The following is a 230,686-nucleotide window of genomic DNA, read 5'->3' on the forward strand; positions in this document are numbered from 1 at the left end:
CAAAACTTTTTTAAGCACTTGGCTTAGCTAGGAGACCTTGCTAACTGGGCGCTTGGCTTGTTTGAAGCCATCCCGTGTCAGCGAGGGGGCATTATAGAGATCGGAACTTTATTGGCAAGCGTTTTTTTAACTTTTTTCAGAAATAATATCGCTTTGAGCAGATGTTGTGCGAACCGTGATATTTACCCACAGAATTTAGACATTATCCACCAGCTATCCACATTAGCATGTGGTTAACTAGTCATTAATCATCACTATCGAAGAAATACGAAATTCGCGAGCGGGGGTTAAGATACTCTTTGACCTTATCTGGGAGCTTATTGGGCAATATAGCGTTAACAATTTTGATCTCTTTATCTTCAAGCTCAATAATAGGGGCTTGCGTTCGAGGCACTGAAGGATCGTATATCAGTACATTTGGATAAAGAATCGCTTTGCTGTTTACAGAAATAACTAAACCAACCATCTGATTGGATAGTTGAACGACGGTTCCTGGCGGATAGACCCCCATAAACTTAATGAGCAAATTTAAATTGTCATTGTTGTAGTGCTTTTTGCAATTCTTGTAGAGATGAGAAAGTGCGACATAAGGAATTTTTTGCTCAGAAGGAATACTAGGATGGCACAAGTTATCGTAGGCATTCGCCAGAGCGACTATCTGGGACAACTCATCAATCTCAGAACCCTTTAACCCTTCAGGATAACCAGAGCCATCAATCAACTCATGATGCTGAGCGATAACTTTTTTAGCACTATCTGGAAATGTGTCCATATTATTCGCCAGTTCAACACCATATTTGGTATGAAGCTTCAAATAGTTTTTTTCTGGCTCTGTCAGTGGTGTTTGCTTACGAACAATCGTGGTTGGTACTTTTAGCTTGCCTATATCATGAAATAGCGCAGCAAATGACAACTCTTTCAATTGCTCTGATCCTAACCCTTTTGCTTTCCCGATCATCAACGCAATCACTGACACATTTAACGAATGAAAGTAGACATCTTCAAACTCACTTTTGCTATTTATTAGGTGTAGCGTGACATGGTCATCACTCATTAACTTGTCGACGATATCACTCACTAATGCAGTTGCTTCATCTATAGCTTGCTCTGGCCTACTACGAATTTTATTCATAACAGCTCGCATTTGGGATAAAGATCGCTCAAACTCTTTTTCACAATTGATAACTCTGCGGCGGTAGGCATTCAGTTTTTCGATTCGTTGTTGTTTTTCTTCCCAGAGTTTCTGTGCCTCCGCATCTATTTCTTGCTTGTCTTCTTTATTACTATCTAGTGAAGGCTCAGTATTTGGAGGTAATGGCTTTGTGTCACTTTGATTTAAGTTGATAAAAACATGCTCGATCCCCAAGTGGCGGATCATTTTGATCTGTTCTTCGTTTTTTATCTTAAAACTATTAAATAGGAAGGGGTGATCATTCCACTTTACAGGAAGTCGAATATGTAGACCTGGCTGGAGCCTATCAACGGTGATTTTAATACTCGCCACAAAAACAACCTCCTGTGTTTTAGCTTATATATCACCACTTGAACGATAAGTTAAAGATGGTTGTGCATGCATACACACATTTAGATGATAATGTTTTCAATCAGTGCGTTAAACGCCTTCTGTCGCACTTTCGCAATAATAAGTTCTATAAAATATACACTTAAAAGATAGTAAATTTGCTAAAACTCGCAACCACTTAACACTAAGATTTGTTGAAAATGTCCAAAAGCTCACTCGCTAAAGATGAAAAACTCTCTGAGAGTGAGCTATGGGAATCAGATAAAACAGGATCAGTTGATTCCTTCAACCCAATAGATGGAGTCTGCCTTCTTGTTACTTCTTGGGTGCCCTTCCGCTAGAACTTTATATTTCCCTTTGTAATTCAGATAATTACAATCTATCGGCCCCTTATCTGTATTGTAGCAATCTATCAATATTGAAGTAAATTGCGGGTCTTTACCTTCTAGAATCTTGACCGCTCGCTCTTTCTCAACCATATGAACAGGCCAATTTTCATATAAATAAAAGATAGAAGACATTGTCTCTGTGAAGCTTATCCCTGCGATTTTAGAACGTTGATCTACAGGAATATGGCTAACAAATTTATTCAAGTCTCTACTCATATCTTTCGTTACATCTATTCCCGGAAACAGGTGAGTTATCCCAGCAAAGAAAAATAGCGCCGTAATTACAGACATCTTTACCCAGCTTTTCCATTTCGTAAACTCAACCTTCCATATCAAGAATACACAGATGAAAGCTAATACTGTGGTCCAATGCCACTCACTTAACCAATGAATCGTTCGAGTCGGGATCTTGTTCAGAGGTAAGAATTGATACCACAGTGGCGTTGTTACAATCGCCACGAGGAATACACTCATTAGCGCCGCCCAAGCTTGCCTGTACCTGTTAACCCAATTTCCTTTTAGCTGAGAAATTGCTTCTGTACTAATCATCGCGAATAAAGGCATAAGTGGCGCTAAATACATCGACCTTTTGGTTTCCGAATAAGAGAAAACAAAGATCACAGTTGCAAACCACACAAGTAAAAAACCGTCGTACCAAGAAATGCTTTTCTCTTTAAAATAACGCTTTATGAGTAGCACAAACCAAGCAAAGAAAAATGCAGTCCAAGGCAGTGTATACTCTGAAATTCCATTTAAGTAATAGAAAGGACGCCCTTTGATAACATGGCCTAACGCAGCACTCGCCGTACCTGTAAATCGACCTACTTGATTTTGCCAAAACCATTCATACCAAAGCTGGGGAGAAGCAGTTAGATAAAATGGGTATACCCAAGAAGCAATGACCACAGCCATTATAGCAATACCTATAACATGCTGGACTACGATGTTTGATGCGGAAGGATAACTCGAAAGATCTTTTTTACGTAAATAACAATAGCGCAATAAAAGGTAAACCCAAGCCGGGAAGATTAACACAATAGCCACTGGCCCTTTACTTAAAAAAGCCAAACCAGTGAAAATCCCCGCTAGATAAAGCCAACGTAACTTATTGCGAAAATACGCCTCAGCAAATGCCCAAACAGCTGCCGTCACAGTGAATATCAAGGCTGCGTCTACTCTCAACCAATGAAAGTTAAGAATAAAGCCTTCTGATGTTGCTAATATTGCGAAACAAACCCAAGCTGAATGATTGTCTTTAAGCCTCTCCACTAACTTGAATGCAACCAGTAAAGTCCCTAAACATAGGAGAGCTAGAGCGAGCCTACCGGACATAACTGCATCCAATGGGGTCAAGTGCATAACAAATGTAGATAAAATAAAAAAGAATGGTGGTTTTTCTACGAATGGGATGCCTGCATAGGACGGGATAATAAAGTTACCTGTCATATACATGTTATGTATAATTGCGGCGACTCGTGGTTCATCTGGTGTCCATACTTGATGATCAAATAGTCCGCTAAAAGTAACTATTACGGAAGCAAGTACTAAACAAACCTTCCATAAATCAAAATTTTTAAATTTCATTTGATTAGAGTGTCTCGGCAATTTTAATGTTATTCGCACACATACGATAGCGAGTCACTCTAACTTTCACCTAACGAATGTCAATATAATTGGGAGAGTCTTTATATGACTTTACCTACTTATGACAATAATCCCTTTTTGTAGCAAGGCACACTATTAAATATATTCTGAGCGGCTTGCTTTACTGTATTTGATACTGCCCCCCAACCAATCACATTCGAACAGCTACGCAGAATCTCTTAGAATTATTTTTGGCGTCAATATTAAACTTTGTCGCGCTTTGTCGCTACTCTTCATCTGATGAATTATTCTTAGGCCAGCGTTACGACCTATTTCTCGAATGGGAGTTGAAATAAACGTTAATGGAGGTTGGGTTAGCGTAGCCTCTGGGACATCATCAAACCCTATCAACGCGATTTGCTGGCCAATATGGTTATCTTTTCCGACACTACGGTTAGTTCGATTAATACCATAAAGAGCGCCCAATGCAGTTACTGAGTAGTGGCAAAGAATTGCGGTGACGGTCGGGTATTCACTAATGAGTTTTCGTACTACCTCAGAAGACGCCACCATATTTTCTTCACATTCGACCACCCAATCAGGCTTAAACGGTAAACCAAATTGCATCAAACTGCTGCAATAACCCCCTAGCCGCTCTGCTCGGCTAAGTGAATCACTTTTCCCACCAACATAAGCAATCTGTCGATGTCCTTGTTGTATTAGGTGTTCCGTCGCCATTTTCGCTGCTTGAACATTATCTGGCCCAACAAAATCAATTTCTTGACTTACCTTTGCTCGAGCGACACAAACTAGCGGTATGTTAAGCTTTTCTAGCGTATTGTCATTTGGAAGGCCTATATCTCGAATAGGGCAAAACACAATACCACCCACTCCCTGAGCAAGCATGGTTGATACACATTGATCAAACCTTTCTTGGTTAGATCCGGATTGAGCAAGAAACAACATATATCCGTGATCTTCCAATACATCACTAAGTCCAGCGGCAACTTCCGAATAATATGAGTCACTAATATCTCGAACGATGAGCCCTATCAATTCTGAGCGCTGAGAGCGCAAATTAGATGCTGCTCGATTTTTAATATAACCGAGCTCGTCAACGGCTTTATTTACGTTAGCAATGGTCTCAGGAGAAATGCGTCCTTTGTCACTCAACACCATCGATACTGTCGTGACCGATACACCCGCTTTCTCTGCGACGTCCTTAATCTTTATTTTCTTCTCTACCATTGTTATCCAAACTGTTTCACCACTTGGTACAAACCCACCATTTAGTAAATCGTTAAACCTATAGAGATAAACATCAATTCCAAGTGACTATAACACCTTAACTTTACTTATAAAGTTATTCCGATCTCGGTCACGGCAATTATGATAAAACGTTTTATCATAATTTTATCAAATGACCAATTAGGTCCAATATTGGGACAAGAATAGAAATTGGTGAGCATGAAGCTTACTAAGCAAATTAGATTAATGACCGGAGACGTCATATGAGACCCAAAAACAGCAAAAGTACTTTGTGGGAGTTTTTCCAAAGCCTCGGTAAAACATTTATGGTGCCAGTCGCCCTACTTGCATTCTCAGGTATTTTGCTCGGTATCGGCAGCTCATTTTCAAGTACTGCACTAAAAGAAGCCCTACCATTTTTTGATACCCCAATACTTCAATACATCTTTATATGGATGACAAAAATTGGTTTAGTCGCTTTTATTTATCTACCTGTAATGTTTGCGATCGCAATTCCGATGGGACTTGCGAGAGAAGAAAAAGGCGTGGCAGCCTTTTCAGGACTCGCCGGATATGCAGCTCTCAATTTAGCCATTAATTTTTACCTAACCGTGAATGGTATTTTGGATAGCGAGACTCTACGTCAAAGCTATGGGGTAAAATCTATTTTAGGTACCGAGTCTATCGATACAGGTATCTTAGGAGCAGTCATTGTCGGTATTATCGTCGCTAAGCTGCACGCACGGTTTTATACATTTAAAATGCCTGACGCACTAGCATTCTTTGGCGGCGCGCGCTTTGTTCCAATTGTATCTACCCTGACACTGGGTATTGTTGGCTTAGTAGTACCATTTGTTTGGCCATTTTTTGCAGCAGGTATCAACGGTATTGGCCATGTAATTCATGGCGCTGGTGTCTTTGGGCCATTCTTATTTGGAACAGGAGAGAGACTTCTTTTACCTATTGGCCTTCATCATATTTTGGTCGCACTAATCCGATTCACTGAAGCGGGTGGAACAATGCATGTATGTGGTGAAACCGTTTCAGGTGCACTGAACATTTTCTACTCTGAGCTTTCTTGTAACCAAGTACATGAATTCACTCCTTCTGTTACTGCTTTTTTATCCCAAGGAAAAATGCCTACCTTCCTAGGCGGTCTGCCAGGCGCAGCGCTTGCAATGTATCACTGCGCGAAACCAGAAAATCGTGGCAAAATTAAAGCATTATTGCTGTCAGGTGTCGTAGCCTGCATCGTTGGCGGTATTACAGAACCTCTCGAGTTTCTCTTCCTATTCACTGCTCCAGCACTCTACTTCGTTCATGCAGTTCTAACTGGATTAGGCTTTATGGTCATGGGTATGCTCGGTGTCACTATTGGTAACACCGATGGCAACATCATCGACTTTATTGTATTCGGTGTATTGCAAGGCACAGCCACCAAGTGGTATCTAGTCCCAGTTGTAGCTGCTATTTGGTTTGCTGTTTATTACTCTGTCTTTAGATTCGCGATTTTAAGATTCAACATAAAAACTCCGGGTCGAGAGTCTGAAGAAACACCAACTTCAGAGGAACTTGAAGGCATCATTTCTACCGCTGGCAGCAAAGGAGGACTCATCTTAGCAGCTCTTGGCGGATCAGAAAATATCACATCATTGGATAACTGTATTACTCGCTTACGCCTTACTGTAGAGGACATGTCCCTTGTCAACGAAGCAAAATTGAAATCATGCGGTGCTTTGGGTGTAGTGAAGTTGGATAAGCACAGCTTGCAAGTCGTCATTGGTACGCAAGTACATATTGTAAAAAATGAAATGCAATCACTGATGACAGCCACAACATAAGCATTGCAATGAAGCAGAGTTGCCCACTCTGCTTCATTACTTACCTTTCCAAACCCTACTACTCACCAATACTCTAGAAGAAAGTAAAAATTGGAGTTTCAATGTTTGATTTTTCAACCCCTATCGATAGAACAGGCACATACTGCACGCAGTGGGACTATGTCGAAGACCGTTTTGGTAAAGCAGGACTACTGCCCTTCACCATTTCAGATATGGATTTCGCTGCACCGCAAACAATTTTAGATGCCGTAAACAAGAGAATGGCACATCCAGTATTTGGTTACAGCCGCTGGAATCACGATGACTTTAAGCAATCCATTACCGGTTGGTTTTCAAAACGCTTTAACGCTGAGTTATCCAAAGAACATGTTGTTTACGGGCCATCTGTTATCTACATCATTTCTCAGCTTATTCGCCAATGGAGCACACCCAAACAAGGCATCATCATTCATACCCCTGCGTACGATGCTTTTGACAAGATGATTCTTGGGCTTGACAGACAGCTCGTGACTAATCAGTTACTACGTGACACGTCTGGATATACCATTGATTGGGACAAGCTAGAGCTGCAACTTTCCGACCCAAATAACAAAATACTTTTACTCTGTAGCCCACATAATCCAACAGGAAAAGTCTGGAGTATTGAAGAGTTAGCCTATATGGATGAACTTTGCGCGAAACACAATGTGGCAGTGATTAGCGATGAAATTCACATGGATGTTTGTTTTAAAAAACACACGCCATGGCAAGGGTTTGGTATGTCGGATAACTGGGCGTTGGTTAGCTCAGCTTCGAAGTCATTTAACATCCCAGCACTTAATGGCGCTTACGCTTTTATTGCCAATGAACAGGCGAGAAATCAGTTTTTATTTAACCTCAAGCAAGTCGATGGGCTTTCCTCACCTTCTATTCTTGGAGTTATTGCGACCATGGCCGCCTACAACCATAGCGAAGAGTGGCTAGATAAACTCATTGAATATGTGCACGCTAACCACAGCTACGTACAACAACAGCTTGCTCGTGAAATTCCCTCTATCGACTATCAAGTTCCCGACGCAACCTATCTGGCCTGGATTGACTTATCACCCCTCGCAATCGATATGGACGAGTTAAACAGCCAGCTCATAGAAAAGTATAATGTTGCAATCATGCAGGGAAAAATATACGGAGAAGCCGGGCAACAATTTGTTAGGCTGAATTTAGGTTGTCCATGTTCTAAAGTAGCAACAGGACTCCGCGCTCTAATCAGTGCTATTAAAGATTTAACTAGTAAGCGACTAGACATTGAGTCATGACTTGTAACTTTAGTGAATGACCCTGTACTAGTAAGTTGAGATAGTTTTTGACCAATGTGTCCGAAAGCTGATGCCGCCAACTCCCCGAAAAGCCTGCATGATTCCACTGACTCCATTGCTAAACAGCATTATCAGCAAGTTACTCTCGTGTAGCACCACTACCGTGCTATCTGAACAAGATAAGTGTTTGAGTTAAGTGTTAATGAGTCGCCTTGCACAAGCTGAACCAACCAATAATTTTTATCTATAGCATAACACAAATTGCTGCGGCCAATTATCGAGCGCTCATATACAGAATAAGTAATCCTAAAAGTCTTGCGGAATGGGCAAAACGAGTGTTTAGCACTGAACGAACACTCACAAAACATTTTCAAGGGAGATAAAAATGAGCTTCAACAAATGGCGTAAGAGGGCAAAATTAGTAAAATCAAAGACCCTACTCAAACAGTCGATCTCCATCAATGAAATTGCCTTTCAACTACGTTACAATCGAGACTCATCATTCAGTAAGATGTTCAAGAAATTAACTAGCATCACATCAAAACAATATCGAAAGCAAACCTGGTAAAGTGAGTAATGTAAATACGTTAGATCGATTGGCCTTGACTTATCCTAAATTCACCTTAGCCCACTATTTTTTGAACAATACACCTGATAAAACATTTAAACTCTACCTAGAGTCTTTCTTAATAGAACCGATATCCATCGGTATCTCGGAGCACTTGAGATCAACAAAGTAATTTACTATCTGATAATCATAAAATCTAGGCAGTTTCCGCCCCCAAAAAGGTCTCGCCTCCAGCTAAACAAACTATATAATACTTGCTATATGTGTACTCGGAGAGCTTTTATTAGACTGGGGACAGCTCTCGCTAGCACTTGACAAATTTTCACTACAACAGTTAACAATCGGTTGGCTAGAAAATGATGCGATAGAGGTCATAAACCGGTATATTCTCCCCTTTTATTTGATAAGATTGCATCTTGTGATATTCCCACCACAAATTTCAACTATAGATTTGGGCCCAGCCTAAATGAATGGGTAACATAGGTTGAAGTAACATTAACATATAAAACACTCTCTATCTCAGTGCATGTCTTCTAAATTAATGATTTATAGCACTTTTATAGACCAAAAATTAAACAAGGTGCATACAATGCAGATCATTATTCCTATGTCTGGTTTTGGTGAACGATTTAGGAAAGCGGGTTATACAATTCCTAAACCTCTAATTGAAATTGATAACAAGCCTATTATTGCCCATGTAATCGATATGTTTCCTGGAGAATCTGACTTCTTATTTATATGCAACAATGAGCATCTAGAGAACCAGAACTATAGAATGAGGGAAATATTATCAGAATATTGTCCAACTGGCCGTATCGTAGGCATTCCCCCTCATAAACTTGGCCCGATTCATGCTGTGCAACAGGTAGAGCATCTTATTGACCCAGATAAGCCCACCATTGTGAATTATTGTGACTTCACCTGCTATTGGGATTGGGAGCACTTTTGCCGATATGTTAATCATAGTAACTGTGACGGGGCGATACCAGCCTACAAAGGCTTTCATCCTCACACGCTGGGCACAACAAACTATGCATATATGCTGGAAAAGAACTATTGGGTCGAAGATATCCAAGAAAAGCAACCTTATACCGACAACCGTATGGAAGAATATGCTTCTAGTGGTACGTACTATTTTGCAAATGCGGCATTGATGTTTGAGGCTTTCAGCTCTGTTAAGTTACATAACTTACATGTAGGGGGAGAGTTCTACGTTAGCTTGGCATATAAGCCTTTACTTTCTAGAAAAAAAAGTATTGCCGTTTACCCACTTCAGCACTTTATGCAATGGGGAACACCTGAAGATGTTACCGAATACCTCAATTGGTCTGATGCTTTCCGAAGTTATACGGTAGAACAACCAGCCCATCACTCTGTAGGTAATATTATCGTTCCTATGGCTGGCTTAGGCCAAAGGTTTAGCAAGGAAGGATACCCTCAAACTAAGCCTCTTATCCCAGTCTCAGGTCAACCGATGGTAATGCAGGCCGTTAACGACCTTCCAAATGCTCACAACTATACTTTTGTATTGAGGCGTGATACGCCTGAGTATGTAAAAATACTGAATATGCTTGAGGAGTCTTTTTCTTCTGTAGCCATTGAGTCTGTTTTAGAAGTTACAGAAGGGCAAGCCTGTTCCGCATTAATTGGTTTGGAAAAAGCGACTAGTTCTTTTAAAGACTTAACCGGCCCAATCACCTTTGGTGCTTGTGATAACGGTGCTCTATATGATTACGATAAGTTGAATGCATTACTTGAACAGCAAGATGTCGATATAATCGTTTGGGCGTCTCGAGGTCACGCAAATGCTGTGCGACAACCAAACATGTATGGTTGGATAGAAGAGTCTGACGGCATAATAAATTCAGTTTCTGTTAAAAAGCCTCTTAACTCTCCTCAGAGCGATCCTATTGTAATCGGCACCTTCACATTCAAGTCTGCTGAAATATTTAAGCGTTGTGTTGAGCAAATGATTATCAAGGATAGAAGAGTAAATGGTGAGTTTTACTTGGATAGTTGTATCAATGAAGCTCTTGAGCTTGGTTTAAAGTGCAGAATTTTTGAAGTTACACACTATATTTGTTGGGGTACACCGAACGAATTACGTACTTTTGAATACTGGCAATCTTGCTTTCACAAATGGGATGGGCACCCATATCGTCTCGAAAATGACACACGAATTTCAAGTCAAAAAGAAGTAGATATATTACAGCAATCTTATAGCAAATTGTTACCTGAGTTGCTGGAACCACTTTCATGATTAAAAAAGAGCTTCTTATATTTTTAATTGTCGGTTTTCTTACAGTAGGTGTCGATTTTTCCACTTACCATTTCTGGCTTTGGCTCGATATAGGACATAGTATTTCGAAGGCGTTAGGTTTTATATCTGGAACGATTTTTGCGTATATTGCCAATAAATTCTGGACGTTTAATCATATTAAACACCAGCCAAATACTATGCAGAAGTTCGCCTTACTTTATGTAATAGCTCTAGGGATCAATGTTTTAACTAATCAAGCCTCGTTAGATTTTATGTCTCAATTCAGTTGGGGAATAAACGCGGCATTTCTTATAGCGACAGGAACATCAGCCACTATTAATTTTATAGGAATGAAGGTTTTTGTTTTTTCAGGATCGCCAATTCGGAGATAAAATGAAGTATTCTCTTGTCATACCTTGCTTCAATGAGGCTGATAACTTACCACTGCTTCTTAAGCGTTGTGAAAAGGTCGTCGAAAACCCAGATATCGAAGTTATATTGGTCGACAACGGCTCAACGGACAACAGCCCCTCTGTTTTAGAAGAATTACTTCAACAATATCCAAGATGTAGAAGCATTCGCGTTGAAAATAACCAAGGTTATGGCTTTGGTATTTTAAGCGGTTTGCGAGCTGCTCGAGGAGATATTTTAGGCTGGAGTCACGCAGATATGCAAACAGATCCTTTAGATGCTTTGAAGGCATTTGAAATTTTTGAACAGCATGGTAAACAAATATTTGTGAAAGGTCGAAGATATGGTAGGCCTTGGGCAGATACCTTTTTTACTGTAGGAATGAGTATATTTGAGACGCTATTGATCGGTAAACCAATGTGGGACATCAATGCACAACCAACAGTGTTCTCTAAAGACTTTTTCAATTCTTGGGCAAACCCACCTTACGACTTCGCTCTTGATCTTTATGCTTACTATCAGGCTCGCCAGCAAGGCCTAGCCATACATAGATTCCCGGTTCGTTTTGGCGAAAGGGCTTACGGTAACTCCCACTGGAATGTTGACTGGAGCGGCAAAGTTAAGTTTATTCGCCGAACCGTAGAATTCAGCTTGCAACTAAGGAGAGCTTTAAAAAATGAAGTTGATTGCTCATAGAAGAAACACAATTACTGACCTCAAGTCAACGCCAGTTAAATATGGCATTGAAGTTGATATTCGTAGTGACGAGAATGAACTAATAATTCATCATGACCCCATGGTAAAAGGAGAATATTTTGAAGAGTGGCTTTCTCACTATGAACATGGAACTTTAATTTTGAATGTTAAAGAAGAAGGTCTCGAAGAACAGCTGATATCACTAATGGTAAAGTATAATATTAAAGACTATTTCTTTTTAGATCAATCTTTCCCTTTCTTGATAAAGTGGTCAGCTGCCGGAGAAAAGAAATGCGCTGTCCGGGTTTCTGAGTTTGAGTCTTTGGAAACAGCTTTGACACTACAAGGAAAAGTTGATTGGGTGTGGGTCGATTGTTTTACGCGGTTTCCTTTGACAAAGGAAGATGCAAGAACTCTGCAAGAGACTGGCTTTAAGCTTTGTTTAGTTTCCCCTGAACTGCAAGGGCGCAATGCCCACGTAGAAATTCCTCTTTTAGCTGATATTCTTACCAAGAATAATATTAACCCGGAAGCCATCTGTACAAAAACACCCGAAATCTGGGAACAACTTGGTTACCTATGAAAAAATTATATTTAAATCCACTTTTTGTCATTGGGCTAGCTATCCGATTGCTACTAATTTTCTCTATTATACCAACCGCGACAGCGAGCTGGTATGCCCCTTTTTTAGAACATAGTATCAACAATCTATCATGGGATCCTTGGGGAAGTTGGTTAATAGCCAAGGGAGCAACTGACGCATTTCCATATGGTTACGTTATGTGGCTTATATTTATGCCTATTTCAATGCTTTTCAAGATTTTTTCGATGCCCGTAGAAGTAGGATACGGTATTACTATTCTATTGGCTGATTTTGGTTTATTGCACTTGCTAAGACGCATGATACCAAACCGTGACCGTTTATTGTTGACTATATATTGGTTATCTCCAATTGTTATTATACCTAGCTACCTATTGGGTTTAAACGATATTATCCCAATCGCCATACTAGTTGCAGCATTATATGCTACAAAAATCTTAAGGCTTTTCGAGGCTGGCATACTTTGTGTTGCAGCAATATCAGCAAAGTTAAGTATGATTTTGGCTTTACCATTTTTTTTCATATACCTCATTAGAAATCAATCACTAAAGCAGCGTTTACTAGTCTTTACTAAAGGAGTGCTGATTGGCGCAATCATATTCGGTTTACCATTTTTATATTCTAGTGCAGGGGTATATATGCTAACTAGTAACCCTGAAATGGAAAGAGTCTATCAGCTATCTATAAATGTTAGTCCTGATATGATTATATATTTAGTACCACTCGCCTACCTTATGATGTTATATGCTGCATGGCGTGTTCGTCGTCTTAACTTTGATTTATTTCAATCCTTTCTCGGAATGGCATTCTTGCTTATCGTAATCTTAAACCCTGAAGCTGCAGGTTGGTATGTGTGGGCAATTCCAATGCTTGTAACGTACCAAGCGAGCAGTGGAAAAATATCAATCTACTTAAGTGCTATTTTTTCTGCGTTGTATGTTCTAGGTATAGTATTGTCTGACAAATCAGTTACCTCTGTTTTGCACCATTTCGCCTTATTTGATACGGGAAAATATACTCTATCTATACTTCATACTAGTATCGCAGCTTTGGGGGCGATATTAATGCTGCGTATTTGGCGTGACAGTATTTCTAGAAATGACTTTTTTAGACTGAGTCGGAGACCTTTCGTTATAGGGATCGCTGGGGACTCTGGAGCAGGCAAGGATACATATGCTGATGCCCTAACTCAGATTTTTGGAACACATTCTGTCGCGTCGATATCAGGTGATAGCTATCACTTATGGGATCGACATAAACCGATGTGGCAGGTGATGACTCACTTAAACCCAAGTGCAAATGATTTGGAGAGGTTAGCAACAGATCTCGTCTCGCTAGTAGACGGAAAATCCATAATGGCTCCACACTACGATCATTCAACTGGGAAAATGAGCCATCCTCATAAGGTCAAAAGCAATGATTTTATAATAGTCAGTGGGTTACATGCTTTGTATTTACCTATACTTAGGAGTTGTTGTCATTTAGGCGTTTATCTTGATATTGATGAAGATTTGAGGCGTTACTTTAAGGTGCAACGTGACGTAAAACAAAGAGGCCATAAGTTGGAACAAGTCATATCCTCTATAACGTCTAGAAAGCCAGATTCAGAGCGCTTTATAAAACCTCAAGCAGACAAAGCAGATTTAGTTTTTTCAGTGCAACCTATACACCCACGTATATTATCCGACACGGATACTAACCATCCTCTACGTCTAAAATTAGTTGCTAGATCCAAGCATGGATTAAATGAAGCTTCCCTTACTAGGATTCTGGTCGGTGTGTGCGGACTTCATGTTGATGTTGTTATACATAACGAGTTTGGAGAATCTGTTCTCACTATAGAAGGTGAAACATCAGCAGAAGACATTGAAATGGCGGCTAAACTGCTGTGTCCGCAAGTTCTCGACTTTCTTGATATTAGTCCAGAGTGGCAAGGTGGAGTCATTGGATTAATGCAGCTGGTCACACTATCACATATTACACAAGCACTTACAAAACGATTCGTATGATAAATATTTATAACGAAAGGCGATTAGATCGCTTACCTGACGCTATTCTTTTTGATACAGATAATACACTTTATCCTTATGACCCTGCACACCAAGCAGCAATGAAGGCTGTGAAAGACAAAGTAATAGGCACTTTTTCAATAGACGCAAAAACATTCGATAGCGCTTTTACTGAAGCCCGAAAGCAGGTAAAAATACGCTTACAGCATACAGCCTCTTCACATAGTAGATTGCTATATTTGCAAAGAATGCTAGAAATTATGGGCTTAGGTTCCCAAGTATTATTAGCCCTAGATTTTGAACAAACTTACTGGAGAACGTTTCTAACTAATGCCATCTTATTTAATGATGTAAAAGAGCTGCTTGATGACTTAAGGCTACTAGGCATACCGATTGCGATAGTAACTGATTTAACTGCTCAAATACAGTTCAGAAAGGTAGTGTACTTTGGATTAGATCATTATTTTGATTATATTGTCACTAGCGAAGAAGCTGGTTTTGATAAGCCTCATGAAGCTCCATTCAAAATTGCAGTTGAGAAAATGCGCCCAAAAGGCGGCTGTATTTGGATGATAGGAGATAACCCAGTTAACGATATACGCGGTGCTAAAGAACAAATCGATGCTGTCACGTTTCAAAAGATCCACAAAGGAATAAAACTTGGACAAGGGGAAAATACTCCAGATGCTTCATTTAAAGAGTTTTCAGAGTTGCGCCAATTTATAAAACGCTTTATTAACGAATAAGGTTTGATAAGCCATATATTTAAGAAGTTTGATAATAATCCAAAGGAATATTTATGAAAACCACGATCACTCAATACTGTGCTAGATTGGGTCAAGACCCTTTATTAGTTCAAGGAGCTGGAGGTAATATATCTTGGAAAGACAACAATATTTTGTGGGTAAAAGCTTCGGGAACTTGGCTAGCGGACGCTAGCAAGCGAGATATTTTTGTCCCTGTAAACTTAGAAGGCCTTCGTGAGAGTTTTCGGAAGAAAAATTTTTCAGTAACTCCGGAAGCTATAGGCGAAGTGAATATGAAACCTTCGATAGAAACGCTACTTCATGCTTTGATGCCACAAAAAGTAGTAGTACACCTCCATGCAATAGAAATATTAGCACATTTAGTCAAAAAAGATTGTGAAAATATTATAGCGTCCCTAATTGGGCAAGATATAAATTGGGCTATAGTTGATTACTATAAACCAGGTGCACTTCTAGCGCTAGCAGCAAGTAACGTTTTGACTAGAAATAAAAATATACAAGTCATATTTCTTAAGAATCATGGTGTAGTAATTGGTGGTGATAGTATTGAAGATATTGATGATACACTTAAGTTCTTAATCAGCAAAATGTCATCAGATATAGTACCTAGAACAAATATGACACTTCCAATCGGTAATATCAAAATTGACAATTATACAACCTATTTCCCCGTCGCAGAGCACGTCCATAGTTTAACCACCGACCCACTATTATTTAATCGATTAGAGAAAAACTGGGCGCTTTATCCAGATCATGTTGTGTTTCTAGGACCTTCACCTGCTAGCTTTTCTAACAAAACAGAAATGAAAAAAATCCTTACTAGTTTAGAGTTAGAGAATCGACCGGAAGTTATTTTTATAAAAGATCATGGGGTCTACTCAAGTAAAGTGCTTAACAAAGCTAAGTCCCAGCAAATTCTCTGCTTTTTTGATGTATTAAGCAGATTAGATTCAAGTGATACTTTAAATACTTTAACAAAGAATGAAATAGATGAGTTATTAGACTGGGATGCAGAACGATACCGAATTATGCTCGAAAAGTAAACATGTCAATTCTCCCTTTATTAATAGCTAATTTTTAATAACCTTTTTGGAAAGAAAGAATGAATATGGTAGAATTTTTGTATATTATACCAACTATATTTCTGACAGCTATTTTTGGAAGAACTATTACAAAGTATAATTTTTCTTCCTCACTACTAGCAGGGCTGCTAGTGATAGCATCAATTATCTCAGTAACGTCTAGATATATTCCAGGCTATAACTTGATAATAATAAAGTCTATTTTTTCTATTGGACTTTTATTATTCTTTATTGAATTTATAAAAAATAGAAAAAACCAGATGTTTCATTTAAAAAATTTCTTTCTTTCAACAAAGGAAAAAATATTATCAATTACTGTTATTTTTTTAATATTATCAATTTATCTGATTAATTTTCACTATCAGTTCTTCCATTTTAACGATCACTCAGTATTGTATTTTGGTCCTTCTTATGAAATGTTAAAAGCTCATTATTTGAGCAACCTTAGAGTTCCTACTTATTATCCTTCAGAATTTTCTGCAATGCACCTTTTACCATCGGCTTCAGTTGCAGTTATTGGTTTTTTAAACCCAAATCCTAATTTGGCTTTTTTTCAGGAAATAAGGTATATCCTTGCGATAATATTTCTAACAAATTTCATATACTCATTGTATACAACTATCAAACCTAATCCTTGGAAGTTACTGTTTATATGTATTACTGTATTTGGAATATATGGTGAAGAAATAAATTATAGTTTAACAATTTCTTCATTTATGTATGTTTTTGTTATACTAGAAATATTCGTTAGGTATCTAAATAATAGTTCTGAAGAAAATAGTCACTCCGTTCCAAAAGGAAACTTGGAACTACTATTTTTTGCTGTAATGCTGATTATTTGTAAAGCTCCAATATTTTATATAGCAGGTATTTTTGCTTTTTATATATGGTGGAAAAATAAAGAGTTAAGGTTTGCTCCTCTTACCATATTTTCTGGGATATTAGTTCTAGCTAATATGTATACTTGGCTTGATATGTCATTTATTGCAACTCCAGTAGTTAAAAAGGCTGCAGACTTTACACTACATAATGCTTTTCATTTTGGAGGAGTGATAGGTTGGAGTATGCGAGACTCAATTAAACTACTTATTGAGCATATAGGGAACAAAACCGCTATTTCCAGCCTAATATTAATTTACATATTAATAAAATATTATGCAGTATTTTTTGCCATCATTTTAAAAACACTAAAGTTCAAAAACCTAACAATAAATTTCAAAGAACTGCCGTTTTTCGATAGATCTTTAATAGTATATGGCATTACTTCCTTACTTGGCATTCTTATTGTTCGAAACAATGGAAATATAGATTCTCAAGCTCATGCTTACCTGTTAATGTCTACTCTTACTATGGCCGTATTAATTATTTTTTTAGTAAAAACAAAGCTAAATAAAAGCATAATACTCGTGTTGTTAGTTATATTCTTAGTATACTGCCTTCCAGACAAATATTATGGCCTAACTTTACCAAATAGAACAACTAATGCATCTAATAAATATCTACTCTACAAGGATGCCCGTTTACAAAATAGCTCTCAAAAATCATATATAGTGAGTAAAGATGAACCTTACTGGAAATCAGCTCTTAACGCACAGTTATCTGGACTAAGAATTAAGTCGTCAGATGTTGAATATTTGGATTCTGGTCAAATGAGACTTTGGATTGTAGGTGCGCAAGACAAAGTTATATATTGCTCCTTAATATTAAAGAAACAAAAAAACATAAAGAAATTAAATAGAGATGAAATGGAAAAGTATGATTACTGTTTAAGATTAAGAAACAATTAATTTAACTTTTTAGACTTCAACTAACGATTATACAGATTTTCATATAATATTAGTTGAAGTCAATTTCTGAAGAAATAAAATCACACTGTAAACTGAGCTAAGTTAGCAAAACCATCAACGATGGCAAACTATAACAAAAAGGAAAAATGTACTATCCATTCTACTTACTTAGAACAACTTTTAAGCTCGTTAAGTTGTTCTTCTTCAGCTAATTCAGGTCCTCACTGACTGATATTGTCATTTTTCTTTGCAACCTTGCAGCAGTCTGTAGATTTATATAGAGAGTTATATTGCTGACGCAGAATACCCTCTTACCTGTCTGCAACAGCGTTTCTACTTTACATTCAGGATAGATGGGTAAAGAGTTTTTGTTTTAAGTGCATCAACCGATTAACAATTCTACTCGTTTGACCTAGTGCCTTAAACTGAGGGTAACGATTTTTGCCAGTGTACTGTTAAAGAAAAACTTTCATTACGTCGAAAATTAAATTGCTGAATTTTTTGAAAAACGTACGGAAATAGGTAGTTTAAATGAGAGTAATTTTGTAAGTTTTTTCTTCTTTAGGAGTTTAATTTAATTACGCGAGCATCACCTTTACACGATACCTAGTGCCACGTTTTCATTTGGAGGATTGTATGGTTGCCATCTTTACCCTTTCCCATAATTACCCAAAAAATGAATAACCTTAGCTAGGATAAAAACTCTGTTGACCTGATATTTATCTCTAAACCCCTGACCAATAAGGAAAGAGAGAAGTGGTACCGGTGGGCGGACTTGAACCGCCACGCCCGAAGGCAACGGATTTTGAATCCGTCGTGTATACCAATTTCACCACACCGGCATCTTTGGGCTTGTGCCCGTTGATGGAAGGCATTATACGGAAGAAGTGGTATGGTGCAAGAGCAAAAGTCAGTATTTCCAGTTGTTTGCTGAATAATTAGCCACAAGCAGCAATTGTGAGAGTTAACTCGTTTCATTCTGAAGAGTGACAGGATATTATTTTGCCAATTTCATTACGGACGTGATACTGATATGAAGGATATATCTACTCTTCCAAAAGCAGGATTTTTGCGCAGGCTCGGCGCTCTCTTCTATGACTTGCTCATTATTATCGCTATTGAAATGATAGCCGGTGGCATCGTGGTAGCCGTGCTGCAAGCTCTACTAAAATTTCAACTGTTCGCTTTAGGCCCATACACTGATATCGCAGATCTGTTAGATAATCATCCGATATGGAGCCACGTTTACTTCTTATATCTCATCTCGGTATGGGTGAGTTTTTATCTTTATTTCTGGGGTAAAGCCGGACAAACGCTTGGCATGCGCGCTTGGCGTTTAAAATTAGTTAGTAAAAAGAGTAGCTATATCTCTAAAGGCCAAATCATTATTAGACTGTTCACCTCTTTGTTTGGACTGGCTAATTTGCTTGCACTGTTTGGCAAAAGAGGTCTTCAAGACATCATCGCTAAAACTGAAGTCGTCGTATTACCACAAGCGAATTAACTCCACTTTTCTTCGCACTATGGCAAAAATAAAGGAAGGCTCATTGCCTTCCTTTACCATTTAAACCAAATCTAAAGTTTTCGCCTCAGCAGTAACAACGCAATTATCAATGCCACAATACTTGGCGCTATTGCGCCTAAAAATGGTGGTAATCCATACACCAAAGTCATGGGACCGAAAAACTCGCTCGCAATATAAAATGTAAAGCCAGCAATCACTCCTGATAAAATCCTCGCTCCCATAGTCACACTTCGCAGCGGGCCAAAAATAAATGACAGTGCTAGTAACATCATCACTGCAATAGATATTGGTGAGGTTATTTTACCCCAGAGCGCTAACTCATAGCGAGAGGCATCCTGATCGGAGGATTTCATGTAACTGACATAATCAAACAGCCCACTTAACGACAACTCCGCAGGTTTTACCGTAACGACGGCCAACTTGTCAGGTTCTAACGACGTTGACCATACCTTTTTATCCACTTCTGTTTTGGTTAACTTATGCGAGTTTTCAAAGTTAGTGATTTGTACATTTTTCATCACCCAATGGTGCTCAGATACAAAATCGGCTTCTTTGGCATAAACAACACTTTTTAGCTGCTTATCTTTACCAAACCGCCACATATTGAGACCATATATTTTGTTGTTATCGACCTTACTAATGAACATGAAATCATTTGAGTCTCTTGCCCATACGCCAACTCGGGCAGAGAAAATCTTACCGTTTGACGTAGCATAGGCCCTAAGATCGCGAGCCATTTTTTGTGCTTGTGGAGCCCCCCACTGACCTAACAGCATCACCACGATCATTAAAGGTACGGCTGTCTTGAGCACCGATAAACCAATGTCCAATTTAGAGTAGCCAGATGCTTGCATTACCACGAGCTCAGAGCTTGAAGCCAAAGAGCCTAAACCAATCAATGCCCCGAGTAACGCCGCTAAAGGGAAAAACATTTCAATGTCGCGTGGTACACTAAGTATCACATAGTAAAAAGCTTGAATTAAGTCGTACGTTCCGTCTCCGACCGCTCGAAGTTGTTCCACGTATTTAATGATTGCCGAAAGTCCAACAAAAGTCGCCAACACGATTGACGTTGTCGCAATAATGGTTCGGCCAATATAGAAATCGAGTATTTTAAACACCGCTTAGGCCACCTTCTTCCGCTGGGTAAATTTTTCTTTTAATTTTCTCATCGGAACACTGTCAAGCGAGTTGACTAAAATGGCACCGATCAAAAGGGCCCCATTTGCGGGCCACAGTCCAATCCAAGTAGGGATTGAACCATCTTGAACACTCGATTTCATCGCACTTATTAATAGGAAATACGTCAAATAAATTAAAATCGCAGGCCCCATTTTTGCAAAGCGTCCTTGTCGTGGGTTAACCCTAGAAAGTGGCACAACTAACATAGTCAATAAAGGTATACAAACAACCAAAGATATTCGCCATTGCAGCTCTGCTTTCGCTTCTAAGCTATTGAGCTTAATTAAATCTAAAGTTGGTGTTGCCTGCCAATCTCTTCCCGGCTGTCCAACCGCCCGTTTACCAATCACACCAGTGTATTTATCAAAGTTGGTGACCATATAGTCCATTCGAGTTGGAACCCCCTCATAGCGAGTCCCATCGTATAAGGTAATGACCTGTCGCCCTGATTTAGATTCCGTAATATCACCAGTGTGAGAAAACATCACACTAGGTAAGAGAGATCCTTTGGGGGTAAGTTGAGCAACAAAAACGTTAGTGAGCTTCTTATCTTTAATATTATCGATGAACACAACCGATGAACCATCAGGAGTGGGTTGAAAAGTACCCTTTTTTAATAGTTCAACTGTATCTTGAGCAGCGACTTTAGCCATAATTTCATCCACTTTATGTTGCCCCCAAGGTGAAAGCCAAAATGAATTGAATGCAGCTACACCCATAGTAATTACTGCTAAATATAACGCTGCTTGAACTAAAAATTTATTGCCAATGCCTGTGGCATTCATCACCGTGATTTCGCTTTCCGCGTATAAGCGCCCAAACGTCAATAAGATACCAACGAAGATACTGAGCGGAAGCATAAGCTGCCCCATTCTGGGCATATTTAGGCCAACAATGGTTAAGATGAGATTAGCTGGAATATTGCCGTCAGATGCATCACCTAAAACGTGAATAAATTGCTGGCTGAGAAACACCAAAAAAAGCACGAAGAAGATCGCTAACTGACTCTTGATTGTCTCGCGGATCAAATATCTAACAATAATCACGTTGAAATTACCTACACAAAACTTGTATTTTTAATCGAATCACTATAATTTCCCGTTGAACCTTATTATTTTTTAATTTTTTTCTAACTGTTAGTTTGCTAATTTAAAAACGATCCGCGCACGGATTCAACAATTAAGATGCATTATCTAACATTTAGTTCTATTTGTCTTCAGGATGTAGGAGTACGCATGGAGTTCAGTGTAAAAAGTGGTAGTCCCGAAAAACAACGAAGCGCATGTATCGTTGTCGGAGTATTTGAACCACGTCGCCTTTCTCCAGTAGCAGAGCAATTGGATAAAATCAGCGATGGCTACATTAGCTCGTTGCTAAGACGAGGCGATTTAGAAGGTAAACCTGGGCAGATGCTACTGCTTCATCAAGTACCAGGTGTACTATCTGAACGTGTGCTTTTGGTTGGATGTGGTAAAGAGCGTGAGCTTGGTGAACGCCAATATAAAGAGATCATCCAAAAAACCATTAGCACTTTAAACGAAACAGGCTCAATGGAAGCAGTATGTTTCCTTACCGAGCTCCACGTTAAAGGCCGCGATACTTACTGGAAAGTAAGACAAGCTGTAGAAGCAACCAAAGATGGCTTGTACACGTTTGACCAATTCAAAAGTAGCAAGCCAGAAACTCGTAGGCCATTAAGAAAGCTTGTCTTCAACGTGCCAACACGTCGCGAGCTGAATATTGGTGAGAAAGCGATTGGCCACGGCCTCGCTATCGCGTCTGGTGTTAAAGCCTGTAAAGATCTCGGCAACATGCCACCAAATATCGCAAACCCTGCGTACCTTGCTTCTCAAGCACGTCGCCTTGCTGACGATTTCGATACCGTCAAAACGAAAATTGTTGGCGAAGAGGAGATGGAAAAGTTAGGCATGACTTCCTACCTCTCTGTCGGTCGTGGTTCAAAAAATGAATCCATGATGTCTGTGATTGAGTACAAAGGCAATCCAGATTCTGATGCCAAGCCTATTGTTTTAGTAGGTAAAGGGCTGACATTCGACTCAGGTGGTATTTCACTTAAGCCAGGCGAAGGCATGGATGAAATGAAGTACGACATGTGTGGTGCGGCTTCTGTATTCGGTACTATGAAAGCGCTGGCGAAACTTAACTTGCCAATCAACGTGGTCGGCATTCTTGCTGGCTGTGAGAACATGCCAGGCAGCCAAGCTTATCGTCCGGGTGATATTTTGACGACCATGTCAGGTCAGACTGTTGAAGTACTAAACACTGACGCAGAAGGCCGACTAGTACTTTGCGACGCATTAACTTATGTAGAAAAGTTCAGCCCAGAGTGTGTCATCGATATCGCGACGCTAACTGGCGCGTGCGTAATTGCCCTTGGTCATCATATCAGTGGGGTTATCTCTAACCACAATCCGCTATCGCATGAGATCATTAACGCATCTGAACAAGCCAGCGATCGCGCATGGCGCTTGCCAATGACTGACGAGTTCCAAGATCAGCTCAAGAGCCCATTTGCCGATATGGCAAACATTGGTGGCCGTCCTGGTGGTACAATTACCGCTGGATGCTTCCTGTCTAAGTTTGCTAAGAAGTATCACTGGGCACACCTTGATATTGCAGGTACAGCTTGGAAATCTGGCGCAGCGAAAGGCTCGACAGGTCGCCCGGTATCTCTGTTAGTTCAGTTCCTTCTTAACCGAAGCGAAGAAGCCGAAGAATAATGTTCAAAGGGCCGCAAGGCCCTTTTCAATTTTCCCCATATGGCCAACGCGACCTTCTATATAATTTCACCCGACACCCCTCAAGCCACCGATCCCGGTTTGATGGATTACGTACATTTTCTTTGTCATTTTTTTGTTCAGCAAAACGCTAAGTTATTCATTAACTGTGAAGATAAAGTACAAGCAGAACAACTTGCAGAGATATTCTGGAACGCTTCACCTGAAAAGTTCATACCGCATAATTTAGTGGGTGAAGGCCCTCACTATGGTGCAAATGTAGAGATAGGCTTCCAAGGGTCGGGGTCACTATGGAACAGACAAATCGTAATAAATTTGGCGAATGTACATACAACCTTTGCGAACAAGTTCACAGAGGTGGTAGACTTCGTCTCTTGCGATGAAAGTGCAAAACAATTAGCCCGAGAACGATTTAAACAATATCGTCAATCTGGCTTCCAAATGCAGACCATCGACATAAAACACCCATAAGGTCTTTAGGCCGAGTAAATCTTATAGCTAAGGTATTTTTTTGCTAAGATGCCTCACTTATAACGTTTGACTTAGTAATCACAATCACAGTATCCATTAAGAGCGCTATGGAAAAGACATATAACCCAACTTCAATTGAACAAGCTCTTTATCAAGCTTGGGAAGAAAAAGGCTACTTTAAGCCACACGGTGACACCACTAAAGAATCATACAGCATCATGATCCCACCACCGAACGTCACTGGTAGCCTACACATGGGCCACGCGTTCCAAGATACGATCATGGATACTTTGATTCGTTGTGAACGTATGAAAGGCAAAAACACCTTGTGGCAAGTTGGTACTGACCACGCGGGTATCGCAACACAAATGGTTGTTGAACGCAAAATCGCTGCTGAAGAAGGCAAAACTAAGCACGATTATGGCCGCGACGCTTTCATCGATAAAATTTGGGAATGGAAAGGCCAATCTGGTGGCACCATTACTCAACAGCTTCGCCGCTTAGGTGCATCTGTCGACTGGGATCGTGAACGCTTCACCATGGATGATGGCCTATCGAATGCTGTTCAAGAAGTCTTTGTTCGCCTTTACGAAGAAGATTTAATTTACCGTGGCAAGCGTCTCGTAAACTGGGATCCTAAGCTGCACACGGCAATCTCTGATCTTGAAGTTGAAAACAAAGACAAAAAAGGTCACATGTGGCACTTCCGCTACCCGCTAGCAGACGGCGTTAAAACAGCAGAAGGCAAAGACTATATTGTCGTCGCGACTACTCGTCCAGAAACCATGCTTGGAGACACGGGTGTTGCAGTAAACCCAGAAGATCCACGTTATAAAGACCTAATTGGTCAAGAAATTGTCCTACCTATCGTTGATCGCCGCATCCCAATCGTGGGTGACGAGCACGCCGATATGGAAAAAGGTACTGGCTGCGTAAAAATTACGCCAGCTCACGACTTCAATGACTATGAAGTCGGCAAACGCCACCAGCTACCGATGATCAATATTCTCACCTTCAATGGTGACATTCGCGATGCGGCTGAAGTGTTCAACACTAATGGCGAAGCAAGCGATGCTTACTCAACTGAATTACCTGCGAAATATCACGGTATGGAGCGCTTTGCTGCTCGTAAAGCCGTTGTAGCAGAGTTCGAAGAGCTTGGCCTTTTAGACGAAATTAAAGATCACGACCTGACGGTACCTTACGGCGACCGTGGTGGTGTAGTCATCGAACCAATGCTGACTGACCAATGGTACGTTCGCGCTGCACCTCTTGCTGAAACTGCGACTAAAGCGGTAGAAGATGGTGAGATTCAATTCGTTCCTAAGCAATACGAGAACATGTACTTCTCTTGGATGCGTGACATTCAAGACTGGTGTATCTCGCGCCAACTTTGGTGGGGTCACCGTATCCCGGCATGGTATGACAACGATGGAAACGTTTATGTAGGTCGCACTGAAGAAGAAGTGCGCGCAAACAACAACCTTGCACCTGTTGTTGTACTTCGCCAAGACGACGATGTACTCGATACTTGGTTCTCTTCAGCTCTTTGGACTTTTGGTACTCAAGGCTGGCCAGAGCAAACTGACGACCTTAAAACTTTCCATCCTTCAGATGTGCTGGTAACGGGTTTCGATATCATCTTCTTCTGGGTTGCTCGCATGATCATGATGACCATGCACTTCTGTAAAGATGACAATGGCAAGCCACAAGTACCATTTAAAACCGTATACGTGACAGGTCTTATCCGCGATGAAAATGGCGATAAGATGTCGAAGTCGAAAGGTAACGTGCTTGACCCAATCGACATGATTGATGGTATTGATCTTGAATCGCTTGTGACTAAGCGTACTGGCAATATGATGCAGCCACAGCTAGCGAAGAAGATCGAAAAGAATACCCGTAAGACATTCGAAAACGGTATCGAAGCTTACGGTACAGACGCACTGCGTTTCACTCTTGCAGCAATGGCGTCAACAGGCCGAGATATCAACTGGGATATGAAGCGTCTGGAAGGCTACCGTAACTTCTGCAACAAACTGTGGAATGCGAGCCGTTACGTTCTGATGAATACTGAAGAGCAAGATTGTGGCTTTAATGGCAACGATATTGAATACTCGCTAGCAGATAAGTGGATCGAGTCCCAGTTTGAGCTTGCAGCGAAAGAGTTCAACGGCCACATCGACAACTTCCGTCTAGATATGGCTGCGAATACGATCTATGAGTTCATCTGGAACCAATTCTGCGACTGGTACCTAGAGCTAACTAAACCCGTCCTTTGGAAAGGTAATGAAGCTCAGCAACGTGGCACTCGCCGCACACTTATCACTGTTCTAGAGAAGACTCTGCGCTTAGCACATCCTGTACTACCGTATATTACAGAAACGATCTGGCAAAGCGTGAAACCACTTGTTGACGGTGTTGAAGGCGACACTATCATGCTGCAAGCTCTGCCCCAGTATGATGAAGCTAACTTCAACCAAGCAGCACTTGACGACATTGAATGGGTGAAGTCATTCATCACAAGCATCCGTAACCTACGTGCTGAATACGACATCAACCCAGGCAAGCCTCTTGAAGTGATGCTGAAAGCAGCAAGCGAACAAGACTCAGCTCGCTTAGAGCAGAATAAGCAAGTGCTGGTTTCTCTAGCCAAACTTGAGTCTGTTCGAGTCCTCGATGCAAATGAAGAGACTCCAGCATGCGCAACAGCTCTTGTAGCCAAGTCTGAATTGATGATCCCAATGGCTGGCTTAATCGATAAAGATGCAGAACTTGCTCGCCTAGATGGCGAAGTTAAGAAAACTCAGGGTGAAATCAAGCGTCTTGAAGGAAAACTAAGTAACCAAGGTTTTGTTGCTAAAGCACCGGAAGCGGTTGTCGCCAAAGAAAAAGAAAAGCTGGAAGGCTATAAAGAAACGTTAGCTAAGCTTGAAGAGCAAAAGCTAACTATTTCAAACCTTTAATAGTTAAACCCGATCTATAAAGGCAGCACAACGTGCTGCCTTTATTTTTTCTATCTCTACTCCTTAAGTTGTATCTCTGGCGATTCATTAGCTAACCTTTATATTGACAGTTATGTAATTTAGGAGACGAGTTATGGATTTTCGCATTCTTCTATCTAGCACCCTCTCCATTACTCTTTTCGCTTCAATTGCTTTAGCTGATTTTGCTTTTGCTAACCAAGCTCCAAGCGTGGCTAGTGAAAGTAAAATCGTGAGAATAAGTGCGGGTGAATGGCCACCTTTTATCGGCCAAAATCTCGAAAATCACGGCTTCATTGCAGAGATTGTTACCAAGGCATTTGCCAGCCAAGGATATCAAGTGGAATTCTACTTTTTACCTTGGAAACGCGCATACAACGACACTAAACAAGGAAAGTACGATGCCAGCGCTATTTGGATGTATGACGAGAAGAGAACCGAACATTTTTTGTACAGCCACCCAGTCAGCCAAGAGCAGTTTGTTTTCTTCCATCATGTAGATACACCATTTGAATGGAAACAAATCGGCGATATAAAAGGGAAACACCTAGGTGGAGGCTTAGGCTATAGCTACGGTGAGGAACTCAATAAGCTCATTGAGCAGGGGCAAGTCACCATGACAAGAGTCAATGAGCCAAAGCAAAACTTACTAATCTTAGCCCATAAACGTATCGACCTCTTCCCGGAAGAAGTGCACATTGGCCAATACACTCTTAAGCAACAGCCGATTGAAATTCAACAGCAAATTACTTATCACCCAACTCCATTTCTGAGTAACAGCAACTTTCTCCTACTACCTAAAGCAAACGCTAACAGTGAAGAGCTAAGAAAAGTATTTAATCAAGGACTAAAGGAGTGGAAGTCCAAACAATTGACTAATAGCTCGTTACCGTAATGCGAGATCCATTTTATGGTCTGGGTAATTTTTTGTAGTCTGGCAAACTTTCTTCTGGATGAAAGTGTTGAAAAATTTGCTGGTATGCCGCTGGGTAAAACTCGCACTCGACAAAAGCACTAGACAACTTCTCAGTCGACGGATGATAAAAGCTCAGCTCAGCGGCATGCAATTGCAATCGTTCAGAAAACGCCAATGCCTCTCCTGAAGAGTAAAACTCATCACCGACTATAGGATGACCTAACGCTTGCATATGTACTCTCAGTTGATGAGAACGTCCTGTTATAGGAAGCAAGCGCACCACGCATGTTTGCTTTTCTCGCTCAACAACCTGATAAAGTGTTTTCGACGGTTTACCATGTTCGAAACACACTTTCTGCCTTGGGCGATTGGGCCAATCACAAATCAACGGTAAATCCACTTCACCTTCATCATGGTTAAGGCTTCCCCACACTCGTGCGTAATAGATTTTATGCGTTAACCGATACTGGAATTGCTTTTTCAGCGCTCTTTCCGCGTCTTTATTCTTAGCCAGTAGCATGATGCCGGATGTTGACATATCTAGGCGATGAACGACCTGTATTTCAGGAAACTCTGCAACCAACCGACTCCACAAGCTATCGTAATGCTCTTCTAACTTGCCCGGTACCGATAATAAACCAGGCGGTTTATTGGCTACCAAAATATCCTCATCTTGATAAACAATGTTGATCCAAGGCTCGGTTGGTGGTTTGTAATCAATCATCGCCATATCGCTGCACGAGACCTTTCTAAATTTAGTGAATCAAAGTTGAAGCGACAAATTATACCGAACCATCCTATTCCTTCTACTAAAAAGTAGTCCCCGTCACAATTGTAGCTATGGCTCCTTAACCTATTCAATGATTTAATAACTCAAATAACAATAATATCTATTTCTAGCTAGCAGGATGCACCAATGGACCAGACTCCAGAGCTCAACACAACCTCCCGACTACCACTATCAAAACTCGTAAAATCACTTGGACCGGGCATTATGATGGCGGCCGCAGCCGTCGGAGGATCGCATTTAGTTGCCTCAACCAAAGCAGGAGCCATATACGGATGGCAGTTAGCTGGGCTTATTCTGTTAGTAAATATCCTCAAATATCCGTTTTTCAGAGCAGGTGTTCAATACACCATGGGAACGGGCAAAAGTTTAGTAGAAGGTTACTCACAGCTGGGTAGAGTTTATCTGTACTTCTTCGCTCTTCTTTGCGTGATTTCTGCTGTTATCAACACCGCGGCTTTGACGATATTTAGCGCCAGTTTGCTGAGCTATTTTATTCCCTTTAACCTACCTATTACTCTGCTATGCGCAATCATTGTCGCGGTTTGCTTAGCAATATTAATTGCTGGCCACTATCGCGCCTTAGATATTCTATCTAAATTCATTATGGCAACGCTCTCTATCGCCACATTAGTAGCAGTTGCGATTGCGTTTGATCTTCCCTCTAAAGCTAGTACCAGTGCTATAGAGGTATCGCCTTGGAATTTAGCGGCAATAGGCTTTATCGTCGTCACAATGGGCTGGATGCCAGCGCCGATAGAAATTTCCAGCATCACTTCTATGTGGCTTAAAAACCAAAAAAGGCATCAATACGTCACCAAGCAATCTGCTTTATTTGACTTTAACGTTGGCTATATTGGCACCGCTGTACTTGCTCTAGTGTTTCTGGCCTTAGGTGCTCTAATCCTACATGGTTCAGGGGAAAAGCTTTCAAGCTCTGGCATTGGCTTTACCCATCAACTTGTCGGTATGTACGCGGCGACAATTGGCGAGTGGTCTCGTTACCTTATCGCTGTCATCGCTTTCTTTTGTATCTTTGGTAGCACCATAACAGTGATTGATGGCTACGCTCGAGTGATCTCCGAATCACAGCGGTTAATACAAAATAAGCCTGAATGCAGCAGCCGAACTACACAAATCTGGATGTGGATTATCTCTATTTGCGCTCTGGCTATATTGGCTTTTTTCACTTCTGCACTGATGCCCATGCTGAACTTTGCCATGATAATAGCCTTTATCACCACACCCTTTTTTGCGCTACTCAATCACCTACTGATCAATAGTTCTATGGTTCCTGACTCACTTCGTTCTGGGAAACTAATGAAAGGCCTATCGATGCTGGGACTACTTTATCTGTTTGGCTTTTTGGCGGTATTCATTTGGTGGAAGTGGCTCTTCTAGCCTACAAAAAGTCTTTGTTGCTACTCAATCGCCTCAATTCAGAGGCGATTTTGCGTTTTCGACTCCTCGTCAGCATTCCATGAACAATATGAACTTTATTTATCTTTTGTTTTTTATTCTTTTTAATTCCTCTATCTGTGCAATCTAGTTTGCTCGCTCTAAGTTAACAATTAACAACGAACAGAAACACAAATGACACATATAAAACTACAACAAATAAGTTTATTTAGACGAGGAACAACACATGGTAAAGGTACTGAAGCACACACTTGCCACTCTGGCGATTGCCGCTAGCTTTTCATTTGGTGCATTCGCAGCTGACATGGAAAAAATTCACTTTTTAATCCCTGGTGGCGCAGGAGGCGGTTGGGACATGACCGCACGCGGCACGGGTGACGCCCTAGTCAAATCGCACATTGTCGATAAAGTATCTTTCCAAAACCTCTCCGGTGGAGGTGGCGGCAAAGCCATTGCTCACCTTATCGAAACCGCAAAACGTCAAGATGACACCTTAATGGTGAACTCAACACCTATTGTCATTCGATCGCTAACCGGCATTTTCCCTCAATCTTTTCGCGATCTGACCCCTGTTGCTGCAACCATCGCTGACTATGGCGCTATCGTGGCTCCTGCTGATTCTAAGTACAACAGCTGGCAAGAAGTAGTCGCCGATTTCAAAGACAACCCTCGAAAAGTCAAAATCGCTGGCGGCTCTGCTCGTGGAAGCATGGATCATTTGGTTGTTGCAGCCGCATTTAAAGGAGAAGGCTTTGATCCTAAATCTGTCCGTTATATTGCCTACGATGCGGGTGGTAAGGCGATGGCTGCGCTTCTATCTGGCGAAACACAGCTGCTCTCAACTGGGCTTGGTGAAGTACTAGAAATGTCGAAAAATGGCCAAGTGAAAGTTCTAGCTATCACCGCGCCTAAACGCTTGGAAGCCGCACCAGATATTCCAACGCTAGCAGAATATGGCAACAACACAGTGTTTGCCAATTGGCGCGGATTTTTCGCAGCTCCGGGAACACCTCAAGAGAAAATTGATGAATTCAATTCAGCGCTAGCGAAAATGTATAAAACGACTGAATGGGCAACGGTTCGTAATCGAAACGGCTGGATAGACAACTACAAAGCCGATCAAGATTTCTACCACTTCCTAGAAGATCAAGAAAAACAAATGGGTTCGCTTATGCGTGAGCTTGGGTTCTTAAATTAGAACTCTGGCCGTTTATCGATGAGAGCAGAAATGACCACGAATTAATAATAATTTTCTGCTCTATTTCTACCTCCTGCGCACACTGGAACTCATTATGTCTGTTACTACCCGCAATCTATTTTGTCGTGACCGAGTCGGCGCGATGATTTTTCTTATCGTCTGTTTATGCTACGGCTATCAAACTTCATTAATCCCAATGTTTCCGGGCGATGAATATGAACCTTTTACCGCCAGAACTCTGCCATCAATATTAACAGTCATTGGCGTCCTGCTTTCCTTGATACTGCTTGTCACGGCTCAACCTGATGAAAAAAGTGGTGCAGTCATTGGATTCAATTGGAAGTTATTAGTTGGATTTTTGGCGTTAATGGCACTGTATGGTGTTGGTTTAACCTACATTGGCTTCGTTTTAGCGACAGGTTTGTTCCTAATGTGTGGCTTTTATCTATTGGGTGAAAGACGCAAATCCATCTTATTTGGCGCTTCATTTCCATTTGTCATCGCTTTTTATTTATTACTGACACAAGGCCTAGATATCTATCTAGAGCCTGGTGTTCTGTTCTCAATGTTTTAGGAGCCATTCATGTTAGACGGAATATTATCAGGCCTTTCTACCGCCGTAATGCCAATGAACATCATGATGGTCGTTGTAGGCTGCTTTGTTGGTACTTTTATCGGCATGTTGCCAGGATTAGGGCCGATCTCTGCTATTGCCCTAATGATCCCGATTAGTTATGGATTAGACCCAGCATCTGGGCTGATTTTAATGGCAGGTGTTTACTACGGCGCGGTTTTTGGAGGCTCTACGTCTTCGATTCTCATCAACGCACCCGGTTGCTCTTCAACAGTCGTAACGGCTTTTGATGGCTACCCTATGGCGCAAAAGGGAATGGCAGGTAAAGCGCTAGCTTTAGCGGCGTACTCATCTTTCACTGGTGGCACACTCTCAGCAATTATGTTGCTATTTGCCGCACCAGCACTGGCTAGCGTGTCACTCAGTTTCCAGTCTTCTGATTACTTCGCCTTGATGCTGTTAGGGCTATCTGCTGTTGCAGCGTTTGCCGGCAAAGGCCAAGTATTAAAAGCATGGATGATGACGATTCTTGGTTTGATGATGTCAACAGTTGGTATTGACAAAGGTGTCGGTGTTGAACGATTTACCTTTGGTTTAACTGACTTGATGGATGGTTTTAGTTTTCTCTTGCTCGCCATGGCGACATTTGCCCTTGGTGAAACATTGATGGGTATTCTTAAACCTCAGCAAGATACTCGAAAAGAAGAAAGCAGTAAGCTCGATAGCATCGGCAGTATGAAAGTCACCAAAGAAGAAATCAAAGAAGTTGCTCCTGTATCATTGCGCTCTTCGATTCTTGGTTTCTTCACCGGGGTTCTTCCGGGCGCTGGCGCAACCATCGCGGCGTTTTTAAGTTATGGTATGGAACGTAACTTAGCTCCAAAGAAAAAACGCGAAGAGTTTGGTAAAGGCAGTATTCGCGGGCTCGTCGCGCCAGAGTCGGCAAACAACGCGGCATCAAGTGGTTCATTCGTGCCTTTGCTGACCCTTGGTATTCCGGGTTCAGGCACAACCGCTATTATGCTCGGCGCATTAATTGCGTACGGCATTCAGCCAGGGCCTAGACTGTTTGTCGATCATCCAGACGTATTTTGGTCGGTTATCATTTCGATGTATTTTGGCAACATCGTTTTGATTATCCTTAACTTACCTCTTATCCCTTATATCTCGAAATTGCTGATGGTTCCTCGCACAGTTCTGCTGCCAATGATTCTATTTTTCTCCATTACGGGCGTGTATTTAGTGTCATTTAATACGGTAGATATATTTATCATGCTGCTTATCGCAATGGCTGCAATTGCACTGCGGCTGGCAAACTTCCCGCTTGCTCCACTGTTACTTGGTTTCATCTTAGGTGGATTGATGGAAGAGAACTTGCGTAGAGCGTTGATGATAAGCGATGGGGAATTGAGCTTTTTGTGGGAAAGGCCTATTACTGGCGTGTTTACCTGTTTAGCAGTGATTGTGCTGTTAAGCCCGTTAGTTGCTAAATTGGTGAGTCACATTAGAAACCGAGGCGTCGCCAACCCAACTCACTAGGGCGTGTTGCAATAAATCTTAAGTAGTCAGAAGCTGACAAAATCACCTGACTACTTTCTTGTAAGATCTTTCTGGCCTTCCTACCGAACCGTAATGAACATCAGCTTCAAGCTCTCCAGAGCTAATCAAATACTCGAGATAACGCCTCGCGGTGGTGCGACTCGCCCCAATTTTTAATCCCGCTTCATCAGCTGTAAATTGACTATCGCCTGTGAACAAATCACGAATTTTATCTAGGGTTACTCCGTCAATACCTTTAGGCAGACGATCACTCTCGGCTTCGGACTTAGAAGATGGTTGCAGCATTTTATCCACCAGCTTTTGATCAAGTCCAGATGCCGATTCTAGCTCACGCTTCTGGGCCAAATATTTTTGCAAAGCAGACTCAAGTCGAGAAAAAATGACGGGTTTTAGGAGGTAATCAACGACACCGCCCCGCATGGCTGCTTGCAGAGTGTCGACATCGCGAGCTGCGGTAATCAATATGACATCACAGTGCTGTTTTTGCTGCCTCACTTGACTCAATATTTCTAAACCATTGCCATCAGGCAGATAGATATCCAGTAACACTAATTCTGGCTGCAACAATTCCAATTGCATCTCGGCTTCACTTTGAGATGTCGCAATCCCAACCACTTCAAAGCCTTCCATTTGACTTAGATAGCGGTTGTGCACCTCCGCTATGCCCACATCGTCTTCAATGATCATCACTTTCGTATTTGTGGTCATTTTTTACTGCCTTTGGGAATATAAACCGTTGCTCGTGTCCCTTTCACAGAATCTGCTCCTAACTCTAACTGGCCTTCATACCGATTGACGAGTTTATTGACTAAATATAATCCAACGCCTCGATTGCTTTTCGCCTTGCTTGAGATGCCTTTCTCTACCAGCTTGGATACCACTATGTCTTCTGGCAAGCCACAACCGTTATCTTCTACTTCTAAAATAATCTCCGAGCCGTAGTCACTAATAGAAACCAGCACTTTATTGTTCTCTAAATTATTGCGTTCAGACGTCATCGCATCAAAGGCATTGTCTATCAGGTTTCCCAATATTGTCACCAAATCTTCGGTGACAATCCCTTCAGGTAGACGTTCTAAACGGGTTCCTGGGTCAATCTCCAATATTAAGCCTAACTCGAGGGCTCGCTCGGTTTTTCCTAATAGCAAACCCGCTATAAGTGGGTCTTTAACTGCATCACGTATAAAGCCTATCAAAGTTTGGTACCGTTCGGATTCCTGCCCAATCAATTTCTGCACCTGCTCAGTTTCACCCAGTTGTACTAACCCGCTGATCGTATTAAGCATATTCTGATGTTCATGTGTTTGGGAGCGAAGCAAATCTGCATACTCACGAGTTTTGGATAATTGTTGAGTCAGTTCCGTTATTTCATCTCTTCGACGGAAGCTCGATACCGCGCCCACAATCTTCCCTTGCACAATGATCGGATTGCGATTGGCGACGATACGCTGATCGTTTAGGTAAAGATCGACGTCATGTTGAGGCTGTTGAGTTTCCAATATGTCTTCTAGATCGCTATCAGGAAGTGCCGTTTTAATTGGCTTATTAATCACACTTTCTCGTTCAACTTTAAGTATTTCGCAAGCACTTTTATTGATAGAACGAACGCTTCCTTGGTTATCAATACTTATCACCCCTTCCTTTATCGTGCTCATGGTGACATCGAGTTCCACATACAGTCGACCAATTTCTTCGGGCTCAAAACCTAGTATTGCTTTTTGGAAGCGGCGTGATGCGTAATTGGATAAAATAGCATTCGCAATCACCACCAGAAATGCCATTGAAATCAAAAAGGCGAGATAGGGTTCTATCCTATCTTGCAAGCTCTCAAGCAGGTAGCCAACCGACACGACGCCAATAATATTACCTTGTTTATCAACAACAGGTGTTTTGCCTCGAATTGACTTACCTAAAGAGCCTTTTGCGTAGGACACGTAGGAACGCCCTTGTTCTAAAGCTTGCTCGTTGTCACCGCCTTTCATCGGTTTACCTAAACGCTCTTCAACCGGATGAACTAAACGGATCCCGTTCTCGTTGCCGATAACGATAAAAGTTGCCCCAATCAGCTCAGTGAGCTCTTTAAATTCCAGAGGCAGCTCTTCTGCTTCCTCCTTACTCACCATTTCCACCACGGTTGGCGATTTAGCAAGAAACTGAGCAATACCTAAAGCTTTTAGGCCCATTTCTTCTTGCTGAGAGTGCTTTATGTAGGCAAAACCGGCTGCGGTTAGCAGCAAAAGCTCTATCAAACCCGATAGCGTCATGATCACTAACAAGCGTCGACGAAAGCTAAGATTTTTCCAGCGTATCAAGATCAACTCCTTATGTATCTCAATGGAACGATAACAATAAAGAATCGAGCTTGCTGTTAGAGAACTCAATAAATTAGGGTTTGGTCTGTTCGGCGATAAAGCATAAAAAAGCCGCCAATGAGATGGCGGCATTTTAACAAGAAGAGCAGTGAGGTTAGTTGTGAGACACCGCAATTAAACGCAAAGAGTCTAGCTGAACTTGAGCTCGTCCAATATATTCAGTCAGTTCTTTAATTTGCAGCTCCAACGCAGTGATCTCTTCATCACGAATATTCGGGTTCACCGCTTTCAGTGCCAACAATCTTTCCAACTCACTATTCAAGCTATCTTTCATATCTTTTTCAGCTTGCTGTTTCACCGATTCCAGTTGAGACAATACTTGGGTATCACCGGCATCAATCAAGCTATGCACTTGGCCTTGAACCGATGCCACAATTTTGCTCGCCATATGACGGTTGATTGGCGACAACTGACGATTAAAGCTTTCGAATTCAACTTGTGAAGAAAGGTCATTACCTTTAGCATCCAAAATCAAACGAAGTGGTGTTTTAGGTAGGAACTTATCAATACCACTACTTCTCGGCGCTTGTGCATCCACCACATAAACGAGCTCAAGCAAAATTGTCCCCACAGGTAACGCTTTGTTTTTCAGGAGAGAAACAGCACTTGTACCTACACCTTCACTCATGATCAAATCAATACCACCTTGAATCATTGGGTGCTCCCAACTCATAAAGTGCATATCTTCTCGTGAAAGAGCGGTATCGCGGTCGAAAGTGATCGTTGCGCCTTCATAAGGTAAACCCGGATAACTAGGTACCATCATGCGTTCAGATGGGGTAACAACTAATGCATTCTCACCTTTGTCATCTTGGTTAAGTCCTATGGTATCGAAAAGACCGAGCGAAAAAGTGACTAGATTAATATCACCGTCTTTTGCCGCAATTTGTTCAACCAAGTTTTTAGACTCTTCACCACCGTGAGAATGGATTTCTAGCAAACGATCTCTACCGTGCTCCAATTGAGCCTTAAGAGACTGATTGAGCTTCGCAGATTCGCCAATCACTGTATCGAGTTCAGAAGTATCGCCAGACGCAAGCATCTCGATAAGCGACTCAGAGAACTTATCGTAAACAGAGCGGCCTGTTGGACAGGTATCTCTAAACGCATTCAGGCCTTCATCGAACCAACGAGCCAGAATCTCTTGAGCGGTATCTTTCAAATAAGGTACATGTATATCAATATCACGATTTTGACCAATGCGATCTAAGCGTCCAATTCGTTGCTCAAGCAGGTCGGGGTTGAAAGGTAAATCGAACATGACTAACTGGTTGGCAAATTGGAAATTGCGTCCTTCAGAGCCAATTTCACTACATAACAGTAGCTGTGCTCCACCCTCTTCTTGCGCAAAGTACGCTGCAGCTTTGTCACGCTCAATGATAGACATGCCTTCATGGAATACGGTCGCTCGAATTCCTTCACGCTCACGCAAGGCTTGTTCTAGTTGAAGTGCCGTCGTTGCCCGAGAGGCAATAACCAAAATCTTTTCACTGCGCTTTTGCTTAACTTTTTCGATTAACCAATTAACACGAGTATCAAATTGCCACCAGCTTGCTTCATCACCCTCAAATTCTTGGAATATTTCCTCTGGATATAGGTTTTTTAGCGCTCGTGCTTCTTGAGGCATTTTCCCACCAAGCATGCCGCTCACTCGCATTGAGGTTGCGTATTGGCTTGGTATATCCATTGGTAGTAAGTGAACATTTCGCTCTGGAAAGCCTTCGATAGCTGAGCGAGTATTTCTAAACAGGACTCGCCCTGTACCATGCCTATCCATCAAGTTTTCGGTCAGCTCATGCTTAGCTGAAGCTTTTTCTTCATCAGAAGCCCCGCTTTCGATGATTCTAAATAGCGGCTCAACGTCTTGCTCACTTAAGATTTCAGCAATTAGATTTTTGGCGTCATTGGAGAGTTTTTCACCTGACATCAGAACAGAAACAGCATCAGCAACTGGCTCATATTGCTGCTCTTCTTTAACAAAAGCATCATAATCATAAAAACGATCAGGGTCTAACAGCCTCAAACGAGCAAAGTGACTTTCTCGGCCAAGCTGTTCAGGAGTCGCAGTCAGCAATAACACACTCGGCGTTGATTCTGCTAACTCTTCAATCACTTGATATTCACGGCTGGCTTTCTCTTGGCTCCACTCTAAGTGATGCGCCTCATCAACAACCAGCAAATCCCATTCGGCTTCTACTGCCTGAGTCTGGCGCTTTTTACTCTTTTTCAAAAAGTCTAACGAGCAAAGCACCAATTGCTGAGTATCAAATGGGTTATCCGATTCAGCGTACGCTTCCACACAACGTTCTTCATCAAATATTGAGAAATGAAGATTAAATCGACGCATCATCTCTACCAACCACTGGTGCTGAAGAGTTTCAGGTACAACGATAAGAATACGTTCAGCTCTTCCTGCCAATACTTGTTGGTGGATAATCATACCCGCTTCAATTGTCTTACCAAGACCTACTTCATCGGCCAGGAGTACGCGCGGAGCATGTCGGCGTCCCACTTCGTGAGCAATATGCAATTGATGAGGAATCAGACCAGCGCGAATACCGCATAAGCCTCGCATTGAACTTTTATTCTGATCATATTGGTTCACAAGTGCACGATATCGAAGCACAAAGTTGTCCATGCGATCGATTTGGCCAGCAAACAATTTATCTTGTGGCTTGTTAAAACGGATTTGATGACTGAGCATGATTTCACGAAGTAAAACATCCGCTTCTTGAGTGTCTTCGCGAATCCCTTTGTAGGTTAGTACATGGTTGCTTTCCTGTACTTCTGTGACTTTTAGCGACCAGCCTTCTTGGCTTTGAACGGTATCACCAATGTTGAATGTCACCCTTGTTACCGGAGCATCATTAATTGCGTAAACACGATTCTCATCTGATGCTGTAAACATCAAAGTTACAGTGCGAATATCTACCGCAACAACGGTTCCTAATCCTAGATCGCTTTCCGTATCGCTTATCCAGCGCTGCCCCAAAGCAAAAGTCATCGATTGACTACCTCATCTAATTTGAACGAATCAATATAAAGTCGCTAACCACAAAGAAGGCTGCTGACATTATTAAGATTCTGTCAGCCGTGGCTATCAAAAGGTCGCTAATCTTACTCGAACCTGTGAAGCAGGTCACGTGCAGTACCCGTAAATTACCGTTTTTTTTTATCAAGCTTCTGCGTGACATCAAAGTGTCAAAAATCCGTGGCTAATCTAAACATCAGGATCATGTGAATGACATATACTTTAGGTGAGCAAGCATGATATATGATTGCCTCAATAGTTGGCATTAAGCATGCATGTTCAAGATACGGATCAACACGGGTTTGCAGGACGTCGTCAGGTAGCCGAGTTCACTTCCGAGGCCTTGACACCCAACGACCTCTCTTGCGAGCTTATTTTGCTAAGCACAGGCCGCATCGCGGCAAGGAGACGCTTATGGGCGATACCGATCGGAAACTATTTGTACTCGATACCAATATTCTTCTGCACGAACCTTTTGCCATATATTCCTTCCAAGAACACGATGTCGTTATCCCAATGACAGTCCTCGAAGAACTAGACAGAATCAAAGACAGCAAACGAGATGTCGCGCGCGATGCTCGAGTTGCTATCCGTGCACTAGAAGACATTTTCCGTGACGCCACCCCAGATGAGATATCAGAAGGTATTAATTTTTCAAATGAAATGGATGCCAGCGGCACTATCTCGATTCTGGCGGACTTTGAGTTACAAGAAACCGTTAAAGCATTTGCGGACAAAGCGGGCGATAACCGAATATTAAATGGCGTATTGTATTTACAAAACAAACGGGCTCCTCGTGAAGTTGTCTTAGTGACCAAAGACATCAACATGCGCCTTCGTGCAAAAGGTGCGGGAGTGAGATTTGTCGAAGACTATCGAACTGACCAACTAATTGACGATGTTCAATACCTAACCAAGGGGTTCCAACAATGTGAAGGAGAGTTCTGGAGCAACATCGATCAAGTCGAAAGCTATACCTGTGAAGGAACCGCTTTTCATACCCTAAGTCGCGAACCTTTTGAGCCAACTTTCATCAATCAATACGTGATTGATGAAGAGAGTGACTTTGCCGCTCGCGTCGAAAAAATGGAACCTGAGACCATCACCCTTCGTGACCTTAGCCGCGAGCGCATGATGAACCGCAAAGCTTGGGACATTACACCAAAGAATGTTTATCAAGGAATGGCAATGGACGCCCTACTTGACCCAGATATTGACTTGGTGATTCTCACTGGCGCTGCGGGTAGCGGTAAAACCTTGCTTGCTATGGCAACGGCATTAGAACAAACCATCGAACGTGGCATGTTTGATAAGATCATTGTGACCCGAAATACACCAGATATCGGAGAGTCTATCGGGTTCTTGCCTGGTACTGAGGAAGAAAAAATGCTGCCTTGGCTTGCTGCGGTAACCGATACGCTAGAGGCACTACACAAAAACGATCATTGCACTGAAGGTTCAATGAAATACATTTGTGAAAAAGCCAATATTCAATTTAAATCGATTAACTTTATGCGCGGTCGCTCAATACAGAACGCGTTTGTGCTGCTTGATGAGTGTCAAAATCTCACCGCATCACAGATCAAAACTATCATCACTCGCTGTGGTGAAGGTACTAAGATCGTTTGTTCAGGCAATCTCGCGCAAATAGATTCACACTACCTAACCCCGGTAACTTCAGGCCTAACCTATATGGTGGAAAGGTTTAAGAACTTCGAAGGCAGTGCCAACATTCACCTCAACGGTGTTGTGCGAAGCCGTCTTGCTGAATTCGCCGAAGAGAATTTATAGTCACAAAAAGCGAAAGTTAATGCATCTTTCGCTTTATTTTTAAAATAATTATTCACATTTGGTGTTTTTTTATGGTTTACTTGTTCACAGTAGACTTCAGCATAGAGACTGGGCGACATGGTGAACTTAAAACAGAAAAATTTTCTTAAACTCTTCGATTTTACTAGCGATGAAATTCACTACTTGATTCAGCTGGCTGCCAAGCTTAAAAAAGAAAAAAAGCAAGGCATCAGAAATCAACCATTATGTGGAAAAAACATCGCACTGATATTTGAAAAAGATTCAACTCGAACTCGATGTGCTTTTGAAGTTGCCGCTTTCGATCTTGGTGCTAACATCTCCTACCTTGGTCCCTCAGGCTCTCAGCTTGGCCACAAGGAAACCATGAAAGATACTGCGCGTGTTTTGGGCCGTATGTACGATGGCATTGAATATCGAGGCTTTAGCCAAGATCTGGTAGAAAGCTTGGGCAAACATGCAGGAGTGCCTGTGTGGAATGGCTTAACCGATGAATTCCACCCAACGCAAGTGCTCGCTGATTTCTTAACCATGTTGGAATACAGCCACAATAAACCTCTCAGCCAAATTAAGTTCGCTTACTTAGGCGATGCTCGCAACAATGTCGCCAACTCGTTACTAGTAGGCGCAGTAAAAATGGGCATGGATATTAGGTTGGTCGCGCCGAAAGAGTATTGGCCTGAATCGAATCTAGTGAGTAAGTGCGAAAAGATAGCCGCTGACTCTGGTGCCAACATTTCTCTGACAGAAGATGCAGAAGCTGGTGTTGTAGGCTGCGACTTTGTCTACACCGATGTCTGGGTTTCGATGGGTGAACCTATTGAATCTTGGGACGCTAGGGTTAAACAGATGCTACCTTATCAAATCAACTCTGAGTTACTGGCTGCAACGCAAAACCCAGACGTTAAGTTTATGCATTGCCTGCCTTCATTTCACAACAATGATACGACGATTGGTAAACAAATTGCAGAGAAATATGGCCTCAACGGCTTGGAAGTGACAGAAGAAGTGTTTGAATCTGAAGCGTCGATTGTTTTCGATGAAGCAGAAAACCGCATGCACACGATCAAAGCCGTTATGCTCGCTACACTGGGTGAATAACACAAGCTAAAACTTTGACGCAAACGCTTGCTCTCTAGAAAGTTCCGAGTATAATTCTCGGCAATTTGTCTGAGGGTAAGTCAATGCAAAGCCAATCATTACAATCGGTAATGGCCAATACTGATGTAACGCAGTATGGCGTAGTTATTCGATACTTACCTGATTTAGAAGAGAATTTTTAAAAGCCTCCCATATGGGAGGCTTTTTTATTGAGATTTAGCAATTTGCCCTTTTGCAACTAGAAAACAGGAAGGAGACTAAGGTGAGCTCGCTTTATCAAAAACACATCATCTCGATTCCAGAGCTTTCGCGCGCAGAGCTGGAACTGATCGTTGACACCGCTAGCCAATTGAAAGCTAAACCTAATCCAGAACTTATAAAAAATAAGGTTGTGGCTAGCTGTTTCTTTGAGCCTTCAACACGTACCCGTCTATCCTTTGAAACCGCTATTCAACGAATCGGAGGAGATGTTATTGGTTTTGACAGCGGCGGCAACACCTCTCTAGCAAAAAAAGGAGAAACATTAGCCGACTCAGTGCAGGTGATCTCGTCCTATGTTGACGCTTTTGTCATGCGCCATCCACAAGAGGGGGCTGCGCGTTTAGCGTCAGAGTTTTCCAACAGCGTCCCGGTTATCAATGCGGGTGATGGAGCTAATCAGCACCCTACTCAAACTTTGCTTGATTTATTCACGATCTCCGAAACGCAAGGGCGTCTAGACAATCTTAACGTCGCTTTCGTTGGCGATTTGAAATATGGCCGAACTGTTCACTCCCTCACTCAAGCTCTGGCTAAATTTAACAATGTTCGCTTCTTCTTTATCGCCCCTGAAGCGTTAGCCATGCCTGACTACATTTGTGAAGAGCTTGATGATGCCGACATTCCATATAGCTGCCACACTGACATGGAAAGCGTGATTCCCGAGCTCGACATTCTCTACATGACTCGGGTTCAAAAAGAGCGTTTTGATGAGTCTGAGTATGCTCATATTAAGTCTGCTTATATTTTGCGAGCAGAGCTACTCGCGAATGCTAGAGAGAACCTTAAGGTTCTCCACCCTCTGCCAAGAGTAGATGAAATAACGGTTGATGTGGATAAAACACCGCATGCTTACTATTTTCAACAAGCAGAAAATGGCGTGTTTGCTCGACAAGCGCTATTAGCACTCGTGCTGAATGAAACATTGTAATTAAGAGGATAAAAACATGACTAAAGAAACTCAATTACAAGTTGAAGCAATCAAAAACGGCACCGTCATCGACCACATCCCCGCTCAAGTGGGTATCAAAGTGCTAAAGCTATTCGATATGCATAACTCTAATCAACGTGTCACCGTTGGTTTAAACCTGCCTTCTTCTGCACTAGGTAGTAAAGATCTACTCAAGATAGAAAACGTATTTATCAACGAAGAACAAGCTAGCAAGTTGGCACTGTATGCCCCTCATGCGACAGTCAACCAAATTGAAAACTACCAAGTGGTCAAAAAACTGGCTCTTCAACTTCCTGAAAGCATTAATGATGTATTTGAGTGCCCAAACAGCAACTGCATTACTCACAATGAGCCAGTAGCTTCTAGCTTTTCCGTATTAGAGAAGAAAAAGGAAGTACGCTTAAGATGCAAATATTGCGAGAAAGTGTTCTCAAGAGAAATCGTCACTGAACGATAATCTCTGCTAAGCGGCTGTGCTCCTAACATGCATATTCGCCTTTACCTATTCATTGTTTAACGGCAAACTGCTCAAACCAAAACAATATAGCAAACATAACAAGCGGTACTAATATGACAAAAGTTCTTCATACAGACTCAGCGCCTGCGGCTATTGGCCCATACGTTCAGGGTGTCGACCTTGGCAACATGGTCATGACTTCTGGTCAAATTCCACTAGACCCTAAAACCGGTGAGTTTTCTCAAGACATTCAACAACAAGCTCGCCAGTCACTAGAAAATGTCAAAGCTGTTGTTGAGTCTTCAGGACTAACCGTAGCAGATATCGTAAAAATGACGGTGTTTGTAAAAGACCTGAATGACTTTGGCGCCGTGAATGAGGTGTATGAAAAGTTTTTCGACGAACACCAAGTGGCCAACTATCCAGCACGCTCTTGTGTGGAAGTTGCTCGCTTGCCAAAAGATGTTGGAATTGAAATCGAGGCAATTGCTGTACGCAAGTAAGTTCCCATTTGGTATGATGAAAAAGGCGAGCCACAAAGCTCGCCTTTCTTGCTTATCGAGTCTAAGTAAATTACTTAAAACCTTTTATCTTTTTAATCATATCGTAAGCATTTTGGATTTCTTGTGATTTCTCTTTTGCTACGTTCATCATTTCAGGCGGAAGGCCTTTTGCCATTAATTTATCAGGATGATGCTCATTCATCAGTTTCCGATAAGCGCGTTTGACTTCCTGACTATTGGCATCTTCACTCACGCCAAGTACATCATATGCAGCCGACAATTGGTCTTTTTCAGAAGCTTGTTGCCAACTGCCTCCACCGTGTCCAAACCCCCCTCGCTGACCACCAAAACCGCCACTTTGCTGAAAACGAAAAGCCGCTTCAAACATACGAATACGACGCTCCAACTGCCCTGAAGTAAAGCCAAGACCGCTTGCTACTCGGTGAAGAACTTCTCTCTCGCTTGGGTGAAGGCTGCCATCGGCAAATGCTGCGGAAATCTGCAATTCCAAGAAAAACTGCATTAAATCATGACGTCCACCAGTCGAGAGCCTAACTCTTTCCAAAACACTTTCTAATGGAAAATCAGCCTCTTTGCCTTCTCTAAAGGCTTCTTGAGCCGCTTTGCGCTGTTCACCATGCAGGTTCATACGATCCATCATTGCAGATGCAAGTTGGATTTCTGACTGGGTCACCTGCCCTTTCGACTTAGCCAAATGCCCCATCACAGCAAAGGCTGACTTAAAGAACTCCGCTTGTCTTTCCGCTTGACTTGGCCCTGAACCAAATGGATTATTTGCAAATCCCCCTTGATTAAATCGGCGAGCTTTATCAAACTGGTGACCAAGCAACATCCCTAGTATGGCGCCGAATACACCCCCAAATAAAAAACCAAAAAAGATACCAAGAATTTTGCCAAAAATACGCATTATGTGCTCTCAATCTATGAATTTTTCAATTGCGACGTTGTCTGATACTGGCGCAAGCTATAATTTCCTTTATCATAAGCACCGTTTTCCATTAATTTTGGTCGAGCATTCACCAAATTAATCTAGTTCAACAGGATAGTAAAACTCGATGCCACGTTTTTCCCGCACTCTGCTAGCCGCTTCTATTACTGCTGCTCTTTTTATTTCAGAAGCTCATGCCGAAGCCTCGCTAGACAAAGGTGTGCAAGACATGCCTGCTTTCGGACAATGCCAAGTATTAGACCCTATTGATCAATGCTTGGTCAATGTACCTGCACCTAAAAACGCTAAAGATTTACCTGTGAATGTCAATGCTGATAACTTACAGGCAACCAATAACGATAAAGCCACCTATTCAGGGAACGTAGTTGTCACTCAAGGCCATAAAAGAATCACCGCAGATCACGTGACGTATCACAAAAAAGAAAATGTAGTGGTGGCAAAAGGAAACGTCAATTTTAGTGATGGGCAAATCAAAGCGGTATCAGATAAAGCAACCGATGATTTAAATACCAACCAATTCACACTATCTAACACTAAGTATAATTTCTTGTGTGAGCCTGGGCGCGGCACTGCAGTTTACGTATCAAATTCGGGTAAAGCTTTATATCAGATTGATGACGGCTCTATTACTTCCTGCCCTGAAGGTAATGATGCGTGGAAACTACGAGCCTCGAGTATAGATATCAACAAGAACGATGAAGAAGCAACATTCTACAACCCTAGATTCGAGATCCAGAATGTACCTGTTTTTTATCTGCCATATTTAGTCGTGCCAATTGGTAAAACAAGAAAGACAGGTTTTTTATATCCATCAGTATCATACGGCTCAACCAACGGTTTTACTACTGAAGTTCCAATATATTGGAACTTGGCTCCGAACTATGATTTGACGACCAATATTAAAAATATGCAGGAGCGTGGCACCCAGCTAGACAGTAAGTTTAGATACTTATCTACCTACGGGTCAGGGGCAATTAATACCGAGTATTTGCCAAGTGATAAAAAGTACCCAGATAAAGGCTCTCGTTGGGGGATTCAATATACACACAGTGGGATCTACGAACAAAACTGGAAATTCAATATTGATTACTCCAAAGTAAGTGATATTGATTACTTTTCAGATTTAGACTCTAGTATCGGCACCCAGTCTGACGGCCAGCTTACCCAAGAAGCACAGGCAACCTATCGAACTAGCAACTGGGATGCATCGATACTTGCAAGAAGTTTTCAAATACTAAATTCGAGCAGTCAGCCATATAAGCTTCTTCCTCAGCTATCGTTTAACTATTATCAGCCTCAGCTTTTGAAGCACCTTGATTTCAATATGGTGAGCGAATTATCAAACTTTACGACTAAACAACAATACGACCCGTCAGCTACTCGACTACACATTGAACCCGGAATCACCATACCTTTTAGTAATACATGGGGAACGTGGAAAACTAATCTTCAGTTACCAATGACCTACTATTACCAAGATGTGAGTGGCCACAATACGGTAGACCCTACTATTATAGAAAATGGAGTAACTTATACCAATGGGTACTATGGATTAAAACAAAATGTTACTCGAGTACTGCCCGTGTTTAGCAGCGACGCTAAAATGGTACTAGAAAGTAACAATAAATTCTTGGATGAATACACGCAAACGCTCGAACCTGAAATTAAATATGTTTATATCCCAACGGTTAATCAAGATGATATCGGCCTATATGACTCGACACAATTAGAAACCGACTATTATGGTCTATTCCGCACACGTAAATACAGTGGCTACGACTACTACCAAGGCGCAAACCAGATAACCTATGGTGCTACCTCTCGATTCTTCGATGACAATTACAAAGAACGAGCAAACATCGCATTTGGACAAATATTATATTTAAATAAAGGCCTTAAACTTGATTCAAACTCAAGTACTGACTCTAGCTTCTCTGCTTGGGCACTCCAAGGCGACTTCAATTATGGTGATAATTGGCTATACCATGGCAACCTTCAATATGATTCAGCGATCAGCACACTGCAAACAGCCAGCACTTATTTAGAATATCGTTTTGATAGTGGCTATATTCAATCCAACTATCGCTATGTGAATAAAAATTATATCTCCAATAATGTAAGTTACACTACTAACTCAATAACTGTGGACGGTATATCTCAAGCAGGGTTACTTGGTAGCTATAAGTTATCAAGAAAGTGGTCCGCTACTGGGCAGTATTTCTACGATCTTACAACCGACAATAACATTGAGTGGGTAGCGGGCTTGAAGTATACGTCTGATTGTTGGTACATCGCCTTCACCTATAGTAATCAGTTGAAGAACTGGAACGACAACGGTAGTGAAACTACAGACATGACCAACTACTATGCCAACAATATGACACCAAACTATGAAAGCAACTTTGGCATTAACTTTGGTATTATTGGCTTCGGTACCAGTGTAGGTTCATCGTCGAGTGCTAGTGGACTTGTAGATAGTTCGAGTACCTCATTAAGTTACAACAACCCATTTTTCTTAAATAACTAATTTATTTTATATAACTGCTGAACATATTTGCTCAGCGGAATGTTCGATAGGAACCCCTATGAAGAAGTGGACAATTTTGCTCTCGTGCGTTTTTGCACTTTTTATGACGAGCATGGCCAATGCCAAACAAGTTGAACTCGACAAAGTGGTCGTGATTGTCAACAAGGGCGTGATTTTGCAAAGTGATGTTGATATTGCAATGAAAATGTTAAAACTGAACGCAAAAGAAAGCGATCAGAAGCTGCCCAGTGATTCAGTGCTTAGAAAGCAAGTCATTGATAAATTGATACTGGATAAAATTCAGCAGCAAGAAGCGAAACGCCTCGGCATTCATGTTGATGATAAGCAGCTTGATACAGCGCTCAATGATATTGCGAAAAGTCAAAAAATGACTCTTAAGCAGATGATGACATCAGTACAAAATGCAGGCATCAGCTATTCGACATTTAGAACTGAGATTCGTCATGAAATCGCTGAGCGTGAAGCGCGTAATGCTTTAGTACGTCAACGCATCAACATACTGCCTGAAGAAGTAAACAACTTAGCAAAAATTCTTGCCAATCAAACTAATGCAACGGTTGAGTACAAAATCGCTCACATCCAACTTAACTTTAATGAACAAGACAAACAGAAAGTTGAAAAACAAGCAGAAGAGCTGGTGAGTAAGCTTAAATCAGGAGCAAACTTCAGCACCATGGCCTATAGCTTTTCCAAAGGCCCGAAAGCTCTAAACGGTGGTCAATGGGGATGGATGCGTAAAGAGGAAATGCCAACAGTATTCGCTGATCAAATTAAGATGAACAAAAAAGGTAGCATCATCGGGCCGTTTTTGGCTGGTTCTAGCTACCACATCTTAAAAATTGAAGATGTAAAAGGACTTAAAACAGTCGCTGTTACGGAAGTGGATGCTCGCCACATACTCATCAAGCCAAGTATTATTCTCAGTGATGCTGGCGCCAAAAAAGAGCTCAACGGATTTATCAAAGAAATTAAAGATGGCAAAGCAACTTTTTCCGAGCTTGCCAAGCAATACAGCCAAGACCCAGGTTCAGCAGCGCAAGGCGGCGATCTTGGTTATCAGACGCCAGATACCTTTGTACCTGAGTTTAAGCATCAAGTAGAAACCTTACCAGTTGGTCAAATCAGCAAACCATTTAAAACGGTTAATGGTTGGCACATTGTGGAAGTCATGGGACGTAAAAAGGTTGATAGAACCGATGCAGCAATGAAGAATCGCGCGTATCGCATTCTATTTAACCGCAAATTCAACGAAGAAGCAGGGGCTTGGCTACAAGAAATTCGAGCGGGAGCATATGTGGACATACTAAAGGACAACGGTAGCAATGACAGTTAAGAAGATTATCGTCACTGCTGGCGAGCCCGCAGGTGTTGGGCCCGACTTAGCACTTGCACTTTCTCAGCAAAACTGGCCACATCAAGTGGTTGTTTGTGCCGACAAAAGTATGCTTGCTGAGCGCGCAAGAGTCTTAGGTATTAAGGTTGACCTCATTGATTACAACCCAGACTCTGGACCAACACCACAGCAAAGCGGTTCATTGGTGATTGAGCACATTGAGTTAGCCCAACCAGTTGAAATTGGCGCCCTCAATGAAGAGAACGGCTCATATGTTCTGCAAACGCTAGAGAGAGCAGCCATCGGATGTATGAACGGTGAATTTGATGCGATTGTCACAGGACCTGTGCACAAAGGAGTGATCAATCGTTCTGGAGTCGCCTTCAGTGGCCATACAGAGTTTTTTGCCGAAAAGTCAAACACTCCATTGGTTGTAATGATGCTGGCAACCGAAGGTCTGCGTGTTGCATTAGTCACAACACATATTCCCTTAGCCTATGTGTCTAAAGCGGTGACTAAAGAGCGCCTAACAAGTATCGTGCAAATATTACATAAAGATCTCAAAGATAAATTTGCTATTGAAAAACCGTGTATATATATTTGCGGACTAAATCCTCATGCGGGTGAAGATGGCTGTTTAGGCCATGAAGAAATCGATACGATTACGCCAACTATTGACGCTATGCGTGAAGAGTTTGGGTATGATCTCGTTGGCCCATTACCAGCGGATACCATATTCCATCAAAAATATTTAGATCAGGCTGATGTGGTTTTGGGGATGTATCATGACCAAGTTCTGCCAGTACTTAAATACAAAGGGTTCGGCCAATCTGTTAATATCACCCTAGGATTACCATTTATTCGAACATCTGTTGACCATGGAACTGCTTTAGATCTCGCCGGTAAAGGCATAGCGGATACAGGAAGTTTTATTACTGCACTAAAGCAAGCCATTGAGTTGGTTGACAATAAATCAAGTTAGAGAAAGATATGAAAAATGATGTCCATTTAGGACACAAAGCCCGCAAACGATTTGGGCAAAACTTCCTAAACGATCCATATATCATTGATGGAATTGTGTCAGCAATTAATCCGAAGCCAGGGCAAAACCTAGTAGAAATTGGCCCTGGATTAGGTGCCATTACCGAACCTGTTGGCAAAGAAGTTGATAAGTTTACCGTCATTGAATTGGATCGCGACTTAGCAGAACGACTAAGGAACCACCCTGATCTTTCTTCCAAACTTACGATTCATGAAGGCGATGCAATGCGCTTTGACTTCAATGAGTTAGTACGACCAAACAACAAATTACGCATCTTTGGCAATCTTCCATATAACATCTCGACACCTTTGATGTTCCACCTTTTTGAGTTTCACAAAGATATTCAAGATATGCACTTTATGCTGCAAAAAGAAGTGGTGAACCGTTTGGCGGCAGGCCCTGGAAGCAAGGCTTATGGTCGTTTAACCGTAATGGCGCAGTATTTTTGTAAAGTCGTACCCGTACTCGAAGTACCACCAACCGCTTTTGTTCCACCACCTAAAGTGGACTCTGCTGTTGTTCGTTTAATGCCATACGAAACCCTGCCATGTCCAGCTGCTGACTTAAATTGGTTGGATCGAGTTTGTAGAGAAGGCTTCAACCAGAGAAGAAAAACGGTTCGCAACTGCTATAAGAGCCTACTAAACAGCGAAACGCTAGAGCAGCTTGGTATCAATCCTGGGATGCGTCCAGAAAATCTTACTTTAGAACAGTTTGTTGCTATGGCAAACTGGTTACATGCGAATCACTGATATTCGCAATAAGCTGGTCGTAATTTCCTTCGACCAGCGCTATAAATAATAAAAAGAACTGAGTTAGGAGTTAACATGGAAGTTAGTCAACCCTGTATAAAAGTTCAAGTCCATACCAAATTTATTAAAGAACAATCTGACCCCGACAATAAGCGCTTCATTTTCGCGTACATCATTACTATCAAAAATCTTAGCCAACAAACCGTCCAGCTAATTAGCCGAAGGTGGCTAATTACCGATGCCAACGGTAAGCAAATGTCTGTCGAAGGTGACGGAGTTGTTGGCCAACAACCTTTCATTGAAGGTAATGATGAATATACCTACAGCAGCGGCACAGCAATCGAAACTCCTGTTGGCGTTATGCAAGGCCAATACCTTTTACTCAATGAAAAGGGCGAAGAGTTTGTGACAGAAATAGAGCCATTTCGATTAGCCGTGCCAAACGTCTTAAACTGATTGTTTGGGAGTATTAATGTCCACCTATATCGTTGGAGATATTCAAGGCTGTTTAGACGAACTATTGCTGTTGCTAGATAAAGCATCATTCGATGCGAAATCAGATCAATTATGGCTAGCAGGAGACTTAGTCGCACGCGGCCCTAAATCTTTAGAAACATTGCGTTTTATTAAAAGCTTAGGTAAGTCTGCGAAAATAGTTTTAGGTAATCATGACCTGCACCTGTTAGCGGTATCCCTTGGCCGCTTTAGCGCTAAACCGAAGGATAAAACAGGCGAGATACTTGTAGCAAAAGACAAAGATAATTTGCTCAATTGGCTAAGAAAACAACCTCTTCTGCTCGAGCACGAAGAATTTGTACTCAGCCATGCAGGTATCTCTCCCCTGTGGGACCTAAAAACTGCGCGCGCTGCTGCTGCGGAAATAGAAGCACTGTTACAGAGTGAAAACTGGCACTGGCTAATTGAGAATATGTACGGTGATGGACCAGAAAAGTGGTCGAAAAAGCTATCAGGGATTGAACGCTATCGCTATATCATCAACGCTTTTACTCGAATGAGGTTTGTCAATAAACAAGGCAAACTTGATATGGAGCAGAAAAAACCACCAAGCCTTGTAAAAGACAGGAGTTTAGTTCCTTGGTTCAAATACCCTGATAGGAAAGAAGTTGAGAAAACCATCATATTTGGTCATTGGGCAGCGCTTGAAGGTCACAAGAGCAAACGCTTTATTGGCTTAGATACTGGCTGTGTTTGGGGTGGCTCGCTAACTATGATTCGCTGGGAAGATAAAAAATACTTCACTCAACAATCGCTAGGATTAAGCGCTTAACCACTTAAACATGCTGGCTAAGCGCCTAAGGTTCTATACCTTTTCCAATACGTTAAACGTCATGCTGTGGGCATTCTTCTCATCAGCATGATAGGTTTCGCTGTGTGTTATTTCCCAGTCACGTCCCCAATCAGGGAAGTGCGTATCACCAGCAATATCTGCGTCAATAAAGGTTAAGTAAAGTTTGTCTGCTTGTGGCAGGCAAGCTTGGTAGATAGAGCCTCCACCAATGATCATCACTTCTGGCTCACTATGCACCTGCTCTATAGCCTTTTCGATAGAAGAAACAACGGTAACACCCTCAATCTCCAAGGTTTCATCACGACTAACAACAATATTTAGACGCCCTGGAAGCGCTTTACCAATCGAGTCAAACGTTTTTCGGCCCATGATGATAGGCTTGCCCATCGTGCAGCGCTTAAACCAAACGAAATCTGCTGGTAAATGCCATGGCATCTGATTGTCTTTACCAATGATACGATCTTTAGCCATTGCGGCTATCAAACTAATTACCATCTTACTCCTGTTTAACAGTTAAATTATTGGTTTTTGGCGATAAAATAACAACCTTGGCATCGCTAAACCAACAGCTAAGCCAACGATAATAAACATCGCTTTTAAAAAATTCTCCGCCAACCCAGCAAGCAAGTCTGGCTGAAAACCAAACTGATTGATCTGCACTAGAGCTATCATAGCCTTAAACGCATATACACCCGGGATCATTGGGATCAAAGCAGCTACTGTAAACACTTTTGGATGTGCCAACAACCTTTGTGACCATATCACACCAATCATGCCTATTAGCGTCGCTGCAAAAAATGTTGCCCATTCTATTGAAACACCGTAGTGCATCATCAAGAAACGAGAGCCATGACCAACAGCACCACCAATAGCGCAGTACTTCAAGGCATTTTTTGGCACGTTGAACACTAAAGCAAACCCAACAGCAGGAATGGCTGCAAAAAACATATCATTGACTAAAGCAAAAAGAAGTTCAAACAAACTCATTCAAATCACCCAGCCCCATACATCAACAGCAGTCATTGCAGCAACAATGCCCAAACTGGTAGCAAGCGTCAGTAACGTCGCCATCACAAATCGGGCAACGCCCATATTGGTATAGCCCTTAAGCATGTCTGCAACCGAGTTAATTAACGGAAATCCCGGGACGAGCATTAAAACTGAAGAAGCCATAGCAACCGTCGGCTGATTACCGATACTAAACACAACAGCCTGAGCTGAAATGACGGTTGTAACGAAAGCACAAACCGTAAAATTTAAAAATGGATTGAAATGATATTTAGCGAGTTGGAGCCGTACCATCATTCCAATAGAAGCAGCGATAAATGTCATGATAAAGACATATTCATTGCCACCCGAAAGCTTTGAAAAAGCGGCGCATGATAAGCCAATCATAAAAGTAACGAACCATCGATTGTATCGCTCTGACGTAATTTTACTAATCGCTTGCTGAGCTTTTTCACAATCATACAACTGTTTCTCAAGCAGGATACAGATCCTTTGTACTTGAGTCACCACTCGCATATTAATGCCTTTATCCGGGCTTCTCCTAGCAGTGGTTAAACATTCCTGTTGATAAATTGTGGTCACTACAAGCGAGCTTGCAGAAAGTGATACTTCTACTTCATCCATGCCGTTAGCGATCCCGATACGCCGCATGATATCGCCAACGACAGCACTCTCTGCTCCATGTGCAAGTAAAAGCTGTCCTGCACTTGCAATAAGGCGAGAAACCGCTCTTTGATCCGGCTGCATATTTCTTCCTTGAGTTAGATCTTGTGCTCTACATTAAACTTGAGACAATAAAAAACCGCAATCTCATCATTGCGGTTTTTTATCATTTAGCTGTTATTCTCGAACGTAAATAACATGTCCATCATCTTCATCATCGTCGTCCCAGTCATCGTCATCTTCAGTGATGACATCGTCACTGTTCATGACTTCATTGTGGTAATCATCCCACATGAAATCAACAGACTCCTCTTCCGACTCAGACGCTTCTTCTCTTGGTAAGTTTTCCATAAAGTCTGCAAGCTTGTAACACAGCTCTTTGGTGCCTTGCTTATTAATCGCAGAAATCGTGAAGTACTCATCTTCCCAGCCTAAGGCATCAAGGATCTGTTCAATTTTCTCTTGCGCTTCTTCTTCTGGTAGAAGATCGATCTTGTTGAATACCAGCCAACGAGGTTTTTCTGCTAACTTATCACTGTACTGCTCGAGCTCATCAATAATGGTTAACGCATTTTGTACTGGATCAGATTGATCAATCGGAAGCAGATCGATCATATGTAAAAGTACACGGCAGCGCTCTAGGTGTTTTAGGAATCGGATCCCAAGGCCCGCACCATCAGCTGCGCCTTCGATCAAACCCGGTATATCGGCAACAACAAAGCTTTTCTCTGCTACAACACTCACCACACCAAGACTTGGTATTAGAGTAGTGAATGGATAATCCGCTACTTTTGGTTTCGCTGCAGAGACAGAGCGGATGAAGGTCGATTTACCTGCATTTGGTAAACCCAGCATGCCCACATCGGCTAAAAGAAGCAGCTCCAAACGAAGCTCACGAACTTCACCTTTGGTTCCCATGGTTTTTTGTCTAGGGGCACGGTTAACTGAAGACTTAAAGCGTGTATTGCCTAAGCCATGCCAACCACCTTTAGCAACCATCAATTTTTTACCGTGAGTCGTTACTTCACCGACTACTTCGTTGGTATGAATATCAACGGCTCTGGTGCCCACTGGAACTCGCAGTACTTTGTCTTTACCACGCTTACCCGTACAGTTACCACCACGGCCATTCTCGCCTCTTTCACCAGCATAGAAGCGCTGAAAACGGTAATCGATAAGGGTATTTAGGTTTTCATCCGCTTCGATATAAACATCACCGCCATCACCGCCATCACCGCCGTCCGGTCCGCCTTTGGTAACGAATTTCTCGCGCCAAAAACTGACTATACCGTTGCCGCCATCGCCCGCTTCGACTTTGATTGTTGCTTCATCAACGAACTTCATTTCTCACCCCGCAAATTTCGCGTTGCCATATCACCGATCTAGGCAATATAAATTCTAGCAAATCGAACACCTTGTCGATTTTGTCTTTCTAGTAAATAAAAAACCCCGCCATTAAATGGCAGGGCTTTTGAAATCAGCTTAAAGTCTGTTATTACTCAGCTTCGATGCTAACGAATTTACGGTTTTTAGGACCTTTAACTTCGAATTTTACTTTACCATCAGATAGAGCAAATAGAGTATGGTCTTTACCGATACCAACGTTAGTGCCTGCATGGAATTTAGTACCGCGCTGACGAACAATGATGTTACCAGCTAGTACAGATTCACCACCGAAACGCTTTACACCAAGACGTTTACTTTCTGAATCGCGGCCGTTACGAGTAGAACCGCCAGCTTTTTTGTGTGCCATTGTTAAACTCTCCTAATTTATTAAGCGTTGATGCCAGTGATTTTCACTTCAGTGAACCACTGACGGTGGCCTTGCTGCTTACGAGAGTGCTTACGACGACGGAACTTAACGATTTTTACTTTATCGCCACGACCGTGTTGTACAACTTCAGCAGTCACTTTGCCGCCATCAACAAGGGGTGCACCAACAGTGATTTCTTCACCGTTAGCAACAAGTAGAACCTTGTCGAATTCAACTGTTGCGCCAGTTTCAACGTCTAATTTTTCTAAACGAAGAGTTTGACCTTCGCTTACACGGTGTTGTTTACCACCAGATTGGAAAACAGCGTACATATTTTACTCCGCTTTTTCCGCACAGCCTTTGCTTTCAATTGAGCTTTTGGGTGTGCGCTAAACTAATCATCAATAGGGCGCAGATTCTACAGAAACACTCTCGAGTTGACAAGCCATAAATGAAAAAAATTGGTCGATTGCTAATCACCAAGAATTTTTACCCGAATGACACGTATTTATCATATATTAAACAGTAAGAATTAGTGTATTATTCGCAACCGAACAACAAAAGCCACATCTATTCTCAGCCGGATTTATAATGGATTTTAACGCTATCCAAAAACTTACTGCCAATGACATGGCAAAAGTAAACCAAACAATTCAAAACCAACTTAATTCTGATGTTGCTCTAATCAATCAGCTCGGATTGTATATTGTCAGTGGTGGTGGCAAGCGTTTACGTCCATTGCTTGCTGTACTATCAGCTAAAGCGCTAGGTTATCAAGGCGAGCATCATACCACAGCCGCTGCTTTTATAGAGTTTATCCATACAGCAACCTTACTGCATGACGATGTTGTCGATGAATCAGACATGCGCAGAGGTAAAGCAACAGCGAACGCTGCATTTGGCAACGCTGCAAGTGTGCTGGTTGGTGACTTTATTTACACTCGCTCATTCCAAATGATGACCAAACTAGGATCGTTAAAGATCTTAGAGCTAATGAGCGACGCGGTAAACATTATCGCGGAAGGTGAAGTCCAGCAATTGATCAACTGCAATGACTCTTCTGTAACTGAAGAAGACTACATGCAAGTTATTTACTCAAAAACCGCACGTCTATTCGAAGCAGCAACCCAAATAGGCGCTATTTTGTCTGATGCATCAGAAGAAGTCGAAACTGCACTACAAAATTACGGTAAATATTTAGGCACAGCATTCCAATTGATTGACGATGTCATGGATTACACTTCTGATGGCAAAGAGATGGGGAAAAACGTCGGCGACGATCTTGCTGAAGGAAAGCCTACTCTCCCCCTTCTTTATGCTATGCAAAAAAGCTCGGGTGAAGATGCCGAGTTAATTAAAGAGGCAATAGAGAAAGCGAACGGCATGGAGCACTTAGATCGTATTCTATCTATTATGAATACGACTGGCTCACTACAATACACACAAGACAAAGCCGTACAAGAAGCAGATAAAGCAATAGCAGAGCTCGATATCATACCTGATAGCGAGTATAAGCAAGCGCTTGTCTCACTAGCGCATCTTGCCGTACATCGAAGCAAGTAAAACCTGTAACTCTTTTAGATAGAGAATAAATCGAAAGCGAAAAAATAGCTGATCCGAAGGTCAGCTATTTTTGTTTGTAAAGTTTGCAAAAATTCTACTTCACAAATTCCACACCAATTTTGATGTCACCGTTTAACGTTTCTAACATGCTATCTAAAGACGATTTCTCGTAAGCACTAAGTGCTCCATAGCTTAAGATTTCTTCAACACCATTTTTGCCAAGCTTGATTGGCTGAGCAAAGAATGGGGCATGCTCTCCGTCGCCCTCAACGTATGCACACTCTACAATGTTTGATTCACCTTGCATTGCTTTCACTAAAGAAAGACCAAAACGACAAGCCGCTTGCCCCATAGAAAGTGTCGCACTACCACCACCCGCTTTTGCTTCCACAACTTCTGTGCCCGCATTTTGGATACGCTTGGTTAATGCTTCGATTTCATCTTGGGAGAAGTCGACACCGTCAATTTGAGAAAGCAGCGGCAAAATAGTCACACCAGAGTGACCACCGATGACAGGCACATCCAGGTCGAATGGATTCTTACCTTTAAGTTCAGCAACAAAAGTTTCAGAACGGATAACATCAAGAGTCGTCACACCAAAAAGCTTACGCTTGTCATAAACTCCTGCCTTTTTAAGTACCTCAGCAGCAATTGGCACTGTTGTGTTTACAGGGTTTGTGATGATGCCAATACAAGCACTTGGACAGACAACCGCAATTTTTTCAGCAAGAGATTTAACTATGCCAGCATTCACATTGAAGAGATCCGCACGATCCATTCCCGGCTTTCGCGCAACGCCCGCTGAGATTAAGACAATATCGGCACCTTCAAGAGCTGGAGTTGGATCTTCACCAGCGTAGCCTTTAATAGAAACTGGCGTTGGGATGTGGCTGAGATCCGCGGCAACACCTGGAGTAACTGGTGCAATATCATACAGAGCAAGATCAGAGCCTGCTGGTAGATGATTTTTAAGTAGAAGGGCTAAAGCTTGACCGATGCCACCAGCGGCACCAACAACGGCTACTTTCATTGTGTTCTCCTTGGGATGAGATCTTATTTATAATCGTTGGATATGAGGTTCAGGTTTGTTGACCAGACGAATTATAGCAAGAATTCTTTGATTACAATCAAATAAACATCAGCTTTGCGATGTCACGCATTGAGGTTTTTTTACTTGAATTACTAAAAATCCAGACAACATTGCAAATTGTTTAAAATCATACAGTTAACAATTTCATCAACTATAATAATAATTATACTTTCGTGAGAAGGGTTTAATTTTGATCAATATGGCTATATTCAAGTAGGTATGCGAAAATATTCACTGTAACGATACGTAAATAACGAAAGAAACAAAATCATGCGCAATTCAGAAAAACAAGAAAACTTAGTTCGCGCTTTCAAAGCCCTACTAAAAGAGGAAAGATTCGGCTCGCAAAGCGATATTGTTGAGGCTCTGAAACAACAAGGCTTCGACAACATTAACCAGTCGAAGGTTTCCCGAATGCTAACCAAGTTTGGCGCGGTAAGAACACGTAATGCCAAAATGGAGATGGTATATTGTTTGCCTGCTGAGTTAGGTGTCCCAACAGCATCGAGTTCTCTAAAGGAGCTAGTACTGGGAATTGATAGGAACAGTGCGTTAATTGTTATTCACACGGGGCCTGGCGCTGCACAATTAATCGCTCGCCTACTAGATTCTCTAGGAAAATCAGAAGGGATTTTAGGCGTCGTTGCTGGTGACGATACAATCTTCATTACGCCAACAATGGATGTGACTACAGAGCAAGTGTTCCAGTCAGTATGTGAACTATTTGAATACACTGGCTGATTTACCTTCAAGTAACAGCATTCACACTAAGATGGGGCATCGAAGGTGCGCCATTTTTTATACGAAAAATACGTAACAAAATACGAAATTCTCACCTTTTACTTGTGGTTTTTGTATACACTTTAGAATAGTGATTCGGGCTATATCAGGGAGATATGCTCATGAGGATGCGAGTGTTATTAGTGGCTACTTTTATTGCTGCTATGATAAGTTTTCAGACGAGCTACGCTCAGCAGTTCATCACTATCGGTACCGGCTCTGTCACTGGCGTTTACTATCCAGCAGGTGGGGCAATTTGTAAGCTGGTGAACCAAGGAAGAAAAGAGCACAATACTCGCTGTTCTGTCGAATCAACAGGCGGCTCAATATACAACGTCAACTCTATCCGCGACAAAGAACTCGATTTTGGTATTGTCCAGTCTGATTGGCAATATCACGCCTACAACGGTACAGGTAAATTCTCAGAGCAAGGTCCATATAAAAAATTACGTGCATTGTTTTCCCTTCATACTGAAGTTTTTAATCTCATTACCCAATCCAATTCCTCTATACAAACACTATTGGATATAAAGGGATCTCGTGTTGATATAGGCAACCCTGGGTCGGGAGACCGCGCCACAATGGGTGTCGTTATGAATGTCATGGGCTGGACAAGTGAGAGCTTTAAGCAACCAAGCGAATTAACTGGAGCTGAACGCTCGCAAGCGCTTTGCAACAACAATATTGATGCCTTTGTTTATGTAGTAGGTCACCCAAATGGGCCAATAAAAGAAGCATTCACCTCTTGCAATGCAAAGCTAGTTCCCGTCACTGGCCCCCAAATAGATAAGATTGTCGCAGATAATCCGTATTACGCTTACAGCACTATTCCTGCAGGTATGTATTCACCCTCGCAACCAGATACTCAAAGCTTTGGTGTTGTGGCAACACTTGTGACGAGTACCAACACACCCAACGAAGTAGCCTACATTGTCACTAAAGCAGTGTTTGAAAATTTTGACACCTTTATTCGTATGCACCCAGCACTGAGCAATCTAAAAAAAGAAGATATGATCGCTGCGGGCCTAACTATTCCACTGCACCCCGGTGCAAAAAAATATTACAGAGAAGTCGGATTGATAAAGTAGCGGGCGCTCGCATTCTTAATATTTGCTTTCAATACGTAACTTTTATGTTGTCGATCAATGACCAAAGCGTTGAAAATGACTACCGTTATCGCAATTTTTGTTAACTAGATTCAACTAGAGCAAACAACGACTGCTTTTCTCTAGAATTGAAGCTAGTGCCTACGCTAATAAAGAGCTCAAATGAAAGAATTTAAAAAGCCGATACTGATTTTATTGGCCGCAGTCCTAATAAGTGGTCTACTGATCTATTCTGCTATTCCGAATGAATCAAAACTTGCTATCTTTTGCGTATTAGCATTCTCTCTTGGGGTGCGCCACGGTTTGGACGCTGATCATATTGCTGCTATTGATAACGTTACGCGCAAAATGGTTGCTAGAAAACAAGATAGCTACACTGTCGGAATATACTTTGCCCTAGGACACTCTAGTGTCGTATTTCTTATGACTCTGATGATCGTTTTAGGGGTACTAACATTCCAAGGCAACGCAACTTTAAATAATATTGGTGCTGCAATTGGCACTGCCATGTCAATTGGCTTCTTGATTGTTACCGGGCTGCTCAATGGTCGAATTTTCGTCAATGCTTATAAAAATGAATCAAGTGATGAATCTCCAAGCGGAATATTTTTCAAGATTTTCCACCGACTCTTCGACAAAGTCACTCACCCGAAGTATATGTACATCGTCGGTTTTCTATTTGGCCTCGGTTTTGATACTGCCACTGAAATTGCACTGCTGGGCATGGCCGCAACTCAAACCATGAACGGTGTTGCCATATATTTTATACTGCTGCTACCTCTGTCATTTGCATTAGGAATGGTATTAACAGATGCTTTAGATAGTTGGATGCAACTTCATTTATGCAAGTGGTCAACATTAAATGCAAGTAACCGTCGTCGCTACAATTTGTGGATAACCGCCTTCTCTGTGGTTGTAGCGCTTGGTATTGCAGGTATGGAAATTCTTTCACTATTGAATGAGCAGACAGCTGTCGCTCAATATTTCTCAACCCATTCTGAGCTTATCGGAATCTTTATTATTGCCATCTTTGCAGGCAGTTGGCTCATTGTGAGTCCTAGAAGCAAAAACAAACTCTCTATCAAGTCTTCATAACTCTAATCAAAACGAGTTAAATTGAAACTCTCATTGAGTGGCGCACAAAGCGTCACTCAACGCCACAGTTGTGCTGTATGTTTGCCCATCAAGTTCAACCGACAATTCATAGCAATCATTAGGGTTTGGATTGTCAATATCGCTGTAGATTGGCGCTTCAACTTGAAATATCGCTTTTACGTGATCATCTCGTACATCTAGCGGCAGCTGATATGTCATGCCATCAAATTTCACTGCTGCAGAAACTAACCCAGGACGCAGTGTGGAATAGAATACATCAACAATGAGCTCACATCCCCCACCATGATGCCATACTTGTTCTGTATGGACCTCTTCTAGCCTTATATTTGATATAGTCTGTAAATATGGCGCTTGAGAGATCTCAAGCTGGGCGTTTTTTACTTCAACGTTAAAGTTTGAGCTAACCTCAGCTAGCCAATCTTCATCAGGCTCAATAAGTAATACTTCAATAAGGTTTTTACCCACATAGAGCAAAGGGCGAACATCTCGCTGATAAACAGTTTGTGAACCATCACAATCGAAGACTGCAACGCCATTAATTCTAACTTCGGCGTATCGCTCAACTCCACCAATCACTAAGTCGATAGCAGGATAATTTAGCGACTCTTCATCAAGGTAAAATTTATGGGACAGGTACCATTCCTGCTGAGACACTTGTTCTTGAGTTAAAGTACTCGGCAGTGCAGAAGCGATTAGGTTAGGTAGGGACAAATGACATAGCGGTAAAGATGAGTCGGTTAGAGAAGAGAGCTGCCAATTATCACTTAAGGTTATTTGCATACTGGTCCTAACAATAACTGAAAACTTTGAAATAAAAGGCAGCTGGTTTATCCAATCAGCTACCTAGTTGAACTTTACTACTTATTCGTCAATTTCTTCGTCATCTTCGTAAACGGCATCTTCACCTTCATAAAAAGTCCCCCAACCGTCATAAATAATGTCGTGTTTTTCAGCAAGCTCGACTAATTTTTGCACCTGCTCGCCGATGATATTTTCATCTAAAGGAGATTGCATAGTCGCATCGACACAGAATAATTTGTTGCCATCTTCATCTTCTGTTTCTTCAGCTTCTAGCACCTCAAAACCCATTTTGAAAGCGTCGATGACTGCTTTTTCTAACGTATCGAAATCCTCAGAAAATAGGTGATGCTCAATGTCGTAAACCGCATCTGGATCGCTGCCATCTTCCAAGAGAGCTTGAATAATATCTCGGGTGTCTTCTTTTTGAATTTCAATCAGCTCTTCTACTGATAGATAGTCTTCTTGAGACATGGCATTTCTCCAATGTTGTTTCTCATAACGCTAGAAATTATTGTTCACAAAAGTGTAAAAAAGGTCAAAAAACCTCAAGCCACGCAATATCGCATGGTTAGCAGTGAAATACCATTACTATCTGACAACTTCAGCGAATTTCTGCCACTAACCATTTATGTTCTAAATTAGCCCACTTTCATCAGCTTCGATTCAGAATTTTATAAATTGAAACTTTTAATCAGGAAAATAAGAAAACTAGAATAATTATCTGCTGTTCGCTGATAAAAGCGCCACTAATGAAAACGCATAAAACTACACACTCAACTAACTTCTGCAACACATAATGCATATTATTGCACTTTATAAGCAATCTAAGTCACCTAGAAAATGCTTACCAGTTCGAATAACAACGCATCGTTTTGGCTGCTATCATTTAGTTATATATATTACAAAGAACATAAATTTTAACCTTATGGCAACATATATATCTAATAATCAGGAATATACAGAATTTGTCATGATTATATTGACTTGCATATCTTTCACAATCTTGTCATATATAAGTGTATGTAGAAAAGTAAGGAAGCAATATGAGTAAGTTGTATGTCGGCTCTGAGGTAGGACAATTAAGGCGAGTACTTTTAAATCGCCCCGAACGAGCACTCACCCACCTAACACCATCCAATTGCCACGAGCTATTGTTTGATGATGTATTGGCGGTCGAAGCAGCTGGAAAAGAGCACGATGTGTTTGCAAACACCTTAAAGCAACAAGGCGTAGAAGTTCTTCTTTTACATGATCTATTTGTCGAAACACTCGAAGTACCTGAAGCTAGAGAATGGCTGTTAAAAACACAAATATCAGACTTTCGTTATGGGCCAACCTTTGCTAACGATCTACGTCGTTATCTTGCAGAGATGGATAATGAACACCTTGCCACTGTTTTGTTAGGCGGCCTTGCATACTCTGAGTTGCCCATTCAGTCTTCTTCCATGTTGCCAAAAATGCATCGTCCGTTAGACTTTGTCATTGAGCCACTGCCAAATCACCTATTTACCCGTGATACTTCTTGCTGGGTATACGGTGGTGTTTCACTAAATCCAATGATGAAACCTGCACGACAAAGAGAAACGAATCATCTGAGAGCAATTTACCGCTGGCACCCGGTTTTCGCCAATGAAGACTTTATTAAGTACTTTGGTAATGAAGATCTTCACTACGATAATGCGAATATTGAAGGTGGTGACGTATTGGTGATTGGTAAAGAAGCCGTGCTTATCGGCATTTCTGAACGGACCAAACCGCAAGGCGTAGAGAACCTTGCAGCTAGCCTGTTTAAACATGGTCAAGCTAAACAAGTAATTGCCATTGATCTTCCGAAGCATCGTTCATGTATGCACCTTGATACTGTGATGACCCATATGGATGTTGATACCTTCTCTGTTTATCCAGAGATTGTGCGTGAAGATCTCGATACTTGGCGTCTTACCCCAAAACAAGATGGCGGTATGCACGTTGAAAAAGTACCAAGCTATATTCATGCTATTGAGCAAGCATTAGGAGTAGATCAGCTCAAAATCATCACAACTGGCGGTGATAACTATGAAGCCGAGCGTGAACAATGGAATGATGCAAACAATGTACTAACGGTGAAACCTGGTGTCGTGATTGGCTATGAGCGAAATGTTTATACGAACGAAAAATACGACAAAGCAGGCATTACGGTACTTACCATTCCTGGTAACGAATTAGGCCGAGGTCGTGGCGGTGCACGCTGCATGAGCTGCCCTATTGAGAGAGATGGAATATAACCTCATTTACTAGCACCAATAAAAAAATGGTGACGTTACGTCACCATTTTTTATTTTAAAGCGGTTGAGCGATAAGTTAATCAGTACCACCCACCGTTATCGAATCTAACTTCAGGGTCGGTTGGCCGACACCGACAGGCACACTCTGACCCGCTTTACCACAAACTCCAACGCCTCGGTCAATACTAAGGTCATTACCAACCATTGAGACTTGTTGCATCGCTTCAATACCTGAGCCAATTAGAGTAGCGCCTTTAACAGGTTGAGTGACTTTACCGTTCTCAATCAAATACGCTTCTGAGGTAGAAAATACGAACTTGCCAGAAGTGATATCGACTTGCCCACCGCCAAAGTTAGGTGCGTACAGACCTTTCTCTACTGTTGAAATGATTTCTTCTGAAGTATGCTCACCTGGCAACATGTAGGTATTCGTCATTCTAGGCATAGGTAGGTGGGCATAAGACTCTCTGCGACCATTACCTGTTGGGTTAACACCCATCAAGCGCGCATTTAATTTATCTTGCATATAGCCTTTTAGAACGCCTTTCTCGACCAGTACATTATACTGACCTTCAACACCTTCATCATCAATGTTCACTGAACCACGTAAATCCTTAAGCGTGCCGTCATCAACAATTGTACAGAGATCTGAAGTCACGCTTTGACCGATTTTACCAGTAAATACCGAAGACTCTTTACGGTTGAAGTCGCTTTCTAAACCATGGCCAACCGCTTCATGTAAAAGAACCCCAGGCCAACCGGAGCCAAGAATCACTGGCATTGTTCCCGCTGGCGCTGCCACCGCCTCTAGGTTAACGAGTGCTTGTCGTATCGCTTCGTCAGCAAATTCATAGGCAACTTTGCTGCCTTGGCTATCGGTTAAAAAGTAGTCATAACCAAAACGACCACCACCACCAGCACTACCTCGCTCTCTCCTTTCACCTTTTTGCAAAAGAACGCTTATAGAGAGACGAACCAATGGGCGAATATCTCCAGCATAGGTACCATCTGTGGCAGCAACGAGCATTTGTTCATGGACGGCAGTCAAGCTTACAGAGACCTCTTGAACTAGTGGCTCTTTCGTTCTGATATAAGCATCCAACTGTTTGAGCAATTCTGTTTTTTGCTCTTTCTCCCAACTAGATAGCGGATTGACGGATTGGTAATACTCTGGATTCACATTGCGTCTAAAGGCTTGCACAGAACCGCTTTGCCCCTTCTTCGCAATGCCTCTTGCAGCAATAGCACTTTGTTTAAGCCCATCAAGTTGAATCTGATCTGAATAAGCAAAGCCAGTTTTTTCTCCAGCGACCGCTCGAACCCCAACACCGCGATCTATGTTAAAAGAGCCATCTTTAATAATACTATCTTCGAGTACTAAAGACTCATGCCAGCTAGATTGAAAATAAATATCGGCATAGTCAATCTGCCGAGTCGCGATACTTTCCAACGTGCTCGCAATATCCTGTTCAGTCAAACCCGCAGGCTTGAGCAACGCTTCTTCAACGCTATTTATAGTCATATTCTGCTCTTATTTTTCATTAAATTGCTGTCCAAAGCGGCTATGGTTACGAATTGGCATTTTACTTCTAACTTGCTCAATCATACTCAAGTCAATATCCGCAACCATGCTCTCTGATTTCTGGTCTAGCTGGGCCACGATCTCTCCCCACGGATTAATCACCATAGAATGGCCCCAAGTGCTTCGTCCACCAGTATGGGTACCTGTCTGGTTTACTGCCACAATCCAGCACTGAGTCTCAATCGCTCTAGCGCGAAGAAGTATTTCCCAATGCGCTCTGCCAGTTACTTCGGTAAACGCCGCCGGTACCAGTATTACCTGAGCCTCTTTATTAACTAACTCGGAATATAGGTGTGGGAAACGCAAATCATAACAGATTGTTAATCCTAAATAACCTACAGAAGACTCAACAGTAACAATCTCTGCACCTGGTGTAAAAATATCTGACTCGCGGTAACGTTGATGCTGATCTGCAACATCAACGTCAAACATATGCAGCTTGTTGTACGACGCCGTTAATTCACCACTATCATTAAACACCAACATCGTGGTGAACACACCATTTTCATGTTGAATAGGGAAACTACCAATCACCAACCAAACATTGTTTACCTTAGCGATGTGCGAAAGCTGTTTCTGGGTTTCACCCTGTCCTAGTCTTTCAGAAGCATTGTGATAATCTTGCTTGCTACCAAAAACCAAGGTGTTTTCTGGAGTCAAAATTAACTGCGCCCCCTGCTCAGACAATTTTTCGACTTGGCCGGCAATATAAGCCAAGTTATCGGCTAAACATGGACCTGAAGTCATCTGTATAACGCCAACACGCTTCATATCACCCCTCATTATTTCAGCTCTTCACGCAGTTTTTCTGGCAACTTAAATTCACCTTTACTACGCGAGATTTCAGTGACTTTTGGATTATCTAATGACCCTTTTACTGAATAATTTACTTGAGTAAAGACTTCTACAACTGGAGAGATAACCGTGGTAACCGCTAACACGTACAATGCGGTCACAGGCGTCACGGCAAATGCACTCAAAACTGGGATCCCTGATGTAATATCAGGGGTAAAGTTTACCTCTGCATCGACCATCTGGGTATTGAGGTTCGCTAATCCTTTAATCGTCATGACACCGGCAACGGCATCCATTTTTATGTCGTTGGTAACAAATACGCCATCTTTAATTTTTCCAGTTCCAGTAATCAAATTAAATGCCATCCCTTTATCGAACACACCAGTGAAATCTAGCTGCATTTTGCGAATGATGGAATCGAGACTAAATAAGCCCAATAAATTAGCCGCACCGCTAACGTTAGGAATGACACCTTTCCCAAGCTTAGTGTTTACTGTGCCATTTAAGGTATCAACTTGCATTGACCAAGGAGCGCCATCCCATTCCAGAGTCGAAGTGATATCAAATGGTGCCTTCTGGATGCCTGAAGTAATACCAAAACGCTGCATTAAGTCGCTGTTATTTTTTCCTTTAACGGTAATATTGAACTTAGTTCGATTGGTATCACCATTCAGCAGCCAATAGCCCGTCGCATCAACGTGATTGCTGCCACTGGATACAGACAACTTGGTCCACTCCAACTTATCATTCTTGCGTACTAAGTTTAGGTGCAGCTGCCCAACCCGATAACCTTGGAACCAAAAATCTTTAATGGCTAAGGTAATATTTGGTGCCGCTTTGTGGAACTCTCGATCAAAGCTAGAGATAGCCGCAGGCGTTTTGCTGTTTGCAGCTTCAAACAAGCTTTTATTCTTTTTCTTATCGTTCTCATCAAGCCCCGGGATATAGATTTGCAATCGGTCCAGCGAGACACTTAGATCATACGGGTCGATATAGTTAGCGTCCCCCTTAGCTTCTAAGCTATCTAAGCTCATATACCATCCCAGCGCTTTTCTTTTTGCACTAAACTTAACATCGTGCCAATCCAACGTTACATAGGTTAAGTTTTTTACATCCAGAGTGACTTTCTGCGGCGTCGGTATTTCAATTGAGCCCATCGTACTTGAGCTACCTGCTGCACTCTTTCCATTCTGAGTACTGTTTGAGGCTGAAGGAAACAGAATCTCTTGCCATTTATCTAGATTGAATTTATCCGTGCGAACGACAACACTGTTTCCAACCACAGGGCTCACTTTAAAGTTGCCATTTCCTACCAGAACATAGTTTGCCTTCAGCACCGGCACATCTTTACGGATGTCTATCTCTGTCTGATATTTGAGGTTTGGGATAGAAAACCTTGCGCTAATTGACTCTTGGTTCCCCGATACTTGCAACCTTGCTTTTTCTTCAACGCCACTTGCTTTGGTAAGCGGGTAAGGATACTGACTTGCGACTGTTTTCAGGTCCGCTTCACTATTGACTTGATAGGTGAATCCTGTGTCTTTCAGCTGAATATCAACTTGAGTACTCCAAGGTGCACTACCAGACAAACGATTGATCCATCGTTTACCCACATATGGCGCCAAAGGCTTGACCTGCCAATTGCCATCGAGATGAATTTTTACATCGTAAGCTTTACTACCATTCTCACCATTAAAGTTTAACTTTATGGGCTGATCGAGTAGGTTTGCTGTAAGCATCTTTGAATCGACCACATCATCGTCAAAGTTAATTCTGCCAGTTACCGAGGTCAAATCCATCGCAGGTGTTTTCACATGCACATGATTATCTTTCAAATCAGCGTATCCCCAAACATGAGGTTGATTACCGTTAAGAGGAATATCTAGCTGAAAGTCAGACTTAACTGGTCCATTAATTTGAATAGTTGTTAGGGCTGCACCAACGGAATCCACGAGAGGTGTCGCTGTCATATAACTCCTAACGGCATTCCCTTGTCCTTCGACCTTAGCTTGTAACTTCAAATGTCCATCTGCTGTTAGGTGTGCAATTTCTCCTTTAATGGATAGCGCTTTTACCCCTTTTAAGTCGGCATGAGTGGAATCCAAGTACATTGCGTCATTTTGAAACAGCAAGTTAAGTTGCAGGTCAGTGATAGCAGGCCATTTCGTGTCGAAGCTAAATTTGGCATCTTTGAGTTTTACCGATGCTTGAAAAATGCCATCGTGGGTCGTGTAAGGAAAGTCAGATAACCTACCATACCATAGCAACTGGGCGTTATTGACTTTACCTGCTTGGATAGCTTTAGAAAGATAATCCGTTAACCCATTCCCCAATGCCAAAGCTGGCAAATAACGCCACGTTTCTCCCGCGTTGTTTAAGCTTGCTTCGGTATAGAACGATAGAAATGGACTTTGATCGTTAGGCACATCGAGCTTGAATTCACCAATGACACTCATGTCAGGAGTTGTTACATCAACATTATTCGACCACAGTGACCAACCATTCTCTTCTTTTTGCCAAACAATTTTAACCTGGCCATCTTTAATGTTTAACGGCGCTTGAAATACGTCCCCATACGGAAGTTCGTCATTTTCGAGGCTAGCATCTACAACAGCTTGTTGCGCATTGCCTGAAATATTCGCTTCAAGGTGGTGTGTTTCAGGCAGAAGGTACCATTGAGACATACTGCCATTCGTTAATGATGCGGAATATTTTAGTGACTGGATAGTTTGCCCCATCGAGACTCGGATATCTTTCAAATTACCGCCAGGCTTAAGTTGATCCAATAACTTTGTCGTTGATTTAAAGCTAGGTACTAACTTAAACAATGGTGTCACAGTCGAGAGCGCAATCTGAGAGACATTGAGTCGCCACTGTTTAGGCTGCCAGTCAAATGCAGCTTCTAGGTGAGGCCACTTCTGATTGTCGGTTTTGATATCCAGTGATTGAGCAACGACTTGCCAGCCTTCCCCTTCAGGTGAAAGATTTAAAACACCCGAACTAATAGTCACCTGATGCTTCTTATCGCCCTTCCAAATGAGTTCTGAGGGCTCCAGCTTAACTAAAGCTTCGACAGGTTGACTTTTTTTCAAAGTGAGCCAGCTTTTGAAGCTCACGTCCCCCTTTTCAATGCCAGTCTCAAGCTTTAGATGCGTAGTCAGCCAAGGGGTAACCAAAACATTATGAGCGGATACGTAAAACTCACCGGATACATTACTAAGGGAGCCGTGATCTATAAAATTAGCATTGACGTGTAGTGAATTGAGCTTAACATCTGCAATACTTACAATACCTTGAAAGCGATGGTGACTACCTTGGTTTTTCCACCTAAGCGTATCGATATCCAATTTTCTCGCTCCACCATCAAGAGATTGATAGTAGACCGTAGAGTTTCTTAGAGAAAACCCGTCTAACTGGCGCAACAGTAATTGATCGACCGTGTGTAAAAAGCTTTGATCTTCACTAACATGGCCTGGCTTGTTGGAGGATGCACTATCTAAATTTATAGTGCGAATATCCAAATTTAACCCATTTACTCGAAGATCAGCGACAATAGGCTGCATTTTTACCAGAGAACGCCAAAAATCGAGCTCCACATCAATTTCATCAGCAGATAGCTTTACTTTACTGCCATCGGGTAACTTGGCAGAAAAACCCTGCAAGGAAATATATGGGTGTAAATTGTCCCAATATCCACTGATGTTTGAAGCATGAAATTCTAGCCCAGTGGTATCATTTAACCACTGAGCAATATCATTTTGAAAATAATCGAGATGCGGTAGTAAGACGCGGAAGCTAGTGATTAAAATAGCGAACAGAGTCAGCACACTAGCAAGAGACCAAAGAAAATAGCGCCATAAGCGCCGAAAAGTGCCTTTCACTGACTACCCTCTACATCATAACGACGTCGAATTGCTCTTGAATATATAAAGGTTCCGCTTGTACCTTTACTTCCTTACCAATAAATACTTCCAATTCAGCTAATGCGTGAGATTCATCGCCTTCTAAAGTTTCAGCAACAGCTGGGGAAGCATAAACAACAAATTTATCCGCATCATAAGCGCGGTTAACTCGAGTGATCTCACGTAGAATTTCGAAACAAACTGTCTCGACAGTTTTCACGCTGCCACGCCCTTCACAAGTTGGACAACTAGAACATAGAACATGTTCAATACTTTCGCGTGTCCTCTTACGGGTCATCTCAACCAAACCAAGCTGGGTAAAGCCATTAATATTGGTTTTAACTCGATCTTTTTCTAGCGCAGCTTCTAAAGAACTCAATACACGTCTTCGGTGTTCATCTGCAGACATGTCGATAAAGTCGATAATAATGATGCCACCCAAGTTGCGTAACCTGAGTTGGCGAGCGATTGCTTGAGTCGCCTCAATATTGGTGTTGAAAATCGTTTCTTCAAGATTTCTCCTACCAACAAACGCACCAGTATTGATATCAATTGTCGTCATCGCTTCGGTCTGATCGATAATTAGGTAGCCACCTGATTTGAGTGTTACCTTACGATCAAGAGAACGTTGAATTTCATTCTCAGTTTCGTACATATCGAAAATAGGTTTATCACCTTCAAATAGCTCTAGCTTGTCCGTTAACTCAGGAACATACTCTGAAGTGAACTCTTGCAGGTTTTCATATTCCAAACGGGAGTCGATTAGGATTTTATTGAGCTCTGTACCTACAAAATCACGTAAGATCCTTTGCGCGAGTCCAAGCTCGCCATATAAAGTCGTTCGAGTTTTGTATTTGGATTTGCGCTCTAAAATCTTTGACCAAAGCCTTTTTAAGAACGAGGCATCTTGAGAAAGCTCTTGCTCATCAGCCCCTTCTGCCGCAGTGCGAATGATAAAACCACCTAATTCGTCACAATAGTTCGCAACGACTGACTTTAAGCGCTCACGCTCTTGCTCACTTTCAATGCGCTGAGAAACGCCAACATGGCTAGCGCCGGGCATGAAGACTAAATAACGAGAAGGAAGGGTAATATCTGTCGTGAGACGTGCACCTTTTGTTCCAAGTGGATCTTTAACCACTTGCACAACGATATCCTGACCCTGACGAACCAGTTCAGAAATATCTCGCACTTGAAACTGCTGCTTTTCATTTTCTGACACACATTCAGTATGAGGAACAATATCCGAAGCATGCAAAAAGGCCGCTTTATCTAAGCCAATATCTACAAATGCCGCCTGCATTCCAGGCAGAACCCGGCTCACTTTTCCTTTGTAGATGTTTCCAACAATACCTCGGCGAGCTTCACGTTCGATATGAATTTCTTGAAGGCTTCCAGCTTCAATCATCGCGACACGAGTTTCACTCGGAGTGACGTTTAACAGCAACTCTGCACTCATAAGAGTACCTCTTTATAATTTATAAAAATTCGTGCAAGAGCTGGTCAGTTTCGTATAAGGGTAATCCAACAACAGCATGATAGCTGCCTTCTATGCGAGTGACGAATCGGCCGCCTTCTCCTTGAATTCCGTAACTGCCAGCTTTGTCGCATGGTTCCCCTGTATGCCAGTATTGTTCTATTTCTTGTTCTGACAGAGTTTTAAACCATACGTCGGTAATAACTACAGTAGAGCTGGTTCCTTGCTCTGATGCGACAGTGACTGCCGTCATCACTTGGTGACTTCGACCAGATAGCTGGGAAAGCATTTGCTTTGCGTCCTGCAAATCTTTCGGTTTTTCTAGAATATCTTTATCAACCACAACAATGGTATCTGAGCCGATGACTACCGACTCTGGCTCAATTGATAGGCCAGCCAGTGCTTTATCCTGTGACAGTCTATGCACATATTGACGGGCAGATTCGGCAGTTTGTCGGCGCTCTTCTACATCTGTCTTCAAGACAGTAAATGAGTAACCGAGCTGACTCAGCAGCTCCTTTCTTCTTGGAGAAGCAGAGGCTAATACTATCTTTTTATTCGTCATTTACTTCACATGCCAATGGCGCCGAACTCTTCTCATCAGTAAAAATAGCCATGGCCAAAGTATACAGTTGATCAAAGCGCTCCATAGTAATAATGGATTAAAAGTGACATCTCGGATCAAATATTCACCACAAAATATCAATATATCCAAAAGCATGGACAACAATGCGATCACAACCGCCTGCTGCCACAACGCCATATTTCGAAGCACCAAAAAGTTAAGCGCAACGAGATAAATGACTATTGACATCATCATACCGCGGATACCAAGAGTTGAACCTAGCAACAAATCCCAAAGTAACCCGACAATTAACGCCGTCCCGACGTTAACACGGTGCGGCAGAGCCAATACCCAATAGCATGTCACCAGTAGTAACCACGATGGACGAAGGATTTCTAATATTCCCGGCCAAGGGATAGTCTGCAATATCAGTGCGATTAAAAACGAACACCAGATAACGAGCTTACTTCTCAATACGTTATTGGCCATTACTAGCTGCCTCTGGTTTTTGCGCTGGATGCGCATTCAAGACTCTTTCCTGCCTGTCTTTATTTGGCCAGACAAGTAACAAGTACCTCAAACGTTCAAAGTCCACGACTGGTTTAGCGGTGATATCCGCGAATTCTCGCTTAGTATCTCGATTCACTGACGTCACTTTCGCAACCGGGTATCCCTCTGGATAAACACCACCTAATCCGCTGGTAACCAGAAGATCCCCAACGCGTATATCTGTACTGGTTGGGATGTGTTCAAGGTTGATTTGATCAACTTGACCTGTTCCTGATGCAATCACACGTATATCGTTACGAATCACCTGAACTGGAATGGCACTATTACTATCTGTAAGCAGTAGAACGCGACTATTCTGCGCAGAAACGTACGTTACCTGACCGACAATACCTTTATCGTTGATAACTGGCTGGCCAACGTAAACGCCATCTTCACTGCCTTTATCGATCACGATTTGGTGGCGATATGGCGTAGTGTCGACAGCCATTACCTCAGCAATCATTTTTCTCTCGTCACGTACATATGGAGAGCCCAATAACTTTCTGAGTCGCTTATTTTCTTCTTTATACTGATCCAGTAGAAGCATGTCACTTTTAAGCAGCAATACTTCATTTTTCAACTTGGTATTAGTATCGATTAACTTTTGTCTTGAGTTGAATCTCTCATAGAAGCCATCAAACATCGTCCTTGGTAAGTCAGCAGCGTATTGAATCGGAGCAACTAAGCTATTGAGGAAATATCGTACACTTGAGAATGCACCTAAACGACTATCAGCCAGCATAAGGCTGGCTGATATGACTATCGCTAAAAATAAGCGCAGCTGTAGTGAAGGGCCTCTGCCAAAAATCGGCTTCATTAAATTGAGATCCTAAATATCGGTAAAAATGGTCTGGTTGAATCGCAAATTGGGATTGCTCGCAAAAGATTACTCTTCGCTAAACAGATCGCCACCATGCATATCAATCATTTCTAGGGCCTTACCACCACCCAAAGCAACGCAAGTCAGCGGGTCTTCCGCTACAACGACAGGTATGCCTGTTTCTTCTGTTAATAAACGATCAAGATCTTTAAGAAGTGCACCACCACCAGTTAGAACCATACCGTTCTCTGAAATATCAGAGGCAAGTTCAGGGGGACACTGTTCTAGAGCAACCATTACCGCAGACACAATGCCTGTTAGCGGCTCTTGCAGTGCTTCTAGAATTTCATTTGAATTTAAGCTAAAGCTTCGTGGTACACCTTCGGCTAGGTTACGACCGCGAACTTCGATCTCTTGTACTTCATCACCAGGATAAGCTGAGCCGATTTCATGCTTAATTTTCTCAGCTGTCGCTTCACCAATTAAGCTGCCGTAATTACGACGAACATAGTTAATGATCGCCTCATCGAATCGGTCACCACCGATACGAACAGATGAAGAGTATACGACACCGTTTAATGAGATAACCGCTACTTCAGTCGTACCACCACCGATATCGACAACCATTGAGCCCGTTGGCTCAGAAACTCTCAGGCCAGCACCAATTGCAGCAGCCATTGGTTCGTCGATAAGGTAGACGTCACGGGCACCAGCACCTAATGCAGACTCACGAATTGCACGACGTTCTACTTGAGTTGAACCACAAGGTACACAAACTAGCACACGAGGGCTTGGCTTAAGAACACTATTGTCGTGGACTTGTTTAATAAAGTGTTGCAGCATTTTTTCAGTAACATAGAAATCAGCAATCACACCATCTTTCATTGGGCGTATTGCAGAGATATTGCCTGGCGTACGCCCCAGCATTTGCTTTGCTGCATGACCAACTGCCGCTACACTTTTCCCAGGCCTAGAGCGGTCTTGACGGATAGCGACCACAGAAGGCTCATCTAAAACGATTCCCTGTCCTCTTACGTATATCAGTGTATTGGCTGTACCTAAATCGATGGATAGGTCATTTGAAAACATGCCACGAAGTTTTTTAAACATATTCTTCGTTCGTCCTGCTAGAAAATTAGAAGATAAAAATTTGCACTAAATGTACCAATGCCTTGCCATCTCAGCAAGGCAAAGTCGCACAAAGATGGAGGGAAACACGTAATTTCTAACAAATTCCTTACTTAGGGCAAATATTTGACACAATTTACGCGCAAGTTACAGACCTGGTTCGCCCCGATATAAAACTTTGTCATTGCCACGATGGATACCAAATGTAACGATTGCATATGGATCCTCTTCATCATCATCAGCTCCATCCCAGTTGTACTGCAACCAAGGGAGGTCACTATAGGAGCCCTCACAATTAGAAGACATTCCACTACTGGTTAATGTAAGCCAGAACTTGATTTGTTCTCTTGCCGAGTCATTTTGAGAGGCTTTGACCAATCTAGAAGTACCTGATGCAACTGTACCAGAGCCTGACAGGTCACCATTATTTGTTTCATCAGACCAAACGACTTCTTGGCAAAAATTACTTGCATCGAAGCTAGTACTATCATCATCAGTATTCGTTACAAAGTTGCTACCATTCCAATACTCTACCGCGAGTGGTACAGTCAATGTGTCGCCTTGAACACCACCAACATCACTCAAGTTAATTCGTCCAAAACGAATGTCAGGTTGTACCGTTAATTCATCGCCATTCGTAGTGTAGGCAACGGGGTCAGTGTTACCACTTTGGCTGTCTAGGCTTATTGTGGAAACGCCTACGCTGCCACTTGTGTTAAACGGTCCATCCGCTATGTAATTGTCTGTGTTTTTATTCCAGCAAATACTATTGGTACAATCCGATACGACTGTATTGGTAAAGGTTCCTATAGAACTGCCACTATCCAGCTCCCACTTATACGTTGACGAAGCAGTCGGTGATGTAGAATAAGGCTGAAACACTGGCGAAACAAACCTGCCATTGTAGCTCATATTATTCTCATACAAATCGAAGCCCGCTTTGAATGAATCCGAAAAGCTCGCATAATTCTGCACAGCTTGTTCACTTCCATTGAGTGCTTCAACTTTAAATTCTACACCATCAAAAGGCTGCCCCATATAAATAAAAGTTTGTGAATTTGGATAAGTCCAAGTGGTACTATTCACTTTAAAATATGCCGGATAAAAGCGTCCAACGGCCCGATATCCTTGGTTAACATCCATCCCGAGATAAGTTGCTGAAGTGTCGGCTTGCAACTGTATACTTCCTACTTCATCCCAACTTAAACCGGAGAAGTCAAAATAGTCTCCGCTGCTGGATTTATTGGTATTAGACATGGATGTAGTACCAGATAGGTTTCCAGCATTGCCGCCACTTGGAGTATCAATATCGTTGGTTAAAGTGACCGTGGCTGAAGGCGCATCGGAATCAAAGAAGTTTTGTGTCACCGTTGTACTGCAGTAGCCACTGGTTTCTACCGCTCCAGATTCGGCACCAGGTGAAACCCATATAATGGGCTTAACCATGACGTCGAAGCTGTCCCCAGATGCTTTGTAACCACTTCCTGAGCTGGCAGTACCGCTAATGGTATCATTACTACAAATAGCAAACGTCCATGGTCTTGCATAGATGGTGTGAGTTCCAGTATACGTTTCGCAATCACCATCATCGTTACACTCTTCATTGCTCAAAGTATAAGAGACGGAGCCCGCCTCCGAATAGAGTACATCCATCTGAGCTTCTACTTCAGAGCTGCCATTCAAAGCAAAGTTTAATGTGACATCATTTGATGCTTCTGTATAGTTCGAATCTGAGTCATCCTTGATATAAATCGATGCACTATTCGTCGGGCTAGAAGGCTGACTGTAGCTAGTTGCTGTCGTTGATAGAGTGATGTTTCCAACATAATCAGTGGACACCACCGCAACTTCTGAACCACCTACTGTCTGACACTCCATCGGTTGAACCGTCACTTGTACTGACTTCCCTGCAATCACTTCCGTGGGGTTGGTAGAAATTTGTAGTTTATTCGGTACAAATTTGTAATCACCTGTCACTGCAGTGTTAGCTTGGTCATTCTCTAGATACGCCGTTACGGTAATATCTCCAACGCCTCCACCATCTAAAGCCAATACGAGTGTTCCATTTGAATCAGGTTGATAGCTGTTACCCGACACGTAGCTACCAGTCGTCACCGATAGAGAACCAGCATCGGCACTCACATGGATATTTCCGGTGTAGTCACCACTATTCGCCCCACCATCATCAACCACTTGTAACGTGATGGTTTGCGCGACACATGACAAGCTGGTGTCGGTACTAGGAGAAATGGTTAAATCAAACGATCCTGTCGCAGGGTTTAAACAAGAACCTTCCCCGACGATATTCGTGTTCGATACCGAAGTTGTCAGAGTATTCGCTGTTACGGCACCTACAATGTTGATTTGATTGCTAAGAGTAAGTGTGTCTGCAAGAATCTGAGCACCAAAATCTCCAGTGTTAGTGCTGAAGCTAAAGGTTGCATCCGGACCATACATAATAAGGTCGTTAGTACTATCAACATCATTGAGTGTGACTGCGTTCGATTGAGTAAAAGAGGTCACGACAAAAATTTGTACACCTTGCTCTAGACTCATTGTACCGCCGTTAAATGTCATGGTTCCAAATGTATAGTTCCCATTTGCAGCAAAATTACTGTCTACATCACCTCCAGAAGAATACGTTTGTATCTCTGTCCCATAGCCATTTGCTTCACCTAAATCAGTAAAATTTACAACGAAGTCTTCTGAGCCATAAGCATTCACCGTTAAGCTTTGAAGAGATTGCAATATGTTGATGGTAATAACATTGCCACTCACGCTATAGGAACAGTTAGGACTTACACAGTTAGAGGTATAGTTCCACTGGTCAATACTTAAACTCGTTGTACTTGAAAAAGAAGGAGAAAGAGAAGGAGGCGTAGTAGCCAATGTTCCTCCAGATACGCACTTATATGTATCACCGCATGCTCCTGCTAACCCAGCATGATACGACACGCTATCGAAGGCGACCGTTAAGTCATCGCCTGATAAGTTTGAGTCTAGGTAATCTTGAGACCAGCCGGTAATTGTGCTGTTTGAGTTTTGAATGTTAAGCGAACTACCAGATTTCCATGCTTGTGCGGGCTCAGTAATATAGTTACACAAATTTAAAGAGCTAAAATCAACGGGATTACATGTTTCAGGAACTTCCGCAACTAACGTTCCGTTATTTGATATTGTTAGATTCTTTGTAGTCACCGTACCTGTCACAGTAGCATTCTGCGATACTTCTAGATCTGTTTCTGCGAAAAGATGAGCAGCAATATCTATTTTTGAGCCTCTAATTTGTATACTTGAGCCATTCGTCCCCTCCCCAGAAACAATAATAAAATCATCAGGATTGGTAGAGGTTGTATTTATGTCTGCGCTACCCGATGTAGTTAGCTGTTCCAAATAAATTGTTACACTTCCATTGACGTTTAACTCACCATTTCCTTCCAAGCTTATTGTTTCAACATAGAGTGTCACATTACCTACTAAGTTAAACTCTGAATTGCCCTTTATAGTTAAGCTATCATTGATACGGTAGGTCCCATTTGACAAGGTCATGGAGTTATTGCCGGACAAAGTCGTTGCCGAATACGTAGTATCGTATGTAAGAGAAGGAACAGTAAAATCGGGAGAAGAGTCAAGCCTTAAATCGGGGTCTAGGATACAAGTTCCAGTTCCGCATGAATTAGCTACATTGCTCGACTCAGAGGATGTATCAAAACCAATTTTCAGATCAGTGAGACCCAAAATAGCGTCGTCAGTATCAAGTGTTACACTCGCACCACTACCCACCCATGTTTGTGCGGCGGTCGACACGCACACCGCATTACCTAATGGGTATACTGCCTCGGCTCGAACTGGCAAAGCGAGAAACAGAATTACAACTGCACAAATAATACGAAATAAAGTCATCATTCCCTAACCCACACTTCCTGTGAACGCTCCACTTCGTTGATTCCTGAACCACAAATGGCACTAGTTTCAACTCTAAAATATCCCGTACCATCAAGGGTGCCAATTGAGTTACAAGTCAAAGCCACGCTAGAGCAATTGGAAAAGTTGGGTAGTACATCATTACTCGCCCCCGTCGAAATACCTGCCGCAATGGGATCACAATTGCTTGCTACTGCAGATGACGCATTGAGTGGATAAAACTGAGTCAGTGCATATTCATTAACGGACTGAGCTAATAACCAAGCTTGCGTGCCCAATATATCCCGTACTAGTGCATCTCGATTTGACTGCTCAATACGAATTAAATTTGCACCTAAGAATCCCATCACCACCAAGGCGAAAACTGCAACGATATACAAATTACCGCGTTGCTTGTTTCGTGAATGATATCGTCTTCGGCTAAGGGACATTGAGCACCTGTACATCTTGCTGATAGTTGCTCGATTCACCATCTTGCTCAAACAACAAATTAATATGCACCAACCCGCCCCGTTGAAAATTTGCAGCAAGATAAGTAAATTGACCGGAATTTATATTCTCCGCAACTTGAACACCATTTCTATCGATTCTTCCGGTAAAGTTTCCGCTTGCGTTGTAAGCACAATAAAATACTTCAGAGCTATAGATGTATAAGCGTTCAGCGATGGAGTTACTGCTAAGGGAAGAAGCTCCTCCCGAAATAGTATATTCAGAGCCAGAAACCGTGACTGTTGGGCTGACAAGACTAATTGCATTTGCCGTATCTGCATAACTAGTTGGATTTATAATCAAGGACATGCCAGCATCGATAATATCAGTCGACACAGCACCACTCGTCCCGACGAGGAAATTGATATTGTCACCATCAATACTGTAGAAGCCAGAATATTCTATTGGGTAAAAAGACACACAAGAGTTGGCACTAGAAACAGCTGTATTACTGACAATATTTGGTACGCTATGACGAATCTCACGCGACATTTTCTCCAGTACAAACTTGGCTTGTGTCTGTAGTCTTTGTCGCTCAATTGTATCGCTGTAACCTTTCATACCAATCTCGACGAAACCTGCGATCCCCAACACGATGATCCCTCCTACAATTATAGTTAAGACCATTTCGATCAGTGTGAAGCCTTTCGCGTTCATCAATAATTCCCCCGAAAGGCTGTGAATGTCACAGGCGTTTGGTTACTCGCTGTAATGGTGAGAGTGATAAGCTTCATGCTCCAGTTGTTGAAGCTAGAGTTATCGTAAGCAACACTGATTACTACATTGAAGTTGGTATAGGTTGTCGAAGTATCCTCCAACAATAAGTTTAGGTCACCACAACCATTTGTTCCGTCTGGCTCCCAGCAACCAATGTAATCATCGACATCATTAAAATAAGGCGCAACCTCTCCTGTATCTGGGCCTAAAGCGACTGATGAGCCACTGCTACCTGTACAATCCGGAGCTCCAGTATCGCTGGAAGAACAGCGAATATAATCACCATCAAAGTCGCTTTCTTGATCAAACCCACGACCTAAAATTTGCGACATCAAACTTTGCCCAAGCGCCGCTGCGCGAACTTGATAATTGGCATCACCGGAACGAGCAATTTGAGGAAAGAGCACTGTAGTCAGGCTGACAACAGCAAAACCAATAATGACCATCGCCACTATCGCTTCGATTAAAGTAAACCCTCTTTCCCTAGTCACGAGCAATTCCCTTTTGAGACAAACCCTTGAGAGTTAATACAAATATCCGCAGAGCTGTTGTCGTCACTAAAAGTGATATCAACACCAGCACTTGCGCCATCTTCTGGATTACCTAAAAGATCAAACGTTACTTGACTAACGGCTGGACTGGTGGAGATTGAGACTGAAGAAAAGCTGAGAACATCACTGCGACTTGAAGGATCAGACGCGCTGCAACCAGCACCAGAGCCTATACAGTTGTTCTGAATGGAAAGAACAAAGTTATTGTTGCTACTACTAGAGCCAACATTCGACTGCATTCGATTAACTTGAACTTGGCGAATAATAGAGATGGCCTGCTCTTGAGCAGCGTAAGCAGAGAAATGAGAAGTGCCGAAATAGCGACTAGTGGCATAAACAGATACAATAGAAACCAAAAGTATAACGACAATGAGCTCAACTAGGGTGAACCCCGCTATCTTGTAGCTTCTAAAGTATCCATTCACATCCAAAGCACTCCATTAGCTTTAGTCACTTAGCTGTAATATTGTCCACCAAAACTAAAAACAGCGCAGTGGGCAAAACCACACACCTAACAGTCATCAGGAGTTACACTAGAGCTATATGCTGCGCTTGCACTAGTAGCTTGAGTATAAGTCACGTAACAGTTAGTCGCTGCAATCAATGCTGCTGTTGTCAAAGAGGAGTTTTCAAACGTAATCAATAGGCTTGATGAACCTGATACTGCAGATGTCCAATCAGAAGAAAGTCCCACAACAGCCTCATCAAGACCGCCCGTAGCAGCCGCTGGATAGCCATATACCACATCTATTCCATCGTCGGTTGTGTCAGAAGCCTCCGTCTCAATTCCTTCAATCGCCGCCTTACCATAAACAATCCCTGCAGCTCCATCAATTGCGCCTTTTAAACCTTGTAGAGACGCTTCGCGAGCATCGCCTTGAAGGTTCAAAAACTTGGGCGCAGCCGTCACAGCCAAAATGCCAAGAATAACAATCACCACAACTAATTCGATTAGTGTGAAACCACCTTGTTTATTCATAAATAAACCTCCATGTTCAACCCAATAAAATTGATTCTAATTCAATATCACTGTAGCGAAACCAGTATCTTTCCGGTACTGACTTCGTAGATAAAATTATAGCCTGTATCACCTTCGCGCTGAGTATATGTACACGTATCATTGGTGTCATCTGCCTCAGCAGTATATTTGACACCTTCACCAGCTCCACTATTGCTCGTTACCCTCGGCGCGTTGTGAAGCAAGTTGTCCATTAAATCAACGCATAATTGATCCGTAATACTGTCAGGATAGCTGATATCGTCAGTATTTACAGCTAACGGATAACCATCTTGCAGACCAGTACTGCTTCCATTAGCCATTTTTGAACGTGTTAGCCAAAAGTTGGTCCCATCGTAGTTAACCGTATTGTATTTTTCACCATTAAGGGTAATCGATGGCCTTGCTTCCGCTTCCCATTGAGCCCGAGCTGATAACACAGCGGTGGCAAAACCACCTGCTACGCCTTCGACTGCTGACTTTTTTGCTTCACTTACAGTGTTAATTAACCTTGGCAATGCTGTTGCAGCAAGTACGCCGATAATGACGATAACAATGATAAGCTCAATAAGGGAAAATCCATTTTGTCTAACGAACATACGAGCATCACTTTTTTGCAACAATATTATACGCATATTCAACATAACTACTTTTGCGCGACTGACCGTAAAAGTCAAACCCATTAAATGAATTGAGCTAATGTACCTCAAACTTTTTGTCCTTTAGTTGCACGCCCAGTTCACCTTCTCCGAATAACCACTGATACCCACATTTATAACCGTGAATAAATTCGCTATGCAGAACTTCAAAAGCCTTGCTATTGTTTCCGCTAGCTTCTGGATAAAGGATGCTTATCCATACCTCACAGTTTGGCTTCAAATCGTCTGACATTGGAAGCAACCAACCAGCATCACTAAAATGCAGAGTTTCCCCTTCGACAATAATTGTCTTTGGCTCTCCTAGCATCATCCATTCATGACGATAGTAGCTAGCTCGGTCGAAAATAAGCCTCTTGGCTACCGCTAGAGAAGTTTTATTCACTTTATCATCAATACTTCCCCAATAACTCAAAAGGCTACCAATCACTGCAGCAACAATTAACAACCACAAAGCAAACTTGTAGTATCTAAGTGTGCTTAGATCATTACCCTTTGATGGCATCGAACATGCCCCACATTGGCAAAAATATTCCCAAAGCTAAAACCAACACCATTCCCGCAACGATTAACAGCAAAATCGGCTCGATACGAGCGGTTAGCGTTTTCAAGTCATAATCGACTTCTCTATCGTAGAAATCTGCGACTTCGAGCAGCAACTCATCTATACGACCCGTTTCCTCACCAACCGAAATCATTTGGATAACCAAAGAGGTAAATACTTGGCTGTTAATAGCAGCAGAGGAGATCGTTGTACCAGCTTCAATGGCAGCTTTCATTTCTAGTAGGCGAGCTTCGAGAAATTTATTACCCAATGCCTCTGCAGACAAAGCCAAAGAATGATTTAAAGGCACTCCAGCTCGTAGCATCAGTGCGAATGTGCGAGAAAATCGAGACAGCTGCGCACGGTTAATAATTCCCCCAACAATAGGAATTCTTAACCGAAAATAATCCCATTTTTCTCGCCCACGAACTGTATTCACCCACATTTTGAAGGCGACGACAAAGGCAATGAATGATGCAATCAGCACTGGCCATTGGTGAACGAAAAAATTCGAAGTCGCGATTAACACTTGAGTAAGGAAAGGAAGTTCGACCCCAAAACGGGTAAACATCGTTGAAAACTGAGGAATAACGAAAATGTTTAAAACGAACATTGCAACGATGATGAATGCAATCACTAAAACAGGATAACGCATTGCAGTTTTAATGCGTTTACGTGTCTCCAGCTCCTGTTCATAATATCCAGACAACTGCTCCAAAGCTTCATCAAGGCGCCCTGTATTTTCACCTACGTTTATCATGGATGTAAAAAGGGAGCTAAACACTCTAGGGTGCATCTGCATAGCCCCAGAAAGGCTTCGACCACCAGATAACTCATTGCTGACGTCTTCCAAAGCATCTTTAAGGTGCTTGTTAGTACAATTCTGAGTTAACCCTTTCATTGACCTTAAGATGGGGATGCCTGCTTTAGTTAAACTAAATAACTGTCTGCAAAAGATCACCAGTATCTCTAGGGGGATAGAGCGGAAGAATATAGTGCTAAGATCAAAGGAGGCTTCTGAGACTTGTTTACCTTCTGCGATTTCTATCGGTATGACACCTTTATTCATCAAACTTTCAGCGGCAAGCTCTTGCGTCGCAGCTTCAACGCTACCTGACGTCTTGCTTCCATCCTGTTTTCTTCCTTGATATCGATAAATAGGCATCTACATTCCACTTAAATTACATCATAATGGCCTGCACTGAGCCTGAAGAGTCACCTTCTCCTAGATGCATAACTTCATCCAAACTGATAACACCTTTTAGGGCAAGTTCCATCGCTGTCGCTAACAAAGGTTTGTACTGCTCAGATTTTCGAGCAGATTCCGCAAATACGACAGCGTTATTGTCTCGGAGTGCATCCATCATTGCATGGTCTAGTTCAAGCATTTCAAATACCCCAATACGACCTCGATATCCGGTCAAATTGCAATTTTGGCATCCTCTACCTTTCATAAACTGACTGGACTTTTGATTGGGGAATCTTATATCCAACCAATGGGAACGAGCTTCATCAATGGCATCCTCAGTTTTACAATCAGGGCATATTTTGCGCACTAACCTTTGTGCGATAACAGCTCGGACCGCACTTGCCACTAGATACCCTGGTGCTCCCATATCAATAAGGCGTAGTGCACTATCTACCGCATCATTGGTGTGCAAAGTGCTCAACACTAAATGGCCCGTTAATGCTGCACGAAGACCAATTTCTACTGTTTCTTGGTCACGCATCTCCCCAACCAGAATGATATCTGGATCTTGACGTAAAAAAGTTCGTAAAACGGTTGAGAAAGTCAGATTGATCTTAGGATTGACTTGAACCTGATTCACTCGGGGCAGGCGATATTCTACTGGGTCTTCTACGGTAATGATTTTCTTGGCGGCTTCATTAAGTTCCATCAAGGCGCCATATAATGTGGTTGTTTTACCGGAGCCCGTTGGCCCCGTCACGAGAATCATGCCATGTGGCCTTTTTAATTGGCCTCTAAGACGAATGAGTAAATCATTGGGTATACCTGACTCTTCCAGTTTCCGTACACCCGTTGACTGGTTTAGCAATCGCATCACTACTGATTCACCGTGTTGCACTGGCATGGTTGACATACGAATATCAACCGATTGGCCTTTGGAGCGAATATTAAAGCGCCCATCTTGCGGCAATCGTTTCTCAGAAATATCCAAATTCGCCATCAGTTTGAGTCGGAGTACTAACGCTGAAGCAATATTAACTTCATTAAGTAGGGTTTCATGTAATACACCATCAATTCGTTGACGAAGCCTGAGAACATTAGCATCCGGTTCAATATGTATGTCTGAGGCTCCAACCTGAACTGCATCTTCAAAAAGCGAGTTAATTAATTTAACAACCGTAACTTCTTCGCTATCATTTTCCTCAGTATCAAGCTCAAATACTTCATTGGTCTCGTGTTCTGCCTGTAACTGTTCTGCGAAAGATGCTATCTCTTTTGTTCGGCGATAATATCTATCAAATCCTTCGACTAGCTGCTTTTCAGGTGCAATCACAAACTCTATTGAATACTTTGAAAGCTGGCTGAGCAAAGATTCCTGTGCAAATAGATCGGCAGGATCACTCATCGCTACCCGCAGAGTATCGCCATTTTGACCAAACACCAAAGCACGCAGCCTGCGAGCATGGACCTCCGGTAAAAGCTGCACGGCATCTATATCGACTTGGGCTCTGTTGAGATCGATTAGCGGTAACGTCAACTGCTGAGACAGAAAACTTAGCATTTGATGCTCTGTTAGGAAGCCAAGGTCTATTAACGTGTCACCTAGCTTTCTACCTGTCTGCTTTTGGCTGACCAAGGCTTCTTCAACTTGCTGTTCGGTAATAATGCCTTCTTCAACCAATAAGTCACCAAGACGTTTACGAAGCTTAATTTGCACTTGAGCCTCCTTGTAACGAGCTCAGAAGTTTAAGCCTATCTCGAATAAACTGCTGAGAGCTTTTAGAAACGCCTATGCGAGTTAACGCATTCCGATAAGATTGCTCCGCACCTTTAACATCGAGATCTCGCTCCTGCTGTATGGCAAGCCCTAACCACCAGCGACCATTACTCCCATCTTGTCTTACCAACAATTGATAACTTTCTAAAGCAACAGGATCTTGATTATTTTTTTGCGCAAGGGCAGCTCGCAATGACAGATAAGGAGTGGAAGGGTCTTCAGGTAAGTAAACTAAAGGCACAAGTGCTGCTTCTGAGCGATCTTCTTTTATTAACAGCTTCGCTAATGCAAGTCGCAAAGCTTCGCCACTTTTGTTGAGTTGAATTCCTTGTTGTAGCAACTCAAATGCTTTTCTTGCATCTCCTCGTCCGTAATATAGCGCAGCTAGCTTTTGACGAACGACTTCATCTGAAGGTACGTACCGAAGAGCCGTTGAGTACTCTTTTAAAGCTCCTTTGATATTATTCTCGTCGATGGCTTTTTGCGCTTCTTCAATGGCCTTGTCCGCTAACTGCCGATGTGTGAGTTCAACCTGCTCTATTACAAACCCATCTGCTTCAGTTGAGATGGTAGTTTTCTTGGGAACGACAGGGGGAGCAGGAGCTGGTGCAGCAATTTGAGTAGTGACCTTAGCAGCTTGAATATCTTGCTTCTCTTGAATTGGCTCCTTTGCAGGCGGAGAGTGTACTTTAGGGGAAGCTGTCGCCGCCTTAGCAGTTTTTACAACTTTATTGGCTGGTTTTGGCTGATGCGGAGACACTTCTTGAGCAGTATACACTCGAGAAACATCAGGTGTAGACTTCACTGTCGGCGCTTGCTGAGGCTCACTGATGATCTCTGTGACGACAACTTGAGCCGTTGTTGGTTCGGAACCAAGGTTACTTACATCTTTTTGTGGCTGCGAAGAAGCGACACTTTTGGGAACTGCTGCACTAGCACTTGCTGCTAAGTCCGTTGGCTCATCTTGGTTAGCAACAAATGCCCATACACCCAAAGTTAAACACAAAACGAATAAGCCTAATGCCCACGGCCAAAACTTGAACTGCTTGACTGGCTTAAGCTCAATTCTTTCGATTTGGTTCTCTGCACCCTTACCTTTTTCAGTTAGCTTAGAGAGAGCGTCATTAATCGTACTCATCCACTACTCCATCCCCACAGCAGCGGCGATTTAAACTTCGGTTTTCGGCTGTCAAAGGTGTCGTGAATCGCAGAATAAAGGTGGAGGTTGGTTACGCGCTTTTGTCCGCTACCGAAAGCAAGCACTAATGACTTGTGACATATCTGGTTTATCAGTCTAGGAATACCATGACTGGCACGCCAAACGGCTTTTTTCTGGTTTAAGCTGAATAACTTATCTGAAACTGAAGACTTGGTTAAACGACTTTCAATAAAGGCAACCGTCTCTTCAAGTGATAAAGGTCGTAAGTTTGCTGAAAAAGTAATCCTTTGGCGAAATTGGCGCAAATGATGTTGTTCTAATCGCCTATCGAGCTCTGGTTGTCCAAGTAATACAATACTAAGCAACTTATCATGTTCTGTTTCTAGGTTACCGAATAGTCGTAAGACTTCTAGTGCTTCATCTTCAAGAGCCTGGGCTTCATCAACGATGACGACAACTTTCTTCCCTTTACTGGTTACTTCGACCAACTTCTTTTGAATGTCATCAACAATCGAAGCTGGATTGGTCACCTCAATAGACAGTTCAGAAGCAACCGCCTGCCTCAATTCTGCTCCTGTCAAAGCCGAGTTCGGCAAATAGACAAGCTGAACATTTTTTTCTAAGTGACGAACAAGCATTCGACACACCATAGTTTTACCTGTGCCAACTTCGCCAGTCACTTTAATTACCCCTTCACCCATATCAAGAGCTGCGTTAACTGTTTGGATAGCTTCATAGTGGGGCGCTAAACCAACAAATAACTCTGTGTTAGGTGTGAGGTGAAATGGATACTGAGTGAATCCAAAATGGCTGAGATACATAATCGTTACTTCGCCTCAGGGAACCAGTCATTCAACAGCCCCTGTGAGCGCTCCAATTCCTTTTGCCAAGTATTGACACCAACCACTGTCGGCTTCAATAAAATAACCAACTCTGTTTTTTCTTTGTATTCAGTGATGTTCCTAAATAAATGCCCAAGGCCGGGTAAATCACCTAAGAAAGGTACTTTGGATACTTGGTTTGAGACATTCGTCTTCATTAGCCCACCAATGACTACCACGTCTCCATCTTGTGCTCTAATGACAGAATCTGATTCCCGTACAGAGCTGATAGCAAGCGGCAGCGTAATTGTATCAGCGCCGTAAGTAATGCTTTTAGTCTGATCTTCAACATCAATGACTGCAGGATGAACATGCAAAATCACATTGCCTTGCTCATCAATCTGCGGGGTAACGTCCAAGGAAATGCCAGAGAAAAATGGTGTAAGCTCAATATCAAACGTTGTTTCTGTTGTTGTTCCACTTAATACAACACTAGACACATCAGTTACAAAATATTCATCCGTACCCACTTTTATGACTGCTTTCTGGTTATTCGCAGCAGTAACTCGAGGACTAGACAATACGTTTACATCACCCTGAGTTTGCATAAAGCTCAAAACACCAGAGAAAGTACCATCTGACACAGTAATATTGGTTTGACCATTTAGAAGTGTACCGATGTCATCAAGGCCCGGAAGTGTTGAAGCTCCCAGTCTTTCGATAACCACTTTGCCATCTCCAAGAGATAAGTTCGACCAATTAATACCTTGCTGATAACCGTCACTTAATGTGACCTCTATAATTTTCGCCTCAAGGATAACTTGACGATGCATACGTTGTTGGGAAACACCTAAAAAGTTTCTAACTTGGCGTATTTCATCAGGGAAGGCTCTAACCGTCACTAGGCTCGCTTGTGGCACAATAACGACACTTTGACCTTTTCCAGAACCAATAAGCTCTTGAATGGCGGTCTTTAATTGTGGCCAAAAATCACTTTCACTGACCGTTTCTATTTCTGTCCCACCATTGGAAGATGTTGTCGAGGAACTGGAAGATGAATCACTTGAACTCGAAGAAGATGAAGACGAAGAGCTACTGCTATCGTTGGTTGTCATCGTGCTTGTAGTAATTGAAGTGAGTGAGCGACCGCTACGTTTAAATTGAATGTAATCAACAGGAATACTGACGGTTCTTAATCCTGCAGGGAAAACTTGAATAACATTACCGCTTTTTTCGATATCAAAACCATACAAATCTCGAACTACTGAAAAGACTTCATCCAAGGTCACATCCGACAAATTGACGGTTAAGTTTCCTGAAACATCTGGATGAATCGCAATACTGTACTGAGTCCCTTTTACTAGGCTAGTAAAGAACGCTTTTGCGTCAACACCGTTAGCTTTGATGTTGTAGCGTCTAATGGTTTCTGACTCTGACGTCGCACTTTGACTTAAATCGGGCATCAAATCAGCTTCCACCGAAGGGGGTAGAGTGTCGAGCTTTAAACTACTATTGTCAGCAAGTGCTTGCTTTAACGCATGCTTCGCCTCTACAGGGTCTCGATGACCTAATCCCGTAGTGCATCCAATCAATAATATAGAGCTAACAAAAATTATTAGGTTTCTATACATTTATAGTGACTGCCTTAATCCTTTATATTTAGAGGAAACAACTTCAGCTTCCACTGATTTCCTTGGCTTGACAGCATGACATAGTCCTGCCTAATCGATTTAACCAAATATCGACCAACCCTATCATTCGTTTTGACTACTCGATTATCAAGCGTTGCGTAACACTTCCCTTGTTCAGCACACATAATGCTTTGTAACTTAGGTAATACGTTCGTTTTTTCCTTATCTTTTTTTTCCGTTTCTTTTGGTTTTGTCCATCCTAAAGGCGCTGTTGGATCTTTGGCTGCCGCCCATGCTGCAGGCATAAACATCAACACTAGAAATAACGAGACCCATTTAGCCACCAATAAACTCCTGCCTTGTTCCTAGTGTATATACCTGAATTACTAAACGAGCGGTTGGGTAACTTTCTACAGAATATTGAAAACTGCGCCAATAATACTTAACAGGTAACGCTTCGAGTGCTTGTAAATAATTCAATATCGAGAAGTAATTCCCTGTAACCTCAAGTCGTATGGGATGCAAGTAATAGCCAGTATACTGACTGGACTCCTTATCTTTAGTGATCGGTTCAGCTTTTAGCGATTCCATCGAAACTAAATTCACTCCCTTGGTATCTCGCAGTACCTTTTCCAGCAGCTGCGCCATCTGGGTTGGAGAAATTAAATTTTCGATAATCTTAGATAACTTAAGCGAGAGTTGCTGACTCTCTTTAAGAAGCCTTTTCAACTCTGAATTGATCTCCAAGTTAGGATCACCTTTCAACTTCGCTTTCGCTAAACGAATATCTTTATCTAATTTCTCTATTTTATTCTCTACTGCCGTCACTTTTTTGTCTGAAGCTTGTTTTAATTCTATGGCAGGTTCCAAAAATATTGAGAATAACAGTAGGGAAACGCCAACTAGCCCACAAAAACCCACCAATAACTTCTCTCTATTCGTCATTTGAGAGAACTTATCCGTTAGGGATTGCCAATACTGACCCATCAATTCGCCCTCTCTTTAGATTTAAGTTCAAAAGAGATGAGCTGTTGTTCATTGCGGCTGATCTTCAATTTTTCAAATGTTCTACCAACTAAATTGAGCTGTGACTTAAATTGATTGATCCAACTAGGAATTGAGTCAGCGCTACGAGCCAGCCCTGTAATATCCAATTTGTTTGAATCCATGACAATTGAGTTAAGAGAAATATCGTCTCGACCTATATCAGCCAAAGACTTCATCACCCCCGAATAGCCTAACTGTTGTGATTCATCATATTCCCCAACCGCTTTGAGTGAATCTTTTTTAGACTGAATTTCCATCTTCAAGCGGGACACTGCAGCAACTTTATCGGCAGCGGGCCTATGTTTTTGTAGCTTAGCCTGCAAACGAATCAGCTGGTTAGATAAATTGGCTTCTTCAGATTGATAGCTTGCTAGGGAGTCTTCTAATCGTGAGTTTTGATACTGGAAGAATATTGTTACTGCGCCGATAGCAACAGCAACTATGCACCAACTGACCACTACGTTTGCTAACGTTAAGTATTCCTTTTTTGGTTTTAAATGCAGTGGGTACAAGTTAATAAAGTTGCTTTGCAGCATAGCAGAGGTGGACACTAGAAGATTACCGCTATCGGTATTTTCTTCGGTGAGAGGAGTAACTTTAACACTGACTCTGTCGCCTAAAGCAGCAGAAAGGGATGCATTATCCTCTTCATCGCAGAACACCAACAAGTGATGTAACGAAGTGCCTTTTAGTTGAGATGAAAGATAATCGATAGAACGCTGTAGCTCCAAAGCGGCGCCATCTAATGCAAGCCCGCTGCTTTCTGGCCCAGATAAAGGATAAGATACTCCCCTAAGTTTTCGATGGAACACGCACCGTTTATTGACGTAAGCACGCAACTGATAATTGCCGTGCAAGCTTCTTTGCAGCAATAAAAAACTGCTAAGATCACCTGCGAGCAACCCCCAATGATCTTCTTCAATTAGTACCCTTTTTAGAGTATGCCCTAAGCTGCTTGCTATTTGACTCAGAGTAAGAATAAGGGATTTGGATACTGTATATACTTCTAGCTTATTAGCGCTCGGTAATTCAAATGCATCAGCAATTAAATCCGCCACTCTATCAGTAGTGAGATCCTTTAACAGAAACGGCAGAGCAGTGCCCCACTCCTCTTTTGGCAGATTTGGCTTATCAATTTGATAGTCTTGATACAGCCCTGGATGTAAAACAACATCCAGATCTATTTTTTGTGGAATTTTCTCAAGAACACTTTGTAAAATAGGGAGCCAGTCTCCTCCTTGACCAATCGACACTTTTTCTGGCAACTCAGCAATTGATGCGCTAGCAGAAAAATAGACTGCATGAAGCTGGACAACCGCATGAACATGCAATTGTCCCGACTTCTGAGGCTTTAGTTTTTCGATGAGTGACGTCAATTCCATTGATACTCGCAGTTACTTTCTTCGCCAACGATTCCTTCGTCCTATCTTAACCATAGACTGAACTGGTTTAGACTTAATTCTTTTTTCTAGTGGGGATATCTGCTTTTCGGCTTGCAAATATCGCCCTTGCAGCCCGTTAACACCTAACTCCTTTAAGGTGTTTCTCTCTTGCAAAGAGTCGACCCCTACTGCTATCACTTTAGTATCTATACTCGCACAGGCACCAACTAAACTCCGCACAAACAGTTGGTTTTCGTGCCTTTGATCAATTTGTTTGACTAAACTTCGATGCAATTTTAAATAATCTATATTGAGATCTTTAAGATAGTGCGTACTAACTACTGAACGACCAGCTTGATCAACACAAACCTTAAAACCAAAACCCAGTAGCATTTTTACCACAGGCCTCATGTAGTCTAAATGCTCAACTAACCTAGCTTCTGCAAACTCAAAAGTAAGCCGTTTTCTGTATAACGATGGCAATTGCAACAACTCATCTCTGAACCACTTGAAGTGATTTTTATCAGCAAACGGAGTGACGTGCATATTGATTGAGTACAGTTTTAAAGCAGCAGATGTGGTTGCCATATATTTGAAAATACAATGCAACGCAGCTCTATCAAATCGACTTTCATACCCAACAGCCTCTAATGCAGCATTATATTTTGAAGCCTGCAGCAACCCTCGCTCTGGATCATCGATTCGCACAAATAGCTCATTATGAATCAGCATCATATCCTGTTGACTGTTGTACGCAAAACACGCTTGCTCAACAATGACCAGTTGATTGGGTGCGATAGTCTGATCAAACAAACTTCTCCAACGAACGGTGCCGCGCTCATCGTCGAAACCCTCCGTTTTTTGGTATTTACTCCACGTATTGACCTGTTGAAGTTGGGCGCTTTTGACTGCAGATTCTACCTCTTCCATGATCGCAACCTGATGCTCACCTTCTTGATAAAGAGTAATACCAATATGACACCAATCATCCTTATCCAAAGGCGCTGGAGGGGTGAGCTTTTGCAACTGCTTCAAACAACTTTGGGCAATGTAAGTCAGATCTTTTGAGCTTAGCTGAGGAGCGAAGATAGCAAAATCCGAGGAATAGTAACGAGATAGAATGATATCAGGATAACGCTGGACGATATTTGACACTCTCTCGCCAATTTCGACAATAAAATCATCCGCAACTCTCTTGCTATTTTCCTCGCGAACCAACTCGATATCTTCAACTCTAAGAAGCATTACTCCACCACGCACCCCACTTTCAGACAATGCGGACTCAAGTTTGCTGTCGAACATAACCCGATTTGCCGTTCCTGTCAGTTGATCTAGAAAAGTCTGACTACGAATAAAAGTATCAAAACGGCTGCGCTCTTGCCGTGCATCTTGTAGCTCTTCTATTAAAGTGTCTAACGCTTCACTTGCGGTAAAAGGCCACTCTCTAAAATCTCCTTTCGCATACTCTTCCACCCTACCAGCAAGAATCATTCTGCCTCGCTCTTCCAATAGTTCACAACCATAAAGTTGCTCTTTTAACCACCTTAGACCACGAATAAGACAGAATATAACTAAAGCTACAGCTAACGTAATCGATGATAGAGCGCCCATTGAATATCCATACCCTAGATAGGGAGGTACAGCTTTAATGGCCATTTGATACGTTGGATTTAGCTTGAGGCGATAGGTCTTGCTATACAAAAAAGCTGGATTGGTATGAGATGTTGGATCGACGAACTGATAAACCACACCTTGATTATTTGACAATGTCATATCGACGACATCAGCAGCATGTAATATTTTCGGCATCCAAATTCGGAACGACTTAATGGAATTTGGCTGCTGAAGCTCTTTATCTACGACTTGAACTACACCTGAGAGATAATGGTTTTGATACTCTTGGCCAATACGCTTAAAAGATAAAGTGCCGCCAATAAATATAATAAACATCGCACTGACAACGATAATCGTTACAAATGCGACCAGCCGTGCACTAAGCTTTAAGGTAGGAGTACTCCTCATAACCTATCGAATTCCATTTCCTGAAATGTAATTGGGGTAACTGAATTTGACCAGTCACGGTCACTCAGTCGCTAATGTGTCGATATTGTCATCATTAACAGACGTTTGTCTAGACACTTTCGTAGTTAAAATCGTATTGCCGCTGACGCTCATTAAAAAGCCGCAATAAATTGCGGCTTTAGTAAATAACTCTGCTTAAAACGGGATATCATCATCGAAATCCATCGGCGGCTCATTGTACTGTGGCTGAGCTGGCTTCGGTGCTTGTTGAGTTGGAGCCGAAGGCTGAGATTGCATTGCTGGAGCTGGCTGTTGAGGCTGCCCCCAACCTCCTTGAGGTTGTCCGCCCATACCTTGGTTTGCTGGCGCGCCACCCTGTGCTCGGCCACCTAGCATTTGCATAACACCATTAAACCCTTGCACAACAACTTCTGTCGTGTAGCGATCTTGACCATTTTGATCCTGCCATTTGCGTGTTTGCAATTGACCCTCGATATAAACCTGTGAGCCCTTACGAAGATACTCCCCCGCAACTTCAGCAAGCTTGCCAAACAACGCCACACGGTGCCATTCTGTTTTTTCACGCTGTTCGCCTGTTGCCTTATCACGCCATGTTTCAGACGTCGCGATAGTGATGTTCGCCACAGCACCACCATTTGGCATATAACGAATTTCTGGGTCGTTACCCAGATTACCCACTAAGATTACTTTATTCACTCCACGGCTTGCCATGTTTTGCTCCGTCTAAATTCAAATAGGCTTTCAAATAACATAGTAGGATACCATGCTTTGCTACAACGACAAATCTTGATTATTTAGCGGCTAGTCATAAACGATTTACAAAAAACTGTCAGTGAAGGTTTTGGCATTTATTTTTTCGAAGCAGATCTAACGGCATCGTTATTGATTAAAGCCAGTGTTACTTTTCATTAAGAATTTCGACGCAATTTCTCATACTCGATCTCGCTGTAACAACGCAATTCTTGGAAGATAATCGTTCTCATATCAACATTTAAAACTCTTATGAAAAAAATAGATTATTCAAGAACCATCTATGCCTTATGTGTAGACAAAGAAGCAGATTGCCAACACTTAACTCATATTGAACAAGCTTACAGAAAATCAATCCCTAAAATCGAAGTGGAAGATCTACTCACCGCCTCACCTAAGCATCCACACAAGATTTTACTTGTCGATTACCGCTATTATCAGGAATTAATGTCAAAACTTATGACCTTACCTATTGCTTCCAACCGATATGAAGTCATCGTATTTAACGTAGAAAAGCGGCTTGAAACCGAAGAGCTTATCGCGATGGGAAATTTAAAAGGTTTATATTATCGAGAAGACGAAAAAAGCGTTGTTGCAAGCGGTTGTAAGGATATCGTAAATGGAAGAAACTGCTTACCACACAACATCATGTGTCAATTACTGCACTACTATCGTCATATTGTTAGCCATCACCCGACTAGCATTAGCGTCGATTTAACCAGTCGAGAAGTTCAGATTTTACGTAGCCTGCAAACTGGGGCATCTAACTCAAAAATAGCTGAAGCGCATTTCATTAGTGAATTCACCGTCAAATCTCATCTATATCAAATTTTTAAAAAGCTGGCGGTTAAAAATAGAGTGCAGGCTATCGCATGGGCAAACCGAAATTTAGTCAGTCAATAATTTACTATTCTATCGTTAAAGAGTAGGTGCAATTCATATATGACGAAAGCAAATGAAACATGTTATTGTACGGCGAAAATTTAACTTAAATAGTGAAACCAGAGACTCATAATGATTAAAAAGTGCCTTTTCCCTGCGGCTGGCTATGGAACTCGATTCTTGCCAGCGACTAAGTCGATGCCAAAAGAAATGATGCCAGTTGTGAATAAACCTCTAATTGAATACGGTGTTGAAGAGGCGATTCAAGCAGGTATCGATGGAATGTGTATCGTCACTGGGCGAGGAAAACATTCCATCATGGATCACTTTGATATGAATTATGAGCTAGAGCATCAAATAAAAGGCACCAACAAGGAAGAATTGCTGGTCGATATTCGTAAGATTATCGATACGGCGAACTTCACTTATATTCGTCAACGCGAAATGAAGGGACTAGGCCACGCCATTCTTACTGGTCGTGAGCTTGTTGGTGACGAACCTTTCGCCGTCGTTCTAGCCGATGACTTATGTGTAAATAGAGACCAAGGTGTATTAGCTCAAATGGTCGCACTGTATAAGCAATTCCGCTGTTCAATTGTCGCTGTTCAAGAAGTACCAGAAGACGAAACTCATAAATACGGTATCGTTAAAGGTGAAATGATAAAAGACGGCCTATATCGTGTTGACGATATGGTTGAAAAGCCAGAGCAAGGCACAGCACCAAGCAACTTAGCTATCATTGGTCGATACATCCTGACTCCAGACATCTTTGATCTTATCGAGCAAACAGAACCTGGTAAAGGCGGCGAAATCCAGATTACCGACGCCTTATTGAAACAAGCTAAAGCTGGCTGTGTACTTGCCTACAAATTCAAAGGTAAGCGATTCGATTGTGGTAGTGTCGAAGGCTATATTGAGGCAACAAACTTCTGTTATGAGAATTTATATTTGCAAGATAAAATCACGACAGAGCTTGGCAAACAAGCCACTCAAAAAGAAAGCTAAAATCCCACACATTAATACTGTTTATTTATACAGTTAAAATAATTGGCACTCTCGTCACTCTATGTAATACTTGTCCAACTTGTTATTACATAGAGTGGAACAATGGACAAAATTGAAGTTAGAGGGGCTCGAACTCACAACCTCAAAAATATCAATCTAACCATTCCTAGAGATAAACTGATTGTTATTACTGGCCTTTCTGGCTCAGGTAAATCATCACTTGCTTTTGATACTCTTTACGCTGAAGGCCAAAGACGCTACGTCGAATCTTTGTCGGCTTATGCTCGCCAGTTTCTGTCTCTGATGGAAAAGCCTGATGTTGACCACATTGAAGGGCTCTCTCCTGCAATTTCGATTGAACAAAAGTCCACCTCTCACAACCCGAGATCGACCGTCGGCACGATAACTGAAATCTACGACTACCTACGTTTACTTTATGCTCGTGTTGGCGAGCCTCGTTGCCCAGATCATCACACTCCTCTCGCCGCTCAAACGATCAGCCAAATGGTAGATAGCGTTTTATCTTGCCCTGAAGGCTCTAAAATGATGCTACTTGCTCCAATCGTTAAAGAGCGTAAAGGCGAGCACGTAAAAACCTTAGAAAATTTATCCGCTCAAGGCTTTATACGAGCCAGGATCGACGGAGAAATTTGCGATCTATCGGATCCTCCCACTCTAGAATTACATAAAAAACATACTATCGAAGTGGTGGTCGATCGCTTTAAAGTTCGCCAAGATCTACAACAACGTTTAGCGGAATCATTTGAAACAGCGCTTGAGCTTTCTGGCGGGGTTGCTGTTGCTGCTCCTATGGATAGTGAAGGTGATGAAATAGTATTTTCCGCCAACTTTGCTTGCTCCCATTGTGGCTATAGCATGCAAGAGTTAGAACCGAGGTTGTTCTCTTTTAACAACCCAGCTGGTGCTTGTTCAACATGTGATGGTCTAGGTGTACAACAATATTTCGACCCTGACCGAGTCATTCAAGATGAAAATTTAAGTTTGTCAGCGGGAGCAATTCGAGGTTGGGACAAAAAGAACTACTATTATTTTCAAATGCTCACCTCATTGGCTGAACATTATGGATTTGATCTAGACGCTCCATTTAAGTCGCTACCTAAAAAAATTAAGCAAGTAATTTTGACTGGATCAGGTAGAACAGAAGTTGAATTCAAGTATGTTAATGATCGCGGTGACGTTAGGCTCAAACGGCATCCGTTTGAAGGCATTTTAAATACTTTAGAAAGGCGCTATCGCGATACTGAATCCAACGCTGTACGTGAAGATCTGATTAAATATATCTCGACTAAAACTTGTGCCAGCTGCAACGGCTCACGTTTACGACTTGAAGCTAGAAATGTATTTATTCAGGACACGCCTCTTCCCGATATCGTTGAACTTAGCATTGCCGAAGCACTGGAGTTTTTTCAGACTCTCCAACTTCAGGGGCAAAGAGCTCAAATTGCCGAAAAGGTAATGAAAGAAATCAACGATAGACTGCATTTTTTAGTCAACGTTGGACTCAATTATCTCAACTTATCTCGTAGCGCAGAAACCTTATCAGGCGGTGAGGCACAACGAATTCGCCTTGCGAGCCAAATCGGTGCGGGGCTAGTAGGCGTTATGTATGTACTTGATGAACCTTCCATCGGGTTACATCAACGTGACAACGAGAGGCTACTAAAAACACTCATTCACCTGAGAGACCTCGGTAATACGGTACTTGTCGTTGAGCATGATGAAGACGCTATCCGTTCAGCTGACTATGTAATCGATATTGGTCCCGGTGCTGGCGTGCATGGCGGAGAAGTCATTGCTCAAGGAAAAGTAGACGATATCATCGCCACACCAAATTCTTTAACTGGACAATACCTCGGTGGCAAAAAAGAAATCGCAATTCCAAAGCAAAGAACACCAATCGATAAGAAGAAAATGGTTTCTCTTGTTGGCGCATCAGGTAACAACCTAAAACATGTCACTTTATCTTTACCTGTCGGTCTGTTTACCTGTGTGACCGGTGTTTCTGGCTCCGGAAAATCAACGCTAATTAATGACACCTTCTACAAGATTGCCCATACCCAACTCAATGGAGCAACAACAGAAACGCCATCAGCCTATAAAGAAATCAAAGGCCTTGAACACTTCGACAAAGTCATCGACATAGACCAAAGCCCAATCGGCCGAACTCCGCGTTCTAACCCTGCTACCTACACAGGCATCTTCACTCCAATACGGGAGCTATTTGCGGGCACCCAAGAGTCTCGCTCACGCGGATACAAACCTGGCAGATTTAGCTTTAACGTCCGTGGTGGACGCTGCGAAGCATGCCAAGGTGATGGCGTTATCAAAGTAGAAATGCACTTTTTACCCGATGTCTATGTCGCCTGTGATGCGTGTAAAGGTAAACGATACAACCGTGAAACCTTAGAGGTGAAATACAAAGGTAAATCCATTGATGAAGTGCTACAAATGACGGTTGAAGATGCTCGAGAATTCTTTGACCCGGTACCAGTGATTGCGCGTAAACTGCAAACCTTAATGGACGTTGGCTTATCCTATATTCGCCTTGGACAAGCGGCAACAACATTATCGGGCGGTGAAGCACAAAGGGTAAAACTCGCAAAAGAATTATCTAAAAGAGATACAGGAAAAACTCTGTATATTCTTGACGAGCCAACGACTGGGCTGCATTTTCACGATATACAACAGCTGCTATCTGTATTGCATCGTCTTCGTGATCACGGTAATACCGTTGTGGTTATTGAACACAATTTAGACGTGATAAAAACCGCTGACTGGATTATCGATCTCGGACCGGAAGGTGGCCAAGGTGGAGGCGAGATCATTGCCCAAGGTACACCAGAAAATGTCATGAACGTTAAAGGCTCTCACACCGCAAGGTTTTTAAAACCAATGTTGACCTAGCCTTATCGCCAAGTAACGGTGTTCTAATGGGCTAAATTGAGTATACTTTATGAAAACCAGCTGCTTAGTGCTGGTTTTCTACGCTATCTATTAGGCTCACGGACGACAACTCTATGGCGATATTGCACACTGCTGGAACGAAACTAGAAATTGAAACCCCAGCGGTTCCGCTAAATCGACACTTTATATACTCGCTAGGGTTTGTATTTATCATAGCCATGCATTTCTTTACCCCGAACCCTGGCGGTTCCGGGTTAGCGCTCTCATTTAACCCAGCAACATGGATTGGCTTAAGTATCACATTGGCTATCGGGCTGTATCAACTTGCCACCAACCACACTTTTCGTTACTCACGCCTAACCATAGGGTTATTGGTAAGTTGTCTATTACTTACCATTCCAGAGTTTTATCCAAGCGCTAATATTGAAGAATCTATAACTCACTTAACTGGACTCTGGATAGGATTACTGTTCTTTTTCTTACTGCAACAGTTTCACTTTAGCAACAAACAAAAGCAGAGAATTTTATGGTTCATCGTGCTTGCTGTCACCATTGAGTCGTTGTTTGGATACTTTCAATATTTTTGTCTTCAACCAGACAATATCTTTGGCTACAACACGGTAATCAATAGACCTTATGGTATCTTCCAGCAACCTAACGTTATGGCCAGCTTCCTAGCGACTGGATTGGCGCTTTCCGGCTACCTGTTAGCTCGGCAACCGATAAAGTATCAAAGCCAAGTTAGCGCTGTAGTACTGCTTTATATGATTCCTGCTCTCACGTTACCTTTACTCATCGTATTGGCCTCTCGTACTGGATGGTTTGGAGCGGCGATATCTATATTTATGTTGCTACCTTACCTTTACTATCATTCGACAATTAAAAGATTCGCTGGCTGGGGCACATCTATTATCGTTGGGGTGTTACTAGGATTCATTATCGCGTTTACCTTCGATGGTGGCGCCTCAGAAAAAACAATTGCAGAAAAAGCCAAGCTTGATAACCCAAGATCTTACATCTATGGTCAAACGATCGATATGTTTATTGAAAAGCCATTTACTGGCTATGGCTATGGAAAGTTTGAGCCCTCTTATCTGCTCTATACCGCTCGACAACATCAATTAAATCCGGCATACAAACCTGGCATGCCAGCATTAAATCACCCACATAATGAGATGCTTTATTGGGCTGTTGAAGGAGGATTGGTACCAGTATTGGGCATTCTTCTAGCCGCTGGTTTAGTGCTGCTTCGAATTCATCGTGGGAAGAAAGGTACTCGATTAGCGACCTTCGCTTTGTTTGTGCCAATCGTCCTGCATTCACAACTCGAGTACCCGTTTTATCACTCTGCCGTTCACTGGATTATCTTTATTATTTTACTTTATTGGGTAGACCAGCGTTCGGCGCTATACAAAACTCGACCTTTTAGTGAGATAACCAAAGCTCTACTACGAATTGCCAGCTTAATGCTACCGATTATTGTCGGCGTTTATATGATCAGTGCATTACAGACCAACTATGTACTCACCAAGTTTGAGAAATCCAATCCACCTAACCCTGATATATTAAACCGGGCTAGCAATCCCATAGTGTGGAAAGACAGATTAGACTGGGATATCTACAGCACTTATTTGAAGATTGGTTTGGTCAAGAAAGAAGCCAAATATATTCAGCCATACATCGAATGGTCGCAAAGAGTCATACAAAGAAAACCTCGTCCTGCGTTTTATACTAATTTGATTATCGCTTACCAAGGAATAGGAGAAGATAGAAAGGCTGAAGAGATACGAACCGAAGCGAAGTACTTATTCCCTAACGATGACTTTACTGATGTGAAATATCTTCCGCCTTCAGCTGGAGTAAAAAGCGACAGAAAGTTTGATGAGCCCGAAAAATAGGGCTCATCGATATGAAGAGTTAGTTGGTTAACGTTTCTTCCAGTGCTCGTAAACAAAGAGAAACGTTTTCTTGACGAGCACCATAGCCCATCAAACCAATACGCCATGCTTTGCCAGCCAAATTACCCAACCCCGCACCTACTTCAAGGTTGTAGGTATTGAGTAAATGTGAGCGAACTTTCGCATCGTCTATTCCTTCAGGGAAATAGACGGCATTAAGTTGTGGCAGGCGGCTATTTTCTTCAACCACAAACGTAAAGCCAAGTTTTTCTAGCCCTAGCTTAAGTTTTTCATGCATGTTTTTATGACGTTGCCATGCATTTTCAATGCCTTCGTTTTGCAGCATGACCAAAGATTCATGCAGAGCATACAAGCTGTTTACTGGCGCTGTGTGATGATAGCTACGTTTGCCTTCACCACTCCAATAACCGAGTACTAGGCTTTGATCTAAGAACCAACTCTGAATTGGTGATTGACGAGATTGTATTTTCTCAATCGCTTTTGGCGAGAAAGTCACTGGTGATAACCCCGGAACACAGGATAAACATTTTTGGCTTCCGGAATACACCGCATCAAGTTGCCAATCATCGACTCTTAGCTCAACGCCACCAAGAGAGGTGACGGTATCAACAATAGTGAGCACGCCATATCGCTTAGCGAGCTCACCTAATGCTTTGACATCAGATAGCGCTCCGGTGGAGGTTTCAGCATGAACAAACGCTAAGATTTTGCAGTCTGGATTATCTTTCAATGCTTGCTCTACTTTATCAACAGAAACTGGCGCTCCCCACTCATCCTCGACGATCACTGCTTCACCGCCAGTACGAACTACGTTTTCACGCATTCTCTCACCAAAAACACCATTGCGACAGACAATAACCTTATCTCCAGGTTCAACCAAGTTAACAAAGCACGCTTCCATGCCTGCACTCCCCGGAGCTGAGACTGCGATGGTAAATTCATTTTTAGTTTGGAATGCATATTTTAGAAGCTGTTTGAGCTCATCCATCATAGAAATAAAAAGTGGATCGAGGTGGCCTACCGTAGGTCGGCTTAACGCCTGCAAAACTTGAGGTGATATATCTGACGGACCTGGCCCCATTAGAATGCGTCGCGGTGGAATAAAACTTTGAATCGTCATGTTATCTTCCTATATTCAATGATGCGAATAATTACATTAGAGTACTTTTTACACACAAACAACTACAAAGGACTCGTTTTTAAGGGAGTGTTAACCTGCGCCGCGATTAAAAAACTTAGAATTCGAACAAAATGCAACCTCAAAAGGTCAACACTCCATAGAAATTATTGATTGACAATTTTAAGATAAACACGTTCAATACTTAGGCTTAATGCAGGAGAGGAGCACTGCCCAGGCAGGTATTCTGTGGAGCCATAACTCCAAAACAGAATACTGATGGGGAGCAGTGCCGAGATGGTTTCAACGTATGGGTTGAGATTGTCGGTTAACGGGGCTGAATCCCCTTAACTGTCACTGGTCTCACCAGTGAAGAGCTTCTGAAGGTATCTATTATAATATACAAGCCTTTCTCTATAGCTCAGTTGGTCTCTTCAACATTAAACATCACCTAGATTTTTGTCATCTATAGTTTAATTGATATTTTTTTGGAGAAATACAGTGGGCAATTTCAACGTCGCTAAATTTGGTGGAACCAGCGTCGCAAACTTTGAAGCCATGAGCCGTTGCGCTTCAATCATAGAAAACAATCCTCAAACTAAACTTGTTGTCAGCAGTGCTTGCTCTGGCGTCACCAATATTTTGGTTGAGTTAGCCAATGGCGTTCAAGATGCAGAGAAACGAGAAAGCTTACTAAAGCAATTGGCTAACATTCATCATATCGTTCTAGATCAGCTAGCCGATCCTGTTGAAACTGAGAAAAGTATTCAAGTCATATTAGAATCCGTGACTAGCGCAGCAGAAGCGGCATCTTATCAATCAAGTAAAAAGCTCACCGATCATCTGGTCTCCACGGGCGAATTGATGTCGACATTGCTGCTCACTCAAATATTTAAAGAAAGAGGCAATGATGCTGTTCGATTCGATATTCGAGAAGTCATGAGAACGGATGACAACTTTGGCAAAGCCGAAGCACACTTAGAAGAAATTTTTTCTCTTGCACAAGAGAAATTATTGCCGCTGTGCCACAATCACATAGTCATTACTCAAGGTTTTATTGGTAGTGATTCAGAAGGTAATACCACGACATTTGGCCGTGGTGGCAGTGATTACAGTGCAGCCCTAATTGCAGAAGCAGTTCAAGCTGCAGGACTGGAGATCTGGACCGATGTACCCGGCATTTACACCACCGATCCACGTATCGCTCCAAAGGCTACGCCAATCCCAGAAATTAGCTTTAGTGAAGCGTCAGAGATGGCTAACTTCGGTGCTAAGATCTTGCACCCATCGACATTAGTACCAGCACTTCGCCACGATATACCAGTCTTTGTTGGTTCATCCAAACAGCCAGAAAAAGGCGGTACTTGGATTCGTCACCAAGTGCAGAGCAAACCTTTATTTCGTGCCCTTGCTTTAAGACGCAACCAAACCATGGTCACTCTGCGCAGTGCCAACATGTTCCACGCCTATGGATTTTTAGCCAAGGTGTTTGAAATCTTGGCGAAGCATAAAATCTCTGTCGATCTCATCACCACTTCAGAAATTAGTGTGTCATTGACTTTGGATCAAACCGATACGTCAGGAGGTGCACCAGAGCTGCCAGCAGAAGCTCGAAGTGAACTAGAAGAGCTATGTAAAGTAGAAGTGGAACACGGATTGTGTGTCGTCGCGCTTATTGGCAACAATATTAGCACGCAGAAAGGCTACGCCTCACAGGTGTTTAATGCTGTAGATAACTTCAATTTGAAGATGATTTGTTACGGAGCAAGTCCTCATAACCTGTGCTTCCTCGTACACGAATCAGAATCTACCGATGCAATTGAAAAGCTTCATTTAGAGTTGTTTGAGTAGTAGCTGAAAACTCGACAACCCAGTCACTTTAAGAGCCACAAACTGTGGCTCTTATATTAATCATCTCCTGATACATTCCTTAGATGAATGGGAAGTATTGAATAAAGTGCTGGCATTAAAATTTATTTTTCTTTTTAATTCAAAATACTAAAATTCATTTATTAATTTTAGTAATTCCTACTGCTTGACAGTCAAAAAGCACACTGTTAGTTTGAAATAAGTTACTTTTTACAGTCAATAATTTCACAGGCTTGCACATTTACCATGATGAACATCTCGATTAACACAATTAAGAAAATTATTATCGAGATTATTATTATCAGGCGGTGCGGGCTTGAGTGAGTTGTATACCTCAAACTAAGCCTCGCACCTTCGGGTCCGAGGCTTTTTTTATACCTAAATTTGGACGTTAAATAATGAACGTAAAAGCCTTATCAAAAGACCAGTGCCAACAAAGCTCGAATAACTATCGAGTTGCTTGGCTAGCTATCGCGCTTTGCTCGTGCTTCCTATTTTACAAGTATGTACTTCAGGTTTCCCCTTCAGTCATGACCGGAGACCTAATGAAAGCATTTAATGTAAATGGAGCGGGACTTGGTAATTTAGCTGCAACTTTCTTTTATAGCTATCTGGTGATTCAGATCATCTCCGGTCCTTCCTTAGACCGCTTTGGTGCCCGCTTTATCGGCGCCATCGCTTTGTTTGTTAGCGCGGCTGGCGCTTGGATTTTCGCTCATGCTACTCAGCTTGCTTGGGCTGAAACAGGTAGAGCAATGATGGGAGCAGGTGTCGCTTTTGCCACTGTGACTTACTTGAAAGTAGCGTCAACTTGGTTCAGTGCTAAACGATTTGCGTTTCTAAGTGGATTAGTCCCAACTGCGGTGATGGTGGGTGCGGTATTTGGTCAAGTACCTCTAGCACATGTGGTTTCAGATGAAGGCTGGCGACGCTCCCTTGAGCTGGTTGCCGTGCTTGGTGTGATTCTATCCGTCGCTTTTCTTTTGTTCGTACGCGATAAGAAAACTGAACAGGGTGACGTCCCCATGTCTGAGAAAGTGCACTGGAAAGACAGCTTACAAGTACTTAAAAAACCTGCCAACTGGATGCTGACTCTATACAGTGGCTTAGCATTCGCACCTTTGGCAGTTTTTGCTGGTCTATGGGGAAATCCATTTTTAACCACCACTTATCACATCACGACTTCGCAAGCGGCATCACTCACCTCTCTTGTTTTCATTGGCTTAGGCGTTGGCGGGCCTGTATTTGGATTGCTTTCTGATTACACTGGCAAGCGTACTTCTTGGATGTTTATTGGCGGTATCATCACCCTAGTAAGCGTAATGGCGATACTTTACTCTAACCAGTTGAATCACATAGAGCTGAGCGTTTTGATGTTCTTGTTTGGCTTTGGAACAGGCGCGTTTATGATTGGCTTTGCCATGGCGAAAGATCTCAACTCTTTGCTACTTGCGGGAACTATTGTCGCGATGGTAAATACTGGTGATGCCATTCTTGGCGCTATCACTGAGCCACTAGTCGGCTATGCGTTAGATTTAGGTTGGCATGGAAAAAAAGTAGCGGGAACACCAGTATTCTCTACTCACGATTATGTCCACTCGTTTAGCTTGCTGCCAATCTACTTGGTACTTTCTCTTATCTTTCTTGCTCTAGCAGCAAAAATGATGAAAAAGAGCTAGCCGATAAGAATAAGGCCAGCGTTTGCTGGCCTTATCAGTAAAACATTTAGTCCAAGTTCGGTGCCAACCATTTCTCAGCAGTCTCAATATCCCAGCCTTTTCTGTCAGCGTAGCTTTCAAGCTGATCTCGCTGAATCTGTGCAACAGCAAAGTAACGCGATTCAGGATGAGAGAAATACCAACCCGACACCGAAGCACCGGGCCACATTGCGTAACTTGAAGTTAGCGACATACCGATGGTTTGTTCTACGTCGAGAAGCTGCCATAGCGCTTCTTTTTCAGTATGCTCAGGACAAGCTGGATAACCCGGAGCTGGGCGAATACCTTGATAACGTTCTCGGATCAACTCTTCATTTGAGAGGTTTTCTTCTGTTGCGTAACCCCAAATTTCTTTACGCACTCGCTCGTGAAGATATTCCGCAAAAGCCTCAGCCAAACGGTCAGCGACCGCTTGAATCATAATCGCATTATAGTCATCACCTTGGGCTTTATATTCGTCGGCAAGCTCTCGTTCACCAATACCGCCCGTGACAGCAAAAGCACCAATCCAGTCGTGTTTACCAGATTCTTTCGGCGCCACATAATCCGATAGGCAGTAGTTGTAACCTTTCGGCTTTTCAGTTTGCTGACGCAAATTATGCAGCACCTTTAATACTTCCGTACGTGACTCATCCGTGTACACTTCGATATCATCACCAATACTTGCGGCTGGGAATAGTGCGCACATGCCACTCGCCTTAAGAAGCTTCTCTTTTTCCACTTTATCGAGCAGATCATTGGCATCCTTAAACAAACGCTGCGCTTCTTCACCAACTTCTTCGTGATCTAAAATCGCTGGGTACTTACCCATTAACGACCAAGTCATGAAAAATGGTGTCCAATCGATGTATTTTCTCAGCTCTGAAACCTCAAAGTCTTCGAAAACATGCACACCTGATTTAGCTGGTTTTGGCGGAGTGTAATCACTCCAATCTATAGCAACACTATTTTCTCGTGCTTTTTCTAGAGTAACAGGCTTGGTTCTTGGCGTTTTTCGATTGTGCTGATCTCTTACTCTTTCGTAATCAAGATTGAGCTTGTCGATAAATGCAGGACGCAGCTCATCAGACAATAATGAAGTACAAACACCGACCGCACGTGAAGCATTGTTTACGTAGACGACTGGCTGATTATAATTCTGTTCAATTTTGACCGCTGTGTGCGCTTTTGAAGTCGTTGCACCACCGATAAGCAGCGGCAGATCAAACCCTTGCCGCTCCATTTCTTTAGCGACATGCACCATTTCATCTAGTGATGGTGTAATCAAACCAGACAAGCCGATAATATCGACATTTTCTTCTTTGGCGACTTTCAAGATCTTTTCACAAGGCACCATCACGCCGAGGTCAATAATTTCGTAGTTATTACATTGCAGCACCACGCCAACAATGTTTTTGCCGATATCATGCACATCGCCTTTTACCGTTGCTAACAATATCTTACCGTTTGATTGGCCTGCTTGTTTTTCAGCGTTAATAAAAGGCTCTAAATGCGCCACCGCTTGCTTCATAACTCGAGCCGATTTGACCACCTGAGGCAAAAACATTTTGCCCTCACCAAACAAGTCACCAACGACATTCATGCCATCCATTAATGGCCCTTCGATCACTTCTAAAGGCTTATTAGCATTGATTCTCGCTTCCTCGGTATCTTCAACGATAAACTCGGTAATACCTTTCACCAGCGCATGCTCTAAGCGCTTTTCGACAGGCCAAGTTCGCCATTCGAGGGCAGACGCATCGTCTTCTTTGTTTGCCCCTTTGCCAGCGTATTCTCCAGCAATATCTAGCAATCTTTCCGTCGCATCATCACGACGGTTAAGCACTACATCTTCAACGGCTTCACGCAACTTTTCTGGCACATTGTCATAAATTTCAAGCTGACCTGCGTTAACAATGCCCATATCCATGCCGTTTTTAAAACAGTGATAAAGGAATACCGCGTGAATCGCTTCACGCACATAGTTGTTGCCACGGAATGAGAACGACACATTGGATACGCCACCGGAAATCATCGCATGTGGTAAGTCTCGTTTGATATCCGCCACAGCATGAATGAAGTCTACAGCGTAGTTGTTGTGCTCTTCGATACCTGTTGCCACAGCAAAAATATTCGGATCGAAAATAATATCTTCTGGAGGGAAGCCGACTTCATCCACCAAGATACGATAGGCATTTGTACAAATCTCAAGCTTGCGCTCTCGAGTTTCAGCTTGGCCGATTTCATCAAAGGCCATGACAATCACTGCTGCACCATAACGACGTATCAACTTGGCATGCTCGACAAATATCTCTTTACCTTCTTTCATCGATATCGAGTTAACGATGCCCTTGCCTTGAATGCATTTTAGGCCAGCTTCGATCACTTCCCATTTAGACGAGTCGACCATGATTGGCACTTTGGAGATTTCAGGCTCAGAGGCACAGAGTTTGAGGAATTTTTCCATGCACGCTTCGGCATCGAGCATCCCTTCATCCATGTTGATATCGATGATTTGCGCGCCATTTTCGACTTGCTGTCTCGCCACTTCAAGCGCTTCATCATAAAGCTCTTCTTTGATCAGCCTTTTAAATCGAGCAGAGCCTGTTACGTTGGTTCGTTCACCAACGTTTACAAATAATGTCTCTTTTTCGATAGTCAGAGGTTCAAGGCCCGAAAGTCGGCAAGCAACAGGAATATCTGGCAGGCTACGCGGCGTAATAGCTTCTACCGCTTCAGCCATTTTTCGGATGTGCTCTGGCGTAGTACCGCAACAACCGCCAATCATGTTTAAAAAGCCGCTTTCTGCCCACTCTTTAACATGCGTTGCCATGTCTTCTGGCGAAAGGTCATATTCACCAAATGCATTTGGTAAACCCGCATTGGGGTGCGCGGAAACATACGTTTCTGAAATTCGTGACAGCTCTTCGACATAAGGGCGAAGTTCATCGGGACCTAAAGCGCAGTTCAAACCAAAGGAAATAGGGTTAACATGACGAAGCGCGTTATAAAACGCTTCCGTTGTTTGTCCAGAAAGAGTACGCCCTGATGCATCGGTAATAGTGCCTGAAATCATCACTGGCAATGTAATACCTAGTTCTTCAAATACGGTGTCAACCGCAAAAGCACAGGCTTTAGCATTCAGCGTATCAAATATGGTTTCAATTAATATCAGATCAGCGCCGCCTCTAATCAGTGCACGGGTCGATTCTGAATAAGCTTCGACAAGATCATCAAAGCTCACGTTACGGAAACCCGGATCATTCACGTCTGGAGAGATGGAACATGTGCGGTTGGTTGGCCCTAAAACACCCGCGACATAACGAGGTTTGTTTGGCGTTTTCTTTGTCCACTCATCGGCAACCTCTCTGGCAAGTTTCGCTGCGGCAAAGTTGATCTCTTCACTTAGGCTTTCCATGTCATAGTCGGCCATCGCAATTGTGGTTGCGTTGAAGGTGTTGGTTTCGAGAATATCAGCGCCTGCTTCTAGATACTCGGAATGAATGTCTTTAATAATTTGAGGCTGAGTTAGAACCAGTAGATCGTTGTTGCCTTTTAGATCGCAATGCCAATCAGCAAATCTTTCGCCACGATAGCCTTCCTCATCCAGCTTATAGCCTTGAATCATGGTGCCCATACCACCATCGATCAGTAAAATCTTCTGTTTGAGTTGAGCTTCTATCTGCTGTCTTACTTCACTTTGTTGCTTAGCGCTGGTTCCCACAATACCGCCTCACTTGTCAAATCTTTGCTCCATCCTACCACACAATCAATAGGAGTCTAGACGTCTAAAAAGTAATATTGCCAATCCATAAGCTATAACACTGCTTGATAGACGAAAAAGATGATATTTGAATCAATTCAAATACTGAGCAGGTGGTCAGTAAAAGTATTTGCTATTTTATTAACATACCTTGAGAATCCGATTCACATTTCGTCTTACAGAGTTTAGGGATATGTCTGTATATTATACGCTTTGTTTTTTATCTGCCGCAGCCATGTTAATTGCCTTTATAAACAGTAAAATAGGCAAGATGCAAACCACAATTGCCATCACAGCTGGCTCGATGACTTTGTCACTTTTAATTCTGATTGCTGGGCAAAATGACTGGTTTCATTTAACCACTATTGCAACAGATGTTGTCTCTCGTATTAACTTTGAAGACTTTTTGTTAAAAGGCATTCTAGGCTTTTTACTGTTTGCTGGTGGATTGGGAATCAAATTACCCCATCTAAAAGATCAAAAGTGGGAGATTACCGTATTAGCACTTGGCGCAACGTTGTTCTCCACCTTCTTTGTTGGCTTCGTTCTATATGGTCTATGCCAAGTTCTGGGCATTCAATTCGACTTAATCTACTGCTTGCTGTTTGGCGCGCTGATTTCGCCAACTGACCCGATTGCCGTGCTCGCAATCGTTAAAAAACTCAAAGCGCCAGAAAGGATCTCTACTCAAATTGAAGGCGAATCTTTATTTAATGACGGCTTCGGCTTAGTCATATTCGTTACTCTGTTTACTGTTGCATTTGGTACCGAATCGCCAACAGTGGGCAGCGTCACCAGCTTATTCTTGCAAGAAGCAATTGGTGGTATTGCGTATGGGTTTGTATTAGGCTTGATTTTCCATTACCTAATTTCTTCAACCGATGATCACTCGATGGAACTACTTTTCACCATTGGTGTTCCAACCGCAGGCTATGCCTTTGCAGAAGTACTACACGTGTCTGGTCCACTGGCGATGGTTGTTTCTGGAATTATGATCGGTAACTGGACACGATACATTGGCTTTTCCAAAGAAAGTGATGAGCATCTTGATCATTTCTGGGAACTGGTAGACGAGTTTCTTAACGGCGTGCTGTTCTTACTTATTGGTATGTCGATGTTGCTGTTTGAATTCCACAAAGAAGACTGGATTTTGATGGCGATTTCAGTGCCATTAGTTCTTTCAGCTCGCTACCTCAGCGTCTTTTTCTCCTACATCGGTTTCAAACGCTTTCGAACATATAACTCATGGTCAATCAACATTCTAACTTGGGGTGGTTTACGTGGAGGGTTGGCCCTAGCCATGGCACTTTCTATTCCATCGGGCATTTGGGTCATTGAAGAAAAGGCCATCGACGTAAAAGAAATAATACTGGTCATGACCTATTCCGTGGTGGTTTTTTCAATCTTAATCCAAGGCTCAACCATCACACCTATGATCAATAAAGCCAATAAAGAAGAAAAAGAAAGCTCTAAAGATTAATACCAGTCTAGAAAAGTCATCGTTTTGATAAGTGAAATGAGCTGGAACAAACATACATGGGCATGGATGCCCATGTTTAAGCGCATAGGATGTCTTGAGCGGTTTGTGGAGCCTTATTCACTTAGATACTAAAACGGTATAATTAGACGCTATTAAAAAGGCCAATCAACTCAATACTGATCGGCCTTTCTTGTTCTGTTGAGTGATCTTATTCGCCAGCGACTTTCATCGACTCCAGCAAAATAGACCCTGTTTGAATTTGTGAACGTGTCTCAACGTCTGTGCCAACTGCGATTATCTGCTGGAACATATCCTTTAGATTACTCGCAATCGTGATGCCCGATACTGGATATTGGATTTCACCATTTTCTACCCAAAAACCGGCTGCGCCGCGTGAATAGTCACCTGTCACGATATTCACACCCTGCCCCATCACTTCAGTGACCAACAAGCCGGTACCTAACTCTTTAACTAACTGGTTAAAGTTTTGTCCGGTCGATTTAACAAACCAGTTGTGGATGCCACCAGCATGACCAGTTGGGGTCATATTGAGCTTACGAGCCGCATAGCTGGTTAAGAGATAAGTCGATAAAACGCCATCGGTAATGATGTCGAGATCTTTGGTAATCACACCTTCATTATCAAATGGTGTTGAAGCTAAACCTCTTGGCAAGTGTGGCCTTTCATCAATATAGAACCAATCAGGCAGTACTTTTTTACCAAGGCTATCAAGCAGGAATGAGGATTTGCGATATAGATTACCGCCACTGATTGCCATCATTAAGTGGCCGATTAGTCCTGTAGCGACATCTGCTGCAAACATTATTGGGTATTGACCTGTAGCGAGTTTTCTCGCATCTAGGCGTTTAACTGTTTTCTCAGCAGCTTTTAGACCAACCGTTTCAGGAGACCACAAATCATCACGATGTCTTGCTACCGTATAGCTGTAATCGCGTTCCATTTCTCCGTTTTCGCCTTGGCCAATCACACAGCAACTGGTACTGTGACGACTCGAAGCATAACTCGCAAGTAACCCATGACTGTTGCCATAAACCTTGACGCCATAATGGCTGTCGTAGGTTGCCCCATCACTTTGTTTAATTTTATCGCTGTATGACAGTGCTTTTTCTTCCGCAGCAATAGCAACTTGTGCAGCAGAATCTGGATCTGGTGTATCTGGGTGGAATAGATCAAGATCCAAAACTTCTTTGACCATCAACTCTTTCGGCGCAGGGCCTGAGCAAGGATCTTCACAGGTGTATTGAGCAATATCGATTGCCGCTGCCACAGTTTGCTTAATGGCTTCTTCACTAAGATCGGAAGTCGAGGCACTGCCCTTTTTTTGGTCGCGATAAACAGTGATACCTAGCGCACCATCACTATTAAATTCAACGTTTTCAACTTCACACATTCGGGTTGAAACACTTAACCCTGTCGATTTAGTGATGGCAACTTCAGCACCATCACAACTAGCTGAGGCCATATCTAACGCTTTGGCGACGGCGGCTTCTAACTCAACTCGTTGCTGAGCGACTTGCTGTTTTACATCCATTTCGAATCTGACTATTTGTTTTAAGTAGAAGTTAGAATAACAAGAATTTCGCTTTCTCCCCACGATTCTTGTTAAAATAGTCATAATAATAGTTTGAGATAGTGATATAGGCAGAAAAGATGGCTCGTAAAAATCAAAAAGCGCCTTGGGAACCTGAAGAAGAAATCATTTGGGTAAGTAAAACAGAAATGAAAAACGACATGGAAGATTTGCAGAAACTTGGCGAACAATTGGTTGAGCTGAAACCTGCTGTTTTAGAAAAGTTCCCACTGAGTGAAGAGCTAGCTGATGCAATTAAAGATGCGCAGCGTTTTAAAAATGAAGCCAAGCGACGTCAATTGCAATACATCGGTAAATTGATGCGTACCGAAGATCCTGAGCCAATCCAAGCGGCACTGGATAAAGTTCGCAACAAACATTCGCAAGCAACAGCTGAGCTGCACAAGTTAGAGCAGCTACGCGATCGTATTATTGAAGAAGGTGACAAGGCGATTGCTGATGCGTTGGAACTATATCCAACTGCTGACCGACAGCGCTTAAGGCAGCTCGCCCGCCAAGCAAACAAAGAAAAGCAAGCGAATAAACCACCAAAAGCATCAAGAGAAATTTTTCAGACTTTGAAATCTTTGAATGATGACCAATAGGTACATACCCAAGTAACCTCAAGGTACTTGGGTATAGAGCCAACATTTTAGTTGGCTCTTTTTCTTACTAGCTTTGCTCTCCAGCCATAACAAACTTGCTTAAGCTTGCTTTCTCGTGACTCGCGGACAATTGTGAAATCTCTGCGGCTACCTCGACCTTTCCATTGGCAACAAAAGCAAAGTTTGTCGCTATGGCTCTGGCATCACTTAAATGGTGTGTCACCATTATCACGGTAATGTCACGTTTAACGGCCAGCTGTTTAACCAAAGAAAGCATTTCTTCACGCAAGATAGGATCTAGAGCGGAGAATGGTTCATCCAACAACCAAATGGAGTGTGGCTGCACGAAGCAACGTGCCAACGCCACTCGCTGCTTCTGCCCACCAGACAATTGCTCTGGTAGTCGATCCAGCATACTTGTGACCCCGACTTGCTCGGCGGCTTGTTCTACTTGCAACATTTGCTGTTGAGTCAGTTTCAAACCCGGGTGTAAACCTAAGCCAATATTCTCCCGCACAGTTAAATGCGCGAACAGGTTATGCTCTTGAAACAACATAGCGAATGGCCTTTGATAGGGCTCTTTGCCTACAACGCACACTCCATCCGCAACAATGGTGCCTTGGGTTGGCTCAATAAAGCCTGCCACCAATGCCAGAAGCGTGGATTTTCCAGCACCACTCGGCCCCATTAGAGCAACGATTTCACCTTTACTGATCTCTAAATCAAACAAAAATAAGTCATTGTGATAATAGTAATGGACGTTGTTAAGAGTCAGCATACTTCGTTCTCGAATTGGCCTTAAATAAAAACTCAACTAGGCTAAAGCAACCTAGACTGAGCAGCAATAATGTCAGTGATACCACGGCAGCCGCATTCATTTGATAACTACCTAACAATTGGAATAAATACAAAGGAAGCGTTTTAAAATCTTGGCTACCAAATAAGGCAATCGCACTAAGATCGCCAATAGAAAACATAAAACTAATCGCAAAAGCGTGAGCCAAAGGTTTTCTCAATGCCCGCCACTCGACTAGCTTAAACCTCTGCCAACCTTTCATACCTAGGCTTGGGCAAAGCAACTGATATTGCTGAGCGATATGCAGCATAGGTTGAGAAAGTGTTTTGATCACATATGGCAATGCCATCAATGCATTAACTAAAATCACTACCAGTAAAGCGTAGCTAAATGCATCAGCGAAAGAGCGAATCAACAAGAACAACCCTGTGCTTGTTACCAACCCCGGGGTCACCAAAATAATCGTACCAATCAGCTCTATCTGATCAGCCTTAATATGTTTGTTTCGCAACCTCCACGCTCGACTGGTCATCAAAATAGCCAGTCCAGAAGCCAACGCTATTAGCGCAGCTAAGATGGCCACTTTTAATGAAGCAAAAAGCGATAACCAAAACGCAGAATCGGACAACACTTTGCCAATATCAGAGTTAAGGCCACTCAAGACAACCATAAACAAGGGTGGTAGGACAAACAAACAAACTAATACTATCCAACTCCAATCCCAAATCCGCGCAATGTTGTTGTCTTTCACCATACGCACATCAACATGAGAAGAACCCGCCATCACTGAAACAGGTTTAGCAAAACGTTGAATAGAAAATGATAATGTCCCGCACAACAGGATCTGCCATATGGCAAGCAAAGCTCCCGATTGTAAATCAAAGTCAAACTTAATTGCCTGATAAATAGCGAGCTCAATTGTTGTTGATTTTGGCCCTCCACCTAACGCCATTACCGTTGCAAAACTGGTAAAGCAAAGCATGAAAACCAAACCAATAACATGAGGTAGCTGCTGGCGAATTCGCGGCCACTCTACCCACTTAAACTTGTTCCAGTGACTCATTCCTAGATGAGCACAAAGCTTGTGTTGCTCGGCAGGTACCGTTTCTAGAGCCATTAAAAGCAAGCGACTCGCATAAGGCAAATTGAAAAACACATGAGCTATCAGTATCCCTGTCAATCCATAGACAGAAAATGGCATTTTCTCATTCACCTCTGTTAGTAAAGAGGAAATCAAACCGCTATTGCCATAAATAGACAACACGCCAAACACACCAACCAGAACCGGTAAAACTAACGTCGTGGCAAACAATTTTAACAACAGCTTGCGGCCTTTAAACCGTCTGCGAGAAAGTGCGTGGGAAACAGGAATGGCCAAACCAACACTAATCAACGTTGATAAAGTGGCTTGATAGAAACTGAAATAGGTAACGTGGCGATAGTAAGGGTCACCCCAGACAGACTCAATACTCAATGAAGGAGCATGAAGAATCAGTGCAGCCAACGCAGAAATAACAAAGGCCGCGATTACCATCGCGACCCAAATGCCAATTTTTGGTATTGAATTCAACGCAAGCCCCTAATCAGCTAGTGCATTCTGCCATTCACGAATCCAAGCTTTACGGTTCTTGGCAACTTCTTGCGGAGCAAACCTAAACGCATGCGTTGGCTCAACTAAGCTGTCAAATCCTTTCGGTAACTTAACGTTAGTCACTGGGTACATCCAGTTTCCTGTAGGAATAACGCTTTGAAAATCTTTACTCAACATAAACTGCATAAATTCTTCAGCGAGTTTAGGATGCTTGGTCGTTTTTACTTTCGCTGCGACTTCTACTTGCAAATACTCACCCTCAGAGAAGTTTGCTGCTGCGTATTTATCCGTATTCTCTTCGATAATGTGGTACGCAGGTGAAGTCGTGTAAGACAGCACCATATCCGCTTCACCTTTTAAGAACATTGAGTAAGCTTCAGACCAACCTTTCGTCACAGTCACGGTCTTCTTCGCTAGTTCTTTCCATGCTTCGCCCGCTTTATCACCATAAACAGACTTCATCCAAAGTAATAAACCCAGTCCTGGAGTCGAGGTGCGTGGATCTTCATAGATGATCTTCAGGTGATTATTATTCTCCACCAAGTCTTGCAAGCTTTTCGGCGGATTCTTTAGCTTTTCTTTGTTGTAGACAAAAGCAAAATAACCGTAATCGAAAGGAATAAAGGTGTGATTTGTCCAACCGCCCGGCACCTGCAACTTACCCAGGTCAACGTTACTTGGTGCGAATAAACCGGTATTTTGCGCTTCAGTTATTAGATTGTTGTCTAAGCCTAAAACCACGTCGGCTTTTGTGCTTTTACCCTCAAGTCTTAAGCGATTTAACACCGATACGCCGTCATCTAAAGTCACGAAGTTGAGCTTGCAGTGGTATTTTTCCTCGAATGCTTTTTTGATTTTTGGCCCAGGCCCCCAATCGGACGCAAACGAGCTATAGGTATAAACGGTTAGAGTTTTACCATCAGGATTATTTGCATCGGCAAACGTAGAAAAAGAAATCACAGCCAAGACAGCTGTTATGGCAAAAGAGATAGATTTGATAAGTTTGGTCACTGCTTACGCTCCATATATGTGGCGTAAATGAGATAGGACTTTTCGCTGCACTTAGAGGAATCCTAACTCAACCCCTACGCCAGCATTATCCGGTTCAGGTTCCTGATCGATTGATCACTTGCGGGTCCCGAGCAACGCTCGATCTCAGCCAGTTTATTGCTAGCTCCCCGATGAGTTGTTACGAATTGTAGTGTTTATATCAAAATTTAGCTATATGCATTCAATTTTACCCACTCATTACTCCATCTAGTAGAGTAAAAAATGTGTTGAAGCTAACTCTTCACAGTCACTTTTAACGTACTAGGTCAATTTTTTATAGCCATGATTCATATTTATTAAAACTTCGTTACGTTTTTAATAGAGTCAATCATCTAAAAGCCAACGATCGCAACATACAAACTATACATGAGCATGATAAATATAATTCTCAATCAATTGGTTATGTTTGTACTTTGATTAAACAAGGAAGGTTGTTATGAGGCTAAATCCAACAGCATCGAAAGTGTACAATGCGGTCAGGGATATCTGCTGTAAACAAAACACTGCTCATCTACATGATGTAAAAGAACTGTCTGGAGTCGCAGAAAATAATATTCATCGCGTAATTTACTGTCTCGTAGAGTTAGGCTATCTCAATAAAATTCACAGAAAAGATAACAACAATTATCGTTCGAGCTATACCTTCGAGTTAGTTCCAGTAATTCAGGCACATTAACTGAACCCCAAAACATAACACCGCCATGGTGTTATGTTTCCCCCTTACCCTCTCTGATCATATCCCCATCTAGGCACCAGCTGTTGCTCTATATCTAAATGATCCAAAATACGAGCAACCATAAAATCAATAAGATCATCAATCGATTTAGGATTGTGATAAAAGCCTGGAGATGCAGGCATTATGGTAACGCCCATTTGCGAAAGTTTATGCATGTTTTCTAAGTGAAGAGTAGAAAAAGGCGTTTCACGAACGACGAGCATCAGCTGACCGCGCTCTTTAAGAACAACATCGGCAGCTCGTTCAATTAGATTGTCAGACATTCCGTGAGCGATTGAAGCAACACTGCCTACCGAGCAAGGGCAAATAACCATTTTCTTGGGCGCGGCAGAACCTGACGCAACAGGAGAAAACCAATCATCTTTCCCGCATACAACTAGGCTATCAGGGTTGCAGCTAAGAAGTTTTACTAAGGCTTTCTTTGCTGCATCTGGGCCACTAGGCAGTTTTAAATCGTGCTCTGTCGCGAGAACCACTCGAGCGGCGGGGGAAATCAACAAGTAGACTTTGTAACTTGCCGCCAATAGAGACTCTAGTAACTTCAATCCATAAGGGGCCCCTGAGGCCCCTGTGAATGCTAAGGTAATTTCGTTTTGCTTTTTATTCGTCATTCAATTTTTCTAAGCGACGATTTTAGCTTTTCATGGATTCCACCAAAACCGCCGTTACTCATTACTAATATATGATCGCCCGGCTGGGCTTCTTCGCTAATTTTAGCGACTAATGTATCAATATGCTCGTTAATAAACGCACTTTGAGCACATTTATCCGCAATTTCTTGTACCGACCAACCAATATTGTCCGGTTGATAAAGATAGACTGAATCAGCTTTGTTCAGTGCGTCGGCCAAAATATCGTTGTGTACTCCACGTTTCATCGTCGCTGAACGCGGCTCCAATACAGCAATAATTTTATTGTCACCGACTTTATTTCTTAGCCCATCGAGAGTAAGAGAAACCGCTGTTGGGTGATGAGCAAAGTCATCATAAAGTGACACCCCATTAAACTCTCCGAGCAGTTCTAAACGACGTTTAGTGTTGATAAATTGCCCTAACGCCTCACACGCTAACTCGGGAGTAACACCTACATGACGAGCAGCGCCTATCGCCATTAGCGCATTGGCGACGTTGTGCTCTCCGACTAAATTCCACTTTACTTCTCCCACTAACTCTCCGTGATAAAACACCTTAAATTGAGAACCATCTATGTTGATATTCTCTGTGCTCCAACCCTCGGTATCGCCAGAGGTTTCAGTTTCGGTCCAACAACCTCGCTCTAACACATCCTCAATAGCTGAATCATTGGCTGGCGAAAGAATCAAACCATTGCTAGGCACCGTTCGAACTAAATGATGGAATTGGCGCTTGATCGCTTCCAGATCATCAAAGATATCCGCATGATCGAATTCCAAATTGTTAATAACTAGTGTTCGTGGATGGTAGTGAACAAACTTAGAACGCTTATCAAAAAAAGCACTGTCGTATTCATCTGCTTCAACCACAAAAAACACACTTTCACCCAAGCGGGCAGAGACTCCAAAGTTTCCAAGCACCCCTCCCACCAAAAAGCCCGGCTTATAATCGCAATATTCTAGAATCCAAGCCAGCATACTGGACGTCGTCGTTTTACCATGAGTACCAGAAACTGCTAATACCCAGCGGTCTTTCAACAAAAATTCTTGCAACCACTGAGGACCAGATGTATATCGCATTGTTGAGTTGAGAACATACTCAACACACGGGTTACCTCGGCTTAATGCGTTACCGATAACAACGAGATCAGGTTCTGGATTCAGCTGCTCAGGGTCAAATCCTTTTATTATTTCAATACCTTGAGATTCTAGAAGCGTACTCATTGGTGGGTAAACATTGGTATCACTCCCTGTCACCTTGTGTCCTAACTGACGCGCTAAAACCGCTGCGCCTCCCATAAATGTGCCACAAATTCCCAAGATATGAATATGCATTAACTACCGCCTTTCCTAGCAAACGTCTGTTGTTTAAAACATTATCTCGATTTCAGATATAAATGCGAGAAGGGATATTCTTGCATAGTTAAAGACATACAAAATGAGATCTGTGTCTGTTAGTTCATTACCATTAATAAGATTCACTACGTAGACTTAACAGCTGAATGATAAAACCAATATTCAATTAGTTTATTTAGTTTTGAGAAAGTTAAGGAACCAACATGTCAGAGTTGCGCACCCTTGGTGAGTTCATTGTAGAAAAGCAAGCAGATTTCCCCCATGCAAGCGGCGACCTTTCTTCCCTTTTGTCTTCCATTAGACTCGCTGCAAAAATCGTCAACCGTGAAATAAACAAAGCTGGCCTTGTTGATATAACAGGCGCAGTAGGCACAGACAATGTGCAAGGCGAAGAGCAGCAAAAGCTCGATGTTTACGCCAATGAAAAGTTCAAAGCAGCACTTGAAGCACGCGATCAAGTTTGTGGCGTAGCCAGTGAAGAAGAAGACGAAGCTGTTGCATTTAACAAAGAGTTAAGTAAAAACGCGAAGTATGTTGTATTGATGGATCCACTAGACGGCTCATCCAATATCGATGTGAACGTTTCGGTTGGTACTATTTTCTCTATTTACCACCGCGTTTCGCCACCGGGAACACCTGCGACAGAGGAAGACTTCTTGCAGCCTGGGCACAGACAAGTAGCTGCCGGCTATGTCATTTATGGTTCATCAACTATGTTGGTTTATACCACAGGTAAAGGTGTCAACGGCTTCACGTACGATCCTTCGATTGGCACGTTCTGCCTTTCTCACGAAAACATGATGGTTCCAGATGACGGTAATATTTATTCTATCAACGAAGGAAACTACATCAAATTCCCAGCTGGCGTTAAGAAATACATCAAGTACTGCCAAGAAAATGTACCTGAAGAGAAGCGCCCATACACTAGCCGTTACATCGGCTCACTGGTATCAGATTTCCACCGTAACCTGCTAAAAGGTGGCATCTATCTCTATCCAAGTACACAAAGCTACCCGAATGGAAAACTAAGGCTCCTTTATGAATGCAATCCAATGGCGTTCTTGATTGAACAAGCAGGTGGTATCGCATCTGACGGTGTTAACCGGATCCTCGACCTTAACCCAACAGAGCTTCACCAACGAGTGCCATTCTTTGTTGGTTCAAAGAACATGGTACGTAAAGTTGAAGAGTTCTTAGAAACATATCATGACGAAGAGTAATTTTTAGTAACTATATAAATTAATTTAACGGCATATTTTCAAGGGCCCTTTTTCTATATGAAGCAAGGGCCCACTTTTAATACGTAAACTAAGTAAAGATTAGTGTTATTTACTAAAAACTTTTAAAAGCAAAATATAAATTCGAAAACTAGAACTTTTCTAGGTCAAATCTCTATACATTTCCTATCTAATACTATCCAAATAAGCTCAATACATGCCAGCCTTTAGCTTGAGCAATAACATCATTGATATTTATATCTAAGCCAGAAGGCATACAAGTTATGGGATATTTTGAGCAATAGAAAATCCCATAACGCAATGCTTTTATAGTGAGAGTATTGCGGATAGCCAACTAATCTTTTTGTCCGCCTCTTCGTTCAGGACAAAGCGTTCACCCCGCGCCCAAAAGCACGGGGATTTTTTTGAATACAACGTGCAAAGAAAATAGGATGACCAAACGAAATTGCCAATCTTCCCAATATTTTTAATATGGATCAGACCTTTATATACTTTCACCTCTAAGAACGAACGGAAAATAGTCTTGCCACCCTCTACTAAATCCAAAAAAAATAATTTCTTTCGAGGAGCTTATAGAAAGTTTCTTTTTGATGTTCTCTTGATGAAAGTCGAAGGCCTTAACAGAGATATTTAAGATTTCCGCAGCTCTTCGCCGGGTAAGCCCACGCATCAGTACATAAAAAAGTTTCGACTCCATCATAGTTAAACATGCACCTTCATCAGGAAATCTGTTAACTTTCAAAATATTAGACTTCCCCGCTAAGTGAGCATGCATAACAAATTCGTCTTTGACAACTGAAGCCTTTGCAAAGGTACCAACTCGCTTTCCATTGTGACTGAAGATAGGCACTTTAGTCGTATGTAAAATGATATTCTTAACCCCTTCTAAGGGTTCAATAACCGAATAATTTTCACCAGCAAGAATAGCACGTTCGTGATTAATGTAGATGTCAGCATTTTTGCTCCAAAGCATATCATGATCAGATAAACCAATCAGAGCCTTAGGGTTAATGCCTGAAATAGAAGAAAAAATTTCATTGAATGCAACTATATTGTGTTGATCATCTTTGACTAACAAAATTTCCTTAGCACTTGGAAGGTGAGGATTTTTTTTATAGTAAGACATTTGCTCCACGGCCACTTTAACACTCTCCTCTATACGTTTTGTGTATCTTTCTTATCTATATGCCAAAGACAGCTACGTGTTGAGGTATAAGATAAGAGTATATGCAGCAAAAATTATCAGAAGTTCACATATAGTGTCTGTTGATTTGAATCACATTAAGGTTAGAATCCTTATCATCATTACGATTCTCAAGCTAGAAATTCTGCAAACCGGCTTTCTGCATTTGCTCTGTGCAAAACTTGCTATGAATCTGCTTGGGTATACATTCCCGTCAAAAACGATTATTTTATGCGAAGTTTTGACGTTAAGAATTTATAAAGCCTACGTGGCCTAAACACTTCAAAAAGGAAACTTGTATGAGCCTAAATCAAGTACCAGCAGGTAAATCTTTACCTGATGACATCTACGTTGTAATCGAAATTCCAGCCAACGCTGACCCTATCAAATATGAAGTAGACAAAGACTCTGGTGCCGTATTTGTCGACCGCTTTATGTCCGCTCCAATGTTTTACCCATGCAACTATGGATATGTGAACAACACACTTTCTCTAGATGGCGACCCAGTTGATGTGCTAGTTCCAACACCTTACCCGCTAATGCCAGGCTCTGTTATTCGTTGCCGCCCAGTTGGCGTTCTAAAAATGACTGACGAGTCTGGTGAAGATGCAAAAGTATTTGCTGTCCCGCACTCTAAGCTTTCAAAAGAGTACGACCACATTCAAGATGTTGGCGATATCCCTGAGCTTTTAAAAGCACAAATTACTCAATTCTTTGAGCGTTACAAAGAGCTTGAAGCAGGCAAATGGGTAAAAGTGGATGGTTGGGCAGATGTTGCAGCCGCTCGTGAAGAGATCCTAACTTCTTACGAAAGAGCGCAGAAGTAGTAAGCCTCACAATCACTATGGAGCCGTAATTAACGTGAGTGCGGCTCTTTTTTATTTCTGAAACACCAATCCCCAGACAAAATTGTTTCAGCCTCTATGTCAACATCTTGATAAAGATACAACCAAGCATCTCCGTAAGAGGTTGCAATTTTTTCTCGCCGATACTCCAAAGGCACGTCTTCCAGCCTATCGAGCAATTGCAGCTGTTGTTCGGTGACCAGATATACCTCTCCGACGATAGCTAACTCGCCATCATCAATTAGTGCAGGGTACTCACCTAAGTCATACAGTGAATATTGGGGAGCAGTTGTAAAAACACCGATAAACTGCGCTTGAGAAATATAGTGGTGATTATACTCTCCTCGGCGTAAGGTACCGTAAACAAACACTAAGTGCTTCATAGTACCTCCTAGTTAAACTCAAACTGGTAGAGGATATCGACTGCACTATCTAGTCCAGAGACGGCTTCCAAGTACAAGTTGGAAAGTAATTGGTAGCGCACTGTAAATTCACCGACAGGGTTAAATATTCCCACTCCGTACTTGACTTGTAGGTTCGGTAAGACATAGCCACTTACAACAACTTGAGAGGTATCTCCTGCACCAGAAGTATCTAAATGCAGATCTTGAACACCGAATGCCTGACCAATTTGCCCGACGACTTTACCACTTTGAGCCAAACTGAGGCCGATTAATGTGGTTGTCATCGTACCGTTGCCAGACTGGGTATCAATATTTTGCCCTCGTAACAAATATGACAGAGCATTGGCTTGAGGCATACTAGGATCTGAAAACACAGACACAGTAGGATCATCAGCAGGTCCTGTGACCTTAATTCCCGCGGTGACTTCATCTTGTGTGTTGTCGGGGTTACGGATCGCGGTGATTGCGATATAGGGTTGATCAATCGGGCCGTTCATAATCACTTTACCCGATTGAATAATCAGGTCTTGACCAAACGACTGGTAAGTACCATCCAAAATATTTACTTCACCAACAACAAAAGGCCCTTTCTCGTTTTGGGTAACACGAAGTTCACCTTGCAGTTTACCTTTTAAGCCGAATGCAGAGACTGATACATCGTTACCAATAGTAATTTTTACATCCGACTGGACTTTAAACGGGACTACAGGTTGCTCCGTCTTGGGTTGTAACTTGGAATTTAGTAACACCTGATCCTTTGATACCTTAATTGCATTCGGCGGTAGCTTTTCAACGACAATCTCTCCCCAAGGCAAGGCAATATTTCCCGTGATATCCGCTAACTTTGGCGTGATTTTGATAGTTAAATCTGGCACCACTTTTAGCTTCGCCATCGAGGTGGCGTTCACAAGTAATCCTGTTGCAGAAACATGAGCATTTGCTTGCCAATCTTTTAAGTTGTCCCACTTGGCGTCACCAGTAAGATTGACTTTTCCTTCCGGAGTTTTAATAACCCCCATCAACGTGGATTTTGTACCATCAAACTTAACACTTACGTTTCCTGAATCCACATCAACAGGGGATATATCACCTTTTACGACAATGTTGTCGATGTTGGTGTCCCCATAAATTTTTGGATGATCAATTGCGCCTTTTATAGCTAGATTAGAGTTGATGTCTGCACCTAATTTACTGTAAGAACCAACTAATGGTGCTAAGAAGTTAAGGTTTAGCTTCGATACTTTTAGTGCTCCATCAATCAATTTATTCTTTTTTCGCACATCTGGGATATCCATATGTCCTGAAACATCGCCGTTGTTTTTCAGGCTAACTAACCACTTTGAGTTCAGCTGGTTGTTCTTGAGGTTTGCATCAAGAGTGATCGAGTTCCAAGCAATCGTAATAGGCTTTGGTGATTGCCTACTGACTTCTCCTTGTGGCATAGACAATGTTACTGCCAACTGGGGAGGCTGATTTGGTGCCCACTTCATTGTGGCGTTCGCGTTCGCTACACCTTTAAAATCGATACCTTGGGGTAAAAAGCCCGCAACTTGGTGCAAGCTCAATTCATTAATTGAAATAGCGGCTTCACCAGATTTTCCAATCGTAGCTTTAGAGTCTAAACATACCGAGGAGCTTCCATTCACCCAACAATGAGGAGAAATTTTCGCCTGTTGCGCACTGAATAAATAGGAAAGATCTGTTGGTTTATTCAGCTGCCAGGTGCCAATCCGAGAGCTGATAGACATCTTCTCCAATACTCCTGTCCAAGATTGAGAAGGCTTGAAGTCACCACCTAAAGTAAGCTGTGTGGATATTCTTTTATTCTCGATATTTAACGTAAGCAAGTGTTTATTAAGAGTGCCGCTCAGCTCAGCTTTAAGTGACTGGATCTCTTGCTTGTCATAGTCGATTTGCTGACTGACTAAAGTCAGATCAGACTGATAGTTCGAAAAAGGAGCAACTGTGCCAGATAAACCAAGCTGTTTGATGGTTAAGTTGTTTTGCCAATCAAGATCATCTGCTGCTAGCTTCAATGCAATTTTAGGTGTTGCTAGAGAATCGGTGACTCGCACTGTTCCTGTTATTTTCCCACCGAATTCAGGCAACGTTTCCGACAAGTTAGGGAAATTCACCGCCAACCTCATATTCCATTTTTCGCCTAACTCTCCTTTGGCGGTAATTGAATTAGGGCCATGGGCCAAAACTAGGTTAGGTGTCGTAACGATATACTTACCCTTCCCTTCGCTATCAGATACCGAAGCAGAGCCGTCTAATTGGAATGGTTGTTTTTGAACTGAGCCAGTCACGTCAACCTTTGACAAGTTAAGCTGCCACCCCCCTTGTTTGTTTGTCGAACCATTGGTTTCTAGACCACCACTCAAATCTCCCTCAATTTGTGGCCACTGCTTATTGGGCTGAATGTTAGTTAATTTGAGGTTTGCTTGCCAAGTAAACAGCGATTTCCAATCCAGCTGAACCTCTCCAGCAAGTATGCCTCCCAATGTATCCACATTGAGTTGTTGGAAGTTTATTCCATAAATTGATCCGATTCCTGTCGTTTTCAGCGCCGCTTTTGGCACCTGATTTCCTTTAACATCACCATCTAGATTGAAGCTATATTTTTCTAAATCTCCTTTCATTGTCAGTGTCGCAACTGCAAACTGATAATCACTTTTCCCGCTAAGTGGCCATTGAGAGTTGGCTTTAGATAACGTGAGATTAAAAGGCACATTAGAGATCAACGGACGAATTGTACCGGACAATCTACCTTTTATCGGCCCCGAAAGCTGACTAAAAAGCTCTAGGTTACCTACACTACCCGCTAGAGACAGCGAAACTTTCTGACCATCAAACTCGGTTTTTTTAATGTGGGCGTTAATCTCGCTAGATAGAGGATAGTCTCCTTGTAAGCTAACTTTACCTCTCAGCTCACCATCAAAGTCTGGGCTTTTTATCGCCAGATAGTTGATATTGATATCGTGGCCACGGCCACCACCTTCTACAATGAATTTATTGACGATAAATGGCTGCGCTTGTTGTAACGTAAAATCATCGACTTCTATTTTCTTCAGTTTGATGTCAAAAGGCAGTGTTATCTTTGGCAAGGTAATATCACTCGGTTTAGAGCCAGTTGAGGAGCTTGCCTTTGTTTTGGGTTGGCTATCCGAAGACCTTTTTGGCTTCGGTGCGATAACTAACTTAGCGATGTTGCTTGGCTCGATCGTGAGCTGACTACCCTGAAAACTACCATGGGTATTGAGGCTAGATAACGATACTTTGTCACCATACAAGTCGAGCTTTATATCAGATAAATCTACTCGGTCAAAAAACACTGGTATCGGCAGTGTGATCGGTCCAGTACGCTCTTTTTTGGATTCAGGTTGATGCTTTGGTGCGCCTTTAGCCTCAGACAATTTTATATTTGCCCCGTCAACTGCTAAATCTTGAACACATAAAGAGGGTGTTAAAAAGCAGGCGGGATTCAACCCCAAAGAAACTCGCTTAACCTTGGAATCGACACCTAACGTTTGATCTTTGTAACTCACGTTATACAAAGAAAAATGAGGAAATACTGCGCCACTGGCAGAACCAATGTTAAGCTCCGGAACTGCTTTCTCTGCCCCCCAAACTAAAAGCTTCAAACCCACCGGAGTATAAAACAGGCCAATCATGCTTATCAAAGCAATAGCAACCAAAGTCGCCAATATGTATGAGAGCCACTTGGTCGAATGGATAATCAACCTCATAGCTCAGGCCCTAACGAGAAGTGAATTCGGAACTTCTGCCCCGGTGTCGCATCTAGTCCCCAAGCGAAGTCTAATCTAATTGGGCCGACTGGCGATGCCCAGCGGATACCAAATCCGGTTCCTCGTTTAAAGTCAGGTTTGGAGTTAAACGCATCACCGTAATCGTAAAACAGTGCTCCCCACCAATTACCATAGATGCGGTGCTGATATTCAATCGATGAAGTAGCCAGATATTTCGCCCCGGTTAGAGCACCTGTTGAATCTGTTGGTGAAATGGTGTCATAACCATAGCCGCGAATGCTGTTATCACCACCAGCAAAAAATCGAAGTGATGGCGAGAGCTTATCAAAGTCTTGGGTGAAGTTACCTCCCAGATCTATACGGAATAAGCCACGCTGATTCCGCCCAAAGCTTCGAATCCATGAAGAACTTCCTTGAACTCGCAGCACTCTTGTTTCTGAAAAGAATTCAGGATCACCATATTCAAAGGTAAAGTTTTCTCCATCTCCCCAAGTGGGCATCGCGCCGCCTCTAATGCGAGTTCGCGTAAAAGACATACCAGGTAGCACAAAATGGCCCACCGCATCTTGCTCACCTTGTTCGTAGTTTTCCACCAAATAACGAATCCGAGCTGTACGATGCCAACCATCATCTAGCAACCAATGCCGCTCAAACGATAAGTTCGATTCGATACTCTTTGTATTCAAGTTGTCGACTCTTTTTAAGCCATACTGCACGAGGTAATATTCACGAAGTACATCTTCCAACGGGATCTTGTAGCCGAGGGTGATAAGCTGTTCAGGATTAGAAAGAGAGAAACTACTATTAAAGCTATTGCCGTCTGAACTAAGCCAAGGTTTCTTCCACTTTAACGTTCCCCGCACCCCGACATCTGTAGAATAGCCAATCCCTGTTTCCAACTTATTCCGTGTTTCTGGAGCCAACTCAACTTTCATTGGTAGTTGTCTTTCTGTACCAATATTGGATAAATCTGGTGTAACTAATACGGAAGAAAACCAATCAGTGCTGGATAGGTTTTGGTTGAATTGGGTGATATCTGAAGCAGAATACGGTTCGCCTTCTTTGTAAGGTTGCAGCGTTTTCACTCTATTGAGGTGGATCTGACTGCCCGTGATCGTGGTTTTCCCAAACTGGTATCGTATACCACTATCGTAGTGAAGAATAATAAACGCCTCATTGAGAGACGGTGCCACTTCCAGCTTGCTTTCAGTAAATTGACCTTTAAAGTACCCTTTCCTTAACGCTAAGTTTCGAATTGAACTTTTTAACGCTTCGTATTGACCATGGTTAAGTACTTCCCCGACTTTCAAACCACTTAAACCCAGTAATTTTTGAAAATCTGGATCGGATTTCGCTTCACCGAGGAGCTCAAAATCGACCTTTTTCACTATGACAGGCTTGCCTGGTTTAATGTCGACCACCAGCTTTGTACCATTATCTTCAACAGTAAATTGAAACTTAGCGTGATAGTATCCGACCGCATGGAGGGCTTCATTCAAGCTTTTTTCTAATCGTGATTGAAAGCGCAACGTCACCCGGTAATCTGACTTGGGAATAGCCGCTAGATAAGCATCAACGTTACTTTCCAAGTCTCCACTTAAGCCATTTATCGACAGCTCAACATCATTCGCCAGAGCCTTGCTAGGTAGAGCTAAAGCAATAATTAATACTGGTAATGACTTTCTCTTCATGACTTAATAAGCAAAATTCGGCTAGATAGTGTTGACTCTTATAATCATAACGCGATTATTAACTCCTATCTGTATGAAATACGTTAATAATCCGGTCTGTATAGACCATATGTAAAGTGTCAGTGGCGTTTTAATACTGAATCGCTTTCAGCTTTACACCAGAGTGACCACTTAGAAACAGTCTAGTTCATTGATATTACATAAGTTAGCAACACAGGTTACCTATGTTAGATAAGCAAAAAATTATATCTCCAGCAGACTCACTGCCTGGACGCACTGAAGCTATGAAAATTCATAACGTTCATTTTGTCAATAGCAGCAGCTTGACGGCAGCCCCATCAGAAATACATCAAGAGATTGTCCTTGGCATGGGCTGTTTTTGGGGAGCAGAGCGTTTGTTCTGGAAAACTGAAGGCGTTGTCTCTACTTCGGTTGGCTATGCTGGGGGTTATACGCCCAACCCAACTTATGAAGAAGTATGCACTGGGCAAACGGGACATACTGAAGTGGTACGGATAATATTTGACCCGAAAATTATACCTTTAACCGAGCTACTTAAGCTATTTTGGGAAAATCACGATCCAACCCAAGGAATGCGTCAAGGCAACGACTTAGGCACTCAATATCGCTCGGTTATTTATACCAAATCTGATGAACAGCTTGCTATCGCAAAAGCATCGAAGGCTGAATATCAATCTTTGCTGACTAGTCAGTTAGCCATCACAACGGAGGTTGCACCTCTAACAGATTACTACTTTGCAGAAGACTGTCATCAACAATATTTAGCTAAGAATCCTGAAGGGTACTGCGGCCTTGGCGGGACAGGTGTCTGCTTTCCACCAGAGAAGTAAGTGAAGGAGATAACCTGCGTGTTTCGCGTTAATGGCACGCAGGTTGTTAAAATCTATACAGGCAGAGCAGCAATTTCCTTATTGATCTCTCTAAACACACACAGTTTGGTTGCATTGGCAAGCTCTGGGACTAGAACCTTACCATTATCAAACTGAAACTCACCAATTCCCGAAATGAAGAAAGTGCCTTTGAACAGCCTTTTTACATATCTAGCGACTTGCTGGGGGCGATAAACTGAAAACTCTTGATACATACAATCCCTATCTCCTTTAGGTACTTCAAATCCACCAAGCACAACTTATTTACAACATTATTACCAAATTGTAATAATATGATTATACCCTTTCCTCGAAAAGCCGCAATCTAATGAAAATTCACGTTACACTTTTATAACATTTAAACCTCATGTCATATTTTTAACGTTACGTTATCCGTATACTTACTTTCCGAATCTATACTGCGCTAATTAGAATTTAGGAGCCTATTTATGAAGCCTAATATGTTGAAGTCATTCGTTACCTTAATCGCTTGCACTCCTTTACTCGCATTCGCAAGCGGTTTAACCGTTGGTCAACCCCTTCCTGCAGCAAGTGTCAAAGATTACGGCCAAATAATCCTAAAAAATGGAGATGAGTCTTATCAGAGTTGGAATACTAACGAGCTAGTCGGAAAAGTAAGGGTCATTCAAGCAATGGCCGGCAGAAGCAGTGCCAAGCAGATGAATCAGCCCTTAATGGATGCAATTGGTGCTGCGAAGTTCCCAAAAGATAAATATCAAACAACAACCATAGTCAACCAAGATGACGCCATGTGGGGAACAGGATCTATGGTGAAATCGTCAGCAGAAGATAGCAAGAAAGAATATCCTTGGTCCTCTATTGTCGTTGATGAGCATGGTGCTGTCGCGAAAGCTTGGCATCTAAAAGAAAAATCCTCAGCTATCATCGTACTCAATAAAGATGGTCAAATTCTATTTGAACATCAGGGTGCACTGGATAAACAACAAATTGACCAAGTCATTGGCTTAATTAAATCCAACCTGTAACATTTCCACTTCAATCAACTATCTTAGCCGTCTGCGAATCTGACGGCTCTTTAGCACTATGCAGTACAGCTGATTACCATGTCAGATAACCGTCAGTTCACTACCCAACGCACATTCCTATATGCAAACAAGCGGGTAAACTTGTTATATAAGCATTTTCATCTATTCTTCACTGATATCAAAAACTTATAAATCTGGAAGTAAAAGATTTATATAGTTAGCTAATTTAACTTGGTGAGCTATGTTATGGAAGACAAAAGTAAACCCGTTACCATAGAGAATGAAGCGTCCAGCTCAAGACAACAAAAATCTGGCTACATTAAAGATAGCGCGAGCCGAGTTTTAAATATAGCGGGAAGCCATGGATTAGATGCGCTACTACGCCATGAAAAACCAGAGTCTACCGCACTAGAAAGAGCAGCTGATAGAGCTGAAAGAAGGCAAGAGCGCAGACAAAGGAATCTTGAGCAAATCTTGAAGTTTGCACATGGTTTCTGCAAGGATGAAACTGCTGGAGAGCCCGACCAAGACTGGTTACTACGCTTTTTCGATATGGCTCAAGAGATACATAATTCATCAATGCAGCGACTGTGGGCTCAAGTACTCAAGCGGGAAGTGACTAACCCGGGTTCTACGTCCATGAAAGCCCTCAAAGTACTACAAGATATGTCCTCCAAAGAAGCGCAGATTCTACAACGTGCCGCTTCATTGGCATGTAGCTTTGGTGGCGATACTAGTCAGAAACTGGTTATTGGCTTTAAGGCTCAGGGCAGCATTTTTAGCTTTGGCAAAAGAAACACCACCATGAATATCAACATCGGCAGTTTTAAGCTGCCGTATTCAAGTTTATTGGTTCTCATTGAACTTGGGCTTTTGCATGGCTCTGAGCTGGAGTCAGGAGAAATTGAAGTCGACCCTCCGCTTCCATTAAACTATCAAGGCAAAAACATTTCGCTTCAGCCGCTAAGTAAAGGAGTTCGTTTACTCTATTACCGATTTAGCCCAACGGGTAACGAGTTATGCAAGCTACTTGGCAATAAGCCTAGCATGAAATACTACGATCAGTTGGTGGCAATATTAAGCCAAAAATTTGTATTGATCACCGACAGTGCTAGCAGCGTCGATGAAACAGTCTAGTTAACCAAACAGGTAGTTTTTATTTTCCACTTGCCGCCCTGCTTCGCTATCACCAAACCAGCGCAGTTTTTCGGACAACGCGACCACTTCTCCGATAACAATAAGTGAAGGGGATTGAGCACGTTTTGCTAGAATAGCCAGCTCTGATAATGTTCCTTTAAATATCTTCTGACTACTCTGTGTGCCGCGCTCGATAATTGCTATGGGTGTAGAGTCGCTACGACCATTCTCTAGCATCCTTTCCTGAATGTATTGAGACTTGAGTAACCCCATATAAATGACAAGTGTTTGATTTTTCCGAGCTAAAGTTGCCCAGTCCATATTATCAACTTCGGACTTTAAATGACCGGTAATAAACATCGCCGATTGAGCATAGTCTCGATGAGTGAGTGGAATACCGGCATAAGCTGTTGCACCCGACGCAGCGGTAATACCGGGCACTATTTGAAAGGAAATACCCTCCTCAGCCAGCACTTCTACTTCTTCTCCACCTCGGCCAAACACAAATGGATCACCGCCTTTTATACGGACAACGCGATTTCCTTTTCGAGCGAAGTCTATTAGTAGTTGGTTGGTTTTATCTTGAGGAACACTATGGTGACCTGCTTTTTTACCAACACAAACTAATATACATTGGCTATTCACCATCGCCATAATTTCATCAGAAACCAAATAGTCATAAAGAACGACGTCGGCTTGTTGGAGCAAATTATAGGCTTTAATAGTCAAGAGATCGGGATCGCCAGGCCCAGCACCAACTAATGCTACTTCACCCGGTTGGATCTGTGAGTTAGCCTTCACCGAGGTTGAAGTGAGACTGCGACGAGGAGAAGGGAAAACAGCGACAGTATTTTTTCCAGCCATCATAAATACCAATTAGCTAATGATGAACTGATTATGTCTTGCTCTGCTTATTACTGGAAATTCTAATATGTCATTTTTAATATACAAAAAGAATAACACCAAAAGACTAGATGTTTTCTGCACTCACAACTCACCCAGAAGATAGGTTACTTTTGTGCAAAACCACCCGAAGATAAGCGGAAAAAAATCACTGAGCCGGAAGACTTTTCTAGTTGCAGCATATCTAGCTGACCTTTGGCATCGACCTTGTAACGGATAAGCTGCCCTTTTTGAATATGGCTTAGTGGCTTACCAGAGCCTTCAATACTAATCAGATCATTGAGATCCGACATCGATAAACCATTAGTTCGAAATATCTTTGCTAATGTATCACCTGCTTTCACAACATAATCTTTCCAGTCGGCCTTCGTATCAGAAAGAGAGTTCGGATTTGTGATAGTTGATGTGCCTGTACTTGAGTAGTTATTTGTCGAAGGTGACGTAGCCGCTTGCTCACTTAATCCTACAGGATTGATCTTTATTGATACACGTTGGTTTAGATTTGGGGCCATCTCAGAATCTTCAGGCTTAGGTGTAGGCATTATGATTAATAAAAAAACGACAGGCACCAGTACACTAAGTAAACGTCGATGTAATTTGGGAAGCTCAAACCAAATAGCTTTAGCTTGTGTCTTAAGTGATTTCCACTCAATTTCAGCCCACTTGGTCTTTACCAAATCCAAATAATCAACTTGTTTTGGTTTCTTCTTCCTACGATTCATTAACAGCCATCTCCTAAATCTAGCTAACACAGTATAAAAACAGACATCGCGCGAGTATAGATAATTTAAAATTTATAAGTTAGGAGTTCGCAAAATCTAACACTTTTACCTAAGTTATATGAATGGCATCACACCAAACCACATTTGTGCCAGTAACATTGGGTATCCATTTCATCTAAGCTCTGGAACTGGTATCCTCTCACCTTCATTTAGATAAAGTAAGAGAAACTTTAAATGTCAGACGTAAAATTTGAAACTGTAGAGCAAAAAGCAAGCTACGGTATCGGTCTTCAAATGGGCCAACAACTTGCAGGTAGCGGTCTAGAAGGACTCAATGTTGACGCTATCGCTGCTGGTATCGCGACTGCACTAACTGGTGATGCGCCAGCAATCGAAGTTGACGAGATCAACAAGGCCCTTCAAGAAATCCAAACTCGTGCTGAAGCAGTTCGTCAAGAAGCAGCGAAAGCAGCAGCGGCTGACGGTGAAGCTTTCCTTAAAGACAACGCTCTACGCGATGAAGTGACTGTTCTTGAATCTGGCCTTCAATACGAAGTTCTTACTGAAGGTACTGGTGAAATCCCAACTTCAGACAAGCAAGTACGTGTTCACTACCACGGTGAGCTAACTGACGGAACTGTATTCGACAGCTCTGTATCGCGCGGTCAACCAGCGGAATTCCCTGTAACTGGCGTAATCAAAGGTTGGGTTGAAGCACTACAACTAATGCCTGTTGGTTCTAAGTGGAAATTATACATCCCACACGATCTAGCATACGGTGAGCGTGGCGCAGGTGCTTCTATTCCTCCGTTTGCAGCACTAGTATTTGAAGTTGAGCTTCTAGATATTCTATAAGCCTTGATTTGAAAATATTGAATTGATAAAACGTCGCTTTATGCGGCGTTTTTTGTTGGCTTAAGGTTACGTTTTGATATGAATTAGCTAGAAAATTGCTGTTTTACTAATAGCTAAAACGCAAAAAGCCGAGCATGACGCTCGGCTTTAAGTTCATACGAACTACTGATTACTCAGCTGCAGCTTCTTCTGCTACTTCTGGGCGATCTACAAGCTCAATGTAAGCCATTGGAGCTTTGTCACCAGCACGGAAGCCAGCTTTTAGGATACGAGTGTAACCGCCTTGACGGCTAGCGAAACGTGGACCTAGTTCATTAAATAGTTTTGCAACAACTTCGTTATCACGAGTACGTGCAAATGCTAGACGACGGTTAGCAACGCTGTCAGTCTTAGCTAGTGTAATCAAAGGCTCAACTACGCGACGTAGCTCTTTCGCTTTTGGCAAAGTAGTCTTGATAACTTCATGACGTACTAGCGAGCTAGCCATATTGCTGAACATCGCTTTGCGATGACTGCTGTTGCGGTTGAGTTGACGACCACTCTTACGATGGCGCATGACCTAATCCTTCTAACTAGTATCGATTAATCTTCAGCGATAGACGCTGGTGGCCAGTTTTCTAGGCGCATACCTAGAGACAAGCCACGTGATGCAAGTACGTCTTTAATCTCCGTTAGAGATTTCTTACCAAGGTTTGGAGTTTTCAATAGCTCAACCTCAGTACGCTGTACAAGATCACCGATGTAGTGAATCGCTTCTGCTTTCAGACAGTTAGCAGAGCGAACTGTTAGTTCAAGATCGTCTACAGGACGCAATAGGATTGGATCGAATTCAGGCTTCTCTTCTTTCTCCTCAGGAACTCGTACATCACGTAGATCTACGAATGCATCCAATTGCTCAGCTAGAATTGTAGCTGCACGACGGATAGCTTCCTCAGGTTCCAAAGTACCATTCGTTTCCATATCGATAACAAGCTTGTCCAAGTCAGTACGTTGCTCAACACGTGCCGCTTCAACCGAGTAAGCAATTTTGTCTACTGGGCTGTAAGTTGCATCGACTAGCAAACGACCAATTGGGCGCTCATCTTCTTCAGTATGGATACGAGCTGAAGCTGGAACATAACCACGACCACGCTCTACTTTAATACGCATTGCGATTTCAGCATTGTCATCTGTTAGGTGACAAATAACGTGTTCAGGGTTAGCGATCTCCACATCACCATCATGGGTGATGTCACCTGCAACAACAGGGCCCGAGCCTGATTTGTTCAACGTAATAAACACTTCATCTTTGCCTTCGGCAACGCGAACAGCCAAACCTTTAAGGTTTAGAAGAATTTCAAGAATATCTTCCTGAACGCCTTCTTTTGTACTGTATTCGTGTAATACGCCATCAATCTCTACTTCTGTTACCGCACAACCCGGCATAGAAGATAGAAGAATGCGGCGAAGTGCATTACCAAGAGTATGGCCGAAACCACGCTCTAATGGCTCAAGAGTTACTTTTGCGTGTGTCGTGTTGATTTGTTCGATATCAACCAGACGTGGCTTAAGAAATTCTGTTACAGAACCCTGCATTGTGTCCTCTCTTTAGTTTAAACCTTACTTAGAGTAAAGCTCGACGATCAATTGTTCGTTGATGTCGGCTGATAGGTCTGAACGCTCAGGCATACGCTTGAATGTACCTTCCATTTGACCGGCATCTACTTCAATCCAAGTTGGTTTTTCGCGTTGTTCAGCAACTTCTAGAGCCGCTTTGATGCGAGATTGCTTCTTAGCTTTCTCACGAATAGATACAACGTCGTTAGCCGTAACTTTGAAAGAAGGAACGTTTACAACTTTACCGTTTACTAGTATAGCCTTATGACTAACTAATTGGCGTGCTTCAGCGCGCGTTGCGCCAAAACCCATGCGGTAAACTACGTTATCTAGACGACCTTCAAGAAGTTGCAGCAAGTTTTCACCTGTGTTGCCTTTAAGACGTGCAGCTTCTTTGTAGTAGTTACGGAATTGTTTCTCTAGAACGCCGTAGATACGACGAACTTTTTGCTTCTCACGAAGCTGAACGCCATACTCAGATAGACGACCGCGACGAGCGCCGTGTACACCTGGTGCGTTATCAATTTTACACTTGGTATCGATCGCACGAACACCAGACTTAAGGAATAAGTCAGTGCCTTCGCGACGACTAAGCTTCAGCTTAGGACCCAAATATCTTGCCATGATCTTTCTCCAATATTCCTAGAAACGTTATACGCGACGTTTCTTAGGTGGACGACAACCGTTATGAGGGATTGGAGTCGCATCAACAATGTTTGTGATACGGAAACCAGCAGCGTTCAGTGCACGAACAGTAGATTCGCGACCTGGACCTGGACCCTTAACCATAACCTCTAGGTTCTTTAGGCCATATTCTTTAGCCATTTCTGCACAACGCTCTGCAGCAACCTGTGCAGCGAACGGAGTAGACTTACGAGAACCACGGAAACCAGAACCACCAGCAGTAGCCCACGCAAGAGCATTACCTTGACGGTCTGTGATAGTTACGATTGTGTTATTGAAAGATGCATGAATGTGCGCAACGCCATCAGCAACTTGCTTGCGTACGCGCTTGCGAGCGCGTGTTGGTTGTTTAGCCATTGTACTCTACCTTCCCGATTATTTCTTGATCGGCTTACGCGGACCCTTACGGGTGCGAGCGTTGGTTTTAGTACGCTGTCCACGTAGTGGTAGACTGCGACGATGACGAAGACCACGATAGCATCCAAGGTCCATAAGACGCTTGATGTTCATTGATACTTCACGACGTAGATCACCTTCTACAGTGTACTTAGCTACACCATCACGCAGTTGATCAATCTGCTCTTCAGTTAGTTCACTGATCTTAGCACTTTCAGCAATTCCCACCTCAGCTAGGATAGCTTGAGAGCGAGTCTTACCGATACCGTAGATTGCAGTCAATGCAATTACAGCATGCTTTTGATCAGGAATGTTAATGCCTGCTATACGGGCCACTATTCACTCCTAGTACTTAGATAAGAAATTATCCGCAGCAAAGCCCGTAGAGGATACGCTGCGGCATACTACTTCTTTTGCACGCAAAAGGTAGGCCGAGGAATATACGCGACACTACCTTATATTTCAAGTAAAAATTTCTGCTTATTAGCCTTGGCGCTGTTTGTGCTTTGGCTCACTGCAAATCACGCGCACAACACCGTTGCGCTTGATGATTTTACAGTTACGGCAGATTTTTTTAACGGAAGCACGAACTTTCATTGCTAAACTCCGTAAATGAAATCTGAATTAACGGCCGTAGCCCTTCAGATTTGCTTTCTTCAACACAGAATCATACTGTTGTGACATCAGATGAGTCTGTACCTGTGCCATAAAGTCCATGATTACAACCACTACGATAAGTAGCGATGTACCGCCAAAATAGAAACGTACGTTCCATGCGATCATCATGAACTGTGGAATCAGACAGATAAAGGTAATATATAGAGCACCCGCGAGAGTTAGTCTAGTCATTACTTTATCAATATATTTCGCTGTCTGCTCACCTGGGCGGATGCCGGGTACGAATGCACCAGACTTCTTCAAGTTATCTGCTGTTTCACGCGGGTTGAAAACCAACGCCGTGTAGAAGAAACAGAAGAAAATAATCGCCGCCGCATAAAGCATTACATATAAAGGTTGACCTGGGCTTAGTGCCAAAGACACATCCGTTAACCAACCAAACATAGGGCTTTGGCCGTTTTGACCGAACCACTGTGCAATTGTTCCTGGGAACAAAATAATGCTTGATGCGAAAATTGCTGGAATTACACCTGCCATATTAATTTTAAGTGGCAGGTGAGTACTTTGCGCAGCAAATACTTTGCGACCTTGTTGACGCTTCGCGTAGTTCACAACGATACGACGTTGACCACGCTCCATGAAAACAACAAAGTAAATAACTGCAAAAGCTAATACAGCAATTAACAGCAGAAGAAGTACGTTCAATTCACCTTGACGCGCTTGCTCAATTGTTTGGCCGATTGCATTAGGCAATCCAGCAACAATACCTGCAAAAATCAGCAACGAAATACCATTACCAATTCCTCGCTCTGTAATCTGTTCACCTAACCACATTAAGAACATGGTACCGGTTACTAAACTTACGGTTGCAATTAGCGTGAACATGGTTTGGTTGATAACAACCAGATTGTGGACCATGTGCGGTAGGCCAGTTGCGATACCTATAGCTTGGAATATTGCAAGTACAAGCGTGCCATAACGCGTATATTGGGTAATCTTACGACGCCCTGCTTCACCCTCTTTTTTGAGCTCCGCTAACGCTGGATGAACTACAGTTAGCAATTGGACAACAATCGAAGCCGAAATATACGGCATGATGCCCAATGCTAATATAGATGCACGCTCTAATGCACCACCGGAGAACATGTTAAACATTTCAACGATGGTACCTTTTTGCTGTTCGAACAAATTGGCAAGTACAGCTGCGTCAATACCAGGGATCGGCACAAAAGAGCCTGCTCGGAACACGATAAGCGCACCAATTACAAATAATAAGCGCGACTTCAGTTCACTTAAGCCGCTCTGAGCACTACGAAAATCTTTTCCTGGTTTCTTAGCCATCTGTACCTCGTTCCTCGAGATTATTCCTCGATTTTACCGCCTGCAGTTTCGATTGCAGCTTTAGCGCCTTTAGTTACGCGCAGACCTTTTACAGTCACAGCTTTATTGATTTCACCAGAAAGAACGATCTTAACGAATTCGATATTCTTAGTGATAACGTTAGCTGCTTTTAAGCTGTTCAAGTCCACTACATCACCAGTTACTTTCGCTAGTTCACCTAGACGAACTTCAGCAGACACTAGGCTCTTACGAGAAGTGAAGCCGAATTTTGGTAGACGTTGTTTTAGAGGCATTTGACCGCCTTCAAAACCTGGACGAACGCTTCCGCCTGAACGTGACTTTTGACCTTTGTGACCGCGGCCACCTGTTTTACCAAGGCCAGAACCGATACCACGACCTACACGCTTCTTAGAAGGTTTAGAGCCCGCAGCCGGTGATAGAGTATTCAAACGCATTCTGATTACTCCTCAACTTTAACCATGTAGTTAACCTTGTTGATCATACCGCGAATACACGGTGTATCTTCAAGTTCAACTGTATGGTTGATTTTACGAAGGCCTAAACCTTTCAAGCACGCTTTGTGCTTAGGTAGGCGGCCAATTGAGCTTTTAGTTTGAGTAACTTTAATAGTTGCCATGGTTCTTACTCCGAAATAGATTCAACAGTTAGACCACGTTTAGCAGCAACCATTTCTGGCGACTTCATGCTACCTAGTGCATCGATCGTTGCACGAACGATGTTGATAGGGTTCGTAGAACCGTATGCTTTAGATAGTACGTTATGTACACCAGCTACTTCTAGTACTGCACGCATCGCACCACCTGCGATTACACCAGTACCTTCTGCAGCAGGCTGCATGTAAACTTTAGAGCCCGAGTGACGACCTTTCACCGGGTGGTGAAGAGTGCCTTCGTTTAGAGCGATCGTAGTCATGTTACGACGCGCTTTTTCCATTGCTTTTTGGATCGCAGCAGGTACTTCACGGGCTTTACCGTAACCGAAACCTACACGACCGTTACCGTCACCAACTACTGTTAGTGCAGTGAAGCTCATGATTCGACCACCTTTAACCGTCTTAGAAACACGGTTAACAGCGATTAGCTTTTCTTGCAAATCACTCGCTTGTTGTTGTTCTTTAGCCATCGATCAACCCTACCTTAGAATTTCAGACCAGCTTCGCGAGCAGTATCTGCTAGCGCCGCTACTCGACCGTGGTATTGGAAACCAGAACGATCAAATGCAACAGTAGAAACGCCTTTTTCAAGAGCGCGCTCAGCAATAGCTTTACCTACTGCTTTAGCTGCATCGATGTTACCAGTGTTCTTCACTTGCTCACGGATCGCTTTTTCTACAGTAGAAGCTGATGCGATAACCTCAGAGCCATTTGATGCAATAACCTGTGCGTACACGTGACGAGGAGTACGGTGTACGACTAGGCGAGTTGCACCAAGTTCTGCAATCTTACGACGTGCGCGTGTAGCACGACGGATGCGAGATGCTTTCTTATCCATAGTGTTACCTTACTTCTTCTTAGCTTCTTTAGTACGCACGATTTCATCGGCGTAACGGATACCTTTACCTTTATACGGCTCAGGCTCACGGTAAGAACGAATGTCAGCCGCAACTTGACCAACTAATTGCTTGTCACAACCAGTTAATACGATTTCAGTTTGGCTTGGGCATTCAGCTTTGATTCCCTCTGGTAGAGCGTGCTCTACTGGGTGAGAGAAACCTAGTGTTAGACCTACAGCTTTGCCTTTCATAGCAGCGCGGTAACCAACACCTTTAAGCACTAATTTCTTAGTGAAGCCTTCAGTAACACCAACAACCATGTTGTTCACTAGTGCACGAGCAGTACCTGCTTGAGCCCAAGCGTTAGCAACACCTTCTTTAGGACCGAAAGTAAGGTTGTTTTCTTCCTGTGCAATCACAACCGCGTTGTTTAGTACGCGAGTTAATTCGCCTTTAGCGCCTTTAACTGTGACTTCTTGGCCGTTTAGTTTCACCTCTACGCCAGCTGGAATAGCGACAGGTGCTTTAGCAACACGAGACATATTCTACTCCTATTACGCTACGTAGCAGATGATTTCACCACCAAGACCTGCTTTACGCGCAGCACGGTCTGACATAAGACCCTTGGAAGTGGATACTACAGCAATACCAAGTCCGCCCATCACGTTTGGTAGCGAGTCTTTGTTCTTATAAACTCGTAGACCAGGACGTGAAACACGTTTGATTTGCTCAATTACTGGTTTAGCTTGGAAGTACTTAAGAGTAACTTCTAGCTCAGGTTTTGCTTCGCCTTCAACAGCGAAGTCAACGATGTAACCTTCAGCTTTTAGTAGTGCAGCAATTGCAACTTTAAGCTTTGAAGAAGGCATTTTAACAGCAACTTTGTTTGCTGCCTGACCGTTACGAATACGGGTCAGCATATCCGAAATCGGATCTTGCATGCTCATATGATTTACTCCAAATGATTAAGTGGCAATTACCAGCTAGCCTTACGAAGTCCAGGAATCTCGCCTTTCATGCAAGCTTCACGAACTTTGATACGGCTTAGACCGAACTTACGTAGGTAACCGTGTGGACGACCAGTTTGGTTACAACGGTTGCGCTGACGTGATGCACTTGAATCACGTGGAAGAGATTGCAGTTTAAGAACCGCATTCCAACGATCTTCTTCAGATGCGTTTACATCGCTGATGATAGCTTTTAGTGCTGCACGCTTCTCAGCGTATTTAGCAACTAGCTTTGCACGTTTTACGTCACGTGCTTTCATTGATTGTTTAGCCATAACAGTAACCCTTCACCTTACTTACGGAATGGGAAGTTAAAGGCAGCCAGCAGAGCACGGCCTTCCTCATCGGACGCAGCAGTTGTCGTGATAGTAATATCAAGACCGCGTACACGATCAACTTTATCGTAGTCGATCTCCGGGAAGATGATTTGCTCGCGAACGCCCATGCTGTAGTTACCGCGTCCATCAAAAGACTTAGCGCTAACACCACGGAAATCACGTACACGTGGAAGAGCAATAGAGATTAAACGCTCTAGGAACTCCCACATACGTTCGCCACGTAAGGTTACTTTACAACCAATTGGGTAGCCTTCACGAATTTTGAAACCTGCAACAGATTTACGCGCTTTAGTGATAAGTGGCTTCTGACCAGAGATCATTGCCATATCAGATGCTGCGTTTTCTAGCAGTTTCTTATCGTTGATTGCTTCACCAACGCCCATGTTTAGGGTGATTTTCTCAATCCTAGGGACTTGCATGACGCTTGTGTAGCTGAACTCTTTGGTAAGCTCAGCGACTACAGACGACTTGTAGTAATCATGCAGTTTCGCCATAGTAGAACTCCAAATTACGTCTATTAGTTAGAAACGGTTTCGCCGTTAGACTTGAAGAAACGAACTTTCTTGCCATCTTCAATACGGAAACCGATGCGGTCTGCTTTACCAGTAGCTGCGTTGTAGATTGCAACGTTAGAAACATCAATAGCTGCTTCTTGTTCAACGATGCCACCTTGTTGGTTCAGAGCCGGTTGAGGCTTCTGATGTTTCTTAACAAGGTTGATACCTTCAACGATAACTTTACCAGTTGCTAGAACCTTAGTTACTTTACCTTTCTTGCCTTTGTCTTTACCGGCAAGAACGATTACTTCGTCATTACGACGGATCTTAGCTGCCATTTCTCGTGCCTCTTACAGAACTTCTGGAGCCAGTGAAACAATCTTCATGAATTTCGCGTTACGAAGTTCACGAGTCACTGGACCAAAGATACGTGTACCGACTGGTTGCTCAGTATTGTCATTCAACAATACGCAAGCATTACGGTCGAAGCGAATGACAGAACCGTCTGGACGACGTACGCCTTTACGGGTGCGAACTACAACCGCCTTCAGAACATCACCTTTCTTAACTTTACCGCGAGGAATTGCTTCCTTAACAGTAACTTTAATGATGTCTCCGATATGTGCATAACGGCGGTGAGAGCCACCCAGAACCTTAATACACATTACTCTACGAGCGCCGGAGTTATCCGCAGCGTCGAGTGTACTTTGCATTTGGATCATTGTTAGTGCTCCGCTAAATATTAAAAACTAGACCCTCTCGGGTCGGGCTGCCTCTTTAAAGGGACGCGAATTGTACCACCCTTTCTTTCAATTGGGTAGCCAAAAAATAAACGGCCCCAAAAAAAATTTGGAGCCGCTTTATTGTCATAGAAAAAAACGTGTTAAATCTTCGCTTTTTCTAGAACTTTTACCAGTGTCCAGCACTTAGTCTTAGACATTGGACGACACTCTGCGATTTCAACTGCGTCGCCTAGGCCACACTCGTTGTTTTCGTCATGTGCGTGTACTTTAGTCGTGCGCTTTACGAATTTACCGTAAATTGGGTGTTTAACCATGCGCTCGATAGCAACAGTGATAGACTTTTCGCCTTTGTTGCTAACAACACGACCTTGTTGAGTACGTTTTACTTCGCTCATTATGCGCCTGCCTTCTCAGTCAAAACAGTTTTCACACGTGCGATATTACGGCGTACAGCTTTTAGAGTATGAGTTTGCTGTAGTTGACCAGTTGCAGCTTGCATACGCAAGTTGAACTGTTCACGTAGCAACTCAATTAGCTCTGCATTAAGCTCTTCAACGCTTTTTTCGCGTAGATCTTGTGCTTTCATCACATCACCTGCTTAGTTACAAATGTAGTTTTGAAAGGCAGTTTACGTGCCGCTAGGCGGAACGCTTCACGTGCCAATTCTTCAGGTACACCGTCCATTTCATACATAACCTTACCAGGTTGGATTTGGGCTACCCAGTACTCAACGTTACCTTTACCCTTACCTTGACGAACTTCAAGTGGCTTTTCTGTGATAGGTTTGTCTGGGAACACACGGATCCAGATTTTACCTTGACGCTTAACGTGACGAGTCATCGCACGACGAGCCGCTTCGATCTGACGAGCAGTTAGACGGCCACGACCGACTGCTTTAAGACCAAATGTGCCGAAGCTTACGTCAGTACCTTTAGCAAGACCACGGTTACGACCTGTTTGAACCTTACGGAACTTAGTACGTTTAGGTTGTAGCATCTGTCGACTCCTTACTTACGGCCTTTACGCTGCTTCTTAGGCTTGTCGCCTTTTGGCTCTACTGCGTTAGCAGCTGGCATACCGCCTAGGATCTCACCTTTGAAGATCCAAACTTTAATGCCGATCACACCGTATTGAGTGTGAGCCGAAGAAGTTGCGTAATCAATGTCTGCACGTAGTGTATGTAGAGGCACACGACCTTCACGATACCACTCAGAACGTGCGATTTCAGCGCCGCCTAGACGACCACTTACTTCTACTTTGATACCTTTAGCGCCTAGACGCATTGCGTTTTGTACTGCGCGCTTCATAGCACGACGGAACATAACACGACGCTCTAGTTGAGACGCGATGCTGTCGCCAACAAGTTGTGCGTCCAGCTCAGGCTTACGTACTTCAGCGATGTTAATTTGCGCTGGTACACCTGCAATTTTAGCTACTGCAGTGCGTAGCTTTTCTACGTCTTCACCTTTCTTACCGATAACAACACCTGGGCGAGCAGTGTGAATAGTCACACGGATGCTCTTAGCAGGACGCTCGATAACGATGCGTGATAGAGACGCTTTCGAAAGTTCCTTAGTTAGGAACTGACGTACCTTGAAGTCGCCGTCTAGGTTGTCAGCGAATTCTTTGGTATTAGCAAACCATGTAGCATTCCAAGGCTTAACGATGCCAAGACGAATACCATTTGGATGTACTTTCTGACCCATTGCTTACTCTCCTAGTCTCTTAACGATCTGCTACAACAACAGTGATGTGGCATGAACGCTTCAAGATACGATCTGCACGGCCTTTAGCACGAGGCATAATACGCTTCATGATAGGGCCCTCATCTACGAAGATTTTAGCGACATTAAGATCGTCGATATCTGCACCTTCGTTGTGTTCCGCGTTAGCGATTGCTGACTCAAGAACTTTCTTAACTAGCTCAGCAGCTTTTTTGTTGCTGAAAGTTAGAGTTTCTAGAGCTTGGTCAACAGATTTACCGCGAATTTGGTCTGCAACTAAGCGAGCTTTCTGAGGCGAAATGCGAGCAAAGTTATGTTTAGCTAAAGCTTCCATTATCTACTCCTTAACGCTTCTTCGCTTTCTTATCTGCAGCGTGACCGCGATAAGTACGAGTTGGTGCAAATTCACCCAGCTTGTGACCGATCATTTCATCAGTTACGAATACTGGTACGTGCTGACGACCATTATGGACAGCGATGGTCAAACCAATCATTGATGGAATGATCATTGAGCGACGGGACCAAGTCTTAATAGGCTTTTTGTCTCCGCTTTCCACCGCTTTCTCTACCTTCTTCAGCAAGTGTAGGTCAATAAATGGACCTTTCTTGAGAGAACGTGGCATGGCGATTCCTCTTTATAGATTATTTGTTACGACGACGTACAATGTACTTGTCAGTGCGTTTGTTCTTACGGGTCTTGAAGCCTTTAGTTGGCATACCCCAAGGAGAAACTGGGTGACGACCACCAGAAGTACGGCCTTCACCACCACCGTGTGGGTGGTCTACTGGGTTCATCACAACACCACGAACGGTTGGACGAACACCGCGCCAGCGGTTAGCACCAGCTTTACCTAGTTCACGTAGCATGTGCTCTGCGTTACCTACTTCACCGATTGTTGCACGGCCTTCAGATAGGACTTTACGCATTTCGCCAGAACGTAGACGGATAGTTACGTATGAACCTTCACGAGCTACGATTTGAACGTATGCACCAGCAGAACGAGCTAGCTGAGCACCTTTACCAGGCTTAAGCTCAACACAGTGTACAGTTGAACCAACTGGGATGTTGCGCATCGGCAGAGTGTTACCTGCTTTGATTGGCGCATCTACACCAGATTGGATCTGATCACCAGCTTGAACACCTTTAGGTGCAATGATGTAACGACGCTCACCGTCTGCGTACAGAACTAGAGCGATATTTGCGCTACGGTTTGGATCGTATTCTAGACGCTCAACTTTCGCTGGAATACCGTCTTTAGTACGTTTGAAGTCAATTACACGGTAGTGGTGTTTGTGACCACCGCCGATGTGACGTACTGTGATACGACCGTTGTTGTTACGACCACCATTCTTAGAGTTTTTCTCTAGAAGAGGTGCGTATGGCTTGCCCTTGTGTAGGTCAGCGTTAACAACTTTAACAACGTGACGACGACCAGGGGAAGTCGGCTTACATTTAACAATAGCCATTTCTAACTACTCCTGTTACTCAGCACCGCCAACGAAGTCAAGATCTTGACCTTCTTTCAAAGTTACGTAGGCTTTCTTAACGTCTGAACGACGGCCTTGACGCATACCTTGACGCTTGGTCTTACCCTTAGTGATAAGAGTATTTACAGACTTAACTTCAACTTCAAATAGCTTTTCTACAGCTGCTTTGATCTCTTTTTTAGTAGCATCGATTGCTACTTTAAAAACAACAGTGTTTGCTTTTTCAGCAGTCATTGTCGCTTTTTCAGAGATTAGTGGAGCACGTAGAACTTTTAGTAGACGCTCTTCATTGATCATGCCAGCATCTCCTCAACTTGCTTAACTGCTTCAGCAGTTATTAGAACCTTGTCAAACGCGATAAGGCTAACTGGGTCGATACCAGCAGCGTCACGAGCGTCAACTTTGTATAGGTTACGAGCAGCTAAGAATAGATTCTCGTCTACTTCACCAGTAACGATAAGTACATCGTTAAGCTCAAGTTCTTTAAGCTTAGCTACTAGCTCTTTAGTTTTTGGTGCTTCTACTGAGAAGTTATCAACAACAACTAGACGCTCTTGACGAACTAGCTCAGAAAGAATGCTCTTCATAGCACCGCGGTACATTTTTTTGTTTACTTTTTGGCTGTGATCTTGTGGTTTCGCAGCAAAAGTAACACCACCTGTACGCCAGATTGGGCTACGAATTGTACCAGCACGTGCACGGCCAGTACCTTTTTGACGCCATGGCTTAGCGCCACCGCCAGAAACTTCTGAACGTGTTTTTTGAGCACGTGTACCTTGACGAGCACCTGCTGCGTACGCAACAACTACTTGGTGTACAAGAGCTTCGTTAAACTCACGTCCGAAAGTAGTTTCGGAAACAGTTAGTGCATCAGCACCTTTAACCATTAGTTCCATTACTTACTCCTGAGACGTTATGCTTTAACAGCTGGTTTAACGATCACGTTGCCACCTGTTGAGCCAGGGACTGCACCTTTAATAAGAAGCAGGTTGCGCTCAGCGTCAACACGTACGATCTCTAGGTTTTGAGTCGTTACACGCTCAGCACCCATGTGACCTGCCATTTTCTTGCCTTTAAATACGCGACCTGGAGTCTGACATTGACCGATAGAACCAGGAGCACGGTGAGACAATGAGTTACCGTGAGTCATATCTTGAGTACGGAAGTTCCAACGCTTAACAGCGCCTTGGAAGCCTTTACCCTTAGATGTACCAGTAACGTCTACTTTTTTAGTTTCGTTGAAAAGCTCAACAGTTAGCTCAGCGCCAACTTCAAACTCTTCGCCGTTTTCTAAACGGAATTCCCAAAGACCGCGACCAGCTTCTACACCTGCTTTCGCAAAGTGACCAGCTTCTGGCTTAGTTACACGGCTAGCTTTCTTAGCACCAGCAGTTACCTGGATTGCTGCATAACCATCGCTCTCAAGAGATTTAACTTGAGTAACACGGTTCGCTTCAACCTCAACAACAGTTACTGGGATAGAAACGCCTTCTTCGGTAAATACGCGGGTCATACCCACTTTACGTCCGACTAGACCAATCATTCTTCTAATCTCCCTTAACCTAGGCTAATTTGCACATCAACGCCCGCAGCAAGATCTAAACGCATTAGAGCATCAACAGTTTTGTCTGTTGGCTCAACGATGTCGATTAGACGCTTGTGAGTACGGATTTCGTACTGGTCACGTGCTTTTTTGTTTACGTGTGGAGAGATAAGAACTGTGAAACGCTCTTTACGTGTAGGTAGTGGGATTGGACCACGAACCTGTGCGCCTGTGCGCTTAGCTGTTTCGACGATCTCCGCAGTAGAAGCATCGATTAGTTTGTAATCAAAAGCTTTTAGGCGGATACGAATACGTTGGTTCTGCATGAGACAGAGCTCCAAATTAATTAAATTACACAAACAATATCGCCACTCAGACTCGCAAAGGCGAGAGAATGCCGATTGATTTATGTGAAACCGTAGCACCCTAATTGGGCACATTGTCAGCTAATTTTCGATTAACTCTATATCAGAGCTAATTGTATTAACTGCGAACATAAGCTGAGTCTACATTACCTGAAAAATCAAAAAGATAATCCAGCTCCTCGCTGCTCATTGGTTCACAACTGGCTGAGCCAGTGCGCGGTATTATACATGTCAGTGCTTTACATGCAAGGGTTGATTGAAAAATAAACGGAAAGAATACAGGTAAGATATGAACGCAGATTACTAAGAGCCAAGAGCATCGGAGCAAATTGGCTCTATAGTATCGAGGTTATTTAGTTGCAGCTGCGCTGACGCACCGCTTCAAACAAGCAAATCCCGGATGCTACAGAAACATTTAAGCTAGACACACTGCCTGCCATTGGGATCTTGATTAGGTCATCGCAGGTTTCGCGAGTTAAACGGCGCATGCCGTCGCCTTCAGCGCCCATTACAATCGCTAGTGGACCAGTTAGTTTAGAATGATAGATATCATGCTTAGCTTCACCAGCCGTACCGACAAACCAAACACCTTGCTCTTGTAGTGCGCGCATAGTGCGAGCTAAGTTCGTCACGCGAACCAACGGCACAGTTTCAGCTGCGCCGCATGCCACTTTACTTACCGTCGCATTCAGTGGTGCTGATTTATCTTTCGGCACGATAATCGCTGCAACGCCAGCTGCATCAGCATTTCTTAAACAAGCGCCGAGGTTATGTGGATCAGTCACACCATCCAAAACCAAAAGTAGTGGAGATTCATGCGTATCTATAATGGCGTCTAGGTCATTTTCGTTTAGTGGTTTAGCAGGTTTGACCTTGGCGATCACACCTTGGTGGTTAGCACCTTTAGCTTTGTCATCCAAAGCTTTACGTCCCATTTGTTGTACAGTAACACCAATGCTTTGTAGCTCGTTTAAAATTGGCATCAAGCGATCATCTTGACGACCTTTTAAAACGAAGGTTTCAATAAAACGCTCAGGCTCTCGCTCTAGAAGAGATTTTACGGCGTGAATGCCGTAAATAAATTCGTTGCTCATTTACTACTTACCTATTTTCTTTTGCCACGGTTTTTATTGGCTTTTACCCGTGACTTTTTCTTGCGCGCTTTCTCAGCCTTAGTCTTTTGGCGAGTTGACTTTTTATCTGACGTTTCGTCAGTGTCCACTTTCTTAGTAGGTTCAATTAGCGGTTTAGCTTTACCACGTGAACGTTGCCTACCCGACTCTGCACGCATTTTGGCATTCTTTCTGGCTTCTGACGCACGTTTTTTCGCCGTCTTACCTTTGCCGCGCAGTTTACGACTTGTTTCGACTAATTCAAAGTCAATTTGTCTATCTTCTAGGTTTACCGAAAGCACTTTCACTTTCACGGCATCACCTAAGCGATAAATATGACCGAAGCTCTCCCCGATAAGACGCTGTCCAACCGGGTCAAATTGGTAGTAGTCATTGGCCAGTGAAGAGATGTGCACTAGACCATCGATGTGTAACTCTGTTAACCGAACAAAGAAACCAAAACCAGTGACATTGGCAATCACACCCTCCAGCTCTTCGCCAACGTGATCTTGCATGTACTCACATTTGAGCCAATCAGACACTTCGCGTGTTGCGTCATCTGCTCTACGCTCTGTGGTAGAACACTGCTCACCAAACACATCCATATCATCAAACGAGTAATGGTATCCGCCTGTTGGTGTCCACCTATCTAAGTTACGTCCTTCTTGTTTAGCAATGAGGTATTTAATCGCCCGATGAAGCAGCAAATCTGGATAACGTCTAATAGGCGAAGTGAAGTGGGCATAACGTTTCAATGCCAAACCAAAGTGGCCTGCATTGTCCGCGTTATAGACTGCTTGCTTTAATGAGCGCAAAAGCATGGTTTGAATCAGCTCTTTGTCTGGTCGCTCACCGATTTGTGTCATTAAGTACGAATAATCTGTTGGCGAAGGTTGTAGGCCGCCTGAAAGGTTTAGCCCTAGCTCACCTAGAAAATCTCGAAAGCCTTGTAATCGCAGTTCGCCCGGAGATTCGTGAACACGATACAGTGCTGGTTCTTTGGCTTTTTCCACCAAAGAAGCCGACGCAATATTGGCCAAAATCATGCATTCTTCAATGATCTTATGGGCATCGTTTCGCACAACAGGTTCAATGCGGTCAATTTTCCTCTCCGCATTAAAAATGAATTTCGTTTCTACGGTTTCAAATTCAATAGCGCCGCGTTTATCTCGGCCTGTTTTAAGCACTTTGTAGAGTTTGTGCAACTCTTCAAGATCTGGAACCAGTTTTTCGTAGCGTTGGCGTAGCTCTTCGTCACCGTCCAAAATTGCACCAACCTTGTTGTAGGTCAGTCGAGCATGCGAGTTCATCACCGCTTCGTAGTGTTTGTACCCTGATAGTTTGCCGGCCGCCGAGATAGTCATCTCACACACCATACAAAGGCGATCAACGTTCGGGTTGAGTGAACATAAGCCATTCGATAATACTTCTGGAAGCATTGGCACGACTTGGGATGGGAAATAAACCGAGTTACCGCGATTAATCGCTTCTTTATCTAACGCTGTGTTGGGGCGAACGTAATAGCTCACATCGGCAATTGCGACCCACAAACGCCAACCACCGCTTTTCTTCGGCTCGCAATAGACGGCATCATCGAAGTCTCGCGCATCTTCGCCATCAATAGTTACTAGCGGTAATTCGCGTAGGTCGACTCTGCCAATTTTTGCTTTCTCTGGTACATGCTCAGCCAAGTTTTCTATTTGTTCTTCGACTTCTTTTGGCCAAGTATTGGGTATTTGATGTGAGCGAATGGCGATTTCGGTTTCCATGCCCGGCGCCATATTTTCACCCAAAACTTCGACGATTTTGCCCATTAAATTGCGAGTACGACTCGCACGCTGGGTTATCTCGACCACCACCACATTGCCCATTCTTGCCGAACTTTTATCTTCGTTGGCAATTAAGATATCTTGGCTAATACGCGAATCATCGGGTACTACATAGGCGTAGCCACCTTCTAAAAAGAAACGGCCGACAATTTGCGTGTTATGCTCTTCCAAAACTCGGATCAATCGACCTTCTTTGCGTCCTCTTTTGTCCGTTCCAGCTGGTTGAACCATGACTAAATCGCCATGAAGCACACTGCGCATTTGATGGTGAGGTAGCAAAATATCATCTTCTTTACTGTTTTTCCCTTCCGGTCTCACCCAGCCATAACCGTCTTTATGACCAATTACGTGGCCTTTGATCATCTCTAGTTTATCTGGCACCGCATAACACTGCCTGCGCGTAAACACCAGCTGACCATCTCGCTCCATTGCACGCAACCGACGGCGAAGGCCTTCGTATTGCTCTTCACCTGAAAGTTCAAGCGCTTCAAAGAGGTCATTTCGATTGAGTGGTGCATCAGCTTTGGTCAGGAAGTCTAGAATGAACTCTCGACTAGGAATGGGGTTTTGATAGTTTTCCGACTCACGATCGGCAAAGGGATCCGTATGGGAACTGTTTGACATTGCATACCTAGCAAAATTTTTGAATACCTGCTTAGTATATCTGAGTCTTCAACATAGCTACAGAAACGTGTTCAAATTAGCGCAATTTATCAAATTTGTCTTAAGTATATCGCTGCATAAATGGTTACCAGAAAGTATCTCTACTCTTCGCTCGAGCGACAATATTTTGTGGCATTCGTGTTTCTAACCCTTGGCGAAGAAGGGCTATTCTCTTGTGAATCAGTTTATCCGACGTAACAGAGTTGTATAACCATCGATAGGCATCTTCGAAATCCAACGGGCTTCCATAGTCACGCAGCAATAGTTCTGCCAAGTGAATGCGGGCAGGAATATTCCCTAATGCCGCCGCTTCACGAAGGTAAGGGATTGCGCGTTCTTTATCTTGTTGAACTAATGTGCCGCTAGAGTAATAGCGACCAAGTTGCTCAAGTGCCGCGGGCAGCCCTTGCTGAGCAGCACTTTCAATATAATAAAGCCCGAGCTCAACATCTTGATCGACACACACGCCCCAAGAAAGCATATCACCATACAAAAATTCATAAGAAGGCAAATTGATGCGAGTTGCACGCGCAACAATATCTTCAACCAGCTGACACTTGTCTGCTTTGACTCTTTCTAGATGTTTATTCTCGTTAATTAGCTTTATTAGCTCAGCTTCACTATAGATAGGAACCGGCTCACCCGGTCCCACCTCTGCCGCGTACGAAAAAGAACAAAATACGGCCATGATTGAAGCGGCTACGTGTCGTAGCTTCATATTTGTACTCTTCAATGGATTCAATAGCCCCCATACTCACTCAATAAGTATAGTCTCTTCACCTGAAAAACTTGGGCTTGATTGATCTATCGGCACACAGGAAAAAGTCTTTAGGATAGTTTTGTATTGATTTATAGAAACGAAAAAGCCGACCTAAAGAGGTCGGCTCTAAATAGCTTGGTTTGCCCGATTATGCGTTAAATGGGTGAACCTTGATGATCGTTTCGTTACGATCTGGGCCAGTTGAGATGATGTCAACTGGAACACCTGTTAGCTCTTCGATACGTTTGATGTAGTTTAGAGCAGCTTGTGGAAGATCATCGATAGACTTCGCACCGAACGTCGTTTCAGTCCAACCTGGCATGGTTTCGTAGATAGGCGTCACTTCTTCGAACGCTTCTGCTGCCATTGGAGAAACTTCTAGCACTGAACCGTCTTTCATTTGGTAACCAGTACAGATTTTTAGCTCTTCCAAACCGTCTAGAACATCAAGCTTAGTTAGGCAGAAACCCGTTACAGAGTTAATCTGGATTGCGCGACGCATAGCAACAGCATCAAACCAACCTGTACGACGTAAACGACCAGTGGTTGCACCAAACTCGTGGCCAACATCACCTAAGTGTTTGCCAACAGGATCTTGTTTGTCTTGACCGTCGTAAAGCTCAGTTGGGAAAGGACCAGCTCCCACGCGAGTACAGTATGCTTTTGCGATACCTAGGATATAACCAAGGTAACGAGGGCCAAAACCAGAACCCGCAGCCACACCACCAGCAGTCGTGTTTGAAGACGTTACGTATGGGTAAGTGCCATGGTCGATATCAAGCAATGTACCTTGCGCACCTTCAAACATGATCTTATCACCACGTTTGCGCGCCGCATCTAGCTCATCAGTGACATCGATAACCATAGAAGTCAGTAGATCAGCATAACTCATCGCTTGCTCTAGCACTTCTTGATAGTCAACAGCGTCAGCTTTGTAGAAGTTCACTAGTTGGAAGTTATGGTACTCCATCACTTCTTTTAGCTTGGCTGCAAAGGCTTCTTTATTGAATAGGTCACCAACACGCAGGCCACGACGAGAAACTTTATCTTCGTAAGCTGGACCAATGCCACGACCAGTTGTACCAATTGCTTTTTTACCACGAGCAAGCTCACGAGCCTGATCCAAAGCAACATGGTATGGCAAAATTAGAGGACAAGCTTCAGAAATGAATAGACGTTCGCGAACTGGAATACCACGCTCTTCTAAAGGTTTCATCTCTTTCAGTAATGCTTCAGGTGAAAGAACAACACCATTACCGATAACGCATTTGACGTTATCACGAAGAATACCGGATGGAATTAAGTGAAGAACGGTTTTTTCACCGTCAATGACTAGAGTATGACCTGCATTGTGACCGCCTTGATAACGAACCACGTACTTTGCATCTTCAGTTAAAAGGTCTACGATTTTACCTTTTCCTTCGTCACCCCATTGGGTGCCCAGAACGACTACGTTATTACCCATCTTTCCAAGTCTGATTGCTAGTTAAAAATGGATTCTAGCACCGAATCCATTTTGATGCAGTCGTTTTTTAGCCATTGCAATTAAATGCTAAGATAACCCATTGAGCTACAGAATAATTAACTTAAATTGTAGACACTTTTATAAAGAGAATATTACTCATCAGCATAAATTTTCACGGTTTCGACACCGTTAATATCGACTGAAGCGCGATACATACCCGAGCTGTTCATCGAGAAATGAATACTTCCTTGGGCATCGACAGCGATGAGTCCGCCCTCACCTCCAATCTCTTTTAGCTCACCTTGCACGACAGTTTCGCAAGCGGTTTCGATATCTTCTTGTAAATAACGCATCCGCGCAGCGACATCTCCAGCAACAGTTTTCCTAATAAACAACTCACCCATTCCTGTTGTTGAAATAGCCACATTACCATTTTCCGCCATCGTTCCAGCACCGATAATGGCTGAATCTCCCACTCGACCATATTGCTTGTTAGTAATTCCACCTGTGCTGGTCGCTGCAGCTAAATTTCCTTTACTGTCCAGCGCAACTGCGCCAACAGTGCCAAACTTTTTGTCGTCAGGGTACTTCGATTCAGAAAGTGCGTATTCACCTTTACTTTTCATTTCCTGAAGCTGTTCGTATCGCCTTTCTGTGTAGAAATAATCTTGCTCTGTATATTCGTGACCATGTTGAAAAGCAAACTCTTCTGCACCTTCTCCAATCAAAAAAACATGGTTACTATTGTTCATAACATCTCTTGCTAGAGTGATTGGATTTTTTATATGACGAACACCCGCAATTGCACCTGCATCCATTTTTGCACCATGCATGACCGAAGCATCCATCTCGACAATTTCTTTGTGGGTCATTACAGATCCTTTACCCGCATTGAAATTGGGTGAATTTTCTAACACCACAACAGCCGCCACAACAGCATCTAACGCATCGCCGCCTTGTTTAAGCACCTTATGCCCTGCACGCACAGAATCACTTAAATCCATAATAATCGACTGCTTAAGTTCTTCAGACATTTGCTCCTTTAAAATGGTGCCAGCACCACCGTGAATAGCAATTGAAAATGGATTGCTCATGTCCACTCCTTGAAAGTTCGCTTCTTAATTAATGATTAGATAAACAAAAAACGCTACCTGAATCAACAGATAGCGTTTTGAGTACTAATTAGTGCTGTGGAAAATTAGTGTGACTTACAGTCACCACCACCGCAGCAACCTTCAGCTTTTTCTCCACCTTCTTTGTCGCAGCAACCTTCTTTTTCTTCGCCACCACAGCAACCACCGGAACCTGCTTGGTGAATATGGCCATGGTCAATCTCTTCTTGAGATGCTGGGCGCACAGCAATGACTTCTACTTCAAATTGTAGCGTTTGACCTGCAAGCATATGGTTACCATCAACGACGACTTCATCGCCATCAACTTCTGTAATTTCTACAGGAATTTGCCCTTGGTCAGTATCTGCCAAAAAGCGCATACCTACTTCAATTTCATCGACACCTTGGAAAACATTCGCTGGAACACGCTGAACCAATGCTTCGTTGTGTTCGCCGTAGGCATCTTCAGGAGCAACTGTTGCAGTGAATTTATCACCGGCAGTCTTGCCTTCTAACTGTTTTTCTAGACCAACGATCAGATTGTTGTGACCATGCAGATAATCTAGCGGCGCTTCTGCTGTAGACTGGTCAACAACTACACCGTCTTCTAGTGTTAGTTGATAAGCAAGGCTAACAACAACATTTTTTTCAATTTTCATAATTGCTCCAAAGCAGCGTTATGAGTGAGGCAAACCTCAAACGTAATATAATTACCGAATAATATGGGGATCAAATCCAAAAACTCAAATTATTCAGGTTTAAAAATTCCAATCATATCGCGTTTCGCATGTGTATTACCCTCTATTGACTGAGGTTTTCTCTGCTCAGAAAATCCACACTCTACACATTCAACATGCTCAATATTGTTTTCTACCCACCATCTTAAAGTATCAGTGCTATGACACTGTTGACAGCTTGCTCCTGCGATAAATCTCTTTTTGTTACTCAACAGACCTTGGCCTTACGTTTCATCTTTTTCCCAATAATGCGTCGACTGTTTGTCATTGTCCATTTCTCTATCAAAAATTTCTTCAAGCTCTTTGCGCGCTTCCATTGCTCTATGAACGAGTTGTTTATCATCCGTATGTTGAGGCAATAACTCTTGCAACATAGCATTATCGAGCTTCGCAAAGTGCGCTTCAGCTCTTTTGGCTTGATAAGGGTGCATTCCTAATTCGATGAGAGTCTGGCGACCTAAATCAAGTGCACCCAAGAACGTCTCTCTCGAGAAAGTCTCTATGCCGTTGCTTAACAATTGGTAGGCTTCAACCCGGCTCCTCGCTCTCGCTAAAATTTTCAGATTGGGGAAATAAGTCTGGCAGATACCGACTATCCTGATAATTTCATCGGGCGAGTCAGTACAAACTACGATCGCTTCCGCTTGTTCAGCTCCGGCTGAGCGCAACAAATCAACTTGAGTCGCGTCCCCATAAAACACTTTGTAGCCAAATTTTCTCAGCAAACGTATTTGACTCGCATCACTTTCTAGAACCGTCACTTTTATTTTATTGGCGTACATTAAGCGGCCAACAATTTGGCCGAATCGTCCAAAACCAGCGATGATAACTTTCGGCTCTTGATTAAAGACTTTATTTTCATCAAGGCTCTCATCGAGTGCATTTAGTTTCTTGGCAAACCACTTGTTTTGTGCCATCAGAAGCAATGGTGTCGTTACCATCGATAAACTGACCACTAGCAACAAGAAAGATGATTGCTCCGCATTGAGTAACCCTTCAGCCCCTGCTGCGGTAAAAATAACAAATGCGAACTCCCCACCTTGGCTTAAAATGGCAGCAACCCGGCTACGAGCTTTAGAACGGATGCCAGATACACGCCCTAACAGATAAATAATGACAGCTTTGACGAGTACTAGACCAATAACAGCAGCAAGAACCTTAAAAGGTAACAGCAAGAATAAACCTAAATTTACAGCCATCCCAATAGAGATGAAAAATAAACCCAGTAATAAGCCTTTGAAGGGTTCAATTGCGATTTCTAACTCATGACGATATTCGCTATCTGCTAAAAGAACCCCTGCCAGAAAAGTCCCCAATGCCATTGATATGCCTAGATGCTTCATGATGACAGCAATCCCTACCACGAGAAGTAGCGCGGTCATGGTGAAAAGCTCTCGAACCCCGGTCATCACAACATAACGGAATAAAGGCCTCAGCAAGAAGTGGCCACAAATAAACAAAACTGTTACGCCACCTAGCATCCAAGCCGCGTCATACCAATCACCCGCCGTGTTTCCTGCCAAAATCGGCAATAATGCCAGCATAGGAATAACTGCGATATCTTGAAATAATAAAACCGCGAACCCTGAGTGCCCTGTTGGTGTCCCGGCTAATTCTTGCTCTTCCATGACTTTAAGCGCAATTGCTGTCGACGAAAGGGCCAAACCCATACCAATGACCAAACTGGTCTGCCAGCTAAGACCCGCTAAGTTTGCAACACTTGATAGCAAGGCTGTAGTAATCACCACCTGAGCCCCGCCAAGACCTAAAATAGGCCCTCTTAACTGCCATAGCTTTCGTGGATTTAGCTCAAGGCCAATCAAAAATAAAAGCAACACCACACCAAACTCAGCAAAGTGCAATATGGCATCTACATCATCAATTAAACCAAATCCCCATGGACCAATTGCAACACCTGCCAATAGATAACCAAGGACTGAACCGAGTCCTAATCGCTGGGCAATTGGCACCATTACTACAGCAGCAGCAAGGAAAACGGCACAACTTTCTAGTATGTCGTTGTCTATGGTCATGTCAGCTTCCTTGTGTCACTTCTAGGCCAATAAGCCAAAGACGGTAATTTTCTGCGTGTTGATAACGTTCAGCATCACTTACGTTGCGAGACCAGTACAATACTAATGGTTCAATCCACTCCATCTTGCATAGTGCTGCCATCAACTCGAATGGTTGTAAAATTTCTTCTAATGGATATCTATTATAACCTTTAGAACCAAAAGCATCCTTATTACCACCTGTGGTAATCACACTTCGCCACACTTTTCCTTCTAAGGCTGTACTCTCCCCAAATGCAAAGCCCTTATTTAACACTCGGTCAAACCACTCTTTCAATAACGCTGGACAGGAATACATATAAAGAGGATGCTGAAAAACGATAACATCGTGATCCATCAAAAGGCGATGTTCTGTATTAACATCTATAAAAAAATCAGGATATTGAGCATACAAATCATGAACAGTTACATTCGCCAACCCTTGTATTTTCTTAATCATTGTATGGTTAGCGGTAGAACTTTCTGATTCTGGGTGAGCGTAGATCACCAAAACCTTAGGAGAAGTTGAAGGTACTACTGTAGATTTCGTCATTCGCCGTTTCGCTTTCCTTATCAGTTGAATGGCAATTGCCTTTTACGGGCTGAATCTGCATGTTTAACCCAAGCTTAAAATAATTTAGGTTATTTCGGCATATCTCCTTTAGAATCATACCTCATATTGCATAATGATCGACATTTATCATTAATCCCATAGGATCTGCTAGCCTTTTGTGATGATTTTTTCAGATGTTGGTCGCTTCTTTTATTCTAGAAAGCGATTGCCGAAGCATTCAATTCGAAGTTTTACTCCTTGTTGCAGGCGAATCACATAGAGTGCTAAGCTTCTTACTCTGCAGCGTAATTTAAAGCTTGGGATTCGAACAGATATTTCATCTCAAGAGATCTGCAGACTCTAATCTTCCCTCGAGACAACAGCAACAAGATCCCAGTTATTCTTATGATTACCTTTTCTGATATTCAACTTCTGCGCGGTGGCAAAGCTTTGCTCGATAACGCTTCAGCCACAATTCAACCTGGCAATAAAGTAGGGCTAGTAGGAAAAAATGGCTGTGGTAAGTCCACATTATTCGCTCTACTAAAAGACGAACTCACCATTGATGCTGGTTCGTTTAGCCAGCCTGCTCATTGGGAGCTTGCTTGGGTCGCTCAGGAAACGCCCGCTCTAGAGCGTAGTGCGATTGAATACGTCATCGACGGTGATCGAGAATATCGCGACCTAGAAAAAGAATTGGCCCAAGCAGAGCATGCAAATAACGGCACCTTAGCTGCTGAGCTTCATGGCAAGATTGAAACCATCGGTGGCTACACGATCAATGCCCGAGCTTCAGAGCTATTAAATGGTCTCGGTTTTAGCCAAGAGCAAATGAGCTGGAATCTCACCGACTTCTCGGGTGGCTGGAGAATGAGGTTGAACCTAGCTCAAGCCCTACTTTGTCGCTCAGACTTGTTACTGCTTGACGAACCCACCAACCACCTAGATTTAGATGCAGTTATGTGGCTTGAAAAGTGGCTACAAAATTACCCCGGAACCCTTATCCTAATTTCCCACGACCGGGACTTTCTCGATCCAATTGTGAATAGGATTATTCACATCGAAAACCAGCAACTGAACGAGTACACCGGCAACTACTCATCTTTTGAAGATCAAAGAGCGCAAAAGTTAGTGCTGCAGCAGGCCATGTACCAAAAGCAGCAAAAACAAATGGCGCACATGCAAAGCTATATCGATCGATTCCGCTACAAAGCGTCCAAAGCTCGTCAAGCACAAAGCCGAATCAAAGCTCTAGAGAAAATGGAAAAAGTGCTACCTGCACAATATGACAACCCATTCAGCTTTAACTTCAGAGAACCTTCTGCTCTGCCGAATCCAATTCTTCGCATGGAAGAGGTATCGGCTGGTTACGGTGATAAGCTCATCCTGAGCAAAATCCAGTTAAATTTAGTTCCGGGAAGTCGTATTGGTTTGCTTGGCCGAAATGGTGCAGGTAAATCAACCTTAATCAAATTGCTTTCTGGTGAGCTAAAAGCTCAAGGCGGTGAGTTCCATTATTCTCAAGGGGTTAAAATTGGTTACTTTGCTCAGCACCAACTAGAAACACTCCACCCTGAAGAGTCACCTTTGCAGCACATGATGCAAATCGCGCCAAGCCATACAGAACAACAACTTCGAGACTACTTAGGCAGCTTTGGCTTTATCGGCGACAAAGCGTTAGAAAAAGTCGCGCCTTTTTCGGGCGGAGAGAAAGCGCGTTTGGTATTGGCACTAATTGTTTGGCAAAAACCCAACTTGCTGCTTCTCGATGAACCGACCAACCATTTAGACCTCGACATGCGCCAAGCTCTAACTATGGCTTTACAAACGTTCGAAGGAGCGATGGTCATCGTCAGCCATGACCGCTTCTTATTACGTGCAACTACAGATGATCTGTACCTCGTTCACGACCAGCAAGTCGTCCCATTCAATGAGGATTTGACGGGGTACTATAAGTGGCTGACAGAGCAACAGAAACAAATAAAAAAAGACAGTCGCCCAGAAACGAATGACAACCAAGCAGCCAATAGTGCCGCTTCAAGAAAAGAGCAAAAACGTAAAGAGGCAGAATTCCGTAAACAGACTGCGCCAATTCGCAAAACGCTGACAAAACTAGAAAGTGAAATGGATAGATTGAACGATGCACTAAGCAATGCAGAACAACAATTATCGGACACTTCCCTGTATGAAGCAGAAAATAAAGCTAAACTTACACAAGTACTTGAGCTTCAAGCGAGCAGCAAGTCTCAACTGGAAGAGGTAGAAATTGAGTGGATGTCACTGCAAGAAAGCCTCGAGCAGATGGAACAGGAATTCAATCAGTAATGACTCGAAAACCAGCGCGCACCTCTTTAACATTAGAGCGTTTATGGCAATTCAGTTTGCAATACTATGGTGTGCGCCAGGTAAAAGAAGCCTGTCTTGAACTACAAAACCAATTTCGAGGCAATGTTAATTTATTGCTTTTGCTCAAATGGTTAGATGAACAACAAGTCACTTTTAAAGAAGAGGATTGGCACAAGGTTGAGGAGTGCTTAGGCCGCTCAGAAACTCTGTTAAATAGTTATCGAGAGTTGCGTCGTAAATACAAGCAGCATTTACCAGACACCTTGTATAGAGAGTCACTGCAATTCGAATTACAACTAGAAAAGCAGCAACAATCCGATCTAGTCGAATGCATCAACACAATCCCTCTCGTAACCAATCAGGGCGCTCCGCTTACTTTGCGTTACTGCCGCCAGTTAGGGGGAGAACGTTTATATTCAGCGTTTTCTGCTCCAGCATCCAGATATACCTAAGCATAAAATATAACAGGGGAAGATGTGATTATACCGTGGCAAAAAATTGAGCCTGAAACACTGCGCAACCTCATCAGAGAGTTTGTATTGCGTGAAGGGACTGACTATGGTGAAAAAGAGATATCATTAGAAGATAAAATTGACCAAGTTAAGTCTCAACTCGAATCAAATGAAGCTTGTGTTGTCTTCTCAGAGCTGCATGAGACTGTAGATATACAGCTACGCAACACTTTTCAACATGATATTTCATAGCCCATTCACTTCCTGTTATAGTCAAGTGCAAACAGGTGAGTACGATTTAAGACAAGGTCCGTCATGTCAGCAAAACATCCGATAATAGCCGTCACTGGTTCCTCCGGTGCGGGAACAACTACGACTTCAGAAGCTTTCAGAAAAATGTTTAACATGATGAAAGTAAAGCCGGCTTGGGTTGAAGGGGACAGCTTTCATAAGTTTACTCGCCCAGAAATGGACGTCGAAATTAGGAAAGCCAGAGAACAAGGTCGTCACATCAGCTATTTTGGCCCTCAAGCCAATGATTTCCCCGCGTTAGAAGAATTCTTCAAGAAATTTGGTAATGAAGGTGTCGGAAAGGTTCGTCGATATCTGCACACCTTTGATGAAGCGGTTCCATACAATCAAATGCCAGGTACGTTTACGCCTTGGCAAGAGTTACCTGAAAACTCAGACGTACTTTTCTACGAAGGCTTACACGGTGGCGTCGTTGATGACGATGTCAATGTTGCCCAACACGTTGACCTACTTATTGGCATGGTCCCCATTGTAAACTTAGAATGGATTCAGAAATTTGTTCGTGATACTCGAGATAGAGGCCACTCCAGAGAAGCGGTCATGGACTCGATTGTTCGCTCAATGGATGACTATCTCAACTTCATTACACCACAATTTTCTCGAACTCATATCAATTTTCAGCGTGTCCCGACCGTCGATACTTCCAACCCACTCAACGCAAAGGGTATTCCTAGCCTAGACGAAAGCTTTGTGGTGATTCGCTTGCGTGGTATCAAGAACGTCGACTTTCCATACCTCCTAGCTATGATTGATGGTTCATTCATGTCTCGTCATAATACCCTTGTGGTACCTGGAGGTAAGATGAGTTTTGCCATGGAACTGATCGTCAGACCAATACTTCAACAACTGATCGAGACGGGCAAGATTGGTTAAAAATTAGACACCAGTCGTGTTTAGTTTTCATACCGTGATCCTATGCACACTTTTGCGCTTAAAATGGGGCCATCTACCCCATTAAAGTCAAGAAATCGAGCTCGAAAAAGGATACTATTTGAATGCGAGACACAAGATAGCTTGCAGCATAAGGAAAGAGTTCTTATCCTAATAAACCCATTGGGCTTAGCTAAAATACGGAAAGCAGCAAGCGTCCCCTGCAGAGGAAGTGAGATATTATGGTTCTAGGTAAACCTCAAACTGATCCAACGTTAGAATGGTTTCTTTCACATTGTCATATTCACAAGTACCCTTCAAAAAGCACGTTAATTCATGCGGGCGAGAAGGCGGAAACTTTATATTACATTGTTAAAGGTTCTGTAGCGGTTCTGATCAAAGACGAAGAAGGTAAGGAAATGATCCTTTCTTACCTAAATCAAGGCGATTTCATCGGTGAGCTCGGTCTATTTGAAGAGGATCAAGAGCGCACAGCATGGGTTAGAGCTAAGTCTCCTTGTGAGGTAGCAGAAATTTCGTTTAAGAAATTCCGCCAGCTAATCCAAGTTAACCCAGACATCCTGATGAGACTGTCTTCACAGATTGCAAGCCGTCTAAAAGTAACCAGTCAGAAAGTGGGCGATTTAGCCTTCCTAGACGTTACTGGACGTATTGCTCAAACGTTATTGAATCTTGCGAAACAACCAGACGCAATGACTCACCCTGACGGTATGCAAATCAAGATCACTCGCCAAGAGATCGGCCAAATAGTAGGTTGTTCTCGTGAAACGGTAGGTCGTATCTTGAAGATGCTCGAAGAGCAGAATCTAATTTCTGCACACGGTAAAACTATTGTGGTTTACGGTACTCGATAAGCATCGAACAACACCCTACGAAAAAACAGGCCACCTAAATCGGTGGCCGTTTTATTTCTGTCACTTTTTAGTGTGGTATTACTTTGAGTCCGTACTTTCAAAAATCTTATCTGCTGAAGCGGCAACAAAGCCTGGGTATAACTCACCACTTGCCATTGAGTAGCGTTTAGCAAATTCATAAAAGCCGCCCGGAATAGACTGAGCACCATCACTGAAGACTACATCGACTTTATCTGCCATTGTTGATGACTGCTCTAGCAACACTTCAGGGGAACCTTTCACTTCACCACCAGAGGTATTGATCCTAAAGCCAGCATCTCGCAAATAGTCATTGACGCCTTGCACCTCAGAAAATCGATTCAGTTGATTAACACTAACGGTAAAATGATTCGCACCATATCCATGCGCTGCGAGCCAAGCCGCATACTCACTTTCCTTAGCTAAAATCAGATAGTCTTGGTAACTGACTTGCCAAGGCCTTCCTGAATAAATGAAGTCATCAGCACCCACCACTTGTGAGGTCACTTGAGAAATCAGCGTTTTGACGATGCTTTGCACCTGAGGGGAAAATTTTTCAACTTCCAACTCACTAATGAACACTTTAGGCTGGGTCGAATCTGGATGCTCATAATGCTTAGCGACTAAGTGCTTACTTTCAAACACATAATCACCACACTCTTTGTAGCCAAGATCGATAAAGTGTTTTGCTAGCGCATCAAGACCAACCGGCGCTAAGTTAAATGTTCGCAAAGCAATGTGATCATTGATCAACGCTTCATCTTCTTGCAAAAGATCATGAACTTGATGGGCTGAAGGACACAACCTTTGGATGTAATCATTCCAGATTAACTGGAAAAATAATGCAGGCGTCATGACGTCTCCTTTTTACAATTTGATTCCTGGGCTTAGCGTATCTGGAAGCACTGTTGACTGCCCTTCCATTGAAGCCATAGGGTAAGCACAATAATCCGCTGCGTAGTACGCACTTGGCCTTAAATTACCCGACGCACCAGGTCCACCAAACGGAGCGTCACCACTTGCACCTGTCAGCTGCCTATTGCGATTCACGATACCCGCACGGATATGATCAACAAAATACTCCCACTCAGAATCTTTAGTAGACACTAAACCTGCGGACAAGCCATAGCGTGTGTCATTGGCTAGCTCTACCGCCTCTTGGAGCGTGCTGTATCTAACGACTTGGAGCAGCGGCCCAAAATACTCTTCATCAGGAAGTTCTTGAATAGCGCTTACATCAATAATTCCCGGTGTCACAAATGCAGCCTCACCCGCTTTCGCTTCGAGCAAACTTTGCCCTCCAAGAGATTGAAGGTTCTTTTGTGCATTCAAAATAAACTCAGCCGCTTGCATTGAGATCTGTGGCCCCATAAATGGTGCTGGCTCTGCAAACGGTTCACCCACTTGTATATTTTTTGTTGCTTCAACTAAACGAGACAGCAGCTGGTCACCTTTATCTCCTTTCGGAACGTAAAGACGCCTAGCGCAAGTACAACGTTGACCAGCACTAATAAATGCAGATTGGATAATGGTGTAAACCGTTGCATCAAGCTCACCAAACAGCTCGGATATCACCATTGGGTTATTGCCACCCATTTCCAATGCCAGCATTTTACCTGGTTGGCCTGCGAATTGGCGATGGAGGATGTGTCCCGTATTTGCGCTGCCCGTAAACAGCACACCGTCAATACCCCTTGCTTCGGCTAGAGCAATCCCTGTCTCTTTTGCACCCTGAACTAAGTTAATCACGCCATCGGGCAAACCAGCTTGTTGCCACAACTTCATAGCAAACTCACCAATCCAAGGTGTCAACTCAGATGGTTTGAATACGACTGTGTTACCTGCAAGAAGCGCAGGAACAATGTGCCCATTCGGTAGGTGACCCGGGAAGTTATAAGGACCAAATACTGCCATGACACCTAGTGGACGATGGCGCAATACAATCTGATTGCCAGCCGCTTCTCGTGTCACTTCACCAGTACGGTCATGATAAGCACGGATAGAAATCGCTATCTTTCCTGCCATTGCGGCAGCTTCTGTGCGTGTTTCCCACAGCGGCTTTCCCGTCTCTTGGGCGATAATCTTTGCGATTTCTTCGCTATTTTGTTTCACCAACTCTGCAAATGCTAAAACAACCTTTTCACGGTCAGCAAAACTGGTTTTCTTCCAAGACAAATAAGCACTACGAGCAGCGGCAACAGCTTCTACAACCTGACTTGTGGTCGCACTTTTCCCCTGCCAAATTTCTTCATTATTGTAAGGGCTGATTGAGCTTATTGACTCGCCCTCACCTTGTTGCCACTTTCCGGCAATCCATTGAGTCATAATCATGTACCTTATCTATAACGCCAATATTCTCACTTTGTTCCCATCTTCCACTAACAACGCTTTTGCGACTTCTTCAGCCATCAATACACTCTCTGTTTCGTGGTCATACGCTAACTTGGCAGTAGTCGCACGAAAGTTTTCGAACGAAGTGTTACTGACTAAGTAGTCTTGCGAGCTTGAGTGTTCACAAATCTGCACGGTCGCTTTCGCAGAATGACGCACCGATTCAATGTTTTTTCGATCGCACTCAACCGTTGGACCCCCATCAAAAATATCCACATAATTTCGGCAACTGAAACCTTCTCGCTCAAGCAGTTTTAGAGCTGGCTTAGTATTGTCATGAACCTTGCCTATCACAGCCTGCGCTTCTGCACTGAGTAAGTTGATATAAATGGGCAGTTTTGGCATCAGATCGGCGATAAAACCTTTTTTACCAATGCCTGTCAGGTAATCTGCTAAGGTGAAGTCAATAGAAAAAAAGTGCTCTTGAAGCCATTGCCAAAATGGAGAATTACCATCAGCATCAGATACACCCCGCATTTCAGCGAAAATAGTCTCGGAAAATCTCTCAGGGTGCTCAGCCATCATCAAGAAACGACATTTAGACATCAGTCGGCCATTCAACCCTTTACGAAAGCTTGGCCGCAAAAATAGTGTACAGATCTCGCTGCAACCGGTGTAGTTATTGCCAAACGTTAGCAATTTCACCACATTATTTACCCCTAGTTTCGGGGATGAGTGAACCACTTTACTAATGTGATAGGAATAAAACGGAACATCCCACCCGATAGAAGCTTCTATCCCTGTAGTTCCAGCAATTTCACCTGTCTCGCTATCGAAGCCAACCATGAGATAACCTTCGTCTCCAGGCTCTAAAACTTCGGATTTGCTAAAACTATATTCTGAGTGTTGAATTCGATTAGTGAGAAGTTCTTCATTTACGGGTAAAGAAGTGAAGCCATGACCAGATTCTACAGCGCACTTGTGCAGTGCATCGTAATCGTCCATGGTAATAGGTCGAACCACCAGCATCGATACTTCCTCCTGACGCTAAATTAGGCCTAAGGGAAGCCCCTTAGACCATACCTATACCAAATTAACCTGAGGATAAGAATTTTCTATAAATAGATAAGCTTTCAATGCATCTTCAAGTCATTTCGGCATACAAACTAAATAATTGAAGCAATCGCTTTATCGAGTTTCGCTAGTCCCTCTTCGATATCTTGCTTTGAAATAACAAGTGATGGAGTAAATCGAACGACGTTAGCACCAGCCACTAATAACATTAGTCCGTGCTTGCCCGCTGCAACTAATACATCACGAGCACGACCTTGCCATTCCTCGTTGAGAGCCGCACCAATCAGAAGGCCTTTACCGCGAATCTCGCTAAATAAGTTGTACTTAGCATTGATTGCTTCTAGTCCAGATCTAAATAACTGCTCGCGTTCTTTAACGCCTTCCAGCGTTTCTGATTTGCTTACAATATCTACCACAGCTTCAGCGACCGCACATGCCAATGGATTACCGCCATAGGTTGAGCCATGAGTACCAATTTTTAAATGTTTGGCTAACTCAGTCGTGGTCAGCATCGCACCTATTGGGAAACCTCCGCCTAGTGATTTCGCCGTACTTAAGATATCGGGTGTCACCCCTAAACCTTGATAGGCATAAAAATCGCCAGTGCGACCATTACCGGTTTGTACTTCATCAAAAATCAATAATGCGTTGTGTTTATCGCAAAGCTCTCTAACCGTCTTAGCAAATTCATCACTTGGAGAGACAATGCCACCTTCACCTTGCAGTGGCTCCATCATGACTGCGCACGTTTTGTCAGACATATGCGCTTTGAGAGCTTCCACATCGTTATATTCTAGATGGGTGACATCGCCAGGTTTTGGTCCAAAACCATCGGAATAAGCGGCTTGCCCACCGACAGTCACAGTAAAGAAAGTACGACCGTGGAAACCCTGTTTGAAAGCAATAATTTCAGATTTTTCTGGACCATGAATATCTGCTGCCCATCGGCGAGCTAACTTTAATGCCGCTTCATTCGCTTCAGCACCAGAGTTAGCAAAAAACACTTTTTCTGCAAAACTAACTTCAGTTAACTTTTTAGCGAGTCTAAGCGCTGGCTCATTGGTCATGACATTACTAAGATGCCAAATCTTTTGTGATTGCTCGTTAATTGCAGCAACCATAGCCGGGTGACAATGCCCCAAACAACTCACCGCAATGCCACCAGCAAAGTCAATGTACTCGTTACCTTGTTGATCCCAAACTCTAGAGCCTTCACCCTTAACTGGAATCATCTCCATTGGGTTGTAACAAGGCACCATGACTTCATCAAATAACCCACGCTCTACTTTATTTCCTAATGTCATTGCTCACTCCTATCAATGCCACACGCTAGCTCGAACGCCTATCTATCGCAGCAAGAATATAATGTTTTGAATTTAGCAGAATGTGGCATTTTATTTACATTTAATTAACCATTTCAATAGTGAATTATTCTTACCACTGGCGCTCATAGCCAATATTAGGCATAAGAAATGACTAAATATGCAGCAAAAATACTGGCAACTAACACCTTCTTTTATAATGGGTTAAATGACAAGTAATAAAGAGGTTGATTTTAAGTTTGACGTTTTTTACCGAACGGCAGAACGAATATTCTTGCAAACGAGAAGAATTGGGCAGTTTAGTTAACCGATACCAAAAAGAAGATGTTGATCACAAAAATTACACATTTAAGAAGTTGTCTAGCAGCTCATAACCCTGTTGAGTTTTAATGGACTCTGGGTGAAATTGAACTGCATAGATAGGTAATGTCTTGTGCTGATAACCCATAATCTCATCTCGGCTTCCATCCGCAAATGCAGTCCAAGACGTAACCTCAAAACAGTCTGGCAAAGTCTCTTTGCAAACAATAAGTGAATGATAGCGAGTCACAGTTAAAGGGTTATTTAAGTTTGCAAACAAACCTTTAGACGCATGTCTAATGGGGGAGGTTTTACCGTGCATCACCGACCTCGCCTTTATCACCTCCCCACCAAAGACTTGCGCGATAGCTTGATGGCCAAGGCAAACGCCCAAAATCGGCAACTTTCCTGCAAAATGTTCTATCGCTTGCAACGAGATCCCAGCTTCATCTGGCGTACAAGGTCCAGGTGAAATGACCAAATATGAAGGTGCCATTGCTTCTATATCTGCTAACGACACTTCATCATTACGTACAACTTCGACTTCAACATTTAGTTCACGGAAGTACTGATATAAGTTGTAGGTAAAAGAGTCATAGTTGTCGATGATAACCAGCATAATATTGGGTCTGCGTTGCGATAAAAGGTGTTCACTTCTCAGTGGCAGCTATTGTGCAGTTCAGAAATAGAAAGGCAAGAAAAAATTCGTCATCAAGGCAGAACAACTGCAGTTTGGTATATCGACGCTCTCCCAATAACCCCTTAGCTACCAACAATAATATTGGTAGTGAATAAGCCTCTTTTTCGCTTATACTGTGCCACCAATTGTGACTTCTGCTGCTATCAATTGGTTAAATTTCCAGCTAATTACTCGGCGAAATTTTCGAGAACGTATGACTTAATAGGTGATCAGCTTGATACATATCCACCACTTAATCGATTCAATGAAGCCATTACTGGAGCATTATGGATATCTTGCACTGATCGTTTCTATTTTTTTTGAAGGCACCGGTATCCCTTTACCAGGCCAATCAGTACTTATAACTGCTTCAATTCTAGCTTCTCAAGGAGTAATGAATTTCCCGCTAGTTATCACTGTAGGCTGGATAAGTTGTTTTATGGGAAACACCTGCGGCTATTTTATCGGGTACTACTTCGAGAGTTGGCTGGCTAAAAAAGGCTACATCTCTGAGAGCAAATTGCAAAAAATGCATCAGAAAATTCAAAAATACGGCCCTACTGTCTTGGTCATTAGCCGTTTTGTTGAAGGCTTAAAACAATTTATGCCCTTGGCTTGTGGAATGGCTAAGATGTCTAAAAAAGCATTTTTTATTGGCAATGCAATTGCCTCGACGCTGTGGGTGATTGTATTTAGTGTTTTGGTCAACTACATATTTGCACATTTAGACAACGTACTGCACTTTTATCATCACCACAAAATTCTACTTTGGGGCTTAACTGGAGTTGTTATCGCAGCGATTGCTTACTTTATTCTGAGTAAAAGACGTCAATAATTTTGGTTGCTTTTGCTTTTGCTTTTGCTTTTGCTTTAAACAACAGCTGTAGAAAATCATATCTTTCACAAGAGCGAACAGCCAACTGTGATATATTGCGCGCTCAACTCAAGTGGCTAAAGAATAAAACAACAGATTTATGAACAAATTTAAACTCGCGATGTTGACAGTAGGTGCAGCGCTCGCACTGTCAGGGTGCCAAACTATCAACCCACAGAACATCCAAACTACCGCTTCAAAACAAACCATTGAGACCGCAAAAAAAGATGTCGCTCAGTTCCATCACGTAAATACATTCGATATCAAAGTATACGATAATGGCGTGATATATCTGAAGATGAGAAAGCCACCAGGTACTGTTTGGATAACCACAGAAACCAATGAAGTGGGTTATCGAGTTTCTTGTGAGACTTTTAAATATTTCGTCGAAAAGGGAATGGTAGTGAGAGTGAACTTCCAAGGTGGCACAACCGAAGACTACGACCTTGCTCGCTGCGAAACTGAAACACCGACAAATTTTTTCGCTAACAAGAAAAGCTAATTCACTTTTCTACAAATAATAAGCCCCTTGAACTCATCTGAGTCCAAGGGGCTTTTGCTAAATAATGAATCTACGGTCTTGCGACAAAACCAACCGCTTCATAGGCTTTTGCCAACGTAACCGAGGCGCGAGCAGAGGCTTTTTCTGCACCTTCTTTCATGACGGAATCTAAGTAAGCACGATCCTCACGAATTCGCTTGTATTCAGCTTGAACAGGCTCAAGCATCGCCACAATCGCCTCACCCACATCTTTCTTAAACGGACCGTACATTTCCACGCCTTGGTATTGCGCTTCAATCTCTACAAAGCTTTTTCCTGTAGCGGCTGCATACAGTCCCATCAAATTAGAAATCCCAGCTTTGTTTTCGATATCGTAAGCAATACGCGGCGGAGTTTCAGTATCTGTTTGCGCTTTGTTAATCTTCTTAAGGATAGATTTTGGGTCTTCAAGCAGTGTGATCACGTTCTTGCGATTGTCATCCGACTTAGACATTTTCTTCGTCGCATCTTGAAGGCTCATAACACGTGCGTTCACTTTCGGAATATATGGCTCAGGTACAGTAAAAATTGGGTTATCTGCACCATAGATATTGTTAAAGCGCGTCGCGATATCACGTGCTAATTCTAAGTGTTGTTTTTGGTCATTACCCACTGGCACTTGATGCGCACCATAAAGCAGGATATCGGCTGCCATCAATACCGGATAACCAAACAAACCCGCATTGACATCATTCGCATAACGACTAGATTTGTCTTTAAACTGCGTCATACGACTCAACTCACCCATTTGGGTATAGCAGTTAAGAAGCCAACCTAATTGAGCGTGTTCTGGTACGTGTGACTGAACAAATAACGGGCTCTTTTTAGGGTCAACACCAACGGCAAGACAGATTGATAACGCATCTAATGTGGCTTCATGCAGAGCTTGCGGATCTTGACGAACCGTAATCGCGTGAAGATCAACAACACAATACTGGCAATCGTAGTCATCTTGCATTTGTTGCCATTGACGAAGAGCACCCAAGTAGTTACCAATACTTAGTTCACCAGAAGGTTGAACACCACTCAATACGATGGGTTTGCTCATAGGTTTTATTCCTTAGACTTCTTAATAAAATTCGATTTAAGCTGTGCCAGTTAATAAGTACACAGCGGGTTCAGTGTACTCATTAACCAGTATTTTTCTAGTGAAAAATCGGGGAAGATGAAAATTAGGCTGTTACAGAGACTAGCTCTATCAGTTCTAGCAAAGAGTCAGCAACATAATCGGGCTTGGAATCTGCGATTGGCTCGCCGTGATTGTAACCATAGGTAAGTGCGAAAGAGTGACAGCCGGCATTTTGAGCAGCGCGAATATCATTTTTGGAATCGCCTACCATCAGCATTTCTTCTGACTTAAGCTTGTATTTGCTTAACAGCCAATTAAGAGCTTCAGGATCTGGCTTTCGGTTAGAAAAGGTATCGCCACCAATAACATCTGAAAAAAAGACGTCTAGGCCATGCTGAGCCAACACTTCAGGCACAAACTTAGAAGGTTTGTTGGTCACTAACGCAAGCTTGAAGCCTGCCTCATGTAATTGAGCTAAAGCAGCTTTAGCATGAGGATAGAGGTGACTAAGACGATGGCCACCTTGTTCATAGTAGTCATCAAACAGCTGTCTAGCTTTAGCCAGTGTCTCTGAGCTCAATTGTTCCGATACTTGTATATTCTGGCTTAGAGAACGACCAATCAGTAAATCGGCACCGTTACCAACATAGTTTTTAACTTGCTCTAGACTAACTGAGGGAAAGCCTAAAGCCTTAACCGCCTTATCAGCGGCCTCTGCAAGATCTGGTACACTATCTAACAAGGTCCCATCAAGATCGAAAGCGATCAACTTTATTGTATTAAACGACATCTTTTATCCACAAGTAACTAAATTTGAGGTAGTTATTTAACCTTCGCTAGCTCAGCTCTCATCTGATCAATAACCTGCTTGTAATCCGGCTGACCAAAAATAGCAGAGCCCGCAACAAACATATCTGCACCAGCCGCAGCAATTTCAGCGATATTGTCTGCTTTCACCCCACCATCGATTTCTAAGCGAATATCTCGACCCGATTCAATGATACGTTGTTTTACCGCTCTAAGCTTATCCAGTGTGTGCGGGATAAATGACTGGCCACCGAAGCCTGGATTTACAGACATCAACAAAATCATATCAACTTTGTCCATGATGTAGTCTAGGCAAGTGAGAGGAGTCGCCGGATTTAGAACAACGCCAGCTTTGCAGCCGTGATCTTTTATTAACTGTAAGCTTCTATCGACATGCTCAGAGGCTTCTGCATGAAAGGTAATCATCGACGCGCCTGCATTAGCGAAATCTGGGATGATGCGATCTACTGGCTTCACCATCAAATGCACATCAATAGGTGCTGTAATACCATAATCACGCAAAGCCTTGCAGATAGGAGCACCGAAAGTCAGATTTGGCACATAGTGATTATCCATGACGTCAAAATGCACAACGTCTGCTCCAGCTGCTAATACGTTTTCAACCTCTTCGCCTAAACGAGCAAAGTCGGCAGATAAAATCGATGGAGCAATAAGAAAATCTTTCATGTCAGGCCTCTTGATTAGCGCGATATTTGAACTCTACGCGCTGATTCTACCTAAGCCTTCATTCAGATCATAGGTTGAATTGATACTTTAAAGCTTATTCGTTAAGAGGCGTGGAGCAACAAAGCTCTATTCTGGTTCTTTTGGCATGTATAGAGCCAATAGCTCATCGACTTTATTTCGACCATTACCATTGCGACTAATGGTGCGTTTCACCTTGACTACATTGAGCGTAGCGCCATGATATAAACGCCTAGTTAACGTCGTATCGTGATTGGAAATAAGAACAGGAATACCGCGCTTTAATGCTGCCGTTTCTGATACGTCGGCGAGAGCAGCTTGATCATCGAGAGTAAAGCCATTTCCTGAGTAGGATGTAAAGTTCGCTGTTGTAGACAAAGGGGCGTATGGAGGATCGCAATATACCACACCACCCTTGCGCGTTTTTTTGAATGTGTCTGAATAACTCTGACATACAAAGGTTGCTTTCTTTGATTTCTCGGCAAAAAACTCTAATTCTGCTTCTGGGAAATAGGGCTTCTTGTACGAACCAAAAGGCACGTTAAATCCACCTTTTTTGTTGTAGCGGCACAATCCGTTGAAGCCAAAGCGGTTCATATAGAGAAAAGCCAACGACCGATACATGACGTCGTCAGTTTGATTAAACTGAGCTCTAACATCCAAATAGGCTGCTTTGCGATTGTTTTCAGGAGTAAACCAACGTTTCGCCTCAGAAATGTATTTTGTTGGCTCTTTTTTAAGCAGATTGTACAAGTTGATCAAGTCGGGATTGATATCTGCTAGGAGGTACTGTTCATAGTCGGTATTTAAAAATATCGACCCTGCTCCAACAAAAGGCTCAACCAACTTTCGAGCAGGAGGCAGATGGCGCTGAATGTCTTCTACAAGGCTGTATTTTCCACCTGCCCATTTCAGAAAGGCTCGTCTTTTCATTTCCTGCTCAATTTACCCGGAGTTTGTTGTTCTTTTGAGATTAAATTTTGTTCGCAAAAGGCCAACGCGACCCTAGGCAACAATAAGGCTGCGGAATGTAACATATTTTCACGCGAAGCTCAGCGTTAATTCGCACGATTTATTTCTCTTTGCACCTGACTTAAAGATTTCGCCCAAGGCCCGACACTTTGCAGATTCCGTGGAAGCGTATCTACCGCATCGCGTGCTAACTGAATTGTTGGGTAATTATCGTACGTGACAATATACCAATCCTTGCCACTTCGCACTGTTGGATAGACAAACACCTTGTTATTTAGCTGATACTTATCAATGAATTGCTTAACTTCAGGCAGAGTATTTACTGCTGCTAGTTGCAAGGTATAACTTCTTGGAGAAAATGCTTCGAGTTGTTTAGTAGAAAATACAACTTGAGTCGGTTTAATCTGAACTTCTGTGCTAGGTGGTGGGTTGATAGTCGATGTCGAAGTTGCTGCGGTGGCCGCCGCATTGTTATCGCTGACTTGAGAGGTGTTTTGAGTTTGCGCTGTTGCTGGAGTCTTCGGAGATTCATCCTGCATTAATTTATCTACGATAGCCGATGACACAACGACACGATTTTTGTCGCTATCCACCTGGCCAACGCTGGCCGTTTTCGCTACCACTTGAGGTGGTAAAGAAGTCGAGTCGTCAACCGCATTAGAGTCTATTGCTTTTTGAATAGCAACGGCTTGAGGGTTAGATGTTTGGGCAGCTGTATTTTGTTGCCCTGCCGTTCGTTCATTTTGCTCAGCAGAGGGTAACGTCGGAATGGCGGTTTGCTCTTTTGGGGTTTGGGAGGCAATGTTGCTCACTTGGCTATCTGGGCTCGGCTGCCCCAATAACCACCAATAACCACCGCCTACGATAACCGCTAACAAAACCACTAACATCGCTATTTTTGTTGGAGATCCTACCATCGAACGTATGATGATCCGCTTTGTCACTTTCTGTTCTCCTAATCTCATTATTTCACCAGGCAGCAACTTAACCTTTCGGTAGGCATTTCGAACTCGTCGCTCCATATCATCTTCGACAAAACGTATCACTAATTGTTCAAAGAATCGATCTGCTTCTTCTTGATTTAACGCGTCAATTTCAATATCGATAGGTTTTTGTTCTTGACCGTGACTCAGTCGAGATAACGTGGATTCCGTTTGCTTCGATTGCGAGAATAGCAACACATTCAGCGTCCAATGAGGACAAGCTTGCGTCTCTTGGACTAGGGTCCATAACTCCCCTAAAAAGCCGTCCGTCAAATGATGGGCATCATCGACAACAATCACAATGTCGCACGCTTCATCTTCTAGAAGCGCAGAGAAAGTCTCAACGAGTGAATCTTGGGGATTAAACAGCGGATCAGAAAATAATTGAGTAATCAGTATAGAGCGGTGTTGCTCATCATCTTGGCTGGGATGGCACATGATTAACGCTTGATTTTTATCTTCTGACCAAGCCTCCAAGTAGCGATGAGCAATCCAAGACTTTCCAGCGCCTTTATCACCGCTAATGGTTACCAGATTTGAGCCGAAGTTAGTAAGTAGCTGTATACGCTCTAGTAATTCTACTTGAGATTCTAACTCCAACACACGTAATTCATGCGCTAAGCTCATTCAGCCATCCCGTGGGCTTTCCCTTTAAGTTAAGAAGAAATTAGATTGTACGACAATAATTTATCGCGTCTTCAATTACCGATTCAGGTACGTTCTTCACAACTTTCGCTGTACCAATACTGGTTGGTAAAATTAACCTAAGTTCACCTGCTAATACCTTTTTGTCACGCATCATGTGACGCATAAAATCATTGAAAGACATGCTTTCTGGTGTACGAACCGGTAACTTAGCTTTTTTCAGTATAGTTACAATCCTGTCAACTTGCTGTGCGGTAATTAAACCTTGATATTCAGCGGTTTTCGCCGCCATTGCAGTACCCGCAGACACCGCTTCACCATGTAACCACTGACCATACCCAAGCTCTGCTTCAATCGCATGACCAAAAGTATGCCCAAGATTCAGCAAAGCGCGAATACCAGACTCTTTTTCATCTTGTGCTACCACTTCCGCTTTAATTTGGCAGCATCTGGCAATAGCGTACGTTAATGCTTTCTCGTCGAGAGCATACAATTTTTCAAGGTTTTGCTCTAACCAAGAGAAAAATTCACCGTCATAGATGATGCCGTACTTGATCACCTCAGCAATGCCAGCTGCAAATTCCTTTTCCGGTAGTGTCGAAAGGCACTCTATATCTATCACCACAGATTGTGGCTGATAAAATGCGCCTATCATATTTTTACCAAGCGGATGATTGACAGCAGTTTTACCACCAACTGACGAATCCACTTGTGATAGTAGCGTTGTTGGCATCTGAATAAAGTCGACTCCGCGCTGATAGCACGCAGCAGCAAAACCGACCAGGTCACCAATCACTCCCCCGCCTAAAGCAATAAGTGCTACATCTCGGCTATAGTTACCTTCCAATAAAAAAGTCATTACCGTATTGAAGGTATCTAATGATTTGAACTGTTCACCATCAGGTAGTTCAAGTAACGAGGTAGCACAACCTAATTGCGCTAATTGATTAAGGACTTTCTCAGCATACAAAGGTGCGACAGTCTCATTGCTGATGATGACGACTTTTTGTTTGCTAGATAAGTGTGGGGAAAGATATGCCGAATCACTGAATAATCCGGCACCGATAGAAATTGGGTAGCTCCGCTCACCTAAATTGACCGTAATCCGATCCATGGCTTGCACTCCAAATAAAAATTATGATTAGCGTTCTTCTAACATTTTTACTATTTGGTTGGCTACCACTTTCGCACTTTGATCATCAGTACGAACAGTATAATCTGCCACTTCTTCATACAAACCATTGCGTTCGCTAGCTAGATCCTCGAGAACTTCTCTTGGATTGTCTGTTTGCAGCAATGGACGTTTTTTATCTCGGTTAGTACGCGCCAGCTGTTTGTCGATTGTCGTTTCTAAGTAAACAACGACACCTCTTGCAGACAAACGGTTGCGGTTGTCTCGGCTTTTAATAGAGCCGCCACCTGTCGCTAGAACAATACCTTGTTGTTCTGTTAGGTCATTAATAACGGCTTCCTCACGTTTACGGAAACCATCTTCACCTTCGACATCAAATACCCAAGCGATATCTGCGCCAGTACGCTCTTCGATCACTGTATCAGAGTCGACGAACTCCATATGCAGTTGTTGAGCAAGGTGTCTACCAATTGTGCTTTTGCCGGCCCCCATTGGGCCAACTAAGAAAATATTGCGTTTATCAGCCATGTTAAGCAGTAATTTACAACGTTAATTCAATGACATCGCCACAAGAAAGTCAGTCTAAACTAACATTTAAGACGCTTGTGGCACCGATTCCTCACAGATAATTCGTGATAAGACCCGAAATTATCTAGATATGATGGCATTAATGCAACTTTATTTTTTTGCTACACTCATCTTTCAGCACTCATTACATTCGGCGTAACAAAGATAACTAACTCACTTCTCGTTTTCTGTTCATAATTACGACGAAATAGAGCACCTAGCAAAGGTAAGTCTCCCAGCACGGGAACTTTCTCTGCTACTTCAATGATACTATTTTGATGAATCCCCCCAAGTACTAACGTTGCACCATCATTTACTAGTACTTGGGTTCCAATTTTTTGCGTATCAACTGCCACCGCCTCACCTGTACCTGTTTGAACTACATCGCCAGGGTGATCTTGCGTTACATCGATATCTAATAAGATTCGATGGTCCGGCATTATCTTCGGTGTCACAGTTAAACTCAATACAGCTTTCTTAAATGATACAGAAGTTGCACCACTTGACGAAGACTCCGAATAAGGTATCTCCGTTCCTTGCTCTATGTAAGCAGGGTTTAGATCGGTGGTAATTAACCGGGGACTGGAAATAATTTCTGCTTTTGATTCTCTTTGCAAAGCGGAAAGTTCCAGATCCAGCAATGCGCCACTACCAAACTTAGCTACTTGAAATGCCAACGTTGCCGCACCTGTGCTGGTTGCAGGCAAATTCACATTAAACAAGTGATCAATACCGGATGAGTCTATATCCAGCGAGGCCGGATTGACAACTTGACTTGCAGAAGTATAGCTCCACTTAACTCCCAATTCATCCAAATTTCCTTCTTTAATTGATACAATTCTTGCTTCTATTTGAACTTGTTTCTTTTCTATATCAATCAGTGAAAGGAATTCATTGACTACATCAATTCTCTCGGGTTGGTCTGTGACGATAATAGCATTTGCATTAGGTAGCCTAGTTAACGAGCCATACTCAGACAATAAAGAGCTTCCCCCTTCCCCGTTAATGAGATCCATCGCTTTAGCTGTATCAATATACTTAACATGAAATATTTTGCTATTTAAGGAAGGTTGTCTGTCCATTGTTATTTGAGAGCTAACCTCTTCAGCAGTAGATACAAGTATAATGTTTCCTTCAACCTGCCGAACTAAACTCTTCATTTTTAATATAGTATCTAATGCTGTTCGCCAACTGACGTCTTGCAGCCGGATAGAAAGGCTGCCAGATACGGCATCTGAGATAACGATATTAAAATCACTATACCCCGCCAACAGTTGTAGAACATTGCGAATGGGAATATCCTGAAAATCTAGGTTAAGCAATGCTTCAGATTTTGCCTCCAATACATCTCGTTGCATTTGAGGACTCTCTGTGGGTTCTTTTGCTTCAACTGAACAACAAAAACTTAAGAAAAGTATTAGCAGAGAATTTATAGGTAAGGGTCTATTTGTACATACGCCCACTAGTATTACCTCAATAAAGTTATCGTTTTAGGTAAATTGCAATTCTCCAAGCTTCCGCTGTTATTATTTATTATCAATTCATTAGCAGTAATACCCGCGACTTGACCATAGTTAAAGCCAATAGACTCTCCAATAGCTAAGGTTCTCAATTCACCTAGCGGAGTAGCCACAATGGCCTTTTTTCCGTGAGAAAATTCCACATAGCCAAAATACTTCATCGCTTCGACAGGTACTTTTATCTCAGCGGAAAATGTTGAACTCGGTAAATTTTCGCCGCACACCGAAAGATTGTGCTCAGACTCGTTCTTCAAATATGGGTGGATGAATATAGGCGGTGATTGCTGCTGTTTATATTTAGGAATCTCAGACAAGGACCAATCAGAAAAAAGCTGCACCTGAGAGTTTGAATATTGACTCTCTGCGACCGTTGTAAGGTTGTCTAATCGAACGACAAATTGATCAAGAGAATCAGTATTCGCCTTACAAGCTGTTAGTATCAGAAAAGAAAAAAGAAAAAAACATTTACAATGCATTACTAACTACATATTCCGTCAATACAATTTAGCCGCATCAAAATAGCTCGCATATAAAGTGATACTTCTTCGCTTTCACGTCCAACACGCTTCCATTCGATTGTTTTAGTGGTGATTAAATAAGGAAGGTAAGAGACGTTCTGCAGAAAATAACCAATATCGTTCCAATTACTCGTCACTTGTATTAACAATGGGTATCCCACAAATAGCCCTTCTGTCTGTAATTCGCCCCATTGAAGTCGCACGATAGATACTTCGGTCTTTTTCGCAATGCTATGCATATCGGCCATTAGCTGAGCTCTATTCGACAACATTTCAGTATTCAAAGGTGAGCCTGCAAGCTGTCTTTTAAGTACAGAGAGCCTATTTGCTAGCTGAGCATGATTTTGAACTTCTTGGACTTGCTTTAGCAGAGCTACCTTAAGACCATGCTCTTTATCAGTTGCAACTTCTAAAGCCACTAATTTTTCTGATAAAAAAATCCGCCACCCCACAATAAGGATAAATAGAAACAAACCTATCATTAAGATAAACTTGGCGAGTTTAGACGTTATAAACCATTGTTCGATATCTAGGTTACTAAATAGACTCTTACTTGTTGCTATCTTCATTGGACTCTAGAAAAAAAGACAGTGAGAAAGCATGCATTTCACTGCTATTACTCGTAGGTTTGTTCGCAATTGAATGTACTTTTACATTGCTTATTAAAGAGTGCTCCAACATAGTTTGTGCAACATTTGTGATACTTTCAGCTCGGCGGCTGACTCCTTCAATGTCCACTTTCATATTTTCTGCGGTCACTCTTTCAATATAAATATCGTAGGTTAACATTTCGCCTAGAAGGTTCATCAGCCAAACGGCCTTCCCGCGTTCAGACATAATATTATTTAGTATTCTCACGCGTTTTTGCAGCTCCGCGTACTTTTTCTTGACCTCGTAAAAATCACTCTTTTGCTGCCCAATTCTTAATGTTTGTTCGGTTAAAAACTGATTGCGTGATACTTGCAACTCGTACTGATTGGCTAAATAATCGCCTATAGACTTTAAAGCAAATAAAGCTAACAGACCGCTCACTAGCGACATCACCAATAAATTGCGTTTATTGACTTTTTGTTGCCACTTCCTCCAAGGCAAAAGGTTGATGTTACGCAATAGCTTCTCCGACACTCCAACATAGTCCGTTCAATGCAGCGCCTAGTGCTATCGAATATGCACCTGCTTTTTCGAGACAGATAAGTTCGCCGTCACTAAGCTTGTTAACTAGGCATGAAAATGGAGAAACTACTTCGCAAGGTAATTGAAGACTGGTTGCCACTACTGATATTTCTTTGTGTGTTAGATAACTTCCCCCAGTAAACCACACACCATCAATAGCGATGTCCTGCTTGTCGGCTATAAATCTGGCTATTTTATCGGCTACGCTCCTCTCTCTAGAAAACTCGTCTTTCGCGTCGTAAGCGGTCGTAATAGGGTTATGCTGATTGTCTAGGTTCGCTGTATAAAACAGTGGTAATAAATCTTTTGCTAGCATGCACATACGTAAGATACTGTGGCTAATGTCAACCAGAAGCCAACTCAATTTACTTTTTTGAAGACTAAGCCTCTGCCAAAGCCTAGTGAGACTTCTAACTTTAGTATCCATAAGTATTGGTTTTAGACCCGACTTTTTTAGAACACTAATATTGTTATCAACAAAAGATTTTTTGGTTGCATACACTGAATATTGCATCTCAGTGCAATTTTCTGATTTGTCTTTATCTATGCTTACTGGCATGTAGTCGATACTCAACTCTTCTGGAAGACACAAAACCAACTGTGCCATAGCTTGAGTCAAGGCATAGGTTCTCTCGCTCCCCTCTAATACACTATCTATATGTATTTCTTTGCTAATTACGAGGGAGTCATCGATAGCAATAGACACTTTGCGAGCATTTAATGGTAAGCTCTTTCTTAGTTCTTTGAGTTTCTTTACAATTTCCTGATAATCTTGCGTCAAGTTATCAGAGAATACGTAAAATTCTATCGGTATTTCTTTGTAACAGATAAGCCTTAAAGCTTGATTGACCTGCTTTAAGACGACGGCTTTTACACTTTTTGGACCAAAATCCAAACCAGTGATCAATGAGTTACCCATAAAACTGAGCTCCAATGTTTGCTTAGCTCAGTAATAATCAAGATGAATGATGAGTTCAATGTCATTCAAATTTGAGCTAAATTTATTAGCTCAGAATACAAAGGTATGCCGTATGGCAGCCCTAACTAATCAGGGATTCTCCGGTGAAGTTCATAAAGCGATTGTTTATTTTTTTCTTAGTTTGCACGGTTCTTGGAGTCGGTACTATCTTCGGTCTCTACATGTATGTAAAACCGTCTCTGCCTGACGTCGCAACGCTGAAAGATGTGAGATTGCAAACACCAATGCAGGTGTTTAGCCAAGATGGGAAGCTCATAGCTGAATATGGTGAGAAAAGGCGTATACCTGTAACATTCAGTGAGATTCCACAAAACCTTATCAATGCCTTAATTGCGACCGAAGATAGTCGCTTCTATGAGCATCCTGGATTTGATCCTATTGGTATTATTCGTGCTGCTTTCGTCGTTGCCATTTCAGGGCATGCGAAACAAGGTGCGAGTACGATAACCCAACAATTAGCAAGAAATTTCTTCCTCACTGACAAGAAAAGTATTATGAGGAAAATTAAAGAAATTTTTATTGCTGTACACATAGAACATTTGCTGACTAAAAATGAGATACTCCAGCTTTATATCAACAAAATATTCTTAGGTTATCGTTCATATGGTTTTGGCGCTGCAGCGCAAGTATATTTCGGCAAACCATTGCAGGACTTAGATCTAAGCCAAATAGCCGTACTCGCTGGCCTACCGAAAGCGCCTTCTACATTAAACCCGATTTATTCTGTAACCAGAGCCAGAGATCGACGCGATACCGTCTTGCAGCGCATGCTTGAGGAAAATTACATTACACCTCAGCAATTCAAGCAAGCTAAAGCAGAGCCTGTTGTTGCTAGCTATCATCCAGCGGAAATCCAACTGCATGCTCCGTATGTAGCAGAGATGGCAAGAGCGTGGGCTGTGGCACATTACGGTGACGAAGCCTATACCTCCGGCCTTAATATCTATACAACCGTAACGTCCAAGCTACAAAAAGCAGCGAACAATGCTGCCATCGATAACTTACTAAACTACGATGAAAGGCACGGTTATCGCGGACCTCAGCGAGTGTTGTGGCAACCAAACCAAACGCCATTCACTCAAGAGCAAATTCAAGCTGAACTAAAAAATACACCAACCTATGGCGAGTTAAGCCCTGCTGTTGTTACCGCTGTAAATAATCAAACTGCAACGGTTTGGGTGAAGAATCACGGCCAACAAACCATCATTTGGGATGGTATGAATTGGGCGAGAAAATTCATTACCGATGATCGTCAAGGCCCTGCTCCGAAAAGTGCCAATGACATTCTCGCCGTTGGTCAAGAAGTTTGGGTTCGTCAAGTCGAGACTCCGAAAAAGGACCAAGATAACTTTCCAGACAAAATGTGGGCACTTAGCCAAGTACCAAATGCCAATACAGCATTTGTGGCAATGAACCCTGAGAATGGAGCTATATTGGCGTTAGTGGGAGGATTTAACTACGTACACAGTAAGTTTAACCGCGCAACGCAATCCATTCGCCAAGTGGGCTCAAGTATCAAACCATTTATTTATTCGGACGCTCTAAATAGTGGCATGACGCTCGCGACATTAATTAACGATGCTCCAATTAATAAATGGGATAAGAGTCAAGGTACGGCATGGCGTCCACAAAACTCGCCACCAATTTATCTTGGCCCTACTCGTCTACGTATCGGATTGGCACAATCAATTAACGTCATGGCAATTCGCGTACTCAGAGCAGTCGGTTTAGAAAACGTTCGCCATTATCTAACTCGATTCGGCTTTAAACTCGATCACTTACCAGACTCAGAAACCATCGCTCTGGGTGCAGGCAGTTTAACTCCTGTTAGGCTAGCTCAAGGTTATTCGGTGTTTGCGAACGGTGGTTACTTTGTTAAGCCGTTCTTCATCAGCAAAATTGTTGGCCCTTATGGGGATGTGCTTTATCAAGCCAATCCAAGTGTGGTTTGCCAATCAAAAGACTGTGAAGCTGACGTGCCTGATGCAACCAAACCAAATACGGCTGCAACCGATCAAACAGACGATACCACTCAGTCACCTGACGCAACGAATAATGATACAGACAATCAATTAAATACGGTTGCCGCATCAACATCTGGTACCACGAATATTGACAAAATTATTCCGCCAACTGCACTCGTCAATAAAGATGAAATAGCGCAAACGGCTCCAGTTCCACCGAAGCCACACTATGCAAAACGTGTTATCTCACAGCAGAATGCTTTCCTAGTGAGACAAATGCTGTATAGCAATATTTGGGGTGGCGGTAACTGGGCAAAAGGTACAGGTTGGAATGGTACTGGTTGGCGTGCACAAGTTCTTCATCGCCGAGATATTGGAGGTAAAACAGGTACAACCAATGACTCGAAAGACACTTGGTATAACGGTTTTGGACCAGATATCGTCGCCACGGCATGGGTTGGCTTTGACAACCATAGCCGAGATTTAGGTCGCACAACACGTAACCCTAATCTTGGGAAGGATCAGATCTCTGGCGCAGAGTCTGGCGCAAAAACAGCAGAACCAGCTTGGATAGACTTTATGCGTGTCGCTCTGAAAGATCATCCAGAAAAAGAGCTTGTACTTCCACCGCATATCATCCGTGTACGGATTGACAGAGCGACGGGCTTATTGACAAATAAAACTGACTATACCTCTATGTTTGAGTACTTTATCCAAGGCACTCAACCTACGGAATACGTCAGTGATAGCTCCTCAGAAAATACCTCTGCAACGGAGCAGATTTTCTAAGCGGCAGCTAACGAGTCAATCTTGAAACTAAATTGGAGAGCAAATTTGCTCTCCAATTTTTATTTCGATCTAATTTATACAAGTAATGTTCGAATAAACTCCGCTAACTGCTCAAAGCGGCTTCTTAAAGGAGATCCTGGTCGATACGCCAAAACAATACTTCGAGTTGGAATTGGGTTGACTGCCTTAATGTAACAAACACCATCTTTTTGCTTTTCTTTTGGCAATGATAATTCAGGTAGTAGAGTAATACCTGCCCCCGCAGCCACCATATTTCTTAAGGTTTCCAAGCTAGTTGCTTTAAAGCGTTCATCATCTTTTGCACCCGCTGCAAAACAAAATCCTAACGCTTGGTCTCGCAAGCAGTGGCCATCACCAAGCGCTAACACCGTCTTACCATTGAGCTCAAGCATATCTAGCTCTGACAAATTTGACCATTCGTGCTCACAAGGAACCGCGATACTCATTGGCTCCTCATAAATCGGAATTTCTTTAAACGGCGCAGTCTCTTCCACTGAAGCCAACACTAAACAGTCAAGTTTCCCGTCTTCTAACTGCTGAACTAATTGATGAGTCTGCGCTTCATGAAGAAAAAGCTCCAACTCATTAAACTGTTCTTTTATTGCTGGAACAATCTTCGGCAAGATATAAGGGCCAACCGTTGGAATAAAACCAATATTCATTGGTCCACTCATTTCACCCGTTTGTTCTTTTGCCATCTCTTTGAAAACTTTTACTTCTCGCAAAATTCTTTTTGCTTGCTCGATAAGCTGTAGACCTGAATCAGTGAACAAAACGCGACGACTACTTCGTTCTAATAAAGGAGAACCGAGCTCATCTTCTAACTTTCTTATTTGGCCGCTAAGCGTTGGCTGACTGACAAAACAAGCTTCTGCCGCTTTACGAAAATGCTTATGTTCAGCGAGTGCGACCAAATACTCAAAATCCCGAATATTCATTAAACCTCCGATAGGAATTGGCTATCAATTTAATAAAACCAAACGATTGGAGCTATCAACATAACGTAATCATAATATATACAATAAATACAAAACAGCAGCGAATAGTCGTTAGCAAAATATCTTACAAACGATTAACCAGAAAAGAAATTAGGAAGAAATTATGCCAGTAAACAAAGAAGGCCAATCCGTACCACAAGTGACATTTCCAACTCGCCAAGGCGATTCATGGGTCAATGTAACAACCGACGAAATCTTCAAGAATAAAACGGTTATCGTATTTAGCTTACCTGGTGCGTTTACACCAACTTGTTCATCTAGTCATTTACCTCGTTATAACGAGCTGTTTTCCGTGTTCCAACAACATGGTGTCGATGAGATTGTATGTGTATCCGTCAATGACACCTTCGTAATGAATGCTTGGAAAAGCGATCAAGAAGCTGAAAATATTACCTTTATCCCAGACGGAAATGGCGAGTTTACCGCTGGCATGGACATGCTAGTAGACAAAAATGATCTCGGTTTTGGTCAACGTTCATGGCGCTATAGCATGCTGGTTAAAAACGGCACCATTGAGAAGATGTTTATAGAACCAAGCGAGCCAGGCGACCCATTCAAGGTGTCAGATGCAGACACTATGCTTGGCTACATTGCACCAGAGCACAAAATACAAGAGTCCATCACTGTGTTTACTAAACCAGGCTGCCCGTTCTGTGCCAAAGCAAAACAAGCACTGATTGACCAAGGTCTACAATATGAAGAGGTCGTGCTAGGCAAAGATGCGACGACAGTAAGCCTAAGGGCGGTGACTGGTCGTACGACCGTGCCTCAGGTTTTCATCGGTGGAAAACATATTGGTGGCAGCGAAGAGCTAGATTTGTACCTGGCAAAATAGCAACAAAGTCGCCTAAGTCTTTTCGGTCTTAGGTGCTTTTAATCAACCTGTATTAGCACGGTGAAAATAGTATGAAGCAGTTAAATGTAGATGTAGCAGTGATTGGTGGCGGTACGGCTGGATTAGGAGCCTACCGAGCAGCGAAAGCACATACCGAAAGTGTTGTGATGGTCGAAGGCAGCGTATACGGAACCACCTGCGCGCGAGTTGGGTGTATGCCTTCAAAGTTATTGATAGCCGCTGCAGAAAGCGTCCATCAAATAGAAAAAGCACCTGGCTTTGGCATCTACCCTCAAGGCAAAACAAAAATTAATGGCCGAGAAGTAATGGATCGTGTCAAGCGAGAAAGAGACCGATTCGTTGGCTTCGTACTAGAAAGCGTTGATGAAATTCCCGCGAAAGACAAAATTGGTGGATACGCGAAGTTTGTCGATGACAATACATTGATGGTCGGTGATCACACGCAAATAAACGCCAAACGAATTGTCATTGCGACTGGTTCTAGGCCAGCATATCCCGCCGTTTGGAATGAGCTAGGCGATAAACTCATTGTCAACGATGACGTATTTGAATGGGACGATCTTCCTCAATCAGTCGCGGTATTTGGTCCGGGAGTAATTGGACTGGAACTTGGACAAGCTCTGCACCGTTTAGGCGTTAAGGTTAAGATCTTTGGTGTTGGGGGTCAGATTGGGCCGCTCACCGATCCTGAAGTCATGAGCTACGCTGACAAATCATTTCAAGAAGAGCTATATCTCGACGCAAACGTTAATGTAGAGAGTATGAAGCGAGTCAGTACTTCTGAAGGAGATAAAGTTGAGATTCAGTTTATCAACCATGAAGGAAAATTAGAGACCAATATCGTTGATTACGTACTGGCGGCTACAGGTAGAAGACCAAATACCGACAAACTCGATATTGAAAACACTAGCATTGAATTGGATGAAAAAGGCGTACCGACTGCCGAACCTTACACAATGCAAACATCGGTAGAACATATATTTATCTCTGGTGATGCAAGCAATCAAATCCCTTTACTTCACGAAGCGGCCGATCAAGGAAAAATTGCAGGCGATAACGCTGGTCGGTTCCCTGATATTCGCACTGGGCTTAGACGCTCGACCATATCCGCGGTGTTTACCGATCCCCAAATTGCCATGGTCGGCGAAAGCTATCGCCAGTTGACAGATCGTTTAGGTCAATGTGGCTGCTTCGCAACAGGTGAAGTGTCATTTGAGAACCAAGGCCGCTCAAGAGTGATGCTAAGAAACAAAGGCACTTTACATGTCTATGCAGAACAAGGAACCGGACGATTCCTTGGTGCAGAAATGATAGGACCTGACGCAGAGCACTTAGCGCACCTGTTAGCTTGGGCACATCAAAGCAAAATGACAGTATCGGAAATGTTAGATATGCCATTTTATCATCCTGTGATTGAAGAAGGTGTGAGAACTGCCCTTCGAGATGTAAATGCAAAACTGCATTTAGGACCAGAGATGATCAAACATTGCTTGGATTGCGGACCTGGATGTTAAACTAAGCATAAATATCTTGGCTTAGAATTAGCCGCAGAAAAGAAAAAAGCCCCAAAACCAATACTGGTTTGGGGCTCTCTTAGATTTTTCTAAGAAAAAGCAGTGGTACAGTAATAGACCGAGCTCTTTCCTAAATGTTCCCTAAAATTGTAATTATTTTTAAGAAAATTTTAAAGTAACTACTTTTCAACATGTTATGCAACATTGCATTTAGCAATAATTTGCTCAACTAGGTTTACTTCCAGTGCAACTTCATCGCAAGCATGCTGACGAGGGCATTGTTCACAGTCTTTAAGGACTTTCTCAGGCAATAAGGCTTTTGAGGTCGGAATAAAGTGCTGCTTCATAAAGAACTCAGGTGTACGAGTTAGTACAAACACTTTTTTAATCGCCATCTTACGCGCTTTGTTCACTAAGTGCTGCACAATAGCGCTACCTTGTCCCTGCCCTTGCCAACCCGCTTCAATTCCCAACGAGCGTATTTCGGCAAGTCCAGAGTCATAAACATACAAAGACGCGCATCCTGTCACTTCCCCATGATGCTCTGCAACGGCGAAGGAACCGATATCACGCACCAGCTCACTGCGGGAACGAGGCAGATTCTCACCCATATTCGCCCAGTAGGTCACCATGCCTTCTAAGGATTCGATATCAGTTAATCTAGCCGAGCGCACTTTCACATCTAAGTTGTCTCTTTGCGCTAAACGTTTCGACGCTTGACCAATTGCAAAGGAGACTTGCTTGTGGGAAACGCCGCCGAGCGCACTTCGTTTCTCTAGACACGACTCAATAGTGAGAATTTCATATACATCTTCCTCGATGACACTAGAGAAAGCTTTGAGATCTTCGAGTGGCAGTTCTTCAAGGGCGCAGTGCTTGGAAATCGCATCCACCACCGCAACACCAACAATATGGTGCGCTTCTCTAAATGGAATGCCTTTCGCGACCAAGTAATCGGCAAGTTCTGTTGCGTTAGCATAACCTTGCTGAGCTGCTTCCAGAGTACGCTCTGAATTCACTTTAATGCCGTCAAAACATAGAGCCGCCATTTCTAAGCAGTCGTTCCACGTATCCAGTGCATCAAATAGACCTTCTTTGTCTTCTTGCATGTCTTTGTTGTACGCAAGTGGCAAAGCTTTCACTGTCATCATCATGCTAGCTAGAGAGCCATAAACCCTACCAGTCTTACCACGAATCAACTCCAGTGCATCTGGATTTTTCTTTTGCGGCATCAATGATGAACCTGAGGTCACCGTATCTGCCAATTCAATAAAGTTAGACTCACCTGAGTTGTAGAAAATCATATCCTCAGCAAGGCGAGAAAGGTGCAGCATCGACATTGAAGCAACAGACATCAGCTCAACCACGTGGTCGCGGTCAGACACAGAATCAAGAGAGTTTCTGGTTGCTCTTCTAAAACCTAAATTGTGAGCAAGTTTCTCTCTATCAATTGGGTAAGCAGTGCCAGCCAAAGCACCAGAGCCTAACGGACAAGTATCAAGCCTTTTGATTGCATCAGACAAACGAGAATAATCACGTTCGAACATCTCAACATAAGCTAAACACCAATGAGCAAAAGTCACTGGCTGAGCTCTTTGCAGATGAGTGTAGCCCGGTAAAACTGTATCTTGGTGATTGCTTGCGACTTCAACCAACTGAGACTGAAGCTTATCGAGTGCGATAAGAAGCTGGTTTCCTTGCTGGCGACACCATAGCTTGAGATCGGTAGCCACTTGATCATTTCTAGAACGGCCTGTGTGTAGCTTTTTGCCTAAATCACCGACCTTGCTAATCAGCTGCTGCTCTACCCAAGAGTGAATGTCCTCTGCAGATGAATGCAATATCTGACTAGGGTCTTCCATTACTTCGAGCTTGAGTTCGTTTAACGCAAGCTCTAGTTTTTGTTGCTCGTCTTCGTTTAGCACGTTGACCGAAAGCAAGGCCTTGGACCATGCAATAGAGCCCACAATGTCCTGCTCGGCCAATCGGTAATCAAAGCGCAATGAATCATTAAACTCTTTGAACCGTGTGTCTGCCGCTTGGGTAAATCTTCCGCCCCATAATGCCATTGTGTCTCTCCCAGTGATTAAAAGGATCTAGCGATGCTAGATCCCAAGTCAGTTTGCTGATGTGTTATTTTTTTGAGTTATTTCTTTTCGTTTAACGCTCTGATTCTGCTTGCCAAAGAGTAAAGGCGAATGAAACCGCCAGCATGGCTTTGGTCATACACTTCATCTTCGCCGAAAGTCGCAAATTCTTCTGAATACAGGCTATTGTCAGAGCGTTTCTGCGTTACCGTAGCATGTCCTTTATAGAGTTTAATCACAACCTCGCCATTAACATCTTTTGCCAATTCTTCAGAAGCTGCTAGAACCGACTTACATAATGGAGTGAACCAGCGGCCATCATAAACTAGGTGTGAAGCTTTTACGGCAAGCTCTTCACGAAACTCAAAGCTGCTTTTATCGAGAACTAACTGCTCGACCGCACGCAAGGCTTCCATCATGATGGTGCCTCCGGGAGTTTCATAGCAACCACGAGACTTAATGCCGACTAAACGGTTCTCTACAATATCAATACGACCAACGCCGTGCTTTGCACCTTTCTCGTTTAAATAAACGAGCGTGTTGTAAGGTGTCATGCTTTCACCGTCAACTTCAACGATAGCACCTTTTTCTACTTTCAAGCTGATGTACTCAGCCTCATTTGGTGCTTGTTCAGGGTCAACCGTCCACACCCAGCAATCTTCGTTTGGCGCATTCCAAGTATCTTCAAGCACGCCACCCTCTGTGGAAATATGCCAAGCATTGGCATCTCTTGAATAGATTTTGGTTAGCGATGCCGAGCAAGGAATATTACGCTCAGCAAGATAATCTAAGCACTCTTCACGGCTAACCAAGTCCCATTCACGCCATGGAGCGATAACCGTTAGCTCTGGTGCAAGTGCAGCAAACGCACCTTCAAAACGTACTTGGTCATTCCCTTTACCCGTGCAGCCATGGCACAAAGCATCAGCTCCTACGTTTCGAGCAACCTCAACTTGTGCTTTAGCAATGATAGGGCGAGCCATTGACGTACCTAAAAGGTATTTGCCTTCGTAACAAGCGCCAGTTTTTAGAGTCGGATAAATATATTCAGCAACCATCTGCTCTTTTAAGTCGACGACATAGCACTCTGTCGCACCCGACGCTTTGGCTTTTTCTTCAATGCCATCTAGCTCTTCAGCACCTTGGCCAACATCGGCCACAAACGCAATCACTTCACAGTCATAATTTTCTTTGAGCCAAGGAATGATCACTGAGGTATCAAGACCGCCAGAGTACGCCACTACCACTTTATTGATTTGTTGTTTCGTCATTTTATTTTCTCCAATATCTTGCCCTGTGCCTGGCGGTCAGAGCAACAAAATCTGTTGTTATTAAGCTTGTTCTGCACTTGGCATAAACTGGGTCCCGATACTTTCTCCAGATAGCAACTTGGTGAGCTTTTCTGGGTATCGCCAGCTCGCGACTTCAATTTCTCGACCTAATATTTTCGCCGCTTCTAACGCTGCTTGAACTTTGACTATCATGCCGTCGGTAATGACTTGGCCTTCAATCAGCTGCTCTGCCTGCTTTTCATCCAAGCTTTTGATTAGGTGCCCTTTACCATCCAAAACGCCGCTCACATCTGATAGCAAAACCAAGTGCGCATCTAATGCTCCTGCAACAGCAACGGACGCTTGGTCGGCGTTAACGTTCATTAGCTGTCCTTGCTCAGTCAGGCCAATAGAGCTAATGATTGGCAAGGCTCCCGTTTCTAATATCGCTTGCAATACTGCCGAATCTCCGGGCGTTGCTTTACCAACCGCGCCTAATTCCGGGTCAAGCTCTGCCACGTGACACAAACCGCCATCAGCAAGACTAAGGCCCACAGCATTTATGCCAGCTTGTACCGCATTACCTTGCAGTATCTTGTTGGCTGTACCAGCTAGAGCGCCAGCAACCACGTTTATTTGATCGTAAGGCGTCACTCGCAAACCTTCTTTTTTTACTGTTTTGATTTGCAAGCTCGAAAGTAAATCGTCCACAAGGTAGCCACCACCGTGAACGATGACGATTCGTCGGTTTTCCTGCTTTTGGTAAATAGAAATTGCACTAAACACTTGATTTAAAGTTTCAGGGCAAGACAAAGCGGCTCCCCCTAACTTAATCACTAATGATGTTTTCATGTTGTCAGTCATAACTATTCCCTTGCCTTAAGTTCTATATCAAGGCTGTCATTTCAGAAAAACCGTAATGGATGTTCAAGCACTGCATTGCTTGGCTTGAAGCACCTTTAAGTAAGTTGTCGATCGCCGAAACTACGATGATATGTTGGCCACTCACTTGCCAACCGATGTTGCAAAATGGTGTGTTTTCTACGTCTTGAATGCTCGGCATCACTGCTTTTGTTAAACGAATACATGGTTCGTTGTCATAAGCACTTTCGAAAGCTGAATTCACTTCATCTAACGTGACTTCTCCTGCGAGCTTCATGGTCGTCGTTGCTAGAATTCCGCGCTTAAAGTTTCCCAAATGAGGAGTAAATACCACATCACACTCCAAGTGATTGGCAATCTCTGGCTGATGACGATGAGTAAATACACCATATGGCTTTAAACTCACCTCACAAAAGCTATTATTCGTTGTCGCTTTGCGCCCAGCGCCCGATACGCCACTTGTCGCGTTTATCACTGGCCATTGGTTAGTATCAAGCAAGCCTTGTTGTAAAAGGGGGCGAATCGCCATTTGAGATGCCGTCGGATAGCACCCAGCAACAGCAATGAGTTGAGAAGCCTTGATGGCTTCTTTATTCCACTCAGCCAAACCGTAAGCCGCTTTATCTAGCCACTGTTCATGTTGGTGTTCAAAACCATAATATTGTGGGTAAAATTGCTCAGCCTTAACACGAAACGCACCCGATAGGTCAAACACTTGGCAACCTTCAGCCAAGAATACCGGAGCAAAATCATGGCTCACTTCATGAGCGGTAGCTAAAAAGACAACATCGACTTTGCGGGCAATCTCTTGGGCATCCAGTAGTGGCTCTACCGCCATGTCAACAACACCTAATAGCTTGCCATGCAACTCTGAGATAGGTTTTCCCGCATCAACACTATTGGCGGAAACATATAAACCTGATAGCGTGAGCTCTGGGTGTTTATCTACCATCAAAGCAAGCTCACAGCCTGTATAACCACTTGCACCTATAATTATGGTTTTTAACATCTCAAATGTTCCGTTATTAATACATTTCAATTGCGATCAAATGATTTTTAATGCAAACAAAATGCAATATTTTGTATTTTTATTCATTAAAAATGATTTAATATGTTTTTAACGTCTAAATGAGAATCTGTCAACAGTAGAAGTGGAGATAAAATGCAATTACCCGGATTCAAAGAGATTTATAGTGGTTTAATTTCCACCTCATCGATTAGTTCATCAGATCCATCCTGGGATGAAGGTAACTTGCAAGTTATTGAAAAACTAGAATCTTGGTTGAATGATATTGGCTTTGAAGTACAAGTAAATCAAGTGAAACCAGGAAAATTTAACCTGATCGCAAAAAAAGGTTCTGGGGAAGGCGGGCTGCTACTCGCTGGGCACAGCGATACCGTTCCTTTCGACCAAGGGCGTTGGAACTACGAGCCTCATGCCTTAACTGAAGATAATAACCGTTTTTATGGATTGGGTACGGCAGATATGAAGGGCTACTTTGCTTTCATCATCGATGCGGTAAAAAATATCGATTGGAGTAAACAAACAAAACCACTTTATATTCTTGCAACTTGCGATGAAGAAACCACCATGATCGGTGCAAGAGATTTTGCTCATAATGCGCCGTTTAAGCCTGACTATTGCATCATTGGTGAGCCAACCAGCCTAGTGCCAATACGAGCTCACAAGGGCCATGTGGCAAACGCGATTCGCGTCACTGGAAAATCCGGACATTCTTCTGATCCATCACTCGGTGTCAATGCGATTGAAATTATGCATGAAGTGTTGTTTGCATTGAAAAACTTACGAGATGACCTGATCAAACAATATCATCATCCAGGGTTCGCAATTCCGACTCCGACACTAAATCTTGGTCATATCCATGGTGGTGACAGTGCAAATCGCATATGTGGGTGCTGTGAGCTTCATTATGATATTCGCCCTTTACCCGGGATAAGTTTGGACGGTTTAGACAATTTACTAAAGAATTGTCTACAAGAAATTGAGCAAAAATGGCCAGGCAGAATTGCTATTACTCCATTGCATGAACCAGTTCCGGGGTTTGAATGTCAACATGACCATCCATTTATTTCACAAATGGAATCGATCTGCGAGACCCCTTCTGAAACGGTAAACTATTGTACTGAAGCACCTTTCTTGCAACAGCTTTGCCCCACATTAGTGCTAGGTCCAGGCTCCATAAACCAAGCCCACCAGCCCGATGAATACTTAGATTTCAAATTTATTCAACCCACCTTGGAAGTGCTGTCGAAAGCAATCTATAAGTATTGTTTCTAGCTCCTGCCATATGTACTGCGAGCGGTTGAGCAACAAGGCTTCACCGCTCGCAATCTGTAGTAAATTTTCATAGCTCTTTCAAAACTGTGCAACAGATCACCAAAACAGAGCAGTTCTTATAAATTTAATCCGAGATGCAGGTCACCATTTGACTCTTTGGGTAAAATTTAGCTAGATTGTTTCACTATTGAGGGATATTTAATGTAATTAATTTACAAAAGGCAGGACGAGAATGAACGAGAAGTACTCTGCACTTAAAAGTAATGTCAGCATGCTCGGACGTTTGCTTGGAAACACGATCCAAGATGCTCATGGAGACGTTATCTTAGAGAAAGTAGAAACCATCCGTAAACTTTCTAAATCAGCACGTGCAGGCAGCGTAGCCGACCAAGACAGTCTCATTGAAGAAATCAAAAACCTTCCAGACGAGCAGCTCACTCCAGTTGCCAGAGCTTTCAACCAATTTCTTAACCTTACCAACATGGCAGAGCAGTACCACACCATCTCACGGCACTGCGAAGATCATGTCTGCGAACCGAACTCCATCAGCACTTTACTAGCAAAGCTTAGCCAAAATGACATCAGCAAATTGGATACAGCTCAAGCAGTTAAAGATCTGAATATTGAAATAGTACTTACTGCGCACCCAACAGAAATCACTCGTCGCACGATGATCAATAAACTGGTCAAAATTAACGAGTGCCTGTCTAAACTTGAACTCAACGACCTATCACAAAAAGAGCGAAACAAAACTGAGCGGCGTCTAGAGCAGTTAATCGCACAAAGCTGGCATTCCGATGTCATTCGTAAACAAAGACCTACTCCACTAGACGAAGCTAAGTGGGGCTTCGCCGTAATTGAAAACTCATTGTGGGAAGCCGTTCCTGATTTCTTACGTGAATTAGACGAGCGATTGGAGGATTACCTCGGTGAAGGTCTTCCTCTTGATGCCGCTCCAGTTCATTTTTCATCTTGGATGGGCGGTGACAGAGACGGAAACCCATTTGTCACTCACTCAATCACTCGCGAAGTACTATTGCTGTCTCGCTGGAAAGCCGCAGACCTATATTTGAATGACATCAATGAACTGGTCAGCGAACTTTCGATGACCAAGTGCAACGATACTGTAAGAGCGTTAGCAGGCGACAATGAACACGAACCTTACCGTGCTGTTTTAAAAGGTATACGTAATCTACTAACCGAAACGATTGAAATTCTTGATGCCAAAATCAATGGTCAGCAGCTTTCGGTTAAAGCGCCACTAAGAAGTGCAGAGCAGCTTTGGCAACCTCTGCAAGCATGTTACGAATCTCTACACGAATGCGGAATGGGCGTCATCGCAGACGGTTGTCTGTTAGATACCCTTCGTCGCATCAAGGCATTCGGCGTTCACCTCGTTCGCCTAGATATCAGGCAAGAAAGTACTCGTCACTCTGATGTTCTATCTGAATTAACTCGTCATCTTGGTATTGGCGATTACGATCAATGGAGTGAACAAGATAAAGTTGCATTCTTAACCAATGAGTTGAGTTCAAAAAGACCACTTCTTCCGCTCGATTGGCAGCCTTCAGAGCCTGTACAAGAAGTGCTGGATACCTGTCGCATCATCGCAGCACAACCAAGAGCAGCGTTCGGAGCATACGTCATTTCCATGGCAAGAACTGCTTCAGACGTTCTTGCTGTTCACTTGCTACTGCAAGAAGTCGGTTGCCCATATCGTATGGACGTATGTCCACTGTTTGAAACGCTTGATGACTTAAACAACGCAGAATCAGTGATGAAGCAGTTGATGGATATCGATCTCTACCGTGGCTTCATCCAAAACCACCAAATGGTCATGATCGGTTACTCAGATTCTGCAAAAGATGCAGGCGTCATGGCTGCTGGCTGGGCACAATATCGTGCAATGGAGGCCTTGGTTGAGCTAGGTGAAAGTGAAGGTATCGAGTTAACACTATTCCACGGCCGAGGTGGCACTGTCGGACGTGGTGGTGCGCCTGCTCACGCTGCTCTACTTTCTCAACCACCGAAAAGCTTGAAAAACGGTCTTCGCGTTACTGAGCAAGGTGAGATGATTCGCTTTAAGCTTGGCCTTCCTGAAGTCGCGATAAACAGCTTCAACTTGTACGCAAGCGCGATTTTGGAAGCAAACCTTCTACCACCACCGGAACCCAAGCAGGAGTGGCGAGATCTGATGGATGAGCTATCGGATGTGTCTTGTGAATCCTATCGAGGCGTGGTTCGAGGCGAGCCCGATTTCGTTCCATATTTCCGTCAAGCCACACCTGAACTCGAACTAGGGAAACTACCTTTAGGTTCAAGACCAGCGAAAAGAAACCCGAAAGGTGGCGTTGAAAGCCTGCGTGCCATTCCTTGGATTTTCTCTTGGAGCCAAAACCGTCTTGTACTTCCAGCTTGGTTAGGTGCAGGTGAAGCCATTCAAAACTCCATTGATAAAGGGCATCAGGCTCTGCTAGAAGATATGTGTCGCGAATGGCCTTTCTTCTCAACTCGGTTGGGCATGCTGGAGATGGTGTACTACAAGTGCAGCAGTGAAATCTCGCGCTACTACGACCAAAGATTAGTAGACAAAAACTTAATTCCACTTGGTGATAGATTAAGAGCCCAATTGCAAAAAGATATCATGGCTGTACTAAACGTCGAGAACAACGAGAACTTGATGCAAAGTGATCCATGGGGACTTGAGTCAATTCGTCTAAGAAGCATCTATGTTGAGCCTCTCAACATGTTGCAAGCGGAACTGCTATACCGCACACGCCAGACGGAAAATCCCTCAGCTGAGCTAGAGGAAGCATTAATGGTTACCATTGCTGGTATCGCCGCTGGTATGCGAAACACTGGTTAACCGACATTGCTCAGCTAAATAGGTTGGTTGAACAGAAAACCCTGTTCAGCCAACCAGTTATCATTATCTTCACTTAAGTTCGACTCATTTACTAGCATAGTCCGCTAAAATTCAACAAAATATTCATCCAATTAACCAATAATTACCGAGGTAATTTAGTTAAATATTCTAATTTAGTCTCTTATTGATTATTTTGTCAGTTTTTTGTAGTTATTTACCCATCTATTCTACTTTATGCTTATTATTTAGATATACTACTGCTCCGCTGCGGGCACAATTAAATCTACATTTCGCAGTATTCGATACTTCAATTATCGATCTAGGTGATAAAACGGCTTAAGTAAGGAGACATTGCCAACGTAGTTTTTTTGTTGGGTTTTGTTTGAACTTACTGATGATTAAATGCCTATAGAAGCATGACAGCTGTTCAAACAAGTATTTTTTGTTTATTGAGCATTTGGATTGAAAACATGTCATTACCACACGTAATCTTAACAGTTTTAAGTACGCGCGATGCAACAGGATACGATATTACTAAAGAGTTTTCTGCTAGCATCGGCTATTTTTGGAAAGCAAGCCACCAGCAAGTTTATCGCGAGCTAAATAAAATGGCTCAGAACAATTTAGTCACGTGTGTCCTTGAGCCTCAAGAAGGCAAGCCAGATCGTAAAGTCTATTCGATTACTGATTTGGGACGCAGTGCATTAGGGGAATGGTTTGATCAACCTACCGCCCACCCAACCATTCGCGATGAATTTTCAGCAAAATTGATGGCATGTTCTGTTCAGCCTTCTGGCCCATATAGAACACAACTCGCTGAGTTGGTTGAAGAATCATATAAACTAGTCGCACACTATCAAGAAATTGAAGCGGCTTACTACTCGACGCCAAATACGCTAGACAAACAACAACGTCTAGAAAGGCTGACCCTACGTCGCAACCTATTAGTCCGTCAGGCGTGGATTCAATGGGCTGAAGAAGTACTATCTGAACTAGACGCTATTTCTTAATTCTCACAACCAATCTCACCTGCCTTAAAATATGTTTAAGGCAGGTTCTTTTTATCTAGCCTCTTAGATTCCCTCACCATCAGAAAAACTCTGAGACTTTCCATTGAATTGCTGATCCATGTCGAGTGATGGTTTATCTGATTTCGGCTTACCTACCACCTTAGCTGGAATACCGGCCACAGTCGTATGAGCAGGCACCGCTTGTAAAACAACCGAACCAGAACCAATTTTTGCTCCTTGACCAACTTCAATATTACCCAATATTTTCGCTCCGGCACCAATCATAACGCCTTCACGCACTTTTGGATGTCTATCACCACAATCGTTTCCGGTACCACCCAGAGTCACATCCTGCAAGATAGACACATCATTTTCAACTACAGCAGTCTCACCAATCACTATTCCCGTGGCATGGTCAAGCATGATGCCTTTACCTATCTTAGCCGCTGGATGAATATCAACTTGGCAGGCTACTGAAATTTGGTTTTGTAGATAGCTCGCTAATGCTTTACGCCCTTGATTCCATAGCCAGTTAGCGACTCGATATCCCTGTAGAGCGTGATAACCTTTAAGATAGAGAATAGGGGTAGAATACATTGCTACTGCAGGGTCACGATTTACCGTTGCACAGATATCACACGCCATCGCCGCTGCAATCTTCGCATCGGAGTTAAACGCTTCTTCTATTACTTCTCGCACCGCCATTGCTGGCATTGACGCTGTATTTAGCTTGTTGGCGAGAATATAGCTGACAGCAGAAGTTAAACTATCATGCTTAATGATGGTGGCGTGATAGAAGCTCGCAAGCATAGGCTCTTGTTCAGACAGCTCTCGCGCTTCACGCACAATTGCTCGCCATATCTGCTGTTTTTCACAATGTTTCATGTAGACTCTATCCTAGATTCTTTGCTTAATGTAAGCCCAAGCAAACTTAAACATTAACTCTCAGTTCTTTTATCTCGCGCCAGTAAATCTTGAGCAGCCACTCGCGCATTTTTACTTTGATACAATACTTGATAGATTTGGTCAACTATTGGCATCTCAACACCCACTCGTTTCGCCAGCAACCAAACTTCTTTGGTGTTACGATAACCTTCAACAACTTGGCCAATTTCTTCTTGTGCTGTATCGACATCTTTACCTTGGCCAAGAGCAAGACCAAACCGCCGGTTTCTCGATTGATTATCCGTACAAGTTAATACCAAATCACCCAACCCAGCCATTCCCATAAATGTATCAGGCTGTGCACCTAGCGCGAGTCCCAGACGAGTCATTTCCGCGAGGCCTCGAGTGATCAACGCAGTTCGAGCATTTGCACCAAAGCCAATACCATCAGAAACACCAGCTCCAATTGCAATCACATTTTTAACTGCTCCACCTAGCTGTACCCCAATAAAATCATCATTTGCATAAACTCGAAATGTCTTACTGCAATGGATCTTATCCTGCAGGTCGACAACAAACTCAGGATCTGGTGATGACACAGATATTGCAGTTGGCAGTCCTACTGCTAGTTCTTTGGCGAATGTCGGTCCGGATATGACTGCCAGAGAATATTGCTCCCCTAGCACATCATTTGCGACATCCTTTAGCAATCGACCTGTTTCTGGCTCAAGTCCTTTTGTTGCCCAACAAATACGGGAGTTCTTCAGTAGGTGTGGTGCCACATTTTTAAGTACCACACCAAAAACATGGCTTGGAACAACCACAAGTATGTCCCGGCTCGACTGAACCGCTGTTTTTAAGTCAGACTCAATAATCAAACTCGTTGGAAACTCTACCTCTGGCAGAAACTCATGATTAGCTCGATCTTCTTCTAAGCGCTGCATATGCTGGGGATCATGTCCCCAAAGTACAATGTTTGCACCATTTCGAGCTAAAGAAATGGCTAAAGAAGTTCCATATGAGCCTGCACCTAATACAACCATTGAAACATCTTTTCCATATGCATTATTGAGTTGTGTACCTGTCATTATCTGTGCCTACAGTGTCGTTGAGCCGGAATTTATTGGCCTTCGAAGTCAATAAACTCTAGTTTATGATGATTTTTATTGTAAACAAAAAAATGCACTTGTCACCGACGTTTAACTCGATGATTAGTGCATTTTCAGTACCTTATATTGACGTAATATAAGAGCTTAAAGCTCAAATGTTTATGCGCCTACTTGGTCACTGCCTTCTTCTTGCGCTTGCTGTTGAAGGTAGTTCATAAACAATGCATCGAAGTTTACAGGAGCAAGGTTCAATTGTGGGAAAGTACCTTTAACAACTAAGCTGGAAATTGTCTCTCTTGCATAAGGGAATAAGATGTTAGGGCAGAATGCGCCTAGGCAATGTGCCAGCTGACCTGCTTCCATTTGGTCTGCTGAGAAGATGCCACCTTGCTGAACCTCACACAAAAACGCTGTTTCTTCTTCATTCTTAACGACAACTGTTAAGCGTAATACTACTTCGTATACGCCTTCGCCCAATTCGCGGCTCTGTGTGTCTAGGTCAAGCTTCACATCTGGGTTCCAGTCTTTTTGGAACATAACCGGTGAGTTAGGCGCTTCAAATGAAACATCTTTAAGGAAGATGCGTTGAATTGCAAAGTTTTGTGCTTCTTGTTCTGGTGCTGCTTCAGCCATTTTGGGGATCCTTAATTTTCGTCCATTTTATGAATAGATGGACAATACAAAATTTACTTTTTACCGCGGACTAAAGGAAGGTTTGCCTCGTTCCAAGATATCAAGCCATTCTTAAGTAAATTGACCTTTTCAAATCCAGCTTTCGCTAGTAAGTTCGCGCTTTCACGAGCAGTTTGACCGGTTTTACATACTACGATGATTGGGTCTGATTTATGCTTTTCAAGGCTAGTCACATTTCCTTCTTTTATCTCAGAAGGCAAAATGTGCAGTGCGTCGGTGATATGGCCGGATTTAAATTCGTCTTTAGTACGAATATCAATCACCACACCATTTTCCTTGTTCATTAAAAAAGTCGCTTCAGACGCTGTAATGGTCTTAAATGGAGCAGTGGAAGATTTAAAAATAGTCACAATAAGCGCAACTAAAAGTCCCACCCATACCACTGACAGCATCAAATTTTGTTGGAAGAATTGGATATACTCTTGCATGTTTTCTGCTCTAGCTAAATGTCGATATAATTTTCAGAGTAGGAGTATAACTAGGATACTGACAAGATGCGAGGTGAGAACGATTAGAAGCTGTAACAGAGCCCTAAATTGCCGCTTTTATGCAATGTCTCTATATTAACTGGCTACAACCGAACTTGACGAAGTAGACGAACTCGAACAGAGTCTTGTTCTATCAATTCGAACACTTTTGGTCTGATATTATTTATCCAGCTCTCATCATACAACTCCGCAGTAATTTTTTGTCTGGACTCTTCATCATCAAACTCTCGTAACCAAACAAAGTAATCTTCACCATCTTCCCCTTTGTGTATATAGGTACTAACAATCTTCATCCCCTTTGAACGCTGTAATGGTAGAATTTCCTCTTCCATCCATGCCAGCCATTGCTCAGTTTTTCCGGGTTTTATCTTATATTCACGAAGCTCAGTAACCTTCATTCTTTATCCTTTGTCTTCAATAATGCAAATGGCACATTTAAACGAAAAAGGTCGGCAATGTCACTGCCGACCCTATATGTTTCGCCCAAGTTTTTGTTATATTTCTTTACACTCCCATTCAGGAAAGTGTTTCCTCACATAAGCATTTAAGTCTTTTTCTAGCTGTGAGTAGACTCGCTCAGGCTCTCTCGCACTATCAAGTAATGAGGAAACCATACCGGCCCCCACCGTCACGTTAGTATTTCGATCAATAACAATAAACGCGCCGGTTTGTGGCAAATCTTGATAACTATCAAGAGGAACAGTGTCAGTAAGTTTGATAGAAGCCAAAGCGATCTCGTTGAGTTCCAAACTATCGCTATCTTCACTACTCTGCTCTAAAGTATTCACATCAATCTTATGAACGATATTTGAGTAGGTACCTGAGCAGCTTTTAGTAGCAAACTTGAAGATATATTCTTGATGGGTACGCATTGACGTTTCTCCCATCCAAACAGTATGAGCATTGAAATGACTGGTACTTTCTGGCTCATGTCCCGTATGTACCAGCATATCTCCGCGAGACACATCAATTTCATCTTCTAACGTCAAGGTAATGGCCTGACCTGGGAAAGCGCTCTCTAGCTCACCTTCATAGGTAAAGATAGATTTCACCTTTGACTGCTTACCAGAAGGCAAGGCTGTAATGTTGTCGCCTACTTGCACGACACCTGATGCGAGTGTGCCACAAAACCCGCGAAAGTTTAGGTTTGGTCGGTTAACATATTGAACAGGGAAACGCATATGCTCAAGATCTTTGTCTTGATTAACTTTTACTGTTTCTAGCAGCTTCATTAATGTTGCGCCTGGATACCAATCCATGTTTTCACTTGGAGTAACAACATTGTCACCTTTCAGTGCCGAGATCGGAACAAAACGAATATCATCAATATTAAAGCTTTTGGCCATTTCCCGATAATCTGCTTTAATCTTGCGATAGACCTTTTGGTCGTATTTCATCAAGTCCATTTTATTGATGGCAACAATGATGTGTTTGATACCAAGCAAGCTACAAATATAGCTGTGGCGACGAGTTTGAGTTTGGATACCATGCCGCGCATCAACCATGACTATCGCTAAATCGCAGGTCGATGCACCGGTTACCATGTTGCGCGTGTATTGCTCGTGGCCAGGAGTATCGGCAATGATGAACTTTCTCTTGTCTGTCGAGAAATATCGGTACGCCACATCAATGGTTATGCCCTGCTCACGCTCAGACTGTAAGCCATCGACCAAAAGCGCTAAATCAAAGTCTTCATCAGTGGTATTAAATTTTTGCGAATCTTTCTCTATCGCAGCCATTTGATCTTCATAGATGAGTTTGCTGTCATACAGCAAACGCCCTATCAAGGTTGACTTGCCATCATCGACGTTTCCGCAAGTCAAAAAACGGAGCAAATCCTTATTTTCATGCACCTTCAAATAGGCTTCTATATCTTTCGCGATTAGCTCGGACGAATGTGACATATGAGTTTCCTAGTATTTCCAAATAGCATGCAGCGAAATAACTTCTCGCAACACTTCAAAAAAATTTAGTTGTAATAGCGATCCAATATATGGATAAACCTTGTCTTTTCAGCAAGTGGCAGCGCGTTAATACCTGCCGCTGCTTTTCTGCCACCACCTGTTTCAAACTGGCAACATACATCATCCGCACCAACACGATTGTTCAGTGGAGCACGAACACTGACAGTAAAATCCCTCTGATTAGGATTCAACGTTAAAACAGCATGAGCTTTATCGGGTTGCTGATTGGCTAATTCATTGCCAAACACGCCACTGATACGCCTAGCCCAAGCTTCAGAAGGTAACTCAAAAACCCGTATATTGCTTGAGTCTTCAGCAGGAGATAACTTGTCCAAAAATTGGCGATCCTGCTGGTAAGCTTCTTTCAACTGGTAGTACACAGATTGACGCTCATCTCTCAATTGATATGGGCTCTCGAACTTCAGTAATTGGCGGTACAGTTCAGCTGGCGGTATATGCAAGTCTGCAATAGAAGCTCCGTAGCCGTTGTAGTTGATTAAAGTGCCCAACTCATTGAGATATTGCCTATCTACTTCGGACACCCCATTTTCTATTGCTAGTTTTTCAGCCGTTGAAACCAAGTTATCCCCGTATGCAGCCACAATAGCCCAGTGTAAGTAGCGCCCCCCCAGCTCCTCATTGATCAATAAGCTAGTGCAAACTTCTGAGTCAGTGTTGATACGGCAAGTCAGATATTGAGAATGTGGAATGTCACCTGCTCGATGATGGTCACAATAAAATACGTTGACCTCTTTCTCTAATAAAGATTTTAAAGGTTCAACGTTTTTTTCTAGAGATATGTCGAGCACCGTAATCGAAGATACATCAGGCTGGCTTTCCACCTTTTTGAGTAACTTGATATCACGCTTTATACCGGTGATTAATTGACTGTCGATAGGCTTTGATAACCGAAGTTGAAGTAGTGCAATAATTCCATCTGCGTCGCCATTAAAAACATCGTAGTGCATGTTTATTCCTTAATTTCCAACAAGCTAAGTCGTGTTAATTCATCGAGCACCAGCTTAGCACATTGTTCCACCAACAATCCTTCAGTTCGAATGTGTATTTCGGGATCAACCGGCGCTTCATAGACAGAATCAATCCCAGTGAAATTAGCGATTTCTCCCGCTCGAGCTTTCTTATATAGCCCTTTAGGATCGCGCTGCTCACATATTTCAAGAGGCGTGTCGATATACACTTCTAAAAATTGCTCTTGCTCTAACAATGCTCTCGCTTGTTGACGGTCGGATACAAATGGAGAAATAAACGCTGTAAGAACAATTAAACCAGAATCGACAAAAAGCTTTGCAACTTCTCCAATTCTACGAATATTTTCCACTCGATCTTGGTCGCTAAAGCCAAGATCTTTATTTAGGCCGTGACGAATGTTATCGCCGTCAAGAAGGTAACTACGCTTACCCATCTCAAACAACAGCCGTTCTACAGCATTGGCAATGGTTGATTTTCCTGATCCGCTCAATCCAGTGAACCACAGTACAACTGGTTTTTGTTGGTTGAGCCGCGCACGTTGCAAATGATCGACACTAGCGTGATGCCAGACGATATCTTCGCTAACGGCGTTATGATTCTTTTTCTCGTAGGCCGCCATAGAATTAAAAATACCCTTCTCGTTTTTTCTTCTCCATCGAACCTGCACTATCGTGATCAATGGCTCGACCTTGACGCTCAGATGTGGTGGTAAGTAACATCTCTTGGATGACCTCTGTTAAGGTCGTTGCCTCAGATTCAACTGCGCCAGTCAGCGGGTAGCAGCCTAACGTTCTAAATCGAACCATTTTCTGCTCAATTTGCTCACCTTCTCTTAGCTCCATTCGATCATCATCGACCATAATTAGCATGCCATCACGCTCTACAACTGGTCGCTTCTTCGATAGGTAAAGTTCTGGAATTTCGATATTTTCTAAATAGATGTATTGCCAAATGTCCAGTTCAGTCCAGTTCGACAACGGGAATACCCTGATACTTTCGCCTTTATTTACTTTGCCGTTATACACATTCCAAAGCTCAGGACGCTGGTTTTTCGGATCCCATCGATGGTGCTCATCTCGGAAAGAGTACACGCGCTCTTTCGCACGGGATTTCTCTTCATCTCGACGCGCGCCACCAAAAGCGGCATCAAATCCATGCTTATCCAATGCTTGCTTTAGACCTTGCGTTTTCATGATATCGGTATGCCGTGAACTACCATGTACAAACGGGCTGATATTCATCGCTAATCCGTCTGGGTTTTGGTGCACGATCAATTTCATTCCCACTTTTTTCGCCATGTAGTCGCGAAACGCAATCATCTCTTTAAATTTCCACGTGGTATCGACATGCATAAGAGGGAAAGGAGGTGTACCCGGTGCAAATGCTTTTTTGGCTAAATGCAGCATCACTGAGGAATCTTTTCCAACGGAGTACAGCATCACTGGGTTGTCAAACTCGGCCGCGACTTCTCTTATAATATGAATGGACTCAGCTTCGAGTTGCTTTAAATGCGTTAATTTTTTAGGAGCAATATTCATCTTGTATCCTGTTTTATTTCCTATAAGCCCACAAAAAAGTAGATAGCGGTGATGACAGTAACACCATACGCAATACTGATCGGCACACCTATTTTTATAAAGTCGCGGAGATGATATTTCCCCGCGTTGAACACCATTAAATTGGTTTGATACCCATACGGGCTGATAAAACTGGCACTCGCGCCAAAGGCAACAGCCAAAATATAAGCCTGTGAGTCAACTGATAAAGCAAAGCTTAAGCTATAAGCTATTGGAAAAATAAGAGCTGCTGCAGCGTTATTGGTCACTAACTCCGTTGTAATCCAAGTTAACGCATACACAATGACCAACCCTATAAAAGGCGTCAAAAAATCATTATGTGTTTGAATAATTTCACGTAAATGGCCCAAAGCACCACTATTGATCAGCGCATGAGACAACAGTAAAGCAGAAGAAATAATTAACCAAATTTGCTTTGGCAAACGCTGCATGACTTCATTAGATGTCAATGCTCCAGACAATAAAAGTACTCCTAATAACACCAACATACCTTTAAATAAAGACAAAGCGCCAAAAGCAGCTAACAGTATTGAAAGGAAAAAGCCTAAAATGGCTATTTTTTCTTGCCAAGGTGTCAGTAATTTTTCGACTTCTAATCCACTTATTAAAAAGAAATTTTTACCTATATTGTGCCGCCCTTTAAAATCATCCCCGACAGCCAAAACCAAATAATCCCCTGCATTTAGCTTTAACTCACCTAACTTTCCAGAAATGACTTCACCATCACGTCGCATCGCAACAACTGCGGCATCAAATAACGCCCTAAATCCGGCCTGCTTGAGGCTTTTTCCTATTAATACACTTTCAGGTTTGATAACGACCTCTCTAAGGTTATTAATGGGCAGGCCATTCCTATGAGCAAATAAATCTAGGCCATCAAACTGATTCAATATCGACACCTTTTTAATATCACCAGTGAACATAAGCCGATCACCAGCTTCAATTTCTTCGCTAGGGGCCACTGGAGATATCAAACGTTCTCGACGTAATATTTCCACTAGAAATAATGACTCCAAATTTCTTAACCCATTCACTTCAATACTTTTACCGACAAGCGATGATCCCTTGGATACTTTAGCGTCAATAAAATATTTAGATGCTTTGGGCTTGTCATTTTTACTTATAGGCAAACGTCTAGAAAATAAATATAAAAGTGCCCCACAAACAATAACTATACAAATTCCGACCGGGGTAAATTCAAAGAAACCTAATGGCTGGCCATGCTGTCCGAGAAGCATACTATTTACGATTAAATTAGTTGATGTACCCACAAGTGTGAGTGTTCCACCAAATATTGCTGCATAAGATAAGGGAATCAATAATCGACTTGGAGAGTGTAAGAGATTATTGCGAATCGGCGACATCATGGTAGAGACAACTGCAGTATTATTTAGAAATGCTGAAGAGATGACTGTTAAACCAAACAGTCTTAACCATGTTGATTTGTAATTAGGCTTAATTACATAAGAAGTAATGATTCTTAGTAATCTCGTTTTTTCTAATGCAAGAGAACAGGTCATCAGCAGTATCAGGGTAAGTAAACCTTGATTTGAAAAGCTACTTAAAACCTCTTGAGTAGAGACAACATTAAAAATATATAACGCGAGTAAGGTTACACCAAATACCCTTCCAGGATAACTTTGGAATCTAATTAGCCCAACGATAGTGGCTAAAAATATAAATACAACAATGAATGCGGGTGTTAAATCAGACACAACTGTTCCAATAGAAAGTGGACTACTGAAAATAGTAACTCCCGATTCTCACATTGTTGAATGATGTTTTTGAAATATCAAATAACTGAAAGGAATGGATTGAATATATCGTTGACAAAGGAAGAGCAATTATTGTTTTTTTCTTCAAAAGAAAAAAAAACAATAATAGTTTGCTTTATAAGCAAAACAAAAAGTAACTACATTCTATAAAACAATAATTTATTACATATAGCAAAAAGTATTTTTCAACTAAAGCTGGGCAACATAAAGAGCTCACCACAGCTTTAGGGTACAAAAAGAATCGAAAGCTAAGCCCGAGGAAACGGAAAAGCCGTCACTTGTTCAATATGTTCAGCATTGGTCGCCAGCATCACTAACCGATCAATGCCTACCGCGACTCCTGCGCAAGAAGGCAAGCCTTCTTCCAGCGCTGCTAGCAGGTTCTCATCGATGGGCTGCTCATCTAAGCCCATCGTCTTGCGTTCAGCGTTATCATTATCAAACCGTTTTCGCTGTTCTTCGGCGTTATCTAATTCATGGAAGCCATTCGCGAGTTCAACACCTTTATAATAAGCTTCAAACCTATCGGCAACCCTTGGGTCTTGCTGGTTAATTTTGGCTAATGCTGCCTGTGATGCTGGAAAGTTATAAACAAAAGCAGGGGAGTCTATTCCTATATGTGGCTCAACGCCGATAGAAAACAGCAATTGCAGTAGCGTATCTCGATTTTGCTCTTGTTCTGCTATATCAGATAACTCTAGCTTGCTCGCAACTAATCTTAGTTGCCCCATTGAGCTTTCTAACGGGCATATTCCTAACACCTGTTTGAAGGCTTGTTGGTAAGTGAGTTTCTCAGCTGAAGCGCAGCCCAAAATTATTTGAAAAAGCTCATCCATCTCATCCATCAAATCGTGGTGATCAAAGCCCACTCGATACCACTCTAGCATCGTAAATTCAGGGTTGTGGTAGCGACCACTTTCTTCGTTACGAAAAGCCTTACAAATTTGGTAAATACAACCACTTCCAGATGCCAATAGCCGTTTCATATGAAACTCAGGACTGGTCATAAGGTATAGTTTTCTACCACCTGCATACCCAGGGCCTACAAATTGTGTCGAAAATGTGTGTAAGTGAATATCAGTAACCGTGGCATGGCTCAAAGCTGGAGTATCAACTTCGAGAACATTTCTTTGTAAAAAAAATTGACGAATTTTGCCTAAAAGGTTTGCTCTTTTTTGTAGCGCTAACCTTGTAGCGCTAGGGTTCCAGCTTATCTGTTTCATAATCTGTAAAAATATATCCTAAAAATATTTCAAAATATTAATCAATAACACCACTACCACCCTACCTTCATAAATAATAAAAATACCAAGTGATAGATATCACATGTACACAAATAAGAGTGTAGCGACTCTAACTACCGTACGAAATACCTAAATAAGTCAATTTTTTCATTGATACTTGCCCCTAGACTAGCCTCAAAAGATAGAACTCACTCCAGCTAATAATAAAAACGCGGAGTATTAGAATTAAAACAAAAGCATTGGAGAGCAACTTTGAAAACCATAACGACAGATATTGCAATCGTAGGTGCAGGCGGAGCCGGTCTGAGAACTGCGATTGCAGCAGCAGAAGCAGCACCTAATTTGGAAGTTGCATTAATATCGAAAGTATACCCTATGAGGTCACATACTGTCGCTGCTGAAGGAGGTTCTGCCGCCGTCATTAAAGATGAAGACAGCCTAGACAATCACTTTAACGATACCGTTGGTGGTGGAGATTGGTTGTGCGAACAAGATGTTGTTGAATATTTTGTTAAAAATGCAACACGTGAAATGATTCAAATGGAGCAATGGGGATGCCCTTGGAGCCGCAAAGAAAACGGTGAAGTCAACGTACGTCGATTTGGAGGGATGAAGATCGAACGTACTTGGTTCGCTGCAGATAAAACTGGCTTTCACATGCTGCATACTCTCTTCCAAACTTCAATGAAATACCCTCAGATAAACCGCTTTGATGAATACTTTGTGGTGGATCTGTTAGTCGTCGATGGCCAAGTTCAAGGCTTGATTGCTATCCATATGTCTGAGGGAGAACTCGTTACTATTAAGGCAAAATCCGTTGTATTAGCAACTGGAGGTGCGGGCCGTGTTTACCATTGCAATACCAATGGTGGCATCGTAACAGGGGACGGCATGGCGATGGCTTATCGACATGGTGTTCCCCTACGCGACATGGAGTTTGTTCAATACCACCCGACCGGGCTACCAGGAACCGGTATATTAATGACAGAAGGCTGCCGTGGTGAAGGTGGCATTATGTTGAACAAAAATGGCTACCGATATCTACAGGATTATGGTCTAGGGCCAGAGACCCCCGTAGGCCAACCGAAGAATAAATATATGGAGCTTGGGCCTAGAGATAAAGTTTCTCAAGCATTCTGGCACGAACAGCAAAAAGGCAACACCGTCAAACATCCGCTAGGCGATGTCGTTCATCTCGATCTACGACACTTGGGTGAAGAGTATCTGCAAGAAAGACTGCCTTTCATCTGCGAGCTAGCAAAAGCTTACGTCAACGTCGATCCAGCTAAAGAGCCTATCCCAATTCGGCCAACCGTACATTACACCATGGGCGGGATTGAAACCGACAACGAATGTGAAACAAGAATTCATGGACTCTTTGCAGTTGGCGAATGTGCCTCTATTGGATTACATGGCGCGAACCGACTTGGCTCAAACTCACTAGCAGAGTTTGTGGTATTTGGTCGTGTCGCGGGGGAAAACGCCGTTAAGAGAGTCGAAGAGTTTACTGGATGGGATGACGCTTCCATTGAGAAACAAATAAAAGACGTCGAGAAGCGAATTGATGCGCTAAGAAACCAAGAGGGTGATGAAAATTGGTCCGACATCCGTGCTGAAATGGGTAAAACAATGGAAGCAGGATGCGGTATTTATCGTCAAAAAGACTTGATGCAAAGCACTATCGACAAAATCACAGAGCTAAAAGAGCGTTATAAGCGTATAAGCATCAAAGATAAAGGCACCGTATTTAATACTGACCTGCTTTATGCAATCGAAGTCGGCTATGGCTTGGAGGTTGCGGAAGCCATGGTGCATTCAGCTATTTTACGCGAAGAATCACGTGGGGCTCATCAACGCTTGGACGACGGATGCACCGAACGTGATGACAAAAACTACCTTAAACACTCGCTGGCCTTCTATGTACCAGACGCTGCCCCTAACATTGACTATAGCAAGGTGACGATAACGAAATCACAACCCAAAGCTCGCCTGTACGGTGCAGCAGCAGAGAAAGCGGCCGTAGAAGAAGCAGAGAAAAAACAAAAACACTGTCCGGAGGAAAAATAATATGTCAGCCAATCGAGCCCAAAAAGTGGACATTTTGCGTTACGATCCTGAGCATGACGCTAAGCCACATTTCCAATCCTTCGATGTCCCATTTGACGAGACCATGTCTATATTAGATGCAATAGGTTACATCAAAGACAATCTTGATAAAGATCTTGCTTACCGCTGGTCATGCAGAATGGCAATATGCGGATCTTGTGGTGTTATGGTTAACGGCGTTCCAAAGCTAGCTTGTAAAAGCTTTCTTCGTGACTACCCAAATGGAGTCAAAATTGAGCCTCTCGCTAACTTTCCCATAGAAAAAGACCTGATCGTCGATATGACAGCGTTTATCGAACGTCTTGAAGCAATCAAGCCTTATATTATCGGTAATGACAGGAAACCTGAAGAGGGTGCTAACCTGCAAACTCCAGAGCAAATGGCGAAATATAAGCAGTTTGCTGGTTGTATCAACTGCGGCCTGTGCTATGCAGCCTGCCCTCAATTTGGCCTAAACCCAGAGTTTATTGGCCCTGCAGCATTAACATTAGCGCACCGTTATAACTTGGATAGCCGCGACAACGGCAAGTATGAACGTATGAACTTAATCAATGGTGAAAATGGAGCTTGGGGCTGTACCTTCGTCGGCTATTGCTCTGAAGTTTGTCCGAAAAATGTCGATCCTGCCTCTGCGGTAAACCAAGGCAAAGTGGAATCTTCTATGGATTATGTCATCGCAATGTTTAAACCTGAGGAGGCCTAACATGAGTCGTCGTAAACCTTATGTTCGCCCTATTGAGCGCACTTGGTGGAAAGACCACCCTTACTATCGTTTCTATATGCTTAGGGAAGCAACCGTACTTCCATTGGTGCTATTTACTCTATTTTTACTGTTCGGATTAAGCTCACTAGTAAGAGGTCATGAGGCGTGGGAAGGCTGGTTACATTTTATGGCTAATCCCGTTGTCATCGCTATCAATATCGTGGCTCTCGCAGGTAGCCTTTTTCACGCACAAACCTTTTTCAGCATGATGCCTCAAGTTGTACCGGTTCGTATGGCTGGTAAAACGGTTTCTAAAAAAGCAGTCATATTGACGCAATGGGCGGCCGTGGCTGTGATTTCACTTGTCATTCTCATCTTGGTGTAAGGAGCAAATCATGAAACAACATTCTTCAAAAGTGAACCCATCGCCAAGGCGCTCAGAAGAGCCAATCTGGTGGAGTTTATTTGGCGCAGGTGGTACTTGGTTTGCCATGCTGACACCAATTACCATTCTAGTAGTTGGCATCTTGATACCGTTGGAAGTCATTGATCTTGAAGCACTGCATTACGATAGAATTTCTGCTTTTGCTACAAGTTTCGTTGGAGGAGCTTTCATCATCGCCTCTATCGCTTTACCTATGTGGCATGCAATGCACCGGATACATCATGGGTTACATGATTTAAAGTTCCACGCAGGCAAAACTGGCAAAATTTTCTGCTATGGGTTTGCTGCAATCATGTCTGCGCTTGCGATTGCTTTTGTCTTTATGCTTTAAAAACTCGCGTTACGTTGTGTAGAAACCATTAAACCTCGATAAAATGTAAAGAAGCCCACTTTAGTTGTTAAAGTGGGCTTCTTATTTGAATCTGTGAGGCTTTACCGTTATAGAATAAAGCGACTCAAATCTTCATCATCAACAAACTCGCCTAATTTCTCTTTGACATAGTTAGCATCAATAGTCATCTTGCTTCCAGCTTTGTCTGTCGCTTCAAATGAAATTTCATCCATCAAGCGTTCCATCACTGTATGTAGGCGGCGTGCCCCGATGTTTTCAGTGGTTTCGTTTACTTGCCAAGCAGCTTCAGCGATTTGTGTTATACCATCATCACTGAACTCGATATCTACATTTTCAGTTTTCATCAAGGCAACATATTGCTCAGTTAGCGAAGCTTTCGGCTCAGTTAAAATGCGTTTGAAGTCATCACTAGATAGCGCTTCAAGTTCTACACGAATTGGCAGTCGGCCTTGCAACTCTGGAATTAGATCAGAAGGCGTGGCAACTTGGAACGCACCCGAAGCGACAAATAAGATGTGATCCGTTTTTACCATACCATGCTTGGTTGACACCGTGCTGCCTTCAATCAGCGGAAGCAAATCTCTTTGCACCCCTTCACGAGACACATCTGGGCCTGACGTGTCGCCACGTTTACAAATCTTGTCGATTTCATCAATAAACACAATGCCGTTGTTTTCAACATTGTAAATTGCGCTTTCTTTTAGCTCTTCTTGATTTACCAGTTTCGCCGCTTCCTCTTCAGTAAGCGCTTTAAAAGCGTCTTTAATTTTTAGCTTACGCTTTTTCTTAGTATCACCTGCTAGGTTTTGGAACATACCTTGAAGCTGGTTCGTCATCTCTTCCATACCCGGAGGAGCCATGATCTCGACGCCCATTTGCGGAGCTGCAATATCAACTTCAATTTCTTTGTCGTCTAATTTACCTTCACGCAATTTTTTACGGAAAACTTGACGAGTATTGCTGCTATCTTCGTCTTTTTTCTCATCGTTTTGACCCCATGCATCACGTGCAGGTGGAAGCAAAGCATCAAGAACTCTTTCTTCAGCTTGCTCTTCCGCTCGGAATTTAACTTTTTCCATCGCTTGTTGATGAGTCATTTTTACCGCTACATCGGTCAGGTCGCGAATGATGGTTTCAACTTCCTTGCCAACGTAACCTACTTCTGTAAATTTTGTCGCTTCTACTTTAATAAATGGAGCGTTGGCTAGTTTAGCCAGTCGTCGGGCAATCTCTGTTTTACCGACACCAGTTGGACCAATCATTAAAATATTCTTTGGTGTCACTTCAGCACGCAAACTTTCTTCAAGCTGCATTCTTCTCCAACGATTACGCAGAGCTATCGCAACTGAACGTTTGGCGTTGTCTTGACCAATGATATGGCGATTTAATTCATGAACAATTTCACGAGGAGTCATTTCAGACATGGGTAATTCCTTCAATTCTTAGTAGTGCTGTCATCAAAACATCTGCGGTTTATTTTTACTCTGCAGGTATTTCTAGTTCTTCAACAGTGTGATGATGGTTAGTAAATACGCAGATATCGCCAGCAATTTTTAGCGACTTCTCCGCAATTTCTATAGCACTCAATTCTGTATTTTCTAATAGAGCGGTCGCCGCTGCTTGGGCAAAGTTTCCACCTGATCCGATAGCAATTAAGTCATTTTCAGGCTGAACAACGTCTCCATTACCAGTAATAATAAAAGATGCTGTTTCATCAGCGACAACAAGCATTGCTTCAAGTCTACGAAGAGCTCGGTCACTTCGCCAATCTTTTGCTAGTTCAACAGCAGCTTTAGTCAAATGCCCTTGATGCATTTGTAACTTACTTTCTAGGCGCTCAAATAAAGTAAATGCGTCTGCCGTACCTCCGGCAAAACCAGCAATGACTTTATCGTTATATAATCTGCGAACTTTGCGCGCATTTCCTTTCATGACAGTATTGCCAAGGGAAACTTGTCCATCACCCGCAATGACAACTTTGTTATTTCGACGAACAGATACAATGGTAGTCACGAGTATGGCCTCTTTAATTTAAATTTAATAAACGTTAGGGAGTATATGTGGGTTGCGAGAAATAAAATCAAGGGAAAAACAAAAGAGCGTTTGTTTAAAAACGCTCTTAGAAAATGTTACTGCTGGTTTTGCTTCCAGATAGCACATGGCTGGATTTTCACGCGTTGAAGCTTGTGCTTGTCTTTTTCCGCATCTCGCTTGGTTTTATATGGCCCTAGCACAACTCGATACCAAGAACTGCCATCTTTCTTGACAATGTTACTGGTCAACCCTTGAAAAGCGATATCCACCTTGCGTGATTCAGCTTGGTGTTTTGTTTTGTAAGCCCCGCACTGCATCACATAAGGGATCTTAGACTCTACTAATGGCTTAGCTTTTACCTCAATTTCGCGATTAGGTAATGTGTCGACATAGTCCCACTTCTCTTGAGGAGGAGGTGGAAGCTTTTCTGCAGGTTTAGATTGAGCCTTACGGCTTTGATTTTGCTGTACGGCTGTTTTAGGCGGCTCAGGGTCTTGGCTCAATTTATATAAACCATAACCAAACGCAACAACCAATATGACCGCAATAAAACCACTTCTCCATGGTTTTCGACTAGAACTGGCTTTTTTCTTGCTACCACGCTTTTTATTTTGGCCGCTACCGCGCCTTACATAATCTTTACTTGCCACAACATCTTACATTCACAAATTTGAACTTAAATACATAGTAAATGAGTTTATGAAGCGATTACAGACCAATAACGTCTTATGACGGTATCATGTCACAGCAAAACAATCATTTTGAAAATATCGAAAACACCGTTACCAAAGCCGCTAACTCAACAAACTCTAGGTGGCGCTACGCTATTTCTTACCACAAGTCTTGTTTCAAGAAGTCGAGAGCCTGCTCTAACGTCTTTACCTCGAAGCAACTCTAGAACCATTAACATCGCTTGACGGCCTATCTCATATCTTGGTTGAGCAATTGTGGTCAACGGCGGATCACAATATTGAGAGAACTGAATATCGTCAAAGCCAACGATAGATAAGTCTTGCGGTACTCGTAGCCCCAGTCGTTTCACTTCTTGAATTGCTCCAATCGCCATAATGTCACAATGACAAAAAATTGCAGTCGGTGGCTCAGCTAAGGAAAGAAGCTTTCGAGCAGCGATCGCTCCTGCTTCAAATGCATACTCAGAATACACTGTGTAGTTTGGACGCATTACGATACCCGCTCGGCGTAAAGCTTGCTGATACCCCTGTGAGCGAAACTTAAATATTGCCGCTGACTCAGGACCAGAAATTTGAGCGATGCGTTTGTGGCCCATCTGTGTAAGATAATTAACCACTTCAAAAGCAGCTGTTAAGTTATCAATGTGAACAGTAGGTAATTCGAGTTCAGGTGCAAATTCGCATGCCATGACTAATGGTGGCAAGTTTTTTTGCTCAGATTTACTAACATCAAATGGAAGGTCTGCACCTAGCAAGAGAATACCATCAGCTTGCTTAGCAAAGGCCAAACTGGCTAAAGACGTCGGGTCTTTACGTTTCTGCTGACTACTATCCCCCAATAAAACCGTGTAACCGTGTTCAATTGCCGCCTCTTCAATACCTCGAATAATATCAGAGTAGTAAGGGTCACAAATATCAGGAACAACTGCGACGATTGTCTTTGATTCGTTTCGCCGTAAATTTCTGGCCAAAGAGTTCGGGGAATAACCTGCTTCTAACACTGCGTCTTCGACGCGCTTTCGAGTAGACGTGGATACTTTCTCGGGGTTCATCAAGGCTCTTGAAACAGTAGCCGTTGATACACCTGCGAGCTGAGCAACATCCTTCATTGTCGCCATAATAGCTGCCTCATAAAATCAATGAATGCAATGACTTACATTCATACATAACCATAACCAAACTTTTCGAGCTCTGTTTTTTTATTAATGTGAGCTCATTTATCTGACACTATTCTATTCAATTCAAGCCAAAAAGTTTCGACAAATTTATCAAATATTTCATTTTTTTCGTGATTTACATCACAATAGCTCGAATAATATCAATATGCACCTGATTGCCATCTCAAAAAATCAGAACAGATAAAAAACATTTTTATAACAATTAATTATAAAGAAAAGGGATTTCTAGAAAAAATGAAGTATTAGCTCAAGTCTTGCGGATCTCTATCAACTGCCCAACGCACTTTTTTGGATTCTGTTAATGTCTGAATAACAGGCTTAGAGCTCAAGAGGATTTTTTGCATCAAACTGCGTTCAGTAGTTTGTAACATCATTTGCCAACGAGATTTACCTGCTTTCTTTGTGATTGGAGAAGGCGTTGGGCCTAATACCATACAAGTATCATCAAATAGAGGGTTTGACTCCAAAGTTAATCTAACTTGACGAAGAAAAAGCTCAGCAACCTCACTATTATTCGCCTCCGACCGAAAAAGCGCTAAATGCGTAAATGGTGGAAGCATCGCCATTTTTCTTTCTTCCAATACCATTTTACCGAATTGGCTATAAGGAGAATTGAGCAAGCCTTGCAGCAGTGCGTGCTCTGGATGATGAGTTTGCAATATCACTTGCCCTTTTTTACTTGCTCGACCAGCTCGGCCTGACACTTGAGTGTAGAGTTGAGCGAATCGCTCAGACGCTCTAAAATCACTGCTATACAAAGCCCCGTCCACATCGAGCAGTGCCACTAACGTAACGTTTGGAAAATGATGGCCTTTTGCCAACATCTGAGTGCCAATTAAGATCTGATACTCACCTTTTTGAATTGACGTTAATGCCGACTCTAACTGGCCTTTTTTACGCGTACTATCACGATCTATTCGTATCGACTTAAACTCTGGAAACAGCTCAACTAAGTGAGACTCTAACTGCTCAGTACCCACCCCAACACTTACAACATGAGAAGAGCCACAGTTTTGGCATTGTTTAACTACCGGCTTACGTGAACCACAATGATGGCAACACATTTCACTGTTTTTCTGATAATAAGTGTAATAACGCTCACAGCGGTAACATTCGGCCAACCAGCCACATTCATGGCACATCAAGGCTGGCGAGAATCCTCTCCTATTAAGGAATAGTAAAACTTGATTTCCCGCTTCTAAATGTTGCCTCATTTCAGCAATTAGTGGCGCAGACAAGCCACTCTCTAGGTATAAGCCTTTAATATCTAGAATTTTATTTGTCGTCGGCGTGGCATTACCGGCTCTTTGTGTCAGAAGCAAGTGATGATACTTGCCGCTCACCGCGTTCTGCATCGTTTCAAGTGCTGGAGTTGCGGAGCCTAAAACAATTGGGATCTGCTCCTTATGCGCTCGCATTATCGCTACATCTCGCGCATGATAACGAAGCGTGTCTTGCTGCTTATAAGAAGCATCATGCTCCTCATCGACGATAATGATTCCTAGCTTCTTAAATGGAGTAAAAATCGCGGAGCGAGTACCGATGACAATTCCCGCCGCTTTATCTCTAGCGGAAAGCCATGCATTCAGACGTTCTGACTCGTTGAGTCCAGAGTGGATGACTTCAATTGGCGCATTGAATCGACTTTCAAAACGCTGAATAGTCTGTGGCGTCAAACCAATTTCAGGGACCAACACTAAAGCCTGCTCGCCTCTTTCTAAAACTGGAGTAATTAAATTTAGATAAACTTCTGTTTTGCCAGAGCCGGTTACTCCATCGAGTAAATAGCAGGCAAAACCTTGCTTATTGTTGACTGCCGCAATGGCTATCGCTTGTTCTTGGTTAAGTGTTGGCTTCTCCTGCTCGGACTCCACCACTCTTGGCCAATGTTTTAGCTTTGGTCTTTTTTCTATCTGTTCTATCCAGCCTTTGTCTTGCAAAGCTTTTAGCACAGTAGAACTTATCTCTGCATCAACAAACTCTTGGTGGGCAACCGAGCCATGTTGCAGCATTGTCATGACTTTTGCTTGCTTCACCGCTCGACCAAAATCGCTCATCAGCTGATTACGTCCAAGAGGTGTTATTTGCCACTCTTTTATATTGGTAAATTCTGCACGTCTTTTTTTTCTGAGCGCACCGGGGAGAGCAATATTGAATACGTCTCCCAACGGGTGAACGTAATATTGGCTACACCAAGTTAAAAGCTCGTATAGTGTTAGTGGCCAGATTGAGGTGCGATCTAAGATCTGAGTAATAGATTTGAGGTGTTGAAGGCTAATGTCAGTTTTATCAGATATTTCAGTCACAATACCAACCAAAGATTGTCGCCCAAATGGCACTACCACTCTTCCGCCTATCACCGGTAGATCTCCACCGGGCAAAAGGTAATCAAAAGTTTTATCTAGAGGGACTGGCAGCGCTACTCGCGCGATGGTTGGCAACATATTTAATAGCTATTGTGGCTTATAACACCTCAGTCTAAAAGATATTGGCTAGTAATCACAATCAAGTTTCCTATTTTCAACTTATTATCGCTGAAAAAGTCAGCTAAATTGGTTGATTATCAGACACAGATTCATTACTATACTGCGCCTTAGTGGCCAGAGTGTGAGACTTTTCACAGCGAGGCACTAACTGATTTTATTAACTGCGTGTGGTGTCCGGCATAGAATCGGATAGCGACACGGCCCAATTTGAGGTTCTCCCATGAAAACTGGTATCCACCCAGAATACAAAGCTGTAAAAGCGACATGTTCTTGCGGTAACTCTTTCGAGTTCAACTCTACTCTAGACAAGGATTCTATCCACCTAGACGTATGTGACAAGTGCCACCCATTCTACACTGGTAAGCAACGTATCGTTGACACTGGTGGTCGTGTTGATCGCTTCAACAAGCGTTTCGGTGCACTATCTAGCAAGAAGTAATTTTTACTCTGCAAAGATTCGAAATAGGGCGCTATCGGCGCCCTTTTTAAGTTGTAAGATTAAGACTGATTAGTCTCTATACTCTCGCAATATTGCTCATCATAGTCTTTCACATACCCTGTCGTACCAGTCCATTCTGTACGTACCACCATACCTCGCTTGACATATTCCCTTAGATGATGGCACGCAATATCGTTACCCGCTTTAATTAATGAACTGGTTTTCCAACGATAACCGCCCATATTTAAATTTTCGTGGTAAACAATCACGCCATTACTCAGTACATCAAGGCTCGGGATATCAGCAAGGTTTGTCTTTGCGATATCAATCGTTTCTTGACTGGCGCTAGTCTGGATATTTTCTGGGTTTAACGTCTGACAGCCCGACAATGTAAGCGATGCCACTGCTGTAAGCATCATTAACTTAATGTTATTCATGAAGCAATTTCCATATTTTATGATTATTAAAGCACTGAAATCTTATCATAAATAATATTGATAACTGCCTATTACATAGAGATTTTGTAGTGGTCGGCTAGAATTCCTAAGAGACTCAACTCTATTTATTCGCTCATGCGGCTATCTTACACTTTACACAATAAAAATGAGAATCATTTGCAAATAAGTTATTGTTTATTTATTCTTTGCTGATAATCACTACCCGGTAGATTGCAAGATGAGTGAACCACTGTTTTTTCAGCACCTTTTCCAGTATTCCAAGCAAGTCACTCCTTACCTTGATGGGCAAGTTAAACCTCGAGATAGCGATAATCTAGAACTAAATACCATACATATTGGCCACTCCAGCTCAGAGACTATTCGTAAACTATATGAAAATTTAAAGCACACTACCCCAGAAGCAGGAGCGGCTTACTGGCTAACTCGCACTTGGGATCTGCTTTGTTGGCAACCCATTTATACCGCGTTTGTCTCGATCTACGCTTGCCGTGGATTGCCTCAGTTATCCTCTATGGCTCAACAGGTACATGATGGTTATATCGCGGGTTATCAGTTTCAATCACAATCCTACATCGAAGGAACAGACGAAGAACTTATCCTCGAAGCGGCAAAAGAGCTCAACACACTTTTTAATTATTTCCGCAACGAAATGAGCTCATGGACGCGTATTCGTCCGGGCTTTACTGCGCACCTATTCGCTGATGCAATATTCGGCTGTTTAGTCAAAGTCAGCCAGTTTTACCCTTCGCTATCAGAGCAATACCTGCTAACGCAAGCTCGGTTATGGTTACAAGCCTGCGATTTGCCAGAAAAATTATTGAAGTCACTCAACTACGATACTCAATCAAAACAGCTTGTGCTGGTGAGAACAAGCTGCTGTTTAGTCTACAAATGCCAAGGCCAAAACCTTTGCAGTGACTGCCCCAGAGCTTGTAAAGCCGAGAAAGGTTCATCCAAGAAGAAACTCAATCTCCAAGTTCAGTAACCTCCGTCACTTCAACTGAGTCGAATTAGCGCAGCCACCCCCTTTTTCTACAGCTCTATGCCAGTAAAGATACCAATCCAAAATTTTTATTAAACCCATCATTGAAATGATAATGATTATCATTATAATCCTCATTTGCAAATTTGATGGATTGATTAAAACAAACATAAACATCATAAAAAGCAATAAAAGGGAAACTAAGATGATAAGTGCTGATTCGCTCAACGCAGTACACTCTGGCAGTCATACTACTCCAGAACCCAAGGACTTTATATTTAACCAAAACAACCTTCAGGCCTATGAAGCCAGCCTGATTCAAGGGTTAAATTTGGTCAGAAGCCAAGTCGAAAAAACCAATAAGCCGTTCAGCGGCATTCTTCCAAAAGAGCTCGCGGCTAAGTTTGCCCACTTAGAGCTCGATCAGCCGCTTGATTCCATTTCCGATGCACTCAAAGAAGTCGAATCGCTTTATCTCAAAGATGCCATTTACTTTCATCACCCGAAATATATGGCTCATTTAAACTGCCCTATCGTCTACCCTGCCATTTTGGCCGAGCAGATCCTATCTTCGATCAACTCATCCCTCGATACATGGGATCAAAGTGCAGGTGGCACGCTGATAGAACAGAAGCTTCTTGATTGGACTGCGAAAAAAATTGGTTACGACCGTCAAGCTGACGGGATTTTTACCAGTGGAGGAACACAATCCAACCTAATGGCGATGCTATTAGCGCGAGACAACTACTGCGCAAACAAAGGCGATCATAATGTCCGAGAACAAGGTCTTCCTTCCTATGGGCACAAATTCCGTATCTTCACTTCAGAACTAAGCCACTTCAGCATTCAAAAATCCTCCGCTCTACTTGGGCTCGGGTACAACTCTGTGGTACCAGTTGCGGTTGATGAGCATTTCAGAATGGACATCAATGCGCTAAGAAATGAGGTCAAAAAAACCATCGACCAAGGACTGATTCCATTAGCCGTTGTCGCGACAACAGGAACGACAGACTTTGGCAGTGTCGATCCCGTTCACGAGATAGCCCAACTATGTCACCAATTCGATATTTGGATGCACGTCGATGCAGCCTATGGGTGCGGCACTTTGGTTTCTGAGAACAATAGACACCTTTTATCAGGAATAGAAAATGCTGATTCCGTCACCGTTGATTACCATAAATCCTTCTTCCAACCTGTCAGTTGCGGTGCGTTTTTCGCAAAAAACAAATCAAAGCTGAGCCTGATTACCCATCATGCTGAGTACTTAAACCCATTGAGCCAAAAGCAAGAAGGTACACCCAACTTAGTTGATAAAAGCCTGCAAACAACGCGACGATTTGATTCGCTAAAGCTATGGCTAACATTGAGAATCATGGGCGCAGATAAGATTGGAGCTATCTTTGATCAAGTCATACAACTTGCCAAAAACAGTCACCAACGTTATCAAGATGACAAAAAATTAGAACTGCTGCATAAGCCCGAACTCAGCACATTGGTGTTTCGGTTCGTTCCTCTTCATCCAACAACAGACAAAGAAATCGACAAAGCCAATGAGTACATTCGCAAAGCCATTTTCCGTAGCGGAGAAGCGGTTATCGCCAGCACTCAGGTTAAGGGAAAACGCTACCTCAAATTCACATTGCTCAATCCAGCCACCCAAATCGAGCATATTGCGCAAGTGGTCGAACTTATAAAAAGCCTCGGTCAGCAATATTTTTTTGTCCAACACTCTCAAAGCCTCGAACAAAGTTCTCAATCTAACGCAGTTTGCATGGAGTCACTGTAATGAACAATCCCGTCTACGATTTTATCGCTATCGGCTTAGGGCCATTTAACCTTGGCCTAGCCGCCCTGACTCACACGCTTGATGACGTAAATGGATTGTTCCTAGACAAAAATGAAGGGTTTGATTGGCACCCGGGCATGATGCTGGAAAGTGCCCACCTGCAAACACCTTTTATGTCAGATCTAGTGACTTTAGCGGACCCCACTCATCCACTTAGCTTCCTAAGTTATATCAAGCAGCAAGGTCGACTGTACTCCTTTTATATCCGCGAAGATTTCTTCTTAATGCGTAAGGAATACAATCAATATTGCCAATGGGCCACCAAACAAATTCCCGCGATACGTTTCCAGCATAACGTCACTTTGGTTAACTACGACCAAGAAAAAGACATTTACCAAGTTGAAGCACAGAATTTAGCAAACAACTCTTCCGTCAGTTTTTACTGCCGACATCTAGTGCTAGGCACTGGTCCAGCTGCGTATATTCCCGATGCATGTAAGGAATACACTGACAACTTAACCCACACTTCCAACTATTTATTCAACAAAGAACAGCTGCAACAAAACAAATCCATCACCATTGTGGGCGGAGGCCAAAGCGCTGCCGAAATCTATTATGATCTTCTGCAAGATATTGATAGCAAAGACTATCAGTTAAACTGGGTTACTCGCTCACCACGATTTTTCCCACTTGAGTACAGCAAGCTCACATTAGAAATGACGTCTCCTGAGTATGTCGACTATTTCTATCACTTGCCACCAGCCAAACGCGACCAACTGATAGCGAAGCAAAAGCATCTTTACAAAGGCATTAATGCCAGCCTGATCAACGATATCTTCGACCTACTCTATGTGAAAAGACTGGATGGTGAAGTGAATACTCGCCTGATGACCAATACCACCTTAGAGCAAGTCTCTCGAGCTAATGATGAATTCAAACTTGGCCTATATCAAAACGAGCAAGATTCGGCATTCAAACTTGATACACAAGGGCTAATACTGGCGACAGGCTATGCTTACCAACTACCCGATTTTCTAGAAGGAATTAACAGAGAAATTCAGTGGGACAACCAAGGCCGCTTTGACGTCAACCGCAACTACAGTATCGATAAGCAAGGTAAACGTATATTCGTACAAAATGCTGAACTGCACACGCATGGTTTTGTCACCCCAGATCTGGGAATGGCGTGCTATCGAAATTCAGTATTGCTCAAAGAAATCACCGGAATTGAGCACTACCCAATTGAGAAGCGTATTGCTTTTCAAGAGTTTTCGGCTCCAAATTTCGAGGGGGAGCCAGCTCCAGTATGAGAAGACTCAAATATTCTCTCATTGTACTGACTTTGGTATCTGTCGTTGCAGATTCTATGCTGGTTCCCTTTTACTCGCAATTTTTTAGTCAAGCGTTTGCCGCTCATTCAACTAAAATGGTGGGCTATTATCTAGCAGCTAGCTGTATCACTGTCATTGTCGCTTTTCCTATTTGGACGAAAGTCGTTAGAAGAGTCAATGAATTACACCTTTGGGTCTATACGCAAATCGCTGCCGGTACCTTAGGGCTAGCATGCTATTACAGCACGTCTCTCACCCAGTTCTGGATACTTTCACAGCTGATGCTTGTATTTAAAGCCAGCTACCTTCTGATCTACCCTTATGTCCTTCGTTTAGAAGAACGAAATAAGCATTTGAGTATGATCAGCCTCTATTCAGTACTCATTCATTTCGGTGCAATCGGAGGGGCTGTAATTGGCGGCTTTATCCTTCAATTGTACTCTGCTAAAGATGTTTATCTCGTTATGCCAATCAGTGACATGATACAAGTGGTCGTTTGCTTGTATTTAATCGTCATACTGAAAGTGCCTTTTCATGCAGACGCACAGACAAGCAGTAAAAAAGTAGAAACGACCTCTGAACACAAGAAGTTCATTCTTAACCTAGGGCTTATCTCGATACTCTTCTACTTTAGCGTGTTCTTAATTCGTCCTTTCTTCTCCAGATATTGGGAATCTGTCGCCAGTTTCCACGGAGAGATAGCATCTGGTTTGATGTTTTCAATACCTGGTTGGATAGCGCTCGCCGGGCTCTGGGTCAACCACAAAGCGAAATCTTCAGCTAGTAGTAGTCAACACATTGCAGCAGCGATGCTGATCGCTATTTCGGGCTTGCTATTGCAAGGAGTACAACAAGAGTGGGTGATCATTCTCGGGCGTTGTATTTTTGGCTGGGGACTGTTTCAAGCCACGGTCAGGTTGGAAGTATTTATGTTTGAACATTCCACACCAGAGAATTATGCCCATGACTTTTCTCGAGTGTACTTCTTTCAGAACTTAGGGGTAATTAGTGCTTCATTTTTAGTTGGTTATATCGTCGATAACGGTTCACTCGTCACTCCTTTTTTTATCGCGTCCGCCACTTTAATGCTCTGTGTCGCTTACTTTTCTTTGGCATTCAAAAATAAATTTCGCATAAAAACAGTCAACGTTCAGGAGGCAAAATGAACACTCCATTTACTCTAAATAACGCTCAAATTGGAGAGATTTCTTTGTTACCCCTCTCTCTGGATGCGCATATTCCATATATCCATGAATGGGTAAACCAAGACTATGCAGAGTTTTGGGGCATGCAAGCTTACGACCAACAACAAGTCAAAAACTTTTATCTGGGCTTACAGCAAGGGGACAAAGCAGACGCCTTTATGGGACTTGTCAATGATATACCAAGCTTCTTAGTCGAAATCTATGACCCCCAAAAAGATCCGGTCGGTGAACACTATCAATATCAGAGTGGAGACAAAGGAATGCATATTCTCATTGCTCCAGCCAACAACCCCATCTCTGGTTTTACTTTTGGTGTCTTCACCACAGTGATGCACTTCATGTTTTCTGATTCAGACATAACACGAGTGGTTGTCGAACCAGATTCTCGAAATCATAAAATTCATGCTTTGAACAAAAGAGCAGGATTTCAGCATATTAGACAAATTCAAATGGGAGAGAAATCAGCCAATTTGGCATTCTGCACACAACATCAGTTTTATTCAGCCATCAATCTATCATCAGAAAAACATCAAAAAGAGATCATGAAAATGGATATTCACCAAAACCCAGCACTTGCTACCAAGTCCGTAGACGCTAAAACTTGGGAAAAAGTAAACCGCCATCACCTAAGAAAGTGCTTGGCAGAGCTTAGCCACGAAAGAATCCTGCAGCCAAAGGCCATCTCGATTAGCGGCGAATGGACAAATTACAGTTTATCAGCCGATGCTGAAGGTGTGGAATATCACTTCAAAGCTAGAAAACTCGCTCTTGAACACTGGTTAGTTGAACCAGAATCGATAAAGAAAACGATCCATGGCCAAAATGCCTCTCTCGATTCCATCAGTTTTATCATTGAGTTCTCTGAAACGCTCAACATCCCGACTAAATTGTTGCCCACGTATCTTGAAGAGATCACCAGCACACTGAACTCCGCAGCTTTCAAAGAAAACAAGCAGTGGTTATCCGCCAAGGAGCTGCTTGAAGCAGATTTTCAGCAAGTAGAGGCTGCGATGAGTGAAGGTCATCCCGCATTCATCGCCAATAATGGCCGAATCGGTTTTGATGCCCAAGACTTCTTGCAGTATGCACCAGAGGCAGGCCAGCCTGTATCTCTGATCTGGTTAGCCGCTCACAAAAGCCGAGCCGATTTTGACTCAAGTCATGATGTCAGCTATCAGGCATTAATTGAGCAAGAACTAGATTTAACCACTAGAGAAGCGTTCGAAAAAATCATCGAAGGACAAGGAAAAAACGCACAAGACTATACGTTAATTCCTGTCCATCCATGGCAATGGTTTAACAAGTTAGCCAGCGTATTTGCACCTGATATCGCGTCGAATCACCTGATCTGCTTAGGCTATGGCGATGACTCTTATCAAGCGCAACAATCCATTCGGACGTTCTTTAATCGCAGTAACCCGAATAAATACTATGTCAAAACCGCATTGTCAGTGCTTAACATGGGATTCATGCGCGGGCTATCGGCCTACTATATGCGCACAACACCCGCTATCAATGACTGGATTTCTGATTTGGTCAAAAACGATCGCTATTTACAAAGCAAAGGATTTTGTGTGCTAAGGGAGTTAGCTGCAACTGGCTATCGTAATCCATATTATGAACACGAGACTCTTCAAGACAACCCATATAAAAAAATGCTTGCTGCTCTTTGGAGAGAAAGTCCATTACCCTTGCTTAACTCTGGGCAACGTTTAATGACAATGGCCTCACTTCTGCATACCGATCCAGCTGGTGAAGCGCTGCTACCTACTCTCATTCAAGCGTCAGGTTTGAGTGTCCAAGCTTGGTTGGCTAAATACTTAGAGAGCTACCTATCTCCTCTTCTGCACTGTTACTATCAACACAGTTTGGTCTTCATGCCGCATGGAGAAAACTTGATTCTTGTGTTTGAAAACCATGTACCAGTCAAAGCCATCATGAAAGACATTGGCGAAGAAATTGCTCTACTCAACACAGACATTGAGCTTCCAGAGAAGGTTAAACGTATTTCGGTCAAAATTCCTGAAGATAAAGAAACTCTCTCAGTCCTCACCGATGTCTTTGACTGCTTCTTCCGATACATGAGCGCCATATTAGTGGAACACTTGGACTTTTCAGAACAAGAATTTTGGAAGCTGGTTGCCAATTGTGTGCAACAATATCAAGACGATAACCCTCATTTACAAACCAAGTTTAAAAAACATAACCTGTTCGCCAAGGAATTCGATCATTCCTGTTTGAATAGACTTCAACTTGCCAATAACCAACAAATGGTCGACTTGGCCGATCCAGCCAGTAGCTTGCAATTTGCAGGCAGTTTGGTGAATCCAATCGCACCATTCATGCAGCGAACAGAAAGCACACACTCTGCATTACCTGAGCAAAGTGTCGAGGTTTAAGGATGGAGGCTTTTTCTCAGCCAAGTATTCCTGATGTTTGTTGCCATCGTACCCAACAGGTTTTGCTGTACATACATCAAAATCTTAACAGGCCACTCATGCTGGAAGACATTGCAAAACATAGCTGCTGGTCCCGCTGGCAGCTGCAAAGAGTCTTTCAAAAAGAGACCGGCCATAGCGTCGCAAGTTATGTGCGCGAACTTAAGCTCAGTGAGGCGGCCAACCGCCTTGCTAACAGCTCAGATCGGGTTATTGATATTGCAGTGGCGTTAGGTTTTGGCTCGGAAATTAGCTTTAGCCGCTCGTTTAAGCAAACGTATGGCTTAAGCCCAAGAGCCTACCGGAAGCAGCCCCCCCCTACGCTTCTCACTTCGATTTAACATCACAAGCTTCGATAACACCCTTAGGCATAGCTAACGAAAGGCTATGCCTAGACCTTTCCCAATTTAAACTTTAATTCTATACATTTCCGTTAGTTATAAATACATTTATAAAAATCAATCGGTTTGCACCAAATTGTTAAGTTTTCCTTCACCTTTAAGATAGAATGCAAATGATTTTAATTATCATTAAGAAAAGCAGTAGTAGAGGAAAACATGGATATTTCAGCAGGCCTAAAGCGCACCGTGATTGCGTCATCGCTTTTGGCATTTTTTTCAGCCCCACTTTTAGCTGAAGACCAAAACAATACTGTCGATCAATCTAATAATAAAACAACAAAACAAGACGACACTATTACCGTATACAGTCAAACTTACCGCAACACCGCCACCAAAACCACGTTGGATCCAGAAGAAACACCACAAGGTTTAACGGTTATTGACAACGAACAACTTCAGCAACGTGAAGTTCAATCACTCAACCAAGCTTTGCGTTATACACCGGGTGTGGTTACTGAAACTAAAGGTGCCGCTGTCACCATGTACGACACATATCGTGTCCGTGGCTTCAGCGTAAACAAAAGCTACTACGATGGACTCGTACTCCCTTATTTAAGTGGTTGGAATTTCCAAGCTCAAGTCGACCCTATTGCAGTTCAGCAAATTGAGGTATTTAAAGGCCCAACATCGGTGCTTTACGGGGCAATGAACCCCGGTGGCATGGTGAATATGATTGCCAAATCGCCACAAATGGAACACGCTACGACAGTGGATGCTGGTACAGGTTCACGTAATCTGGCAAAAGCGTCAATTGACACGACGGGACAAGTTGGTGATAGCAATCTTTCCTACCGCTTTATTGGCTTAGCTAGAAAACAAGATAGCCAAGTCGACACTGCCACTAATGAGCGCTATGTCGTAGCGCCATCGCTAAACTGGCAAGTTTCGGATAAGACTCTGGTTAACTTCAATCTGTATTACCAAAACGATCCAGAGATGGGGATCAATTCATCTCTCCCAGCATCTGGCATGATTACCAGCAACTCTAACGGCTCGACCTCACCTTCAACGTTCGCTGGGGATGTGAATTGGAATAGCTTCAAACGTGACTTTTTAATGGCGGGCTACAAAATCGACCACCAATTCAATGATCAATGGTCGTTTTTACAAAATGCACGTTATACCAATGGTTCTTTAAATCAGAAGAATACATATAGTACGTCTTTTGATGAATCTACCGGCTATCTTCAACGTAACATCTACAGCACCGATGAAAAACTAGACGCATTCACAATAGACAATCAGTTCAGTGGCTTGCTCAAGCATAACGAATGGCAGCACAATCTTTTATTAGGTGTTGACTATCAAAATATGAGTGGCAGCTCCAGCTATAAAGAATATGATACGAGTGGTATTTCTGGCTGGAGTACTTTTGATATATTCAGTCCAAACAATAGCCTTATTACTAATCCTAACTCACTTTCTGTCACATATAACCAATATACAGAAGTTGATTTAAGCCAATTGGGTTTCTACCTTCAAGATCAAATTCGTCGTGATAACCTTGTCTTGCTAGCCGGAGGCCGTTTTGATTCTTACAGCTCAGATACAACGACAACCATAACTAGCACGACAACTTCATCAACTGATCAAAATAACTTTTCCTACCGTGTAGGTGCCCTCTACACTTTTGATAATGGCATAGCGCCTTATGTGAGCTATGCAACTGGGTTTGAGCCGACAACGGGTTCTGATAGTAGCGGAAATGCCTACAAACCAGAGACGAGCGAACAAGTTGAAGTGGGTATGAAATATCAAGCACCAGATATGTCGAAAAGTGCTTCTATTTCTTTGTTCCATATATTGAAAAACGATACGCTGGTCACTGATCCAGATAATATATACGGTCCACAACTTCAAGTTGGTCAAGTTCGCTCTCAAGGCATAGAACTACAGGGTAAATGGTTGGTCACCTCTAACCTAGATATCTCTCCGAGCTATACCTATACAGATATGCAGATTACAGAAGACGCAAGCTCAAGTCTTGAAGGCACAACGCCTATCTACGTGCCCACTCATGCAGCATCAATTTGGGCAAACTACTACTTCTACAACGGCGCGTTAGCTGGTACTCGTGTCAGTGGCGGTGCGAGATATGTTGGCACAATGCAGATGGATTCAACCAACACCGAAGGCAAGGTTCCTGCCTATACGATTACCGATTTATCAATTGGTTATGACTTAAGTGAGCTTAGCCGCAGCTTATCTGGCGCAACCGCAAATTTCCTAGTGAATAACGTGTTTAATGAAGCGAACTACACCTGTTTCAACAGCACAAACTGTTGGTATGGAGAGGAGCGTTCTGTGGAACTGCATGTCAAATATGAGATGTAATTAGACTCAAACTCAAGTTAACCAAGCAGCCCAATACAAGGGCTGCTTTTGTCGTCATATGGAAATCCAATATGTACCAGTTAAACAACATTTTAGTGACACGAGAACAAAGGGATATTCTCAATATCAACGCCCTTGAGATCCCAACAGATAAAGTAACGGTTATCTTAGGCCATAACGGCTCTGGCAAATCTACCTTGGTTAATCTACTGGCTGGGCAAACCAAGCCAGATTCCGGGTCTGTTGAGCTAAATGGGCATCCCATTTCGGACTTAAATAGCCGCAACTTGGCTAAGCAAGTCGCTTACCTGCCGCAACATTTGCCTCAGGCTGCGGGCCTATCCGTTCGTGAGCTCGTTAAGCTCGGACGCTTTCCTTGGCTGGGAACATTTGGTCGCATGAAGCAAAGCGATCATCAAGCCGTTGATCTCGCGATGCAAGCCACTCAGGTAACTCAATACGCTGAGCATAGCGCAGAAAAACTCTCGGGCGGAGAAAGACAACGAGCATGGGTGGCAATGTTACTTGCCCAGCAATCACCGCTACTAATATTGGATGAGCCGACATCTGCTTTAGATGTTCACCACCAATATCATCTTATGCAGCTACTCAGCCAACTCAATCAAGAGCAAGGTAAAGGCGTTATCGTGATTCTGCACGATATCAA

211 protein-coding genes, 1 tRNA gene, 2 pseudogenes and 1 riboswitch (1 of these 215 cut by a window edge) are annotated in these 230,686 nt (G+C 42.8%); of the genes and pseudogenes, 77 read left to right on the forward strand and 137 right to left on the reverse strand.

The genetic code is table 11. The features are described 5' to 3' along the window. Positions 1 to 244: 244 nt before the first annotated feature. The 3 genes from ACM2FC_RS10110 to malI form a co-directional block, all read right to left on the reverse strand. Positions 245 to 1,504, reverse strand: coding sequence for an HD-GYP domain-containing protein (locus tag ACM2FC_RS10110; protein ID WP_498480796.1), 1,260 nt, complete (start codon positions 1,502 to 1,504; stop codon positions 245 to 247). A gap of 290 nt (positions 1,505 to 1,794) precedes the next feature. Further along, entirely contained in the window at positions 1,795 to 3,495 is a 1,701-nt protein-coding gene (locus ACM2FC_RS10115) for an ArnT family glycosyltransferase (protein ID WP_498480797.1), read from the reverse strand. 225 nt (positions 3,496 to 3,720) lie between these two features. Then, positions 3,721 to 4,743: a Mal regulon transcriptional regulator MalI gene (malI, locus tag ACM2FC_RS10120; protein WP_498480798.1), complete on the reverse strand. Its 1,023-nt coding sequence runs from the start codon at positions 4,741 to 4,743 to the stop codon at positions 3,721 to 3,723. A 263-nt stretch (positions 4,744 to 5,006) separates the two neighbouring features. Here malI and malX point away from each other — a divergent pair, with 263 nt between their 5' ends. The 11 genes and pseudogenes from malX (at position 5,007) to ACM2FC_RS10175 (ending at position 18,060) form a co-directional block, all read left to right on the forward strand. Then, entirely contained in the window at positions 5,007 to 6,584 is a 1,578-nt protein-coding gene (malX, locus tag ACM2FC_RS10125; RefSeq protein ID WP_498480799.1) for a maltose/glucose-specific PTS transporter subunit IIBC, read from the forward strand. 101 nt (positions 6,585 to 6,685) lie between these two features. After that, a complete protein-coding gene (locus ACM2FC_RS10130) occupies positions 6,686 to 7,879 on the forward strand; it encodes a MalY/PatB family protein (RefSeq protein WP_498480800.1) in 1,194 nt (397 codons plus the stop codon). A gap of 370 nt (positions 7,880 to 8,249) precedes the next feature. After that, positions 8,250 to 8,447 (forward strand): annotated as a pseudogene (locus ACM2FC_RS10135) (helix-turn-helix domain-containing protein); the annotation flags it as partial. A 589-nt stretch (positions 8,448 to 9,036) separates the two neighbouring features. Next, on the forward strand, positions 9,037 to 10,707 hold the full coding sequence (locus tag ACM2FC_RS10140) for a sugar phosphate nucleotidyltransferase (protein WP_498480801.1): 1,671 nt from the start codon (positions 9,037 to 9,039) through the stop codon (positions 10,705 to 10,707). Continuing rightward, positions 10,704 to 11,099 carry a GtrA family protein gene (locus ACM2FC_RS10145; protein ID WP_498480802.1) on the forward strand — a complete coding sequence of 132 codons (396 nt, stop codon included), beginning with the start codon at positions 10,704 to 10,706 and terminating at the stop codon, positions 11,097 to 11,099. Before ACM2FC_RS10140 ends, ACM2FC_RS10145 begins: the two co-directional genes overlap by 4 nt. A gap of 1 nt (position 11,100) precedes the next feature. After that, entirely contained in the window at positions 11,101 to 11,814 is a 714-nt protein-coding gene (locus tag ACM2FC_RS10150; protein ID WP_498480803.1) for a glycosyltransferase family 2 protein, read from the forward strand. Beyond that, a complete protein-coding gene (locus ACM2FC_RS10155) occupies positions 11,795 to 12,397 on the forward strand; it encodes a phosphatidylinositol-specific phospholipase C/glycerophosphodiester phosphodiesterase family protein (RefSeq protein ID WP_498480804.1) in 603 nt (200 codons plus the stop codon). Before ACM2FC_RS10150 ends, ACM2FC_RS10155 begins: the two co-directional genes overlap by 20 nt. Continuing rightward, a complete protein-coding gene (locus ACM2FC_RS10160; RefSeq protein WP_498480805.1) occupies positions 12,394 to 14,424 on the forward strand; it encodes a hypothetical protein in 2,031 nt (676 codons plus the stop codon). Before ACM2FC_RS10155 ends, ACM2FC_RS10160 begins: the two co-directional genes overlap by 4 nt. Beyond that, positions 14,421 to 15,170 carry an HAD family hydrolase gene (locus ACM2FC_RS10165; protein ID WP_498480806.1) on the forward strand — a complete coding sequence of 250 codons (750 nt, stop codon included), beginning with the start codon at positions 14,421 to 14,423 and terminating at the stop codon, positions 15,168 to 15,170. The genes ACM2FC_RS10160 and ACM2FC_RS10165 overlap by 4 nt, the downstream gene beginning before the upstream one ends. Positions 15,171 to 15,223: 53 nt before the next feature. Beyond that, the gene (locus tag ACM2FC_RS10170) at positions 15,224 to 16,234 is read left to right on the forward strand and encodes a class II aldolase/adducin family protein (RefSeq protein WP_498480807.1); all 1,011 of its coding nucleotides are present in this window, start codon (positions 15,224 to 15,226) and stop codon (positions 16,232 to 16,234) included. A gap of 59 nt (positions 16,235 to 16,293) precedes the next feature. Further along, on the forward strand, positions 16,294 to 18,060 hold the full coding sequence (locus ACM2FC_RS10175) for a hypothetical protein (protein ID WP_498480808.1): 1,767 nt from the start codon (positions 16,294 to 16,296) through the stop codon (positions 18,058 to 18,060). A gap of 757 nt (positions 18,061 to 18,817) precedes the next feature. Here ACM2FC_RS10175 and ACM2FC_RS10180 read toward each other — a convergent pair. Next, positions 18,818 to 18,902: transfer RNA gene (locus ACM2FC_RS10180), tRNA-Leu, on the reverse strand. Between the two features lie 191 nt (positions 18,903 to 19,093). Here ACM2FC_RS10180 and ACM2FC_RS10185 point away from each other — a divergent pair. Further along, positions 19,094 to 19,564: an RDD family protein gene (locus tag ACM2FC_RS10185; protein WP_498480809.1), complete on the forward strand. Its 471-nt coding sequence runs from the start codon at positions 19,094 to 19,096 to the stop codon at positions 19,562 to 19,564. A gap of 71 nt (positions 19,565 to 19,635) precedes the next feature. Here the strand turns inward: ACM2FC_RS10185 and lptG are convergent, their stop codons facing one another. Together lptG and lptF are read right to left on the reverse strand one after the other, a co-directional pair. Further along, positions 19,636 to 20,706 carry an LPS export ABC transporter permease LptG gene (lptG, locus tag ACM2FC_RS10190; protein ID WP_498480810.1) on the reverse strand — a complete coding sequence of 357 codons (1,071 nt, stop codon included), beginning with the start codon at positions 20,704 to 20,706 and terminating at the stop codon, positions 19,636 to 19,638. 3 nt (positions 20,707 to 20,709) lie between these two features. Beyond that, positions 20,710 to 21,813 carry an LPS export ABC transporter permease LptF gene (gene lptF / locus ACM2FC_RS10195; protein ID WP_498480811.1) on the reverse strand — a complete coding sequence of 368 codons (1,104 nt, stop codon included), beginning with the start codon at positions 21,811 to 21,813 and terminating at the stop codon, positions 20,710 to 20,712. A 189-nt stretch (positions 21,814 to 22,002) separates the two neighbouring features. Here lptF and pepA point away from each other — a divergent pair, with 189 nt between their 5' ends. The 4 genes from pepA (at position 22,003) to ACM2FC_RS10215 (ending at position 27,876) form a co-directional block, all read left to right on the forward strand. Then, positions 22,003 to 23,508, forward strand: coding sequence for a leucyl aminopeptidase (gene pepA, locus ACM2FC_RS10200; RefSeq protein WP_498480812.1), 1,506 nt, complete (start codon positions 22,003 to 22,005; stop codon positions 23,506 to 23,508). Between the two features lie 39 nt (positions 23,509 to 23,547). After that, a complete protein-coding gene (locus tag ACM2FC_RS10205) occupies positions 23,548 to 23,997 on the forward strand; it encodes a DNA polymerase III subunit chi (protein ID WP_498480813.1) in 450 nt (149 codons plus the stop codon). Positions 23,998 to 24,104: 107 nt separating this feature from the next. Then, entirely contained in the window at positions 24,105 to 26,963 is a 2,859-nt protein-coding gene (locus tag ACM2FC_RS10210; RefSeq protein ID WP_498480814.1) for a valine--tRNA ligase, read from the forward strand. Positions 26,964 to 27,096: 133 nt separating this feature from the next. Continuing rightward, on the forward strand, positions 27,097 to 27,876 hold the full coding sequence (locus ACM2FC_RS10215; RefSeq protein ID WP_498480815.1) for a substrate-binding periplasmic protein: 780 nt from the start codon (positions 27,097 to 27,099) through the stop codon (positions 27,874 to 27,876). 13 nt (positions 27,877 to 27,889) lie between these two features. Here ACM2FC_RS10215 and rluA read toward each other — a convergent pair whose 3' ends face one another. Continuing rightward, positions 27,890 to 28,627, reverse strand: a complete 738-nt coding sequence (gene rluA, locus ACM2FC_RS10220; RefSeq protein ID WP_498480816.1) for a bifunctional tRNA pseudouridine(32) synthase/23S rRNA pseudouridine(746) synthase RluA — start codon at positions 28,625 to 28,627, stop codon at positions 27,890 to 27,892. 186 nt (positions 28,628 to 28,813) lie between these two features. Between rluA and ACM2FC_RS10225 the strand changes: the two genes are divergently transcribed. The 4 genes from ACM2FC_RS10225 to ACM2FC_RS10240 all read left to right on the forward strand — a co-directional run bounded on the left by ACM2FC_RS10225 (position 28,814) and on the right by ACM2FC_RS10240 (position 33,414). Next, positions 28,814 to 30,085: an NRAMP family divalent metal transporter gene (locus ACM2FC_RS10225; protein WP_498480817.1), complete on the forward strand. Its 1,272-nt coding sequence runs from the start codon at positions 28,814 to 28,816 to the stop codon at positions 30,083 to 30,085. A 244-nt stretch (positions 30,086 to 30,329) separates the two neighbouring features. Continuing rightward, positions 30,330 to 31,301 carry a tripartite tricarboxylate transporter substrate binding protein gene (locus ACM2FC_RS10230; RefSeq protein ID WP_498480818.1) on the forward strand — a complete coding sequence of 324 codons (972 nt, stop codon included), beginning with the start codon at positions 30,330 to 30,332 and terminating at the stop codon, positions 31,299 to 31,301. 94 nt (positions 31,302 to 31,395) lie between these two features. Continuing rightward, entirely contained in the window at positions 31,396 to 31,875 is a 480-nt protein-coding gene (locus tag ACM2FC_RS10235) for a tripartite tricarboxylate transporter TctB family protein (protein ID WP_498480819.1), read from the forward strand. 9 nt (positions 31,876 to 31,884) lie between these two features. Next, positions 31,885 to 33,414: a tripartite tricarboxylate transporter permease gene (locus ACM2FC_RS10240; protein WP_498480820.1), complete on the forward strand. Its 1,530-nt coding sequence runs from the start codon at positions 31,885 to 31,887 to the stop codon at positions 33,412 to 33,414. Positions 33,415 to 33,456: 42 nt separating this feature from the next. Here ACM2FC_RS10240 and ACM2FC_RS10245 read toward each other — a convergent pair whose 3' ends face one another. From ACM2FC_RS10245 to rapA, 3 genes are all read right to left on the reverse strand, one after another. Beyond that, positions 33,457 to 34,143, reverse strand: coding sequence for a response regulator (locus tag ACM2FC_RS10245; RefSeq protein WP_498480821.1), 687 nt, complete (start codon positions 34,141 to 34,143; stop codon positions 33,457 to 33,459). Further along, positions 34,140 to 35,744: an ATP-binding protein gene (locus ACM2FC_RS10250; protein ID WP_498481121.1), complete on the reverse strand. Its 1,605-nt coding sequence runs from the start codon at positions 35,742 to 35,744 to the stop codon at positions 34,140 to 34,142. The genes ACM2FC_RS10245 and ACM2FC_RS10250 overlap by 4 nt, the downstream gene beginning before the upstream one ends. A gap of 157 nt (positions 35,745 to 35,901) precedes the next feature. Further along, positions 35,902 to 38,811, reverse strand: a complete 2,910-nt coding sequence (gene rapA, locus ACM2FC_RS10255; protein ID WP_498480822.1) for an RNA polymerase-associated protein RapA — start codon at positions 38,809 to 38,811, stop codon at positions 35,902 to 35,904. Between the two features lie 441 nt (positions 38,812 to 39,252). Between rapA and ACM2FC_RS10260 the strand changes: the two genes are divergently transcribed. The 5 genes from ACM2FC_RS10260 to ACM2FC_RS10280 all read left to right on the forward strand — a co-directional run bounded on the left by ACM2FC_RS10260 (position 39,253) and on the right by ACM2FC_RS10280 (position 43,918). Beyond that, positions 39,253 to 40,629 carry a PhoH family protein gene (locus tag ACM2FC_RS10260; protein ID WP_498480823.1) on the forward strand — a complete coding sequence of 459 codons (1,377 nt, stop codon included), beginning with the start codon at positions 39,253 to 39,255 and terminating at the stop codon, positions 40,627 to 40,629. 117 nt (positions 40,630 to 40,746) lie between these two features. Then, entirely contained in the window at positions 40,747 to 41,748 is a 1,002-nt protein-coding gene (argF, locus tag ACM2FC_RS10265) for an ornithine carbamoyltransferase (RefSeq protein ID WP_498480824.1), read from the forward strand. 262 nt (positions 41,749 to 42,010) lie between these two features. Beyond that, the gene (gene pyrB / locus ACM2FC_RS10270) at positions 42,011 to 42,937 is read left to right on the forward strand and encodes an aspartate carbamoyltransferase (protein WP_498480825.1); all 927 of its coding nucleotides are present in this window, start codon (positions 42,011 to 42,013) and stop codon (positions 42,935 to 42,937) included. A gap of 16 nt (positions 42,938 to 42,953) precedes the next feature. Further along, positions 42,954 to 43,415 carry an aspartate carbamoyltransferase regulatory subunit gene (gene pyrI / locus ACM2FC_RS10275; protein ID WP_498480826.1) on the forward strand — a complete coding sequence of 154 codons (462 nt, stop codon included), beginning with the start codon at positions 42,954 to 42,956 and terminating at the stop codon, positions 43,413 to 43,415. Between the two features lie 113 nt (positions 43,416 to 43,528). Further along, a complete protein-coding gene (locus ACM2FC_RS10280; RefSeq protein WP_498480827.1) occupies positions 43,529 to 43,918 on the forward strand; it encodes a RidA family protein in 390 nt (129 codons plus the stop codon). A 70-nt stretch (positions 43,919 to 43,988) separates the two neighbouring features. Here ACM2FC_RS10280 and djlA read toward each other — a convergent pair whose 3' ends face one another. Next, entirely contained in the window at positions 43,989 to 44,846 is an 858-nt protein-coding gene (djlA, locus tag ACM2FC_RS10285; RefSeq protein ID WP_498480828.1) for a co-chaperone DjlA, read from the reverse strand. 148 nt (positions 44,847 to 44,994) lie between these two features. On the opposite strand from djlA, the gene lptD reads away from it, so the two are divergent. From lptD to ACM2FC_RS10315, 6 genes are all read left to right on the forward strand, one after another. Then, complete coding sequence (gene lptD / locus ACM2FC_RS10290; protein ID WP_498480829.1) at positions 44,995 to 47,415, forward strand: LPS assembly protein LptD; 2,421 nt, start codon at positions 44,995 to 44,997, stop codon at positions 47,413 to 47,415. 58 nt (positions 47,416 to 47,473) lie between these two features. Further along, positions 47,474 to 48,769, forward strand: coding sequence for a peptidylprolyl isomerase SurA (surA, locus tag ACM2FC_RS10295; protein WP_498480830.1), 1,296 nt, complete (start codon positions 47,474 to 47,476; stop codon positions 48,767 to 48,769). Next, positions 48,759 to 49,751, forward strand: coding sequence for a 4-hydroxythreonine-4-phosphate dehydrogenase PdxA (pdxA, locus tag ACM2FC_RS10300; RefSeq protein ID WP_498480831.1), 993 nt, complete (start codon positions 48,759 to 48,761; stop codon positions 49,749 to 49,751). Before surA ends, pdxA begins: the two co-directional genes overlap by 11 nt. An 8-nt stretch (positions 49,752 to 49,759) precedes the next feature. Continuing rightward, positions 49,760 to 50,563, forward strand: coding sequence for a 16S rRNA (adenine(1518)-N(6)/adenine(1519)-N(6))-dimethyltransferase RsmA (rsmA, locus tag ACM2FC_RS10305; protein WP_498480832.1), 804 nt, complete (start codon positions 49,760 to 49,762; stop codon positions 50,561 to 50,563). A gap of 75 nt (positions 50,564 to 50,638) precedes the next feature. After that, positions 50,639 to 51,019, forward strand: coding sequence for a Co2+/Mg2+ efflux facilitator ApaG/CorD (gene apaG / locus ACM2FC_RS10310; RefSeq protein WP_498480833.1), 381 nt, complete (start codon positions 50,639 to 50,641; stop codon positions 51,017 to 51,019). A gap of 16 nt (positions 51,020 to 51,035) precedes the next feature. Further along, positions 51,036 to 51,851, forward strand: a complete 816-nt coding sequence (locus tag ACM2FC_RS10315) for a symmetrical bis(5'-nucleosyl)-tetraphosphatase (protein WP_498480834.1) — start codon at positions 51,036 to 51,038, stop codon at positions 51,849 to 51,851. 33 nt (positions 51,852 to 51,884) lie between these two features. On the opposite strand, the gene folA is transcribed toward ACM2FC_RS10315, so the two are convergent. From folA to rplU, 6 genes are all read right to left on the reverse strand, one after another. Further along, complete coding sequence (gene folA, locus ACM2FC_RS10320) at positions 51,885 to 52,367, reverse strand: type 3 dihydrofolate reductase (protein WP_498480835.1); 483 nt, start codon at positions 52,365 to 52,367, stop codon at positions 51,885 to 51,887. A gap of 18 nt (positions 52,368 to 52,385) precedes the next feature. After that, the gene (locus ACM2FC_RS10325) at positions 52,386 to 52,859 is read right to left on the reverse strand and encodes a threonine/serine exporter family protein (protein ID WP_498480836.1); all 474 of its coding nucleotides are present in this window, start codon (positions 52,857 to 52,859) and stop codon (positions 52,386 to 52,388) included. Continuing rightward, the gene (locus ACM2FC_RS10330) at positions 52,860 to 53,627 is read right to left on the reverse strand and encodes a threonine/serine exporter family protein (protein ID WP_498480837.1); all 768 of its coding nucleotides are present in this window, start codon (positions 53,625 to 53,627) and stop codon (positions 52,860 to 52,862) included. Positions 53,628 to 53,720: 93 nt separating this feature from the next. After that, positions 53,721 to 54,887, reverse strand: a complete 1,167-nt coding sequence (gene cgtA, locus ACM2FC_RS10335; protein ID WP_498480838.1) for an Obg family GTPase CgtA — start codon at positions 54,885 to 54,887, stop codon at positions 53,721 to 53,723. 151 nt (positions 54,888 to 55,038) lie between these two features. Beyond that, a complete protein-coding gene (rpmA, locus tag ACM2FC_RS10340) occupies positions 55,039 to 55,296 on the reverse strand; it encodes a 50S ribosomal protein L27 (RefSeq protein ID WP_014205843.1) in 258 nt (85 codons plus the stop codon). Between the two features lie 20 nt (positions 55,297 to 55,316). After that, positions 55,317 to 55,628, reverse strand: a complete 312-nt coding sequence (gene rplU / locus ACM2FC_RS10345) for a 50S ribosomal protein L21 (protein ID WP_237363081.1) — start codon at positions 55,626 to 55,628, stop codon at positions 55,317 to 55,319. Positions 55,629 to 55,887: 259 nt separating this feature from the next. Here rplU and ispB point away from each other — a divergent pair, with 259 nt between their 5' ends. After that, complete coding sequence (gene ispB, locus ACM2FC_RS10350) at positions 55,888 to 56,859, forward strand: octaprenyl diphosphate synthase (protein WP_498480839.1); 972 nt, start codon at positions 55,888 to 55,890, stop codon at positions 56,857 to 56,859. Between the two features lie 94 nt (positions 56,860 to 56,953). Here the strand turns inward: ispB and mdh are convergent, their stop codons facing one another. Continuing rightward, positions 56,954 to 57,889: a malate dehydrogenase gene (gene mdh / locus ACM2FC_RS10355; RefSeq protein WP_498480840.1), complete on the reverse strand. Its 936-nt coding sequence runs from the start codon at positions 57,887 to 57,889 to the stop codon at positions 56,954 to 56,956. Positions 57,890 to 58,219: 330 nt separating this feature from the next. Between mdh and argR the strand changes: the two genes are divergently transcribed. The 3 genes from argR (at position 58,220) to ACM2FC_RS10370 (ending at position 60,930) form a co-directional block, all read left to right on the forward strand. Next, positions 58,220 to 58,690: a transcriptional regulator ArgR gene (gene argR / locus ACM2FC_RS10360; RefSeq protein ID WP_498480841.1), complete on the forward strand. Its 471-nt coding sequence runs from the start codon at positions 58,220 to 58,222 to the stop codon at positions 58,688 to 58,690. Between the two features lie 161 nt (positions 58,691 to 58,851). Next, positions 58,852 to 59,817 carry a TAXI family TRAP transporter solute-binding subunit gene (locus tag ACM2FC_RS10365; protein ID WP_498480842.1) on the forward strand — a complete coding sequence of 322 codons (966 nt, stop codon included), beginning with the start codon at positions 58,852 to 58,854 and terminating at the stop codon, positions 59,815 to 59,817. Between the two features lie 180 nt (positions 59,818 to 59,997). Further along, positions 59,998 to 60,930, forward strand: coding sequence for a HoxN/HupN/NixA family nickel/cobalt transporter (locus ACM2FC_RS10370; protein ID WP_498480843.1), 933 nt, complete (start codon positions 59,998 to 60,000; stop codon positions 60,928 to 60,930). Positions 60,931 to 60,960: 30 nt separating this feature from the next. On the opposite strand, the gene ACM2FC_RS10375 is transcribed toward ACM2FC_RS10370, so the two are convergent. Both ACM2FC_RS10375 and rraB read right to left on the reverse strand, forming a co-directional pair. Then, complete coding sequence (locus tag ACM2FC_RS10375) at positions 60,961 to 61,731, reverse strand: glycosyl hydrolase 2 galactose-binding domain-containing protein (RefSeq protein ID WP_498480844.1); 771 nt, start codon at positions 61,729 to 61,731, stop codon at positions 60,961 to 60,963. Positions 61,732 to 61,812: 81 nt separating this feature from the next. Continuing rightward, positions 61,813 to 62,223 carry a ribonuclease E inhibitor RraB gene (gene rraB / locus ACM2FC_RS10380; protein ID WP_498480845.1) on the reverse strand — a complete coding sequence of 137 codons (411 nt, stop codon included), beginning with the start codon at positions 62,221 to 62,223 and terminating at the stop codon, positions 61,813 to 61,815. Between the two features lie 572 nt (positions 62,224 to 62,795). Between rraB and arcA the strand changes: the two genes are divergently transcribed. Next, on the forward strand, positions 62,796 to 64,016 hold the full coding sequence (gene arcA, locus ACM2FC_RS10385; RefSeq protein WP_498480846.1) for an arginine deiminase: 1,221 nt from the start codon (positions 62,796 to 62,798) through the stop codon (positions 64,014 to 64,016). Positions 64,017 to 64,092: 76 nt separating this feature from the next. On the opposite strand, the gene tldD is transcribed toward arcA, so the two are convergent. The 26 genes from tldD to ACM2FC_RS10515 all read right to left on the reverse strand — a co-directional run bounded on the left by tldD (position 64,093) and on the right by ACM2FC_RS10515 (position 94,472). Further along, the gene (gene tldD, locus ACM2FC_RS10390) at positions 64,093 to 65,538 is read right to left on the reverse strand and encodes a metalloprotease TldD (RefSeq protein WP_498480847.1); all 1,446 of its coding nucleotides are present in this window, start codon (positions 65,536 to 65,538) and stop codon (positions 64,093 to 64,095) included. Between the two features lie 9 nt (positions 65,539 to 65,547). Continuing rightward, positions 65,548 to 66,369, reverse strand: coding sequence for a carbon-nitrogen hydrolase family protein (locus ACM2FC_RS10395; protein WP_498480848.1), 822 nt, complete (start codon positions 66,367 to 66,369; stop codon positions 65,548 to 65,550). 11 nt (positions 66,370 to 66,380) lie between these two features. Next, complete coding sequence (locus tag ACM2FC_RS10400; protein ID WP_498480849.1) at positions 66,381 to 70,274, reverse strand: YhdP family protein; 3,894 nt, start codon at positions 70,272 to 70,274, stop codon at positions 66,381 to 66,383. Positions 70,275 to 70,284: 10 nt separating this feature from the next. Continuing rightward, entirely contained in the window at positions 70,285 to 71,754 is a 1,470-nt protein-coding gene (gene rng, locus ACM2FC_RS10405) for a ribonuclease G (RefSeq protein ID WP_498480850.1), read from the reverse strand. Between the two features lie 19 nt (positions 71,755 to 71,773). Then, positions 71,774 to 72,337, reverse strand: a complete 564-nt coding sequence (locus ACM2FC_RS10410; RefSeq protein WP_498480851.1) for a Maf family protein — start codon at positions 72,335 to 72,337, stop codon at positions 71,774 to 71,776. Continuing rightward, positions 72,338 to 72,826, reverse strand: coding sequence for a rod shape-determining protein MreD (gene mreD, locus ACM2FC_RS10415; RefSeq protein ID WP_237363095.1), 489 nt, complete (start codon positions 72,824 to 72,826; stop codon positions 72,338 to 72,340). Then, positions 72,816 to 73,703 carry a rod shape-determining protein MreC gene (gene mreC / locus ACM2FC_RS10420; protein WP_498480852.1) on the reverse strand — a complete coding sequence of 296 codons (888 nt, stop codon included), beginning with the start codon at positions 73,701 to 73,703 and terminating at the stop codon, positions 72,816 to 72,818. Before mreC ends, mreD begins: the two co-directional genes overlap by 11 nt. Before the next feature lie 69 nt (positions 73,704 to 73,772). After that, positions 73,773 to 74,816 carry a rod shape-determining protein gene (locus ACM2FC_RS10425; RefSeq protein WP_250611064.1) on the reverse strand — a complete coding sequence of 348 codons (1,044 nt, stop codon included), beginning with the start codon at positions 74,814 to 74,816 and terminating at the stop codon, positions 73,773 to 73,775. Positions 74,817 to 74,981: 165 nt separating this feature from the next. Beyond that, the gene (locus tag ACM2FC_RS10430) at positions 74,982 to 78,740 is read right to left on the reverse strand and encodes a hypothetical protein (RefSeq protein ID WP_498480853.1); all 3,759 of its coding nucleotides are present in this window, start codon (positions 78,738 to 78,740) and stop codon (positions 74,982 to 74,984) included. Next, positions 78,737 to 79,189 carry an MSHA biogenesis protein MshP gene (locus ACM2FC_RS10435; RefSeq protein WP_498480854.1) on the reverse strand — a complete coding sequence of 151 codons (453 nt, stop codon included), beginning with the start codon at positions 79,187 to 79,189 and terminating at the stop codon, positions 78,737 to 78,739. Before ACM2FC_RS10435 ends, ACM2FC_RS10430 begins: the two co-directional genes overlap by 4 nt. Next, on the reverse strand, positions 79,179 to 79,904 hold the full coding sequence (locus ACM2FC_RS10440; protein WP_498480855.1) for a PilW family protein: 726 nt from the start codon (positions 79,902 to 79,904) through the stop codon (positions 79,179 to 79,181). Before ACM2FC_RS10440 ends, ACM2FC_RS10435 begins: the two co-directional genes overlap by 11 nt. Further along, positions 79,904 to 80,455: a prepilin-type N-terminal cleavage/methylation domain-containing protein gene (locus ACM2FC_RS10445; RefSeq protein WP_498480856.1), complete on the reverse strand. Its 552-nt coding sequence runs from the start codon at positions 80,453 to 80,455 to the stop codon at positions 79,904 to 79,906. Before ACM2FC_RS10445 ends, ACM2FC_RS10440 begins: the two co-directional genes overlap by 1 nt. Beyond that, complete coding sequence (locus ACM2FC_RS10450) at positions 80,452 to 80,940, reverse strand: type II secretion system protein (protein ID WP_498480857.1); 489 nt, start codon at positions 80,938 to 80,940, stop codon at positions 80,452 to 80,454. The genes ACM2FC_RS10445 and ACM2FC_RS10450 overlap by 4 nt, the downstream gene beginning before the upstream one ends. Positions 80,941 to 81,026: 86 nt before the next feature. Next, positions 81,027 to 81,494: a prepilin-type N-terminal cleavage/methylation domain-containing protein gene (locus tag ACM2FC_RS10455; RefSeq protein WP_498480858.1), complete on the reverse strand. Its 468-nt coding sequence runs from the start codon at positions 81,492 to 81,494 to the stop codon at positions 81,027 to 81,029. A 47-nt stretch (positions 81,495 to 81,541) separates the two neighbouring features. Further along, on the reverse strand, positions 81,542 to 82,111 hold the full coding sequence (locus tag ACM2FC_RS10460) for a prepilin-type N-terminal cleavage/methylation domain-containing protein (protein WP_498481122.1): 570 nt from the start codon (positions 82,109 to 82,111) through the stop codon (positions 81,542 to 81,544). 97 nt (positions 82,112 to 82,208) lie between these two features. Then, positions 82,209 to 82,673 (reverse strand): hypothetical protein, encoded by a 465-nt coding sequence (locus ACM2FC_RS10465; RefSeq protein WP_498480859.1) that lies wholly within the window; start codon positions 82,671 to 82,673, stop codon positions 82,209 to 82,211. Next, positions 82,657 to 83,877: a type II secretion system F family protein gene (locus ACM2FC_RS10470; protein ID WP_498480860.1), complete on the reverse strand. Its 1,221-nt coding sequence runs from the start codon at positions 83,875 to 83,877 to the stop codon at positions 82,657 to 82,659. The genes ACM2FC_RS10465 and ACM2FC_RS10470 overlap by 17 nt, the downstream gene beginning before the upstream one ends. Positions 83,878 to 83,893: 16 nt before the next feature. After that, the gene (locus ACM2FC_RS10475) at positions 83,894 to 85,618 is read right to left on the reverse strand and encodes a GspE/PulE family protein (protein ID WP_498480861.1); all 1,725 of its coding nucleotides are present in this window, start codon (positions 85,616 to 85,618) and stop codon (positions 83,894 to 83,896) included. Next, complete coding sequence (locus ACM2FC_RS10480; RefSeq protein ID WP_498480862.1) at positions 85,608 to 86,816, reverse strand: hypothetical protein; 1,209 nt, start codon at positions 86,814 to 86,816, stop codon at positions 85,608 to 85,610. The genes ACM2FC_RS10475 and ACM2FC_RS10480 overlap by 11 nt, the downstream gene beginning before the upstream one ends. Continuing rightward, a complete protein-coding gene (locus tag ACM2FC_RS10485) occupies positions 86,813 to 87,658 on the reverse strand; it encodes an ExeA family protein (RefSeq protein ID WP_498480863.1) in 846 nt (281 codons plus the stop codon). Before ACM2FC_RS10485 ends, ACM2FC_RS10480 begins: the two co-directional genes overlap by 4 nt. A gap of 5 nt (positions 87,659 to 87,663) precedes the next feature. After that, on the reverse strand, positions 87,664 to 89,289 hold the full coding sequence (mshL, locus tag ACM2FC_RS10490) for a pilus (MSHA type) biogenesis protein MshL (protein WP_498480864.1): 1,626 nt from the start codon (positions 89,287 to 89,289) through the stop codon (positions 87,664 to 87,666). Between the two features lie 14 nt (positions 89,290 to 89,303). Continuing rightward, on the reverse strand, positions 89,304 to 89,633 hold the full coding sequence (locus ACM2FC_RS10495) for an MSHA biogenesis protein MshK (protein ID WP_498480865.1): 330 nt from the start codon (positions 89,631 to 89,633) through the stop codon (positions 89,304 to 89,306). Then, positions 89,626 to 90,276 (reverse strand): MSHA biogenesis protein MshJ, encoded by a 651-nt coding sequence (locus ACM2FC_RS10500; RefSeq protein WP_498480866.1) that lies wholly within the window; start codon positions 90,274 to 90,276, stop codon positions 89,626 to 89,628. Before ACM2FC_RS10500 ends, ACM2FC_RS10495 begins: the two co-directional genes overlap by 8 nt. After that, entirely contained in the window at positions 90,276 to 91,718 is a 1,443-nt protein-coding gene (locus ACM2FC_RS10505) for a PilN domain-containing protein (RefSeq protein WP_498480867.1), read from the reverse strand. Before ACM2FC_RS10505 ends, ACM2FC_RS10500 begins: the two co-directional genes overlap by 1 nt. A 12-nt stretch (positions 91,719 to 91,730) precedes the next feature. Continuing rightward, positions 91,731 to 93,740 (reverse strand): RNase E specificity factor CsrD, encoded by a 2,010-nt coding sequence (gene csrD, locus ACM2FC_RS10510; RefSeq protein ID WP_498480868.1) that lies wholly within the window; start codon positions 93,738 to 93,740, stop codon positions 91,731 to 91,733. 195 nt (positions 93,741 to 93,935) lie between these two features. Continuing rightward, the gene (locus ACM2FC_RS10515) at positions 93,936 to 94,472 is read right to left on the reverse strand and encodes a single-stranded DNA-binding protein (protein ID WP_498480869.1); all 537 of its coding nucleotides are present in this window, start codon (positions 94,470 to 94,472) and stop codon (positions 93,936 to 93,938) included. A 291-nt stretch (positions 94,473 to 94,763) separates the two neighbouring features. On the opposite strand from ACM2FC_RS10515, the gene ACM2FC_RS10520 reads away from it, so the two are divergent. The 4 genes from ACM2FC_RS10520 (at position 94,764) to ACM2FC_RS10535 (ending at position 101,221) form a co-directional block, all read left to right on the forward strand. Then, complete coding sequence (locus ACM2FC_RS10520; RefSeq protein WP_498480870.1) at positions 94,764 to 95,414, forward strand: LuxR C-terminal-related transcriptional regulator; 651 nt, start codon at positions 94,764 to 94,766, stop codon at positions 95,412 to 95,414. A gap of 111 nt (positions 95,415 to 95,525) precedes the next feature. Then, a complete protein-coding gene (galU, locus tag ACM2FC_RS10525) occupies positions 95,526 to 96,398 on the forward strand; it encodes a UTP--glucose-1-phosphate uridylyltransferase GalU (protein WP_498480871.1) in 873 nt (290 codons plus the stop codon). Positions 96,399 to 96,500: 102 nt separating this feature from the next. Beyond that, a complete protein-coding gene (gene uvrA / locus ACM2FC_RS10530; RefSeq protein WP_498480872.1) occupies positions 96,501 to 99,323 on the forward strand; it encodes an excinuclease ABC subunit UvrA in 2,823 nt (940 codons plus the stop codon). A 113-nt stretch (positions 99,324 to 99,436) separates the two neighbouring features. Continuing rightward, entirely contained in the window at positions 99,437 to 101,221 is a 1,785-nt protein-coding gene (locus ACM2FC_RS10535) for a PglL family O-oligosaccharyltransferase (protein WP_498480873.1), read from the forward strand. A gap of 19 nt (positions 101,222 to 101,240) precedes the next feature. Here the strand turns inward: ACM2FC_RS10535 and ACM2FC_RS10540 are convergent, their stop codons facing one another. Continuing rightward, on the reverse strand, positions 101,241 to 102,362 hold the full coding sequence (locus tag ACM2FC_RS10540; protein WP_498480874.1) for a pyridoxal-phosphate-dependent aminotransferase family protein: 1,122 nt from the start codon (positions 102,360 to 102,362) through the stop codon (positions 101,241 to 101,243). Between the two features lie 209 nt (positions 102,363 to 102,571). Next, positions 102,572 to 102,747: riboswitch (Lysine riboswitch) on the forward strand. Positions 102,748 to 102,860: 113 nt separating this feature from the next. On the opposite strand from ACM2FC_RS10540, the gene lysC reads away from it, so the two are divergent. Both lysC and ACM2FC_RS10550 read left to right on the forward strand, forming a co-directional pair. Further along, positions 102,861 to 104,210 (forward strand): lysine-sensitive aspartokinase 3, encoded by a 1,350-nt coding sequence (gene lysC / locus ACM2FC_RS10545; protein ID WP_498480875.1) that lies wholly within the window; start codon positions 102,861 to 102,863, stop codon positions 104,208 to 104,210. A 416-nt stretch (positions 104,211 to 104,626) separates the two neighbouring features. Continuing rightward, on the forward strand, positions 104,627 to 105,907 hold the full coding sequence (locus ACM2FC_RS10550) for an MFS transporter (RefSeq protein ID WP_498480876.1): 1,281 nt from the start codon (positions 104,627 to 104,629) through the stop codon (positions 105,905 to 105,907). Positions 105,908 to 105,953: 46 nt separating this feature from the next. On the opposite strand, the gene metH is transcribed toward ACM2FC_RS10550, so the two are convergent. Then, entirely contained in the window at positions 105,954 to 109,649 is a 3,696-nt protein-coding gene (gene metH, locus ACM2FC_RS10555; RefSeq protein ID WP_498480877.1) for a methionine synthase, read from the reverse strand. Positions 109,650 to 109,881: 232 nt separating this feature from the next. Here metH and ACM2FC_RS10560 point away from each other — a divergent pair, with 232 nt between their 5' ends. Beyond that, positions 109,882 to 111,168, forward strand: a complete 1,287-nt coding sequence (locus tag ACM2FC_RS10560; protein ID WP_498480878.1) for a cation:proton antiporter — start codon at positions 109,882 to 109,884, stop codon at positions 111,166 to 111,168. 208 nt (positions 111,169 to 111,376) lie between these two features. On the opposite strand, the gene pmbA is transcribed toward ACM2FC_RS10560, so the two are convergent. Next, positions 111,377 to 112,720, reverse strand: a complete 1,344-nt coding sequence (gene pmbA / locus ACM2FC_RS10565; RefSeq protein WP_498480879.1) for a metalloprotease PmbA — start codon at positions 112,718 to 112,720, stop codon at positions 111,377 to 111,379. A gap of 119 nt (positions 112,721 to 112,839) precedes the next feature. On the opposite strand from pmbA, the gene yjgA reads away from it, so the two are divergent. Then, positions 112,840 to 113,364, forward strand: a complete 525-nt coding sequence (yjgA, locus tag ACM2FC_RS10570) for a ribosome biogenesis factor YjgA (protein WP_498480880.1) — start codon at positions 112,840 to 112,842, stop codon at positions 113,362 to 113,364. A gap of 67 nt (positions 113,365 to 113,431) precedes the next feature. Here the strand turns inward: yjgA and thiQ are convergent, their stop codons facing one another. Genes thiQ through thiB form a run of 3 tightly spaced genes read right to left on the reverse strand, consistent with a single transcriptional unit; the run spans position 113,432 to position 116,741 of the window. Further along, the gene (gene thiQ / locus ACM2FC_RS10575; RefSeq protein ID WP_498480881.1) at positions 113,432 to 114,142 is read right to left on the reverse strand and encodes a thiamine ABC transporter ATP-binding protein; all 711 of its coding nucleotides are present in this window, start codon (positions 114,140 to 114,142) and stop codon (positions 113,432 to 113,434) included. Then, positions 114,129 to 115,730, reverse strand: a complete 1,602-nt coding sequence (gene thiP, locus ACM2FC_RS10580; RefSeq protein ID WP_498480882.1) for a thiamine/thiamine pyrophosphate ABC transporter permease ThiP — start codon at positions 115,728 to 115,730, stop codon at positions 114,129 to 114,131. Before thiP ends, thiQ begins: the two co-directional genes overlap by 14 nt. A gap of 9 nt (positions 115,731 to 115,739) precedes the next feature. Further along, positions 115,740 to 116,741 (reverse strand): thiamine ABC transporter substrate binding subunit, encoded by a 1,002-nt coding sequence (thiB, locus tag ACM2FC_RS10585; RefSeq protein ID WP_498481123.1) that lies wholly within the window; start codon positions 116,739 to 116,741, stop codon positions 115,740 to 115,742. A gap of 496 nt (positions 116,742 to 117,237) precedes the next feature. Between thiB and ACM2FC_RS10590 the strand changes: the two genes are divergently transcribed. Next, positions 117,238 to 117,477, forward strand: a complete 240-nt coding sequence (locus tag ACM2FC_RS10590) for a hypothetical protein (protein WP_498480883.1) — start codon at positions 117,238 to 117,240, stop codon at positions 117,475 to 117,477. A 44-nt stretch (positions 117,478 to 117,521) separates the two neighbouring features. On the opposite strand, the gene ACM2FC_RS10595 is transcribed toward ACM2FC_RS10590, so the two are convergent. Both ACM2FC_RS10595 and mpl read right to left on the reverse strand, forming a co-directional pair. Then, the gene (locus ACM2FC_RS10595; protein ID WP_498480884.1) at positions 117,522 to 118,148 is read right to left on the reverse strand and encodes a flavin prenyltransferase UbiX; all 627 of its coding nucleotides are present in this window, start codon (positions 118,146 to 118,148) and stop codon (positions 117,522 to 117,524) included. Then, positions 118,145 to 119,503 carry a UDP-N-acetylmuramate:L-alanyl-gamma-D-glutamyl-meso-diaminopimelate ligase gene (mpl, locus tag ACM2FC_RS10600; RefSeq protein WP_498480885.1) on the reverse strand — a complete coding sequence of 453 codons (1,359 nt, stop codon included), beginning with the start codon at positions 119,501 to 119,503 and terminating at the stop codon, positions 118,145 to 118,147. The genes ACM2FC_RS10595 and mpl overlap by 4 nt, the downstream gene beginning before the upstream one ends. Positions 119,504 to 119,727: 224 nt before the next feature. Between mpl and fbp the strand changes: the two genes are divergently transcribed. Continuing rightward, a complete protein-coding gene (gene fbp / locus ACM2FC_RS10605) occupies positions 119,728 to 120,744 on the forward strand; it encodes a class 1 fructose-bisphosphatase (protein ID WP_498480886.1) in 1,017 nt (338 codons plus the stop codon). Positions 120,745 to 121,246: 502 nt separating this feature from the next. On the opposite strand, the gene ACM2FC_RS10610 is transcribed toward fbp, so the two are convergent. Beyond that, complete coding sequence (locus tag ACM2FC_RS10610) at positions 121,247 to 121,903, reverse strand: LuxR C-terminal-related transcriptional regulator (RefSeq protein WP_498480887.1); 657 nt, start codon at positions 121,901 to 121,903, stop codon at positions 121,247 to 121,249. A gap of 341 nt (positions 121,904 to 122,244) precedes the next feature. Between ACM2FC_RS10610 and ppa the strand changes: the two genes are divergently transcribed. Then, positions 122,245 to 122,772 carry an inorganic diphosphatase gene (gene ppa, locus ACM2FC_RS10615; RefSeq protein WP_498480888.1) on the forward strand — a complete coding sequence of 176 codons (528 nt, stop codon included), beginning with the start codon at positions 122,245 to 122,247 and terminating at the stop codon, positions 122,770 to 122,772. Between the two features lie 29 nt (positions 122,773 to 122,801). Here the strand turns inward: ppa and ACM2FC_RS10620 are convergent, their stop codons facing one another. Genes ACM2FC_RS10620 through tamA form a run of 3 tightly spaced genes read right to left on the reverse strand, consistent with a single transcriptional unit; the run spans position 122,802 to position 128,655 of the window. Beyond that, the gene (locus ACM2FC_RS10620; protein WP_498480889.1) at positions 122,802 to 123,173 is read right to left on the reverse strand and encodes a gamma-glutamylcyclotransferase family protein; all 372 of its coding nucleotides are present in this window, start codon (positions 123,171 to 123,173) and stop codon (positions 122,802 to 122,804) included. Positions 123,174 to 123,181: 8 nt separating this feature from the next. Beyond that, the gene (gene tamB, locus ACM2FC_RS10625; RefSeq protein WP_498480891.1) at positions 123,182 to 126,943 is read right to left on the reverse strand and encodes an autotransporter assembly complex protein TamB; all 3,762 of its coding nucleotides are present in this window, start codon (positions 126,941 to 126,943) and stop codon (positions 123,182 to 123,184) included. Further along, the gene (tamA, locus tag ACM2FC_RS10630; RefSeq protein WP_498480892.1) at positions 126,940 to 128,655 is read right to left on the reverse strand and encodes an autotransporter assembly complex protein TamA; all 1,716 of its coding nucleotides are present in this window, start codon (positions 128,653 to 128,655) and stop codon (positions 126,940 to 126,942) included. Before tamA ends, tamB begins: the two co-directional genes overlap by 4 nt. Positions 128,656 to 128,879: 224 nt before the next feature. Between tamA and msrA the strand changes: the two genes are divergently transcribed. Continuing rightward, positions 128,880 to 129,506 carry a peptide-methionine (S)-S-oxide reductase MsrA gene (msrA, locus tag ACM2FC_RS10635; protein WP_498480893.1) on the forward strand — a complete coding sequence of 209 codons (627 nt, stop codon included), beginning with the start codon at positions 128,880 to 128,882 and terminating at the stop codon, positions 129,504 to 129,506. A 53-nt stretch (positions 129,507 to 129,559) separates the two neighbouring features. On the opposite strand, the gene ACM2FC_RS10640 is transcribed toward msrA, so the two are convergent. Next, positions 129,560 to 129,760, reverse strand: a complete 201-nt coding sequence (locus ACM2FC_RS10640) for a DUF1107 family protein (RefSeq protein ID WP_498480894.1) — start codon at positions 129,758 to 129,760, stop codon at positions 129,560 to 129,562. 234 nt (positions 129,761 to 129,994) lie between these two features. Between ACM2FC_RS10640 and ACM2FC_RS10645 the strand changes: the two genes are divergently transcribed. Next, complete coding sequence (locus ACM2FC_RS10645) at positions 129,995 to 130,552, forward strand: YtfJ family protein (RefSeq protein ID WP_498480895.1); 558 nt, start codon at positions 129,995 to 129,997, stop codon at positions 130,550 to 130,552. 246 nt (positions 130,553 to 130,798) lie between these two features. Next, positions 130,799 to 131,689, forward strand: coding sequence for a TIGR03899 family protein (locus ACM2FC_RS10650; protein ID WP_498480896.1), 891 nt, complete (start codon positions 130,799 to 130,801; stop codon positions 131,687 to 131,689). Here the strand turns inward: ACM2FC_RS10650 and cobA are convergent, their stop codons facing one another. Both cobA and ACM2FC_RS10660 read right to left on the reverse strand, forming a co-directional pair. Next, entirely contained in the window at positions 131,690 to 132,553 is an 864-nt protein-coding gene (gene cobA, locus ACM2FC_RS10655; RefSeq protein WP_498480897.1) for a uroporphyrinogen-III C-methyltransferase, read from the reverse strand. A 146-nt stretch (positions 132,554 to 132,699) separates the two neighbouring features. Next, on the reverse strand, positions 132,700 to 133,314 hold the full coding sequence (locus ACM2FC_RS10660; protein ID WP_498480898.1) for an OapA family protein: 615 nt from the start codon (positions 133,312 to 133,314) through the stop codon (positions 132,700 to 132,702). Positions 133,315 to 133,548: 234 nt separating this feature from the next. On the opposite strand from ACM2FC_RS10660, the gene bamJ reads away from it, so the two are divergent. Beyond that, positions 133,549 to 134,169, forward strand: coding sequence for a BamJ family beta-barrel-assembly machinery protein (gene bamJ / locus ACM2FC_RS10665; RefSeq protein WP_237363143.1), 621 nt, complete (start codon positions 133,549 to 133,551; stop codon positions 134,167 to 134,169). 169 nt (positions 134,170 to 134,338) lie between these two features. Here bamJ and rplQ read toward each other — a convergent pair whose 3' ends face one another. The 37 genes from rplQ to kefG form a co-directional block, all read right to left on the reverse strand. Continuing rightward, complete coding sequence (gene rplQ / locus ACM2FC_RS10670; protein ID WP_237363144.1) at positions 134,339 to 134,725, reverse strand: 50S ribosomal protein L17; 387 nt, start codon at positions 134,723 to 134,725, stop codon at positions 134,339 to 134,341. A gap of 26 nt (positions 134,726 to 134,751) precedes the next feature. Beyond that, positions 134,752 to 135,744 (reverse strand): DNA-directed RNA polymerase subunit alpha, encoded by a 993-nt coding sequence (locus ACM2FC_RS10675; protein WP_237363145.1) that lies wholly within the window; start codon positions 135,742 to 135,744, stop codon positions 134,752 to 134,754. Between the two features lie 24 nt (positions 135,745 to 135,768). Further along, positions 135,769 to 136,389 carry a 30S ribosomal protein S4 gene (rpsD, locus tag ACM2FC_RS10680; protein WP_498480899.1) on the reverse strand — a complete coding sequence of 207 codons (621 nt, stop codon included), beginning with the start codon at positions 136,387 to 136,389 and terminating at the stop codon, positions 135,769 to 135,771. Between the two features lie 27 nt (positions 136,390 to 136,416). Next, entirely contained in the window at positions 136,417 to 136,806 is a 390-nt protein-coding gene (gene rpsK, locus ACM2FC_RS10685; protein WP_001118870.1) for a 30S ribosomal protein S11, read from the reverse strand. 18 nt (positions 136,807 to 136,824) lie between these two features. Further along, a complete protein-coding gene (gene rpsM / locus ACM2FC_RS10690) occupies positions 136,825 to 137,181 on the reverse strand; it encodes a 30S ribosomal protein S13 (RefSeq protein WP_498480900.1) in 357 nt (118 codons plus the stop codon). Positions 137,182 to 137,328: 147 nt separating this feature from the next. Then, on the reverse strand, positions 137,329 to 137,442 hold the full coding sequence (rpmJ, locus tag ACM2FC_RS10695; RefSeq protein WP_039969906.1) for a 50S ribosomal protein L36: 114 nt from the start codon (positions 137,440 to 137,442) through the stop codon (positions 137,329 to 137,331). A 27-nt stretch (positions 137,443 to 137,469) separates the two neighbouring features. Continuing rightward, positions 137,470 to 138,804 carry a preprotein translocase subunit SecY gene (gene secY, locus ACM2FC_RS10700; protein ID WP_498480901.1) on the reverse strand — a complete coding sequence of 445 codons (1,335 nt, stop codon included), beginning with the start codon at positions 138,802 to 138,804 and terminating at the stop codon, positions 137,470 to 137,472. Between the two features lie 20 nt (positions 138,805 to 138,824). Further along, positions 138,825 to 139,259: a 50S ribosomal protein L15 gene (gene rplO, locus ACM2FC_RS10705; RefSeq protein ID WP_498480902.1), complete on the reverse strand. Its 435-nt coding sequence runs from the start codon at positions 139,257 to 139,259 to the stop codon at positions 138,825 to 138,827. A gap of 5 nt (positions 139,260 to 139,264) precedes the next feature. Continuing rightward, positions 139,265 to 139,441 carry a 50S ribosomal protein L30 gene (gene rpmD, locus ACM2FC_RS10710; RefSeq protein ID WP_073602976.1) on the reverse strand — a complete coding sequence of 59 codons (177 nt, stop codon included), beginning with the start codon at positions 139,439 to 139,441 and terminating at the stop codon, positions 139,265 to 139,267. A gap of 5 nt (positions 139,442 to 139,446) precedes the next feature. Next, the gene (gene rpsE / locus ACM2FC_RS10715) at positions 139,447 to 139,947 is read right to left on the reverse strand and encodes a 30S ribosomal protein S5 (RefSeq protein WP_042478682.1); all 501 of its coding nucleotides are present in this window, start codon (positions 139,945 to 139,947) and stop codon (positions 139,447 to 139,449) included. A gap of 14 nt (positions 139,948 to 139,961) precedes the next feature. Then, positions 139,962 to 140,315, reverse strand: coding sequence for a 50S ribosomal protein L18 (gene rplR, locus ACM2FC_RS10720; protein ID WP_237363151.1), 354 nt, complete (start codon positions 140,313 to 140,315; stop codon positions 139,962 to 139,964). Between the two features lie 9 nt (positions 140,316 to 140,324). Beyond that, entirely contained in the window at positions 140,325 to 140,858 is a 534-nt protein-coding gene (rplF, locus tag ACM2FC_RS10725) for a 50S ribosomal protein L6 (RefSeq protein ID WP_237363152.1), read from the reverse strand. Positions 140,859 to 140,870: 12 nt separating this feature from the next. Next, positions 140,871 to 141,263: a 30S ribosomal protein S8 gene (gene rpsH, locus ACM2FC_RS10730; RefSeq protein WP_237363153.1), complete on the reverse strand. Its 393-nt coding sequence runs from the start codon at positions 141,261 to 141,263 to the stop codon at positions 140,871 to 140,873. A gap of 29 nt (positions 141,264 to 141,292) precedes the next feature. Beyond that, positions 141,293 to 141,598, reverse strand: coding sequence for a 30S ribosomal protein S14 (gene rpsN / locus ACM2FC_RS10735; RefSeq protein WP_498480903.1), 306 nt, complete (start codon positions 141,596 to 141,598; stop codon positions 141,293 to 141,295). A 17-nt stretch (positions 141,599 to 141,615) separates the two neighbouring features. After that, a complete protein-coding gene (rplE, locus tag ACM2FC_RS10740; RefSeq protein WP_498480904.1) occupies positions 141,616 to 142,155 on the reverse strand; it encodes a 50S ribosomal protein L5 in 540 nt (179 codons plus the stop codon). Between the two features lie 23 nt (positions 142,156 to 142,178). After that, positions 142,179 to 142,496, reverse strand: a complete 318-nt coding sequence (gene rplX, locus ACM2FC_RS10745; RefSeq protein ID WP_498480905.1) for a 50S ribosomal protein L24 — start codon at positions 142,494 to 142,496, stop codon at positions 142,179 to 142,181. A 12-nt stretch (positions 142,497 to 142,508) separates the two neighbouring features. After that, positions 142,509 to 142,880, reverse strand: coding sequence for a 50S ribosomal protein L14 (rplN, locus tag ACM2FC_RS10750; protein ID WP_017026385.1), 372 nt, complete (start codon positions 142,878 to 142,880; stop codon positions 142,509 to 142,511). Between the two features lie 161 nt (positions 142,881 to 143,041). Further along, complete coding sequence (gene rpsQ / locus ACM2FC_RS10755) at positions 143,042 to 143,296, reverse strand: 30S ribosomal protein S17 (protein ID WP_498480906.1); 255 nt, start codon at positions 143,294 to 143,296, stop codon at positions 143,042 to 143,044. Continuing rightward, positions 143,296 to 143,487 (reverse strand): 50S ribosomal protein L29, encoded by a 192-nt coding sequence (rpmC, locus tag ACM2FC_RS10760; protein WP_237363158.1) that lies wholly within the window; start codon positions 143,485 to 143,487, stop codon positions 143,296 to 143,298. The genes rpsQ and rpmC overlap by 1 nt, the downstream gene beginning before the upstream one ends. Further along, positions 143,487 to 143,897: a 50S ribosomal protein L16 gene (gene rplP / locus ACM2FC_RS10765; protein ID WP_006075723.1), complete on the reverse strand. Its 411-nt coding sequence runs from the start codon at positions 143,895 to 143,897 to the stop codon at positions 143,487 to 143,489. Before rplP ends, rpmC begins: the two co-directional genes overlap by 1 nt. Positions 143,898 to 143,908: 11 nt before the next feature. Continuing rightward, a complete protein-coding gene (gene rpsC, locus ACM2FC_RS10770; RefSeq protein WP_498480907.1) occupies positions 143,909 to 144,607 on the reverse strand; it encodes a 30S ribosomal protein S3 in 699 nt (232 codons plus the stop codon). A gap of 19 nt (positions 144,608 to 144,626) precedes the next feature. Continuing rightward, entirely contained in the window at positions 144,627 to 144,959 is a 333-nt protein-coding gene (rplV, locus tag ACM2FC_RS10775; protein WP_237363599.1) for a 50S ribosomal protein L22, read from the reverse strand. Between the two features lie 10 nt (positions 144,960 to 144,969). Next, a complete protein-coding gene (gene rpsS, locus ACM2FC_RS10780) occupies positions 144,970 to 145,248 on the reverse strand; it encodes a 30S ribosomal protein S19 (RefSeq protein ID WP_010318762.1) in 279 nt (92 codons plus the stop codon). Between the two features lie 19 nt (positions 145,249 to 145,267). Further along, complete coding sequence (gene rplB / locus ACM2FC_RS10785) at positions 145,268 to 146,092, reverse strand: 50S ribosomal protein L2 (protein WP_237363160.1); 825 nt, start codon at positions 146,090 to 146,092, stop codon at positions 145,268 to 145,270. A 15-nt stretch (positions 146,093 to 146,107) separates the two neighbouring features. Then, entirely contained in the window at positions 146,108 to 146,410 is a 303-nt protein-coding gene (gene rplW, locus ACM2FC_RS10790) for a 50S ribosomal protein L23 (RefSeq protein WP_237363161.1), read from the reverse strand. Continuing rightward, positions 146,407 to 147,009, reverse strand: a complete 603-nt coding sequence (gene rplD, locus ACM2FC_RS10795) for a 50S ribosomal protein L4 (protein ID WP_237363162.1) — start codon at positions 147,007 to 147,009, stop codon at positions 146,407 to 146,409. The genes rplW and rplD overlap by 4 nt, the downstream gene beginning before the upstream one ends. Before the next feature lie 17 nt (positions 147,010 to 147,026). Continuing rightward, positions 147,027 to 147,656, reverse strand: a complete 630-nt coding sequence (gene rplC, locus ACM2FC_RS10800; protein WP_498480908.1) for a 50S ribosomal protein L3 — start codon at positions 147,654 to 147,656, stop codon at positions 147,027 to 147,029. Positions 147,657 to 147,670: 14 nt separating this feature from the next. Continuing rightward, positions 147,671 to 147,982 carry a 30S ribosomal protein S10 gene (rpsJ, locus tag ACM2FC_RS10805; RefSeq protein WP_004410492.1) on the reverse strand — a complete coding sequence of 104 codons (312 nt, stop codon included), beginning with the start codon at positions 147,980 to 147,982 and terminating at the stop codon, positions 147,671 to 147,673. Positions 147,983 to 148,374: 392 nt separating this feature from the next. After that, positions 148,375 to 149,115 carry a 23S rRNA (guanosine(2251)-2'-O)-methyltransferase RlmB gene (gene rlmB, locus ACM2FC_RS10810; RefSeq protein WP_498480909.1) on the reverse strand — a complete coding sequence of 247 codons (741 nt, stop codon included), beginning with the start codon at positions 149,113 to 149,115 and terminating at the stop codon, positions 148,375 to 148,377. Positions 149,116 to 149,126: 11 nt separating this feature from the next. Next, a complete protein-coding gene (gene rnr, locus ACM2FC_RS10815) occupies positions 149,127 to 151,586 on the reverse strand; it encodes a ribonuclease R (protein WP_498480910.1) in 2,460 nt (819 codons plus the stop codon). Positions 151,587 to 151,710: 124 nt separating this feature from the next. Beyond that, positions 151,711 to 152,343: a flagellar protein MotX gene (gene motX, locus ACM2FC_RS10820; RefSeq protein ID WP_498480911.1), complete on the reverse strand. Its 633-nt coding sequence runs from the start codon at positions 152,341 to 152,343 to the stop codon at positions 151,711 to 151,713. A 190-nt stretch (positions 152,344 to 152,533) separates the two neighbouring features. Further along, positions 152,534 to 153,850, reverse strand: coding sequence for an adenylosuccinate synthase (locus ACM2FC_RS10825; RefSeq protein ID WP_498480912.1), 1,317 nt, complete (start codon positions 153,848 to 153,850; stop codon positions 152,534 to 152,536). Between the two features lie 152 nt (positions 153,851 to 154,002). Then, positions 154,003 to 154,944: an isoaspartyl peptidase/L-asparaginase family protein gene (locus tag ACM2FC_RS10830; protein ID WP_498480914.1), complete on the reverse strand. Its 942-nt coding sequence runs from the start codon at positions 154,942 to 154,944 to the stop codon at positions 154,003 to 154,005. Positions 154,945 to 155,048: 104 nt separating this feature from the next. Next, positions 155,049 to 155,621 (reverse strand): peptidylprolyl isomerase, encoded by a 573-nt coding sequence (slyD, locus tag ACM2FC_RS10835; RefSeq protein WP_498480915.1) that lies wholly within the window; start codon positions 155,619 to 155,621, stop codon positions 155,049 to 155,051. 89 nt (positions 155,622 to 155,710) lie between these two features. Continuing rightward, positions 155,711 to 155,911: a YheV family putative zinc ribbon protein gene (locus ACM2FC_RS10840; RefSeq protein ID WP_498480916.1), complete on the reverse strand. Its 201-nt coding sequence runs from the start codon at positions 155,909 to 155,911 to the stop codon at positions 155,711 to 155,713. Positions 155,912 to 155,923: 12 nt separating this feature from the next. Next, positions 155,924 to 157,732: a glutathione-regulated potassium-efflux system protein KefB gene (gene kefB, locus ACM2FC_RS10845; RefSeq protein ID WP_498480917.1), complete on the reverse strand. Its 1,809-nt coding sequence runs from the start codon at positions 157,730 to 157,732 to the stop codon at positions 155,924 to 155,926. A gap of 1 nt (position 157,733) precedes the next feature. After that, positions 157,734 to 158,303, reverse strand: a complete 570-nt coding sequence (gene kefG, locus ACM2FC_RS10850) for a glutathione-regulated potassium-efflux system ancillary protein KefG (RefSeq protein WP_498480918.1) — start codon at positions 158,301 to 158,303, stop codon at positions 157,734 to 157,736. 405 nt (positions 158,304 to 158,708) lie between these two features. Here kefG and ACM2FC_RS10855 point away from each other — a divergent pair, with 405 nt between their 5' ends. The 5 genes from ACM2FC_RS10855 to crp all read left to right on the forward strand — a co-directional run bounded on the left by ACM2FC_RS10855 (position 158,709) and on the right by crp (position 163,158). Then, positions 158,709 to 160,628 carry an ABC transporter ATP-binding protein gene (locus tag ACM2FC_RS10855; protein ID WP_498480919.1) on the forward strand — a complete coding sequence of 640 codons (1,920 nt, stop codon included), beginning with the start codon at positions 158,709 to 158,711 and terminating at the stop codon, positions 160,626 to 160,628. Further along, entirely contained in the window at positions 160,628 to 161,101 is a 474-nt protein-coding gene (locus ACM2FC_RS10860) for a TIGR02444 family protein (RefSeq protein WP_498480920.1), read from the forward strand. The genes ACM2FC_RS10855 and ACM2FC_RS10860 overlap by 1 nt, the downstream gene beginning before the upstream one ends. Before the next feature lie 24 nt (positions 161,102 to 161,125). Beyond that, positions 161,126 to 161,353: a YheU family protein gene (locus ACM2FC_RS10865; RefSeq protein WP_498480921.1), complete on the forward strand. Its 228-nt coding sequence runs from the start codon at positions 161,126 to 161,128 to the stop codon at positions 161,351 to 161,353. Positions 161,354 to 161,416: 63 nt separating this feature from the next. After that, complete coding sequence (locus ACM2FC_RS10870) at positions 161,417 to 162,286, forward strand: phosphoribulokinase (RefSeq protein ID WP_498480922.1); 870 nt, start codon at positions 161,417 to 161,419, stop codon at positions 162,284 to 162,286. 239 nt (positions 162,287 to 162,525) lie between these two features. Continuing rightward, complete coding sequence (crp, locus tag ACM2FC_RS10875; RefSeq protein ID WP_237363177.1) at positions 162,526 to 163,158, forward strand: cAMP-activated global transcriptional regulator CRP; 633 nt, start codon at positions 162,526 to 162,528, stop codon at positions 163,156 to 163,158. Positions 163,159 to 163,236: 78 nt separating this feature from the next. Here the strand turns inward: crp and ACM2FC_RS10880 are convergent, their stop codons facing one another. From ACM2FC_RS10880 to ACM2FC_RS10900, 5 genes are all read right to left on the reverse strand, one after another. Further along, a complete protein-coding gene (locus ACM2FC_RS10880; RefSeq protein WP_498480923.1) occupies positions 163,237 to 164,031 on the reverse strand; it encodes a DUF1338 domain-containing protein in 795 nt (264 codons plus the stop codon). A gap of 12 nt (positions 164,032 to 164,043) precedes the next feature. After that, the gene (gene astD / locus ACM2FC_RS10885; protein WP_498480924.1) at positions 164,044 to 165,501 is read right to left on the reverse strand and encodes a succinylglutamate-semialdehyde dehydrogenase; all 1,458 of its coding nucleotides are present in this window, start codon (positions 165,499 to 165,501) and stop codon (positions 164,044 to 164,046) included. Positions 165,502 to 165,516: 15 nt separating this feature from the next. Continuing rightward, a complete protein-coding gene (gene astA / locus ACM2FC_RS10890) occupies positions 165,517 to 166,536 on the reverse strand; it encodes an arginine N-succinyltransferase (RefSeq protein ID WP_498480925.1) in 1,020 nt (339 codons plus the stop codon). Positions 166,537 to 166,673: 137 nt separating this feature from the next. Beyond that, positions 166,674 to 167,885 carry an aspartate aminotransferase family protein gene (locus tag ACM2FC_RS10895; RefSeq protein ID WP_498480926.1) on the reverse strand — a complete coding sequence of 404 codons (1,212 nt, stop codon included), beginning with the start codon at positions 167,883 to 167,885 and terminating at the stop codon, positions 166,674 to 166,676. A gap of 358 nt (positions 167,886 to 168,243) precedes the next feature. Next, on the reverse strand, positions 168,244 to 168,822 hold the full coding sequence (locus ACM2FC_RS10900) for an aminodeoxychorismate/anthranilate synthase component II (protein ID WP_498480927.1): 579 nt from the start codon (positions 168,820 to 168,822) through the stop codon (positions 168,244 to 168,246). A gap of 295 nt (positions 168,823 to 169,117) precedes the next feature. On the opposite strand from ACM2FC_RS10900, the gene ACM2FC_RS10905 reads away from it, so the two are divergent. Together ACM2FC_RS10905 and ACM2FC_RS10910 are read left to right on the forward strand one after the other, a co-directional pair. Further along, positions 169,118 to 169,717 (forward strand): DedA family protein, encoded by a 600-nt coding sequence (locus ACM2FC_RS10905; protein WP_498480929.1) that lies wholly within the window; start codon positions 169,118 to 169,120, stop codon positions 169,715 to 169,717. A 139-nt stretch (positions 169,718 to 169,856) separates the two neighbouring features. Beyond that, positions 169,857 to 170,258 (forward strand): hypothetical protein, encoded by a 402-nt coding sequence (locus ACM2FC_RS10910; protein ID WP_498480930.1) that lies wholly within the window; start codon positions 169,857 to 169,859, stop codon positions 170,256 to 170,258. Positions 170,259 to 170,328: 70 nt separating this feature from the next. On the opposite strand, the gene trpS is transcribed toward ACM2FC_RS10910, so the two are convergent. The 12 genes from trpS to pilM all read right to left on the reverse strand — a co-directional run bounded on the left by trpS (position 170,329) and on the right by pilM (position 181,307). Then, complete coding sequence (gene trpS / locus ACM2FC_RS10915) at positions 170,329 to 171,345, reverse strand: tryptophan--tRNA ligase (RefSeq protein ID WP_498480931.1); 1,017 nt, start codon at positions 171,343 to 171,345, stop codon at positions 170,329 to 170,331. Between the two features lie 124 nt (positions 171,346 to 171,469). Continuing rightward, positions 171,470 to 172,156 (reverse strand): phosphoglycolate phosphatase, encoded by a 687-nt coding sequence (locus ACM2FC_RS10920; protein ID WP_498480932.1) that lies wholly within the window; start codon positions 172,154 to 172,156, stop codon positions 171,470 to 171,472. Positions 172,157 to 172,188: 32 nt separating this feature from the next. After that, the gene (gene rpe / locus ACM2FC_RS10925; RefSeq protein WP_498480933.1) at positions 172,189 to 172,860 is read right to left on the reverse strand and encodes a ribulose-phosphate 3-epimerase; all 672 of its coding nucleotides are present in this window, start codon (positions 172,858 to 172,860) and stop codon (positions 172,189 to 172,191) included. 126 nt (positions 172,861 to 172,986) lie between these two features. Next, positions 172,987 to 173,811, reverse strand: a complete 825-nt coding sequence (locus tag ACM2FC_RS10930; protein ID WP_498480934.1) for a Dam family site-specific DNA-(adenine-N6)-methyltransferase — start codon at positions 173,809 to 173,811, stop codon at positions 172,987 to 172,989. A 125-nt stretch (positions 173,812 to 173,936) separates the two neighbouring features. After that, positions 173,937 to 175,460: an SPOR domain-containing protein gene (locus tag ACM2FC_RS10935; protein WP_498480935.1), complete on the reverse strand. Its 1,524-nt coding sequence runs from the start codon at positions 175,458 to 175,460 to the stop codon at positions 173,937 to 173,939. Positions 175,461 to 175,500: 40 nt separating this feature from the next. Next, positions 175,501 to 176,592 carry a 3-dehydroquinate synthase gene (aroB, locus tag ACM2FC_RS10940; RefSeq protein WP_498480936.1) on the reverse strand — a complete coding sequence of 364 codons (1,092 nt, stop codon included), beginning with the start codon at positions 176,590 to 176,592 and terminating at the stop codon, positions 175,501 to 175,503. Positions 176,593 to 176,619: 27 nt separating this feature from the next. Beyond that, entirely contained in the window at positions 176,620 to 177,138 is a 519-nt protein-coding gene (gene aroK / locus ACM2FC_RS10945) for a shikimate kinase AroK (RefSeq protein ID WP_498480937.1), read from the reverse strand. 167 nt (positions 177,139 to 177,305) lie between these two features. Further along, complete coding sequence (locus tag ACM2FC_RS10950) at positions 177,306 to 178,640, reverse strand: type IV pilus secretin PilQ (RefSeq protein ID WP_498480938.1); 1,335 nt, start codon at positions 178,638 to 178,640, stop codon at positions 177,306 to 177,308. Positions 178,641 to 178,645: 5 nt separating this feature from the next. Further along, on the reverse strand, positions 178,646 to 179,173 hold the full coding sequence (locus ACM2FC_RS10955) for a hypothetical protein (protein WP_498480939.1): 528 nt from the start codon (positions 179,171 to 179,173) through the stop codon (positions 178,646 to 178,648). 2 nt (positions 179,174 to 179,175) lie between these two features. Continuing rightward, the gene (locus ACM2FC_RS10960) at positions 179,176 to 179,784 is read right to left on the reverse strand and encodes a type IV pilus inner membrane component PilO (protein WP_498480940.1); all 609 of its coding nucleotides are present in this window, start codon (positions 179,782 to 179,784) and stop codon (positions 179,176 to 179,178) included. After that, positions 179,765 to 180,325 carry a PilN domain-containing protein gene (locus ACM2FC_RS10965; RefSeq protein ID WP_498480941.1) on the reverse strand — a complete coding sequence of 187 codons (561 nt, stop codon included), beginning with the start codon at positions 180,323 to 180,325 and terminating at the stop codon, positions 179,765 to 179,767. The genes ACM2FC_RS10960 and ACM2FC_RS10965 overlap by 20 nt, the downstream gene beginning before the upstream one ends. After that, positions 180,318 to 181,307 (reverse strand): pilus assembly protein PilM, encoded by a 990-nt coding sequence (gene pilM / locus ACM2FC_RS10970; RefSeq protein ID WP_498480942.1) that lies wholly within the window; start codon positions 181,305 to 181,307, stop codon positions 180,318 to 180,320. Before pilM ends, ACM2FC_RS10965 begins: the two co-directional genes overlap by 8 nt. Before the next feature lie 143 nt (positions 181,308 to 181,450). Between pilM and ACM2FC_RS10975 the strand changes: the two genes are divergently transcribed. Next, positions 181,451 to 184,120 (forward strand): penicillin-binding protein 1A, encoded by a 2,670-nt coding sequence (locus tag ACM2FC_RS10975; RefSeq protein ID WP_498480943.1) that lies wholly within the window; start codon positions 181,451 to 181,453, stop codon positions 184,118 to 184,120. A 74-nt stretch (positions 184,121 to 184,194) separates the two neighbouring features. On the opposite strand, the gene oxyR is transcribed toward ACM2FC_RS10975, so the two are convergent. Then, on the reverse strand, positions 184,195 to 185,079 hold the full coding sequence (gene oxyR, locus ACM2FC_RS10980; RefSeq protein WP_498480944.1) for a DNA-binding transcriptional regulator OxyR: 885 nt from the start codon (positions 185,077 to 185,079) through the stop codon (positions 184,195 to 184,197). A 163-nt stretch (positions 185,080 to 185,242) separates the two neighbouring features. Between oxyR and ACM2FC_RS10985 the strand changes: the two genes are divergently transcribed. Further along, on the forward strand, positions 185,243 to 185,974 hold the full coding sequence (locus tag ACM2FC_RS10985; RefSeq protein WP_498480945.1) for a glutathione peroxidase: 732 nt from the start codon (positions 185,243 to 185,245) through the stop codon (positions 185,972 to 185,974). A 71-nt stretch (positions 185,975 to 186,045) separates the two neighbouring features. Continuing rightward, positions 186,046 to 187,509: a dihydrolipoyl dehydrogenase gene (locus ACM2FC_RS10990; protein ID WP_498480946.1), complete on the forward strand. Its 1,464-nt coding sequence runs from the start codon at positions 186,046 to 186,048 to the stop codon at positions 187,507 to 187,509. 194 nt (positions 187,510 to 187,703) lie between these two features. Here ACM2FC_RS10990 and argH read toward each other — a convergent pair whose 3' ends face one another. From argH to argC, 4 genes are all read right to left on the reverse strand, one after another. Then, entirely contained in the window at positions 187,704 to 189,578 is a 1,875-nt protein-coding gene (argH, locus tag ACM2FC_RS10995) for an argininosuccinate lyase (protein WP_498480947.1), read from the reverse strand. 77 nt (positions 189,579 to 189,655) lie between these two features. Then, the gene (locus ACM2FC_RS11000; RefSeq protein ID WP_498480948.1) at positions 189,656 to 190,867 is read right to left on the reverse strand and encodes an argininosuccinate synthase; all 1,212 of its coding nucleotides are present in this window, start codon (positions 190,865 to 190,867) and stop codon (positions 189,656 to 189,658) included. A 60-nt stretch (positions 190,868 to 190,927) separates the two neighbouring features. Then, entirely contained in the window at positions 190,928 to 191,731 is an 804-nt protein-coding gene (argB, locus tag ACM2FC_RS11005; RefSeq protein WP_498480949.1) for an acetylglutamate kinase, read from the reverse strand. 22 nt (positions 191,732 to 191,753) lie between these two features. Continuing rightward, positions 191,754 to 192,758: an N-acetyl-gamma-glutamyl-phosphate reductase gene (argC, locus tag ACM2FC_RS11010; RefSeq protein WP_498480950.1), complete on the reverse strand. Its 1,005-nt coding sequence runs from the start codon at positions 192,756 to 192,758 to the stop codon at positions 191,754 to 191,756. Positions 192,759 to 192,911: 153 nt separating this feature from the next. Between argC and argE the strand changes: the two genes are divergently transcribed. From argE to ACM2FC_RS11025, 3 genes are all read left to right on the forward strand, one after another. Then, positions 192,912 to 194,048 (forward strand): acetylornithine deacetylase, encoded by a 1,137-nt coding sequence (gene argE / locus ACM2FC_RS11015; protein WP_498480951.1) that lies wholly within the window; start codon positions 192,912 to 192,914, stop codon positions 194,046 to 194,048. Positions 194,049 to 194,280: 232 nt separating this feature from the next. Then, positions 194,281 to 196,914: a phosphoenolpyruvate carboxylase gene (ppc, locus tag ACM2FC_RS11020; protein ID WP_498480952.1), complete on the forward strand. Its 2,634-nt coding sequence runs from the start codon at positions 194,281 to 194,283 to the stop codon at positions 196,912 to 196,914. A gap of 470 nt (positions 196,915 to 197,384) precedes the next feature. Next, positions 197,385 to 197,924: a PadR family transcriptional regulator gene (locus tag ACM2FC_RS11025; protein ID WP_498480953.1), complete on the forward strand. Its 540-nt coding sequence runs from the start codon at positions 197,385 to 197,387 to the stop codon at positions 197,922 to 197,924. Between the two features lie 63 nt (positions 197,925 to 197,987). Here the strand turns inward: ACM2FC_RS11025 and cysE are convergent, their stop codons facing one another. The 11 genes from cysE to epmA all read right to left on the reverse strand — a co-directional run bounded on the left by cysE (position 197,988) and on the right by epmA (position 208,628). Beyond that, the gene (gene cysE, locus ACM2FC_RS11030; RefSeq protein WP_498480954.1) at positions 197,988 to 198,809 is read right to left on the reverse strand and encodes a serine O-acetyltransferase; all 822 of its coding nucleotides are present in this window, start codon (positions 198,807 to 198,809) and stop codon (positions 197,988 to 197,990) included. Between the two features lie 53 nt (positions 198,810 to 198,862). Continuing rightward, a complete protein-coding gene (gene gpsA / locus ACM2FC_RS11035; protein WP_498480956.1) occupies positions 198,863 to 199,897 on the reverse strand; it encodes an NAD(P)H-dependent glycerol-3-phosphate dehydrogenase in 1,035 nt (344 codons plus the stop codon). A gap of 180 nt (positions 199,898 to 200,077) precedes the next feature. Further along, entirely contained in the window at positions 200,078 to 200,551 is a 474-nt protein-coding gene (gene secB / locus ACM2FC_RS11040; RefSeq protein WP_498480957.1) for a protein-export chaperone SecB, read from the reverse strand. A gap of 53 nt (positions 200,552 to 200,604) precedes the next feature. Next, complete coding sequence (locus ACM2FC_RS11045; protein WP_498480958.1) at positions 200,605 to 201,039, reverse strand: rhodanese-like domain-containing protein; 435 nt, start codon at positions 201,037 to 201,039, stop codon at positions 200,605 to 200,607. A 143-nt stretch (positions 201,040 to 201,182) separates the two neighbouring features. Further along, positions 201,183 to 201,497, reverse strand: coding sequence for an NIPSNAP family protein (locus tag ACM2FC_RS11050; RefSeq protein WP_498480959.1), 315 nt, complete (start codon positions 201,495 to 201,497; stop codon positions 201,183 to 201,185). Between the two features lie 96 nt (positions 201,498 to 201,593). Beyond that, complete coding sequence (cysN, locus tag ACM2FC_RS11055) at positions 201,594 to 203,003, reverse strand: sulfate adenylyltransferase subunit CysN (protein ID WP_498480960.1); 1,410 nt, start codon at positions 203,001 to 203,003, stop codon at positions 201,594 to 201,596. 65 nt (positions 203,004 to 203,068) lie between these two features. Continuing rightward, positions 203,069 to 204,031 carry a DHH family phosphoesterase gene (locus ACM2FC_RS11060; protein ID WP_498480961.1) on the reverse strand — a complete coding sequence of 321 codons (963 nt, stop codon included), beginning with the start codon at positions 204,029 to 204,031 and terminating at the stop codon, positions 203,069 to 203,071. Positions 204,032 to 204,033: 2 nt separating this feature from the next. Further along, positions 204,034 to 204,672, reverse strand: coding sequence for an adenylyl-sulfate kinase (gene cysC / locus ACM2FC_RS11065; protein ID WP_498480962.1), 639 nt, complete (start codon positions 204,670 to 204,672; stop codon positions 204,034 to 204,036). 4 nt (positions 204,673 to 204,676) lie between these two features. After that, positions 204,677 to 205,585 (reverse strand): sulfate adenylyltransferase subunit CysD, encoded by a 909-nt coding sequence (gene cysD / locus ACM2FC_RS11070; RefSeq protein ID WP_498481124.1) that lies wholly within the window; start codon positions 205,583 to 205,585, stop codon positions 204,677 to 204,679. A gap of 26 nt (positions 205,586 to 205,611) precedes the next feature. After that, positions 205,612 to 207,345, reverse strand: a complete 1,734-nt coding sequence (locus ACM2FC_RS11075; protein ID WP_498480963.1) for an SLC13 family permease — start codon at positions 207,343 to 207,345, stop codon at positions 205,612 to 205,614. A 308-nt stretch (positions 207,346 to 207,653) separates the two neighbouring features. Beyond that, positions 207,654 to 208,628: an elongation factor P--(R)-beta-lysine ligase gene (gene epmA / locus ACM2FC_RS11080; RefSeq protein WP_498480964.1), complete on the reverse strand. Its 975-nt coding sequence runs from the start codon at positions 208,626 to 208,628 to the stop codon at positions 207,654 to 207,656. Positions 208,629 to 208,901: 273 nt separating this feature from the next. On the opposite strand from epmA, the gene frdA reads away from it, so the two are divergent. From frdA to frdD, 4 genes are read left to right on the forward strand one after another with little or no spacing between them, the layout of a single operon-like run. Beyond that, positions 208,902 to 210,716: a fumarate reductase (quinol) flavoprotein subunit gene (gene frdA / locus ACM2FC_RS11085; protein WP_498480965.1), complete on the forward strand. Its 1,815-nt coding sequence runs from the start codon at positions 208,902 to 208,904 to the stop codon at positions 210,714 to 210,716. A gap of 1 nt (position 210,717) precedes the next feature. After that, positions 210,718 to 211,458, forward strand: a complete 741-nt coding sequence (locus ACM2FC_RS11090) for a succinate dehydrogenase/fumarate reductase iron-sulfur subunit (protein WP_498480966.1) — start codon at positions 210,718 to 210,720, stop codon at positions 211,456 to 211,458. A 1-nt stretch (position 211,459) separates the two neighbouring features. Then, positions 211,460 to 211,843, forward strand: coding sequence for a fumarate reductase subunit FrdC (gene frdC / locus ACM2FC_RS11095; RefSeq protein WP_498480967.1), 384 nt, complete (start codon positions 211,460 to 211,462; stop codon positions 211,841 to 211,843). 10 nt (positions 211,844 to 211,853) lie between these two features. After that, on the forward strand, positions 211,854 to 212,234 hold the full coding sequence (gene frdD / locus ACM2FC_RS11100; protein ID WP_498480968.1) for a fumarate reductase subunit FrdD: 381 nt from the start codon (positions 211,854 to 211,856) through the stop codon (positions 212,232 to 212,234). A 107-nt stretch (positions 212,235 to 212,341) separates the two neighbouring features. Here frdD and hslU read toward each other — a convergent pair whose 3' ends face one another. The 5 genes from hslU to priA all read right to left on the reverse strand — a co-directional run bounded on the left by hslU (position 212,342) and on the right by priA (position 218,603). Further along, positions 212,342 to 213,679 carry an ATP-dependent protease ATPase subunit HslU gene (hslU, locus tag ACM2FC_RS11105; protein WP_498480969.1) on the reverse strand — a complete coding sequence of 446 codons (1,338 nt, stop codon included), beginning with the start codon at positions 213,677 to 213,679 and terminating at the stop codon, positions 212,342 to 212,344. Between the two features lie 55 nt (positions 213,680 to 213,734). Continuing rightward, complete coding sequence (hslV, locus tag ACM2FC_RS11110; RefSeq protein ID WP_498480970.1) at positions 213,735 to 214,268, reverse strand: ATP-dependent protease subunit HslV; 534 nt, start codon at positions 214,266 to 214,268, stop codon at positions 213,735 to 213,737. Positions 214,269 to 214,384: 116 nt separating this feature from the next. Beyond that, positions 214,385 to 214,939, reverse strand: coding sequence for an SPOR domain-containing protein (locus ACM2FC_RS11115; protein ID WP_498480971.1), 555 nt, complete (start codon positions 214,937 to 214,939; stop codon positions 214,385 to 214,387). Positions 214,940 to 215,088: 149 nt separating this feature from the next. Then, on the reverse strand, positions 215,089 to 216,099 hold the full coding sequence (gene cytR / locus ACM2FC_RS11120) for a DNA-binding transcriptional regulator CytR (RefSeq protein ID WP_498480972.1): 1,011 nt from the start codon (positions 216,097 to 216,099) through the stop codon (positions 215,089 to 215,091). A 302-nt stretch (positions 216,100 to 216,401) separates the two neighbouring features. Further along, positions 216,402 to 218,603 carry a primosomal protein N' gene (gene priA, locus ACM2FC_RS11125; protein WP_498480973.1) on the reverse strand — a complete coding sequence of 734 codons (2,202 nt, stop codon included), beginning with the start codon at positions 218,601 to 218,603 and terminating at the stop codon, positions 216,402 to 216,404. 262 nt (positions 218,604 to 218,865) lie between these two features. Here priA and rpmE point away from each other — a divergent pair, with 262 nt between their 5' ends. Beyond that, positions 218,866 to 219,084 (forward strand): 50S ribosomal protein L31, encoded by a 219-nt coding sequence (gene rpmE, locus ACM2FC_RS11130; RefSeq protein ID WP_498480974.1) that lies wholly within the window; start codon positions 218,866 to 218,868, stop codon positions 219,082 to 219,084. 59 nt (positions 219,085 to 219,143) lie between these two features. Here rpmE and ACM2FC_RS11135 read toward each other — a convergent pair whose 3' ends face one another. Next, positions 219,144 to 219,521 carry a hypothetical protein gene (locus ACM2FC_RS11135; RefSeq protein WP_498480975.1) on the reverse strand — a complete coding sequence of 126 codons (378 nt, stop codon included), beginning with the start codon at positions 219,519 to 219,521 and terminating at the stop codon, positions 219,144 to 219,146. A gap of 238 nt (positions 219,522 to 219,759) precedes the next feature. Here ACM2FC_RS11135 and ACM2FC_RS11140 point away from each other — a divergent pair, with 238 nt between their 5' ends. From ACM2FC_RS11140 to ACM2FC_RS11175, 8 genes and pseudogenes are all read left to right on the forward strand, one after another. Then, positions 219,760 to 220,527 (forward strand): siderophore ferric iron reductase, encoded by a 768-nt coding sequence (locus ACM2FC_RS11140; RefSeq protein ID WP_498480976.1) that lies wholly within the window; start codon positions 219,760 to 219,762, stop codon positions 220,525 to 220,527. A 202-nt stretch (positions 220,528 to 220,729) separates the two neighbouring features. Then, positions 220,730 to 222,310: a pyridoxal phosphate-dependent decarboxylase family protein gene (locus tag ACM2FC_RS11145; RefSeq protein WP_498480977.1), complete on the forward strand. Its 1,581-nt coding sequence runs from the start codon at positions 220,730 to 220,732 to the stop codon at positions 222,308 to 222,310. Then, entirely contained in the window at positions 222,310 to 223,620 is a 1,311-nt protein-coding gene (locus tag ACM2FC_RS11150) for a lysine N(6)-hydroxylase/L-ornithine N(5)-oxygenase family protein (protein WP_498480978.1), read from the forward strand. Before ACM2FC_RS11145 ends, ACM2FC_RS11150 begins: the two co-directional genes overlap by 1 nt. Beyond that, the gene (locus tag ACM2FC_RS11155) at positions 223,617 to 224,807 is read left to right on the forward strand and encodes an MFS transporter (RefSeq protein WP_498480979.1); all 1,191 of its coding nucleotides are present in this window, start codon (positions 223,617 to 223,619) and stop codon (positions 224,805 to 224,807) included. The genes ACM2FC_RS11150 and ACM2FC_RS11155 overlap by 4 nt, the downstream gene beginning before the upstream one ends. Beyond that, positions 224,804 to 227,245 (forward strand): GNAT family N-acetyltransferase, encoded by a 2,442-nt coding sequence (locus tag ACM2FC_RS11160; protein WP_498480980.1) that lies wholly within the window; start codon positions 224,804 to 224,806, stop codon positions 227,243 to 227,245. The genes ACM2FC_RS11155 and ACM2FC_RS11160 overlap by 4 nt, the downstream gene beginning before the upstream one ends. A gap of 2 nt (positions 227,246 to 227,247) precedes the next feature. Then, a pseudogene (locus ACM2FC_RS11165) lies at positions 227,248 to 227,592 on the forward strand (helix-turn-helix domain-containing protein); the annotation flags it as partial. A 249-nt stretch (positions 227,593 to 227,841) separates the two neighbouring features. Continuing rightward, on the forward strand, positions 227,842 to 230,019 hold the full coding sequence (locus tag ACM2FC_RS11170; protein ID WP_498480981.1) for a TonB-dependent siderophore receptor: 2,178 nt from the start codon (positions 227,842 to 227,844) through the stop codon (positions 230,017 to 230,019). Between the two features lie 71 nt (positions 230,020 to 230,090). Then, on the forward strand, positions 230,091 to 230,686 hold the 5' portion of the coding sequence (locus ACM2FC_RS11175) for an ABC transporter ATP-binding protein (RefSeq protein WP_498480982.1). Its footprint extends 172 nt past the window's final position; the window shows 596 of its 768 coding nt (coding positions 1–596); the start codon lies at positions 230,091 to 230,093; its stop codon lies beyond the right edge, outside the window.

This window comes from Vibrio sp. A37 (assembly GCF_059777565.1).

What these genes read in the sequence shown, in the direction of transcription:
- ACM2FC_RS10115 (WP_498480797.1), bottom strand. Translation starts at nt 3,495, where the DNA reads ATGAAATTTAAAAATTTTGATTTATGGAAGGTTTGTTTAGTACTTGCT.
- malI (WP_498480798.1), bottom strand. Translation starts at nt 4,743, where the DNA reads ATGGTAGAGAAGAAAATAAAGATTAAGGACGTCGCAGAGAAAGCGGGT.
- malX (WP_498480799.1), top strand. Translation starts at nt 5,007, where the DNA reads ATGAGACCCAAAAACAGCAAAAGTACTTTGTGGGAGTTTTTCCAAAGC.
- ACM2FC_RS10130 (WP_498480800.1), top strand. Translation starts at nt 6,686, where the DNA reads ATGTTTGATTTTTCAACCCCTATCGATAGAACAGGCACATACTGCACG.
- ACM2FC_RS10140 (WP_498480801.1), top strand. Translation starts at nt 9,037, where the DNA reads ATGCAGATCATTATTCCTATGTCTGGTTTTGGTGAACGATTTAGGAAA.
- ACM2FC_RS10145 (WP_498480802.1), top strand. Translation starts at nt 10,704, where the DNA reads ATGATTAAAAAAGAGCTTCTTATATTTTTAATTGTCGGTTTTCTTACA.
- ACM2FC_RS10150 (WP_498480803.1), top strand. Translation starts at nt 11,101, where the DNA reads ATGAAGTATTCTCTTGTCATACCTTGCTTCAATGAGGCTGATAACTTA.
- ACM2FC_RS10155 (WP_498480804.1), top strand. Translation starts at nt 11,795, where the DNA reads ATGAAGTTGATTGCTCATAGAAGAAACACAATTACTGACCTCAAGTCA.
- ACM2FC_RS10160 (WP_498480805.1), top strand. Translation starts at nt 12,394, where the DNA reads ATGAAAAAATTATATTTAAATCCACTTTTTGTCATTGGGCTAGCTATC.
- ACM2FC_RS10165 (WP_498480806.1), top strand. Translation starts at nt 14,421, where the DNA reads ATGATAAATATTTATAACGAAAGGCGATTAGATCGCTTACCTGACGCT.
- ACM2FC_RS10170 (WP_498480807.1), top strand. Translation starts at nt 15,224, where the DNA reads ATGAAAACCACGATCACTCAATACTGTGCTAGATTGGGTCAAGACCCT.
- ACM2FC_RS10175 (WP_498480808.1), top strand. Translation starts at nt 16,294, where the DNA reads ATGAATATGGTAGAATTTTTGTATATTATACCAACTATATTTCTGACA.
- ACM2FC_RS10185 (WP_498480809.1), top strand. Translation starts at nt 19,094, where the DNA reads ATGAAGGATATATCTACTCTTCCAAAAGCAGGATTTTTGCGCAGGCTC.
- pepA (WP_498480812.1), top strand. Translation starts at nt 22,003, where the DNA reads ATGGAGTTCAGTGTAAAAAGTGGTAGTCCCGAAAAACAACGAAGCGCA.
- ACM2FC_RS10205 (WP_498480813.1), top strand. Translation starts at nt 23,548, where the DNA reads ATGGCCAACGCGACCTTCTATATAATTTCACCCGACACCCCTCAAGCC.
- ACM2FC_RS10210 (WP_498480814.1), top strand. Translation starts at nt 24,105, where the DNA reads ATGGAAAAGACATATAACCCAACTTCAATTGAACAAGCTCTTTATCAA.
- ACM2FC_RS10215 (WP_498480815.1), top strand. Translation starts at nt 27,097, where the DNA reads ATGGATTTTCGCATTCTTCTATCTAGCACCCTCTCCATTACTCTTTTC.
- rluA (WP_498480816.1), bottom strand. Translation starts at nt 28,627, where the DNA reads ATGGCGATGATTGATTACAAACCACCAACCGAGCCTTGGATCAACATT.
- ACM2FC_RS10225 (WP_498480817.1), top strand. Translation starts at nt 28,814, where the DNA reads ATGGACCAGACTCCAGAGCTCAACACAACCTCCCGACTACCACTATCA.
- ACM2FC_RS10230 (WP_498480818.1), top strand. Translation starts at nt 30,330, where the DNA reads ATGGTAAAGGTACTGAAGCACACACTTGCCACTCTGGCGATTGCCGCT.
- ACM2FC_RS10235 (WP_498480819.1), top strand. Translation starts at nt 31,396, where the DNA reads ATGTCTGTTACTACCCGCAATCTATTTTGTCGTGACCGAGTCGGCGCG.
- ACM2FC_RS10240 (WP_498480820.1), top strand. Translation starts at nt 31,885, where the DNA reads ATGTTAGACGGAATATTATCAGGCCTTTCTACCGCCGTAATGCCAATG.
- ACM2FC_RS10245 (WP_498480821.1), bottom strand. Translation starts at nt 34,143, where the DNA reads ATGACCACAAATACGAAAGTGATGATCATTGAAGACGATGTGGGCATA.
- rapA (WP_498480822.1), bottom strand. Translation starts at nt 38,811, where the DNA reads ATGACTTTTGCTTTGGGGCAGCGCTGGATAAGCGATACGGAAAGCGAT.
- ACM2FC_RS10260 (WP_498480823.1), top strand. Translation starts at nt 39,253, where the DNA reads ATGGGCGATACCGATCGGAAACTATTTGTACTCGATACCAATATTCTT.
- argF (WP_498480824.1), top strand. Translation starts at nt 40,747, where the DNA reads ATGGTGAACTTAAAACAGAAAAATTTTCTTAAACTCTTCGATTTTACT.
- pyrI (WP_498480826.1), top strand. Translation starts at nt 42,954, where the DNA reads ATGACTAAAGAAACTCAATTACAAGTTGAAGCAATCAAAAACGGCACC.
- ACM2FC_RS10280 (WP_498480827.1), top strand. Translation starts at nt 43,529, where the DNA reads ATGACAAAAGTTCTTCATACAGACTCAGCGCCTGCGGCTATTGGCCCA.
- djlA (WP_498480828.1), bottom strand. Translation starts at nt 44,846, where the DNA reads ATGCGTATTTTTGGCAAAATTCTTGGTATCTTTTTTGGTTTTTTATTT.
- lptD (WP_498480829.1), top strand. Translation starts at nt 44,995, where the DNA reads ATGCCACGTTTTTCCCGCACTCTGCTAGCCGCTTCTATTACTGCTGCT.
- surA (WP_498480830.1), top strand. Translation starts at nt 47,474, where the DNA reads ATGAAGAAGTGGACAATTTTGCTCTCGTGCGTTTTTGCACTTTTTATG.
- pdxA (WP_498480831.1), top strand. Translation starts at nt 48,759, where the DNA reads ATGACAGTTAAGAAGATTATCGTCACTGCTGGCGAGCCCGCAGGTGTT.
- rsmA (WP_498480832.1), top strand. Translation starts at nt 49,760, where the DNA reads ATGAAAAATGATGTCCATTTAGGACACAAAGCCCGCAAACGATTTGGG.
- apaG (WP_498480833.1), top strand. Translation starts at nt 50,639, where the DNA reads ATGGAAGTTAGTCAACCCTGTATAAAAGTTCAAGTCCATACCAAATTT.
- ACM2FC_RS10315 (WP_498480834.1), top strand. Translation starts at nt 51,036, where the DNA reads ATGTCCACCTATATCGTTGGAGATATTCAAGGCTGTTTAGACGAACTA.
- folA (WP_498480835.1), bottom strand. Translation starts at nt 52,367, where the DNA reads ATGGTAATTAGTTTGATAGCCGCAATGGCTAAAGATCGTATCATTGGT.
- ACM2FC_RS10325 (WP_498480836.1), bottom strand. Translation starts at nt 52,859, where the DNA reads ATGAGTTTGTTTGAACTTCTTTTTGCTTTAGTCAATGATATGTTTTTT.
- ACM2FC_RS10330 (WP_498480837.1), bottom strand. Translation starts at nt 53,627, where the DNA reads ATGCAGCCGGATCAAAGAGCGGTTTCTCGCCTTATTGCAAGTGCAGGA.
- cgtA (WP_498480838.1), bottom strand. Translation starts at nt 54,887, where the DNA reads ATGAAGTTCGTTGATGAAGCAACAATCAAAGTCGAAGCGGGCGATGGC.
- rpmA (WP_014205843.1), bottom strand. Translation starts at nt 55,296, where the DNA reads ATGGCACACAAAAAAGCTGGCGGTTCTACTCGTAACGGCCGCGATTCA.
- rplU (WP_237363081.1), bottom strand. Translation starts at nt 55,628, where the DNA reads ATGTACGCTGTTTTCCAATCTGGTGGTAAACAACACCGTGTAAGCGAA.
- ispB (WP_498480839.1), top strand. Translation starts at nt 55,888, where the DNA reads ATGGATTTTAACGCTATCCAAAAACTTACTGCCAATGACATGGCAAAA.
- mdh (WP_498480840.1), bottom strand. Translation starts at nt 57,889, where the DNA reads ATGAAAGTAGCCGTTGTTGGTGCCGCTGGTGGCATCGGTCAAGCTTTA.
- argR (WP_498480841.1), top strand. Translation starts at nt 58,220, where the DNA reads ATGCGCAATTCAGAAAAACAAGAAAACTTAGTTCGCGCTTTCAAAGCC.
- ACM2FC_RS10365 (WP_498480842.1), top strand. Translation starts at nt 58,852, where the DNA reads ATGAGGATGCGAGTGTTATTAGTGGCTACTTTTATTGCTGCTATGATA.
- ACM2FC_RS10370 (WP_498480843.1), top strand. Translation starts at nt 59,998, where the DNA reads ATGAAAGAATTTAAAAAGCCGATACTGATTTTATTGGCCGCAGTCCTA.
- ACM2FC_RS10375 (WP_498480844.1), bottom strand. Translation starts at nt 61,731, where the DNA reads ATGCAAATAACCTTAAGTGATAATTGGCAGCTCTCTTCTCTAACCGAC.
- rraB (WP_498480845.1), bottom strand. Translation starts at nt 62,223, where the DNA reads ATGTCTCAAGAAGACTATCTATCAGTAGAAGAGCTGATTGAAATTCAA.
- arcA (WP_498480846.1), top strand. Translation starts at nt 62,796, where the DNA reads ATGAGTAAGTTGTATGTCGGCTCTGAGGTAGGACAATTAAGGCGAGTA.
- tldD (WP_498480847.1), bottom strand. Translation starts at nt 65,538, where the DNA reads ATGACTATAAATAGCGTTGAAGAAGCGTTGCTCAAGCCTGCGGGTTTG.
- ACM2FC_RS10395 (WP_498480848.1), bottom strand. Translation starts at nt 66,369, where the DNA reads ATGAAGCGTGTTGGCGTTATACAGATGACTTCAGGTCCATGTTTAGCC.
- rng (WP_498480850.1), bottom strand. Translation starts at nt 71,754, where the DNA reads ATGAGTGCAGAGTTGCTGTTAAACGTCACTCCGAGTGAAACTCGTGTC.
- ACM2FC_RS10410 (WP_498480851.1), bottom strand. Translation starts at nt 72,337, where the DNA reads ATGACGAATAAAAAGATAGTATTAGCCTCTGCTTCTCCAAGAAGAAAG.
- mreD (WP_237363095.1), bottom strand. Translation starts at nt 72,826, where the DNA reads ATGGCCAATAACGTATTGAGAAGTAAGCTCGTTATCTGGTGTTCGTTT.
- mreC (WP_498480852.1), bottom strand. Translation starts at nt 73,703, where the DNA reads ATGAAGCCGATTTTTGGCAGAGGCCCTTCACTACAGCTGCGCTTATTT.
- ACM2FC_RS10425 (WP_250611064.1), bottom strand. Translation starts at nt 74,816, where the DNA reads ATGTTTAAAAAACTTCGTGGCATGTTTTCAAATGACCTATCCATCGAT.
- ACM2FC_RS10430 (WP_498480853.1), bottom strand. Translation starts at nt 78,740, where the DNA reads ATGATGACTTTATTTCGTATTATTTGTGCAGTTGTAATTCTGTTTCTC.
- ACM2FC_RS10435 (WP_498480854.1), bottom strand. Translation starts at nt 79,189, where the DNA reads ATGTCCCTTAGCCGAAGACGATATCATTCACGAAACAAGCAACGCGGT.
- ACM2FC_RS10440 (WP_498480855.1), bottom strand. Translation starts at nt 79,904, where the DNA reads ATGAACGCGAAAGGCTTCACACTGATCGAAATGGTCTTAACTATAATT.
- ACM2FC_RS10455 (WP_498480858.1), bottom strand. Translation starts at nt 81,494, where the DNA reads ATGAATAAACAAGGTGGTTTCACACTAATCGAATTAGTTGTGGTGATT.
- ACM2FC_RS10460 (WP_498481122.1), bottom strand. Translation starts at nt 82,111, where the DNA reads ATGTTCGTTAGACAAAATGGATTTTCCCTTATTGAGCTTATCATTGTT.
- ACM2FC_RS10465 (WP_498480859.1), bottom strand. Translation starts at nt 82,673, where the DNA reads ATGCCATCAAAGGGTAATGATCTAAGCACACTTAGATACTACAAGTTT.
- ACM2FC_RS10470 (WP_498480860.1), bottom strand. Translation starts at nt 83,877, where the DNA reads ATGCCTATTTATCGATATCAAGGAAGAAAACAGGATGGAAGCAAGACG.
- ACM2FC_RS10480 (WP_498480862.1), bottom strand. Translation starts at nt 86,816, where the DNA reads ATGAGTACGATTAATGACGCTCTCTCTAAGCTAACTGAAAAAGGTAAG.
- ACM2FC_RS10485 (WP_498480863.1), bottom strand. Translation starts at nt 87,658, where the DNA reads ATGTATCTCAGCCATTTTGGATTCACTCAGTATCCATTTCACCTCACA.
- mshL (WP_498480864.1), bottom strand. Translation starts at nt 89,289, where the DNA reads ATGTATAGAAACCTAATAATTTTTGTTAGCTCTATATTATTGATTGGA.
- ACM2FC_RS10500 (WP_498480866.1), bottom strand. Translation starts at nt 90,276, where the DNA reads ATGGGTCAGTATTGGCAATCCCTAACGGATAAGTTCTCTCAAATGACG.
- ACM2FC_RS10505 (WP_498480867.1), bottom strand. Translation starts at nt 91,718, where the DNA reads ATGGAATTGACGTCACTCATCGAAAAACTAAAGCCTCAGAAGTCGGGA.
- csrD (WP_498480868.1), bottom strand. Translation starts at nt 93,740, where the DNA reads ATGAGGAGTACTCCTACCTTAAAGCTTAGTGCACGGCTGGTCGCATTT.
- ACM2FC_RS10515 (WP_498480869.1), bottom strand. Translation starts at nt 94,472, where the DNA reads ATGGCAAGCCGTGGAGTGAATAAAGTAATCTTAGTGGGTAATCTGGGT.
- ACM2FC_RS10520 (WP_498480870.1), top strand. Translation starts at nt 94,764, where the DNA reads ATGAAAAAAATAGATTATTCAAGAACCATCTATGCCTTATGTGTAGAC.
- galU (WP_498480871.1), top strand. Translation starts at nt 95,526, where the DNA reads ATGATTAAAAAGTGCCTTTTCCCTGCGGCTGGCTATGGAACTCGATTC.
- uvrA (WP_498480872.1), top strand. Translation starts at nt 96,501, where the DNA reads ATGGACAAAATTGAAGTTAGAGGGGCTCGAACTCACAACCTCAAAAAT.
- ACM2FC_RS10535 (WP_498480873.1), top strand. Translation starts at nt 99,437, where the DNA reads ATGGCGATATTGCACACTGCTGGAACGAAACTAGAAATTGAAACCCCA.
- ACM2FC_RS10540 (WP_498480874.1), bottom strand. Translation starts at nt 102,362, where the DNA reads ATGACGATTCAAAGTTTTATTCCACCGCGACGCATTCTAATGGGGCCA.
- ACM2FC_RS10550 (WP_498480876.1), top strand. Translation starts at nt 104,627, where the DNA reads ATGAACGTAAAAGCCTTATCAAAAGACCAGTGCCAACAAAGCTCGAAT.
- ACM2FC_RS10560 (WP_498480878.1), top strand. Translation starts at nt 109,882, where the DNA reads ATGTCTGTATATTATACGCTTTGTTTTTTATCTGCCGCAGCCATGTTA.
- pmbA (WP_498480879.1), bottom strand. Translation starts at nt 112,720, where the DNA reads ATGGATGTAAAACAGCAAGTCGCTCAGCAACGAGTTGAGTTAGAAGCC.
- yjgA (WP_498480880.1), top strand. Translation starts at nt 112,840, where the DNA reads ATGGCTCGTAAAAATCAAAAAGCGCCTTGGGAACCTGAAGAAGAAATC.
- thiQ (WP_498480881.1), bottom strand. Translation starts at nt 114,142, where the DNA reads ATGCTGACTCTTAACAACGTCCATTACTATTATCACAATGACTTATTT.
- ACM2FC_RS10590 (WP_498480883.1), top strand. Translation starts at nt 117,238, where the DNA reads ATGAGGCTAAATCCAACAGCATCGAAAGTGTACAATGCGGTCAGGGAT.
- ACM2FC_RS10595 (WP_498480884.1), bottom strand. Translation starts at nt 118,148, where the DNA reads ATGACGAATAAAAAGCAAAACGAAATTACCTTAGCATTCACAGGGGCC.
- mpl (WP_498480885.1), bottom strand. Translation starts at nt 119,503, where the DNA reads ATGCATATTCATATCTTGGGAATTTGTGGCACATTTATGGGAGGCGCA.
- fbp (WP_498480886.1), top strand. Translation starts at nt 119,728, where the DNA reads ATGTCAGAGTTGCGCACCCTTGGTGAGTTCATTGTAGAAAAGCAAGCA.
- ppa (WP_498480888.1), top strand. Translation starts at nt 122,245, where the DNA reads ATGAGCCTAAATCAAGTACCAGCAGGTAAATCTTTACCTGATGACATC.
- ACM2FC_RS10620 (WP_498480889.1), bottom strand. Translation starts at nt 123,173, where the DNA reads ATGAAGCACTTAGTGTTTGTTTACGGTACCTTACGCCGAGGAGAGTAT.
- tamB (WP_498480891.1), bottom strand. Translation starts at nt 126,943, where the DNA reads ATGAGGTTGATTATCCATTCGACCAAGTGGCTCTCATACATATTGGCG.
- tamA (WP_498480892.1), bottom strand. Translation starts at nt 128,655, where the DNA reads ATGAAGAGAAAGTCATTACCAGTATTAATTATTGCTTTAGCTCTACCT.
- msrA (WP_498480893.1), top strand. Translation starts at nt 128,880, where the DNA reads ATGTTAGATAAGCAAAAAATTATATCTCCAGCAGACTCACTGCCTGGA.
- ACM2FC_RS10640 (WP_498480894.1), bottom strand. Translation starts at nt 129,760, where the DNA reads ATGTATCAAGAGTTTTCAGTTTATCGCCCCCAGCAAGTCGCTAGATAT.
- ACM2FC_RS10645 (WP_498480895.1), top strand. Translation starts at nt 129,995, where the DNA reads ATGAAGCCTAATATGTTGAAGTCATTCGTTACCTTAATCGCTTGCACT.
- ACM2FC_RS10650 (WP_498480896.1), top strand. Translation starts at nt 130,799, where the DNA reads ATGGAAGACAAAAGTAAACCCGTTACCATAGAGAATGAAGCGTCCAGC.
- cobA (WP_498480897.1), bottom strand. Translation starts at nt 132,553, where the DNA reads ATGGCTGGAAAAAATACTGTCGCTGTTTTCCCTTCTCCTCGTCGCAGT.
- ACM2FC_RS10660 (WP_498480898.1), bottom strand. Translation starts at nt 133,314, where the DNA reads ATGAATCGTAGGAAGAAGAAACCAAAACAAGTTGATTATTTGGATTTG.
- bamJ (WP_237363143.1), top strand. Translation starts at nt 133,549, where the DNA reads ATGTCAGACGTAAAATTTGAAACTGTAGAGCAAAAAGCAAGCTACGGT.
- rplQ (WP_237363144.1), bottom strand. Translation starts at nt 134,725, where the DNA reads ATGCGCCATCGTAAGAGTGGTCGTCAACTCAACCGCAACAGCAGTCAT.
- ACM2FC_RS10675 (WP_237363145.1), bottom strand. Translation starts at nt 135,744, where the DNA reads ATGCAGGGTTCTGTAACAGAATTTCTTAAGCCACGTCTGGTTGATATC.
- rpsD (WP_498480899.1), bottom strand. Translation starts at nt 136,389, where the DNA reads ATGGCAAGATATTTGGGTCCTAAGCTGAAGCTTAGTCGTCGCGAAGGC.
- rpsK (WP_001118870.1), bottom strand. Translation starts at nt 136,806, where the DNA reads ATGGCTAAACAACCAACACGCGCTCGCAAGCGCGTACGCAAGCAAGTT.
- rpmJ (WP_039969906.1), bottom strand. Translation starts at nt 137,442, where the DNA reads ATGAAAGTTCGTGCTTCCGTTAAAAAAATCTGCCGTAACTGTAAAATC.
- secY (WP_498480901.1), bottom strand. Translation starts at nt 138,804, where the DNA reads ATGGCTAAGAAACCAGGAAAAGATTTTCGTAGTGCTCAGAGCGGCTTA.
- rplO (WP_498480902.1), bottom strand. Translation starts at nt 139,259, where the DNA reads ATGCGTTTGAATACTCTATCACCGGCTGCGGGCTCTAAACCTTCTAAG.
- rpmD (WP_073602976.1), bottom strand. Translation starts at nt 139,441, where the DNA reads ATGGCAACTATTAAAGTTACTCAAACTAAAAGCTCAATTGGCCGCCTA.
- rpsE (WP_042478682.1), bottom strand. Translation starts at nt 139,947, where the DNA reads ATGGCTAAAGAACAACAACAAGCGAGTGATTTGCAAGAAAAGCTAATC.
- rplR (WP_237363151.1), bottom strand. Translation starts at nt 140,315, where the DNA reads ATGGATAAGAAAGCATCTCGCATCCGTCGTGCTACACGCGCACGTCGT.
- rplF (WP_237363152.1), bottom strand. Translation starts at nt 140,858, where the DNA reads ATGTCTCGTGTTGCTAAAGCACCTGTCGCTATTCCAGCTGGCGTAGAG.
- rpsH (WP_237363153.1), bottom strand. Translation starts at nt 141,263, where the DNA reads ATGAGCATGCAAGATCCGATTTCGGATATGCTGACCCGTATTCGTAAC.
- rpsN (WP_498480903.1), bottom strand. Translation starts at nt 141,598, where the DNA reads ATGGCTAAACAATCAATGAAAGCACGTGACGTAAAACGTGCAAAGCTA.
- rplE (WP_498480904.1), bottom strand. Translation starts at nt 142,155, where the DNA reads ATGGCGAAACTGCATGATTACTACAAGTCGTCTGTAGTCGCTGAGCTT.
- rplX (WP_498480905.1), bottom strand. Translation starts at nt 142,496, where the DNA reads ATGGCAGCTAAGATCCGTCGTAATGACGAAGTAATCGTTCTTGCCGGT.
- rplN (WP_017026385.1), bottom strand. Translation starts at nt 142,880, where the DNA reads ATGATCCAAATGCAAAGTACACTCGACGCTGCGGATAACTCCGGCGCT.
- rpsQ (WP_498480906.1), bottom strand. Translation starts at nt 143,296, where the DNA reads ATGAGCGAAGTAAAACGTACTCAACAAGGTCGTGTTGTTAGCAACAAA.
- rpmC (WP_237363158.1), bottom strand. Translation starts at nt 143,487, where the DNA reads ATGAAAGCACAAGATCTACGCGAAAAAAGCGTTGAAGAGCTTAATGCA.
- rplP (WP_006075723.1), bottom strand. Translation starts at nt 143,897, where the DNA reads ATGCTACAACCTAAACGTACTAAGTTCCGTAAGGTTCAAACAGGTCGT.
- rpsC (WP_498480907.1), bottom strand. Translation starts at nt 144,607, where the DNA reads ATGGGTCAGAAAGTACATCCAAATGGTATTCGTCTTGGCATCGTTAAG.
- rplV (WP_237363599.1), bottom strand. Translation starts at nt 144,959, where the DNA reads ATGGAAGCTTTAGCTAAACATAACTTTGCTCGCATTTCGCCTCAGAAA.
- rpsS (WP_010318762.1), bottom strand. Translation starts at nt 145,248, where the DNA reads ATGCCACGTTCTCTCAAGAAAGGTCCATTTATTGACCTACACTTGCTG.
- rplB (WP_237363160.1), bottom strand. Translation starts at nt 146,092, where the DNA reads ATGGCTATTGTTAAATGTAAGCCGACTTCCCCTGGTCGTCGTCACGTT.
- rplW (WP_237363161.1), bottom strand. Translation starts at nt 146,410, where the DNA reads ATGATCAATGAAGAGCGTCTACTAAAAGTTCTACGTGCTCCACTAATC.
- rplD (WP_237363162.1), bottom strand. Translation starts at nt 147,009, where the DNA reads ATGGAACTAATGGTTAAAGGTGCTGATGCACTAACTGTTTCCGAAACT.
- rplC (WP_498480908.1), bottom strand. Translation starts at nt 147,656, where the DNA reads ATGATTGGTCTAGTCGGACGTAAAGTGGGTATGACCCGCGTATTTACC.
- rpsJ (WP_004410492.1), bottom strand. Translation starts at nt 147,982, where the DNA reads ATGCAGAACCAACGTATTCGTATCCGCCTAAAAGCTTTTGATTACAAA.
- rlmB (WP_498480909.1), bottom strand. Translation starts at nt 149,115, where the DNA reads ATGAGCAACGAATTTATTTACGGCATTCACGCCGTAAAATCTCTTCTA.
- rnr (WP_498480910.1), bottom strand. Translation starts at nt 151,586, where the DNA reads ATGTCAAACAGTTCCCATACGGATCCCTTTGCCGATCGTGAGTCGGAA.
- motX (WP_498480911.1), bottom strand. Translation starts at nt 152,343, where the DNA reads ATGAAGCTACGACACGTAGCCGCTTCAATCATGGCCGTATTTTGTTCT.
- ACM2FC_RS10825 (WP_498480912.1), bottom strand. Translation starts at nt 153,850, where the DNA reads ATGGGTAATAACGTAGTCGTTCTGGGCACCCAATGGGGTGACGAAGGA.
- ACM2FC_RS10830 (WP_498480914.1), bottom strand. Translation starts at nt 154,944, where the DNA reads ATGAGCAATCCATTTTCAATTGCTATTCACGGTGGTGCTGGCACCATT.
- slyD (WP_498480915.1), bottom strand. Translation starts at nt 155,621, where the DNA reads ATGAAAATTGAAAAAAATGTTGTTGTTAGCCTTGCTTATCAACTAACA.
- kefB (WP_498480917.1), bottom strand. Translation starts at nt 157,732, where the DNA reads ATGACCATAGACAACGACATACTAGAAAGTTGTGCCGTTTTCCTTGCT.
- kefG (WP_498480918.1), bottom strand. Translation starts at nt 158,303, where the DNA reads ATGACGAAATCTACAGTAGTACCTTCAACTTCTCCTAAGGTTTTGGTG.
- ACM2FC_RS10855 (WP_498480919.1), top strand. Translation starts at nt 158,709, where the DNA reads ATGATTACCTTTTCTGATATTCAACTTCTGCGCGGTGGCAAAGCTTTG.
- ACM2FC_RS10860 (WP_498480920.1), top strand. Translation starts at nt 160,628, where the DNA reads ATGACTCGAAAACCAGCGCGCACCTCTTTAACATTAGAGCGTTTATGG.
- ACM2FC_RS10870 (WP_498480922.1), top strand. Translation starts at nt 161,417, where the DNA reads ATGTCAGCAAAACATCCGATAATAGCCGTCACTGGTTCCTCCGGTGCG.
- crp (WP_237363177.1), top strand. Translation starts at nt 162,526, where the DNA reads ATGGTTCTAGGTAAACCTCAAACTGATCCAACGTTAGAATGGTTTCTT.
- ACM2FC_RS10880 (WP_498480923.1), bottom strand. Translation starts at nt 164,031, where the DNA reads ATGACGCCTGCATTATTTTTCCAGTTAATCTGGAATGATTACATCCAA.
- astD (WP_498480924.1), bottom strand. Translation starts at nt 165,501, where the DNA reads ATGACTCAATGGATTGCCGGAAAGTGGCAACAAGGTGAGGGCGAGTCA.
- astA (WP_498480925.1), bottom strand. Translation starts at nt 166,536, where the DNA reads ATGCTGGTGGTTCGACCTATTACCATGGACGATTACGATGCACTGCAC.
- ACM2FC_RS10895 (WP_498480926.1), bottom strand. Translation starts at nt 167,885, where the DNA reads ATGACATTAGGAAATAAAGTAGAGCGTGGGTTATTTGATGAAGTCATG.
- ACM2FC_RS10900 (WP_498480927.1), bottom strand. Translation starts at nt 168,822, where the DNA reads ATGCTGGTTATCATCGACAACTATGACTCTTTTACCTACAACTTATAT.
- ACM2FC_RS10910 (WP_498480930.1), top strand. Translation starts at nt 169,857, where the DNA reads ATGAACAAATTTAAACTCGCGATGTTGACAGTAGGTGCAGCGCTCGCA.
- trpS (WP_498480931.1), bottom strand. Translation starts at nt 171,345, where the DNA reads ATGAGCAAACCCATCGTATTGAGTGGTGTTCAACCTTCTGGTGAACTA.
- ACM2FC_RS10920 (WP_498480932.1), bottom strand. Translation starts at nt 172,156, where the DNA reads ATGTCGTTTAATACAATAAAGTTGATCGCTTTCGATCTTGATGGGACC.
- rpe (WP_498480933.1), bottom strand. Translation starts at nt 172,860, where the DNA reads ATGAAAGATTTTCTTATTGCTCCATCGATTTTATCTGCCGACTTTGCT.
- ACM2FC_RS10930 (WP_498480934.1), bottom strand. Translation starts at nt 173,811, where the DNA reads ATGAAAAGACGAGCCTTTCTGAAATGGGCAGGTGGAAAATACAGCCTT.
- ACM2FC_RS10935 (WP_498480935.1), bottom strand. Translation starts at nt 175,460, where the DNA reads ATGAGCTTAGCGCATGAATTACGTGTGTTGGAGTTAGAATCTCAAGTA.
- aroB (WP_498480936.1), bottom strand. Translation starts at nt 176,592, where the DNA reads ATGGATCGGATTACGGTCAATTTAGGTGAGCGGAGCTACCCAATTTCT.
- aroK (WP_498480937.1), bottom strand. Translation starts at nt 177,138, where the DNA reads ATGGCTGATAAACGCAATATTTTCTTAGTTGGCCCAATGGGGGCCGGC.
- ACM2FC_RS10955 (WP_498480939.1), bottom strand. Translation starts at nt 179,173, where the DNA reads ATGCATTGTAAATGTTTTTTTCTTTTTTCTTTTCTGATACTAACAGCT.
- ACM2FC_RS10960 (WP_498480940.1), bottom strand. Translation starts at nt 179,784, where the DNA reads ATGAAGATAGCAACAAGTAAGAGTCTATTTAGTAACCTAGATATCGAA.
- pilM (WP_498480942.1), bottom strand. Translation starts at nt 181,307, where the DNA reads ATGGGTAACTCATTGATCACTGGTTTGGATTTTGGTCCAAAAAGTGTA.
- oxyR (WP_498480944.1), bottom strand. Translation starts at nt 185,079, where the DNA reads ATGAATATTCGGGATTTTGAGTATTTGGTCGCACTCGCTGAACATAAG.
- ACM2FC_RS10985 (WP_498480945.1), top strand. Translation starts at nt 185,243, where the DNA reads ATGCCAGTAAACAAAGAAGGCCAATCCGTACCACAAGTGACATTTCCA.
- ACM2FC_RS10990 (WP_498480946.1), top strand. Translation starts at nt 186,046, where the DNA reads ATGAAGCAGTTAAATGTAGATGTAGCAGTGATTGGTGGCGGTACGGCT.
- argH (WP_498480947.1), bottom strand. Translation starts at nt 189,578, where the DNA reads ATGGCATTATGGGGCGGAAGATTTACCCAAGCGGCAGACACACGGTTC.
- ACM2FC_RS11000 (WP_498480948.1), bottom strand. Translation starts at nt 190,867, where the DNA reads ATGACGAAACAACAAATCAATAAAGTGGTAGTGGCGTACTCTGGCGGT.
- argB (WP_498480949.1), bottom strand. Translation starts at nt 191,731, where the DNA reads ATGACTGACAACATGAAAACATCATTAGTGATTAAGTTAGGGGGAGCC.
- argC (WP_498480950.1), bottom strand. Translation starts at nt 192,758, where the DNA reads ATGTTAAAAACCATAATTATAGGTGCAAGTGGTTATACAGGCTGTGAG.
- argE (WP_498480951.1), top strand. Translation starts at nt 192,912, where the DNA reads ATGCAATTACCCGGATTCAAAGAGATTTATAGTGGTTTAATTTCCACC.
- ppc (WP_498480952.1), top strand. Translation starts at nt 194,281, where the DNA reads ATGAACGAGAAGTACTCTGCACTTAAAAGTAATGTCAGCATGCTCGGA.
- ACM2FC_RS11025 (WP_498480953.1), top strand. Translation starts at nt 197,385, where the DNA reads ATGTCATTACCACACGTAATCTTAACAGTTTTAAGTACGCGCGATGCA.
- cysE (WP_498480954.1), bottom strand. Translation starts at nt 198,809, where the DNA reads ATGAAACATTGTGAAAAACAGCAGATATGGCGAGCAATTGTGCGTGAA.
- gpsA (WP_498480956.1), bottom strand. Translation starts at nt 199,897, where the DNA reads ATGACAGGTACACAACTCAATAATGCATATGGAAAAGATGTTTCAATG.
- secB (WP_498480957.1), bottom strand. Translation starts at nt 200,551, where the DNA reads ATGGCTGAAGCAGCACCAGAACAAGAAGCACAAAACTTTGCAATTCAA.
- ACM2FC_RS11045 (WP_498480958.1), bottom strand. Translation starts at nt 201,039, where the DNA reads ATGCAAGAGTATATCCAATTCTTCCAACAAAATTTGATGCTGTCAGTG.
- ACM2FC_RS11050 (WP_498480959.1), bottom strand. Translation starts at nt 201,497, where the DNA reads ATGAAGGTTACTGAGCTTCGTGAATATAAGATAAAACCCGGAAAAACT.
- cysN (WP_498480960.1), bottom strand. Translation starts at nt 203,003, where the DNA reads ATGTCACATTCGTCCGAGCTAATCGCGAAAGATATAGAAGCCTATTTG.
- ACM2FC_RS11060 (WP_498480961.1), bottom strand. Translation starts at nt 204,031, where the DNA reads ATGCACTACGATGTTTTTAATGGCGACGCAGATGGAATTATTGCACTA.
- cysC (WP_498480962.1), bottom strand. Translation starts at nt 204,672, where the DNA reads ATGGCGGCCTACGAGAAAAAGAATCATAACGCCGTTAGCGAAGATATC.
- epmA (WP_498480964.1), bottom strand. Translation starts at nt 208,628, where the DNA reads ATGAAACAGATAAGCTGGAACCCTAGCGCTACAAGGTTAGCGCTACAA.
- ACM2FC_RS11090 (WP_498480966.1), top strand. Translation starts at nt 210,718, where the DNA reads ATGTCAGCCAATCGAGCCCAAAAAGTGGACATTTTGCGTTACGATCCT.
- frdC (WP_498480967.1), top strand. Translation starts at nt 211,460, where the DNA reads ATGAGTCGTCGTAAACCTTATGTTCGCCCTATTGAGCGCACTTGGTGG.
- frdD (WP_498480968.1), top strand. Translation starts at nt 211,854, where the DNA reads ATGAAACAACATTCTTCAAAAGTGAACCCATCGCCAAGGCGCTCAGAA.
- hslU (WP_498480969.1), bottom strand. Translation starts at nt 213,679, where the DNA reads ATGTCTGAAATGACTCCTCGTGAAATTGTTCATGAATTAAATCGCCAT.
- cytR (WP_498480972.1), bottom strand. Translation starts at nt 216,099, where the DNA reads ATGGCGACAATGAAGGATGTTGCTCAGCTCGCAGGTGTATCAACGGCT.
- priA (WP_498480973.1), bottom strand. Translation starts at nt 218,603, where the DNA reads ATGTTGCCAACCATCGCGCGAGTAGCGCTGCCAGTCCCTCTAGATAAA.
- rpmE (WP_498480974.1), top strand. Translation starts at nt 218,866, where the DNA reads ATGAAAACTGGTATCCACCCAGAATACAAAGCTGTAAAAGCGACATGT.
- ACM2FC_RS11135 (WP_498480975.1), bottom strand. Translation starts at nt 219,521, where the DNA reads ATGAATAACATTAAGTTAATGATGCTTACAGCAGTGGCATCGCTTACA.
- ACM2FC_RS11140 (WP_498480976.1), top strand. Translation starts at nt 219,760, where the DNA reads ATGAGTGAACCACTGTTTTTTCAGCACCTTTTCCAGTATTCCAAGCAA.
- ACM2FC_RS11145 (WP_498480977.1), top strand. Translation starts at nt 220,730, where the DNA reads ATGATAAGTGCTGATTCGCTCAACGCAGTACACTCTGGCAGTCATACT.
- ACM2FC_RS11150 (WP_498480978.1), top strand. Translation starts at nt 222,310, where the DNA reads ATGAACAATCCCGTCTACGATTTTATCGCTATCGGCTTAGGGCCATTT.
- ACM2FC_RS11155 (WP_498480979.1), top strand. Translation starts at nt 223,617, where the DNA reads ATGAGAAGACTCAAATATTCTCTCATTGTACTGACTTTGGTATCTGTC.
- ACM2FC_RS11160 (WP_498480980.1), top strand. Translation starts at nt 224,804, where the DNA reads ATGAACACTCCATTTACTCTAAATAACGCTCAAATTGGAGAGATTTCT.
- ACM2FC_RS11170 (WP_498480981.1), top strand. Translation starts at nt 227,842, where the DNA reads ATGGATATTTCAGCAGGCCTAAAGCGCACCGTGATTGCGTCATCGCTT.